184 protein-coding genes and 3 tRNA genes (1 of these 187 running past the window's edge) are annotated in these 193,153 nt (G+C 44.7%); 94 read left to right on the top strand and 93 right to left on the bottom strand.

Features of this window, described 5'->3' with window-relative positions:
- Positions 1 to 144: 144 nt before the first annotated feature.
- The gene (locus AC27EZ_RS08590) at positions 145 to 1,014 is read left to right on the top strand and encodes a GyrI-like domain-containing protein (RefSeq protein WP_487134932.1); all 870 of its coding nucleotides are present in this window, start codon (positions 145 to 147) and stop codon (positions 1,012 to 1,014) included.
- 148 nt (positions 1,015 to 1,162) lie between these two features.
- Positions 1,163 to 2,188 carry an alpha/beta hydrolase family protein gene (locus tag AC27EZ_RS08585; RefSeq protein ID WP_487134931.1) on the top strand — a complete coding sequence of 342 codons (1,026 nt, stop codon included), beginning with the start codon at positions 1,163 to 1,165 and terminating at the stop codon, positions 2,186 to 2,188.
- Positions 2,189 to 2,542: 354 nt separating this feature from the next.
- On the opposite strand, the gene AC27EZ_RS08580 is transcribed toward AC27EZ_RS08585, so the two are convergent.
- Positions 2,543 to 2,833 (bottom strand): type II toxin-antitoxin system RelE/ParE family toxin, encoded by a 291-nt coding sequence (locus tag AC27EZ_RS08580; RefSeq protein WP_487134930.1) that lies wholly within the window; start codon positions 2,831 to 2,833, stop codon positions 2,543 to 2,545.
- Entirely contained in the window at positions 2,826 to 3,047 is a 222-nt protein-coding gene (locus AC27EZ_RS08575; RefSeq protein ID WP_012518669.1) for a TA system antitoxin ParD family protein, read from the bottom strand. Before AC27EZ_RS08575 ends, AC27EZ_RS08580 begins: the two co-directional genes overlap by 8 nt.
- Before the next feature lie 267 nt (positions 3,048 to 3,314).
- On the opposite strand from AC27EZ_RS08575, the gene AC27EZ_RS08570 reads away from it, so the two are divergent.
- Complete coding sequence (locus tag AC27EZ_RS08570) at positions 3,315 to 3,548, top strand: ribbon-helix-helix domain-containing protein (protein ID WP_012517122.1); 234 nt, start codon at positions 3,315 to 3,317, stop codon at positions 3,546 to 3,548.
- On the top strand, positions 3,535 to 3,798 hold the full coding sequence (locus AC27EZ_RS08565; RefSeq protein ID WP_487134929.1) for a type II toxin-antitoxin system RelE family toxin: 264 nt from the start codon (positions 3,535 to 3,537) through the stop codon (positions 3,796 to 3,798). The genes AC27EZ_RS08570 and AC27EZ_RS08565 overlap by 14 nt, the downstream gene beginning before the upstream one ends.
- Positions 3,799 to 3,902: 104 nt before the next feature.
- On the opposite strand, the gene AC27EZ_RS08560 is transcribed toward AC27EZ_RS08565, so the two are convergent.
- Positions 3,903 to 4,196 (bottom strand): type II toxin-antitoxin system RelE family toxin, encoded by a 294-nt coding sequence (locus tag AC27EZ_RS08560; protein ID WP_487134928.1) that lies wholly within the window; start codon positions 4,194 to 4,196, stop codon positions 3,903 to 3,905.
- The gene (locus tag AC27EZ_RS08555; RefSeq protein ID WP_487134927.1) at positions 4,186 to 4,434 is read right to left on the bottom strand and encodes a type II toxin-antitoxin system Phd/YefM family antitoxin; all 249 of its coding nucleotides are present in this window, start codon (positions 4,432 to 4,434) and stop codon (positions 4,186 to 4,188) included. The genes AC27EZ_RS08560 and AC27EZ_RS08555 overlap by 11 nt, the downstream gene beginning before the upstream one ends.
- Before the next feature lie 219 nt (positions 4,435 to 4,653).
- On the opposite strand from AC27EZ_RS08555, the gene AC27EZ_RS08550 reads away from it, so the two are divergent.
- On the top strand, positions 4,654 to 4,932 hold the full coding sequence (locus tag AC27EZ_RS08550) for a type II toxin-antitoxin system RelE/ParE family toxin (RefSeq protein ID WP_487134926.1): 279 nt from the start codon (positions 4,654 to 4,656) through the stop codon (positions 4,930 to 4,932).
- Entirely contained in the window at positions 4,932 to 5,228 is a 297-nt protein-coding gene (locus tag AC27EZ_RS08545; RefSeq protein WP_487134925.1) for a HigA family addiction module antitoxin, read from the top strand. The genes AC27EZ_RS08550 and AC27EZ_RS08545 overlap by 1 nt, the downstream gene beginning before the upstream one ends.
- Positions 5,229 to 5,344: 116 nt before the next feature.
- Here the strand turns inward: AC27EZ_RS08545 and AC27EZ_RS08540 are convergent, their stop codons facing one another.
- Together AC27EZ_RS08540 and AC27EZ_RS08535 are read right to left on the bottom strand one after the other, a co-directional pair.
- Entirely contained in the window at positions 5,345 to 5,626 is a 282-nt protein-coding gene (locus tag AC27EZ_RS08540) for a type II toxin-antitoxin system RelE/ParE family toxin (protein ID WP_487134924.1), read from the bottom strand.
- Positions 5,623 to 5,907 (bottom strand): type II toxin-antitoxin system TacA family antitoxin, encoded by a 285-nt coding sequence (locus AC27EZ_RS08535; RefSeq protein ID WP_487134923.1) that lies wholly within the window; start codon positions 5,905 to 5,907, stop codon positions 5,623 to 5,625. Before AC27EZ_RS08535 ends, AC27EZ_RS08540 begins: the two co-directional genes overlap by 4 nt.
- 675 nt (positions 5,908 to 6,582) lie before the next feature.
- Here AC27EZ_RS08535 and AC27EZ_RS08530 point away from each other — a divergent pair.
- The 9 genes from AC27EZ_RS08530 (at position 6,583) to AC27EZ_RS08490 (ending at position 10,963) form a co-directional block, all read left to right on the top strand.
- Positions 6,583 to 6,837: a type II toxin-antitoxin system Phd/YefM family antitoxin gene (locus tag AC27EZ_RS08530; protein ID WP_487134922.1), complete on the top strand. Its 255-nt coding sequence runs from the start codon at positions 6,583 to 6,585 to the stop codon at positions 6,835 to 6,837.
- A complete protein-coding gene (locus AC27EZ_RS08525) occupies positions 6,830 to 7,093 on the top strand; it encodes a Txe/YoeB family addiction module toxin (protein ID WP_487134921.1) in 264 nt (87 codons plus the stop codon). Before AC27EZ_RS08530 ends, AC27EZ_RS08525 begins: the two co-directional genes overlap by 8 nt.
- Positions 7,094 to 7,218: 125 nt before the next feature.
- Positions 7,219 to 7,800 (top strand): M23 family metallopeptidase, encoded by a 582-nt coding sequence (locus tag AC27EZ_RS08520; protein WP_487134920.1) that lies wholly within the window; start codon positions 7,219 to 7,221, stop codon positions 7,798 to 7,800.
- Positions 7,801 to 7,845: 45 nt separating this feature from the next.
- Positions 7,846 to 8,580 carry a hypothetical protein gene (locus AC27EZ_RS08515; protein WP_487134919.1) on the top strand — a complete coding sequence of 245 codons (735 nt, stop codon included), beginning with the start codon at positions 7,846 to 7,848 and terminating at the stop codon, positions 8,578 to 8,580.
- A 389-nt stretch (positions 8,581 to 8,969) separates the two neighbouring features.
- A complete protein-coding gene (locus AC27EZ_RS08510) occupies positions 8,970 to 9,248 on the top strand; it encodes a hypothetical protein (RefSeq protein ID WP_487134918.1) in 279 nt (92 codons plus the stop codon).
- Between the two features lie 14 nt (positions 9,249 to 9,262).
- Entirely contained in the window at positions 9,263 to 9,508 is a 246-nt protein-coding gene (locus AC27EZ_RS08505; protein ID WP_487134917.1) for a DUF6868 family protein, read from the top strand.
- Positions 9,509 to 9,654: 146 nt separating this feature from the next.
- Complete coding sequence (locus AC27EZ_RS08500; protein WP_487134916.1) at positions 9,655 to 10,080, top strand: energy transducer TonB; 426 nt, start codon at positions 9,655 to 9,657, stop codon at positions 10,078 to 10,080.
- 213 nt (positions 10,081 to 10,293) lie between these two features.
- Positions 10,294 to 10,599: a hypothetical protein gene (locus AC27EZ_RS08495; protein ID WP_487134915.1), complete on the top strand. Its 306-nt coding sequence runs from the start codon at positions 10,294 to 10,296 to the stop codon at positions 10,597 to 10,599.
- Between the two features lie 34 nt (positions 10,600 to 10,633).
- Positions 10,634 to 10,963 (top strand): hypothetical protein, encoded by a 330-nt coding sequence (locus AC27EZ_RS08490; protein ID WP_487134914.1) that lies wholly within the window; start codon positions 10,634 to 10,636, stop codon positions 10,961 to 10,963.
- A gap of 94 nt (positions 10,964 to 11,057) precedes the next feature.
- Here AC27EZ_RS08490 and AC27EZ_RS08485 read toward each other — a convergent pair whose 3' ends face one another.
- Complete coding sequence (locus AC27EZ_RS08485) at positions 11,058 to 11,306, bottom strand: hypothetical protein (RefSeq protein WP_487134913.1); 249 nt, start codon at positions 11,304 to 11,306, stop codon at positions 11,058 to 11,060.
- Between the two features lie 275 nt (positions 11,307 to 11,581).
- On the opposite strand from AC27EZ_RS08485, the gene AC27EZ_RS08480 reads away from it, so the two are divergent.
- Positions 11,582 to 11,941, top strand: a complete 360-nt coding sequence (locus AC27EZ_RS08480; protein WP_487134912.1) for a hypothetical protein — start codon at positions 11,582 to 11,584, stop codon at positions 11,939 to 11,941.
- A gap of 124 nt (positions 11,942 to 12,065) precedes the next feature.
- Here AC27EZ_RS08480 and AC27EZ_RS08475 read toward each other — a convergent pair whose 3' ends face one another.
- Positions 12,066 to 12,662 carry a porin family protein gene (locus AC27EZ_RS08475; RefSeq protein ID WP_487134911.1) on the bottom strand — a complete coding sequence of 199 codons (597 nt, stop codon included), beginning with the start codon at positions 12,660 to 12,662 and terminating at the stop codon, positions 12,066 to 12,068.
- Between the two features lie 485 nt (positions 12,663 to 13,147).
- On the opposite strand from AC27EZ_RS08475, the gene AC27EZ_RS08470 reads away from it, so the two are divergent.
- The 6 genes from AC27EZ_RS08470 to AC27EZ_RS08445 all read left to right on the top strand — a co-directional run bounded on the left by AC27EZ_RS08470 (position 13,148) and on the right by AC27EZ_RS08445 (position 16,163).
- Positions 13,148 to 13,387 carry a hypothetical protein gene (locus AC27EZ_RS08470; protein WP_487134910.1) on the top strand — a complete coding sequence of 80 codons (240 nt, stop codon included), beginning with the start codon at positions 13,148 to 13,150 and terminating at the stop codon, positions 13,385 to 13,387.
- Between the two features lie 299 nt (positions 13,388 to 13,686).
- Positions 13,687 to 14,181 (top strand): GNAT family N-acetyltransferase, encoded by a 495-nt coding sequence (locus AC27EZ_RS08465; RefSeq protein ID WP_487134942.1) that lies wholly within the window; start codon positions 13,687 to 13,689, stop codon positions 14,179 to 14,181.
- Positions 14,182 to 14,303: 122 nt separating this feature from the next.
- Positions 14,304 to 14,444: a hypothetical protein gene (locus AC27EZ_RS08460; protein WP_487134909.1), complete on the top strand. Its 141-nt coding sequence runs from the start codon at positions 14,304 to 14,306 to the stop codon at positions 14,442 to 14,444.
- A gap of 4 nt (positions 14,445 to 14,448) precedes the next feature.
- Complete coding sequence (locus tag AC27EZ_RS08455; protein ID WP_487134941.1) at positions 14,449 to 15,006, top strand: YceB family lipoprotein; 558 nt, start codon at positions 14,449 to 14,451, stop codon at positions 15,004 to 15,006.
- Positions 15,007 to 15,090: 84 nt separating this feature from the next.
- On the top strand, positions 15,091 to 15,282 hold the full coding sequence (locus AC27EZ_RS08450) for a DUF3185 family protein (protein ID WP_487134908.1): 192 nt from the start codon (positions 15,091 to 15,093) through the stop codon (positions 15,280 to 15,282).
- A gap of 77 nt (positions 15,283 to 15,359) precedes the next feature.
- Positions 15,360 to 16,163 (top strand): PhzF family phenazine biosynthesis protein, encoded by an 804-nt coding sequence (locus tag AC27EZ_RS08445; protein ID WP_487134940.1) that lies wholly within the window; start codon positions 15,360 to 15,362, stop codon positions 16,161 to 16,163.
- Here the strand turns inward: AC27EZ_RS08445 and AC27EZ_RS08440 are convergent.
- Complete coding sequence (locus AC27EZ_RS08440; RefSeq protein ID WP_487134907.1) at positions 16,160 to 17,446, bottom strand: alginate export family protein; 1,287 nt, start codon at positions 17,444 to 17,446, stop codon at positions 16,160 to 16,162. The genes AC27EZ_RS08445 and AC27EZ_RS08440 overlap by 4 nt on opposite strands.
- A gap of 229 nt (positions 17,447 to 17,675) precedes the next feature.
- On the opposite strand from AC27EZ_RS08440, the gene AC27EZ_RS08435 reads away from it, so the two are divergent.
- Together AC27EZ_RS08435 and AC27EZ_RS08430 are read left to right on the top strand one after the other, a co-directional pair.
- Positions 17,676 to 17,978: a hypothetical protein gene (locus tag AC27EZ_RS08435; RefSeq protein WP_487134906.1), complete on the top strand. Its 303-nt coding sequence runs from the start codon at positions 17,676 to 17,678 to the stop codon at positions 17,976 to 17,978.
- Positions 17,979 to 18,190: 212 nt separating this feature from the next.
- Positions 18,191 to 18,856 (top strand): YitT family protein, encoded by a 666-nt coding sequence (locus AC27EZ_RS08430; protein ID WP_487134905.1) that lies wholly within the window; start codon positions 18,191 to 18,193, stop codon positions 18,854 to 18,856.
- A gap of 345 nt (positions 18,857 to 19,201) precedes the next feature.
- Here the strand turns inward: AC27EZ_RS08430 and alr are convergent, their stop codons facing one another.
- Positions 19,202 to 20,269, bottom strand: a complete 1,068-nt coding sequence (gene alr, locus AC27EZ_RS08425; protein ID WP_487134904.1) for an alanine racemase — start codon at positions 20,267 to 20,269, stop codon at positions 19,202 to 19,204.
- A 198-nt stretch (positions 20,270 to 20,467) separates the two neighbouring features.
- Between alr and murQ the strand changes: the two genes are divergently transcribed.
- Genes murQ through AC27EZ_RS08410 form a run of 3 tightly spaced genes read left to right on the top strand, consistent with a single transcriptional unit; the run spans position 20,468 to position 25,540 of the window.
- Positions 20,468 to 21,403 carry an N-acetylmuramic acid 6-phosphate etherase gene (gene murQ, locus AC27EZ_RS08420; RefSeq protein WP_487134903.1) on the top strand — a complete coding sequence of 312 codons (936 nt, stop codon included), beginning with the start codon at positions 20,468 to 20,470 and terminating at the stop codon, positions 21,401 to 21,403.
- Entirely contained in the window at positions 21,384 to 22,640 is a 1,257-nt protein-coding gene (locus AC27EZ_RS08415; protein ID WP_487134902.1) for an exo-beta-N-acetylmuramidase NamZ family protein, read from the top strand. The genes murQ and AC27EZ_RS08415 overlap by 20 nt, the downstream gene beginning before the upstream one ends.
- Positions 22,641 to 22,672: 32 nt before the next feature.
- Positions 22,673 to 25,540, top strand: a complete 2,868-nt coding sequence (locus tag AC27EZ_RS08410; RefSeq protein WP_487134901.1) for an FAD-binding and (Fe-S)-binding domain-containing protein — start codon at positions 22,673 to 22,675, stop codon at positions 25,538 to 25,540.
- A gap of 2 nt (positions 25,541 to 25,542) precedes the next feature.
- Here the strand turns inward: AC27EZ_RS08410 and AC27EZ_RS08405 are convergent, their stop codons facing one another.
- Positions 25,543 to 27,426 carry a glycoside hydrolase family 3 N-terminal domain-containing protein gene (locus tag AC27EZ_RS08405; RefSeq protein ID WP_487134900.1) on the bottom strand — a complete coding sequence of 628 codons (1,884 nt, stop codon included), beginning with the start codon at positions 27,424 to 27,426 and terminating at the stop codon, positions 25,543 to 25,545.
- A 239-nt stretch (positions 27,427 to 27,665) separates the two neighbouring features.
- Between AC27EZ_RS08405 and AC27EZ_RS08400 the strand changes: the two genes are divergently transcribed.
- Together AC27EZ_RS08400 and ggt (AC27EZ_RS08395) are read left to right on the top strand one after the other, a co-directional pair.
- On the top strand, positions 27,666 to 29,042 hold the full coding sequence (locus AC27EZ_RS08400; protein ID WP_487134899.1) for a Na+/H+ antiporter NhaC family protein: 1,377 nt from the start codon (positions 27,666 to 27,668) through the stop codon (positions 29,040 to 29,042).
- Positions 29,043 to 29,096: 54 nt separating this feature from the next.
- On the top strand, positions 29,097 to 30,791 hold the full coding sequence (gene ggt / locus AC27EZ_RS08395; RefSeq protein ID WP_487134898.1) for a gamma-glutamyltransferase: 1,695 nt from the start codon (positions 29,097 to 29,099) through the stop codon (positions 30,789 to 30,791).
- On the opposite strand, the gene AC27EZ_RS08390 is transcribed toward ggt (AC27EZ_RS08395), so the two are convergent.
- Complete coding sequence (locus tag AC27EZ_RS08390; protein WP_487134897.1) at positions 30,784 to 31,254, bottom strand: NYN domain-containing protein; 471 nt, start codon at positions 31,252 to 31,254, stop codon at positions 30,784 to 30,786. The genes ggt (AC27EZ_RS08395) and AC27EZ_RS08390 overlap by 8 nt on opposite strands.
- Positions 31,255 to 31,421: 167 nt before the next feature.
- Here AC27EZ_RS08390 and AC27EZ_RS08385 point away from each other — a divergent pair, with 167 nt between their 5' ends.
- Positions 31,422 to 32,159, top strand: a complete 738-nt coding sequence (locus AC27EZ_RS08385; RefSeq protein WP_487134896.1) for a PepSY domain-containing protein — start codon at positions 31,422 to 31,424, stop codon at positions 32,157 to 32,159.
- 5 nt (positions 32,160 to 32,164) lie between these two features.
- Here AC27EZ_RS08385 and AC27EZ_RS08380 read toward each other — a convergent pair whose 3' ends face one another.
- The 5 genes from AC27EZ_RS08380 to AC27EZ_RS08360 form a co-directional block, all read right to left on the bottom strand.
- On the bottom strand, positions 32,165 to 32,581 hold the full coding sequence (locus AC27EZ_RS08380; protein ID WP_487134895.1) for a VOC family protein: 417 nt from the start codon (positions 32,579 to 32,581) through the stop codon (positions 32,165 to 32,167).
- 9 nt (positions 32,582 to 32,590) lie between these two features.
- The gene (locus AC27EZ_RS08375; RefSeq protein WP_487134894.1) at positions 32,591 to 33,997 is read right to left on the bottom strand and encodes an aldehyde dehydrogenase family protein; all 1,407 of its coding nucleotides are present in this window, start codon (positions 33,995 to 33,997) and stop codon (positions 32,591 to 32,593) included.
- 288 nt (positions 33,998 to 34,285) lie between these two features.
- On the bottom strand, positions 34,286 to 35,584 hold the full coding sequence (locus AC27EZ_RS08370) for an adenylosuccinate synthase (protein WP_487134893.1): 1,299 nt from the start codon (positions 35,582 to 35,584) through the stop codon (positions 34,286 to 34,288).
- 216 nt (positions 35,585 to 35,800) lie between these two features.
- Positions 35,801 to 35,983 carry a DUF2065 domain-containing protein gene (locus tag AC27EZ_RS08365; RefSeq protein ID WP_421133446.1) on the bottom strand — a complete coding sequence of 61 codons (183 nt, stop codon included), beginning with the start codon at positions 35,981 to 35,983 and terminating at the stop codon, positions 35,801 to 35,803.
- Between the two features lie 9 nt (positions 35,984 to 35,992).
- Entirely contained in the window at positions 35,993 to 37,159 is a 1,167-nt protein-coding gene (locus AC27EZ_RS08360; protein ID WP_487134892.1) for an aminotransferase class V-fold PLP-dependent enzyme, read from the bottom strand.
- Between the two features lie 209 nt (positions 37,160 to 37,368).
- On the opposite strand from AC27EZ_RS08360, the gene AC27EZ_RS08355 reads away from it, so the two are divergent.
- Positions 37,369 to 37,794 (top strand): hypothetical protein, encoded by a 426-nt coding sequence (locus AC27EZ_RS08355; RefSeq protein WP_487134891.1) that lies wholly within the window; start codon positions 37,369 to 37,371, stop codon positions 37,792 to 37,794.
- A gap of 43 nt (positions 37,795 to 37,837) precedes the next feature.
- On the opposite strand, the gene trxA (AC27EZ_RS08350) is transcribed toward AC27EZ_RS08355, so the two are convergent.
- Positions 37,838 to 38,707 carry a thioredoxin gene (gene trxA, locus AC27EZ_RS08350; RefSeq protein ID WP_487134890.1) on the bottom strand — a complete coding sequence of 290 codons (870 nt, stop codon included), beginning with the start codon at positions 38,705 to 38,707 and terminating at the stop codon, positions 37,838 to 37,840.
- A gap of 185 nt (positions 38,708 to 38,892) precedes the next feature.
- On the opposite strand from trxA (AC27EZ_RS08350), the gene AC27EZ_RS08345 reads away from it, so the two are divergent.
- Both AC27EZ_RS08345 and AC27EZ_RS08340 read left to right on the top strand, forming a co-directional pair.
- Positions 38,893 to 39,222, top strand: coding sequence for an Mpo1-like protein (locus tag AC27EZ_RS08345; RefSeq protein WP_487134889.1), 330 nt, complete (start codon positions 38,893 to 38,895; stop codon positions 39,220 to 39,222).
- Positions 39,223 to 39,409: 187 nt separating this feature from the next.
- On the top strand, positions 39,410 to 41,479 hold the full coding sequence (locus AC27EZ_RS08340; RefSeq protein ID WP_487134888.1) for a S9 family peptidase: 2,070 nt from the start codon (positions 39,410 to 39,412) through the stop codon (positions 41,477 to 41,479).
- Between the two features lie 75 nt (positions 41,480 to 41,554).
- On the opposite strand, the gene AC27EZ_RS08335 is transcribed toward AC27EZ_RS08340, so the two are convergent.
- From AC27EZ_RS08335 to trxA (AC27EZ_RS08295), 9 genes are all read right to left on the bottom strand, one after another.
- Entirely contained in the window at positions 41,555 to 42,028 is a 474-nt protein-coding gene (locus tag AC27EZ_RS08335) for a Dps family protein (RefSeq protein ID WP_487134887.1), read from the bottom strand.
- A gap of 141 nt (positions 42,029 to 42,169) precedes the next feature.
- On the bottom strand, positions 42,170 to 42,640 hold the full coding sequence (locus tag AC27EZ_RS08330) for a copper chaperone PCu(A)C (RefSeq protein WP_487134886.1): 471 nt from the start codon (positions 42,638 to 42,640) through the stop codon (positions 42,170 to 42,172).
- A 64-nt stretch (positions 42,641 to 42,704) separates the two neighbouring features.
- Positions 42,705 to 42,780: transfer RNA gene (locus AC27EZ_RS08325), tRNA-Thr, on the bottom strand.
- Positions 42,781 to 42,843: 63 nt separating this feature from the next.
- A complete protein-coding gene (locus tag AC27EZ_RS08320) occupies positions 42,844 to 43,980 on the bottom strand; it encodes a 5-(carboxyamino)imidazole ribonucleotide synthase (RefSeq protein WP_487134885.1) in 1,137 nt (378 codons plus the stop codon).
- Complete coding sequence (purE, locus tag AC27EZ_RS08315; protein WP_487134884.1) at positions 43,977 to 44,471, bottom strand: 5-(carboxyamino)imidazole ribonucleotide mutase; 495 nt, start codon at positions 44,469 to 44,471, stop codon at positions 43,977 to 43,979. Before purE ends, AC27EZ_RS08320 begins: the two co-directional genes overlap by 4 nt.
- A 163-nt stretch (positions 44,472 to 44,634) precedes the next feature.
- Positions 44,635 to 47,448, bottom strand: coding sequence for an ATP-binding protein (locus AC27EZ_RS08310; protein WP_487134883.1), 2,814 nt, complete (start codon positions 47,446 to 47,448; stop codon positions 44,635 to 44,637).
- A 24-nt stretch (positions 47,449 to 47,472) separates the two neighbouring features.
- Positions 47,473 to 48,762: an amidohydrolase gene (locus AC27EZ_RS08305; RefSeq protein WP_487134882.1), complete on the bottom strand. Its 1,290-nt coding sequence runs from the start codon at positions 48,760 to 48,762 to the stop codon at positions 47,473 to 47,475.
- A gap of 217 nt (positions 48,763 to 48,979) precedes the next feature.
- A complete protein-coding gene (rho, locus tag AC27EZ_RS08300) occupies positions 48,980 to 50,245 on the bottom strand; it encodes a transcription termination factor Rho (protein WP_421133435.1) in 1,266 nt (421 codons plus the stop codon).
- Between the two features lie 292 nt (positions 50,246 to 50,537).
- Positions 50,538 to 50,864, bottom strand: a complete 327-nt coding sequence (gene trxA, locus AC27EZ_RS08295; RefSeq protein WP_421133434.1) for a thioredoxin TrxA — start codon at positions 50,862 to 50,864, stop codon at positions 50,538 to 50,540.
- A 99-nt stretch (positions 50,865 to 50,963) separates the two neighbouring features.
- On the opposite strand from trxA (AC27EZ_RS08295), the gene rhlB reads away from it, so the two are divergent.
- Both rhlB and AC27EZ_RS08285 read left to right on the top strand, forming a co-directional pair.
- On the top strand, positions 50,964 to 52,262 hold the full coding sequence (gene rhlB / locus AC27EZ_RS08290) for an ATP-dependent RNA helicase RhlB (protein ID WP_487134881.1): 1,299 nt from the start codon (positions 50,964 to 50,966) through the stop codon (positions 52,260 to 52,262).
- Positions 52,263 to 52,274: 12 nt separating this feature from the next.
- On the top strand, positions 52,275 to 53,786 hold the full coding sequence (locus AC27EZ_RS08285) for a Ppx/GppA phosphatase family protein (protein WP_487134880.1): 1,512 nt from the start codon (positions 52,275 to 52,277) through the stop codon (positions 53,784 to 53,786).
- A gap of 70 nt (positions 53,787 to 53,856) precedes the next feature.
- On the opposite strand, the gene hemB is transcribed toward AC27EZ_RS08285, so the two are convergent.
- Genes hemB through tatA form a run of 7 tightly spaced genes read right to left on the bottom strand, consistent with a single transcriptional unit; the run spans position 53,857 to position 59,421 of the window.
- Positions 53,857 to 54,861 carry a porphobilinogen synthase gene (hemB, locus tag AC27EZ_RS08280; protein ID WP_487134879.1) on the bottom strand — a complete coding sequence of 335 codons (1,005 nt, stop codon included), beginning with the start codon at positions 54,859 to 54,861 and terminating at the stop codon, positions 53,857 to 53,859.
- A gap of 3 nt (positions 54,862 to 54,864) precedes the next feature.
- Complete coding sequence (locus tag AC27EZ_RS08275) at positions 54,865 to 56,754, bottom strand: sensor domain-containing diguanylate cyclase (protein ID WP_487134878.1); 1,890 nt, start codon at positions 56,752 to 56,754, stop codon at positions 54,865 to 54,867.
- Positions 56,755 to 56,765: 11 nt separating this feature from the next.
- A complete protein-coding gene (locus tag AC27EZ_RS08270; RefSeq protein ID WP_487134877.1) occupies positions 56,766 to 57,539 on the bottom strand; it encodes a TatD family hydrolase in 774 nt (257 codons plus the stop codon).
- A gap of 1 nt (position 57,540) precedes the next feature.
- On the bottom strand, positions 57,541 to 58,092 hold the full coding sequence (locus AC27EZ_RS08265) for a hypothetical protein (protein ID WP_487134876.1): 552 nt from the start codon (positions 58,090 to 58,092) through the stop codon (positions 57,541 to 57,543).
- Positions 58,093 to 58,108: 16 nt separating this feature from the next.
- Positions 58,109 to 58,870, bottom strand: a complete 762-nt coding sequence (gene tatC / locus AC27EZ_RS08260; protein ID WP_487134875.1) for a twin-arginine translocase subunit TatC — start codon at positions 58,868 to 58,870, stop codon at positions 58,109 to 58,111.
- The gene (gene tatB, locus AC27EZ_RS08255) at positions 58,871 to 59,170 is read right to left on the bottom strand and encodes a Sec-independent protein translocase protein TatB (RefSeq protein WP_421133426.1); all 300 of its coding nucleotides are present in this window, start codon (positions 59,168 to 59,170) and stop codon (positions 58,871 to 58,873) included.
- Positions 59,170 to 59,421, bottom strand: coding sequence for a twin-arginine translocase TatA/TatE family subunit (gene tatA, locus AC27EZ_RS08250; protein WP_421133425.1), 252 nt, complete (start codon positions 59,419 to 59,421; stop codon positions 59,170 to 59,172). The genes tatB and tatA overlap by 1 nt, the downstream gene beginning before the upstream one ends.
- 95 nt (positions 59,422 to 59,516) lie before the next feature.
- On the opposite strand from tatA, the gene AC27EZ_RS08245 reads away from it, so the two are divergent.
- Positions 59,517 to 60,575 (top strand): hypothetical protein, encoded by a 1,059-nt coding sequence (locus AC27EZ_RS08245; RefSeq protein WP_487134874.1) that lies wholly within the window; start codon positions 59,517 to 59,519, stop codon positions 60,573 to 60,575.
- A gap of 123 nt (positions 60,576 to 60,698) precedes the next feature.
- Here the strand turns inward: AC27EZ_RS08245 and ilvN are convergent, their stop codons facing one another.
- From ilvN to orn, 8 genes are all read right to left on the bottom strand, one after another.
- Entirely contained in the window at positions 60,699 to 61,196 is a 498-nt protein-coding gene (ilvN, locus tag AC27EZ_RS08240) for an acetolactate synthase small subunit (protein ID WP_421133420.1), read from the bottom strand.
- Positions 61,196 to 62,914 carry an acetolactate synthase 3 large subunit gene (locus AC27EZ_RS08235; RefSeq protein ID WP_421133419.1) on the bottom strand — a complete coding sequence of 573 codons (1,719 nt, stop codon included), beginning with the start codon at positions 62,912 to 62,914 and terminating at the stop codon, positions 61,196 to 61,198. The genes ilvN and AC27EZ_RS08235 overlap by 1 nt, the downstream gene beginning before the upstream one ends.
- Positions 62,915 to 63,117: 203 nt before the next feature.
- Positions 63,118 to 63,495, bottom strand: coding sequence for a MaoP family protein (locus AC27EZ_RS08230; protein WP_487134873.1), 378 nt, complete (start codon positions 63,493 to 63,495; stop codon positions 63,118 to 63,120).
- A gap of 230 nt (positions 63,496 to 63,725) precedes the next feature.
- Positions 63,726 to 64,187 (bottom strand): hotdog fold domain-containing protein, encoded by a 462-nt coding sequence (locus AC27EZ_RS08225; protein WP_487134872.1) that lies wholly within the window; start codon positions 64,185 to 64,187, stop codon positions 63,726 to 63,728.
- Positions 64,188 to 64,370: 183 nt separating this feature from the next.
- On the bottom strand, positions 64,371 to 67,739 hold the full coding sequence (locus AC27EZ_RS08220) for a TonB-dependent receptor domain-containing protein (protein ID WP_487134871.1): 3,369 nt from the start codon (positions 67,737 to 67,739) through the stop codon (positions 64,371 to 64,373).
- Positions 67,740 to 68,216: 477 nt separating this feature from the next.
- Positions 68,217 to 68,292: transfer RNA gene (locus tag AC27EZ_RS08215), tRNA-Gly, on the bottom strand.
- A gap of 175 nt (positions 68,293 to 68,467) precedes the next feature.
- Positions 68,468 to 68,543: transfer RNA gene (locus AC27EZ_RS08210), tRNA-Gly, on the bottom strand.
- A gap of 100 nt (positions 68,544 to 68,643) precedes the next feature.
- Positions 68,644 to 69,189, bottom strand: a complete 546-nt coding sequence (gene orn, locus AC27EZ_RS08205) for an oligoribonuclease (RefSeq protein WP_487134870.1) — start codon at positions 69,187 to 69,189, stop codon at positions 68,644 to 68,646.
- Between the two features lie 84 nt (positions 69,190 to 69,273).
- On the opposite strand from orn, the gene rsgA reads away from it, so the two are divergent.
- The 4 genes from rsgA to AC27EZ_RS08185 all read left to right on the top strand — a co-directional run bounded on the left by rsgA (position 69,274) and on the right by AC27EZ_RS08185 (position 72,948).
- A complete protein-coding gene (rsgA, locus tag AC27EZ_RS08200) occupies positions 69,274 to 70,332 on the top strand; it encodes a small ribosomal subunit biogenesis GTPase RsgA (RefSeq protein ID WP_487134869.1) in 1,059 nt (352 codons plus the stop codon).
- Positions 70,333 to 70,489: 157 nt separating this feature from the next.
- Entirely contained in the window at positions 70,490 to 71,368 is an 879-nt protein-coding gene (gene asd, locus AC27EZ_RS08195) for an archaetidylserine decarboxylase (protein ID WP_487134868.1), read from the top strand.
- Between the two features lie 3 nt (positions 71,369 to 71,371).
- Positions 71,372 to 72,253 (top strand): DMT family transporter, encoded by an 882-nt coding sequence (locus AC27EZ_RS08190; protein WP_487134867.1) that lies wholly within the window; start codon positions 71,372 to 71,374, stop codon positions 72,251 to 72,253.
- A 5-nt stretch (positions 72,254 to 72,258) separates the two neighbouring features.
- The gene (locus AC27EZ_RS08185) at positions 72,259 to 72,948 is read left to right on the top strand and encodes a glycerophosphodiester phosphodiesterase (protein ID WP_487134866.1); all 690 of its coding nucleotides are present in this window, start codon (positions 72,259 to 72,261) and stop codon (positions 72,946 to 72,948) included.
- A 10-nt stretch (positions 72,949 to 72,958) separates the two neighbouring features.
- Here the strand turns inward: AC27EZ_RS08185 and AC27EZ_RS08180 are convergent, their stop codons facing one another.
- From AC27EZ_RS08180 to AC27EZ_RS08170, 3 genes are all read right to left on the bottom strand, one after another.
- Positions 72,959 to 73,390 carry a MerC domain-containing protein gene (locus AC27EZ_RS08180; RefSeq protein ID WP_487134865.1) on the bottom strand — a complete coding sequence of 144 codons (432 nt, stop codon included), beginning with the start codon at positions 73,388 to 73,390 and terminating at the stop codon, positions 72,959 to 72,961.
- A gap of 133 nt (positions 73,391 to 73,523) precedes the next feature.
- Complete coding sequence (locus AC27EZ_RS08175) at positions 73,524 to 74,273, bottom strand: divergent polysaccharide deacetylase family protein (RefSeq protein ID WP_487134864.1); 750 nt, start codon at positions 74,271 to 74,273, stop codon at positions 73,524 to 73,526.
- Positions 74,274 to 74,416: 143 nt separating this feature from the next.
- Positions 74,417 to 75,604: a murein hydrolase activator EnvC family protein gene (locus AC27EZ_RS08170; protein ID WP_487134863.1), complete on the bottom strand. Its 1,188-nt coding sequence runs from the start codon at positions 75,602 to 75,604 to the stop codon at positions 74,417 to 74,419.
- Positions 75,605 to 75,788: 184 nt separating this feature from the next.
- Between AC27EZ_RS08170 and AC27EZ_RS08165 the strand changes: the two genes are divergently transcribed.
- The 4 genes from AC27EZ_RS08165 (at position 75,789) to gpsA (ending at position 78,073) form a co-directional block, all read left to right on the top strand.
- Complete coding sequence (locus AC27EZ_RS08165) at positions 75,789 to 76,214, top strand: rhodanese-like domain-containing protein (RefSeq protein ID WP_487134862.1); 426 nt, start codon at positions 75,789 to 75,791, stop codon at positions 76,212 to 76,214.
- A 12-nt stretch (positions 76,215 to 76,226) separates the two neighbouring features.
- Positions 76,227 to 76,487, top strand: a complete 261-nt coding sequence (gene grxC / locus AC27EZ_RS08160) for a glutaredoxin 3 (RefSeq protein WP_421133406.1) — start codon at positions 76,227 to 76,229, stop codon at positions 76,485 to 76,487.
- Positions 76,488 to 76,550: 63 nt separating this feature from the next.
- The gene (secB, locus tag AC27EZ_RS08155; RefSeq protein WP_487134861.1) at positions 76,551 to 77,057 is read left to right on the top strand and encodes a protein-export chaperone SecB; all 507 of its coding nucleotides are present in this window, start codon (positions 76,551 to 76,553) and stop codon (positions 77,055 to 77,057) included.
- 11 nt (positions 77,058 to 77,068) lie between these two features.
- Positions 77,069 to 78,073 carry an NAD(P)H-dependent glycerol-3-phosphate dehydrogenase gene (gpsA, locus tag AC27EZ_RS08150; protein WP_487134860.1) on the top strand — a complete coding sequence of 335 codons (1,005 nt, stop codon included), beginning with the start codon at positions 77,069 to 77,071 and terminating at the stop codon, positions 78,071 to 78,073.
- A 33-nt stretch (positions 78,074 to 78,106) separates the two neighbouring features.
- Here the strand turns inward: gpsA and trmL are convergent, their stop codons facing one another.
- The 4 genes from trmL to AC27EZ_RS08130 form a co-directional block, all read right to left on the bottom strand.
- On the bottom strand, positions 78,107 to 78,571 hold the full coding sequence (gene trmL / locus AC27EZ_RS08145; protein ID WP_487134939.1) for a tRNA (uridine(34)/cytosine(34)/5-carboxymethylaminomethyluridine(34)-2'-O)-methyltransferase TrmL: 465 nt from the start codon (positions 78,569 to 78,571) through the stop codon (positions 78,107 to 78,109).
- A gap of 94 nt (positions 78,572 to 78,665) precedes the next feature.
- Positions 78,666 to 79,631, bottom strand: coding sequence for an alpha/beta fold hydrolase (locus AC27EZ_RS08140; RefSeq protein WP_487134859.1), 966 nt, complete (start codon positions 79,629 to 79,631; stop codon positions 78,666 to 78,668).
- 54 nt (positions 79,632 to 79,685) lie between these two features.
- Positions 79,686 to 81,038, bottom strand: coding sequence for an ATP-binding protein (locus AC27EZ_RS08135; protein WP_487134858.1), 1,353 nt, complete (start codon positions 81,036 to 81,038; stop codon positions 79,686 to 79,688).
- Positions 81,038 to 81,781 carry a response regulator gene (locus tag AC27EZ_RS08130; RefSeq protein ID WP_487134857.1) on the bottom strand — a complete coding sequence of 248 codons (744 nt, stop codon included), beginning with the start codon at positions 81,779 to 81,781 and terminating at the stop codon, positions 81,038 to 81,040. Before AC27EZ_RS08130 ends, AC27EZ_RS08135 begins: the two co-directional genes overlap by 1 nt.
- Before the next feature lie 274 nt (positions 81,782 to 82,055).
- Between AC27EZ_RS08130 and AC27EZ_RS08125 the strand changes: the two genes are divergently transcribed.
- The gene (locus AC27EZ_RS08125) at positions 82,056 to 82,850 is read left to right on the top strand and encodes a Spy/CpxP family protein refolding chaperone (RefSeq protein ID WP_487134856.1); all 795 of its coding nucleotides are present in this window, start codon (positions 82,056 to 82,058) and stop codon (positions 82,848 to 82,850) included.
- A 79-nt stretch (positions 82,851 to 82,929) separates the two neighbouring features.
- Here AC27EZ_RS08125 and AC27EZ_RS08120 read toward each other — a convergent pair whose 3' ends face one another.
- A complete protein-coding gene (locus AC27EZ_RS08120; RefSeq protein ID WP_487134855.1) occupies positions 82,930 to 83,340 on the bottom strand; it encodes a methylglyoxal synthase in 411 nt (136 codons plus the stop codon).
- A gap of 487 nt (positions 83,341 to 83,827) precedes the next feature.
- Between AC27EZ_RS08120 and argC the strand changes: the two genes are divergently transcribed.
- The 7 genes from argC (at position 83,828) to AC27EZ_RS08085 (ending at position 91,511) form a co-directional block, all read left to right on the top strand.
- Complete coding sequence (argC, locus tag AC27EZ_RS08115) at positions 83,828 to 84,841, top strand: N-acetyl-gamma-glutamyl-phosphate reductase (protein WP_487134854.1); 1,014 nt, start codon at positions 83,828 to 83,830, stop codon at positions 84,839 to 84,841.
- Positions 84,838 to 85,644, top strand: coding sequence for an acetylglutamate kinase (argB, locus tag AC27EZ_RS08110; protein WP_487134853.1), 807 nt, complete (start codon positions 84,838 to 84,840; stop codon positions 85,642 to 85,644). The genes argC and argB overlap by 4 nt, the downstream gene beginning before the upstream one ends.
- The gene (locus tag AC27EZ_RS08105; RefSeq protein ID WP_487134852.1) at positions 85,641 to 86,552 is read left to right on the top strand and encodes an ornithine carbamoyltransferase; all 912 of its coding nucleotides are present in this window, start codon (positions 85,641 to 85,643) and stop codon (positions 86,550 to 86,552) included. Before argB ends, AC27EZ_RS08105 begins: the two co-directional genes overlap by 4 nt.
- A gap of 13 nt (positions 86,553 to 86,565) precedes the next feature.
- Positions 86,566 to 87,771: an argininosuccinate synthase gene (locus AC27EZ_RS08100; protein WP_487134851.1), complete on the top strand. Its 1,206-nt coding sequence runs from the start codon at positions 86,566 to 86,568 to the stop codon at positions 87,769 to 87,771.
- 24 nt (positions 87,772 to 87,795) lie between these two features.
- A complete protein-coding gene (gene argH / locus AC27EZ_RS08095; RefSeq protein ID WP_487134850.1) occupies positions 87,796 to 89,181 on the top strand; it encodes an argininosuccinate lyase in 1,386 nt (461 codons plus the stop codon).
- Position 89,182: 1 nt separating this feature from the next.
- Positions 89,183 to 90,493 carry an amino-acid N-acetyltransferase gene (gene argA, locus AC27EZ_RS08090; RefSeq protein WP_487134849.1) on the top strand — a complete coding sequence of 437 codons (1,311 nt, stop codon included), beginning with the start codon at positions 89,183 to 89,185 and terminating at the stop codon, positions 90,491 to 90,493.
- Positions 90,494 to 90,641: 148 nt separating this feature from the next.
- Positions 90,642 to 91,511: an alpha/beta hydrolase family protein gene (locus AC27EZ_RS08085; protein WP_487134848.1), complete on the top strand. Its 870-nt coding sequence runs from the start codon at positions 90,642 to 90,644 to the stop codon at positions 91,509 to 91,511.
- Positions 91,512 to 91,603: 92 nt separating this feature from the next.
- On the opposite strand, the gene yghU is transcribed toward AC27EZ_RS08085, so the two are convergent.
- The 3 genes from yghU to AC27EZ_RS08070 form a co-directional block, all read right to left on the bottom strand.
- The gene (gene yghU / locus AC27EZ_RS08080) at positions 91,604 to 92,467 is read right to left on the bottom strand and encodes a glutathione-dependent disulfide-bond oxidoreductase (protein WP_487134847.1); all 864 of its coding nucleotides are present in this window, start codon (positions 92,465 to 92,467) and stop codon (positions 91,604 to 91,606) included.
- 594 nt (positions 92,468 to 93,061) lie between these two features.
- Positions 93,062 to 94,753, bottom strand: a complete 1,692-nt coding sequence (locus AC27EZ_RS08075) for an NAD-dependent malic enzyme (RefSeq protein WP_487134846.1) — start codon at positions 94,751 to 94,753, stop codon at positions 93,062 to 93,064.
- A 73-nt stretch (positions 94,754 to 94,826) separates the two neighbouring features.
- The gene (locus tag AC27EZ_RS08070) at positions 94,827 to 97,517 is read right to left on the bottom strand and encodes a penicillin-binding protein 1A (protein WP_487134845.1); all 2,691 of its coding nucleotides are present in this window, start codon (positions 97,515 to 97,517) and stop codon (positions 94,827 to 94,829) included.
- 141 nt (positions 97,518 to 97,658) lie between these two features.
- On the opposite strand from AC27EZ_RS08070, the gene pilM reads away from it, so the two are divergent.
- The 9 genes from pilM (at position 97,659) to AC27EZ_RS08025 (ending at position 106,788) form a co-directional block, all read left to right on the top strand.
- Positions 97,659 to 98,726: a type IV pilus assembly protein PilM gene (gene pilM, locus AC27EZ_RS08065; RefSeq protein WP_487134844.1), complete on the top strand. Its 1,068-nt coding sequence runs from the start codon at positions 97,659 to 97,661 to the stop codon at positions 98,724 to 98,726.
- A complete protein-coding gene (locus AC27EZ_RS08060; RefSeq protein WP_487134843.1) occupies positions 98,714 to 99,295 on the top strand; it encodes a PilN domain-containing protein in 582 nt (193 codons plus the stop codon). The genes pilM and AC27EZ_RS08060 overlap by 13 nt, the downstream gene beginning before the upstream one ends.
- Positions 99,295 to 99,906: a type IV pilus inner membrane component PilO gene (locus tag AC27EZ_RS08055; RefSeq protein WP_487134842.1), complete on the top strand. Its 612-nt coding sequence runs from the start codon at positions 99,295 to 99,297 to the stop codon at positions 99,904 to 99,906. Before AC27EZ_RS08060 ends, AC27EZ_RS08055 begins: the two co-directional genes overlap by 1 nt.
- Positions 99,906 to 100,430, top strand: a complete 525-nt coding sequence (locus AC27EZ_RS08050; protein WP_487134841.1) for a pilus assembly protein PilP — start codon at positions 99,906 to 99,908, stop codon at positions 100,428 to 100,430. The genes AC27EZ_RS08055 and AC27EZ_RS08050 overlap by 1 nt, the downstream gene beginning before the upstream one ends.
- A 4-nt stretch (positions 100,431 to 100,434) precedes the next feature.
- Positions 100,435 to 102,204 (top strand): type IV pilus secretin PilQ, encoded by a 1,770-nt coding sequence (locus tag AC27EZ_RS08045; RefSeq protein ID WP_487134840.1) that lies wholly within the window; start codon positions 100,435 to 100,437, stop codon positions 102,202 to 102,204.
- A 268-nt stretch (positions 102,205 to 102,472) separates the two neighbouring features.
- Positions 102,473 to 102,988, top strand: a complete 516-nt coding sequence (gene aroK, locus AC27EZ_RS08040; protein WP_487134839.1) for a shikimate kinase AroK — start codon at positions 102,473 to 102,475, stop codon at positions 102,986 to 102,988.
- A gap of 31 nt (positions 102,989 to 103,019) precedes the next feature.
- Positions 103,020 to 104,087 (top strand): 3-dehydroquinate synthase, encoded by a 1,068-nt coding sequence (gene aroB / locus AC27EZ_RS08035; protein ID WP_487134838.1) that lies wholly within the window; start codon positions 103,020 to 103,022, stop codon positions 104,085 to 104,087.
- Between the two features lie 92 nt (positions 104,088 to 104,179).
- Positions 104,180 to 105,619, top strand: a complete 1,440-nt coding sequence (locus AC27EZ_RS08030) for an SPOR domain-containing protein (RefSeq protein WP_487134837.1) — start codon at positions 104,180 to 104,182, stop codon at positions 105,617 to 105,619.
- A 263-nt stretch (positions 105,620 to 105,882) separates the two neighbouring features.
- On the top strand, positions 105,883 to 106,788 hold the full coding sequence (locus AC27EZ_RS08025; RefSeq protein ID WP_487134836.1) for a Dam family site-specific DNA-(adenine-N6)-methyltransferase: 906 nt from the start codon (positions 105,883 to 105,885) through the stop codon (positions 106,786 to 106,788).
- Positions 106,789 to 106,791: 3 nt separating this feature from the next.
- Here AC27EZ_RS08025 and AC27EZ_RS08020 read toward each other — a convergent pair whose 3' ends face one another.
- The 3 genes from AC27EZ_RS08020 to AC27EZ_RS08010 form a co-directional block, all read right to left on the bottom strand.
- A complete protein-coding gene (locus AC27EZ_RS08020) occupies positions 106,792 to 106,992 on the bottom strand; it encodes a DUF2970 domain-containing protein (RefSeq protein WP_487134835.1) in 201 nt (66 codons plus the stop codon).
- Positions 106,993 to 106,994: 2 nt separating this feature from the next.
- Positions 106,995 to 107,303: a hypothetical protein gene (locus tag AC27EZ_RS08015; RefSeq protein ID WP_487134834.1), complete on the bottom strand. Its 309-nt coding sequence runs from the start codon at positions 107,301 to 107,303 to the stop codon at positions 106,995 to 106,997.
- 139 nt (positions 107,304 to 107,442) lie between these two features.
- Positions 107,443 to 108,165 (bottom strand): TorF family putative porin, encoded by a 723-nt coding sequence (locus AC27EZ_RS08010; protein WP_487134833.1) that lies wholly within the window; start codon positions 108,163 to 108,165, stop codon positions 107,443 to 107,445.
- 410 nt (positions 108,166 to 108,575) lie between these two features.
- Between AC27EZ_RS08010 and rpe the strand changes: the two genes are divergently transcribed.
- The 7 genes from rpe to AC27EZ_RS07975 all read left to right on the top strand — a co-directional run bounded on the left by rpe (position 108,576) and on the right by AC27EZ_RS07975 (position 115,970).
- Positions 108,576 to 109,244: a ribulose-phosphate 3-epimerase gene (gene rpe, locus AC27EZ_RS08005; RefSeq protein WP_487134832.1), complete on the top strand. Its 669-nt coding sequence runs from the start codon at positions 108,576 to 108,578 to the stop codon at positions 109,242 to 109,244.
- A 35-nt stretch (positions 109,245 to 109,279) separates the two neighbouring features.
- Entirely contained in the window at positions 109,280 to 110,287 is a 1,008-nt protein-coding gene (trpS, locus tag AC27EZ_RS08000; protein WP_487134831.1) for a tryptophan--tRNA ligase, read from the top strand.
- A gap of 33 nt (positions 110,288 to 110,320) precedes the next feature.
- Positions 110,321 to 110,914 (top strand): anthranilate synthase component II, encoded by a 594-nt coding sequence (locus tag AC27EZ_RS07995; RefSeq protein WP_487134830.1) that lies wholly within the window; start codon positions 110,321 to 110,323, stop codon positions 110,912 to 110,914.
- Between the two features lie 469 nt (positions 110,915 to 111,383).
- Positions 111,384 to 112,592, top strand: a complete 1,209-nt coding sequence (locus AC27EZ_RS07990; protein WP_487134829.1) for an aspartate aminotransferase family protein — start codon at positions 111,384 to 111,386, stop codon at positions 112,590 to 112,592.
- 25 nt (positions 112,593 to 112,617) lie between these two features.
- Positions 112,618 to 113,655 carry an arginine N-succinyltransferase gene (gene astA, locus AC27EZ_RS07985; RefSeq protein ID WP_487134828.1) on the top strand — a complete coding sequence of 346 codons (1,038 nt, stop codon included), beginning with the start codon at positions 112,618 to 112,620 and terminating at the stop codon, positions 113,653 to 113,655.
- Positions 113,656 to 113,671: 16 nt separating this feature from the next.
- Positions 113,672 to 115,141 (top strand): succinylglutamate-semialdehyde dehydrogenase, encoded by a 1,470-nt coding sequence (astD, locus tag AC27EZ_RS07980; RefSeq protein ID WP_487134827.1) that lies wholly within the window; start codon positions 113,672 to 113,674, stop codon positions 115,139 to 115,141.
- A gap of 22 nt (positions 115,142 to 115,163) precedes the next feature.
- Complete coding sequence (locus AC27EZ_RS07975) at positions 115,164 to 115,970, top strand: 2-oxoadipate dioxygenase/decarboxylase family protein (RefSeq protein WP_487134826.1); 807 nt, start codon at positions 115,164 to 115,166, stop codon at positions 115,968 to 115,970.
- Between the two features lie 78 nt (positions 115,971 to 116,048).
- On the opposite strand, the gene AC27EZ_RS07970 is transcribed toward AC27EZ_RS07975, so the two are convergent.
- The 3 genes from AC27EZ_RS07970 to parC are packed head-to-tail and all read right to left on the bottom strand — an operon-like array spanning position 116,049 to position 121,086.
- Positions 116,049 to 118,190 carry a putative bifunctional diguanylate cyclase/phosphodiesterase gene (locus AC27EZ_RS07970; RefSeq protein ID WP_487134825.1) on the bottom strand — a complete coding sequence of 714 codons (2,142 nt, stop codon included), beginning with the start codon at positions 118,188 to 118,190 and terminating at the stop codon, positions 116,049 to 116,051.
- Positions 118,191 to 118,200: 10 nt separating this feature from the next.
- Entirely contained in the window at positions 118,201 to 118,737 is a 537-nt protein-coding gene (locus AC27EZ_RS07965; RefSeq protein WP_487134824.1) for a heme NO-binding domain-containing protein, read from the bottom strand.
- A gap of 60 nt (positions 118,738 to 118,797) precedes the next feature.
- Complete coding sequence (gene parC, locus AC27EZ_RS07960; protein WP_487134823.1) at positions 118,798 to 121,086, bottom strand: DNA topoisomerase IV subunit A; 2,289 nt, start codon at positions 121,084 to 121,086, stop codon at positions 118,798 to 118,800.
- Positions 121,087 to 121,559: 473 nt separating this feature from the next.
- Here parC and gtfA point away from each other — a divergent pair, with 473 nt between their 5' ends.
- Both gtfA and AC27EZ_RS07950 read left to right on the top strand, forming a co-directional pair.
- The gene (gene gtfA / locus AC27EZ_RS07955) at positions 121,560 to 123,047 is read left to right on the top strand and encodes a sucrose phosphorylase (protein ID WP_487134822.1); all 1,488 of its coding nucleotides are present in this window, start codon (positions 121,560 to 121,562) and stop codon (positions 123,045 to 123,047) included.
- 321 nt (positions 123,048 to 123,368) lie between these two features.
- On the top strand, positions 123,369 to 126,452 hold the full coding sequence (locus AC27EZ_RS07950) for a hybrid sensor histidine kinase/response regulator (protein WP_487134938.1): 3,084 nt from the start codon (positions 123,369 to 123,371) through the stop codon (positions 126,450 to 126,452).
- A gap of 61 nt (positions 126,453 to 126,513) precedes the next feature.
- On the opposite strand, the gene AC27EZ_RS07945 is transcribed toward AC27EZ_RS07950, so the two are convergent.
- The 3 genes from AC27EZ_RS07945 to AC27EZ_RS07935 form a co-directional block, all read right to left on the bottom strand.
- Entirely contained in the window at positions 126,514 to 127,212 is a 699-nt protein-coding gene (locus AC27EZ_RS07945) for a DUF2982 domain-containing protein (protein ID WP_487134821.1), read from the bottom strand.
- 217 nt (positions 127,213 to 127,429) lie between these two features.
- Complete coding sequence (locus AC27EZ_RS07940) at positions 127,430 to 130,558, bottom strand: efflux RND transporter permease subunit (RefSeq protein WP_487134820.1); 3,129 nt, start codon at positions 130,556 to 130,558, stop codon at positions 127,430 to 127,432.
- Positions 130,555 to 131,697: an efflux RND transporter periplasmic adaptor subunit gene (locus AC27EZ_RS07935; protein WP_487134819.1), complete on the bottom strand. Its 1,143-nt coding sequence runs from the start codon at positions 131,695 to 131,697 to the stop codon at positions 130,555 to 130,557. The genes AC27EZ_RS07940 and AC27EZ_RS07935 overlap by 4 nt, the downstream gene beginning before the upstream one ends.
- Before the next feature lie 139 nt (positions 131,698 to 131,836).
- Here AC27EZ_RS07935 and AC27EZ_RS07930 point away from each other — a divergent pair, with 139 nt between their 5' ends.
- From AC27EZ_RS07930 to AC27EZ_RS07915, 4 genes are all read left to right on the top strand, one after another.
- Positions 131,837 to 132,478, top strand: coding sequence for a TetR/AcrR family transcriptional regulator (locus tag AC27EZ_RS07930; RefSeq protein WP_487134818.1), 642 nt, complete (start codon positions 131,837 to 131,839; stop codon positions 132,476 to 132,478).
- A 95-nt stretch (positions 132,479 to 132,573) separates the two neighbouring features.
- Entirely contained in the window at positions 132,574 to 133,587 is a 1,014-nt protein-coding gene (locus tag AC27EZ_RS07925; protein WP_487134817.1) for an aspartate carbamoyltransferase, read from the top strand.
- Between the two features lie 4 nt (positions 133,588 to 133,591).
- Positions 133,592 to 134,872: a glutamate-1-semialdehyde 2,1-aminomutase gene (gene hemL, locus AC27EZ_RS07920; RefSeq protein WP_487134816.1), complete on the top strand. Its 1,281-nt coding sequence runs from the start codon at positions 133,592 to 133,594 to the stop codon at positions 134,870 to 134,872.
- Between the two features lie 18 nt (positions 134,873 to 134,890).
- Positions 134,891 to 135,976, top strand: coding sequence for an adenylate/guanylate cyclase domain-containing protein (locus AC27EZ_RS07915; RefSeq protein WP_487134815.1), 1,086 nt, complete (start codon positions 134,891 to 134,893; stop codon positions 135,974 to 135,976).
- Here the strand turns inward: AC27EZ_RS07915 and AC27EZ_RS07910 are convergent.
- The 4 genes from AC27EZ_RS07910 to glnK all read right to left on the bottom strand — a co-directional run bounded on the left by AC27EZ_RS07910 (position 135,970) and on the right by glnK (position 140,516).
- Positions 135,970 to 136,896 carry a Dyp-type peroxidase gene (locus AC27EZ_RS07910; protein ID WP_487134814.1) on the bottom strand — a complete coding sequence of 309 codons (927 nt, stop codon included), beginning with the start codon at positions 136,894 to 136,896 and terminating at the stop codon, positions 135,970 to 135,972. The genes AC27EZ_RS07915 and AC27EZ_RS07910 overlap by 7 nt on opposite strands.
- Before the next feature lie 79 nt (positions 136,897 to 136,975).
- Positions 136,976 to 138,670 carry a gamma-glutamyltransferase gene (gene ggt, locus AC27EZ_RS07905; RefSeq protein WP_487134813.1) on the bottom strand — a complete coding sequence of 565 codons (1,695 nt, stop codon included), beginning with the start codon at positions 138,668 to 138,670 and terminating at the stop codon, positions 136,976 to 136,978.
- A gap of 228 nt (positions 138,671 to 138,898) precedes the next feature.
- Entirely contained in the window at positions 138,899 to 140,146 is a 1,248-nt protein-coding gene (locus tag AC27EZ_RS07900) for an ammonium transporter (RefSeq protein WP_487134812.1), read from the bottom strand.
- Positions 140,147 to 140,177: 31 nt separating this feature from the next.
- On the bottom strand, positions 140,178 to 140,516 hold the full coding sequence (gene glnK / locus AC27EZ_RS07895; protein ID WP_421133353.1) for a P-II family nitrogen regulator: 339 nt from the start codon (positions 140,514 to 140,516) through the stop codon (positions 140,178 to 140,180).
- A 263-nt stretch (positions 140,517 to 140,779) separates the two neighbouring features.
- Here glnK and AC27EZ_RS07890 point away from each other — a divergent pair, with 263 nt between their 5' ends.
- The 3 genes from AC27EZ_RS07890 (at position 140,780) to AC27EZ_RS07880 (ending at position 143,360) form a co-directional block, all read left to right on the top strand.
- Positions 140,780 to 141,625, top strand: coding sequence for a hypothetical protein (locus AC27EZ_RS07890; RefSeq protein WP_487134811.1), 846 nt, complete (start codon positions 140,780 to 140,782; stop codon positions 141,623 to 141,625).
- Positions 141,626 to 141,761: 136 nt separating this feature from the next.
- Positions 141,762 to 142,688 carry a DUF808 domain-containing protein gene (locus AC27EZ_RS07885; protein WP_487134810.1) on the top strand — a complete coding sequence of 309 codons (927 nt, stop codon included), beginning with the start codon at positions 141,762 to 141,764 and terminating at the stop codon, positions 142,686 to 142,688.
- A gap of 387 nt (positions 142,689 to 143,075) precedes the next feature.
- Complete coding sequence (locus AC27EZ_RS07880) at positions 143,076 to 143,360, top strand: hypothetical protein (RefSeq protein ID WP_487134809.1); 285 nt, start codon at positions 143,076 to 143,078, stop codon at positions 143,358 to 143,360.
- Positions 143,361 to 143,574: 214 nt separating this feature from the next.
- Here AC27EZ_RS07880 and mrcB read toward each other — a convergent pair whose 3' ends face one another.
- The gene (gene mrcB / locus AC27EZ_RS07875; RefSeq protein WP_487134808.1) at positions 143,575 to 145,908 is read right to left on the bottom strand and encodes a penicillin-binding protein 1B; all 2,334 of its coding nucleotides are present in this window, start codon (positions 145,906 to 145,908) and stop codon (positions 143,575 to 143,577) included.
- Positions 145,909 to 146,227: 319 nt separating this feature from the next.
- On the opposite strand from mrcB, the gene AC27EZ_RS07870 reads away from it, so the two are divergent.
- On the top strand, positions 146,228 to 147,436 hold the full coding sequence (locus AC27EZ_RS07870) for a lytic murein transglycosylase (RefSeq protein WP_487134807.1): 1,209 nt from the start codon (positions 146,228 to 146,230) through the stop codon (positions 147,434 to 147,436).
- 74 nt (positions 147,437 to 147,510) lie between these two features.
- Here the strand turns inward: AC27EZ_RS07870 and hrpB are convergent, their stop codons facing one another.
- Positions 147,511 to 150,048, bottom strand: a complete 2,538-nt coding sequence (gene hrpB / locus AC27EZ_RS07865; protein ID WP_487134806.1) for an ATP-dependent helicase HrpB — start codon at positions 150,046 to 150,048, stop codon at positions 147,511 to 147,513.
- 104 nt (positions 150,049 to 150,152) lie between these two features.
- Between hrpB and thpR the strand changes: the two genes are divergently transcribed.
- Positions 150,153 to 150,776: an RNA 2',3'-cyclic phosphodiesterase gene (thpR, locus tag AC27EZ_RS07860; protein ID WP_487134805.1), complete on the top strand. Its 624-nt coding sequence runs from the start codon at positions 150,153 to 150,155 to the stop codon at positions 150,774 to 150,776.
- 129 nt (positions 150,777 to 150,905) lie between these two features.
- The gene (gene purU, locus AC27EZ_RS07855; protein ID WP_487134804.1) at positions 150,906 to 151,760 is read left to right on the top strand and encodes a formyltetrahydrofolate deformylase; all 855 of its coding nucleotides are present in this window, start codon (positions 150,906 to 150,908) and stop codon (positions 151,758 to 151,760) included.
- Between the two features lie 75 nt (positions 151,761 to 151,835).
- Here the strand turns inward: purU and AC27EZ_RS07850 are convergent, their stop codons facing one another.
- Positions 151,836 to 152,642 carry a substrate-binding periplasmic protein gene (locus AC27EZ_RS07850; RefSeq protein ID WP_487134803.1) on the bottom strand — a complete coding sequence of 269 codons (807 nt, stop codon included), beginning with the start codon at positions 152,640 to 152,642 and terminating at the stop codon, positions 151,836 to 151,838.
- A 298-nt stretch (positions 152,643 to 152,940) separates the two neighbouring features.
- Between AC27EZ_RS07850 and AC27EZ_RS07845 the strand changes: the two genes are divergently transcribed.
- Together AC27EZ_RS07845 and AC27EZ_RS07840 are read left to right on the top strand one after the other, a co-directional pair.
- The gene (locus AC27EZ_RS07845) at positions 152,941 to 155,121 is read left to right on the top strand and encodes a M3 family metallopeptidase (RefSeq protein WP_487134802.1); all 2,181 of its coding nucleotides are present in this window, start codon (positions 152,941 to 152,943) and stop codon (positions 155,119 to 155,121) included.
- A 268-nt stretch (positions 155,122 to 155,389) separates the two neighbouring features.
- Positions 155,390 to 157,300, top strand: coding sequence for a methyl-accepting chemotaxis protein (locus tag AC27EZ_RS07840; protein WP_487134801.1), 1,911 nt, complete (start codon positions 155,390 to 155,392; stop codon positions 157,298 to 157,300).
- Positions 157,301 to 157,302: 2 nt separating this feature from the next.
- Here the strand turns inward: AC27EZ_RS07840 and AC27EZ_RS07835 are convergent, their stop codons facing one another.
- Together AC27EZ_RS07835 and AC27EZ_RS07830 are read right to left on the bottom strand one after the other, a co-directional pair.
- A complete protein-coding gene (locus AC27EZ_RS07835) occupies positions 157,303 to 157,890 on the bottom strand; it encodes a hypothetical protein (protein WP_487134800.1) in 588 nt (195 codons plus the stop codon).
- A 115-nt stretch (positions 157,891 to 158,005) separates the two neighbouring features.
- Positions 158,006 to 158,845, bottom strand: coding sequence for a hypothetical protein (locus tag AC27EZ_RS07830; RefSeq protein ID WP_487134799.1), 840 nt, complete (start codon positions 158,843 to 158,845; stop codon positions 158,006 to 158,008).
- A gap of 192 nt (positions 158,846 to 159,037) precedes the next feature.
- Between AC27EZ_RS07830 and AC27EZ_RS07825 the strand changes: the two genes are divergently transcribed.
- From AC27EZ_RS07825 to AC27EZ_RS07815, 3 genes are all read left to right on the top strand, one after another.
- Entirely contained in the window at positions 159,038 to 160,843 is a 1,806-nt protein-coding gene (locus AC27EZ_RS07825; RefSeq protein WP_487134798.1) for a cation:proton antiporter, read from the top strand.
- Between the two features lie 90 nt (positions 160,844 to 160,933).
- A complete protein-coding gene (locus tag AC27EZ_RS07820) occupies positions 160,934 to 163,000 on the top strand; it encodes a tetratricopeptide repeat-containing diguanylate cyclase (RefSeq protein ID WP_487134797.1) in 2,067 nt (688 codons plus the stop codon).
- A gap of 108 nt (positions 163,001 to 163,108) precedes the next feature.
- On the top strand, positions 163,109 to 163,300 hold the full coding sequence (locus AC27EZ_RS07815; protein WP_487134796.1) for a hypothetical protein: 192 nt from the start codon (positions 163,109 to 163,111) through the stop codon (positions 163,298 to 163,300).
- Positions 163,301 to 163,414: 114 nt separating this feature from the next.
- On the opposite strand, the gene AC27EZ_RS07810 is transcribed toward AC27EZ_RS07815, so the two are convergent.
- The 12 genes from AC27EZ_RS07810 to rpsJ all read right to left on the bottom strand — a co-directional run bounded on the left by AC27EZ_RS07810 (position 163,415) and on the right by rpsJ (position 169,881).
- Positions 163,415 to 164,725, bottom strand: coding sequence for a 3-deoxy-D-manno-octulosonic acid transferase (locus AC27EZ_RS07810; protein ID WP_487134795.1), 1,311 nt, complete (start codon positions 164,723 to 164,725; stop codon positions 163,415 to 163,417).
- A 218-nt stretch (positions 164,726 to 164,943) separates the two neighbouring features.
- The gene (gene rpsQ, locus AC27EZ_RS07805) at positions 164,944 to 165,201 is read right to left on the bottom strand and encodes a 30S ribosomal protein S17 (protein WP_421133337.1); all 258 of its coding nucleotides are present in this window, start codon (positions 165,199 to 165,201) and stop codon (positions 164,944 to 164,946) included.
- Positions 165,201 to 165,392, bottom strand: a complete 192-nt coding sequence (rpmC, locus tag AC27EZ_RS07800) for a 50S ribosomal protein L29 (RefSeq protein ID WP_014947980.1) — start codon at positions 165,390 to 165,392, stop codon at positions 165,201 to 165,203. Before rpmC ends, rpsQ begins: the two co-directional genes overlap by 1 nt.
- The gene (rplP, locus tag AC27EZ_RS07795) at positions 165,392 to 165,802 is read right to left on the bottom strand and encodes a 50S ribosomal protein L16 (RefSeq protein WP_014947979.1); all 411 of its coding nucleotides are present in this window, start codon (positions 165,800 to 165,802) and stop codon (positions 165,392 to 165,394) included. Before rplP ends, rpmC begins: the two co-directional genes overlap by 1 nt.
- 2 nt (positions 165,803 to 165,804) lie before the next feature.
- Complete coding sequence (rpsC, locus tag AC27EZ_RS07790; protein WP_421133336.1) at positions 165,805 to 166,509, bottom strand: 30S ribosomal protein S3; 705 nt, start codon at positions 166,507 to 166,509, stop codon at positions 165,805 to 165,807.
- Positions 166,510 to 166,518: 9 nt separating this feature from the next.
- Positions 166,519 to 166,851: a 50S ribosomal protein L22 gene (gene rplV, locus AC27EZ_RS07785; protein ID WP_487134794.1), complete on the bottom strand. Its 333-nt coding sequence runs from the start codon at positions 166,849 to 166,851 to the stop codon at positions 166,519 to 166,521.
- An 11-nt stretch (positions 166,852 to 166,862) separates the two neighbouring features.
- Complete coding sequence (gene rpsS / locus AC27EZ_RS07780; protein ID WP_012516961.1) at positions 166,863 to 167,138, bottom strand: 30S ribosomal protein S19; 276 nt, start codon at positions 167,136 to 167,138, stop codon at positions 166,863 to 166,865.
- Positions 167,139 to 167,153: 15 nt separating this feature from the next.
- Positions 167,154 to 167,978: a 50S ribosomal protein L2 gene (gene rplB, locus AC27EZ_RS07775; protein ID WP_487134793.1), complete on the bottom strand. Its 825-nt coding sequence runs from the start codon at positions 167,976 to 167,978 to the stop codon at positions 167,154 to 167,156.
- Between the two features lie 14 nt (positions 167,979 to 167,992).
- Positions 167,993 to 168,292, bottom strand: a complete 300-nt coding sequence (gene rplW / locus AC27EZ_RS07770) for a 50S ribosomal protein L23 (protein ID WP_421133333.1) — start codon at positions 168,290 to 168,292, stop codon at positions 167,993 to 167,995.
- Positions 168,289 to 168,894 carry a 50S ribosomal protein L4 gene (gene rplD / locus AC27EZ_RS07765; RefSeq protein ID WP_421133332.1) on the bottom strand — a complete coding sequence of 202 codons (606 nt, stop codon included), beginning with the start codon at positions 168,892 to 168,894 and terminating at the stop codon, positions 168,289 to 168,291. Before rplD ends, rplW begins: the two co-directional genes overlap by 4 nt.
- A gap of 18 nt (positions 168,895 to 168,912) precedes the next feature.
- Entirely contained in the window at positions 168,913 to 169,551 is a 639-nt protein-coding gene (rplC, locus tag AC27EZ_RS07760) for a 50S ribosomal protein L3 (protein WP_487134792.1), read from the bottom strand.
- Between the two features lie 18 nt (positions 169,552 to 169,569).
- The gene (rpsJ, locus tag AC27EZ_RS07755; RefSeq protein ID WP_006012796.1) at positions 169,570 to 169,881 is read right to left on the bottom strand and encodes a 30S ribosomal protein S10; all 312 of its coding nucleotides are present in this window, start codon (positions 169,879 to 169,881) and stop codon (positions 169,570 to 169,572) included.
- Between the two features lie 570 nt (positions 169,882 to 170,451).
- Between rpsJ and AC27EZ_RS07750 the strand changes: the two genes are divergently transcribed.
- Together AC27EZ_RS07750 and AC27EZ_RS07745 are read left to right on the top strand one after the other, a co-directional pair.
- Entirely contained in the window at positions 170,452 to 172,668 is a 2,217-nt protein-coding gene (locus tag AC27EZ_RS07750) for an ATPase, T2SS/T4P/T4SS family (RefSeq protein WP_487134791.1), read from the top strand.
- Positions 172,669 to 172,760: 92 nt separating this feature from the next.
- Positions 172,761 to 173,255, top strand: coding sequence for an SEL1-like repeat protein (locus tag AC27EZ_RS07745; RefSeq protein WP_487134790.1), 495 nt, complete (start codon positions 172,761 to 172,763; stop codon positions 173,253 to 173,255).
- Between the two features lie 86 nt (positions 173,256 to 173,341).
- On the opposite strand, the gene acnA is transcribed toward AC27EZ_RS07745, so the two are convergent.
- Positions 173,342 to 176,053, bottom strand: a complete 2,712-nt coding sequence (gene acnA / locus AC27EZ_RS07740) for an aconitate hydratase AcnA (protein ID WP_487134789.1) — start codon at positions 176,051 to 176,053, stop codon at positions 173,342 to 173,344.
- A gap of 358 nt (positions 176,054 to 176,411) precedes the next feature.
- Between acnA and AC27EZ_RS07735 the strand changes: the two genes are divergently transcribed.
- The 4 genes from AC27EZ_RS07735 (at position 176,412) to AC27EZ_RS07720 (ending at position 179,553) form a co-directional block, all read left to right on the top strand.
- Entirely contained in the window at positions 176,412 to 176,873 is a 462-nt protein-coding gene (locus tag AC27EZ_RS07735; protein WP_487134788.1) for a cupin domain-containing protein, read from the top strand.
- 206 nt (positions 176,874 to 177,079) lie between these two features.
- Positions 177,080 to 177,826, top strand: a complete 747-nt coding sequence (gene gpmA, locus AC27EZ_RS07730) for a 2,3-diphosphoglycerate-dependent phosphoglycerate mutase (protein WP_487134787.1) — start codon at positions 177,080 to 177,082, stop codon at positions 177,824 to 177,826.
- Between the two features lie 155 nt (positions 177,827 to 177,981).
- On the top strand, positions 177,982 to 179,145 hold the full coding sequence (locus AC27EZ_RS07725; RefSeq protein WP_487134786.1) for an iron-containing alcohol dehydrogenase: 1,164 nt from the start codon (positions 177,982 to 177,984) through the stop codon (positions 179,143 to 179,145).
- A gap of 84 nt (positions 179,146 to 179,229) precedes the next feature.
- Positions 179,230 to 179,553, top strand: a complete 324-nt coding sequence (locus AC27EZ_RS07720) for a DUF3392 family protein (protein ID WP_487134785.1) — start codon at positions 179,230 to 179,232, stop codon at positions 179,551 to 179,553.
- Between the two features lie 16 nt (positions 179,554 to 179,569).
- Here AC27EZ_RS07720 and AC27EZ_RS07715 read toward each other — a convergent pair whose 3' ends face one another.
- Entirely contained in the window at positions 179,570 to 183,451 is a 3,882-nt protein-coding gene (locus AC27EZ_RS07715) for an ATP-binding protein (protein WP_487134784.1), read from the bottom strand.
- Between the two features lie 76 nt (positions 183,452 to 183,527).
- Here AC27EZ_RS07715 and AC27EZ_RS07710 point away from each other — a divergent pair, with 76 nt between their 5' ends.
- Positions 183,528 to 183,725 (top strand): hypothetical protein, encoded by a 198-nt coding sequence (locus AC27EZ_RS07710; RefSeq protein WP_487134783.1) that lies wholly within the window; start codon positions 183,528 to 183,530, stop codon positions 183,723 to 183,725.
- Here AC27EZ_RS07710 and AC27EZ_RS07705 read toward each other — a convergent pair.
- Positions 183,684 to 184,187 (bottom strand): HAD family hydrolase, encoded by a 504-nt coding sequence (locus AC27EZ_RS07705; RefSeq protein ID WP_487134937.1) that lies wholly within the window; start codon positions 184,185 to 184,187, stop codon positions 183,684 to 183,686. The two genes, AC27EZ_RS07710 and AC27EZ_RS07705, sit on opposite strands and share 42 nt — an antisense overlap.
- Positions 184,188 to 184,373: 186 nt before the next feature.
- Between AC27EZ_RS07705 and AC27EZ_RS07700 the strand changes: the two genes are divergently transcribed.
- Together AC27EZ_RS07700 and AC27EZ_RS07695 are read left to right on the top strand one after the other, a co-directional pair.
- The gene (locus tag AC27EZ_RS07700; RefSeq protein ID WP_487134782.1) at positions 184,374 to 185,255 is read left to right on the top strand and encodes a DMT family transporter; all 882 of its coding nucleotides are present in this window, start codon (positions 184,374 to 184,376) and stop codon (positions 185,253 to 185,255) included.
- Between the two features lie 84 nt (positions 185,256 to 185,339).
- Positions 185,340 to 186,041, top strand: coding sequence for a haloacid dehalogenase type II (locus AC27EZ_RS07695; protein ID WP_487134781.1), 702 nt, complete (start codon positions 185,340 to 185,342; stop codon positions 186,039 to 186,041).
- 24 nt (positions 186,042 to 186,065) lie between these two features.
- Here the strand turns inward: AC27EZ_RS07695 and AC27EZ_RS07690 are convergent, their stop codons facing one another.
- The 7 genes from AC27EZ_RS07690 to AC27EZ_RS07660 form a co-directional block, all read right to left on the bottom strand.
- Entirely contained in the window at positions 186,066 to 186,332 is a 267-nt protein-coding gene (locus AC27EZ_RS07690; RefSeq protein WP_487134780.1) for a hypothetical protein, read from the bottom strand.
- 347 nt (positions 186,333 to 186,679) lie between these two features.
- Positions 186,680 to 187,339 carry a hypothetical protein gene (locus AC27EZ_RS07685; protein WP_487134779.1) on the bottom strand — a complete coding sequence of 220 codons (660 nt, stop codon included), beginning with the start codon at positions 187,337 to 187,339 and terminating at the stop codon, positions 186,680 to 186,682.
- 160 nt (positions 187,340 to 187,499) lie between these two features.
- A complete protein-coding gene (locus AC27EZ_RS07680; protein WP_487134778.1) occupies positions 187,500 to 188,819 on the bottom strand; it encodes a sugar MFS transporter in 1,320 nt (439 codons plus the stop codon).
- Positions 188,816 to 189,970, bottom strand: a complete 1,155-nt coding sequence (nagA, locus tag AC27EZ_RS07675; RefSeq protein ID WP_487134777.1) for an N-acetylglucosamine-6-phosphate deacetylase — start codon at positions 189,968 to 189,970, stop codon at positions 188,816 to 188,818. Before nagA ends, AC27EZ_RS07680 begins: the two co-directional genes overlap by 4 nt.
- A complete protein-coding gene (gene nagB-II / locus AC27EZ_RS07670) occupies positions 189,967 to 190,965 on the bottom strand; it encodes a glucosamine-6-phosphate deaminase NagB-II (RefSeq protein WP_487134776.1) in 999 nt (332 codons plus the stop codon). Before nagB-II ends, nagA begins: the two co-directional genes overlap by 4 nt.
- Positions 190,962 to 191,852, bottom strand: a complete 891-nt coding sequence (locus AC27EZ_RS07665; protein ID WP_487134775.1) for a glucosamine kinase nucleotide-binding domain-containing protein — start codon at positions 191,850 to 191,852, stop codon at positions 190,962 to 190,964. The genes nagB-II and AC27EZ_RS07665 overlap by 4 nt, the downstream gene beginning before the upstream one ends.
- 85 nt (positions 191,853 to 191,937) lie before the next feature.
- Positions 191,938 to 193,153: the final stretch of a family 20 glycosylhydrolase gene (locus tag AC27EZ_RS07660; protein WP_487134774.1), read on the bottom strand. Its footprint extends 1,283 nt past the window's final position; the window shows 1,216 of its 2,499 coding nt (coding positions 1,284-2,499); its start codon lies off the right edge, out of view; it ends in the stop codon at positions 191,938 to 191,940.

Here is a 193,153-nt window from a genome sequence, read left to right as displayed (position 1 = left end):
TCACTCACTTCGTTCGCTGGGACGCATACACGTGGGCTGCTTCGCATTATAGCCCACATGCCTGCGCCCCTTATTTAAAAGTTATGCATACAGGTAAACAAACGAGCAGGCCGAAAGTACATATGGAATGTAAGATAAAAATACATGATGAATACTTTAAGCAACAATAATTCAAGAATCATTAACCAAGTTGGTCAGTATATTTACGATAATAGCGACCAAACTATCACCCTTGATGGCCTAGCAAGTTATACCGGATTTTCTAAGTACCATTTTAACCGCATATTTTTTGCGGCGACAGGTTACCAGTTGGGTGAGTTTATTCAGCGGCATAAACTTGAAAAGGCACTGCATTTAATTAAACAAGGAAACCACAATATTATCGACGTCGCTCTTAGTATCGGCTACGATTCGCCATCATCTTTTTCTAGGGCGTTTAAAAAGAATTTCTCTATAACGCCAAGCGATATAGCCCAAGGAAAACTGCCAAACAACGAACGTGCTGGCAGCCTTAAACCTAAAAAACAGCTTACTAATCAAAGATGGGAACCTGTTTGGAAGACGCTACCTAAACGGAAAGTGTACGGATTTTATGGCAAAGGGTTTAATGAGCAATCTTTCTCCTCGGTGGCTAGAGAGCTATACGGTCGTCTATCAAATATAGCTGCCCCTTTAAGTTATGAGGACTTACAGCCTATTGGCGTCTCTGTTGATAACCCGTGGGCGGGGGAACAAACTGAAAGCCGTTTTTTTGCTGGCTTTGTTGATGGTCTCTCTGAGCATCATGAAAAACTAGAAGCTTTCATATGGCGTGCCGGCCGATGGGCCTGCTTCACGCATAATGGTCCACACGATTGTATGTGGCAAACAATTTCTCAGGTTTATTCTCAATGGGTCTTGCCGAATAACATCAATCTTAAAGACCAACAAATTGTGCAGCTATACCTGAACAATCCTATGGAAAGTGACCCCGAAGCACTTAAAACAGAATTGTATTTTGCAGTAGAAGACTAGTAGTCGACGGGTTTGGCAGGATATAAAGCTTAACATTGTGCATGAAGCGACATTCTTCTGGCAAAACGCACTTTCTGCACAGCGCGGCTAAATAATGTATGTATATTTGCGGTATAGAATGTTCAAGGAAAAATATGTAGAGAGAACTATGAACCTAAATATAACTAAACTTTTCTGTATTGGTCTTGTGTTGTTTACTTATTTAAGCAGTGCTCAGGCCATCACTAGCGATGCAATAGAACTGAAGACCAAAGAAGTCGACTTCGTAAATCAAACCGTGAATCGACCAACTAAAATCAAGTTTTGGTATCAAGGTAGCGCAGAACCTTGTGAAGCTACTATTTGCTTATCACCGAAGCAAAACAATCACCGAATTGCGGTTATCTCGCATGGAGCCTTTGGCTCTCCCCGCGAAATGAACTGGCTGGGCTATGCATTAGCTTCGCAAGGCTGGGTTGTTGCAGGGGTAGCCCATTTTGGTGAGTCCTGGGTTTATGGGGCTGAGAATATAGATCCGAGTTCGGCCATGCGCTTCTGGCAACGCCCACAAGATGTAAGCTTTGCGATCGATAGTTTATCTAAAGAGGGGCTGTTTAATACCTCACTTAAAACTGACAACGTAATAATGCTTGGTCATTCGTCAGGTGGGTTTACGTCTTTAGCAATGGCAGGCGCTAATTTAGAAGCGGGTAAGTCGGAAGCCTATTGCGCGTCAAAAAAGGCAAAGGATGATAAAGGCTGCAACTATGGTCAGCAAAGTAAGCGTAAACCAATGACTGAAGAAATGTTAACGAAAATTGGTTTGTTTCAAAAGAAAATGCGAGACGAGCGAGTTGCAGCTGTTGTTGCTTTAGATCCGGCTTTAGGCCATGCGGTTAGTGAACAGAGTCTAGAAAGTATAAAGGTTCCTGCTTTAGTTATTGGCTCTTTGGAAAATGACTTTCTGCCTTACAGCACGCACTCCAAATATTACGCAAACCATATTAAAGGCGCGAATTTAGTAGGTATTGAACAAGGGGCTGGTCATTTCGTATACATTGATATATGCGACTCAGACAGGGAAGTAAAAGGCGTATTTTTGTGTAAGGATAGAGAAGGTGTCGATCGAAAGGCAATACAAAAACAAATACTTCAGCATATATTTAGCTTTATTTATAGGAACGGTCTTAGCTAAAAAATCATAAAGTCCGAAGAATGTGATGTTAAAAGTCATCTATATTTAGTTGAGTAACAATAGTCTCATTACTGCTGATTATTTGAAGTAAAAAGAACTAATATTAGTTTTAGGCTAATTGCATAACAAAAGCCTGAATGCGCTCGTAAACTCGCTCGGACAATTAACAATGGGTTACTGTCGCTGGCGCTCAATTGGCTCAACCCATTGTTAATTTCCGCTTAGGCTGGCGTTAGGTGCCATACAAGCAAATTAAGCTCGCTCACTTCGTTCGCTGGGACAATTTCTCGTTTGCGGCTGCGCCATTTTCGCCAACAAGTAATTGCCCCTTATTAGGGTGTTATACGCAATTGGTCAGAATAACTTTTTAACATCGCGGTAAAAGTTTTCATGAGAACCAAGAGCTATCAATTCAAGTATTACAGTGCCATCCTCGTAGCTGTAACCAAGTAAAGTTAACTGCTTGACCATCTTGAACTTGTACACGCGAAGAAAGGCTAGGTCGCCTTTCTTCTGTTCTCCAAGAAGAGGATCGTCCATTAGTCCCTTTACAGCTTTATCCAAATCTTTTTTCTGATTCTGATGTAATTTCTTTACTGCTCTCTTAAAATTAGCTGTCTGTAAAACACTGGTAATCTTAACCAAAATCGTAAGGCTCCAATTTTCCTGCCTCTTTTTCCGCTTTGGAAATAATTGCCTGTTTCACGAATTCGTATGGCAAATCGGGATTATCTTCCATCATTTCACCTATCTTTGCCCAATGCTCAATCTGTTTTGGCATAGTTCGATTTAGAGCTTTGCCCATAATGGTAGCTTTCTCAACTAGATCTTGGTCTAGTCTTACGCTCGCGGTTGCCATAATATGTCTCCTAATAGTTCGCCATTACATTGTAGCAATGCGCTACAGATGTAGCAAATTGCGCATAACAAACGCATTAGCACTCGCTGCGCTCGCTAGGGACAAAACACGTAGGCTCCCTGCGCTTCGCTTGGTATTGTAGCCTACGTATTTTTGCCCGTTATGCGGGTGTTATACTCTTGAGTAAAAATTAGCCCAACTGACATTTTAACGCTATAATGTTTTAATGTTTTAATGTTTTAATGTTACTTTAATGGAGGCTTATTCATGAGTACTTTATCAAAACGATCAACCGTCTACTTCGAACCAGCAATTCATAATGCTTTGAAACTGCGGGCAGCATCATCAGATACCTCAATATCAGAGCTGATTGATGAAGCAGTAAGACTCCTTATGAAAGAAGATCAAGAAGATTTGGCTGCGGTAAGACAAAGGGCCAAAGAGCCCGAAATCTCCTATGAGGACTTGCTAAACACTTTGGAAGCTGATGGAAAAATATAGCGTCACTTTCAAGAAGTCAGTAGCAAAAGATTTTAGGGCAATTCCCAAGTCGGACGTTAAAAAGATCCTCGCCAAAATTGACTTATTAGCTGAAAACCCGCGAAGGGATGGAGCAATTAAACTTAGTGGACTCGACTTGTATCGTATTCGGCAAGGTCTTTATAGGATAATTTATGAAATCCGAGAAAACGAGGTTGTAGTACAGGTGATAAAAGTCGGGCATCGCTCCGATGTTTATAAACGTACCTAACAACTCAATAAACTCACTCACTTCGTTCGCTGGGACGCATACACGCGGGGCGGCTGCGCCATTATGCCCCACGCAACTGCGCCGCTTCGCTTAAAGTTAAACCCCTATTCAACATCAAGTCTCTTTAATGCTTTTTTGTAAGCCTCATTTCTCTCGCGTTTTCCCACTGCAAGCACTGTAACTACAACTACGTCATCAAGTACCTGATACACCAACCTATATCCTGATTGACGTAATTTTATTTTATAAACATTATCGGCACCTAACACTCTATCTGGGGCTACGTGCGGTGTTCTTAATCTCTCTGCTAACTTCTTTTTCAGTTGTTGCTGCAAAGTGCTACCTAGTTTATTCCATTCTTTTAGGGCGCTTCTCTTAAACTCTAATTTATAGGTCATCCAAATTCACCGAAACGCTTTCTTCACCTTGCCTTTCCTTAACAAGCTGCAGTAGCTCCAGATCCTCCAAACGGTCCATCATTTTTTCGTAAATCTCAGCCGGGACACAATAGAATGCGGGTTCATTCCTATTCAATATAGCGACAGGATCGCCATATGCACTACTCGCAACTTTCATAGGGTTAGCTTTTAGTTCAGTAATACTTGCAGCAACTTCTGCCAAAACTCTCGCCGTCATAACGGTCTCCTAAAAGGTCTTTAATTAGGTCATTTTAGGCTATCATTGTTGGTTTAACAAGCGCGTAAACTCGCTCACTACGTTCGCTGGGACAAAAATACGTAGGGTCCCTGCGCTTCGCTCGGTATTGTAGCTTACGTGTTTTTGCCCGTTATGCGGGTGTAATGTGCTCAGAGAATTACGCTAGCAATCTGTAACCCTTAAGGTTACAATGAAATCATGATTAAGAGTTTTATACATAAAGGCCTTCAGAAGTTTTACGCTAAAGGAACCACTTCAGGAATTCAGAAAATGCACGAAAAAAAGCTTCGTCTTATTCTGTCGAATCTCGATCAAGCCGAAACACCTGATGACATGGATTTACCCTGCCTTTATATGCACAAACTCAAAGGTAACAGAAATGATATTTGGTCTGTCGGGGTAAGTGGAAACTGGAGAGTTACATACCGCTTTGTTGGACGAGATGTTGAAATCGTTAATTACGAGGATTATCACTAATGAATATGCATAAACCTGCGCATCCCGGTGAGATACTCAAAGATCTTGTTATTGATGCTCTAGAACTGACTATTACTGATGTAGCGCAACATTTAGATGTGAGCCGTAAAACATTGTCGAAAGTTCTTAATGGCAAAGGGGCTATTACCCCAGAGATGGCTCTTCGTCTTGAACTCGTTTTCGGTAAGCCTTCTGCGGCCCATTGGCTTCGTTTGCAAAATGCATTTGATTTGTGGCAAGCAAGACAATATCAAAGCTCTTTAAATGTCTCACCGTATAATTTGGCTACGGTATAAAACGCGCATAACAAAAAATCAAGTTCTCCCGCTGCGCGGGCTGGGACGCAAACACATGGGCTGCGTCGCTTCGCTCCTAAATTGTAGCCCATGTGTTTCCGCCCCTAAGTGGGGTGTTAGCTTCCTACAGGAAATTTTTGCTTTTGGTGTAAAACTCGAAGAATGTGAATAATGTCGTCTTTTATGAAATATGAAACAATCATTGAAACCTCTGGAATTATTAACAGTCTTCCCGGTATACCCTCTCTCTCCACTCCCATAAGAGGTTGCTGGTTCAAGTTTTCAACTTTCTTCTCAATTATTGAATCAGTTTTTTCTGCTGCTAATGGGTTAAATTCGTATAAAAACTCGAAAATAGCCTCGCGATCGTCTAACGAACTTTTTTCCCATAAGATCATTTTTTGGCTTTATTCCTAATTTTCATTTTTCGAGCTTCCATGTCCAAGTTCGCTTCTTCATGACTGACGAACTTACTTTGCCCACTCTCTAATTTACTGAACGCAGCATTAACCTCTTCAGTAAGCCACTGATCATGAGTAATTATTTTTCGTTGCTGTTCAGCGAGTTCTTCCGTAAGCTCTCTACAAGCGTCACTTAAAGTGCGTCCTTGGCTTTCAGCCATTTTCTGCGCGAGCCGTTTAGTTTCTTCATCTACTCTAAACTGAATACGGGTATCCATGTTAAACTCCTTATTAAATGTGCGCACAAATGTTAGCACAGCTATTGAATTTACGGCAACTAACAAACACATTAACTCAGTCGCTGGCGCTCCTTGGGACAAAAATACGTAGGCTCCCAGCGCTTCGCTCCCAGTTTTAGCCTACGTATTACTGCCCCTTAGTAGGGTGTTATATGCTTGTCAGGAAGCTCATCAATAAGGAATTTTATGAATCTAAACGCTACATTTTGGGGGCAAGCACTCTTCATCTTCGCTTTAGTTGTAATTTTTTTTACCATCAAATTTGCTAAAGGAAAGGCTGACAATATCGGGTTGGTTGCCATTTATGCCTTCTTACTCAACTTCTTGATTCCGCCTGTTGGGTGGTTCTATTGTTACCGATGGGCAAACAAGTAATTACCTAAAACAAATATCATCCTCTATGTAGCTAGGGTTTGTTTTTATTAGAATGGATGTGTCAAAGGTTTTAAATTGTACGCACATAACAACTCAATCAACACACTCACTTCGTTCGCTGGGACGCATACACGCGGGGCGGCTTCGCCAATATGTCCCACGTAACTGGTCCGCTTAGCTTAATGTTAGCTGCCAAGGCAAAGTCATGCACAACATTCTGTACATGTATGTAGTTTTAAACTAAAATATGTCCCATATACTGTACAAGTAAGGTGCAAAATGAGAATAGTCTCTTTTACCGAAGCCCGAAATGGCTTAAAAACTGTTTTGGATAATGTAATTAACGATGCGGATACTACTGTAATTACCCGTCGTGACTCTGAAGATGCTGTTGTAATGTCATTGGATTACTACAACAGCCTTATGGAAACTGTTCATTTACTTCGTTCTCCAGCGAATGCTGAACACTTAAATCGCTCAATTGCACAGTTTAAAGCGGGTAAAACGAGCCAGCGAGAACTTATTGATGAGTAACAGGCTATTATCATGGACTGATGAAGCTTGGAATAGTTACGTCTATTGGCAGACTCAAGACCAAAAAACCTTGAAACGCATTAATAAGCTAATTGCCGATGTTAAGCGCTCCCCGTTTGATGGAATTGGAAAACCGGAACCCCTTAAAGAGAACCTTTCTGGCTTCTGGTCTCGCAGAATAGATGATAGCAATCGTCTGGTATATGCCGTAGATGATACAGCAATTACGATTATCTCGTGTCGTTATCATTACTAGTAGGTGGCAGCTAACAAACCAGGTAAGTGGGACAATGACACGCAGACTTCCGTTACTTCGTTCCATATTATAGCTTGCGTGCAATTGCTCCATCTTGGGGTGTTAAGCACTTAAGGATCAGAAAAATGAGTATCAAAGCCACGTTACTTCTGCTTGTGATTTTATCTACCTTCAAATCGTATGCGAATACATCAATAAAAATTCACGCGATCCACAAAGAAACATTCGCATGTACTGAGCATTGGGATGGCCAGTTTACATATGCTGGTGATGCACTAGGAACAGACTGTGTAATTGGAGGATGGTATGAAGATGATAAAAGGCTATTTCAGCGTTCCTTCACAAACAGTGGTTTTAAAAATGATGATTGGTTTGGTTTTAAGAAGAATGTGCTAGCGCCATGTGATTGCACAGTTACGAAAATCCACATAAACCCAATTATGAATCAACCAGGCGTAATGACGCCAGGAAGAGCAAGCTCTATAACTTTCAAAACTAAAGAAGGGTTGTCGGTATTACTAGCCCATGTTCGAGAGATAGATGTAGAGGAAGGAGAAACAGTCAAACGCGGTGCTATAGTTGCGAAAGTGGGAAACAATGGATACAGCCGAAATCCCCATATTCATATTGGTGCGTGGGATAAAGAAGGCAAACCTATTCAAATACAGTTTGATCAGAGTACATTGGCGCTACTTGACCGCAAGTAAGTACATGACAAACCAAGAAGGGGTTATGTTTCAGGTGGATGTCAGATGAAATTTCTCTTTATTTTTGTTCTTTTAGGGAGTGTAGCCTGCACGTCGTTGGGCACTGAAAAAAATGATGTAGAAAGTAATTTCTTCGTCGGTATCCAGAATGACGTTTTAGTATACGAAGGGTCGATAACGAAGTCTTCGAATTTAGTGACGTTTCAAGCATTTGAAAAGGCCAAGAAAAAACCTAAAAGACTTGTCATTTCAAGTCCCGGCGGAGAAATTGGTGCAGGGATGGAGCTTGGTGAGTGGATACATAGCAATAAGCTAAATATAGAAATAAAAAATCTATGTTTATCCTCGTGTGCAAATTATGTTTTACCCGCAGGTAATATTAAATACTTGCATAAAGACTCTATTCTAATGTGGCATGGAAGTGCTTGGCAGAAGCAGTGGGACACCACAGATTCTGACGAATCATTTTATTCTAGTTACCTACCCAAAATGAGAAAAAGAGAAACTGCTTTTTATCATAGTATAGGCGTTGATAACCTTATTACTGTATACGAACATAATGAAATGACCATGTGGGACACATTAAAGTCTTTCTTTGACACTGATTTGATAGGATGGGATTACAGCTTAGATGACATAGAGCGATTTGGTATATCGAACATCGTTCTCATGGATAATGATTGGAATTGGCGCAAATACCAGCCCAGAGCTCGCAATACCATAAAACGGATAACATTAGATAATAACTATTCATTTAAGCTTCACAGGTTTAAAACATAAAAAATTACGCAGCTATTTAATCAAAATAACCCCCTCTGAAGCACGACATGTCTAGATATCGCTGTTTTTAAGATTTTTCAATTTTAAAATATCGGTTATTAGCCTCTTCCCTGCTAGACAGCTTGCAAGCGACGAACGTCCATGCACTTAATAAGAGGTGTAAAGACAAATTCCCTGTTAGCTTTCCTATTAGTTAACGTTGAATGCCTTATTCAGGCAAAGCTATAATGGAATTGTAAATGTGAAATATGAAAGGTGTAATGAACTCACTGAGAGTTTTGTGTTTGTCTCGATTTTTATGCGACAAATATATGACCGACGACAAACAAATATTTCTACGATAAATGCTAGTCAGCTAGATATTGAAAAAATTAATAAGGAAATTTAAATTGAAGCCATTTTCCTCTGTTCAATCTCGTAACTTTAGTACATTACTTTTGTTTTCCAGAATCGCCGCTGCCTTTTCGATTTTATTACTTATTGTTGGGATAGGCCTAACATTGTGGGCATCTTTTACCGAATCACTTTCAAGTGTTATTACACCGTTACCAATAATTGTGTGGTCAGTTTTACTTTTTTTGTTCGCAGGAATTATTGCAGTGCTTGTTTCAATAGAAGAGCACTTACGGATGCAAGAAGTACGCGCTATAAGAAGTGGTAAGATATAACAAGGAAAAAATCAATGGTTAACGTAAATGAACTGACTACGTTTTTAGGTTGGTGTACGGTAATAAATACTGGGTTTTATTTGTTTGCAGCGTTTTTTATCATCGTATTTAAAAATTTTACCATTAACCTCCACAGTAAAATGGTAGGCATCGCCGCTTCTGAGTTGCCAAATATGTATTTTAAGTTTTTGGGTAATTATAAATTAGGTATATTACTTTTAAATTTATCGCCGTATATTGCATTAAAACTAATGGCTTAGTGTAATTAGCTACCTCTTAAACCCAGTCAACGCGATTGTTGCAGCATAAATGTTAACTTATCCAGCTACACCAATTATGAGGCTTTTCAATAGTCAAAAGCCCATTATTAAATAAGCTATACGGCACGATAAAAACGGAGCAAAACATGAGAAGGATTATCTTTTTGACCAGTGTCTTAGCACTATCGGCTTGCAGCACAACTGCAGACGTTAAGGAAGACGACATGCCACCCATTGATTTTGTCGGAAACAGAGATGCCCTTGAAGAAATGTGGACGGTTTCAAAAAATGACTACCCGAAATACCCCATAGATGCAGCGAGGAAAGGCATAAGCGGCTGTGTCGACTTTTTATTTGTCATAGACAATGATGGGAAGGCACAAAATATCCAAGTTATTAAGGCTGTCCCTGACTCTACATTTATACAATCAGCAACAAAATCACTAAAAAAGTTCAGATGGCAGCCTACGAAATCAAACAATCTACGCCAGCCTGCAATAACAACGTTACAACTCGATTTTAGCACCACACCCGAAATGACAGTGGCTGAATGTATAGTGGATGACGCATAACAGGAGCCTACATGCGCTTGCTGGTGTCACAAACCACACAGTAAAACCGATTGCTTACCAGCATAGGTTAGCAGGTATGCAATTCCTAGGGGTTGCAGCTGTGCTACTCGTTGGTAGCATTATGTATTTCAAAATCATTTAACCAGGTGCTCGTCGTTTACGTTAAACGATAAAACCCAATCGGTTTATGTGAGCCATAAAAAAGGATTTTTCATGGAAACAGGTTTTTTACTACTTTCAGTAAGCTGTTTGAGCGGTGTTATCTATTTACTCATTGGCTATCTACTTTCCTTTAAGCAAAAAGCGGATGTGCTTAACGGCATCGACTTTTCTAAAATTAATGACTTACCCGCGTTTTGCAAATTCGTAGGGAATAGCTTTTTATTATCAGGGGCATTACAAATTGCGGCGGGGGTGTTAGTTTATTTTGCTTTTGTCGGCCTGTTACTGTTCGTCGCTATCTACGTTTTCTTTTCATTACTGCCTATTATTAATGTCGTCAGGGCTATGCGTAAATAACAACAAAGTATGCTAGCAATCAAGCGGTGACGTCATGGATATGTTATATTTTTGGATTTGTGCTTTTTCAATCGTGATAGTGTTAGACATATTGCGATACATGAAAATTGGAAATTATGAACCTGATAAGGTGCTTGTAGATTTAGGTGATAGCATTTGCGTAAACTATTCGGCTATTGACAGTAAAACATTGCCAAAGACCTCGGTAGTAAAGGTTCAATTGGCTGGCAACTGCATAAGCCTTTTCAATAAAAGTAATAACGCGATCGATATTCATGCACCAAGAAAAGTGTGGGCCCAAAACGTTTTCATAAGGGCAAAAACAGTTTTTCCTCATGCAGAGGCCGTAGAAATTGATGTATAACCCCTCATTACCTCGCTCGTATTGCTTAGTATTAGAACCACTATATCTTGCCCGTTGTACGGGCGTTAAATGCAAAGGGTCACATGCGAAGCCTTCAATTATTTAGCTTATTTTTTTTATTGGTAGCGGTTTGTTTGCTGTTTTGGACTTTATTGCCGATAACATCAGAGTCAAGTGGCGCATCGGCAAGTGCTGCAGGTCTATCTTTAATGTTTCTCGTGTTTCCACTGTTTTGCTGCTCTGCTTTGCTCTCTATCCCTACGACAATTGCGCTACTAAGCCCTAAAATAAGGTCGATATATCGCTTTACCGGTTTGCATTGGGGCTTTGTATGGACGCTCAATGCCCTTATTTCTGCAGGCTATATCGCATTAGGCCTTTATGTATCATATGTTCTTTGGTAAGTGATGAGCGGTGAAAAACCAGCCATTGGGAAAGGAATTTACCACTCAGTTGTGTTTAATTGGTTTTTTTAACTATTCTACAAACATAGTTAAAGGAGAAGGCACCGCTTTCGGTGATGCGCAGCGCGACGTCGTTATGTTATCCGCAAGCCTGTAATTATCATTGAACCGTTACGCGGCTTAGCCTAAGCCTAAGCCTTGGAGGTTTTACACAGTGGAAAATTTAGACGACGTATTTTATCACTTAAAAGAAATTTTTCTTCCGTATTCAAGCGCCATGGTTGTTGTCATGGACAAGCCCGACAATTACTACCTAAACACTCACCATATAATGAAAAATAAGAAGCCTATGTATTTTGGCTCAACAAAAATCAATAAGAATTTTGTCAGTTTCCACCTTATGCCTGTTTACGTCTTTCCAGAGTTATTGGACACCATGTCGCCAGACCTCCAAAAACGGATGCAAGGCAAGTCTTGCTTCAACTTCAAAGCCATAGACACCACACTCTTTCGAGAGCTAAAGGCGTTAACACAAGCAGGCTATGATACGTTTCAAAACGCCGGTTACTTGTAATCTTTTTTGACGATTTCGTGTCGGTTACGTTTGAAAGATAGCGAGGTAAAATAGAAAAAGCCTGCTCAAAAGAGCAGGCTTTGTTTTATCAAATTAGTGGTTCACGCTTTACCACGTTTTAGCGTTAGAATCGGTATTCTACACCGATGCTAGCTTGCTTAAGATCGGTTTCAAAATCGGTATCATCGATGTCATCGAATGCTTCATCAGCGTCTAGCTCGGTATCGTAAACGGTATACTCAGCATTGATTAAAAAGTTACTGGTAATCGCATAACTTAGGCCTGCCCCCACGAACAGACTCTCATCGTCGTTATCACGTGATACACCAACAAAGTTATATTCTGTTTCTGACCATAGCTGACCTGCTTTAGCGTAAAGTGAAAAGCGCTCAGTTAATGGCAGGATACCTTTAATCGCTGCCGTATAGCCGTCGGTTTCGGCACCTGCAATATCATTGCCGTAATCACCAAAATCGATATAGCCACCTTCGATAGCGATCCACTCGTTAAATTTATAACCTACCAGACCTTGCCATACATCTTTGTCGTCATCGAAGTCATCTTCGCCTTCTACACGAAGGTAGCCGTAATTACCGCCAACGTAAAAACCGCTATCTTTAGCTTCAATCTGTGTTGACTGAGCGTTCGCACCGAAAGATGCCATCGCACTAATAGAGGCAACGGCTGCAAGTCCAGTGATTGTTTTTAATGTGTTTCTCATAAGTTCTTCCTTTTTACTTCTATACCATTCCATCGACTTCTTATTGAAGTTAATGTGATTAATTGTACAGAGGATATATCAAGTGTTGTGCCATGGTAGAAGTTGCAAAATACCGGTTATATGAAGGAAAAATTTACATAAGCAGGTGCGTTATAGGTGGTTATTTAGTCACTTGCGGAGCACCTAAAAATATTGCCTTTTTTTTGAGCGCAAAGTTTTCACAGCGTCTGAAAGAGATTCATAGTGGCCGCAACAATATTTTATTTAAACCGTTTATATACTGAACGAAGTCTTTAGTGATAATCAGGTCTCACCTAAATCACTGAGGAATTTAGGAATAGTACATCGTTCCGTGTACTATATATGTGGTTAGTGGGGCTTCATTTTGCTGGCGCTAGTTACGCTCGCCAAAAAGGCGGCGCGTGATGTTCTAAACGTTGTATTTGCCCAAATGTGCGCCGCTAATCGTAATAGAGAAACTAAATATGAATTTAAACGCTACCTTTGTTGGGCAAATTGCTTTTGCGTTCGCTGTTATTTGCGCACTGATCGGGTATTTTTTAGGTAAACGAAAAAGTCATTCCCCGCTATTGCTTTCAGTCGTTGGTTTTGTTTGTGGCCTATTACCGCCATTGGGTGCTATTTTTATCATGGTATTAGCACTGAAGAAGGACAAGACTGTAAATGAAAGTAATGAAAGTAAGGCTGTATCTAACAACGCATAACTAAACGATGCAAAGCGGGGACGTAATTGAAGCATACGTTTATGCGCTTAACACAAACATTTAGCGCTTATAGTGTTATTTAATACCACCGGTGAGTAAAACAGTTCTTACTTGAAAGCCCACATTACACTGGAGATATACATGGATTGGTTGATAAATATATTGCTTACATTTGGACTTGTCGTTTTCGTCATCTTCTTTGTTGGGATTGTCGCGCATAAAAAGCTGCAAGATAAACAAAAATAGGCTGTCACCCTAACGAATAGCCCCCTTTAAAAATTGGCCAAAGCAAGGCTTAAATATTGATACTTCGCGACTTTACTGAAAACGACATAGAACGTTTGATTGCTATTTTGAACGACGACACCGTTATTCAATACCTATCGACAAAAATCCCGTTTCCCTATACGAAAGAAGACGCTATCTGGTGGGTGAAGGAAGGCAGTAACAGTGAATTGATAAAAGCCATCTCGGTAGATGGTATGCTAGTAGGGTGTATCGGTATCAATACCGGAGAATTCGAATATGAAAGGTCGGGAGAAATAGGGTACTGGCTAGCCAGTTCGCATTGGCGCAGGGGCATTACTTCTATGGCTATTCGTCAATTGTCTGAGTATGCTTTCTCAAATACACATATTGTACGTTTGTTTGCCTCAGTATTTTCGGGCAATACCCCATCAATGCAACTATTAATTAAATCTGGATTCCAACAAGAAGCCATTTTAGAAAGAAGCATCTTTAAAAATGGGCATTTTTACAATAACCATATATTTTCATTACTGAAACCGTTATAAACTGCGGTTCTACCTTGCTATAGGAAAACGTGCTCGCTACTTTATATTGGTATGCCGCCACGGAGTCGTTTTAGCAACCGCACCGCCCATTAACTTTTACACGTCACACATGAGGTTTACCAATGGCAAAATTTGATGACAGAGTGAACGAACTCGTCGAGAAACACCCGAATTTAACAAAAGAAGACGCAATCAAAATTGTAACGGATAAAAACGAACGTAAGAAAAAAAGACGAGCAGAAAAATCAGACAAGAAGAATTAGTGTGATGAAGTATATAGCCGTTCTGTTTTCATTATTGGTAATTGGCGGCTGCGCCACCCTTTCGCAGCTTTCTGTTTATACGGTGTCTGATCGTGAAGTAGAACAGGTACTAGACAGTCAACTTGGAAAACTGCAAAAGCAGGCTTCATTAGCAGGCATTCCTTTGCTTTTGAATATTGATGATTTAACGGTAGCCATAGGCCCAGAAGGCAGAGATGTCGTTAGGCTAGGCACAAAAGCTACGGCCAGTTTACGCGCGTTTGGTTTAAGTTATCCCATAAAAGTCGATTTGGCATTAGAAGGCACGCCTTATTACGACAGCGAAGAAAAGGCAATTTTTGTGCGGTCGTTGTCGTTACTTTCAAGCAGTATTGATGCAGGCGGTTACAAAGAAAACATTGCACCGGTAAGCGGTGAGTTTATGGCGTTAATTAACGGGTATTTAGCTTCTAACCCCGTATACACGTTAGACCCCACCAACAAAGCCGTAAGTTTACTTTCGACCGTTCCGTTACAACTTAGTGTTGAACAAGGTAGATTGGCCCTAAGACCCAAGCATTAGCGAGTTGCAGCCTCACTTAATGGCTGCTGCTTACTCGCTTTTAGCTTTAACGTAAGATAACGTTTTTTATCATAAGGAAGCGTAATGAATAATAAGATCGTAGGTATTGTACTTATTGTTGTCGGTGCTGCATTGGCCCTATGGGGGTATAACGTTTATGACTCTGCGAGCGCGCAGCTCACTCGTTCATTAAGTGGTGATACTCCTATTGAAGCGTGGGCTGGCATGGTCGGTGGTGCAATCGCAATATTACTGGGTATAGCACGCCTTAAATAGAGGCACAGTGTGAAGCCGCTGCCTGACCGGTGCGGCTTTGCGCACTGTCATAATAAATAATTTAGCGAGCGTAGATGATGGAATTGGCGATATCGGTTATTGATGCATTTACTGACACTATCTTCAAAGGCAACCCTGCGGCCGTTATTATTTTGGACTCGTGGCTGGCTGATACGCAAATGCAGAATATCGCGGCTGAAAACAACCTGTCTGAAACCGCGTTTTTAGTTAATGTCGATACAAATCAATTTCGTATTCGCTGGTTCTCGCCATTAACTGAAATTGATTTTTGTGGGCATGCCACGCTTGCGTCTGCGTATGAATTATTTAGTCGAAATAGTGCATTGCATCACATAAATTTCATTGCTGATGCCGTAGGTGATTTTTCGGTTACGCAAACCGCATCGGGCATGCTGGCAATGGATTTCCCAAATACCTGCCCTACTTTGCTAAAACCGAGTGACGTTCCGCACGCTTTGCTGAAAGGCCTGTCTATTCCACCTGCTGAAGTGTTAGTGAATAACCAAGCGTATATGGTGGTGTATAATAGCCCGCTTGATGTAAAGAACGTTCATCGAGACAACGCTATTCTAGCGACCCTTGCGCCACATGATGTGGTAGTAACCAGTCATAGCGACAATAGCCAATATGATTTTATTTCACGATATTTTTGGCCTGCGAATGGTGGGGATGAAGATCCGGTGACAGGTTCTATTCATACTGGCTTAGCGCCATTCTGGGCTAAACGGCTTGGAAAAACCGCGCTTATCGGTTACCAAGCGTCGGCGCGTGGCGGCATTGTTCATTGTGAGATGAACCACCAGCGCGTCATCATATCTGGGCATGCCGTTGCCTATCTTAAGGGCACAATTACCATTTAGAATGTATAAAGCGCGCCGGTAAACGCAAACATGCTGTTATCGGTATAGTCACCACGCTTTAATCCCTCACCTTTATGCAAATAAGCACCACCTAGCGCCAAGCGCAACGACGGTAATACTTGCCAGCGCCAACGCGCTTCTACTTGGTGACCGATAAACCGCTCTGCATCAACTGGGGTTTGTTGATACCACATCGCTTTATACGCCGCCATGACATGGTGTGATTTCGAGGGTTTTGAAATACTACGAAGCCCCACAGTCGCTAAATTTCGCCGTGGCATTGCTTGATAAACATCGGTAGGCCCAAAATCAAAACGACGCACACCGTATAATGTGTCAAAGTCTGATATTGTGCTGTCGGCGCTATTATTATCACCACTAATATAGTCTACTTCCGCGCGCAAAAACGTGTTGTCGGAGACTTGTTTTCCAACATAACCAAACAACATATACGCGCGCACATCTATGGGCGTGGTGTCTTCTTGTTGGCTGGTTAAATGCGATGTCCCCGTTTGCCCTATTACTTCTACATTGGCCTTCCATTGGTCAAGAAATGCAAAAGTATAATCTACCGACAAGGTATATAAGTCGCGGTTCTTTGTCGCTAACGTGTTGCTGTCACTCTCTTTTAGCCAATAGCTTTGTACTTTAAGCGCATTGTCATGTGTGGTTGCATACACACCATATAGTGCTCGCTCACGGTAGCTTTTATCGAACGCACTTTCGTTATTACTTACCAAGGTTCTATCTGTTGGCAACCTGCTTACCGGCTGTAAATATAGCGTGTGCACATTCCAATCAAGCACTCGCCAGTTAGCTACTACACCATCGAACATATTATTCGCATTACGGTAAATTGTATTAGACAGTAACCGTCTACTACCATAACTAACTTCTTGACGTCCTACGCGCCACGATTGAAGCGCCCCATCGCCATTTGCCGTATAGGTAAGGTAAAATTGTAGTGGCTCTATAGTGTTTACTTGATTTGACGACAACGTAGGGTCGTTTTCATCTAGAAAAACCCGTGAGTCGCCAAGTTCGACAGTAACGCCAATGTGTTTATTGAGTGTTGCATCGGCCTTAATAAATAAACGGGACGATAGCCGCTGGTTGCTTTGCGAGCGCACGGCTTTGGTAGTTGGAAAAATTGGGTTATTGAGCGTTTCATAACGCAAACGATATGACCCACTAAAATCAACGTCCATTACTGATTCACTTGCTACGTCGTCGCTTATAATAAGCAGGCATAGTAAGAAAAACGTGGCACTTAAAATACGCATAACACTCAAGTTAACAACCTATCGGTTTTGAAATTGCAAAGCAGGCGATTATAGGGAAGTTACCCAAAGGTGAAAGCTTTTTTAACGATTAGCCCCTCGCTTTTTTGCTTACTATTTTTGCGGTATGGGCTGTATTTTTACCGTTGAGTGAGGTTGCAAAGCACTACCAAAGCCCCTTATTGTAACGCTTTAACATCTACTGAACTGTACAGGAGAAAGTTTGCGCGAAATGAAACGCTCCATCGTTAACGATATTATCGCTATCGCTGCCATTGCTTTGCTTATTACCTATTTTTTCTATTGGGTGGAGGCCCGCCGTGAGGTTATGTTGCTGTGCGACAAATTGCCTCCTGGCATATCCAAACAAGGCACGCAAAAGCAGCTTGAGCGCACTGAGCTGTTAACATGGGACACGCACATCGCTGCAAACGGTTCTAGTATTGTGGCGTATACCCCTCTCGATTTTGGGATGATGACATGCAGAGTAACGTTTAATAAACGCGGGATGATTATGTATTCTGCCATTGAGTAGCCCGCTCGCACCACCAGCAACTTAGTCATTTTGTTTCACTTTGGTGCAGCGTTTACATGTTCGCAACAGCCTATTCACGGAAGTCATAAAACTCGTAAAGCATGACGTACCATCATGTTTTTATGCGCCTGTATTTCTCAGCTTGCTCCCTGTTATGTAAGTGTGTGTAAACGTATACTCTCGCCGTGTCTTCTTAACGGTTTTTCTTTACTATGCAAAACACAAAACACAGTGTCATTGAGGATATTTTTGCCTTAGTGAGCGCAGGCCTTTTTGTTGCGTTTGGCGTATTTCTTTTTCAATCGCAAGACTTAATGGTTGGCGGCGCTGCCGGGCTCGCCTTGTTAGGCTCGTATGCGTTTGATATGGAATTTGGGTTAATCTTCTTTTTAATCAACATACCGTTCTATGCCTTGGCGTGGACACAAATTAGCAAACGATTTACCTTAAATACGTTCATATCTGTTACGACCGTATCGGTATTAACAGAGCAAATTCCCGCATTCGTTGATATAAGCCACATGAACCCTATTTTCACTGCTATTTTCGGTGGCATTTTAATAGGCGTTGGTATGCTTATTATGTTCAGGCATAGCTCTAGCCTTGGTGGTGTGGGTATTTTGGCCTTCTTCCTTCAAAGCAAATTTAATATTCGAGCAGGCACCTTTCAGTTAACCGTTGATAGCATTATTTTGCTAACGGCACTGTCTTTTATTGCGGGGCATTTAGTGCTTATCTCTATCCTTGCCGCGTTCTTTTTAAATATGGTGATTTCACTAAATCATCGCCCAGAACGTTACTTCCCTGCGGTGAGTGAAAACGATAACGAGCACAATGAACACGCAATCACAACTGACTTACAGCCACAGAACTCATAAACGAAAAAAGCCCGGTGTTTTCAGACACCGGGCTTTTGAAAAACTACTGGCTATCACCGTATTGCTTTGCAACTAACCACGCACCATTAAGGCTTTTTAGGCGCTGGTTTTGTCGGTCGACTTACTGCCCCACGATTCATTCTTGGTCGAGAATACGAAGTACGCATACAAACCTCACTTACGTGTAACGCAAACACCTCGATAATGAAAAATTCACTGCCATATAGTGTTTGTGAGTAGTCAGTATACGCCTATTTACTGGTAAACTACCTCATTCTTTCGATGAATAGTATGTAATTATTTAAACGGGGGTAGACGGTAAACGGCATGCCAAATAACTTCGTTTTATAAGTACTTCACAATACGCGGTACCCTTGCCGACACGCGGGTCATTAGCTCATAATCAATCGTATCCGCCGCTTCTGCAACCTCAGAAATAGCAACCTGTTCACCCCATAGTTCAACCCTATCACCAATACGCACGTGTGGGATATGCGTTACATCAATGGTGATCATATCCATAGATACGCGACCAACGAGGGGAGCACGCACGCCATTAATTGCCACCGGCGTACCGTTAGGACAGTGGCGGGGATATCCATCAGCATAACCTATTCCAACGGTGGCGATGGTGCTAGGGGTTGATGCTCGCCACGCTTGACCATAGCCTACCCCTTCACCTGCGGGTATCTCGCGCAGCGCTATCACGCTTGAGCGCAGGGTCATTGCCGGGGATAAACTTAGGTTACTGCTTACAGGAGCACTGCCGTACACTGCTACACCTAAGCGATTGTAGGCTGCACGGCTTTCTGGCCACAATAACGTGGCGGGTGAATTCGCTAAACTTACCGGCATATCCAGCGGGGCGACAACACGGGTGAAGAGGTCAATTTGTTGTTGTGTGAACGGGTTATCAATGTCATCAGCACAGGCAAAATGTGTGGTGATAACCGTCTCAGACGTTAGTACGTCTTGATAGCGTTTTACTATTTCTTGAAAACCGTTAAGTGCAAACCCTAACCGGTGCATACCACTGTCGACCTTCAACCAAATATGCGGTCTGGCATGGGCAGGACATGCCTGCATCCACTCTAACTGCTGCTCATTATGCATAACTAAAATACAGTCGTGTATTTTAGCCATCGCGCATTCTTTTGCCTGATGCGCCCCTTCAAGCACCACAATTGGCGCTTTTACACCCGCATCGCGAAGTGCAATGGCTTCTTCGATAATGGCAACGGCAAAACGCGGCGAGACATGTTGAAGTATACGTGCGACATTCACTGCGCCATGGCCGTATGCATCCGCTTTTACAACAGCCATACACTGGCTAGTAGCAGACAGTGATGCTAATGCTTTGAAATTGTTCAGTAGCGCATCAGCGTGAATGATGGCTTGTGTTTGTCGACTCACGAAGAAATATTTACCCGTAATGAAGCTTCTTTTTCAGATTGTATCATGAGTTTCCAAGGAACAAATTCAACTTGATCAATTTTATGTCCGCTGTTCACCACCTATATTTTGTTATAGTTAGCCTATCTAAACGGTACGGTATTAATTACACGCGCAACATAATACTATTTGCCATACGCGTTTTCTCAAAGGGTCAATATGTCATCACCTACTTCGCCGATAGTTCCGCACCTTATCAAAGATTTAGCCCACATCGTGTCTGAGGGACGAAACCCTAACACGATGGATATCGACACCCTATCAACGGAGGGCATGCTTGCACGCATAAACCATGAAGACAGCAACGTTGCCCCTTGCGTGGCACAGCAGATTCCAATTATTGCCAAGGTTGTAGAGGCTGCCGCAGACAGCATCGCACGCGGCGGACGGCTTATTTATACTGGTGCTGGCACAAGTGGCCGTTTAGGAATATTGGATGCAGCAGAATGCCGCCCTACTTTTAGTGTGCCCGATGGGGTTGTGGTTGGGGTAATTGCAGGTGGCGAAACCGCCATTCAACATGCCGTAGAGGGCGCTGAAGATGATAGTGCAGCTGGCGAAGCCGACTTACGTGCGCTGTCGCTGTCACATACCGATACGGTAGTAGGCCTTTCAGCTAGCGGCAGAACGCCTTATGTGTCTGGTGCGTTACGCTATGCCCAACAATGTGGCTGTGCCACCGCTGCAATTGCATGTAGCCCTAAGGCGACAATTTTCGAGCATGCAAAGTATGCTATTTGCCCTGTTGTTGGCCCTGAAGCGCTAACAGGCTCAACACGTATGAAGGCCGGTACTGCACAAAAACTTATTCTTAATATGATAAGCACAGCCACAATGATAAAGCTTGGAAAAACCTATGAAAACCTAATGGTTGATGTGAAGGCGAGCAACGAAAAGCTTAAAGCACGGGCTGTACGTATTGTCGTATCTGCAACCGAGTGTGATGAGCAAACGGCGCAGCAAGCCTTGCTGGCCTCAGATAACAACGCAAAATTAGCGATTTTGATGGTGCTGACCAATACCACTAAAGACGAAGCAGAACATTTACTAGAACAGAAAAAGGGCTACCTTAGACATGCGATTATCACGCGCTAGCATGCTAATTTTTCAGCGAGTACTTACCCTAGCGCTTATCCTGCTATTGGGTGGTTGCCAGGCTGTTACTAGCCACACCACTACAAACGTAGCGGGTCAACTGCCCGCTCCTATTCAAGTAGGCGCGCAGCAGTACTCCGCTTACCTCCCTTTACTGAAAGATAAGCGCGTGTCGTTATTAGTGAATCATAGCGCCCGCGTACCCACAGGCGAAAGTGACTCAGCCCACCTGCTTGATGCACTGCTGTCTCGTGACGTCAACGTTGTTAGCATTATGTCTCCTGAGCATGGCTTTAGGGGGCAAGCGAGTGCAGGGGAACGTGTTCAAGATGATGTAGATTCACGTACCGGGTTGCCTATTCACTCTCTTTATGGAAAAACAAAAAAGCCGACAGCGCGCATGCTAAAAAATGTTGATGTGTTGGTATTCGATATCCAAGATGTGGGTGTTCGCTTTTATACATACCTAAGCACATTGCACTATATTTTAGACGCTGCGGCAGAGCAGGGTATTACCGTTGTCGTTCTTGACCGCCCAAATCCGAACGGCCAATTTACCGATGGCCCTATCCTTACTCCTGATTTTCAGTCTTTTGTAGGAATGCACCCTATTCCTGTATTACACGGTATGACGTTAGGAGAACTGGCGCTGATGATTAAGGGCGAGCAATGGATAGACGGTGCTGATTCTCTCTTGCTACACGTAGTGCCTGTCGCGCACTACAACAAAACCATGCCCTATTCGTTGCCAATACCGCCTAGTCCTAATCTACCTAATGGTAATGCCATTGCGTTATACCCAACATTATGTTTTTTTGAGGGCACGTCGGTAAGTATAGGCCGTGGCACTGACATACCGTTTCAGCTTATCGGTCACCCTTCCGTGTCGCTGGGTGATAAACGCATTAGCGTGACGCCGAATACCGGTGCCATCGCACCAAAATACAACGGTGACACCTTATACGCCGAGTTATTAACGCCTAAGAATGTCTCGGGCCTTGACCTAATGTTATTGCTAAATACATACCAGACGGTCATCGGTGCTAATGAGGTATTTTTTACCCGGCCCCAATTTTTCGACAAACTTGCCGGAACTGATGCGCTTAGACTTGCCATGATAAACGGCGATTCGGCATCTGCAATTAAGGAAACGTGGCGCGAGCCGCTTGCTACATTTAAAGCGAAGCGGGCGCCGTACTTACTTTACTCAACAAAAAAGTACGATGATGCCAAGTGAAAACCGACCAAGCTTAGTGATAAGGTAATCTCATGACGTACGCTACGCCTGACCAAGCAAACTTTGCTTCGTTTAAAGCCGCTTGTTATGACGTTTTGACACACGATAATGTAATAACAGACGTCGCCAAACGCTATGCATATGCTACCGACGCGAGCTTTTATATTCAGACGCCAGCTATGGTGCTAAGGGTACCGAATGTGGCGTCGATGAAACGCATTGTTTCACTTGCGAACCATCACAAGGTAGCGTTAACGTTTCGCGCAGCAGGCACAAGCCTATCCGGTCAAGCGATCACAGACAGCGTATTGGTTTTATTAACGCCCGATTGGACCCGCTATAGCGTTATCGACAACGGTGAGGCAATCAGCCTGCAACCAGGCATTATTGGTGCGAAAGCGAATAACATCCTTCTACCACTTGGACGAAAAATAGGGCCTGATCCCGCCTCTATCAATGCGTGTAAAATTGGTGGTATTGCTGCAAATAATGCGTCAGGAATGTGCTGCGGCGTTAAACATAATTCGTATCACACCTTGCGCGCCATACATATTATTCTGCCCGATGGAAGTGAACTTGACACATCAAGCAGCGAAAGCATTTTGGCATTTCGGCAATCTCACGCCCCGTTACTGAATGCGCTATCTGATATACGCGCTGCGCTGCATACTAATACGGCGTTAGCAGAACGGGTTCGCCATCAATACCGAATTAAAAACACTATGGGATATGGGCTAAATGCCCTACTCGACTACACCGATCCTATCGATATTTTATCTCACCTAATGATAGGCTCTGAGGGTACATTAGGTTTTATCACTAATATTACGTATAACACCATCCCCTTGCCAAAAGCGCGACAAACCGCGCTGTATAGGTTTCATAATGTAGCGGATGCCTGTGGAGTAATTAGGACACTGCAACAACATAATGTTGATGCCGTTGAATTGATGGACGCCCGGGCATTACAGGCCGTAGCACCGCTGCTTCAAGACATAACACGCGACGGCGCAGAGCCCGGTGATGTCGCGCTGCTTATTGATGTTGGGGGCGCTACCGTCGATGCGGTCGACACTACAATAAAGCAGGTTATGCACACGCTGACCCACGAGGGTAAAGGCTACCCTTTATGTGATTTTACTCCTGATCCTGTACGCATTAGTCAGCTTTGGGATATTCGAAAGGGATTATTTCCTGCTGTAGGAGCGAACCGTCCGTCAGGCACCACCGTTATCATTGAGGATGTTGCCTTTCCCCTAAGTCAACTTGCTAAAGGCATCACGGCTATTGAAACGCTTTTTTCCCGTTTCAACTATGACGACGGTATTATCTTCGGGCATGCCTTAGACGGAAATGTCCATTTTGTGTTTAGCCAAGGGTTTAATACCGACAGCGATATTGCACGTTACGCTGATTTTATGAGAGCGGTGTCTGACGTGGTCACTACACAATTCGATGGAAGCCTTAAAGCCGAGCATGGCACCGGCCGAAATATGGCGCCGTTTTTACGCGACCAGTGGGGAGATGATGGCGTTGAAATTATGCAACTTATTAAACAGGCCATTGACCCTTGTGGCATTTTAAACCCTGGCGTTATTATCAACGATGATAGCAATGCCCATTTAAAGCATTTGAAGCCCCTTCCTTCTATAGACCCCACGGTCGACGCCTGTATTGAATGTGGATTTTGTGAACCCCAGTGCCCTTCAAAAGATTACACGCTTACCCCCCGCCAGCGTATTGCGCTAAAGCGACAGGAAAAACACATCACCCTTAGCAATAATAGCCGGAAACAACAGGATGCAAACGCGATCGCGGCAAGCTATACCTCGTTAGCGCTTGATTCGTGCGCCGCCACTGGCTTGTGCGCTACCACCTGCCCGGTTGGTATAGATACCGGCCAGTGGGTAACCACATTGCGATATGAGCAAAGTACAAAACCATCTCGGGCGATATCGGGGTTTGCCGCGAAGCATCTTGATGATACTCGGCGCATTGCAAAGTTTGCGCTGTCTGGTGGCCATCAAATAAACCAACGGCTTGGCACAAACACAATGCGCAAGGTAACGGCATCGCGACTTATGCCTACATGGCGCGATTTTATGCCAAAGGCGGCCCCTTCTATTACGCGCCTTTTACGAGAAAATAAAGTCACTACAGCTGAAAATACGGTCGGGTCTAACGTTAATACTCTCCCTCAAAGCAATGCGACGCGCGTTGTGTATTTACCTAGCTGTAGCAGTCATGTGTTTGGTGCAACGGGGAAAGAAAAAGCGGTGAGCGAAGCCATGTTTTCGCTATTTAAGAAAGCCGGCATTACATTGATTGTCGCCAATAAGAACAACCTTTGTTGTGGAAAACCGTGGGAAAGTAGAGGCGAAATTGATATTGCGCAACGCAAAAAGCGAGAGTGGTTACACGCCGCAGAACATGTTGAGGCTAATGAGCACACAACAGCTATTACAGATAACGCAGCGTGTGTGTCGAAAGCGAGCACTCACTCAAAGCAAGTAATTGATGTTAGTGAATACTTGCTAACTGATGTTCTTCCTAGGCTAATCGTCACAAAATTGGACGCACCGCTTATGCTACACACAACGTGCTCGACGACTAAACGCGGTGAACATAATATGCTTTATTCTCTGGCAAAAGCGTGTAGCGACAACGTGCTCATTCCTACCGATATTAGCTGTTGCGGGTTCGCCGGCGATAAAGGTTTCAGTGAGCCAAAGCTTAATGAACATGCATTACAGCCGCTGCGCGCACAGGTCCCAAAATCGGTATCACGGGGCGTTACCAACAGTGCGACATGTGCTATTGGTTTAACTGAACATAGTGGGGTACTGTATTCCCATATTGTTGTATTACTTGATGAACTCAGTCAGCCGTTACCAGGCTAGTACTATTGTGTTTTTGCCCATGTCACGGGAGTATATTCGAACGCTTTTGCCTTGCCTGTTAATACATTTACGAGGGCGTTAAATAATGGTGAGGTATAGTCGGGTTGCCGAAGTGCATGAAGATCTACCGTATAACTGTATGACGCCAGGCCTATGTCAGCATACTGGCGCATATCGTCAGCAATGTAAGGCATTCTTAGTGCAATAAATACAACCTGCTTATTCGCAGACTGTGCCAACTGCATCATCTCTTTGGTAAATGCATGCACCTGCGTTAATACTGCTCTCTTTTTTATCGCCTCTGCACTGTCTATGCCGCCTAATTCATAATTGGCATGCCGTGGCGTGATGTCGCCCACAATAAGTTTATCTGCCGTTTTTAATGCTTTGTGTACGGTTTGCTTAGGTGGTAATTGTGTTAATGGGATACACGCTAGTTGAACCGTAGATTGTAACGTAGCGACACTTTTTTCAAAAGCTAGGCATCGTGCTGTGTCAGGCATAAGGGCCAACCACGTGGACAATTCCTCGCTGTCTGAGCGATGTATAGGCAACAATGTCTTGCCGTACAGCGCGCTGATACTTTCGCGAGAAAGCGCTTTCTCTAGGCGTTTACTTTCTTGCATTACCACCTCGGCATCACCTCGCACAACCCCCTTAGAAAGCGCTTTCTTGTTATTTGGGGGTTGGATAAAACTGCGCTTTGTTTTAATAATCCGCTGGTGTGACAAGGTTAATTCTGACAGTGATAATGTGTCCTCAGACGGGGAACGTACTGATACGCGCTCTGCTAACTGTGACACTAGCTGCTTAAATGCAGTGATATCGTCAGGCGTTCGAATAGCATAGGGCATAAGCGCGATATCAGCCCCTGCCTGATAGGCCTTTAACATTGCATCTTCTTTTGTGTAGTAATGCGAAATACCCGCCATATTCAGCGCGTCGGTCACGACCACCCCTTTAAAACCTAACTGCCCACGTAACAAGTCAGTAATAATAGGTCTTGAGAGCGTTGCAGGTACGATATACGCATTGCCTTTTTCATCATCTATTTGCGTGCTATCAAATGCTGGGTACTGGATATGTGCTGTCATAATCATTGCGGGCGGCGAGTCACTGCCTATGAGTTCAGCAAATGGGAGCACATCGCTTTGCATGGCAACCTTACGGCTGTGGTCAACACGGGGTAACCCCGTATGGCTGTCGATACTTGTGTCGCCATGCCCCGGAAAGTGTTTAGGTACGCTTATTACCCCGTTATCTTGTAAACCTTTTACAAAGGCTTCTCCAAGCGTAGCCACATGTTTAGGCGCTTCACCAAAACTTCTTACGTTAATCACGGGGTTATTCGGTTCGCTGTTAATATCGACTGAGGGCGCAAAATTAGTATTCACGCCATGCAGCGTTAGCTGAGACGCGATAGCACTGGCGACATTGTAAGAAAACGCCGTGCCGTGCTTTTTAAACGTAGCACCAATGGCGAGGTTTCCGGCAAATGCGGGCAGTATAGACGATGGGAAGCGTGCCACTCGTCCCCCTTCTTGGTCGATGGCAATGAACAACGGCGGTTTTTGGGCCTTTTTCATTGCGGCCTGCATCTGGCTGTTCAGTGCTATCAGCTGCTCAGACGTTTTAATATTCTCAGAGAACAGAATTACGCCGCCAATATTATTGGATGTTAGCAATGCTTCAAGGTCATCTGGGAGAGTAGTTACCGGTTCTTGGCAAGCCTTCGACGGTGTTCCGCTAGCGCAAAAATACCGAAGGTCGAGCATGATTTTTTGCCCAAGCATATCGACGATTTTTTGCTTAGACGGCGCAGTGGCAAACAACGACGCATGATAGAAAAGGAAAGTAACAAAGAGGACACTTGCAACGCGCAGCACAGTTATTCCTTGAAGACACAAACTAGAGGCATTACATCATAAAGAGATAAGCCATAAAAATACAGCAAGGTGTTGCGCATAGTAGAAACGGCGCTAGTATTTAGACCCTACTATACGGTACGCTAGCACTCGGTCGTTCGAGTACCCGCTGAGCATTGTATTTTTCATATAATTCAAGCCGCTTGGCAAGTGTACAAGGTACGTTGTGTTAATCCCCTTTTTATATTTTGAGACTTGCTATGGATTGGATGTCGGTCATCCCCCCTCTTGTTGCTATTGCCGTTGTATTTTGGAAAAAAGAAGTTATTTTGGCCTTGCTGTTGGCAGTACTAACCGCAGAAACCTTAATACTGATTGATACCGACATATCGTACGTGTTTTTATCGCCTATTAACGCCATAGAACGCGTTGTGGGCACTGCGTCGAGCCCTGGCAATACACGCGTGCTTATTTTCTCTGTCCTTGTAGGCGCATTACTAGCACTGATTCGAGACTCTGGAGGCGTAACAGCTACCGTTAACAACCTAGTTAATAGAGGGGTGGCCAAAAGCAAAAGGCAAGTGGGTGGCCTTACAATGTTCACCGGTATTGCCGTATTTATTGAATCTAATTTAAGCGTACTGACTGCTGGTATTTTCGCCCGCGGCTTGTTTGACCGCTTCGGCATGAGTAGAGCAAGGCTTGCCTATATTATCGACTCGACCAGCGCGCCTGTTTGTATACTCATTTTACTAAATGGTTGGGGGGCGTTTATTTTAAGCTTGCTTGACAGTTACGAACTACCCGCATCATCGGCGTCTATTCTTTGGGGAAGCGTTGCTTTTAACTTTTACGCTATTTTTACCCTTGTGATTGTGGCCTATACCATTGCCGCAGACAAAGTACATGGCCCTATGGCTGAAGAAGAAGCCGCGACCCATACTCTGATGGAAGAACACGCTAGCGAACCGGCGACCAAAGCACGCTTTATGCTTGTGCCGTTAATCGTTATGGTGCTTAGTATGGTGGGCTTTATGTTTTGGACCGGCGACGGCGTGCTATCAGAAGGCAGCGGCAGTAAGTCGGTGTTGTATGCTACCGCACTGGCGACGGCAATTGCCTATGGCTTGTTGCTTATTCATAAACGCTTTACCCATGCAGAAGCGGTTGAAATTGGCTTTAAAGGGATGGGAGAACTGCTTCCGTTAGTGACGATTGTTTTATTGTCGTTAACCTTGGGGAACAGCTTAAAAGAATTAGGCACTGGCGTTTTTGTTGCAGGCATTGTAGGTGAGTACCTGCCACTTGTGTTCATTGTGCCTATGTTGTTTCTTGCCGGTGCAGTGATGAGCTTTACCACAGGCACCTCGTGGGGCACGTTTGCTATTCTTATTCCTATTGGCGTGCCGCTAATTCAAAGTTTGGGCCTACCGCCATCACTGGTGGTCGCGGCTATTCTGGGGGGCGGTATTTTTGGCGATCATTGCTCGCCGATTTCTGATACCACAGCGGTATCGTCGCTGGCTGCTGGAACCGATGTACTAACCCATGTTAAAACACAGTTTCCATACGCGTTAGTTGCTGGCGCGCTTACGCTTATCGCTTATGTCATTGCAAGCATCATTATGATTGGATAACGCACGTTTGCCACCGCAAGTAATGGTTATGAATAAAGAACGAAGGAGCCTACTATGTTAAGACGACGACTTATGAAACAGATAGTCGTGATAACCACACTGTGTGTTATTGCTGGCTGTACTAACAACGCGAGTAAAACGTCTTCTTCTACCTTACCGCTACATAATGCCGTTGCAATGCCCGACAGCTACAGTGCAGACGCTGCGATGGCGGTACTTAACGACGGCGGAAATGCCATTGATGCTGCGATTGCCGCACAGTTCGTCCTTGCGGTGACATTACCTGAAGCGGGTAACGTGGGCGGTGGTGGTTTTATGACCATTGCTTATGATGGCACCACCGACTTTCTTGACTACAGGGAAATGGCCCCAGCACGTGCCCATCGCGATATGTACTTAGACGATGAGGGGAATGTAAAACCGTATGAATCGTTATTTGGTGCGAAAGCATCGGGTATCCCTGGTACGGTAGCGGGAATGTGGGCGGCGCATAAAAAGTACGGAAGTTTACCGTGGGCGCGTTTGCTTGCGCCAGCCGTGACATTGGCAGAGCAAGGCTTTGTGGTGCATGAAAAGTTGGCTGGTAATATAGCGTGGTATATTAAACGCACCAAAGATAACGGGCTTAGCAGCAATTTTGCCGACTATTTTGGTCACGCAAAAGCAAATAGATTATTTACGCAGCCAGAATTGGCATTAACCCTAAAAGCCATTCAGGTGAAGGGAGAAGATGGTTTTTACGACGGCGAGGTAGCCGATCGTATTGTTCGGTTTATGGACGCGAATGGCGGACTAATCACGCATGATGATTTACACGCATACCGTGCCATATGGCGTAAACCATTAGAAGTTGAGTGGCAAGACTACACGTTAGTTACTGCGCCGCCCCCAAGCTCTGGCGGCGTAGCGGTTGCGCAGTGGATTGGAATGCTAGAAGCGTATCAAGCACATGGCGATATGCCGCTACACAACAGCGCTCAATATGTGCATGTAATGTCTGAAATTGGTAAACGTGTATTTGCAGACAGGGCCGAATATATGGGCGATCCGGACTTTATTGACGTGCCCGTTACAGCACTTATCGACCCCGACTATATTACTGCGCGTGCAACAAGCATTAATAAAGATGCGATATCGGTAACCGAAACGGTAGCACCGGGCCTTATTGAAAGCGAAGACACGACACACTTCTCCATTATGGATAAGTGGGGTAATGCAGTGGCCAATACCACCACCATCAACCTTACATTCGGTAGCGGCGTAGTGGTAGAAGGTGCAGGCTTTCTGCTTAATGACGAGATGGACGACTTCAGTGCGAAGCCCGGCGTACCCAATTTTTTTGGCGCAGTAGGGGGCGACGCAAATGCCATTGAACCTTACAAAAGAATGTTATCGTCAATGACTCCGACGTTGGTAAAACGCGGAAAAGATGTTGTTCTTGCAACGGGCTCTCCCGGTGGCACTACCATTATCTCTTCGGTAGCGCAGTCGTTACTTAATGCACTGCTGTTTGACTTTAGTGCAGAAAAAGCTGCCAATGCCCCTCGCTTCCATCATCAGCTGTTACCGAAAGATACCGTTCGTATGCACCCAGGATTCGACGACGCAACCAGGCAGACATTGATACAGCAAGGTTACACCCTTGATGATCGCCGCTTTGGTGACGTACATCTTATAAAACGCACGATAGATGGCGTTGATGCAGCGTCTGAAAAAAGCGGAAGGGGAAAAAGTATTGTTGCTAAATAAGTAACGTTTCTTCTATCGGAATAAACTGTGATGCGGCGCTTATTAGCGAATTAGCAGTAAGCGCCTCTACGCCATACACCGTCACCGTCTTGCCCATCGCTTTAAGTGCGTTCACCAGAATATCAAAGTCGCCATCTCCTGAGAGCAGTATAACCTCATCAACATCAGCAGCATGTTGTAACGCATCGACCGTTATACCCACATCCCAGTCGCCTTTCGCTGAGCCGTCAGCGCGTTGAATATAAGGCTTTAGTTTTACCGTAAAACCAATCGCGCGAAGAATATTCTGGAACTCTTTTTGTTTTTGGTCGCCTTTATCAATGGCATAGGCGAAGGCATTATTCACTGTTTTACCCTTCGTGGCCTGTTGCCAAAACGCATTGTAATTGAAGTTTTTTCGATGCTTTTGACGGCACGTGTAATACACGTTTTGAACATCAACTAAAATCAACAGCTTATTCATACACCACCATTACTGACCTTCAAAAATAGCAAGCACTCACAAACATTAATAGTAAGTACTTACAAACCCTATTCATCTACGTAAAAATATGTCTTGTATAAAAGACGCCGAGTAGGATACGGTTTATTCATTAACCGTCACTTTAACAAAGCCCCTTTGCACTTGATATGTATAAATTCACTCGCGCTTTACACAATTGGCTAGGTCTTATTCTTTTTGTTCAGGTTTGCCTGTGGTTTTTAAGTGGGCTTGTTATGGCGTTGCTGCCTATTGACGAAGTGCGCGGTACGCATTTGCGACTTACTCCTTCGGCAACGTGGGCAGATGCGCGTGTTGCGCCAAGCACGATCTTACGGAATTTTGACAACCAAGCTGCACTCACCTTTGGCTCGCAATTGGTAACCCCAAAGAATACGACCGCCCCCGGTGTGCAGTCGATGCTAGCGACCATCCCTATATATGAGGTGACTAGCGGAGGAAAAGTCACACGGTTTAACGCAGAAACCGGGGCGACACTTGACGCGTTTAACGAGCAAGACATACGCCTATTTGCGACAGCGCAATATCAGGGAAGCGGCAGCGTTACTCAGGCGATACGCCTGATGGTATTACCGCAAGAGGTACAGCAACTAACCCCACCCTTATGGCAAGTGTCGTTTGATGATGCAGACAACACACGGTTTTATATTGCCCCCGATAGCGGCGCCGTTCAGCGAGTACGCACAGATACATGGCGGCTGTTTGATTTTATGTGGATGTTGCACATCATGGATTACGACACACGAAGTGACTTTAACCACCCTGTACTCATTATATTTTCTGCTAGCGCGCTTTTATTTACACTTAGTGGCGGGATATTGCTGTGGCAACGTTTTCGCCCGCGTAAACGAACGAAAACGTCTTAATATGACTACGTAGCGAAAAGCTGAGAGAGTGATGCAAAGGCTTTGAACTCCAAAGCATTCCCAAAGGGATCAGTGAAAAACATGGTTGCTTGCTCGCCAGGCTCGCCTTTAAATCGAATATAGGGCGCGATAATAAAGTCGATATTCGCCTGTTTCACTTTTTCGGCTAACGCCTCCCATTCGGGCATGGTTAGCACTACACCAAAATGGGGAACCGGCACAGCATGGCTATCGACGCTGTTGTATTCAGGTGGTGTTGGCATCGCGTTGACACAATGCGTGACGAGTTGGTGACCAAAGAAATTCCAGTCAATCCATTGCGTATCGCTGCGCCCTTGTTCACACCCAAGCAACTTACCGTAAAAAGCAGTCGCATCGTCTAGGTTTGTTACCGGTATCGCTAAATGAAACGGTTGTGGCACGTGCCCCCCTTATAAAAACTTTTTCAATAGTGATAATTTAAACTTTGAAAACGGCGCATATCGAAATGGAACATCAAGGGCAAACGAGCGTTTCATTACCGTTTTAAGGTGACTGAACGTGTCGAAGCCGGCTCGGCCGTGATAACTGCCCATGCCACTGCTACCTACCCCACCAAACGGCAATTCTGGGTTAGTCATAAATAGCATGGTATCGTTGGTACACACGCTGCCTGATGTGGTTTGGTTTATGATGGTGTCTAGCTGCGCATCGCTATCACTAAAGGCATAAAGGGCTAGCGGCTTTGGCCTGTCATTAACAAAGGCAATGCCCTCTTCTATCGATTTTATTGTCACGATAGGCAATATAGGCCCAAAAATTTCTTCTTGCATGATAGCGCTATTAAGTGGCGGATCTAACACCAAGGTAGGTGACATTGTCGGCCTTGCTTCATCTACCTCGCCGCCATACACCACGTTAACCCCGTCTAAATAACTTTTGAGCCGCGCAAGATGACGATGATTTATTATATTGCCATAGTCTCTGGACGAGAGTGGCATTTTACCAAACTGTTTTTTAAGTTCTTTCTTAATGGCTTCAATAAGTTTTTGCTCAAACCCTTTTTCGACCAAGACGTAATCGGGGGCAATACAGGTTTGCCCCACATTCATCCATTTGCCCCACACCAATCGCCGTGCCGTTACCGTAAGGTTAGTCTTCTTATCGACAAAGCACGGACTCTTTCCGCCAAGCTCGAGGGTTACCGGCGTTAAATGCCGCGCTGCAGCACTCATTACGATTTTGCCTACGGCCTCACCACCGGTGTAGAAAATATGATCCCAGCGGCACGCTAATAAGGCGGTCGCCTCCTCTTTTCCGCCTTCGATGACCTCAACGCACGACATGTCCATATATTGTGGAATCAACCGTGCCACTAGCGATGAAATTTCAACTGACAATTCAGACGGTTTTAACACGGCACAATTGCCGGCGGCTAACGCTGCAATGTAGGGGGCAAGCAATAATTGCAAGGGATAGTTCCATGCACCGATGATAAGCACGACACCGAGCGGCTCTGCTTGCTGAAAGCTTTTACCGGGCCATGCCACCATAGGGGTAGAGACGCGGCGAGGTCGGGTCCATTTATCGAGGTGTTTTAATGTGTGATCGATGTCTGATAACAAGAAGCCTTGTTCGGCGACCATCGCCTCAGTTTCACATTTACCTAAATCTTTTTTTAGTGCCGTGAGAATATCGTGATGATTCTCTTCAAGCATGCGTTTTAAAGCGCGTAGTTGGCTTCTTCGCCATTCTAATGAGCGGGTTTTACCTGTTACATAGCTTTGGCGTAGCGATGCTACGTTATCAAGAAAACTCATGCCTAATTCAACAGCATGAAGAGTAGGTTTGTTCGGCATAACGCGCTCCAGCATTGGCAAAATGAAATGATGAGAACAGACAGCATATTGATATACGCCTATAAACAAAGCACGTACAAAACGCGTGCATTCTTATCTTATATTAATATGGGCAATGAATAGCAAGGCAAATTAATTGTTAATATAGGTTTAATACGCACCGACTTGCGATTGAGATTGCTAGACCGTGAGGTGATGGGCAGCGAAGTTGTTAGTAAGCATAGCGAATAAAAAAAGCCCAAACACTAAGGTTTGGGCTTTTTGACATAGTATGCGTTTAACCGCGTTTTATGCGTCGTAAGGGTGGCGCATAACAATAGTTTCATTTCGGTCTGGGCCTGTAGACACGATATCGACAGGTACGCCAGTTAGCAATTCAAGACGCTGAATGTAGTCTTTCGCTGCTTGTGGCAGATTCGCGAATTCAGTGACACCGTAGGTGTTGTCAGACCAACCCGGCATTTCTTCATACACTGGGGTAATTTTATCGTATCCGTCTGCTGCCATTGGCGGCACGTCTTTCACATTGCCTTCTGCATCTTTATAACCAATACAGATTTGTAATGTTTCAAGGCCGTCAAGTACGTCTAGCTTGGTTAAGCAAAAACCCGTGATTGAGTTAATCTGCACAGCACGCTTCATAGCAACAGCATCGAACCAACCCGTACGGCGTTTACGCCCAGTAGTTGCACCAAACTCGTGGCCTTTCACACCTAGGTGTTGACCTACTTCGCAATCAAGTTCTGTTGGGAATGGACCAGAGCCTACACGTGTAGTGTATGCTTTCACGATACCCAGCACGTAATCTAACTTAAGTGGACCGAAACCTGCACCTGTCGCTACGCCACCCACTGTTGTGTTCGATGAGGTAACATAGGGATACGTACCGTGGTCGATATCCAGCAGCGTACCTTGCGCCCCTTCAAACATAATAGGTAAGCCCGCTTTATCGGCCTTATCTAATTCGTCGGTAACGTCTACGACCATTGCTTTAAGAATATCCGCAACGTCCATCGCGGCTTTCAACGTTTCGTCAAAATCTACCGCTTCTTCGCCATAATATTGCGTAAGGGTGAAGTTATGTACGTCTAACACTTCTTTCAGCTTAGCGGCGAAGTCTTCTGCATTGAAGAGGTCACCAACGCGTAATCCGCGACGTGCAACTTTATCTTCATATGCTGGACCGATACCGCGACCTGTTGTACCAATTGCTTTCGCACCGCGGGCTTTTTCACGCGCGACGTCTAACGCAATGTGGTAAGGAAGAATAAGCGGGCACGCTTCACTGATCTTCAAGCGCTCACGCACTGGAACACCACGGGCTTCAAGCATCGTGATTTCCGTCATTAGTGCGTCGGGGCTTAGCACAACACCGTTACCAATTATGCAGGTAACGTTATCGCGTAATATGCCTGATGGAATTAAGTGAAGTACGGTTTTTTCGCCGTCAATCACTAGAGTATGACCTGCATTGTGACCGCCTTGATAGCGAACCACGTATTTTGCACGATCTGTGAGTAGGTCTACGACCTTGCCTTTACCCTCGTCACCCCATTGAGTGCCGAGTACCACAACGTTCTTTGCCATGAATCATATGTGTAAGAAAATTAGGCGGGGATTCTACAAAATTCTGCGTCTGGGATCATCTATTTTTCGAACAAAAATACGGCAAATAACATTTGGTATTACTAGATTTGCCATTACCCACCCCATTTTGGCACTTACCAATACGAGGTAACCCACTCTATTAAATACAGTTATTAATAACAACCTGAGCAAGCAGTCAATATTTACTGCTAAATGTCAGATTAAATAAAATAAGCTAATCACACCCACGACCACCAGCACGCCTCCAACCTGACGAAGCTGATTTGCCGGTAGTTGGCTAACTTGCAGCAAATATGACCGCCATTTCTGAGGGAAAAATAAAGGCCCGATGCCCTCAATAATGAGCACAAGGGCAAGCGCGGGTAAGATCCAATCCATGGTTAGCCTTTACGTAAACTGCTTAAGTACCGTTAAATTCATGTACTCTGGCGTGTGATACAAACCAAAACCAAATCGCAATCGGTTTCCCCGATAATCCGTTAGGATACCCACTTGTTTCAGCTGCTTTGCTAGCGATGCCGTCACCTCGGCGTTGGGCAACACAAACGTTAAAAAATGGCCTCGCTGTTCAGGGTTCTTCACAGCTAAGGCATCACTGTTGAGCAAAGGGTGCGCTTGTGTGGCAAGCTCTGACAAAAAGTGAGCCTGCATACGTTGAACGTAGTCATTAATTTTATTTACGTTAAGGTTGTTATCTTCTAGCAAACGAAGCACAGCCCGTAACCGATACAATGCGGTAAAGTCCATCGTCGCGCCCGCAAAACGCATACCGTCTTGACTATATTGAACGGTGCCGGCTCTTGGTTTATCTAGCGCTCCAAATTCAGCAAACCACCCCGTGTACACAGGGCGCAGGGTGCTCGCAGTAGGTACATGAGCAAAGCATGCTCCCTCACCGGCTTGCGCATATTTATAACTTCCCGACAAATAGAATGCGCGATCTTCAATACCACTTAGGTCAGTAGGCTTAGCCATAAAGCCATGATACCCATCTACCACCACGAGCGTGTCAGGATTGGTAACGCTTGCAACAATATCGGCAACGTCATCGACCACGTACCCTGAATTAAAGAATACCTGGCTGAAAAACACCATGTCTGGATTGTTGCCTTTTATGGCAGCTTTAAACCTAGACGAGAAAGTATCGAACGGTTGCGTCGGTACTGTAATGATATTTACCGCGTCATTCTCAGCCATTCTACTTACTTGCCGTTGAAAGCTATGAAACTCAGAGTCTGTAGATACAATCGTGACTGGCTTTGAGAAGTCCATACAGCTCATTATTCTCACAAGAAGTTCATGCGTATTCGGTGCAAACACCAATTGCTGAGGGTGGGAGGTATTTAAGATTGTACTGATGCGTTGTTGTAGTTCAGGCACCAGGGTTTCAAAGAAGAAACCCCATTTTTCATCGACATACTGGGCACTATCATCCCAATATTCAAGCATGGCATTTCGCGTGCAATCAGGCCAAAAGTAATGACTATGACAGGCGTAATGCTGTTTGCCTTTAGTCGCTGATAGAAAACCGGAATAAAACGCCTGATAGGCCATATTGTTACCACATATAAAGAAGCTGCCAATATGAATACTTTACCAAAGGCAATTTGTAAACACACGTGGGTAGCCCATAAGCGTACCGTTTCTGTTTTTGCGGGGTGTAAATATTATTCTACTTTAAGCTAAAAATGCGTCTTAGTCGCTCGTTCTTGTCAATCTTCTGCTATACGTTAGTAATCGTAGTTACCTCAGAGACCTGAATTATGCGTTTCCCTAAATATGGACATTACGCGCTTGATATATCCGGCAATGTGTTAGAAGTGTTTGCCACTGGCGCATGGAATCTTAAAACTGCGCAGCTATTTGTAGAAGACATGCATGATTTAACACTACGTTTTGAGAAAAAACCGTGGGCAGCATTAATGGATGGCAGGCGCTGGGTACTGTCTACCCCCGATTGCCAACAGTGTCTGGCTGAAGCAATTAAAATCAATGTCACTAATGGCTTGCGTCGCTCTGCATATGTATTAGATAGCGGAATGGTAAAGCGCGCGCAGTTAGAACGTACGCACCCAGGGAACGAAAATGACTTTGAACTATCAGGGTATCAACGAGATTACTTTAATACTTACTTTGACGCCTTAAATTGGTTAAACACAGAAGGCTACTCACCGATTGTGGCGACGTAAAAAAAGCGGGGGCTCCCGCTTTTTACAGTGATTCATTTACGCCTTAATACAATAAGCTATACACTTTACGACGATATTCAGATTTCAAAGGGTCGCCATCGGCTAACGCGTTTACCATATCCATCATTAATTTACGGGCATCGCCAAACCCTAGGTCTTTCTTTAATACACCGAACAATAGTGACAATGCATCTTGCGCTTTATTGGCTTGGTGAAGCTGAACGGCTAAGTCGACCTTGAGTTGTAAATCATCTGGGTTCGCCTCTACAGCCTCTTGAAGCTGTCTAATTTCTGGGGTATCAGCCGCTTGTTCTGCTAACTCTACTTTGCCATTTAAGGTATTGAATCGAGAATCCTGGTCTACCAGTTTTATCTCACTTAGCAAGGTTTTCGCTAAATCGATGGAACCCGTTTCAATGTAACAGTCAATCAACAGATAACGGGCATTCACGTTACCCGGAGCCGCGTCTGCTGCTTGTTTAGCAAAAGGTAATGCAGCAGCATAATCGCCCTGCTGGATAGCTTTACCCGCTTGAGCCAGTAATTCATCTTCTGGATTAGGCAAGTACTTGGCTAGCATCTCTCGAATCTGCGCTTCAGGTTGAACCCCCGCGAAACCATCGACTGGTTGCCCGTTTTGCACCACCATTACTGTTGGAAGACTTCGAATACCAAACTGCCCAGCAACTTCTTGCTGTGCTTCACAGTCGACTTTTGCCAAAATCATGTGTTCGCTGTACTCACCGGCCAACTTTTCGAGTATTGGCATAAGATCTTTGCACGGTTCACACCAGTCAGCCCAAAAGTCGATAAGAACCAGTTTGCTTTGAGACGCTTCAACAATTATTTGTTGAAAGTTTTCTACCGTGATATCAACGATATTTGCTGCATTATTGGCAACGAGGTTATCCATAGCGTAACGCCTTTGTTTCATTTAGTCATTGAAAGGAAATATGGGGCGTTTAACGGTAAATTACAACCGTCATGATGTCAGTGCTGTAAGCCGCCGAAGAAAATCGGTTTAAACTGTCGCCAATATGACACTTTAACGAATCAAGTTATGTTAACGTTGTGTAAATAACCCTATGAGGAACTGCAATGACCGCCAAATCTCATTCTGTGAAGCAATTCGATTCTTTTAGCGACTTCTATCCTTATTACCTTCAAGAACATGCCAATGCCACCTGCCGTATTTTGCATTTTATCGGCTCGTGGTTGGTGTTAGGCGTGATTGGGCTAAGCATTTATAGCAGTAACGCTGCACTTTTATGGCTAATTCCTATTATTGGATATGGTTTTGCTTGGGTTGGACACTTCTTCTTTGAAAAGAACAAGCCGGCCACCTTCAAGCACCCTTTTTACAGCCTCCTTGGCGACTGGGTAATGTTTAAAGACATCCTTATTGGTAAAGTGAGTATCAAAGGTTAGTGAGGGGTCATCCTTTATCCCATTTCACACAACTTACTTTCACTTGCTTCTATTCATTGAGAGCCGCCAATGTAGCCGCTTGTCATTTCTTTTTGCTAAACCAACGCACAATTGCTGCGCACGTCTCGTTTGCGCGTAAACTTACTTACGTACAGTAGACAAAAAATAAGAATGAAGGAAAACGATTATGTTTACGCCAAGAAAAGTATCGGAGCGCGCCATAGCATTATTGATCAGCTCACTTGCCTTGTCCCTAACCGCTAACGCAGACGATACGGCAAAAACGTCGCTTACGTATGACGATACGTTTAACGTAGAATTTGTAAGTAATCCATTATTTATTAGCAACGATTCACTCGTTTATGCCCGCCAAAGCATGGACGTAATGACAGATTCGCGACAAACCCGACTGTGGCAAGTAGATATTAAAAAGGGCACTCACCGCCCTTTTATTGCCGATGACGAGAATATCTCTCAGGCGACGCTTTCTCCAGACGGTAACATGCTTGCTTATACCAAAACAGTGAACAAAAAATCACAGCTTCACGTTTATTATATGGATACAAGGCAGTCTGTTAGGTTAACTAACACCCAAGAGACACCACGAAATATTACGTGGTCACATGACTCCAGGTCACTTGCGTTTGTTTTATTTACCCCCGAAAAGCAACCCGCACTATTTACAGGTATGCCAAGCAAGCCGAAAGGCGCAAAGTGGGCACCTCAAGCCACGTTTATTGAAAACACGACTTATCGCTCAGACGGCAGAGGTTATTTACGTACGGGTTATGATCAAATTTACGTGCTGCCTGTAGATGGCGGTACGCCACGCCAATTAACGAGCGGACAATTTCCTAATGGTGGCATGCTGAGCTTTAGTCGCGACAACGACTGGCTGTATTTCGCCTCTTCGCAACGTGACGATTACGAGCTTCACCCACTTTCCAGTGATATTTATAAAGTGCAGGTTAATACTGGTGAACTTAAACAAGTCACCGACTTGGCAGGCCCAGAAAGTAGACCCACGTTGAGCCCAGACGGAAAATGGTTAGCTTTTTCTCAGTTGAACGACCGAAAGCTGTCCTATCAGGTCAGCGATATCGTTGTTATGGATACCGCATCTGGAGATATCAAACGCCTCACTGGCTCACTTGACCGAGCAATAGGAAAGTTTGTTTGGAAAAACGACAGCAGGGGCCTTGTTTTCGCCTACCTTGATGAGGGTAATAATCGCCTTGCCGCCGTCAATTTGAATGGGGATGTAAAGCCACTCGATATCACTATTGGCGGTCAATCACTCGGGCGCCCTTATACCTCTGGTGACTTTGCGGTGAGCCCACGTGGAGACATTGTTTATACCCAGGCTACACAAACCAGACCTGGCGACTTAGCGCTGTATCGCAAGAAAGGCGATGATACTCAGCTTACGTCATTAAACGACGATGCATTAGGGCACAAAGCGTTGGCGCAAGTATCGTATCTTCCGGTGACGTCTAGTGTCGACGAACGACGCATTGATGCATGGATAGCGCTACCTCCACATTTTGATGAAGAAAAACAGTACCCGCTTATACTAGAAATACATGGTGGGCCTCATGCTGCTTATGGCCCGCACTTCTCAATGGAAATACAGTTAATGGCCGCGCAGGGCTACGTGGTGGTGTGGTCAAACCCTAGAGGCAGTTCTTCTTACGGTGAGGACTTTGGGAACCTTATCCATCATAACTACCCTTCTGAAGACTACAATGATTTGATGGATGTGGTCGATGCAACAATAGCAAAAGGCTATATTGATACTGACAACGTATTTATTACGGGCGGCTCTGGTGGTGGCGTACTTACTGCGTGGTCAATCGGCAAAACCGACAGGTTTACCGCAGCGGTAGTCGCTAAGCCGGTTATCAACTGGGTAAGCTTTGCGCTGACCGCTGATGCCTATCCGTTTTTTAGCCAGTATTGGATGGCCGATATGCCATGGAATATTGCAGAAAAATTATGGGCTAGAAGCCCGCTTTCTCTGGTTGGTAATGTCAACACACCCACATTATTGCTTACCGGTGAAGCCGATTATCGCACCCCTATTAGCGAGTCTGAGCAATATTACCAAGCGTTGCGATTAAAAGGTACAGACGCCGCAATGGTAAGACTGCCAGGTGCGTCACATGGCATCGCAAGTCGCCCTTCTCGTCTTATTCAAAAGGTAGGGAATATTCTGGCGTGGTTTGAACGTTATAAAAAAGATACGCCAGAAAAGTAGCGCTACTTTATTAGAAAAGCTCGGTTGAAAGCATAACGCTGCCAACCGGGCTTTTTTTAAAGAGGGGAGCGCCACTTATTTAGGTAGTGTTGCTCGCAGCATCCACGCGGTCTTTTCATGCACTCGCATACGATCGCCAATTAACGCGGCAGACGACTCATCATCGGCATCTTGCGCTAACTTCAGAGACTGGCGGCACGTTTTAACAACCTGCTCGTGGCCATGAGTTAGAAGTTGCACCATCTCTGATGCGTCTGGTACGCCTTCGACTTCTTCAATCGAGCTAAGGGCCGCGAAGGACTTATACGTCCCTGGCGCTGCAATACCTAATGTACGTATGCGCTCTGCAATCTCATCAACGGCTAGCGCTAATTCGGTATAGTGCTCTTCAAACATCAAGTGCAATTCTCTGAACTGCGGCCCTTCAACATTCCAGTGAAAGTTATGTGTTTGAAGGTAAAGTGTGTACGAATCGGCGAGTAACCGTTTCAGCCCTTCGGCTACAGCATTACGATCACTTTCTGAGATACCAATATCAATTTTGCTCATATTCCGCCCCTTACTTTCATAAAATAGATTGTTATTAACTTTTTAAATCTAATTTAATAATACACCATTATCGCAAAATTAAACGTTCATTTATTTGATTGGGTTTATAGATTTTTGCGATTCATTGCCAGTACGTCACCCTCAATGGTGATGGTGATGTGCTTTTTTATCATCTTTTTTAATGGGGAGTGTAACAACAATATCATCTGCGTCATCGAATACGAGCGTGAGAGTTACCGTGCCACCTTCATAGAGCCCTTTGGTAAGACCTAGCAGCATAACGTGATAACCCCCCGGTGCGAACGCAACAGCGTCGCCTGGCGCTAGTGTGATACCGTCTTTCACTTCGCGCATTCGCATTACATCGCCTTCAAGAAACGTGGTGTGAATTTGGGCATCGTCTGCAATCGTTGCGTCGGTGCTTACGCCTGATAAATGTATTGCTTTTTGGGTGGGGTTCTCGAGCGAGAAATAAACAGCACCCGTTTTTGCCATTGGAAATGTTGCCCTTGCATAACCTTCTGAGACAACAGCAGACGCCAATGCATAAGAAGATGAGAAACAAGATAGAAAAATAAAAAATAACAGTGAGGGTAAACGTGCGCTACACATAACAGCATCTCCATTTAAGTAATGAAAACAGTGTACGGTAGTAAAAGAGAATTAAAAAGAAAAATGGTGCCGACTGCCGGAATCGAACTGGCGACCTACTGATTACAAGTCAGTTGCTCTACCAACTGAGCTAAGTCGGCACACTATTCTTTAAACCACTGCCTAAGCAGCGGATGCGTATTCTAGTCACAAACGCGAGCTTGTCAACCCTTTAAACGCGATGCTTCACCAATAAGTTTCGGAAAGTAGGCCAATGGCAAGTATTGGCTAAGCGCCATTAACTTTTCACCCAGCATTTCGTAACTATCAGCGGTAACATTGATATGGCCCATTTTACGCTTTTCTCGTACAGACTTACCGTACCAATGCAAATGGCTACCGTCGATACTGAGCAACTCTCGTGAGAAGCTACTACAGCCTATAATGTTCACCATGGCACTTGGCCCGATGGCAGACGTGTCACCAAGAGGAAGGCCACACACGGCACGTAAATGGTTTTCAAATTGGCTTGTTACCGCCCCAGATTGAGACCAATGACCTGAGTTATGCACCCGTGGGGCAAGTTCATTGACAAGCAGTGTTTCGCCTACTTGGAAAAGCTCTACAGCAAGCACCCCAATGTAGTCCATACCCTCAGCAAGCTTAACGAAAATATCGTGGGCTTGCTGTTGTAGTGCATCGTTCACTTGGGTTGCAGGCGCTACTGACACGTGAAGTTGACCTTGATGATGAAGGTTTTCAGCAAGCGGGTAAGTGCGAATATCCCCCTGAGCATTGCGTACGCCAATAAGTGAAAGCTCTCTGTCAAATTCAGACATTTGCTCGACAACAAGCGGCACTAACGTTAAGTCTAGATTGCTAAGATGCTGTTTCAGCTCGGGCAGCGCCTGTTTTGACGCTAAGCGCCATTGCCCATAACCGTCGTAACCGTCACGACTGGCTTTAATAATCAGTTTTTCACCCAGCGCTTCAACACAGGCATCAAGCTCGTCAATGTTCGTAACAATTCTATGGGCGCAATTAGCGACCTGCATTCGCTCTAGCAGTTGTTTTTCTCTTACCCTGTCAGCACCGACTAAGATACTGTTAATATTGGGCATTAACTTCTCTGTTCGTGCAGCTTCTTCAAGTAGACGCTCTGGAACATGTTCAAACTCTACTGTGAGCGCGTCGGCGCTGGCTAATGCTTGTTCAAGCGATACCTCAAGAGGCACTTTACTCACCGGGTGAACGACAGTATCGTTGTTTACGTCGACTGCCTGTACATCAATACCTAACGGACTTCCCGCTAGATACATCATTTGCGCAAGTTGGCCTGCACCGTAAACTACGACTCTCATTCGTCTAGCTCCAATGTATTACTTGAGGCTAATACGGTATCTGTCTGCGCTTTTCTAAAAGCAATAACCGCATCGCGAACCGATTCTTCCTGTAGCGCCACGACTTGCGCCGCTAATAATCCAGCATTTGCTGCACCCGCTTCACCGATTGCTAATGTGCCCACGGCGACACCCTTAGGCATTTGCACGATAGACAGTAGCGAATCAAGACCACTAAGTGCCTTTGATTGCACCGGACACCCAAATACCGGTAAGTGCGTATGCGCTGCAATCATGCCGGGGAGATGCGCCGCACCGCCTGCGCCTGCAATAATGGCACTAAACCCCTCGTCTGCTGCACTTTCAGCAAATTCAACGAGTAAATTTGGTGTACGGTGCGCTGAAACCACCTTCGCCTCAAACTCAACGCCAAACGATTTCAACATCTTTGCAGCTTGCTGCATAGTAGGCCAATCTGACGTTGAACCCATAACTATAGCGACTTTTGCCATCTAGTGTTCCTCGAAGGTAATATTTTGGAATCTTTGGAAAGGTCGCGATTGTAGCCTAAATCAACAGCAAATCCCACTGCTAGACAGACTGGGTTTCACTTGTCATTGATTATGTACAGCGACGACTTTTATTGGTTGAAGGTGTTGAAGACAGGGGGCGGCGTCAAACAGGAGGTAGCTCGCTAACAATACGGTCAATTAATAAGGCTTTATTAATGGGCTTAGTGAGATACGCATTCATACCTGCTGCTAAACATGCTTGGCGGTCTTCTACAAAAGCATTCGCCGTAAGCGCAATGATCGGTGTGGACTCGTTAGGGTTAGATGTAGAACGTATAGCTCTTGATGCTCTAAGACCATCCATTACAGGCATCTGACAATCCATAAGAATAATGTCGAATTTATGTTTTTGTGCCGCTTCTACGGCGTCTTTGCCGTTTTTCACGCGAATACATTTAACCTGTTCTGGCTTCAGCATGGATAAAACAATTTCTGCGTTAATATCGTTGTCTTCGGCCACCAACAACTTTATCCCCTTCGGTAACACACGTACTAACGGCGCTGCAGTTTTATCTACATTGTGGCTAACACGACAAGGGATAGTGACGGTAAATGTTGTCCCTTTACCTACTTCACTTTTTGCACTTATTGTTCCACCTAGAAACTCAACCAACCCCTTCGTTATCGCTAAGCCTAGCCCGGTTCCGCCAAAATCGCGTGTGGTGGATGCATCAGCCTGTTCAAATTGCCCAAAAATATCGCTTATCTTTTGTGGCGGGACACCTATTCCCGTATCACTGACCGTTAACAATAATGTGTTATCCATATAATCGCCGTGTAACGTCACGCTACCGTGGTGGGTAAATTTAATCGCGTTACTGACGAGATTATTAAGAATTTGAGACAACTTCCCGCCGTCGGCTGTGACATAAGTTGGCAGCCTATCGGTACACGTTATGGCAACGTCCACGCCTTTAAAGCCTGCAGCTTGTTCGTACAAAGCGCGACACGCTTCAAGCTGTGCACTCACGCACACGTCATAGTCATCTTTGGTTAACTTTCCAGATTCGATTTTCGACCAATCAAGAATACTGTCTAAAATCATCAAGAGGTTTGTTGCTGAGTGTGCAATAACATTGGCTCGCTTCTTCGCTTCCTCTGACATTTCATGCTCAAGAAGTAAGTCACATGACCCGATGATGCCATTCATAGGCGTACGAATCTCGTGACTCATATTCGCAAGAAATTGGGTTTTAGCAACACTAGCGGCTTTCGCCTCGGTGAGTGCATCTCGAAGGTCATGAGTTTTTTCTCGAATTCTTTGTTCAAGTGATTTATTTAAATCGGCCAGCTCGACGTTTAGGTTTTTCTCATTAATGCGGGCTTTTTCTAATTCATAAAATGCTGACGTTAGCCGCCCTTCAAGTTTTAAGAATTCGTCACTTAACAAGGCTAACTCGGTAATGTGAAGGGTTTTAGCCGGCAACTGAGAACCCTTAGCGTCTTTTGCTGGGCTAAAGTGCGCAATATGGCTTATCAATCTTCGTATGGGCGACTCAATTAAGCGCGAGACAAAATATCCTGTGAACGTGCCAAACAACGATAGTAAAAAGAGTAGGCCCAAGTCTTTCAATAGATAGCGACTCATGAGGGTATAAAGTCGTTCTTTGTCGTAATAGTAGCTAAGAAGCCATTTTTCTGATGGCAAGGGGCTCGTCATGCGGAACCACGGCTTATTGTTAGGTCCACTTTGAATGTCTAACGCACAAGTATCCTTACACGGGTAGTCGGGCGCCTTCGAAAGCGGCGTAAAACCTAACGCGTCGGATGCGTAAATCACATCGCCTTTTTCATCTTCTAACAACAATGAAAAGCCTGGCAGGTTCAGAGCATCAATCGAACCAAAGCTTTGCAGTGACAATGAGCCTTCGACAATTCCAACCGCCACACCGTTTTCTTTAATAATAGGCGCTGATATAGCAACGATAGGATCGTCGCCGAACCCCGTTCCTTGAAAAACATTAGACAAATAAAGCTCGCCACTTTCCATGGGCATATGGAAATACGGACGATACGCCACATTTGTTTTGTTGTTAATGATGGCGATTTCCATCAAATTAGGCGGATACGCATACGTTATTTCGCCTTCACCATCAGTGATAAGAAAGGTTAAAAACTCTGGATAGTAGGTATGAAGCAATGACAGTTGATAGTTCGCCGCTGCGTTAAAGCTAGATTGAGAGTACGGCATCGACAGTGACTTGGCAGAAGACGCGATTGCGTTTTTGTGTAACTCAATAAAATTTGAAAGCTGCTGTTCTAGCACTGCAACGCGTTGCTTCATATACCCAGTAATTTGCTCTTCTTGTTGCGTCTGATATAAGGATACAGAGAGGTAAACCACAGACATAGAAGCAACAAAAAAGCAGCCTGCAAAGAAATAACTGAATAGAAAATGAAGACTGACTTTTTCTGCTGGGTCTTCAATGTTTCGTTCTATCCCATTACCCACAATATAGGCAAAGTGTCCCGAAACTAAACCGAACGCGCCGCTAACCCAGGTGACCAATAACCCGGAAAACATGACCGACGGTAAGTCTGAGTCGTATATTGCGTGTTCTAGCAACAGAATAGGCAAAAACACGAGCGTCCAACCACCAGCCCCTATTTTCAGTACACGCTTAATTGACCCTTCATAGGCGAGAAAACTAATAATAATAGGCAAAAGGCTTAACGTTTCTTTGCCTAGTACGCCATTGTTACCCACCCACAAGGGTAGGCTTATAAGTAAAGTAAGCGGAATAGCGTATCGAGGGGGGAATCGTAATGCACCGTAAATAGCAGCCCCCATACCAAACGCTGCTATTCCACTGCTGTAAAACGGGGCTGAGAGCGTATTAAGCCCCGCTCCAATGACGAAGGTAATGAATAAGTGCAGCATCAAAGATGGAGAAAATGAAAAATTAAACCGGCTCACTTCTTACCCCTGATGCCAACACGATTAATGAGTCGCCATGTAGTCTAGAGTGAAGTTAGTTAACAACTTCACGCCCAGCTTCATACCTGAATCATCGACATAAAACTCGGGAGTATGGTGTGCAGGGCTATCTTCTTCAGACACCTCTAATGGTTTTCCACCAACCCATACGTATAAGCCAGGTATCTTCTCTTGGAAGAAAGAGAAGTCTTCGGCACCGGTCACAGGCTTTGACAATAATGTATTCTCTACCCCAGCAGTTCGCTGCATAGTCGGTAACATCTGTTGCGTTAACGCTGGGTCGTTATACGTAATGGGGTAGTAATAATCGAGCGGCAAAGTAAGCTCAGCGTCAGCCCCCATACTTTCTGCAATCGCTTTTACTTTTCGTGGTAGGGCTTCATAAATATGGTCGCGCGCTGCTTTATTAAGCGTGCGTATCGTACCCACCATTTCTACTTCGTTAGGAATGATATTAGAGCGATTACCACCATGGATAGATCCGATGGATACCACCGCAGCATCGTCAATAAGACGAAGTTCGCGGCTTACGATAGTTTGGATAGACATAATCATCTGAGCAGCAGTGACAACGGGATCAACACTTTTCCATGGATAAGCACCGTGTGCTTGTTTTCCATTAATTACAATTTTAAACGGGTCAACCGCTGCCATTGTGCCGCCAGCATTGTATCGAACCGTTCCGACATCTGTATTAGCACTGATATGGAGCCCGAAGATAACGTCAACATCGGGATTTTTTAACACCCCTTCTTTAACCATCACTTCTGCACCGCCTTTCTCACCAGCAGGCGCACCTTCTTCGGCAGGCTGGAAGATAAATTTCACTTTTCCTTTTAGCTCACTTTTAATGCCTGTAAGGATCTTTGCTGCCCCCATAAGCATAGCCATGTGCGTATCATGTCCACAGGCATGCATAACGGGAACCTCTTTCCCGTTGTACTCACCCATTTGTGTTGAGCGATAAGACAAGTCACTTTGTTCTTTAACTGGTAACCCGTCCATGTCGGCTCTTAGTGCCACTACAGGGCCCGGCTTTCCGGAATCTAAAACGGCGACAACGCCTGTTCTTGCAACCCCTGTTTCCACTTCAAGCCCTAAAGATGTGAGGTAATCAGCCACGTATTTAGCGGTATTAAACTCGCGGTTTGATAACTCAGGAAATTCATGAAAATGATGGCGCCAGGTAATGACATCTTTTTCTACATCTGATGCCAATGCCTCAACGTCGACTTGCGCGTGTGAAACAGATGCCCATCCAATGAGGGCTAAAAAGAATATCGTCCGGTACATAGTATAATTTCCCTTGCGTGTCTTTAAGCATTAAGAGTATTACAATTAGCGTGTAAACACATCATCAACCTAAGTTAAATTACACAAAATATTTGGAAAATTCGGCCTTTTAGACTTAAGTCTAAGTTGTAAACGGTAAGCGGTTTTTAACTGTAAACACCGTAAAATTAAAACGCAAAAGGCACCCGAAGGTGCCTTTTTTCTACTGTGTCTGTTTTTAGCTTTTTTGTCTTCGCATTGCATCAAAGAATTCATCGTTTGTCTTGGTCATTGACAACTTACTGATGAGGAACTCCATTGCATCAATTTCAGACATTTCATGTACGATCTTTCGTAAGATCCACATTTTTTGCAACTCGTCTTGTTTGGTAAGAAGCTCTTCACGACGTGTACCAGAACGGTTAAAGTCGATAGCTGGGAAAACACGCTTTTCCGCAATTTTGCGGTTAAGGTGTAATTCCATGTTACCTGTACCTTTAAACTCTTCGTAGATAACTTCATCCATCTTAGAGCCAGTATCAATCAGTGCTGTTGCAATGATAGTTAAGCTACCACCTTCTTCAACGTTACGTGCCGCACCAAAGAAACGCTTTGGTTTATGCAGTGCGTTTGCATCAACACCACCGGTTAATACTTTACCTGACGACGGAATAACGGTGTTGTATGCACGAGCAAGACGGGTAATTGAATCAAGAAGGATAACCACATCTTTCTTATGCTCAACAAGACGCTTTGCTTTTTCAATTACCATTTCGGCAACTTGAACGTGGCGGCTGGCCGGCTCATCAAATGTTGAGGCAACTACTTCACCTTGCACAAGACGGTGCATTTCAGTTACTTCTTCAGGACGTTCGTCGATGAGCAACACCATGAGCTCACACTCTGGGTGGTTTGCCGCGATAGACTGGGCGATATTCTGAAGTAATAAGGTTTTACCCGCTTTTGGTGGTGCAACGATAAGACCACGTTGACCTCTACCAATTGGCGACGCCAAGTCTAGTACACGGGCAGTAATATCTTCTGTTGACCCATTTCCACGTTCCATGCGCAAACGATCGTTTGCATGAAGCGGAGTAAGGTTTTCAAATAATATTTTATTTCGCGAATTCTCTGGTTTATCAAAGTTTACTTCACGAATTTTTAGCAAGGCAAAATAGCGCTCGCTGTCTTTAGGCGGTCTAATTTTTCCAGCGATGGTGTCACCCGTACGCAGATTGAACCTGCGGATTTGACTAGGTGAAACATAGATATCGTCTGGACCAGCAAGATATGACGAGTCTGCAGAGCGCAGAAAGCCAAAACCGTCCTGTAAAATTTCGAGTACCCCGTCACCGAAAATATCTTCGCCGCTTTTAGCATGCGTTTTCAGTATCGAGAAAATGATGTCTTGTTTTCTGGCTCTCGCCATGTTTTCCAGGCCCATTTCCTCGGCCAGGGCAACCAACTCGCTAATCGGTTTATTTTTTAATTCGGTTAAATTCATACTGGTGGGTCTTTGTGATTGAACTTCGTTTACAGGACTAATTGTCACTCTGTTCTAATTTAGATTTGATTATGCCCGGATACAGGCTAATAAGCAGAATGCAGCTCGGGTGAGCGCTGATGGAAAAGTTAGCACTATATTTAACCAACGTCCAGCGTTTTAATGCGGAATTGTTAAATAAACTAAAGCGTGTCCTCAATACGTGAACTTTGATACAAAGGTCGCGAAAGCATGGGACAACAGAAACAAAAAAGCCGGTGATGAACACCGGCTTTTATCATTAAATCGTATATTACAGATTTTCGTTCAGGAACTCAGTCAGTTGTGCTTTAGATAACGCGCCAACCTTTGTAGCTGCTACGTTTCCATTTTTGAAAAGTAGAAGCGTTGGAATACCACGAATACCATATTTAGGTGGAGTTTCGTTATTTTCATCGACATTCAACTTGCCAACTGTTAACTTGCCTTCAAACTCGTTCGCAACTTCCGCAAGGATTGGTGCGATCATTTTACAGGGGCCACACCACTCGGCCCAAAAGTCAACCAGCACAGGACCTTCAGCATTGATTACGTCTGCCTCGAATTTATCGTCAGATAACTGGATAATTTTGTCGCTCATTCTTTTCTCCATTATTGGTCTGTCGCTGACTTGTTTCAGCTTTACCATAAGTGTTATATAGAAACCGTTTTTAATGCAAGCACCGATAAGCTATAAGCTATGCCAACTCACTTAACAGATACTCATTTTTCCGACCTGCCGATTAATAGCAAGGTGGTTGACGCCTTGACGGCAGCTAATTTTTCGCATTGTACACCAATTCAAGCGTTGTCACTTCCTCCTTTATTAGAAGGCCTTGATATCGCGGGACAAGCCCAAACAGGTACAGGCAAAACCATCGCGTTCTTAGTTGCTACGTTTCATTACCTGCTTAGCAAAGCAGATGATGACGATAGCGGCAACTCAAAAGGCGCGAATTCAGCCGGGCCTCGAGCCATTATTATGGCACCTACCCGAGAACTCGCGGTTCAAATCTATAACGACGCCAAATTGCTCAGTGAGCACACTGGCCTGTCGCTTGGTTTGATCTATGGGGGCGAAGGTTACCAAAGTCAACGTGAAAGCCTAGAAGAAGGTGTAGATATTATTATCGGCACCACTGGACGTATTCTAGATTATTACAAACAGGACGTTTTCTCACTAAAGAATATTCAAGTGGCCGTACTTGATGAAGCTGATCGCATGTTCGATTTAGGCTTTATCAAAGATATTCGCTTTTTATTCCGCAGAATGCCTCCTGCTACAGAGCGATTAAGCATGCTGTTCTCAGCGACGCTAAGCTACCGGGTTCAGGAATTGGCGTACGAGCACATGAACAACCCAACGCACGTTCAAGTGGCGCCAGAGCAGACTACGGCGAGCCGTGTCTCACAAGAACTTTTTTATCCGTCTGACGACGATAAAATGTTACTGCTTCTAACATTGTTAGAGGAAGAGTGGCCAGATAAAGCGATTGTATTTGCTAATACCAAATACAGCTGCGAAAAGGTAACCGACTGGCTTACCGCCGATGGCCACCGCGTGGGTTTGCTTAGTGGTGATGTACCTCAAAAGAAACGCTTAGGGATATTAGAAGACTTTACGAATGGCAAATTGGATATTCTAGTTGCAACCGATGTTGCAGCACGAGGACTTCACATTGATGCCGTTACACACGTTTTCAATTTTGATCTGCCCGATGATGCAGAGGACTATGTTCATCGCATCGGTCGTACAGGAAGAGCTGGGCAAAGCGGTATCGCAATAAGTTTTGCATGTGAAAAATATGCGATGAACTTGCCTGCGATAGAGCAATACATTAACCAAACTATTCCCGTTACTGACTATGACAGGGCGGCATTGCTTGATGATGTTAAAGCGCCTAGACCGAGAAGACGTACGCCGAGCAATCGGAATACACCTCGTAGAGGAAATGGTCGAGGTAGAGGTAAGCCCCAAAATCGTGGTGGCAATAGATAAGAAAGAAGTAATATGCAGGCAGAACTACAACACAATGCCCAAACTCACGGCGAATATTATGCCGCCGTGGATTTAGGTTCAAACAGCTTTCACATGGTGGTTGTTCATGTTGTTAACGGTAGCGTCCAAATTATTGGGAAAGTTAAACAAAAAGTACGTTTAGCGGCTGGCCTTGACGACAACATGGAACTTGACGACGAGAGCATGGAACGTGGTTGGCAATGCCTGCAGCTTTTTTCAGAACGATTGCAAGATGTGCCACCTTCAAATATTAAAGTAGTCGCCACGGCTACGCTGCGCCTTGCTACAAACTCGCACGTTTTCGTTAAACGTGCTGAAGAAATTTTAAAGCATAAGCTTGAAGTTATTAGCGGCGAAGAAGAAGCTCGTCAAATATACCTTGGCGTCGCATATACGTCTGCCAACCAAGGCAATAGCTTAGTGATTGATATAGGCGGTGCCAGTACCGAAATAATTATCGGTAATGATATGCAGCCTATCCATCTAAAAAGCTTAGATATGGGCTGTGTCACCTTTATGGAACGCTATTTTCCTGAAGGCCGTATCACCGCTGAAAGTTTTGCCAATGCTAAATCGGCAGCGTGCGAACTCTTAGACGCAGAAAAAGATGCCTTTCTTTGCTTTGATTGGGAGAACTGTTTAGGCGCCTCCGGCACACCACAAGCCATCACCGAAATATTAGTCGCGCAAGGTATCAGTGATGCCATACGTTTAGACTATTTATACCATCTTGAGCAGCAGTGTATCGATTGTGCAGCCATAAACAACCTGAATATTGAAGGTCTTGAAGAAAGCCGTAAGGCGATTTTTCCGTCTGGCCTAGCTATTCTTATCAGCTTGTTTGAACAACTCAACATCAAGCACATGAATATCTCTGGTGGCGCCTTAAGAGAAGGCTTAATTTATGGCATGTTGGATAATATACAAGACAACGATAGGCGCAAGCAGACGCTTAATCAGACGATAGCACGATATCACATTGATGCTGCACATGCTGATGCTGTAAAAGGCATTGCCATATCAATTTGTCATCAGCTTTGTGCACAACAACAAATTTGTCACTTAGATACTGAGGCAATTTTAGGGGCTGCTGCAACGCTTCATGAAACCGGTTTACACATAGAATATAAAAAGCATCACGAGCATGGCGCCTATATTCTTACGCACATTGATTTACCCGGCTTTACAAAGCTTCAACGCACTGCAGTGCGAGACTTGGTGGCTTTACATCGCTTAGCCATTCCCCAGCAAACATTTGAACACTACCATGAAGACTACCAGCCGATGCTTCGTGGCTTGTTACGCATTTTACGTATTGCCGTGGTATTGAGTTTACGACGTCAAAACAAACACATACCCAATGTAGAATTGCAGTGTGATGGTGATAAGTGGACGTTGATATTCCCTGATGGCTGGCTTAAATCTCACCCTTTAATTAACGCTGAACTTGCAAACGAAAGCTGGCTTCAGCATAAAGCTGGCTGGGAACTTATTTGCCACTGAGTGTGGTTGTTTTTATGAGCGCGCCTCGCATTACTTGGCGCGCACATTGATATCTAGCCGTATCTTTCGATTACTTCTTGCTTGCCAACAAGGCCGCTGCTTTAGGCGCAAAGTACGTTAAAATACCGTTTGCACCGGCTCGTTTAAACGCTAATAACGATTCAAGTATTACTTCATCTTCTTTCAACCAACCGTTTGCAAAAGCGGCTTGATGCATGGCATATTCCCCGCTGACCTGATAAGCAAACGTGGGGACACTAAACGTTTCTTTGCAACGGCGCACAATGTCAAGGTAAGGCATTCCCGGCTTAACCATCACCATATCGGCCCCCTCTTGAATGTCTAGCGCAATTTCATGCAGTGCTTCATCAGAATTAGCTGGGTCCATTTGATACGTTTTCTTGTTGCCCCCTTTGATATTGGCAGCAGAGCCGACAGCATCTCTAAAAGGGCCGTAGTATGCTGAGGCATATTTAGCCGAGTACGCCATAATACAGGTGTTGATGAACCCCTTTTCTTCTAATGCTTGGCGTATTGCGCCAATTCGTCCGTCCATCATGTCAGACGGTGCGATGATATCCGCTCCCGCTTGCGCGTGAGACAATGCTTGTTTAATAAGCACATCAACCGTTTCGTCGTTCATCACATAGCCATCATCGTTAATGAGGCCGTCTTGTCCATGTGAGGTGAAAGGGTCCAGTGCTACATCTGACATTAACATAACATCAGGAAACGCCTGCTTTAACGCACTGATAGCCTGCTGTGCTAATCCGTTAGGGTTGTAAGCTTCTTTCGCGCAGTCAGTTTTATGTTCCATCGGCGTAACGGGGAAAAGTGCAAGCGTCTTTATACCAAGCGCGACCCAGTCTTTCGTTGCTTCAAGTAATAGATCGATAGATAGGCGCTCTACACCCGGCATAGAAGATACGGACTCGCGCTGCTGCTTACCCGGCAAAACAAACACTGGATAAATCAAGTCATCTACACTCAACTGGTTTTCTGAAACCAACCCTCGCAGGGCGTCATTAGCACGAAGGCGGCGCATACGCTGCGCGGGAAATGCTGGGGAGGTCATAAACTATCCTATAAATTCTTGGTGTATTACAGTATTTCTACCAGACTCTTTTGCTTTATATAGCAACTCATCGGCAAATTTTAAGAGGGCTAAAACGTGCTCTTCATTCTTCATTATCGCCGTGGTAACACCAACGCTGATGCTAAGGGGAATATGGTGTCCGTCAAATTCAACATTGAGATTATCAATAGCTTGGCGCATTGTTTCGACAACGTGGGTCGCCCCGCTCAGCTCCGTGTTCGGCAGAATAAGTGCAAATTCTTCACCACCAATGCGGCATAAATCATCAGATAAACGATTAAGCTCTGATTGCAGTGCTTTGCTCACTTGAATAAGACAGGCATCGCCACCGGTATGACCAAATGAATCATTAACTTGTTTAAAATGATCAATATCAATAACCGCAACAGACAACGGAGTTTGCTCACGACGGCTACGACGGCCTTCAGACTTTAACCGTTTATCAAAATGCCGACGATTATTCATACCAGTTAACGGGTCGATAGAAGTGAGCCGTTCCAACTCATTATTTACCTCAGAGAGCTCCCTGAGGGTGATTTCTAACTCAAGAGTACGTTCTTCAACCTTATACTCCAAATCGTCCTGATAGCGCTTTTGAACCTCTAATAAGTTTTCTTTCGCAGTATTCGCTTGTACTTCTTGCGCAAGCGCAAATTGTTGCGCTTTAATTAAATCATCTCGGCTATGGCTATAGCTAATGGCTAATACGAAAGCAAGAATTAATGTTTCAAGCGTGCCACCAATAATAAGCAAGTTACTCGAACTTATTGATAAGTCGATAAGCCCAACATTATCTAAACTTGCACTCATTCCACTTATCAGCAAAAAGCCCCACGCTATTGTGAAGTAACGTGCGATAGTTTCGCCTTTTATCGACAGCCATATGCCAACAGCAATGATAAATATCACGACAACGGCTAGCATGGCTAAGAATAGCTTGATGAGAATGCTATACGGCATGATAAAACTAATAATAATGCTGATACCGAACGACCAACTTATTATCTTTAACATATTGTCGATGCGTTTACTGTGCTTAACAATAGGCAACAAATCTCGCGTAAATATGGTCGCAAATAAGATTGTAATATTGGCAAAAATGACTACGGCCCGTGTTTGAAACCACACTTGTTCAGACCACAAATAGGCATAGCCAAAACCGTGCAATGCCGCCAATGTCAGGGCAAGATTGAAAACATAGCCTGAATAGTAGATAAACGAGCGTCTTTTTGTTGTTAGAAAAAGAAAAGCATTGTTAATGCCCATCGCGCACAGAAAGCCAAAAAACAACCCCATCATCAGGTTCTGCGTTGAGGTAAATTCGATAAACTCGGCTTCTTCCCATACTCTTATTGGCAAACGAATTGTGCCCGCCGTCTCGACTTTCACTAGCACGCGTTGCGACTGCGCACTTGAAGGTAGTGGGAACAGTGGTTTTTCATGTTTTATCGCGCGGTCTAAAAATGGCGATATGTCGCCCGCGCTATAGGTTGCTAACGGCGTGGTGCCCACATTGCGATAAATAGCAACATCTAACGTATCTAAAAGGGAATAGTCGACCTCTAAAAGAAAGCGACTGCCTTGACTCTCCGTTGGCGACACCATGAAAGAAAACCAATACGTTGCTTCCCCCATACCCAAATTTACCGGAGAGCTTGTTGGCGTCCACTTAGTATCAGAATATAAAAAGACGTCCTCGAACGTGACATCTTTATCTTTGGTAACGGTATATTTAAGCTGGGATATTCTGGAATGAATATCGTTTTCTGGCGAGAGATTAAACGCGATAAACGTTAGCAGTACAATAGCAAGCACTGTGGTAGCAACAAGCCCCACATCATAGCCTTTAACAGTATCTGACTTTATAAACATTCGCGTTATCTCTACAGTGAAAACAACTTACACGTATTTGCGTAACTACTATCTTGCAGCGCTTGTGTACTGACCCCCATTAAGGCACTTAGCTGCTCACCAATATGGGGAAGAAAAGCGGGTTCATTGTTTCGCTTTCGTGGCTTTAGCGTTTTGGGGTATAGATAGGGCGCGTCAGTTTCAATAATAAGGCGTTCAAGTGGAAGATGCATTACAGCATCACGCAAATCTTGGCCTCTTTTTTCATCACAGACCCACCCCGTTATACCGATGAATAGCCCCATATCAATATACGACTTCATCTGCTCATGAGTACCTGTGAAACAATGTGCTATGCCTGCTTTCAAATGAGGTAGCACTGGACGTAAGCATTCCACCTGCTGGGTAAATGCATCACGTTCGTGCAAATACACTGGCATTTCTAGTTCTACCGCAATAGAAAGCTGCGCGTTAAATACCGAAATTTGAGTGTCTTTTGGAGAGAAATTACGATTAAAGTCGAGACCACATTCGCCAATAGCGACAACACCATCATGTTGCGCTAATTGTCTTAAACGTTTTAAATCATCGTCGGTCACGTCTTTGGCATTATGTGGGTGTACGCCAACGGTGTAACAACAAATATCAGGATAACGTTCGTAAAGTGCTTTAGCTGCATCCCACTCATTGGGGTGAGTGGTGATAATACAGAGTTTTTTGACGCCAGCATTAACGGCACGCGATATGACGTCTTTAACATCAAACCGACTATCGAGCAAATTAACGCCAGCATCAAACCAAGACATACTATTTAATACGCTTTACTTTCATGCGCTTATTTAGCCCCTCAACGCTTAGGTAAAATGCACCAAGCACACCGCGCTCAACCGTGACATTCTGCCCCTCTTTTATTTTGAGGAATGTTTGGTCGGTCTGTTGCCATACTGTGCCATTATTAAACGTAAGGATGTATTTATCTCGAAGGCTCTTCGCGATTTTGGTAATAGACACTGCCATGTCTGCGTCTTTTTTGTCTAGGTCTTGTTTGTGCTCTAGACCAAACTCTGTGGCAGGTTCCTGCGTACGAGGCATCGCTTCGGCCGTTGGTGCCGCAACAGGTTGCGTTGACGCAGTGCGCTGCACTGGCGCAATAGCACCTAGTGTAGTTTGCGGTAAACCAGCATTAGCACCGTCATATTGATTCATTTGCTTTACGACTTTGTCGTAACACATCAATCGTTTCAAGCTATTGTCGGTTTGCTTACATCCATTCAGCGCTTCGCCAATAGTTTCAGCTTGAGCCAGTGATGCACTGAGCGGTACGACGACTGCTAGCAAAAAAAACGCGCGTAACTTCATTACTTGTCCTTTAATTCTATTTTTGTTCGGTGGTAGTTTCTGTTTCATCTTCATCATCTTCTGGCGCTTTTCTCACGTAAATCCCGCCGATAATGACACCCACTTCAAACAACAGCCACATGGGAATTGCCAGTAGTGTTTGAGAAATAACGTCTGGTGGCGTTAACAGCATGCCCAATACAAATGCGCCAACAACAACAAACGGACGTTTCGCGCGAAGTGATTTGGCATCGGTTACGCCAGTCCAACATAACAAGATAATGGCGATGGGTATTTCAAATGAGACGCCAAAAGCGAAGAACAGTTTCAATACGAAGTTCAAATAACTCGAAATATCTGTGCTTACCGTCACTCCTTCTGGGGCAACGCTGGTGAAAAACGCAAACGCCAATGGGAATACCACAAAATACGCAAACGCCATTCCAGCATAAAACAACAGCGTGCTAGAAAGTAGCAGCGGTGCAACAAGCTTTTTCTCGTTTCGATAGAGACCAGGCGCAACAAACCCCCACACTTGATAAAGCACATACGGAATGGCAATAAAAAACGAGAGAACTAACGTTAATTTAAATGGGGCGAAAAAAGGAGATGCCACATCGGTTGCAATCATCGTGGCATTTTCTGGCATGGCATCAAGTAATGGCATCGCCAGTAGTTGATAGAGGTCCTGCGCGAATGCCGCTAAGCAAACAAACACAACAAGCACGCTAAGCAATGCCTTCAAAATGCGGCTGCGTAATTCAATAAGATGAGAAATTAGATTATTTGTGTCAGACATTTATTGTTTTTTATAGGGTTCTTGAACTGACTCGGCTGCTTTCTTCAACTCTTCGACGCTTTTTTCAAGGTCAGGAGAGAGGTTTTTAAGGCCTTGCTGTTCAGCTTTCTTCAAATTGTCGTGTAGTTCGTGTACGCGCAGCTGATGCTCAACTTCTTGCTTAAAGCCCGTTGCCACATTTCTTACACTTCGAACCGTTTTAATGGTGGAACGCATAGCCCCAGGTAAACGCTCGGGCCCCAATATGAGCAACGCAAGTACACCAATAACAAGGATTTCCCAAAAACCAATGTCAAACATTAGGATTTTTCTTTAACGTCGCTCTGGGCGTTTGTTGTGACAGTGTCCGACGGCGCTTTGTCTTCAACCTGTTTAGATTGTGCAAAATCAGCGTCTTTCTCTTTATCTTTGTCTTCTTCGTTAACCGCTTTTTTAAACCCTTTAATGGCTGAGCCTAAATCGCTGCCCATACCTTTTAAGCGCTTAGTCCCAAAAAGTAACACGACAATTACCAAAATAATTAGCAATTGCCAAACGCCAATACCACCCATAAATTTATCTCCCTTACGTCAGTAGTAACAGTATGCCACCCCCTGACATTGCTTTCACCTGAATATTTACACGAACGATTAATGATTGATATTTAATGAATACGGACGCATGCTATGCACTTCGTCAAAACGTCGATAAGATAAAGGATAATATCATTGATAAACAGAAGGTTATATACCGCATGATGCGAATCGTCTTCGTTGCGATGGTACTTCTTGTCCCATTTATCACCTATGCGGCACCGCCTGCCTCTGAGGCGAGCAGTACACAAAATACGGCTAACGACGCGCCCCCCCCAAAACAAAATGCGTGGTTTGACGTGTGGCAGCGCAGCTTCACCGACTCAATGGATTTTACCGTGAAACAGTTGGATGGGCTATTTATGGGAGAAAGCGACACGACGATGTCTAATCAAGCGCGCGCTGAAGGCCGTGTGCAGCTTGCATGGGAGCCTCGCACAAGCATGTTATCTGACACCGACGTGCGCTTTCGAATTCGTGTTCAACTGCCGGCGCTGGAAGACCGTGTTGATTTACTGCTTAGCGATAATGAAGATGAAACCCAAGACAACACGATTCGTGCGGCACGTAATACCGACAATAATAATAGAGATCGCACCACCATTGCGCTGAGGTTTAGACCTGATCAAGACTCACATTATTCATTTCGTGTAGGCGCCGGACGGCGGGACCAGCTTTACGTCAAAGCGCGTTATCGCGATGCAATTGCACTAAATACCAAGTGGGCCATGCTTTATGATAGCGAAATGTATTTTTACTCTCGCGATGGTTTAGGTGCTGAAGCCGGGGTTGCATTCCAATACGACCTCAGCAAAAAACATCTTTTTCGACAGAATAATCGTTTTTATTTCAGAGACGATACAAACGATTGGTTGTGGCGACATGAAATTCACCACCTTCACTCAGTGAATGAATACAACGCGATCATCCCGCATTTTCTGGTAGAAGGCCTCAGCCAGCCTAATTATCGCGTTGAAGAAATCTATTCAGGTGTGCGCTGGCGCAACAATACGCTGCGCGACTGGCTGTTCTTTGAGGTTGAGCCCTTTGTACTGTTATTACGCAGTGAAGATTTCAAACCTTCCTATGGCGTTGCGCTGAGGATTGAAGCGTACTACGGGAGAGATACGTAAAAGTAATTGAACTACAACAACCACAACACTTTGGTGTAGCTCTCTGTGAGGGAATCGTTGAAAGTGTACTTAAGACAATAAAAAAGGGCGTAAAACGCCCTTTTTTAGTTAGCAGTATAACGATTATGGACGAAGCGCTCTGTCGCCTCTAGCCAAGCCACACACGCCGGTACGAGATGATTCGATAATCTCTGCACACTGCCCCATTGTTGTAGCAAATGCATCGAGCTTATCACTGGTACCGGTAAGTTCGATGGTGTAGTTATTTGCATTCACGTCTAAAATACGGGCACGAAAAATATCCGCATTGCGCTTTACTTCCGCTCTCACAGACTCGGTACGGGTAGCGACTTTAATAAGCATTAACTCTCGTTCGATATGCGCGCCTTCGGTCAAATCAACCACTTTAAGCACATCTATAAGCTTGTTTACCTGCTTAGTAATTTGCTCGATGACCTTGTCGTCACCGTGGGTAATAATTGTTAAGCGCGACAAGCTAGCATCATCAGTCGGTGCTACACAAAGCGAGTCGACGTTATAACCACGCTGCGAAAATACGCCTACAATACGAGATAATGCGCCCGGGGCGTTTTCCATTAATACTGAAATAATACGTTTCATCAGGTTCGCTCCGTCTTGCTCAAGCGCATATCGTCCATTGCGCCGTACTTAATTTGCATTGGATATACATGTTCATTTTGATCAACCGCAATGTCCATAAACACGAGGCGATCGGTGTAGCTAAAGCATTTTTCCATCGCGGCATCAAGCTCATCTAACTTATCTACTTTTATACCCACATGACCATACGCTTCGGCCAACTTCACGAAGTCAGGCATTGAGTCCATATAAGAATGCGAATGGCGCCCCTTATAAATCATATCTTGCCACTGTCGAACCATACCTAATGCACGGTTATTCAGCGTTATGATTTTAATCGGTAGGTTGTACTGTAAACACGTAGACAGCTCTTGGATATTCATTTGAATACTGCCATCTCCGGTTACCACTACAGACGTTGATTTAGGGTGTGCAACTTGCACGCCCATTGCAGCAGGTAAGCCAAAGCCCATGGTACCCAGACCACCAGAGTTAATCCATTGACGTGGCTTGTCATAGGCATAGTAAAGCGCGGCAAACATTTGGTGCTGGCCTACGTCTGAGCTGATATAGGCCTTACCGTCGGTGTGCTTATATAACGCTTCAATAACACGTTGCGGTTTAATAACCTCTTCGCCTTGGTCGTAGTTTAAGCATTGGCGAGCACGCCATGTATTAACTTGCTGCCACCAGTCGCTTAACTTCTCTTTCTGACCCGATAAATCGTGCTTATCAACGTGACTTAATATTTGATCTAACACTTTATCGACTGAGCCAACAACAGGAATATGCGCATTCACCGTTTTTGAAATAGACGCGGGGTCGATATCAACGTGGATAATATCCGCATGCGGACAAAACTTATCTACATTGTTAGTAACGCGGTCGTCAAAGCGTGCGCCAAGCGCAATAATACAATCGGCATTATGCATGCTTTTATTTGCTTCAAGCGTACCATGCATGCCCAACATACCAATGAATTGTTCATGGGTACCAGGCATTGCCCCTAAGCCCATTAAGGTGCACGTTACGGGTGCATTCAGCTTTTCGGCAAGCTCGATAACTTTCAATGATGCGTCACTTAAGACTGCACCACCACCAACATAAAGCACTGGACGTTCGGCTTTAAGTAAAGCGGTTACCGCTTTCTTAATTTGCTTGGGGTGCCCTTTTTCGGTTGGATTGTATGAGCGCATTGTGACATCGCTAGGGTAAACATAAGGATGTTCTTCGGCTACATTCACAATATCTTTGGGAAGGTCAACAACCACCGGGCCTGGCCGCCCTGTGTTAGCTATATAATACGCCTTTGCGATCGCTTCAGGAATATCAACGGCACGTTTCACCAAAAAGCTGTGCTTAACGATTGGGCGAGAACACCCCACCATATCCGTTTCTTGAAACGCATCTTCACCAATATGCTTAGAAGGTACCTGACCTGACAGTATCACCATTGGGATAGAGTCCATGTAAGCGGTCGCAATACCTGTGATGGTATTGGTTGCGCCTGGACCTGAAGTGACGAGTACTGTGCCGGTTTTACCTGTTGAACGTGCATAACCATCCGCCATATGTGCGGCTGCCTGTTCATGACGTACGAGGACGTGTTTGACATCATCTTGCGCAAAAAGTGCGTCATAAATGTCTAATACGGCACCACCTGGGTAACCGAACACGTGTGTCACTCCTACATCTTTTAGCGCTTCTACCACCATGGCTGCGCCCGACATCATTTTCACAGTACATTCTCCTGTAATAGGTTGGGGTTTGTCAGCGTACGTTGACGATGACTGGACTATAACGAAGCTAGTAGGAAGATAAAACAGCAAAACGCACAAAAGTGAGATATATATCCCAATAATCGATATAATTAGGATAAACGTTTCGTTTGGTTGGTTTTAAACACAAATATTAGGATGGAATTTTACATTGAGTTAACAATTCAATCGTCATCTATCTCAATGTCTAAGTCGCTGTTGTCATCGATATCTTCATCGTCAGCATCTTCCACTATTGTACGCTTAGAGCCGTAAATACTAGCAGCCTTTGGCCTGTTGATTCGAGCTTGGTATTTAAGCCATGTTTTTTCTTGAGGCGTTGATGGCGCTCTGTGCCCTAGGGCAGACTCTAAGTACATTTGTTCTTCGTCGTTCTCTGGTGAAATCTTACCATCAACTAATGCAGCGAAAATACTGCCATGGGACTGCAGTAGTTTACTTTCTGCAATCGAAAAGTCGCCTGAACGCGCAAAACCATACGGATAATGTTTGCTATCAGCAAACGGTTTACTGATAACCTGTTGCCTAGTCAATGTTGTCATCTTAACCTCTTGCTAAACGAATTGCTGTTAAAAACTACGTCACACAGCGTTGGTATAAAATAGACGGTATATATACCGTGATAGTGGCATCACAGATTATGTTTAGTTGGGTTTTGAAAGGGTGTCAAACACAAAGTTGTCCGTCGCAAAAACTTAATATTTGACGGAGTGAATAAGAAAGTAAAAAGGCCGCATTGCGACCTTCTATATAAATAAGTTGAGCGGGTTACCTAGCGCTTTTCACTGACCCATACTGTAATGGTACCGTCTACAACCACCACACCATCTTGGTTGTAGGCTTTAACAGGAATGGGAAGGTCACCCGGCTTCCATGCATCAGCGGGCACTTCGGCAACACAGCGAATATCAGAATCTGCCTTGGCTGGATACTTCACTTCCATACCTTTAGGTATCCATCGCAAATGCTTAGGAATGGACGCTTCACACATAAAGCCCATTGCCATTTCAAGCCCATTGCAAATGGCAATAACGTGGACTGTACCAATATGGTTTTGCACCGCCTTATGCTTTTTTATCTTAACTTCACAGTAGTTGGGGCGGACATCGGTAATAACAGGCGACACGGTTGAAAAGTATGGTGCTCGACGAGCGGAGTACCAGCTAAATAGTTTCTTCCCGAAAGGTAGTTTCAGAAATTTGTTGTAAGTATTCAGTACGTAGTTGTTAGACATATTAATCCTAGAAACGGCGTAACCCTCTTAGCTTATGCACAAAACATCTGACCGCGAAGGAAGTAGCAATCTGGTTAGACCAGTAAGAGTAGCGATAGATTAACGTAAAATCAATTACAGTAAACACAAAAAAGGCGGTCAATCATGACCGCCTTTTATCTCTATCCTAGTGTGATAGACGTATTAGTTGAATTGCATATCAAAACCAACGAAATAGAAACGTCCGCGTGCACTTGCCGGGTAAGCAAAGTTCGTAAGGAATGGTTCTTCATTCGTAATGTTTTTCACACCACCATATACACGTACAATTTCTGTCGCATTGTAAGCAAAGCTGATGTCGTGCTGCCAAAACTCATCCATAACTACAGAATCATCATAGTCGCCACGCTCGTAGTCTTCGATTTCAACAAAAGAAACAAGTTGCTCATCCATGTACTGGGTTTGCCATGCTATTTGTAAATCACCCCATTTCCAGCCTAGGTTGATGTTTCCTGCGAGCTCTGGACGATTCACTTCGCCAAGCTCTGGGTTTACTTCGCTGAGATCATTTGGATTAGTATACAAATCTAATTTGTTCACTCGTGTACCAGAGATTTTTGTCGTAAAGGCGTGATCTTCTATCTCGAAGTCATAACCAATGCTGAAGTCGACCCCTGCAGTTTCTGTTCTTGCGAAGTTTACTTGTGTTGAGCGTAAGAAGTTTAAACCGCCAAACTGTGGCGAGTTGCTGTCTGTGTTTCGAGTGAACAGAGAACAGAAATTCTCATTTAAATTCTCTCCAACATAACAACCATTCACAATATCGTTTGAGCTTACAGCACTGATCGCTGACTCAATTTCAATGCTCCAGTAATCTGCTGTTACTGAGAAACCTTCTAGCCAGCTAGACTGATAAACAAAACCAATCGTTGTGGTATCTGCGGTTTCTTCTTGTAGCTCAGCATTACCGCCCGTTACGCCAGGGAACGCCGCTGAAAGTGGATCAGTATAGGTATACTCTCCTGCATCGTTGAACGGATTAAACCCGATTGACTGAAGGTCTGCCACGCAGTTTGCTTGGATTTGATCGGCCGCAGCAGGATCGTTGCCTCTGATACCAGAGATAACACTTGCATTACACGGGTCTGTTGGACGGAACGTGGTACCCACTTCCGGGCCAAACAATTCGGTAATATTGGGGGCACGTACTGCTTGTGATTGCGATAAACGAATCATAAGGTCTGTGTGCGGCGCATAAAGTACGTTAGCACGCCATGTCGTAGTATCGCCAATGGTTGAGTAGTCAGAATAGCGTGCAGCTAAGTCTACAGATAGCTCCTCAGCAAATTCTTCGGCTACAATTAATGGAATGGATAATTCCACAAAGACTTCACTTACATCAAATTTACCGGTTTCATTGGCAGTTTTGATAGAAGGTTGGAAAACCAAAGAGTTATTCGTTGAGTAATCTGATACCAATGTGCCTGCTTGATATTGAGACCCTTGCGGAATGATACCTAGCTGCCAATCATCAAAAATAGCTTCAGATTTTTCTTCTCTATATTCGCCACCTACCGCGAAAGCAACCGGCCCATATGGCAGTTCGAAGTAGTCGGCTGAGTCACCCGCAATTGAACCACTCACCACGAATTGTTCAATTGTCGTTTTCGAATAGCTGTCTTGCGTAACCCAGTCAACCGCTTCTTGCGAAATGCCTGCTGCGCCAGACCAAATATTTAATGGTACGCAACTGCCATCGCCAGGCGTAAATGAGAAATAGCCTGGGTCGTACACGGGAATATTAAATGCGGTTGTAACCTGAGGCGTATTCGCGTCAAGGTTTACTCGGCAGTTTGCAGCGCCCGTTGATGGGTCTGTTACTGCATCAATTGCAGAGAAGAAACGGTCTACAACAACAATATTTTCTGTGCCTTGTTGTTCAAACTCAAATTGGCCGTAATTTGCCGAAAGATTGTATTCCCAATCGTTATCAAAAAAGCCTTCAATTCCAATCACACCACGCACAGTGGTACGCTCATTGTCAATCTTGCCTCGGCCAATACCGATAGGATCGGCTGTAATCGCTACACCGCCAAGTTCGGTTGCTAGCGGTTGGATAAACTCTGGCAAATAAGGGTTGTCAGGCGCACCGAATAATAAATCCCAATATGATGTAGGTTGACTCTCATTCTCGGTTGTTTGCACAACATATTTAAGCTCGCCATATACTGTCATGTCGTCACTTAAATCGTAGTGACCAAGCAGGTTGACTGACACTTTATCGTTAGGGGTTATTAAATAGCCGCGCGGTTGTTGGATGGTATTATACGAATCGCCACCAAACCCTTCAAAGTTACCCGATACTAAGCCATCTTGAATAGGACGATAAGAGCCATCTTCTGTTACATTCCAGCACCCACCTAACACACCGAAAGACGCTGCGCCAAATGAACTGTTATAGCCAGAAAAAGAGTCTAAACAGTCAGGTGTGCCGTTGCCGTCTAAGTCGATGTTAGTTGCTGGGTCAAACCCTGCAAATGTGTAAGGGTTTCCAGGAATGATGTATCCGTATCCTGACGTGAATGGGAATGTTCTGTAAGGCAATACGGCGCGTGGAGGAACGGTTGACGCACGATTAAATAGCGCTAACTCGGCTTCTGTAAGCGTCGGCGTTGTACCAAACGTATCGATATAATTTGCAATAAACGCTTCTTGGCTTGGAATAGACAAACCAAAATTAAACAACCCAGTATTATCGTAATTGTAATATTGAGAAAGGTTTGGCGTGCTAGCGCCTAAGTCACCTTGCTGGAAACGCAAGGCTGGGTTAGTCCAGTCTCGTGCTGAACCAATAATTAAACCATTGTCGCGCTCGCTTACACGTAAGCCTTCATCTCGTTGATACTCGACATTGATAGCAAAGTTACCTTTGTCATCGTCAAAGTTGGTACCGTATAACGCTGACAAACTGATTTGCTCACCGTCACCTTCAGACGAGATACCTGTGTTTACGTCAACTTCAAACCCTTCGTAATCGTCACGAAGAATAAAGTTAACCACACCTGTAACCGCATCAGCACCATATACTGCCGAAGCGCCGCCTGTTAATACTTCTACCGATTTAATAAGTTTTACCGGGATAGAGCCTACATCTACGGCAGCAGAACCTGCAACACCGCCCACATGGCGTCGACCGTTAACCAAGGTCAATGTACGGTTAGACCCAAGCCCACGTAAATTCAAAATATTAGCACCATCGGCGAAACCAGAGTCTATCGAGCTTTCAGCAGTGGTAGAGGAAAAAAGCGCCGGAATATCGTTTATTACGTCAGTAACAGAGAACTCACCTGATAATTGAATATCTTCTTCAGATATTGCCTGCACAGGTGACGGCGATGCTAGATTTGGATCTCGGGCGATTCTCGACCCCGTGACCACTACTTTTTCCACATCCTTTTCTTCTATTACAGGCTCTTCCTGAGCCTTAACGACGGAAGCATTTAACGTTAACGCTGAGGCGACAGCGAACGCTAGCGCTGATACGCTGTGACGCTTTGATGAATCAAAAGCCATGTGTGTTTCTCCGAGTGATACTAATATTATGCTCTCGCCTCACTTTTCTTATTGAAAGTGTTTTATGGCTTTGAGTCTTGTATTTTAATAGTGTGAAATTGCAAGCTTTGTGCCCGATTTAGCAACCGAAATACATCGAGTTGGCACAAAAGAGCGCGAATTATGCATATTTATTCAGAAAAATCCATTTAATATTCCAACGGGTCAAATTCTTTGCCATTTATTGCACAATTCTTGTGCAATATTAGACCACAATAGCAACATCAGCTTGATTTGCACCACATTTATTCGTTTAACGCACCATATTGATTCAATTAACCGACACGAAAAAATGAATATTTTTTGAAGAAAAGAATTAGGAGCGGGAAACGAGATTTGGTAATTCGTTGTGAAGCAATGGCCGACACTCGGTCGCGGGCCCACAGGGGCCGCTGTACTATTACTAATGAAGTTAGTTTGTATATGTGATGAAGAATTTGGAGCGGGAAACGAGATTCGAACTCGCGACCCCGACCTTGGCAAGGTCGTGCTCTACCAACTGAGCTATTCCCGCATAGAGTCGATGCTGTTGCATCTTTTGGTAGCTAACTCACGTTTTGACGAAAGTTAGATTTAAATTTGGAGCGGGAAACGAGATTTGCCAACTGGCCGACACTCGGTCGTGACCCCTTGGGGGTCGCGCTTTCACGCTCACTAACTACCGTTTTACCGAAAGTTAGATTTGAATTTGGAGCGGGAAACGAGATTCGAACTCGCGACCCCGACCTTGGCAAGGTCGTGCTCTACCAACTGAGCTATTCCCGCAACAAAAAGGCACTTCGTTTGAAGTGGTGCGCATTTTACAAAAATTTTGGTGTAACGCAACCTTTAATTGTGTTTTTTTGGCACCTAGGCGCTCATTCGACTAAATCGTAAACACTTTTTCTCTGTAATAACGCATTTCTTCAATTGACTCACGAATATCGTCAAGTGCCAAGTGAACGCCCTTCTTGTTAAACCCATCGAGCACTTCTGGCTTCCAGCGTCTTGCCAACTCTTTTATTGTGCTTACATCAATACTTCTATAATGGAAGTAGTCTTCAAGCTCTGGCATGTATTTCACCATAAAGCGTCGGTCTTGCCCTATGGTATTGCCGCAAAGCGGTGACTTACCTTTGCCCACCCACTGTTCAAGAAAAGCGATGGTTTGCTGTGCAGCTTCACCTTCGCTAACCGTACTTGCCCTACACCGTTCTGTTAAGCCTGTTTCACCATGAACGCGAGTACACCACTCGTCCATGTTATCAAGTACAGAGTCTGGCTGATGCACTGCAATAACAGGGCCTTCAGCCAAGATATTAAGCTGCGGGTCGGTTACGATAGTTGCGATTTCCATGACTACACAGGTTTCAGGATCGAGCCCGGTCATTTCCATATCAATCCATACGAGATTATTGTCGTTCTTACTCATATCTTTCCTCTTGTCATTGAAGCATGGCAACCATGCTCTACAAACGTTATTATTACCTTAGTATACGTGAACTAGAAAAGAATCGTGGCGAAAAAACCAAAACTTACACACAGACAGAAACGCCAAGTTGCAGCAAATAGAAACAAGCGACTTCAAGGCAAAGACGGCGAGCCTGCTAAAAACAAGCTAGACGAAAGCAGCCTTGAGAGTGGAACGGTAATTGGTCGGTTTGGTAAACATGCCGATGTAGAAGATGTCCATGGCGAAGTATCACGTTGCCATATACGCAGAACCATTGATTCTGTGGTGTGTGGCGACAAAGTATTTTACAGCAAAGGCGATACAACCGATGCAGGCAGCGGTATTGGTGTGAGTGGTGTGATTGAAATCGTCAAAGACCGTCACTCGGTATTAACCCGCCCCGATTTTTATGACGGTATTAAACCTATTGCGGCTAATATCGACCGCATCATTGTGGTTAGCGCCATTTTGCCCTCGTTGTCGACGAATATAATCGACCGTTATCTTGTTGCTTGCGAAGATATTGGCATTACCCCTCTTATTGTATTAAATAAAGTTGAGTTGCTCAGTGATGCTGAAAAGGCCGTTGTCGATGAACAGCTAACTACATACAAAAGCCTTGGATACGATGTGCTTTATACAAGTTGTAAAACGGGTGAAGGTATTCAAGCACTCAATGCGTATTTGGACAATAGTATCAGTGTATTTGTAGGGCAATCAGGCGTAGGAAAATCCAGCCTTATTAATCAAGTATTACCCGATGCAGATGAATTGACAGGCGAAATTTCGGATAACTCAGGCTTAGGCCAACATACAACAACCGCGGCAAAACTTCTTCACCTGCCCGCTGGAGGCGATCTTATTGATTCACCTGGTGTACGCGAGTTTGGCTTATGGCACATTCCAACCGAACGCATTACATGGGGCTTTATAGAGTTCCGAGACTTTTTAGGTGGCTGTAAATTCCGCGACTGTAAACATCTAAATGATCCAGGATGTTTGCTACGAGAAGCCGTGGAAGAAGGAAAGATTAGTGCGGCTCGGTTTGAAAGCTACCATAAAATACTAGCAACAATGGAAGACCAACGTCCTAGCCACAGTCAACCACCAGGTATGGGATAGCGGCGCACCAAATTACGAAAGCAGTTGCCCTTTTGCAGCTGCCTTTTTCTTTACACACCTTACTTATATCGAGTTGATTGCACTCATAATGTTTAAGTTACATGCGTGCAGCTAAGTTAAGGTAAACTATTACTATTGCATAAACGGAGATGTTTCTGTGCTGGACTGGCTAAAAGTTAACTTACAATACATTACCCCTAAACACCTTTTGTCTCGCCTTGTAGGTAAGCTTGCGTCGGCTGAGATGGGCAGTGTAACTACGTTTTTTATCAAAGCATTTATCAAGCAATATAATGTCGATATGAGCGAGGCGCTTTACAGTGAGCCTGAACATTATCGCAGCTTCAATGCCTTTTTTACTCGCCCGCTTAAACCTGAAGCCCGCACTATCAACGACGACGATAGTGTACTTATCCACGCCGTGGACGGAACGGTTAGCCAATTTGGCGATATTAACAGCGATAGTATTTTTCAGGCGAAAGGACACGATTTTAGCCTGACGACATTGCTTGGCGGCAAACCAGACATTGCAGCACCTTTTAAAAATGGAAAGTTCGCTACCATTTACTTGGCCCCTCGTGATTATCATCGCATCCACATGCCTGTAGAAGGCACATTGACTGACATGCTTTACATTCCGGGTGAATTGTTCTCGGTAAACCCACTGACCGCGCAAAACATTCCTGGCCTATTTGCTCGCAACGAACGTGTTGTTGCGCTATTTGATACGCCAGTTGGAAGAATGGCGATGGTACTAGTTGGCGCAACCATTGTAGCGAGCATTGAAACAGTATGGGCCGGAACGGTAACGCCACCTGCGGGTAAAAATGTTCAACATTGGTCGTACGAACAAGACAGTGAAGCAAGTGTGAAACTGAATAAAGGCGATGAATTAGGGCGCTTTAAATTAGGGTCGACCATTGTGGTCTGCTTTGAAAAAGATACGATTGATTTTGAAGATTTATTTTCGGGCCAGGTAACGCGTCTTGGTGATGCGATGGCAAAAAAAGCTGAAAGCGACACGGCTACCAGCTAGTTTATGGACCCAGTAAAACGAAGCCTCATTTCGTTACACCTCACCATAATATTATTGGGTGGCACGGCATTATTTTCTCGGCTGGTACCTCTGAGTGCCGGCGATATTACGTTAGTCCGTTCCGTTTTGGCGTGTGTGGCGTTGTTTGCTTTTCTAACCATGGCAAAAGAGAGTCTTAGGCTTAACAACAAGAAAGATTACGTTATTGCACTGGGTCTTGGCATATTGATGGCATTGCACTGGGTGACCTACTTTTCTGCAATGCAGTTCGCAAGTGTGTCGGTGGGTATGATTGCGCTGTTTACCTTTCCGGTTATTACCGTATTAATAGAGCCCTTTTTCGAAAAAGTTAGCCTAGTGTGGCAAGACATTGTGTCTGCACTGGCAGTGTTGCTGGGGGTGTACTTTATCGTGCCTGTCGCATCGCTTGAAAACGATATAACGCTGGGTGTGTTGATTGGTATTGTATCGGCGATTTTGTATGCGTTTAGAAATCTTATTCACCGTAATCATTTCAAACACTACAGCGGCGCAAAAGCCATGGCATGGCAAACATTGGTAATTGCCATACTTCTTGCTCCATTTGGTAGCGCAGAATTAACTACCGCGTCGTCGAACACATGGCTGCTACTGCTACTGTTAGGAACGATATTTACTGCCTTACCTCACGCACTCATTGCAGCAAGCTTGCGTCACTTACGCGCAAAAACGTTTTCGCTAATAGCGTGTATGCAGCCTCTTTACGGTGTGATCTTAGCGGTTATCTTGCTGAATGAAAAACCCACATGGCAAACGTTGCTCGGCGGTATACTCATCACGTCTGCGTCTGTCTATGAAACACTAAACACCCATAAACTGCATATGAAATCTAATTACGAAGAGTAAACACAATGCTAATTTTTGCTCATCGCGGGGCCAGCAAATACGCACCTGAAAATACGTTATTGGCATTCAATCTTGCGTTTACGCAAAAGGCGGACGGCATCGAGTTTGATACCTATCAGCATAACGACGCCATTGTGGTTTTTCACGATCGTAGGCTAACGCGTACCACCGGCGCACATGGCTTTCTTCTTGATACCCCCCTTACTTCGCTTCACGCGCTTGACGCAGGGCAAGGTGAGCGGATCCCAGTTTTAACCGAAGCTCTGTGTACCATTCCCCACGGAAAGTGGTGCAATATTGAAGTTAAACACCTTGTTGATGCCGACAAATGGGTGCGTGAAGCAAAACAAGCGGCAGCGCTGGCCAACATCGATATTAGTAAGTTATTAGTATCGTCGTTCAATCACCATTGGTTACGTGATATTGCGCAGCAGTGGCCAGAAGTAAAGATAGGAGCGTTAACCGCAACATATGCACTAGCGGGAACACAGTGCGCACAAGCATTACAGGCGCACTCTATTAATGTAGATTTAAACGTTATTAATAAAGCGTTTGTCGATGAGGCACATCAACATGGATTGGCAGTTTACGTTTATACCGTTGATTATTGCGACGACATGGTGATGCTAAAAGAATGGGGGGTGGACGGTATTTTTACTAATGTGCCAGATGTCGCTGTCTCGACGTTAGCATAACTAACGCCGTTTACTTACCGGCTTGTGATGATAGGTGGTGGCTAAACACCGTATTCTTACAACATTTGCACTGCCTACATAACCGCATGTTCACCCAATGGCCAGCAACAATCAACAAAGCGCCAACGGCTATAGTAAATGGCTCATACGCCTCACCGAAAATGTCTTTATGCCAATAAATTGCCCCACCGGTAAATAGCAGCACAAGAGGGTAGTACTGGCCATGGTAGCGTGACGCACCACTAAATAAGGCAACACCGCCAATAAGCAATGAAATGGATAAAATGACCCTTTCAAACCACACTTGAGCAAAAAAGGTTGACCCGATAAGCGGCAGCAGTGGAATAAGCACGGGTAGTGCCAGACAATGCAACGCACACAAACTCGACACCCAAATGCCAAGTTTGTCTAATTTCGCTGGATTGTCATCAATCGGATTCATTGCTACTGCACCATAACCATTTCAGAGACGTTATATTATAACATTGAAGCGGTAAATGAAAAATTAATTGCTCAAATTTTTTTCTCTTAGTAAGAAAAGCAATGCGTAAATAGATAATTTTTAAGAGGTATGGCTATTCGTTAGGGGCAGCAATCGCCATATCAGGCAAGCTAACAGACACTGGCTTAACCTTTTTCAGCAAGTAATCTGATGCTGAGGTTAGGGTAAACCCTTCATCTTGGAGTAATGGCAGGTTTTGCTGTAAAAAATTAAGGGTAACTTGGTGAGGATGGGCAATGACAACAACGCTTCCCTCTTCTTGGGCAATGCGCTTCATACGTTCAAACTGAGACGCAATAAACGGCGTTGTTCTAACATGGTCAAGAAACACTTGCCGACTAGCATTTGGCACGCCTACTTGTTTTGCTACTTCTTGTGCTGTGGTGTACACGCTCGTTCTACTATCGATAAAAAACAACCCTTGGCGTTTTATTTCTAACATTAACGCCGTCATTGATGCTTCTTGCCCAGTAAACGCACTGCCCATATGGTTGTTAACACCGACAACATTGGGAATACTTTTGATGGCTTTTCTCAGCGTATGCGTAATGGCCGCAGGATACATATCAGTTGTCAACCCAAGGGGGCCCATTGTTTCTCCGCTTTCCGCCTGCATAGGCATATGTAACATGACGGCTCTACCTTGCTGCTCGGCTTTCTCAGCAATCGTTTTAGCCAACGGCGTTTCAGGAAGAATAGAAAACGTGATTTCGCTGGGCAGCGATAACGCACTTAAATCGGTCGGTTTATAGCCTAAGTCATCAAGGATAATAACGATACTCGGCTTAGCGACCGATACGTTGCTGACAAACAGGCATAACATTGTTGTACACGCGAAGAGTAGACGCCCTAGCATCTTGTAATTCCATTTTATGGTTATTTTTATTTTAAGCGCATGCGAGTACGTTTGTACTCAACGTTTACAGCATACCAAGTAATCTCGGTTATTCAAGGGTATAGCACGTTTTAGTCAAGCCAGGACGAAGGATTAAGTGCTTTACCTTTATGACGTATTTCAAAATACAGATTGGGATACTCTTGCCCACCGCTTCGCCCAACAAGCGCTAGGCGCTCGCCTTCCCGTATGTCATCGCCCGCTTGTTTTAATAGCGCTTGGTTATGCCCATAAACTGTCATGTAGCCTTCACCGTGATCGACAATTGCCACTAGACCAAACCCTCTAAGCCAATCGGCGTACAACACACGCCCTGGCGCAATACTGATTACCGGGTCGCCCTCTGCTCCATCAAAAATAACGCCTTTCCAGCGCACTTGTCCTTGGCGACGACTTCCAAATAGCTTGCGCATACGACCTTCGACGGGTGACGTAAGTTTGCCTTTGGACTTGGCCAGCCCATTTAATGTAATTTGCGCATTCTCTGCAGCGCGCAGTGCCGCTAAACGTGCGACCTCGATGGCATCAAGAAGAGATTTTTCATTTTCAAGTAGCACGGCGATTCGCTGACTTTCTGATGCAATAGTCCTGTTTATCTTCTTCAGCGTATTTTTTCGATCGCTCTGTCGAGTGATTAGCACAGCTCGTTGGTTTTCTTGATTTTGCCGTAACGTAACCAGCTCTTCTGCTTTTTTTACTAATGACGCCGTGACAGACTCTAAGCGAGCCACGTTATCTTTAAACTTGGTAATTTCTTGTTGACGCGCTTTAGCAACATACTGGTAGTAGGTAATAGTGCGTTCAAATGTGCGAGCGTCCTCTTGATAGAACAACATTTTTGCGTAGTCATAATGGCCTGCCATAAAGGCGCTTTTTAACTGGCTGGCTAACAATCGTTGTTGTTTTCTAATGGCCTCTTTTATCGCTTCCTGCTCTTGTTTCAGTGCAGACTCTTCCTTTACCACATTATCTAACTGCTGTTTCGTTTTTGATAACGCGGCGGCGACGGTTCCAATTTCAAGCTCTGAGCGCCTTAGCACTTCTTCCAGTTCTTTGGCACTGGCCTTGTTATTTTCAAGGACCTGCTGACGCGCGCGAAGCTCTGCCTGTAGCTCAGCAAGTTTTTCTTGCTGCGCTTCTTGCGCCTCTTCTTGCGCCACTGCGCCGACCGAAAATATCAGCGTAAACAGCACCACAGTGAATACAAAAAACGAATGGAACCAACAAGCGCGCATAGGAAGTAGGGAAATCTCTGTCAAAACATTGTACTGATAGTGAGTGTATCCGAGGCTACCAACAAAACCCAGTCTAATTTAGACGCACAATCAATTGTATAGGTAAGCGAGCACCTGATTTGCTAGCAAAATGAACAGAGACTGGTTTCTCACGCGATTTTCTATATACTTTGCTCTCTTTTTTGTGGTCTATAGACAAGGTTAGAGAATGGATCAGGTAATCGAATTTGCTACCAACAATATTGTACTTGCAGGCGTATGGGTTGCATTAGTTGCAATGATAATATTTTCCTATATCAGCGCACTTACGTCCCCGGTTAAAGAATTGTCTACTCACGACGCTACGTTGCTCATGAATAAAAACGACGCAGTGATACTTGACACTCGCCCTCAGAAAGATTTTAAAGCCGGTCATATTTTAGGGGCTCGCCAGATAAAACCAGAAGAGTTGCGCGAGAAAAACTTTAAGAAGCTTGAAAACCAAAAAGACAAACCCATTATTATAGTATGCGCTATGGGCAATCAGGCTCGTGGTACGGCGAGTGCGATGCTTAAAGCAGGTTTCGCAAACGTTAGTGTATTAAAAGGCGGTATGAATGCTTGGCAAAGTGCCAGCCTTCCCGTGTCTAAATAAAAGGTGAACGTGATGAGTAAAGTAGAGCTTTATACAAAAGGTCACTGCCCTTACTGCCACAGAGCAAAAGCATTGTTAAATGAAAAGGGCGTTGCTTTTACAGAATACGCAATTGATGTGCAGCCTGAACTTCGCGACGTAATGATCGAGCGAGCAAATGGTGGATGGACAGTGCCTCAGATATTCATTGAGGGCCAACATGTAGGTGGCTGCGATGATATGATGGCGTTAGAAGCACAGAAGAAATTAGACCCTATGTTAGGGCTTGCGTAACGCGTTTTAATACGTGCTTAACGTGAAAAATAAATTTATAAGACTTTAAATACAGGAAGAATCATGGCTGACGACAATCAGACAAATGGCGGCGAAGCAGCAAGCGCCCAAGCACAACAACCACAGTTCAATATTCAACGCATCTACACAAAAGATATCTCGTTCGAATCGCCGAACGCGCCTTCAATCTTTACCAAAGAGTGGAAGCCTGAGATTAAGCTTGATATTGATACCAGTACAAACAAGTTAGACGAGAACGTATTTGAAGTTGTGCTTTCTGTTACCGTTACTGCCAAAATTGGTGAGGAAACAGCGTTTCTTTGTGAAGTGCAACAAGCGGGTATCTTCGCAATTGGTGAAATGCCAGATCAAAACAAGGCACATACGTTAGGTTCGTTCTGTCCAAACATGCTATTCCCGTATGCGCGTGAAACAATCTCGAACTTGGTTAACCGCGGTACGTTCCCGCCGTTAAACCTTTCTCCTGTTAACTTCGACGCTATCTTTGCTGCATACGTTCAAAAACGTGCGCAACAAGCACAAGGCGATGCGCCTAAAATGGACGCGTAATTAACGTGAACATGAAGTCGAATTCGGTTTCAGTATTAGGGGCGGGGTCTTACGGCACCGCCCTTGCTTTTTGTCTTGCGCGAAATGGCAACCCAACGTTATTGTGGGGGCGCGACGAGACTCATATAGCAGAGCTTGCTGACACCCGAGAAAATACACGATACCTTCCAGGCGCGACATTTCCAGATGCACTACAAGTAAGCGCCAGCCTAGCAACGGTAGCTGCCGCCAGCCAAGATATTCTTGTTGTTGTGCCAAGCCATGCGTTTGCTAGCATGCTTGATGCGTTAAAGCCGCTATTGCAGCCACACCATCGCATTATATGGGCGACAAAAGGTTTAGAGCCTAAGACAGGCCGACTGCTGCGCGACGTAGCGGAAGATATTTTAGGTACACAGTACCCACTTGCCGTGTTGTCAGGCCCCACGTTTGCCAAAGAAATGGTTGCTGGTTTACCAACCGCTATTTCGCTTTCCTCTACTGATGACAAATTAAGTGATGAGTTTGCAGCCAAACTTCATTGTGCAAAATCGTTCAGGGTATATAAGAACCCTGACTTTACTGGCGTACAATTAGGCGGGGCGGTAAAAAATGTTATTGCCATAGGCGCAGGATTAGCTGATGGCCTTGGTTTTGGTGCGAATGCGAGAACCGCACTGATTACTCGAGGCTTAGCCGAGCTAACCCGCTTAGGGGTTAAACTAGGCGCCCAACCAGAAACATTTATGGGTATGGCAGGCTTGGGGGATTTGGTGTTAACGTGTACTGATAACCAATCTCGAAACCGTCGTTTTGGCTTAGCACTTGGTCAAGGTAAAACGGTAGACGTGGCGATTGAAGAAATTGGTCAGGTTGTAGAAGGGTATAGAAATACCGAAGAAGTCCATATTCTTTCAGAGAAAGTGGGCGTTGAAATGCCTATTTGCGAGCAAATTTATGCCGTGCTTTATCATGGTAAATCACCAAAAGAAGCCGCACTTACTTTGCTTGGAAGAGACCTCACTAGCGAGGCGTAGTCTTTCTACGCCTTACTTTTTCTGCACTATTAATTACCTAGCGCCTTCATATCCAAATTGGCGCCAGCTTTCATAGACAAATACCGACACTGCATTTGATAAATTCATGCTGCGGCTATCGGGCAGCATAGGGATACGCACCCGCTGCTCTGGCGGAAGACTGTCTATGACTTCGTTGGGTAAGCCTCGGGTTTCTGGCCCAAAGAGTAACGCATCACCTTTTTTATACGATACATCACTGTGAAAGGCTTTGCCCTTCGTAGTACATGCGAATACGCGAGTAGGCTTTGCATCGTCTAAGTAGGCTTCTAAGTTTGCGTGGCGCTTAACGTGCGCAAACTCATGGTAATCTAAACCTGCGCGACGGACGCGCTTGTCGTCCCATTCAAACCCAAGCGGCTCGATAAGGTGCAAGGTAAAACCACTATTGGCACACAAACGAATAATATTGCCGGTATTAGGTGGAATTTCAGGTTCGTACAATACAATATCTAACATGGTAACCATCTCACTTCTTTGCAGGCGCAAAGGATAGTGCGAAGCGTTCTTGCTAGCAAGTAATGTTATTGCTCAGCAACACTGCATCGCACGTTTACGTGGTCAAAAAATCCAATACACGCTGTAATGTACTATCTCGAATATCGTCGGCTTCCGTAAACAGTTCATGATAAGCCCGTGGAATGACGACTAACGTTGCATTTGGCATTTTTTCTGCCACCCGTCGCTGACGTTTGTTGTCAATAATGGTATCGCCATCGGCACTTAAAACCAGTGTCTTAGTGGTAATAGCACCTGCGCTTTGTTCAATATAGTGCATCGCCTCGTGCGCGGCTTTTAGCCACTCGGTAGTCACTCCGCCAAGTTGTATGTCTTGCTCTTCGTCGTAAAGCTCTCGGAAAAGAGAGTAGCGCGTTCGACTATGGGTTAGCTTATTCAGCGCATACGGAAACGCAATGTAAGGCGTCTGTCCAAAGAAATACCCTGACTCACGTTTTTTCATTCTATTCACCGCAAGACCGGTTCTTATTAAGCCGTTAGCCAACCAGTTTGGTAGCGAGGGCTTAATGCCAAGCATCGGTGATGCTAATACGGCTTTCGTGAAAAGTGTGGGCCTTCTGATTAACGTTAACGCGCCGATAGCGCCGCCCATTGAGTGACACACCAATTGGAGTTCGCCGTGCTGTTTAGGCTTAACGATGGTCTCAGTAAAGGTTATTAAGTCATCGACGTAGTCATCAAAATGTTTTACATAACCGTGCTGAGGGTCATGCGTCATGCGCCCTGATAACCCCTGCCCTCGATGATCAAGTATAAAAACTGCAAAGCCGTTCACATACAAATCGTAGATAAACTCTTTATATTTTAAATACGACTCGATACGACCAGAACTAATGACAATCGTTGCTTTTGCATTCTCGGGTATACAAAAGGCATAACGTACCGATACGTTGTCCTTACCGGTAAAGCTTCCCTCGGTCACATCGTTTACCCAAAAGGGGTTGATGTGTTCTGCAAACGCCGAGGCCAAGTTTTTTTCTGATGTAAATATCCAACTCATCGAATTTACCTTTTACACAAAAGTGAAGGGCGTGGCTGATAAACGTGGCATAACTTACTGCATTGGAAAGGATAATAAGACCTTTAACCCACCTTTATCACCGGGTGCCGCTATTATTTTCCCATCATGCAACTCTACCGCCGCTTTTGCAATGGAGAGTCCAAGCCCGACGCCTCCTGACGCTCTTTCTCTCGCTAGGCTAGCACGGTAGAACGGCGAAAACACACGCTCACACTCATCGACGCTTAAGCCCTCACCGTCATCGATAATGTGAATTACCCAGTGGTGTTCCGACGCTTCAACATTGACGTCAACACGTGTATTGCTGTGCCGTATTGCGTTTCGAAGTACATTCTCTACTGCACGACATAACATTATGGTATCGACGTTTACGGATATGTCAGGCACATCGCCAATATTAAGTTGTTTATGCTTGTTTGCAGCTTCGAATGAAGCATCGGTGAATACGTCATGTAAAACAGTAGGTAACGAAACGATAGTAAACGATGCATCACCCGCTTCTGCGCGGCTTAGTGTCAGTAGATGGGAGATTAAGGCTTCCATCCGCTCAGCCTCGCGTTCTATGCGCGATAATGTAACCGGGTCTATATTCTGTTGGTGCGCCAAACCTAATGCCATTTGCAAACGTGCCAATGGCGAACGTAGCTCATGTGACACATCGGCAAGAAGTCGCTTTTGTGCCCCCCACATTTGCTCGAGTTGCTCAGCCATTCGATTAAAATCACGGGCTAATTGGCCCAATTCATCGTGGCGCGTTTCAGCGTGAAGTACACGTGTCGACCAGTCGCCATTCGCTAGGTGGTTAGCCGACTTTTGAATACGCAATATAGGGCCGGTAAGCGATTTGGCAAACAGCCAGCTTAATAAGCTTGTTGTGATGAGGGCTATACCCAAAAACAAGGCATAAGGCGGTACGGTGTCGTTTGGCCCTTCAATACGCATAATAAAAAGTGCGTAGCGTTGGTTGTTTCTTTCGAAAGAGAGGGGGCCTGTTGTTTTTATCGCGCCGCGTTTAATAGATATGGGCGAGGTTTGTGACAACAGTCTGTCTAAATCTTCCTTGTCATTTTCTCGAAGACGAGGGCCGCCGCCAACAACAACGCGTTTAGAATCTAACTCGATGGCTAATAGCCGCCCTTTCACCCCTCTCGAGCCCCGCCTTAATATCGTCTCTAATGATAACGTTGCATTTCGCTTGCTAAGAATTCGGTCGCGCGTGTCGCTCAGTACAGCGCGCTCTTTAGGGTCTAAAGCTTCAATTTGCAATTCGTGGAAGAATAAACGACTTCCCCAGAATGCTAAAAGTGCGGTAACAATAAATGTGGCCCAAAACCATAAAAAAAGACGCCCCATAATTCCACGAGCGGGGTTGATAAACGTCGTCATTATGATTGTCCCGTTAGCAGCATGTAACCCACGCCGCGTATGGTTCGTATTTTTTCCTCACTGGTTATTGCGCCGATTTTCTTTCTAAGGTTGCTAACGTGCATATCAATACTTCGGTCAAATGCCTCCAATGGCTTACCTAACACCTTCAAACTTATTTCTTCTTTGGTCACTCTTGAAGACGCATTCAGCATAAGTAGCCGCAAAATGGAGAACTCGGTTGTTGTAAGCGTAAGCGCTATATCGAAGACTTTCGCTTGCTGACTGCTGGTACTAAGGTAAATATCGTTAACATACAAATCCTGTTCATTGATTGCTCCTGACGCTGACAGATTATGACGCCTTACAATCGCTTTGATGCGGGCGACTAATTCTCTGTGATTGAAAGGTTTAGGGAGATAATCATCGGCTCCCATTTCAAGGCCTAATATCTTGTCATAATCATCACCGCGTGCGGTAAGCATAAGTACCGGCGTAACATGACTTGCGCGGAGCTTTTTAAGTACGTCGAACCCATCCATTCTAGGCATCATTACATCAAGAAGGATTAAGTCATAATACCTTCCTGAAACAGCCTCTGACAGCCCTGCCTCGCCATCATTTCTTACGGTTGTTTTATATCCCATGCTATCAAGATAGGTAGATAGCATTTCTGTTAATTCTGTATCGTCATCGATGATAAGAATAGATTGTAAGAGGAATTCAGATTGCATGGTGGCCGCTTCTTCAGATGCATAGTTCATTGTGGTTAGCCTTCTATATTTTTACGCTATCTATTACTCATTAAGCAATGAAAACCTGAGAGCAGTATGTGTTACCTGCTTTTCTAATAGCGCCTATTGTATCGATTCATGCCTTTCAAATCACAGTGCTGTCACACCTTTACACAAGCTTTACAGTCCATTGACGGTATTACACGGTAAAAACGCTAATCTGAATATGAACAAACCTACACGGCAATCTTTACACGGTCGTTTAGGTGAATATTGCGATATCGTCAAACTTAAGGAGACGACTATGAAGAAATTACTTATTGCTAGTGCGTTGCTTTCTACTGTTGTGTTCGGGCCTTTGGCCGTTGCTAAATCTAACAACACCGATATGCGCCATCATCAAATTGAAAATGTAGTGAGGGACCTTCGAGGCCTTTCGCTTGCACCTGAGCAGCGTAAGGATATTAAAGAATTGGTACGCGCGTTTAAGCAAGCCAATGACAAGCCTGTTCGCACACCGATGAGTGCATCAGCATTTGCGACGGCAAGTGACGAGACGTTGAACCGTTTTGTTGAAACCAACCTAAATGCGCGTATTGAACATGGCTATGCCCTTGCCGAGTTACGCCACAACATTTATTCGTTACTGACTGCTGAGCAGCAGACTGAACTTGTTTCAAGAGAAGCAAGCTTCATGAAAAAGCGCGAAAAAATGCAGGCCCGTGACAAAGCGAATAAACGCGGTGAAAAAAAGGGGCAACGTTGGGCTAAACGCCACGAAGCATTTAAAGGCATTGATTTATCAGACGAACAACGTTCAGAACTTAACACGTTGAGAGCGTCGTTCAAGCAGGATATGTCCGCGCACAGACAAGCAATGAAAGAAGTTAGAAACGCGCAACAGCAACTTATTCGAAGTGACGCATTTTCAAAGGACGCATGGAATGCATTGAACATACAATATCAGGATAGACTAGTAGATGCAGGCTTAAATAAAGCGAAACAAAAGCAATCGATGCTAATGGTACTTACCGAAGCGCAACGCTCGACGCTTGATAACCTGCTTACAGAACGACGCGCATTAAGAGAATTAATGTAAAATCGACACGGTTATCTATGTGTCTTTAAAGCCAAAAGGCTAGCATTACGCTAGCCTTTTTTACCTGCATAACAGTATGTTAAAAACTGGGCTTAGTGGGTTTATAGTCTTCTGACAAAAATAGCGGCGACGTTATAACTAAATCAGCCGTGGCAGGCGTGCACGCTACAGGGATATTCCACACCGAACAAAGGCGAAGTAACGCTTTTACATCGGGGTCGTGCGGCGCCGCATTTAACGGGTCCCAGAAGAAAAACAATGCATCAAGTTTGTTTTCAGCGATCAGCGCGCCTATTTGCTGATCTCCACCCAGTGGACCACTTTTGAAACAAGTGACAGGAAGTCCTGTATTATCGTGTACCAATCCTCCCGTAGTTCCTGTTGCCACTAAATTGCATTGCCTTAGTGTGTCGATATGTTGATTTGCCCAGGTTAACAGTTCAGGTTTTTTATGATCATGCGCGACCAGCGCAACAGTTAACTTTCCCATTACCAATGCTTCCCTCTCTGCCAGTGTTTTGCGCGAGTTTAAGGTAGCTCGCTAAATGTTATAAATATTCAGTGTTCATCTTAGTTTTGTCAACATAATGTCATTATTCACTGGCAAAGTTATGACATAAGCTTTCTGTGTATTTAGAGCACAAAAAATAAATATAAATATACAATTTATTTGCATAAATATTCTAAATAAGTAAACTAGGTCTCGGTTTAGTATTAACCACGTGTTGGTTAAACAATTTCAGGATTAAACAATGACGTTTGCAACGCTCGTTCTACATCACGAGTTTTACAATTTAATACCATTTACCTCTCCCCTGGATGGCTACAGGCAGTGTAGATCTCGACGACGTTGAACTATGCTTTTTAAGTAGCGCACTTTTTACCTTTGTGATGTGGTAGCGGTTGGCTGAACATTAAGCCCAATCAGTTTACAAAGGTAAAAAGTGTTTTTTTTCTCTTTTTCGAATAGTAAAACTATGTATAACGTATCGATTATTGGTGCCAGTGGATACACAGGCGCACAGCTTGTTCAATTGGTTGAACAGCACCCACATCTTTCACTTTCGGGTACTTATGTATCTGAAAACAGCGCCGATGCAGGCAAAAAACTCGCAGACTTGCATGGTGGGCTTGCGCATTTATCGGCAGTACTGACGCCTATTTCCGACGATGCTTTGCTTAACATGGCAAATGAGGTTGATTTTATCTTTCTCGCCACGCCACACGAAGCAAGTCATGACTGGATGGCCACGCTTACCTCTGGAGCGGCAAAAGTGCTCGACTTATCAGGCGCGTTTAGGCTGCAGAATACGGCGGTTTTTGAGCAGTTTTACGGCTTTCCTCATAATCAACCCGCTTGCTTGGCAAATGCTATTTATGGTCTTGCGGAGTGGTATGAGTCTGATATTAAAGCGGCGAACATTATTGCCGTGCCTGGATGTTATCCTACTGCCAGTTTAAGTGCGTTAAAACCACTGATGCAGAGCAACTTGTTAGATAGTAATGTACGCCCTGTTATAAATGCAGTGTCTGGCGTATCGGGTGCAGGAAGAAAGGCCAGTTTAACGACCAGCTTTTTTGAAGTGAGTTTGCAAGCATATGGTGTGCTTGGGCATCGTCATACCCCTGAGATTGAAGCCTATTTAGGTACACCGGTTATTTTTACGCCTCACCTGGGCAACTTTAAACGTGGCATTCTTGCCACCGTCACCGTTAAAGTGACATCGGGGACAACAAGCGCCAATATTGATGCCGCATTTAATGACGCGTATGCAAACAAGCCTATCGTACGTTTACGTAAAAGCTTTCCAAAAATAGACGACGTGGTTAATACCCCATTTGTCGACCTACATTGGAAACTTGACGAAGAATCTGGGTATGCGGTGATCACTTCTGCCATTGACAATGTTATGAAAGGCGCGGCATCGCAAGCTATTCAGTGCCTCAACATTATGACCAAACAGCCTATTGAAACAGGATTACTGCCATGAGTCGCGCGCCCATAGTAATAAAAGTTGGCGGCGCATTGCTTGATGATGCTGCCGCAATGGCCAACTTGTTTTTAAGCATTAAGCAGGTTATCGCCACCCGCGCGGTGGTTGTCGTGCACGGTGGGGGTCCGTTAGTAGAAACGCTAATGGCCAGCTTAGGTCTTCAGAGTACAAAAATTGACGGGCTTCGTGTTACACCTGATGAGCATATGCCCTATATTTGCGGGGCGCTCGCCGGCTCTGCTAATAAGCAATTGTGCGCAGCCGCTATTGCCTCTGGTCTAACGCCAGTTGGATTGTCGTTGCTTGATGGAAACATGGTTGAGTGTAAGCCATTAGCCGAACAATACGGTGCCGTAGGCGTACCAAGCACTGCTGATGCCTCATTTTTAAAGCAAGTTTTGGCACAAAATAATCTCCCCATTATTAGTTCAATAGGGTCAAGTTCACATGGCAGACTATTGAATGTTAATGCCGATCAAGCCGCCACCGTGATTGCTGAATTAATCGATGCGGAGTTGCTGCTACTGTCCAATGTCGACGGCGTACTTGACGGCAACAAACAACTTATCGACGAATTGGATGCCACTAGCATTCAACATTTCGCACAACGTGGCGTGATTACTGACGGCATGAAAGTAAAGGTTGATGCTGCGCTTCAGTCTGCACAAACCTTACATCGCCCCGTTTATATTGCTAGCTGGACAGCAGATATCAACGACATCTTAAATAAAAATACAGGTACACAGATACTACCTACAATCGCAATACCCGCACGTGGTGAAGCAGGAGAGACAAAATGAAACAGGACTTACTTACGTTTGCAGACTGGACACCCGCTGCAATGGAACAGTTACTGCAGCTCGCAGTCGAGATAAAGCAATCACCAGCGAGTTATAGCAAGGTATTGGCCGGTAAGTCTGTTGTTGCACTTTTTGAAAAACCATCGTTACGTACTCGCGTAAGCTTCGATATTGGCATTAATAAGCTTGGTGGACATATGGTCTACCTCGATGTGCAATCTGGCAAACTGGCGGGTCGTGAGGATGCAGTAGATACCGCCGCTAACCTTGCATGTTGGGCAGATGCTATCGTAGCTCGCGTGTTTTCACACAGCACGTTAGAAACTTTTTCGAAGTCGGCTAATGTGCCTGTCATTAATGCACTGTGCGATAAATATCATCCATGCCAAGGGCTTGCTGACTACTTAACCGTATATGAACGCTTCGGTAAAACAAAGGGCCTGACCATGGCCTATGTGGGCGATGGCAATAATGTCACCCACTCTTTACTTATTGTCGGTGCATTGCTTGGTTGTAATCAGGTGGTCATTACACCCAAAGGCCATGAAGCCGACCCGTTAGTGGTTGAGCATGCGAAAAAATTGGCTGAACAAACCGGTGCAACCATTGTAGAAAGTACTGAACTCAGCGCCGCAAAAGGGGCTGATGTCATCTACACTGATACGTGGTTATCAATGGGCGACGATACGCCACTTGAAAAAATTAAAGAAACGTTTATGCCTTATCAGGTAAACGAAGCCTTAATGGAGTCGTCGGGCGCACACTTTGTTATGCATTGCCAACCGGCCCATCGAGACTTAGAAATTACTGGCTCGCTGATTGATAGCGACACATCATTATTAATGCAGCAAGCCGAAAATAGAATGCATGGCCAAAACGCCATATTAACCCAATTACTTAGTGCCTAAGGAGCTTACTTAGATGCAAAACGTGAAAAAAATTGTACTAGCCTACTCGGGCGGACTGGATACTTCTGCCATTATTCCATGGTTAAAAGAAAACTATGGCTGTGAAGTTGTGGCATTTGCTGCCGATGTGGGGCAAGGCGATGAAGAGCTTGAAGGTCTACACGAAAAAGCCATCGCGTCAGGCGCGAGTGAATGCTACATCGTCGACTTGAAAGAAGAGTTTGTTAGCGATTATATCTTCCCAACTATCACTACCGGTGCGGTTTATGAAGGTGAGTATCTTTTAGGTACGTCGATGGCGCGTCCCGTTATTGCCAAAGCACAGGTTGAGATAGCCAGAAAAGTGGGCGCCGATGCGCTATGTCATGGTTGTACCGGTAAGGGCAATGACCAAGTTCGTTTTGAAAGTACATTCGCGGCATTGGCCCCTGACCTTACGGTTATAGCGCCATGGCGTGAGTGGGATATGGTAAGCCGTGAAGATCTCTTGGATTACCTCGCAGAGCGCAACATCACCACCACAGCATCGGCGACAAAAATCTATAGCCGGGATGCCAATGCGTGGCACATATCTCATGAAGGTGGCGAGCTAGAAGATCCATGGGAAGAGCCTACAAAGCAAATTTGGACAATGACAGTCGACCCTGAAGACGCCCCTGATACTGCCGAGCGTATTACTTTGTCATTCAACGAAGGTAAATTGACTCACGTCGATGGCGAAGCCCTTTCTCCGTACCAAGCGCTAGTTAAACTAAATACCGTTGCGGCAGCACATGGCGTTGGTCGTATCGATATTGTTGAAAACCGCTTGGTAGGCATGAAGTCTCGTGGTTGTTACGAAACGCCTGGAGGCACGGTACTGATGAAAGCCTACAAAGCACTTGAGACTATGGTGCTTGATAAATCTGCACTGAAATACCGTGAACAAATTGGGCTTGAGTTCTCTCATGTAATGTATGACGGACGTTGGTTTACCGCACTAAACGATGCACTGCTTGCTGGCGCCGCGTCTTTTGCGACCAAAGTGACCGGTGACATCGTTGTTAAGCTGTACAAAGGTCAAGCAACCGTAACGCAACGTCGCTCACCTAACAGCCTGTATTCTGAAGACTTTGCGACCTTTGGTGCTGATGATGTTTACGACCAAAAACATGCTGAAGGCTTTATTCGTTTGTTCAGCCTGTCTAGCCGTATTGCGGCACTGAAAAAACAAGGTTAATTACGGACCGTTAAGGAGTATCACATGGCGTTGTGGGGAGGCCGGTTTGAATCCGGTGCAAGCAGTATGTTTAAGCAGGTTAACGACTCATTGCCGTTTGACCAAGTTATGGCGAGCCAGGATATTCAAGGCTCAATCAGTTGGTCTCGTGCACTCAATAAAGCAGGGGTGCTCACCGATGATGAACAATCTCAGTTAGAAGCTGCATTAACGGAATTAAAGGCGCTGGCCGATGCTGGCACCTTAGACTTTAACGCATCAAGCGAAGAAGATATTCATAGTTTTGTTGAAGCGGCGCTTATCGAAAAGCTGGGTGACATTGGCCGTAAACTGCATACAGGGCGTAGCCGAAACGACCAAGTTGCTACCGACTTTAGGTTGTGGGTTCGCGAACATATTTCTTCGCTTCGCGAAGATGTTCTTGGCGTAACGCGCTCGCTGCTTAATGCAGCGAGTCGCCACCAAGAAGCAATCATTCCGGGATATACCCACCTGCAACGTGCTCAGCCAATACACTTTGCGCATTGGTGTTTAGCCTATGTTGAAATGTTCAAACGTGATTTAAGCCGATTAGACGACTTAAAAGCGCGCATGAACCAGTGTCCACTCGGTTCCGGTGCCTTAGCAGGTACGACATTCCCTGTGGACAGACACGCCATTGCAGAAGAGTTGGGGTTCGACTCCCCCTGCTTAAATAGTTTAGATGCGGTGTCTGACCGTGATTTTGTGCTTGAGCTTCTGTTTGTAGCCAGTACTAGCATGATGCACCTATCACGCCTTGCTGAAGACATGATTTTCTATAATTCAGGTGAAGCGGGTTTCTTGCAGCTTGGGGATAGTGTTACCTCAGGTTCTTCGCTTATGCCGCAGAAGAAAAACCCCGATGCGCTGGAATTAATGCGGGGTAAATGTGGGCGTGTTTTTGGTTCTCTACAGGCATTACTTGTGACAATGAAGGGCCTTCCCCTTGCTTACAACAAAGACATGCAGGAAGACAAAGAAGGCGCTATTGATACTGTCAACCAATGGCATATTTGTTTATGTATTGCCAGCGAAGTGCTTGATTCACTGCAATTGAACGAGGCACGCTGTCGTGAAGCTGCAGCTCAGGGCTACTCTAACGCGACCGAACTAGCCGATTATTTGGTCGGAAAAGGGATTCCGTTTAGAACTGGCCACGATATTGCAGGTCGTGTGGTACTTCAAGCCATTGACAAAGGGTGTGCTATAGAGGCATTACCGCTGAGCGACTTGACTGCTATTTGTGACAAAATTGAAGACGACGTTTATGCCGTATTGCAATTAGAGTACGGGGTAAATCAACGTAACATTTTAGGTGGCACCAGCAAAGAAACCGTGACCAAAGCACTGTATCAAGAGCTGGAAAACCTAGATAAACAGAGTAATTAGCATGGTGTTAGCGCATCATGATGGCATTAAATTATTTCGCAGTTCGCTGCCTTATATTAATGCTCATCAGGGTAAGACCTTTGTTTTGATGTTCGGTGGCGAGGCTATCGAACATCCTAATTTTCCCAATATCATTCATGACATTGCCCTACTCAACAGCTTAGGCGTTCGCGTGGTGGTTGTGCATGGTGCACGTCCACAAATCGACCAGCGTGTTGCCCTTCGTACCATTGAAGGTCGTTTTGAAAACGGTGTACGCATTACCGATAAGCAAACCCTAGAATGTGTTAAAGATGCAGCAGGCTCGGTACGCTCTCAAGTTGAGGCGCTACTGACGATGGGATTGCCCAACTCGCCTATGCATGGCGCACAGATACGTGTTTGTTCGGGCAACTTAGTGGTGGCTAAACCGATGGGTGTGCGTAACGGCACCGACTTTGAAAATACGGGATTGGTGCGCCGAATAGACACGGTGGGAATTAACGATCATTTAAATGATGGTTCTATCGTGCTGCTTTCGCCCATGGGATATTCTTCTACCGGTGAAGTATTTAATTTATCGCATGAGGATGTGGCTACTCAAGCCGCCATTGCGCTTAAAGCCGACAAGCTTATTGTATTCTCTAACTACGATGGCATTTATAACAGCGACGGTAAGTTGTTGCGTACCATCGAACGTCCACAGTTAGAGAGCCTGATGCTAAATGGGAATATTACGACGGAAGATACCGTACTAAGTGCATTAACGACCAGCGTTGCTGCCGGTGTTCCCCGTGCCCACTGTATTAGTTATGAAAAAGACGGCGCACTGTTACAAGAACTCTTCACTCGAGATGGTACGGGGTCGCTGGTAATGGAGCATCATTACGAGCAATTACGCGCTGCCACTATCGATGATGTAGGCGGCATATTGAAGCTCATTAAGCCGCTTGAAGAAAGTGGTGTACTGGTGAAGCGCTCTCGTGAACGGCTAGAAAGTGAAATTAATCAATTCATTATCATTGTTCGTGACGGAATGATTATCGCTTGTGCCGCGCTTTATCTCTACCCCGAAGACGGTTGCGCAGAACTGGCTTGTGTAGCCACACACCCTGACTATCGTGGTAAAAACAGAGGCGAGCGAATTTTAGAAGAAGTGAGATCCCGAGCTAAAGACGCAGACATTAATACGGTGTTTGTACTTACTACGGTGACCGCGCATTGGTTCTTGGAGCAAGGTTTTGAACCTGCCGACATCAGTGCTTTACCCACGGTAAAAAAAGAACTTTACAACTTTCAACGTAACTCAAAGGTATTTACTTTACACGTATAATGGCATGGGCTTAACCGCCCACGCCATAACCTGCGTAAAGATTTACCGCGCCAATAGTCCTTCATCATTAGAATATATATTCGCCGTCTTGCATTTCTGTTCCATATCCGGCCTACTGGTAAGACCAGCTAAGTAATTGGAATTTACTATGCCAACTGACACGTCACATCGTGACATTACCGTTACTTGTGAAGATAACACCAGCCTAGCCGCTTCATTGTACCAGCCTGACACGCCATTTAGGGGGGCGATAATGGTTGGCCCAGCGACAGGCATCAAACGACAGTTTTACCATGCATTTGCTAAGTACCTGTGTAGTCAAGGGTTTGGAGTGATCACCTATGATAACCGCGGAATTGGCGAGTCGGCAAAGGGTAATGTTGCACATAGCCAAGCGTCACTTGTCACGTGGGGAGAGCAAGACATGCCAGCGATACTTGACGCGTTGAAGCATCATTTCCCCAATACCTCGTATTTTTTAGTGGGTCATAGTGCAGGTGGGCAACTGTTGGGGTTAATGCATAACGTTCTCGATTTAACCGCGTTTTGTAACTTTGGTAGTTCGTCTGGAAGTTTGAGGAATATGCGCAAGCGCTACTTAGTCAAAGCGCATTTTTTCATGAACGTTTACATTCCCTTGAGTAACCTTATTTTCGGCCACACTAAATCTCAGTGGGTAGGCATGGGCGAGCCTTTGCCCAAAAATGTGGCGCGCCAATGGCAAAAGTGGTGTAACGGACAGGGTTATGTGAAAACAGGGTTTGGCAGTGATGTTAAACATCATCGCTATAACGACATACAAATACCGTCGAAATGGTTGTTAGCGGAGGATGATGATATTGCGAATATTGACAACGTTCACGATATGGTCAGTGTATTCCCCAATATGGCAGCAGAAATAGAAACCTTATCCCCGTCAGCACATGATGTGCGTGAAATTGGGCATATGAAATTTTTTTCTAGAACGTGCAGTCATCTATGGCCTAAAGTATCGGACTATTTTCATCGCCATCTGTAATATGGACAGGGTATTCGTTCGTTAAAAGGTGTCAAGGCGTCGCCCTTAGGCGGTGAATAAAAAGCCTGGAGGACGACTTACCTTGTGCAGCGTTACTGATTTAACGATGCTAACGCATTGTCAATATCGCTGGCGCTGTGGCGGTTTTCTAATTGCCCTTCATCACCCCACGTTTTGTTAACGATACGGCCACGTTTCACCGCTTCTCGCTGGGCTAACTGCTTTGCCCATCGAATGGCATGCCCGTACTCGTGAACTTGCAGAAAGGTTGCTGCGTCATAAAGGTTACCCAACACGAGGTTACCGTACCAAGGCCAAATAGCCATATCGGCAATACTATATTCATCGCCTGCCATAAAGGCATTCTTGGCTAAGTGCTTGTCTAGCACATCAAGCTGACGTTTTGTTTCCATCGCAAACCGATTGATAGGGTATTCCATTGGATAAGGTGCATAACTGTAGAAATGCCCGAAGCCACCACCAAGGAATGGCGCCGACCCTACTTGCCAAAACAACCAATTAAAACATTCTGCTTTCGCTTTACTGTCGCTTGGGATAAACGCGTTGAACTTCTCAGCCAAATAAACCAGTATCGAGCCAGACTCAAACAGTTTTGTTTCAGGCGTTGTTGTGGTGTCGACAAGGGCTGGTATTTTACTATTAGGGTTAACATCGACAAACCCCGAAGAGAACTGTTCACCTTCGCCAATATTCACTAACCAAGCGTCATATTCAGCCTCTTGAAAGCCAGCCTCTAGCAGCTCTTCAAGCATGATGGTAACTTTTTGACCGTTAGGCGTGGCTAAAGAATACAATTGCAAACCATGTTCACCGGCCTCACGCTCTTTTTCATGCGTTGCGCCCGAAACAGGGCGATTAATGCTGGCCCATTTGTTACCGTCGCCCTCATCTTGCGACCATACTTTTGGTGGCGTATAGCTTTCTTGTTTACTCATCCTTGCTCCTTAATGTTTTGCAATATTATTGGGTATAGGTATAACAGAACGACAATTAAAGCCTTATTGCTCACCATCATCGACAGAATCACGATTTAGCACGCCAATTGGCATTAAGAGTGACAGGTAAACGATGTGGTCGGTCTGGTGGGGGAATCTTTAGCCATTAAATTAAAAGGCGAGCAGTCCTTTGCCCGCAAACTGGGAGAACAATGCACATGCAAGAAGCCCGCATTGTTTAAAAAGATGTGCCGTTACGTTATGACTTACTCAATGATTTGAGCGCGGCAATAAGTATGGAAGTAGAGAATGAGCGCCTAAGCGGTTTGCACTGTGAAGACGTTGCTTTTGTAGATGTTTGTTCATGTTGTTGCATTGTGTTTTCCTTTCATTCTCAGTCCATTGAAAAGAATACAATCAAACTTCATGCCAAAAAATAAAAACCAATTAAATCAACATTTTAGTAAATTCCGGTAAAGATATAGTTTCGTTTCAGTTTGAAAACGTTACCAATCAGCAACACCTTTTTACTCACTATAATGAGACACAAAAAAAGCAGGCTAAAAAGCCTGCTTTTTTCTTACAAGATGAAAACTAAATGCTGACCCGCTTGTAGGGGCGGTATTCCGCTTTCCAAAAGTGACGCTCAATACATTGTTGTAACGCATCGTCTGTCATTTCTAGTGCAAGCCCTTGCTGCATGGCCACTTTGCCCACCGCGAATGCAATCTTGCGGCTTAACTCAGCGATACCACTTAGCGGCGGCAGCAATGACCCTTCTCCCGTAACCACCAGCGGTGACGCATCGGCAAGTGCATTACTCGCAGCCATTAACATTTCGTCGCTAATCAGCTTCGCTTTCGACGCGACTACGCCTAAACCAATCCCAGGGAAAATATAAGAGTTATTGCACTGTGCAATTGGATACACGTGGCCGTTATATTCTACTGGTTTAAACGGGCTACCGGTGGCAATAACCACTTGGCCGTCGGTCCATTCAATAACCTGCTCCGGGCGGGCTTCAACTTGTCGTGAAGGGTTGCTCAATGGAAAGATGATAGGCAATTCGCAGTTTTGTTTCATTGCGCGAATCACTTGCTCGGTGAATAATCCCGGCTGTCCTGACACGCCAATAAGAATATCGGGTTGCGCGCAGTGCATTACATCAAGTAACGATGCGTAATCGCCACTGAACGTCCATTCACTTAGGTCACTTACTTTTTGTTGCAGCGCCTGTTGGAAGTCACGAAGCCCTTCCATACCCTCGGTAAGCAACCCAAAACGGTCAATCATAAACACTTGTTTGCGTGCTTGCTCGTCGCTAATCCCTTCAAAAACCATCTGCTGAATTAACATTTCAGCAATTCCACATCCCGCTGAACCTGAGCCGACAAACACCACTTTCATATCTGACAGCTTTTGCTGCTTAGTGCGACATGCCGCTAAAATCGTACCGAGTGTTACAGCAGCAGTACCTTGAATATCATCGTTAAAACAGCAAACTTCATTGCGATAACGATTAAGTAAAGGCATGGCGTTGGGTTGCGCAAAGTCTTCAAATTGAATCATGACCTCAGGCCACCTGCGCTTCACTGCCTGAATGAACATATCAACAAATTCATCGTACTCTTCTTGCCCAATACGTGGGTGACGCGCTCCCATATACATGGGGTCATTCAGAAGCTTCTCGTTATTGGTTCCCACATCCAGCATGACAGGTAAGGTATAGGCTGGGCTTATTCCTCCACATGCGGTGTACAAGGATAACTTTCCAATAGGAATACCCATTCCCCCTATACCCTGGTCTCCAAGGCCCAGAATACGCTCGCCATCGGTCACTACAATCACTTTAACCTTGCGCTTCGTGGCATTACGAACAATATCGTCTAACTGATGACGCTCTTCATATGAAACGAATAGCCCGCGCGAACTGCGGTATATATCTGAAAACTGTTCACACGCATCGCCTACTGTCGGGGTGTAGATGATTGGCATCATCTCATCGATATGTTTTTGTATTAGGCGATAGAACAAGGTTTCATTATTATCTTGAATAGCACGTAGATAAATATGTTTATTCAATGCCTCATCGAAACTGCAATATTGCATGTAAGCACGTTCAACTTGCTCTTCAATGGTTTCATAGCGAGGCGGAACCAGCCCGGTGAGGTTAAAGGCAGCACGCTCGCGTGCATTGAATGCACTTCCCTTATTAAGCAGGGGTGTCTCTAGCAATGAAGGGCCAGAGTGAGGAATATAAAGATATTGCTGTAAATCTTCTGACATGGGGTTTCCGATTTTATTTTCAGGCAATCAATCACATCAACCAAAAGTGGCGTCCGCAGACGCCTTTTTATACTTAAAATATCTCTTCAGGTTCAGGTGCTGTTTTTTGTTCTTCCTCTGCAGGATCAACAACATTTTCATCTCGAACGTACGTTGTTGGTTCGGTTCCTTGTAGGAAGTATTCGAATAGTGTCGTATGGTCTGTCCTGCGGGTCAACTTTCCACTGGTACGATCAATGCGAACACGCACGATGTTTTCGGGTACTTGAATAGGCGAATAAGGCTTTTGTGCAAGTGCATCTTGCATAAATCGTATCCATGCAGGGCCTGCTGCTTTTGCACCATCTTCAGTACCAACAAGCCCATTGCCTATCCAGTTATATTTTTCAGGGTTGCGATTAACGAGGTTTTGATTACGCGTTGCACGACCAAGTTGACGGCTCATATCATCAAAGCCTACCCAGGCCGTGGCGACGATATCTCGATGGAACCCGCTAAACCATGTATCGCGAGAGTCGTTAGTGGTACCTGTCTTACCCGCAATGTCGGTACGTTGCAGAATATTGCGAGCACGCCACCCAGTGCCTAACCAGTATGTCTTTTTACTCCAGTTCCCATTTGCTCTTACCCCTGTTCGCATCATCTCACCAACCAAAAAGGCATTCTGCGTTGTAATAACGTGAGGGGCAAATATCTTCTCTTGCGCTTCTTCACCGTCAAGCAATACTTCTTTATTGAGCTCTGCAGCAAGCAACGCCTCGATATCAGCATCATGACTCTCATCGCCATATTGTTCAGCGCCCTCCTGCTCAATATCTTCATCTTCAATGCGCGCTTTACCTCGCTCACACTTTTCGCATGCCCATACTGGATTTGCGCGCCACAACTCGGTGCCCTGCTCGTCTAACACTTTACTGATGAAATGCGGGTTAACGAGATAACCACCATTCGCGATAACGGCCATTCCACGAGCCACTTCAAGGGGGGTATGAGAGCTAGAGCCAAGCGACACGGTTTCATCTAACGGAATATCGTCAGGGTTAAAACCAAAGCGAGTAAGATAGTCTGCGGTTTTTCTTAACCCCACCCCTCTTAATAAGCGTACAGACACTACGTTTTTTGATTTACCTAAGGCTTTTCGCATTCTTATTGGCCCGTCATATTCTGCAGGAGAATTTTGTGGCCGCCATGCTACACCTGTTGCTGCATTCCATTGATTGATAGGCGCGTCATTTATAATAGAAGCCAGTGTATAACCGCTATCTAGCGCTGCAGAATACACAAACGGTTTTATGTTTGAGCCAACCTGACGCTTTGCTTGTGTCGCTCGGTTAAATTGGCTTTGGTAAAAACTGTAACCTCCTACAACAGCCTCTACTGCGCCATTAAGCGGGTTAAGCGCGATAAACGCACCGCTTACCTCTGGCATCTGCGCAATACGCCATTGTTCCTCTTGCTCGCGTATGTAAATAATTGCTCCTTCTTGGGTAATGTCCGATGCGATTGTCGGTTCATTGCCCTGCCTGAAATCGGTAATATACATGCGCGCCCAATCTAAGCCGTCCCATGAAATAACCCGTGATACTCCATCGGCATCTAATACGGTAATAGACTGTTCTTCAACGGTTTCGACAACCGCAGGCACAAGAGGTTTAATATAAGGTACGCGGGCAAGCTCAGACATAATTTCGCTTTTATCCCAGTCATCACGCGTTGCTTTTGAGGCAACAGATAATGCCATCATCGAAGTACGTGTTGCGGGTGTTATTTGTTCGTCTTGTGGTTCGTTCCACAAATAGCCTAACGGGCCTTTATAACCATGTCTTTCATCGTAATCATGAAGATTACGTACAACTGCATGTTGCGCAGACAGTTGCGTGTCAGACATTGCCGTTGCGTATACTTGATACCCGCCTGTTTCAGCTTCTTCTTTGCCGTACGTTTCTACCATTTCGTTGTAAACAATATCAGCTAAATAAGGCGCATCGACTTCTATTTCGGCGCCATGCTTACGCGCAGTAATCGGCGCACCGGCGGCCTCATCAAACTGAGCGCGTGTAATGTACTCCTCATCTAACATGCGCAATAACACCACCCGGCGTCGTTCAAGAGAGCGTTCTGGGCCACTTATCGGGTTCAGTACCGACGGCGCTTTTGGCAAACCTGCAATTGTAGCCATCTGTGCTAATGTTAAGTTATTAAGCGTGGTGCCGTAATACACCTGAGCTGCCGCCCCAAAACCGAATGAACGGTGGCCCAGTTCAATTTTATTGAGGTATAACGCGAGTATTTCGTCTTTAGTGAGGACACGTTCCATATGCAAAGCTATAAAAATCTCTTTTACTTTGCGTATATACGTTTTTTCCCGTGATAAGAAAAAACCTCGGGCGAGCTGCATGGTTAGGGTACTGGCGCCCTGTTTCTTTTCACCCGTAAGAATAAGGCTGACGGCGGCGCGAACAATACCTATAGGGTCAATACCGTAATGATCGTAGAAGCGACTGTCTTCGGTGGCGAGTATGGCGTTAATAAGATCTTGAGGAACATCCTCAAGTTTTACCGGTATCCGCCGTTTAACTCCATACTGGGAAATAAGTTTTCCGTCCTTGGTGTAAATCTGCATTGGTGTTTGCAGACGAACATCCTTAAGGACAGTGACACTGGGTAGGTCGGGTTTGATATAAAAATAAATACCTACAAGCGCAGCGCTACCGAGCAGGCCAGAAAGTAAGACGAATAAAATAAAAGGTTTAAAGTACTTCACTGTTCAAGGATACCAAGGCATTTTCGTTGAAATGTCGTATATTTTCATACGTATGTGTTATCAATAGAACCCTAAACATAAAAAATATTGAGTAATATTGTATTTTCACGCTAATAATTTTGAAACTGGACACTTAATTAGATGAAATCGCTGTTCAAAAAAAAGCTGCCCCCCATTGTGGGATTAGATATAGGCACGCGTCAAATAAAAGCGGTATTATTAGAGCAATCCGATAAAGGATATGTGTTGCAGGCGTTCGCGTGCGAGCCTATAAAGAAGGCTGCCTTCTCTGAACGAGAAGTGAAAGATTATGAAGCGGTCAGCGTTGCACTGAAAAAAGTTCGTAAAAGCTTAAAAACAAAACTAAAGCAGGCAAACATTGCCGTTGCTGGTACCTCAGTAATCAGCAAAGTTGTTTACATGGACCCAGATCAGAACGATTTTGAACTCGAAACACAAATTGAAATTGAAGCAGACAGCCTCATTCCATACCCTCTTGAAGAAGTTTATTTAGACTTTGAAGAACTCGGCCCCAGTACTACGCATACCGGAAAAGTGAACGTATTGTTGACCGCTGCCCATAAAGACCTTGTTGACAGCCGCTTGTTGCTTGCAAGGGAAGCAAACTTTGAACCTAAGATAGTTGACGTAGAAAACTACGCCATGGGCAATGCCATTGACTATTTTTATGGCGAGGTGAGTGAAGATACATCAATATGCAGTGTTAATGTAGGCGCATCGTTACTGCAAATTTGTGTATGGAAGAATGGGAGTGTCATTTACAATAAAGAGCATGCATTTGGCCTTAATCAACTGGTTAGCGATATCAGTGCCATTCATATGCTTGAACGAGATGACGCAGAAACCCAACTGTTAGACGGGACGCTTCCAGCGTCATGGACAGAAGACGCATTACCGATATTTGCAGCGAACCTTCAACAGAATATTAACCGTGCATTACAAATGTATGTCAGTACGCTACATGCGACACGCCCCGAGAAAATTTTACTCTCAGGTGGCGCTGCAACCATAGCGCCCCTTGTCGATATTTTGCAGCAAGACCTTGGTATTGAAATAGAAATATTTAATCCGTTTAAGGGGTTAACCATTAACCCTAAACTCGATACCGACAGGCTTGAAACCATTGCTCCGCAGCTAACGATAGCCGCAGGCCTAGCAAGTAGGAGCTTTTCACCGTGGCACATATAAACCTACTCCCTTGGCGCGAAAAGCAGCGTCAGTTCCAGAAACAGCAATACTTAATGGGGTTATTAGCAGTTGCGGCAATCGTGGGCTTGGCGTTTTGGTTTGTAGGTCAAGCCATCGATCAACAGATTAGCAATCAAAACTCTCGTAACCAGTTTCTTACGACCGAAATTGCCTTACTTGACGCGCAGATAGCAGAAATCCAAAAAGTGAAAGACAGTAAAAGTGCGATTGAACAAAGAATGGCACTCATTGAACAACTGCAAGCCAGCCGTAATGTCGCCCCTGTTGTCTTTAACGAACTTGCCAAACTTGTACCGCAAGGCGTGGCTTTTGAGAGCATGAAACGCGTAGGCAATAGCATAGAAATAGAAGGCATTAGTGATTCTAATAACCATTTATCTGACTTTATGCGTTCACTTGATGCCTCTGAAGTCTTTGTGTCGGCAGAACTGTCATCGATAAAATCAGATAGCGCATCTGCCCGCGCCATTAGCAGCTTTACGTTAACGTTTTTAATAAGCCCTACCGTTGCGCCTTTGGGAAAAGCGAGTGATGGAGTAAGCAACTAATGAAATTTGACGTATCAAAACTAAAAGAACTGAACGAACTCGATTTTGAGCAAATTGCAATTTGGCCGAAAGAGATACGTATTGTTGTCGCCGCGTTTGTGGCAATTGTTATTGGTGCACTTAGCTATTACCTGCTTGTTAGTCCCAAGTTGCCGATTCTCGATGCGGCTGAACTAAAAGAGCAAGAGCTTAAATTGCAGTTTGAAGCGAAATACCGTATTGCGGTTAACCTTGAAGCATATAAAGAGCAGTTAGCGCGCATAGAAAAAGACTTTTCGAGTATGCTTAAAAGCTTGCCTACGAGCAATGAAACGCCTGGGCTACTTGATGACATTACCTATGGAGGCACAACGTCAGGGCTTACTTTTGAATTGCTAAACTGGCAGCAAGAAATTCCAAAAGAATTTTATACTGAACTCCCTATCGAGATGGAAGTAAGTGGTGGTTACCATAACTTTGGCGAATTTGTTTCAAAGGTAGCTGATTTACCACGTATTGTTACGCTTCACGATTTTGATTTAGCACGCAACGGCAATACGCTGTCATTGAAATTACAAGCCAAGACCTATCGATCGGAAAATAGCTCGTTAAAAGTAACGGAGAAGCCATAATGCGTATTATAGGGTTATTGCTTTTGATGTTGCTTGTAAGTGGCTGTTCTCCTAAGCTTGACGATCTGCATGGCTACACTGAAAATATAAAAAATACTGCCGTAGTAAGAATTGAGCCGTACCCGGAGTTTGAAAGTCATCCTCCGTTTACCTACAGCGCTCAGGATCTGCGCAGCCCTTTTATGAAGCCTAAAGATAAAACCGCACCGGTTACTCAAGCCCGTCAAGCGAACTGTATGCAACCCGACTTCCAGCGTGCCAAACAGAAGCTTGAAAGTTATGGCCTAGATGCACTTACCCTTACCGGCAATTACAAAAGCAATGGTGTGCAATGGGCATTAATACGCAGTAACGACGGAAAGCTGCACAAAATTAAACGTGGGAGTCGAATAGGCCTGTTCTACGGTAAAGTGACAACCATAACAAAAAATTCAATTACAATTGAGCAGCTAATACCTGATGGCGCAGGTTGCTGGCAACAGAAAGATACCACGTTGGTCACCGCATCAACGTCAGGAGAGTAAGACAATGGCTGAGCGTTATATTTTTAATAAGTCCCTTAATCGCCGTACTTCGCGATTGTACTGGCTTACCGGTATCTTAGCAGTGCTCTGTGCAGTGCCGTTTTTTACTTCTTCAGCGAATGCGCAAGAAAACGTTTTGTTCGATCCAGATGCGACGAAACAGGCCGAAAGCATCACTGATGTTACCCATATCGACTTTACCCGTAATGCTAACCGCACGGGTATTACTACGGTAACCTTTAGCGGCAAAAAACCTTCTCCTCAGCTTGTTGAGTCACAAGGGAAAGTGACGGTGACGTTAGAAAACACCGTCTTAGCTGATGACCAATTAGTTGAACTTAATGTAGTTGAATTTGCCACACCAGTGTCAGCCATCGAGACTTTTCAAGATGGTAATGATGTGCGTATTGAAGTGCGTTACGAGGGTAATGTTCTTGCTCGTCACAATATAGAAAACGATATTTTATCGATTGAAATAGAACCTATGAGTGAAGCGGCTCAGGAAGAACTTGCCGCGAAAAGCAAATACCAAGGTGAGCCTATTTCCCTTGATTTTCAAGATGTACCGGTTCGCCAAGTTTTACAAATTATCGCACAGGTCAATGGCTTTAATTTAGTTACTACTGACACAGTAACTGGCAATGTTACGATTAGCCTTTCTGGCGTTCCATGGGATCAGGCACTTGAAATGATCTTGCGGGTTAAAGGCTTAGATAAGCGTCTTGATGGCAATATCTTATTGATTGCACCACAAGAAGAGCTTGCCGCTAGAGAAACACAAGCGCTGCAATCTAAAAAGCAAGTCTCAGACTTAGCCCCTCTTCAAACAGTAAATATTGCCATTAACTACGCAAAGGCCGCGTCGCTGGCCACCATACTAAAATCCACAGATGGCGGTATTTTATCAGAGCGAGGCGCAGTTACCGTTGATGAGCGAACTAATACACTACTTATTCGCGATACACTGCCTTCTATCGATGAAGCGCGCAAAATGATTGACGCACTTGACGTACCGGTTAAACAAGTTTTGATAGAAAGTAGAATGGTAACGGTGCTAGATAACGTAGATGAGCAGCTTGGCGTACGCTGGGGCTTTAGCGATAAACAAGATGACAACGGCGTTTCAGGCAGCATCGAAGGGGCTAACACTATTGCTGGCGGCACAGTTCCAAGTATTACTGACAGGTTGAACGTAAACCTTCCGGTTACCAGCGCAGCGGGCACCATTGGTTTTCAAGTGGCAAGTTTGGTTGATGGAACCATCCTTGATTTAGAACTATCTGCACTTGAGTCTGAAAACAAAGGTGAAATTATTGCCAGTCCTCGCATTACTGTTGCCAACCAACAGGAAGCGTATATAGAACAAGGGACTGAAATCCCCTATGTTCAAGCCACATCAAGCGGCGCAACATCAGTAGAATTTAAAAAGGCGGTGTTGTCTTTAAAAGTCACGCCACACATTACACCTGATAATCGTATTATTCTGGATTTGGTGGTAACGCAAGATACACGGGGTGAGACAGTATCTACCTCGACGGGCGACGCCGTAGCCATTGACACACAAGAGATAAAAACCCAAGTATTGGTAGATAACGGAGAAACAATTGTACTTGGCGGTATTTTCCAGCAAACCAGTTCTGATGGCGTAACGAAGGTTCCCTTGTTTGGCGATCTGCCGCTGGTAGGTGCATTGTTCAGAAACACCTCTCAGTTACAACAAAAGCGTGAGTTACTCATTTTTGTAACGCCAAAAATAACTACAGAGCGCCCCTAAGTTTATTCATTCACTCTGGATTATGCGTTTTTCATGCGCATAATCCCTCTCATTTCAGTTTTTTTCATGCAAATTTACATGTATGCGCTATTTGTTGGCAACAACACTTGCATAGCCTTGCATGAAACTGAGATAATCCCCGCCTCGAAATTTTAACGAGGTTTAAGGAGTAGTGCTTATTGGACATTGAATAGGCACGAGTCAATGGGTAGGCTGGTAAGACAACAGTTCATGCCCCTAACATGATTAAGTTGTGATATAAGCAAATATGGCTGAAAAACGTAATATCTTTTTGGTTGGCCCAATGGGTGCTGGCAAAAGCACAATTGGTAGACACCTAGCAGACGAACTTCACCTAGACTTCTACGATTCTGATCAGGAAATCGAGCGCCGTACTGGTGCTGATATTGCCTGGATCTTCGACCTTGAAGGCGAAGACGGATTCCGCAAGCGCGAAGAAGACGTTATTAATGATTTGACAGACAAGCAAGGTATAGTGCTTGCAACAGGCGGTGGCTCTATTGTCACAAAAGCTGTTCGCAATCGTTTATCTGCCCGCGGCATTGTTGTTTATCTTCAAACAACCATCGATAAGCAAGTTGCGCGTACACAACGAGACAAACGTCGCCCATTACTTCAAAATAGTGACCCAGAGCAGGTACTTCGCGACCTTGCAGAGTCGCGCAACCCTATGTATGAAGAAGTTGCTGACTATGTTGTAGATACTGATGACCAATCTGCTCGTGCGGTTGCAAATCAGATTATCGGTAAGATTGGTTTATAAAATTTAATATGTAAATGGAGGTGCTACGCCCATGTCAACCTTAACTGTGGAACTTGGCGATCGTAGCTATCCAATACAGATAGAGGCCGGCTTGCTTTCGCAATCTGGCCTTTTTAGATCTTATATTAAAGGTCCTCTTGCGGTAGTCATTACTAATGAAACCGTGGCGCCACTTTATTTAGAAAGGGCCATACAGGCATGCGGTGACGTTCAGGTAGAAACCATCATTCTTCCTGATGGCGAACAGTATAAAAGCCTTGAACAATTCAACGTGGTCATGACACGCCTACTAGAACTCAATGCCGCGCGTGATACTACGCTTATCGCACTTGGCGGCGGTGTTATTGGCGATTTATGTGGGTTTGTTGCGGCAACCTATCAACGGGGCGTACCGTTTATCCAAGTCCCTACAACACTGCTATCTCAAGTGGACTCATCGGTAGGTGGAAAAACCGCCGTCAATCATCCTCTTGGTAAAAACATGATAGGGGCGTTCTACCAACCGGTTTTTGTTGCCATCGATACCACAACATTGTCTACATTACCTGAAAGAGAGTTTGCTGCAGGGATGGCAGAGGTGGTGAAGTACGGCATTATATATGACAGCGATTTTTTCAACTGGCTTGAACAACATGCCCAGGCTTTAAAAGCGCTTGATGATGGCATTACTTCTACCGCTATTCATCGTTGTTGCACCATTAAAGCAGACGTTGTTGCCAAAGATGAGCGAGAGGGAGGGTTAAGAGCCATCCTAAATCTTGGTCACACTTTCGGCCACGCGATTGAAGCAGAACAAGGTTATGGAAACTGGCTTCATGGTGAAGCTGTTGCAGCTGGTACTGTGATTGCTTGTTTGGCTGCAGAACAGCTTGAATGGATGACACCGTCAGAAACTCAACGTGTGAAAGCCTTGTTTAACGTATTTTCGCTTCCTGTAGAAGGGCCATCGTCGATGGGTAAAAGTGACTATATGAAACACATGAAGCGTGATAAAAAAGTTGAAGCTGGTCAAATTCGCTTTGTACTTCCGCAATCGATTGGCTCTGCTGTTGTTACAAAATCCGTTACGGACGATATCCTAACGACTATATTGTCCTAACCTATAGAGAAAAGCCGGGCAACGCCCACATTGTTGCCCTTGTCCATAGGTTTGCTAGCAGGTAGTGAACGCCATGAATAAAAGAAAAACCCATGCACAGTGAATTGCATGAGCGGCTTGAATATCTTGTTAATTATTCATCTCAGCTGATATTTGTCAGCGGTGACTCTATTGCAGAGCAACAGAAAACCCTCGACGCGTTTGTATTCCAACAACATGATGATACAGAAATTGCTTACCTTACTGCTCAAGAAGGTATGGATATTTCAGATTATCGCCGACAACTTTGTAGGCAACTACTTGGTCAGGTTGTAGGCAGCTATGTTCGACCTTTACGTGAGCTTCTTAGTCCTTTAAACCAACACGAAGGCCCGATTTTACTTGCCATTACGCAAGCACAGTTTATTTCAGACACCCTACTGCAAGAGCTTTGGGATGTGGTACTACAAAGTAGACAAGCCGGAAATAAGCAGCACTTAAATGTGCTTCTTTTCGGTGATAGTCGGTGGGCCGAAAGTGCAAAGCAGTGGCTTCCTGCTAAAAACAATGACACGCCACTTCTAATTAGTAGTCAATCAGTGAATGCCGATGCAGCGCTTTATCCACCTTCGTCAACGTTAGATAAAATGATTGCTGAACGACGCGAGGCATTTCAAGCACATTTGGACAAGCGTAAAGCGTTAGTCATTCAAGATAGACCGTCGAATCCCCTCAAGTCGAAAGCTATTATGTTGTCGTTGCTAACGGTGTTTGTACTTACTTTTGTAGGCTTGGTAACGTGGCAGTATGGCGGTCAAATTTCTTCGTTATTTGAGCCCATTGATGGCGAGGAGACGGGAGGTGAAAGCCTAACGGTAGCGCCTGGCTCAGCGTATGACAAAATTGCTGCGCTTGAGGATGATATTAACGGTGACGCTGAGACACCAAGCATAGAACCGCAGCAGTCCAGCAATAGCAGTACTTCTGCTATCGACGTCACACCAAACCAACAAGGCGCCGATGCACTCGTGACTGACTGGCAAGGCGCGCTTGAAAGTGCCAGAAACAATACGCAGGACAATAATACCCCCGTTGAAAATAACAACCTTGAAGATACCACCGACGCTGTGACATCGACTACCACAGTGCAACAGCCTAAGCCTATGGCAGAACAAGCGCCCGTGCTGAATGTCGTTGAAACCCCAAATACATCTGTATTGCCCTCTGATGCTGATACTCCCAACTCGATGACAACTATCAGTGAGCCGCAAGCGCCTTGGATAACACCGGCGCAGTTTGTTATTCAGCTGGTTGCTATGAAAGATAAATCCGTTGTTAACGAGTTCATTGCCGACTATCAACTGACCGATGTCACTCGTGTGTATACTACCCAACGATACGGCGGAGATTGGCACGTTATCATTTTTCATCAACCCTTTTCATCTCAGGGCGAGGCTCGCGATGCTATCCAATCACTCCCAAGCTATCCGGGCAAAAATGATGCATTTATAAAATCTGGTGCACAAGTGATTAAAGAGCTGTCAGAACAATAACGTTTGGCATTATCGCGATAGAGACGTAATTAAAAGCAAGTAAAGCCTTACGTATTGTGTATGTTTCGCACGAAAACGACACATATAACAATAAAATTTGAATGCTTTGCGTTTGCCGGTTGTCGCCCGATACGATGAAAGTTACAATCTACGTTTAGTGTGGCGCTTGCTCTTTCATTATCGTCATTACTTCATAATGCACCGGGTACGGCAATAATCGGAGCGTTCACCAACAGGCTCCGTTCAGGTAGTAACATTAACGCATGACGCAAAAAAAGAACCGCGCATTTTTAAAGTGGGCGGGTGGCAAGTACAGCTTGGTTGAGCATATTCAAGCAAGATTACCCCAAGCGAACAAACTCATTGAACCGTTTGTCGGCGCGGGTTCAGTGTTTTTAAACACTCAGTACAAACGCTATTTGCTCAACGATATAAACCCTGACTTGATTAACCTGTACAATTTCTTGAAAGCCCAGCCTGACGCGCTCATCCACGATGCTAAAGACTTTTTCTGCGCCAAGCGCAACGAAGAGAGTATGTACTATGCATTGAGGGAAGAGTTTAACGCTACACAAGATGAATATTACCGAGCCATCTTATTCTTGTATTTGAATAGGCACGGCTACAACGGGCTTTGTCGATATAGTCTATCGGGTAAGTTCAATGTACCTTTCGGGCGCTACAAAAAACCGTACTTCCCTGAGCATGAAATGTTTTTCTTCTCAGAGAAATCACAAAAAGCGACGTTTACCTGCCTCCCTTTCGAGCAAGTATTTACCCGGGCCAGAAAAGGTAATGTGATTTATTGTGACCCCCCTTACGCACCGTTAAGCAAAACCGCTGCATTCACAAGCTATGCATCCCATAGTTTTGGTCAGGATTCACAGGTCGCCCTTGCTGAGCTCGCTATTGATACATCGAGCAAGCGAGGCATTCCCGTATTAATTTCTAATCATGACCTGCCGCTGACAAGGAACCTCTATGTCGGTGCTGACATCTCAATGCTGTCGGTAAAACGCTCGATTAGCCAAAATGGGGCGAATAGAAAACCAGTCAGTGAAATTCTTGCGTTGTTCGAGGCAAATGAAACTAAGCTAAGAGTAAAAGCGACAAGTAAGAGACCGTCAACACGGGGGCAAAGAAGAGTTAAGCACGTAAAAGCAAAGTAGCTTTTAAACGCCCGCGTACCATTTGACAAACGTCATTAAACCAATCACAAACAGCACGACAAAAATAACGCCAAATACAGCAAAACTAATGAATGTTCCTTTCGTGAAGTCTCGCTCATAGTTTTTTTGGCTTTGAACACCAAACAGACTCGCTAACACACTGCCTACAACGGACCAAAAGCTGGTACCCGATTGCGCTTGCATTACTACGCGTCTTTTGTTGGTTGTGAAAAGTCACTGCTAGCATCATCACTATGCAGTAATTCTAGTAAATCGAGGAAATGAAATTGAAATGAAGGCGATTTGCCAGCAAGCCATGACAACCAACTTACTTCTTCAACGCCGTCTTTGTAGCGAGCACATTGATTTTGAATGTGACTAGCAGGTAGCTTCGGGTTAAAGGTAGTTACTGGCTGAAACTCACACACAGACAACCCAGAGTCAGCACGAGACAACAGCGTAATACCGGAAAGAGCAACGGCGCTGATTACTGCACAAATAGGGAGTATTTTCATCCTGAAAACCTGTGTATTCGATTAAAATATAGCCTCATTATAACCCTATTATTAATTTGGACAAGGGGAAAAATAAAAAACCCAAAGTACTTACTTTGGGCTTTACAATTAGCTATAAAAAACCTTATTAGGCAATAACTTATAACTCGAAGTCGATTGAGTAACTTACCGCAAACTTCACTGAGTCGTTATCGTATGCGTCAGCGCCCGAATCATCAAGGTCAGTACCAGTTACAGCAAAACTAAAGCCGTCTTTTGATAATGAAATACCCCAATCTGCATAGCCATCTGGTACGCCATTGAAGTCTTCTGCAAAATCACCCTGATGGTAACCTACATGAAGCCCAAGCTCTGCGCCGTTAAAAACTGGCATGCCGTAGTCAACTGACAAATACGATGCTTTACCAAACCCGTAGTCGCGACCTTCGCCTTCATCTGCTTCTGTGTGTGCAAGCAATGAAAGTGTTGCGCTTAAACCGCCGTAGCCAAGTGAACCGTACACTTCTGCGAAGTCAAAGTTAGCTTCGTCGTCGTAGTTGTAGTACAAGTAACCGAAATCGTAAGCAATATCACCAGATTCACCCGAGAAACCAAAGTAAACGTCGTGCTCGTATGAGTACACATCGTCTGCACCGTAGTTTACATTCGATACCCATGTACCTGCATAGAAACCGCCTTCGTGGGCGTAATCTATGCCACCTTGTACCGCAGCATCGTTGGTAGTTTGTGTTAAACCACGCCAAATATAGTTGCTTGTTACGCTTGCGTTAGCAGTAAGCTCAGCATAAGAAGGCGCAGACGCCAGTAATGTAGCAGATGTCAGCGCAACGGCTAGTACCGTTTTCTTCATTGATGCGTTCATGTGTGTTCTCCAGTAGTGTTTTAATTTGTATTTAGATTTTTCTGTCTAATTATTCTTATGTTTAAACACTACTACGCAAAAGCGATGCCCATTTACCCAGCTTTTGCCAAAAGAGAAAAATGACGAGTAAGATACTGAAAAATATAGACTTCCATATAAATTAAAAAAATTGAAGATAACTAAGAATGCACATGGCGTGCATAAAAATGCACCATGATAACGCGCGCTCCCCAAAATAGCGCAGGCCGATATGATAGTTTGCGCCATCATGGCCATTGTCTATTTGGATGAGCCAAAACGAAAAAGCTAAGCACAATCGTAGGCTTTCGCTTTTTTCATGCCCGAGATTTCGCTACACTCCGGATTCATTTTTAGCAATAGCTAATAAGCACGTTATTAAGGGACACATCATGAAACCGTTTTTAATTGCGCCATCCATTCTGTCAGCCGATTTTGCAAGACTCGGCGAAGATGTAGAAAAAGTGCTGAATGCGGGCGCTGATGTCGTACACTTTGACGTGATGGACAATCACTATGTACCAAATTTAACGTTTGGACCGATGATTTGTGAAGCGTTAAGAAAGTATGGAATTACCGCACCTATCGATGTTCACTTGATGGTAAAGCCGGTTGATGATCTTATTAGCAAGTTTGCGCAAGCAGGCGCGTCCTATATTAGTTTTCATCCTGAAGCGTCAGAGCATGTCGACCGTTCATTACAGCTTATCATTGACGAAGGTTGTAAACCTGGTTTAGTACTTAACCCGGCGACTTCATTACATTGCTTAGATCACGTCATGGATAAACTGCACCACATTCTTCTTATGTCTGTGAACCCGGGGTTTGGCGGACAGAAGTTTATTCCTACTACTTTAGATAAGATACGCCAAGTGAAACAGCGCGTCATCGCAAGCGGACAAGATATCAGGATAGAAATTGACGGTGGCGTTAAAGTCGATAATATTCGCGACATTGCGGAAGCGGGCGCAGATATGTTTGTTGCAGGTTCGGCTATTTTTTCAAACGACGACTACCGCGCAGTGATTGATGATATGCGCGCACAATTGTCTCACCTTTAAAACATAACACTATTGAATCACTACAGGTAAGCACTATGAGTAACAAACCCATTGTATTAAGCGGCTGTCAGCCTTCAGGGCAATTGACCCTAGGTAATTATATGGGTGCACTGAAACAGTGGGTCTCTATGCAGGATGACCATGACTGTCTCTATATGCTCGTTGATTTGCATGCGATTACCGTTAGACAAGACCCTAAGCAACTCTTTGAAGCATGCTTAGATGGCCTTGCCCTTTATTTAGCGTGTGGCATCGACCCACAAAAGAGCACCCTTTTTGTGCAGTCTCATGTGCCAGAGCATGCACAGCTTTCGTGGATATTAAATTGTTACACCCAAATGGGTGAGCTAAATCGTATGACGCAGTTCAAAGATAAATCTGCGAAAAACGAAAGTAATATCAATGTAGGCCTATACAGTTACCCGGTGTTGCAAGCTGCGGACATCTTGTTGTATCAAGCTGATAAAGTTCCTGTTGGGGAAGATCAAAAGCAGCACTTAGAGCTTACACGTGACATCGCTACCCGTATGAATAATCTTTACGGTGATGTATTTCGTCTACCTGATCCTTATATTCCTGAGTTCGGCGCACGCATTATGAGCCTTCAGGAACCTGAAAAGAAAATGTCTAAGTCTGATAACAATCCGAACAATTTTATTGGCTTGCTTGAAGATACGAAAAAGCTGACGAAAAAAATTAAGCGTGCGGTGACAGATTCTGACGAACAGGCCAATATTTACTTCAACCCTCAGGAAAAGCCGGGCGTATCGAACTTACTTACCCTACTTTCTTTATCGACAGGCAAATCGGTTGATGCGTTAGTGCCAGAATATGAAGATAAAATGTATGGTCACTTAAAAGGTGACGTTGCCGAGGCAGTAGTCGCGTTGTTATCACCGATTCAACAGCGCTATGCTGAGATTAGGCAAGACAGAGCCTATCTTGATGAAGTAATGAAGAACGGCGCGCACAAAGCCTCTGAACGCGCCGTGGTAACATTACAAAAAGTCTATGACGCCGTTGGTTTTATTAGAAAACCTTAGTCTTTTTCTATCCTATAAACCTAGGCCATATTAGTGCTGCTTCTAATTGATAACTTTGATTCGTTTACACACAATCTAGCACGGTATTTTACCGAGCTAGATTGTCACGTAAAAGTGGTCAGAAACAATGCCATCACGCTTGAAGAGATTGAAGCCCTAGCGCCTGACTATTTGGTGATCTCTCCAGGGCCGTGTTCGCCTAATGAAGCAGGTATAAGCCTTAGTGCTATTGATCATTTTAAAGGTAAAATTCCCATTCTCGGGGTGTGCCTTGGCCACCAAGCGATTGGGCAAGTGTTTGGCGCAGACGTCGTTGGCGCAAGAGAGATAAAGCATGGCAAAGTGTCATCATTGTTTCATGACCACACTGGTCTATTCGCTGACTTACCCTCGCCTTTCGACGTTACTCGCTATCATTCCCTAGTGCTTGCCCCCGACAGTATTCCTTCTTGTTTACAAATAGATGCATGGTGTGAAACAGACGATAACCAACGAGAAATAATGGCGTTTTCTCATGTTTCTCTACCTATTTGGGGGGTGCAATTTCATCCCGAATCTTTACTTACCCAATACGGTCACGACGTCTTAGACGCCTTTTTAAAAACGACCCCAATACCAAACGTTTAAAATACAAGGCCGTTAAGTCTCGCTGACGACAGTCCTTATACACGTTAACTCCCTTCAGAATGACTGATTGTTGTGGTTAATAGCAGCAATGCGCTCACTTTTTAACCAAACCTCATTATTTACAATAAATTTTTTATTGGATATTCATGCAGGGAATCACTGCGGCGAGTAACACGTAGATGCTGCGCATTTTCTCAACAACACTATTTCACAGTAGGTTTACATCTGCTGCTTTCGATGGGCTTTGCACCACAAATTTAGTCTATTACTAACGAATATTGGTTAGCACTAAATAGTTATTCACTTTTAGTGCAAATTAAGCCAAAGTCCTTGTATATAAAGGGCTAGAGCCTACTACAAACGAGACAATTGTTAATAGAAATGGCATACTGTACGCAATATTAGATTATTTTTTGCACCCCAAAACCTCTTACTGTGAGGACGGGTGCCCAATGCAGAGGTGACAAAAATGAAAGTAACTCGCGCTACATTTGATGATGTTATGGTGCCAAACTACAACCCAGCGGGAATGGTTCCTGTTCGTGGTGAAGGTTCGCGCGTATGGGATCAAGATGGCGTCGAGTACATCGACTTTGCAGGCGGTATTGCAGTAAATGTACTTGGACATTGTCACCCAGAGCTTGTTAGCGCGCTTAAAGAGCAAGGCGATAAGTTGTGGCATCTAAGTAATGTATTTACTAATGAGCCATCATTGCGTTTAGCAAAGAAACTTACCGATGCAACGTTTGCCGACAAGGTTTACTTTGCTAACTCGGGTGCAGAAGCAAATGAAGCCGCACTTAAACTTGCGCGCCGTTGGGCACTTGATAAGTTTGGCGAAGCTAAAAACAATATTATTGCATTTAATAAAGGGTTCCACGGCCGTACCTTCTTTACCGTAACGGTAGGTGGTCAAGCAGCTTATTCTGACGGATTTGGACCTAAACCTGGCGCAATTACCCATTGTGACTACAATGATCTCGAGGCGTTTGAAGCCCTTATTTCAGACGACACCTGTGCCGTTATGATGGAGCCATTACAGGGCGAAGGCGGCATCATTCCACCTGATGTAGACTTTGTTAAAGGTGTTCGTGCACTTTGTGATAAGCACAATGCTCTTTTGATTTTTGATGAAGTTCAATCAGGGGTTGGCCGTACTGGTCACTTATATGCTTACATGGGTCTTGGTGTAACACCGGATATTCTTACCACTGCAAAATCATTAGGCGGCGGTTTTCCAATTGGCGCAATGCTTACCACTACAGATATTGCTGAACACTTGAAGCCAGGAACGCATGGCAGTACATACGGTGGTAACCCACTAGCCTGTGCTGTTGCAGAGCGCGCATTAGATGTTGTGAACCAGCCTGAAGTGTTAGAGGGCGTACTAAAGAAAGAAGCTTTGTTCAGAGAAATACTTGGCGAGATTAACGCAAAATATAACGTATTTAGCGAAGTTCGCGGACAAGGTATGTTATTAGGTTGCGCACTAAACGATAAATACGCTGGGCGTGCGAAAGAATTTATGACTGCGGCAACGCATGAAAATCTTATGTGCCTTATTGCGGGTATGAACGTTATTCGTTTTGCGCCATCGCTTGTTATTCCTGATGAAGACATTAAAGAAGGTTTGGCACGCTTTGAGCGAGCAATAGCAGCTGTTGTAAACGCTGAATAATTCCTTAACTGTCGAGAAAGCGGAAATGAATATAATTCGCCCAATCAAGCAGGCTGACTATCAAGCGTTATACGATATTGCTGTTGAATCAGGGATCGGCTTCACGTCGCTCCCTGTTAACGACGAGCTGTTACAACGCAAAATTACGCGTGCCGAAACTGCCTTTAATCAAAAAAACGTTACCGCCCCCGGCGATGAGTCTTATCTGTTTGTGATGGAAGACACTACCACTGGGGAAGTTGTAGGTACCACGGGAATTGAGGCAGCCGTAGGCATCGATGATGCTTTTTATCATTACCACTTAAGCAAGGTGGTACACGCATCGCGCGAGCTCAATATTCATAACACGGTTGAAATACTCACCTTTTGTAATGACTACACTGGTGTGACAGAAATATGCACGCTGTTTCTACGTGAGCAAGCTCGAGGCGGCCTCAATGGGCGTTTCCTCTCTAAAGTTCGTTTCTTATTTATGATGGAACACCGTGAACGCTTCTCGGAAACGGTTATTGCCGAAATGCGTGGTGTAAGCGATGAAGAAGGTCGTTCGCCATTTTGGGAATGGCTCGAAGACCATTTTTTCTCGATGGACTTTCCAACCGCCGATTACTTAACCGGTATTGGCAATAAAGTATTTATCGCCGAGTTGATGCCAAAGTATCCCATATACGTAAACTTGCTGAGCAAAGAAGCGCAAGACGTAATTGGCAAGGTTCACGACAAGACACGCCCAGCGCTACAACTTCTTGAAGAAGAAGGGTTTGGCTGCAGAGGGTACGTCGACATCTTTGATGCAGGCCCTACTGTTGAAGCCAACTTAAGCCATATTAGAACCGCACAATCTAGCCAGAAACTTCCGGTTGTTATTGACGACACCGCGGCGGCGCAAGGGCAGACGCATTATATTATAAACACCTCTATTTCTGATTTCCGAGCAGTGGCAACCGAAATCGCGGTGAGTGAAGAGAAGCAGGTCGTTGTGCTATCTCGTCAAGCCGCTGCTGCACTCAACGTGAAAGAGGGAGAGTCAGTAAGATTCGCCCCCGTTAAATTCAGAGATTAATTAAAGGATACCCTACATGCTACATACACATTACATAAATGGTGAATGGGTTGCTGGTGAAGGTCACCCGCTAACCTCAATAGATCCAGCTAAAAACGTCAGTATCTGGGAAGGTAAATCTGCAACTGCTGCACAGATTGACAATGCCATATCGGCTGCACGCGAAGCGTTACCCTCATGGAGCATGAAGAGCGTAGAAGAACGCTTAACGATTATTAAAGCCTACGGCGAAAAACTGGGTGATAACAAGGCTCACCTTGCTAAAATTATTGCCAGAGAAACCGGAAAGCCTGAATGGGAAACGGCCACAGAAGTGGGCGCAATGATTGGCAAAATTGGCATTTCTGAAAAAGCGTACTTTGAGCGTACGGGTAATGTTGAAAACCCAATGCCCGTTGGTAAAGCCTTTATTCGCCACAAACCGCACGGCGTAGTAGCAGTGTTTGGGCCATACAATTTCCCAGGCCACCTGCCAAATGGCCATATTGTCCCTGCACTTATTGCTGGCAACACCATCGTATTCAAACCTAGCGATTTAACCCCTATGGTTGCTCAGGAAATGGTAAAGCTATGGCATGAAGCAGGTCTTCCCAAAGGCGTATTGAACCTTGTTCAAGGTGAAGTAGAAACCGGTAAAGCACTTGCCTCTCATAATGATATCGATGGATTATTCTTTACAGGTAGCTCTCGAACAGGAAAAGTGTTGCATGAGCAGTTCTCTGGACACCCAGGAAAGATACTTGCACTAGAAATGGGCGGAAATAACCCACTTATCGTTAAAGATGTGGAAAATGTTGACGCCGCCGTACATGACATTGTGCAGTCAGCATTTGTTACTTCAGGACAACGTTGTACGTGTGCTCGCCGTTTGTTCTTGCAAGCTGGCGCTAAGGGCGATGCATTATTGGCGAGATTAATAGAGGTCACTAAGAATATTCTTATTGACGACTACGATGCCGAAGAGCAGCCTTTTATGGGCGCTATGATCTCAGCTAACGCAGCAGCAGCGATGGTAAGTGCACAACAACAACTTGAATCACTTGGGGCAACGGTATTGCTACCGCTTACCCAGCCTGATGCAACGAAAGGGTTTGCTACACCTGGAATTATCGATGTCACTGACATGTTAAGTGCGCTACCAGACGAAGAGCACTTCGGCCCACTTCTGAAGGTCATTCGCTACACAGATTTTGACGCTGCGATAAAAGAAGCAAATAACACCAGCTTTGGCCTTTCTGCCGGTTTCCTTGGCGACAGTGAAGAAGACTATCATTATTTCTTCGCTCGCATTCGTGCGGGTATTGTTAACTGGAATCGCCCTATTACTGGTGCAAGCAGTGCAGCGCCATTTGGCGGTATTGGTGACAGTGGAAATCACAGAGCAAGCGCATTCTATGCTGCAGATTACTGCGCATACCCTGTAGCGTCTGTTGAGCTAGATAAAGTTACGTTACCTGGTGCTTTAAGCCCAGGCTTATCGCTGTAGACGACAACAAGGACCTACTTTTATGCATAGCAATATTGATACGTTATTTTCTAACATGTGGGACGATTACGTTTCTATTACGCCATCAGCACATAAAATTCATACGCTGCTTACCGGTAAAGAAAATAATAACGATATCGTCAATGATCACGTCGCCTTTAGAACGTTTGCGTTAGACAAAACATCGTTAGATAAGCTCGCCGCCCATTTTCTCGCATTAGGTTATGAAGAAAAAGGCGACTATGATTTTGAAGCAAAGAAACTGACCGCGAAGCACTTCGAGCATGCTGATGATACGAAACCTAAGGTATTCATTAGCGAATTGCGCGTTCACGAATTGTCTGACGACGCACAGTCCATTATTCACGACCTTGTGGCGCAAATGAACGATGACGTCGTCAATGCAGACAACTTTTTGTATTCAGGCCGTCACTGGGACGTAACCAAAGCGCAATATGACACGTTGCTTAATGAATCTGAATATGCGGCATGGCTCGCAGCGTGGGGGTTTAGAGCGAACCATTTCACCGTAAGCGTAAACCACTTAGCACGCACTAATGAACTCAGTGACGTAAACACATTACTGAAAGAAGCAGGCTTTGTGCTTAATACCTCTGGTGGCGAGATAAAGGGCGGCCCAGACGTATTTTTAGCACAATCGTCTACCATGGCAGACCGTGCCGACGTGGATTTTGGTTCAGAAACGATTGCCATCCCAAGTTGTTTTTACGAATTTGCACAGCGTTATGACATGCCCAACGGTAAGCGCTACCAAGGCTTTGTAGCAGCGTCAGCTGATAAAATTTTCGAAAGCACGAACATTAAGTAACGTAATTAGGGGCGAGCGTTATGCGAAAAGTCGCACGACACGCTATGTACGCTTCGCCCTTTTAAACTTTGTGTGCCGTTACCGTGCGGCTCGTGTAATATGACGAGCAATAAATTGCTCGTAAGGCATGGGTTTGTCAAAATAGAACCCCTGCATTAACGTAATGTCCGCTTGCTGCATAAAAGGTAAGTAAGACTCTATTTCAACCCCTTCTATCACCACCTCTATATTTAAGCTTTTCAACATGGTAACTAAACCATTAAATAAGGCATTGGCTTTGCTGCTTAGGTGTATATCTCTAATCAAGCTTCTATCTACTTTCACAACGTCAAAGTGGAAATTGCGCAAATAGCTTAATGATGAAAAACCGGTACCAAAGTCGTCCAGAGAAAGCCTAAACCCCGCCTGCCGAAGGTTGTTGAGGGCGTCTAGAGCCGCGCTTTCATCTCTTATGAGAATGGACTCAGTGAGCTCAATTTCTATCATACTCGGACTGACATGATTCTCCGCACATATAGCAGACGCTTGGGACGGAAACTGAGTGTCCAGTACTTGATTACCGCTTACATTAATGGAAAGTGGGATCGCGACCCCCTGCTGAGACTCCATTATCGATATGTAGTCGCACGCAGCTTCAAGCGCTTGGAGGCCTATTTGTGCATCTAAGTTATTTTCTTCAGCAATAGGAATAAACGTTCCAGGGCTCACTACACCATGCAAACCCGATATCCACCGGCAGAGTACTTCACCGCCCCTAAGTCGACCGGTATTATCGTATTTCCCCTGAATGTAAAAGTCGAGCAGGTGATTCTCTACCGCCCTTTTCAAACTGTTTACCAGGGTAACTTGTTTTGCCATACTTTCGTACAAGCCATGCTCATAAACGAAAACACGCCCTTTACCTAGTGTTTTTGCTTGGTACATTGCTGCATCAGCGTTCTGAATCAACCCTTCAATGGTGTCGCTATGCTCTGGATACTGGGCAATGCCTATACTTGCAGAAAGCCTAAGCTCGATACGTTGTGTGCTAATCACATCCTTTTCAATTAACTCGATAAGATGCTTGGCTTTTTCAACCGCTTCTTGCATGCCAATATTCGGAAGAACGGCAATGAATTCATCACCTCCCCATCGCCCAACCGTACCATGGTTTGTGAAAGTACAACTCAATAACCTACCAACACGCCGCAATTCTTCATCACCTCTTTCATGCCCCGCGTTGTCGTTAATGGCCTTAAAGCCATCTAAGTCAATAAACACAAGCAAAAACGGCGATTCGGTCTCAGCATACGCCGTAAAGCTCTCTCGCAATGCATTTCTATTCGATAGGCCGGTTAAATCATCAAACAAGGCCAGTTGACGTAATTTAGCTTCATTCGCTTTACGGTCGCTAATATCACGCATGGTTGCAATAAGGTACGAGGTAGATTGAAGATATGTTTCAAACAATGCGACCGAAATATCAACGGCTTTTTCCTTGCCACTAAGCATTCTTACTTTCGATTCAAATCGCTGCTGCTTTGCACTTTCTAGACTTGCGGCATCCACTTTTTCTGCCGTTAATAGCGAGTTGAAGTCCATGCCTAAACATTTATCTTTCATTGCCGCACCAATCATGTTGGTGAAGGCTTCATTACATTCCGTGATAAGTAAGTCGGGTGAAAGAACAAGCATAGGCTCTCGAGAACTCGCAAATGCGGACGCCATTAAATGAAACGACTGCTCTGCCTTGCGCTGTTGGGTAATGTCTTTTGTAGTACCAACAATTTGTAGCGCTTCACCCGCCTTTCCACGTTCAAGCACCCGGCCTCGCAATCGTACCCATTGAAACTCGTTTTGGATATTTAAACGGAACGAAAACTCTATCCGGTCTCGTTTACCGTGCAACGCCATTGCCCAATGAAACTGGAGATTTTCGATATCTTCTTGATGAACCCGCTCTAGCAGCGCTATTAGTGTGCCAGACCAGGTGGAAACACTTTCAGAGTGCAGAGAATAAGAGCGAATATCCATGACATCTGTATCGGCGCGCCAGCTCCAAAAAGATTCTTGTGATGCCCAGAGCGCGAGCTCTAGATTTTTTTGTAATTGCTGTGTTTCTATTAGTTTTAAATATAACGCTTCGGATTTTTCAGTAAGCAGGGCCTCGGCGTGCTGACGAGCGATTTTCTCCCGCTGTAAACGGCGTTCAAACTGTTCTAAAGCATGTTTATTGGGCACAAAAATCCTTTTATGCTATTGATAGACTGAACTCGTAGGTATGCGGCTCATCCAGCGTTCTCAGCTCTCGCTCGAGGGTGACGCCGTAGAATTGTGCTGCAGCATCCATGAGACCTTCTGCAAGGGCATATAAATCTCGCTCGGAGTAGTATCGCAATACCATAGCGTTATCGGTACGCGACATAACTTTAAACCTTGGGAGATCAGCGTCAGGGTAAAGTTTTCTAACCTGTACATGTATATCGCCATCAAGGTGTTCTAACATTTGAAGTAAACTATCTGTATTCGCCAACACACTGCCATGCGCTGCCGATAACTTGCCAAACAAATAAAACCCAAAATCATGCAATAGTTCATTTGCAGACTTGCCGGTTTTATTCACTAATATGCCAACAAGTTTTTGCATTTCTTCAAACGGATAATAGCCAACAGCAGTGTAAGCACCATCGTTTTGAAGTTCAGCTTCGACAATTACTTCATCAGCAAAATCTGGCGATACTTTTTCTTCGAGCATGTCGATAAGCGACGTAAAAACGATACCAAGCATAAAAGCCCCTAACAGTAATTAACTAAATTGTAGACCACTGGTGTATAACAACAACTTATCCTAGTCCTGTAATGGTTCATTTGCTGAATAATGTGCCCCGAGTTCAACCTCAACACTATCTACGCGTTGAAGGCCTCTGGGTAATTTATTACCTCTTCGCCCTCTTTCGCCCTGATAATGCGTTAAATCGTCTGCGGTTAATGTCATGCTGCGTTTCCCAGCGGCTACTTTAATCGATGCACCATTAGGCACCACCGCCAATACTTTGATGTATTCTTCTCGAGATTGCGCCTTAGCACTAGGAATATTCATTAACTTATTGCCTTTACCTTTACCAAGGCTTGGCAAGTCACGCAGTGGGAATAACAACATCCTTCCCTCGTTGGAAATTGATAAACACCAATCTTCTTCTGGGTTAGTGACAACTTGCGGTTTAATCACTTTTGCGCTCTTTGGCAGCGACAGGTAGGCTTTACCTGCTTTATTCTTACTCACCATGTCGCTGAACGTACCAACAAAACCGTAACCTGCGTCAGAGCCCATTAAGAATTTAGTGTCGTCCTGTGCCATGATGACGTATTCAAAGTTTTCACCGCCCACAAGGTTAAATCGCCCAGTAAGCGGCTCGCCTTGGCTTCTTGCAGAAGGAAGGCTATGCGCATCACAGGAGAAAGTCCTCCCCGAGGTATCCATAAATACAGCGGGCTGATTACTTTTTCCTTCAGCACTGGATAAATAGCCATCGCCTGATTTATAGCTTAGTCCTTCTGCGTCGATGTCATGGCCTTTTGCACATCGCGCCCAACCTTTCTCAGAAATAACCACGGTTACCGATTCGGCCGGCACTAACTCTTTTTCTGACAACGCTTTAGCTTCGCCACGCTCGATGATAGGTGAACGACGATCGTCACCGTACTTTTCTGCATCGGCTAAAATCTCTTTTTTGATCAACGTTTTTAAGCGTCTATCAGAGCCCAGTAATGTTTGAAGTTTGTCTCGCTCAGCGGCAAGTTCGTCTTGCTCGCCTTTAATCTTCATTTCTTCAAGTTTCGCGAGGTGACGAAGTTTTAAGTCTAAAATTGCCTCAGCTTGTTTTTCACTGAGCGCAAAGCGCGACATAAGCTCAACTTTTGGCTTATCGAATGTACGAATAATCTCAATAACTTCGTCAATATTTAAGAAGGCTATCAGAAGGCCCTCTAAAATATGTAAGCGTGCCAATACTTTATCAAGACGATATTGAAGACGTCTTGTTACCGTATCTTTTCTATATACTAACCACTCTGACAATATCGTTTTTAAATCTTTTACCTTAGGACGACCATCCAAACCAATCATGTTTAAATTGACACGGTAGTTCTTTTCCAAGTCGGTGGTGGCAAACAAATGTTGCATAAGTTGCGCGGTATCTACTCGATTCGAACGCGGAGTGATAACAAGGCGAGTAGGATTTTCATGATCGGATTCATCACGCAAATCGCTAACCATTGGTAGTTTTTTCGCCTGCATCTGTGCGGCAATTTGTTCTAAGATTTTCCCACCAGATGCTTGATGAGGTAGTGCTGTTACGATGATATCGCCATTTTCTTCGTAGAAAACCGCCCGCATTTTAATTGAGCCTTTACCCGTTTCGTAAAGCTTCTTGATGTCGGACTTAGGCGTAATAATTTCCGCTTCGGTCGGGTAATCTGGCCCATTCACGTGCTCTAAGACATCGTGTAATTCCGCTTTGGTGTTGTCTAAAAGCATTGCGCAGGCATTCGCCAGTTCGCGCACATTGTGTGGCGGTATATCGGTGGCCATACCAACTGCAATACCGGTCACACCATTCAACAGAATGTGGGGTAAACGCGCGGGAAGCATACTAGGCTCTTCCAGAGTCCCATCGAAGTTGGGTACCCAATCAACAGTACCTTGCCCTAGTTCATCTAATAAGACTTCTGAGAAACGAGAAAGCTTCGCTTCTGTATAACGCATGGCAGCAAAGGACTTAGGATCATCTGGAGCCCCCCAGTTACCCTGGCCATCAACCAGTGGATAGCGATATGAGAACGGTTGTGCCATAAGCACCATTGCCTCGTAGCATGCCGAATCGCCATGTGGATGAAACTTACCGAGGACATCCCCCACCGTTCTTGCAGACTTTTTGTACTTCGCATTTGCACTTAAACCGAGATCGGACATGGCATAGATAATCCGCCGCTGCACAGGTTTGAGCCCATCAGTGATATGCGGCAGTGCCCTATCCATAATTACGTACATGGAATAATTCAAATAGGCATCTTCAGTGAAGCGCCTAAGCGGCAGTTGTTCAATACCGTCGCGGTTAATTGTGATCTCGTCGCTCATAATATTTTTTTCGTTTTGTTATTGTGCAAAATTTAGCGCGCGTGCACGTGTTAGCAAGGTAACATCATGCTTGATGTTTCGTGCGCACTTACAATGTCTTATTGCGAGTTTCATAGCAAGAATTACATGCCAGAATGTATCGATTTATAGCACTATTGTGGGGTATAGCGCAGACTTTCGCAATGACCTCTCATACGTACAAAACAATCACCATAATGCAACAAATGTAGTCGGCTATTTCTTTAGTGTAATTATGCATGGCCATAGCAAACAGCAAAGTTAAAATAAACAATTTGTTTACACTTAAGCAATTCGCTGATACTTTTACTTAATCGATTAAGCTTTACTATACCTGGCGCCAATAAATGAACCTTAAAGCATAAGACGTCATGTTAATGCGCAACGTACACAGTATTATTTAGCGTTAATTCATACTTATTGACGCCGAACTGATTGTTATTAGGAGAGTTATTATGTCTATACGCAATGGCGTTCAATTAATCACCTATGCCGATAGATTTGGCGACGGTACTATGACCGGACTTCATGCTCTATTAAATGGAAAGCTTTCTGGGCTTTTCAAAGGCGTTCATATACTTCCTTTTTACTATCCTTATGACGGCGAAGATGCAGGGTTCGATCCTATTGATCACACTGCTGTTGATAAACGCCTTGGGGTATGGAACGACGTTAAGCAAATTGGTCATTCTATGAATATTATGTCTGACCTGATCGTGAATCACATGTCAGCGCAAAGTAAACCGTTTTTGGATGTATTGGCGCATGGAAAAAAGTCAGACTATTGGCCGTTATTTCTCACTAAACAAGATGTTTTCGGTGATAAAGACGATAGCGAGATTGCTGAACAAATTGCCAAGGTGTTTCGTCCAAGACCCACGCCATTTTTTACCGACTATGATGTTGCCGGCGGCGAAACTGTACCTTTTTGGACCACCTTCACTGCCAACCAAATAGATATTGATGTTGAATCTGACCTTGGGAAAAACTACCTTTCATCGATATTACAGGCCTTTACTGATAATAATGTTGACCTAATTCGCCTTGATGCGGCGGGTTATGCCATCAAGCGTGCAGGCTCAAATTGCTTTATGCTAGAAGAAACGTTTGCGTTTATTGAGTCGCTAAGTGAGCGTGCAAAAACCATGGGCATGCAGTGCTTGGTAGAAATTCATAGCCATTATCAAACCCAAATTGATATTGCCTCTCGCTGCGATAGCGTTTACGACTTTGCACTACCGCCTCTGGTTCTGCATACGCTTTTTAGTAAAGATGCCAGTGCATTGTCCCATTGGTTATCAATATCACCGCGCAATTGTTTCACCGTATTAGATACCCATGATGGCATTGGTATTGTTGATGTCGGTGCTAGCGGCGATAAAGCCGGATTACTTACAGAAACTCAGATTGATAATTTGGTGGAGCAAATACACACCAATTCAAAAGATGAATCTAGAAAAGCCACTGGTGCAGCCGCCAGCAACGTAGATTTGTACCAAATAAACTGTACTTATTATGACGCACTAGGGCAAAGCGATGCCCAGTATTTACTTGCCAGAGCCATTCAGTTTTTCAGCCCAGGGATCCCTCAAGTGTATTATGGCGGACTAGTTGCAGCGACCAACGACATGGCGCTACTTAGTAAAACGAACGTAGGTAGAGACATTAATCGGCCATATTTAACTGATGCAGACATAGACGCAGCGCTTGAAAAGCCGGTTGTGAAGGGTTTAATTAAGCTTATTACATTACGAAATAGCAGTAAGGCCTTTGATGGCGCGTTTAACGTTAGTTATGTTAGCGATAACCTCACGTTAAGCTGGGAGAACGATGACGCCCAAGCTCAACTACATGTAAATATGGATACCTTGGAAGCATCTATCCACATTACTGAAAGTGATACGCGCTCGGTTGTGACACTTGAATCGTTACTTACTGTATAACCGCATATTTTACTAACTAACTGGTACGGGCAGTTACCTTGCTATGTAGACACTAGCTATGTCGATATAACTTAGGTAACTGCATACATATTAACTGGCTATCCCACTTTACCGCGCGACGCATTTTATTCGAGTGCGATTGTACATAGTTTGTGATGTCGGCCGCTGTATTAACATGGTTACACTCCCCTTCAATTTCAATTTCTCGCGTTTTCTATTATTTGTACAATTATTCGCACAGTGCTTTAATACCCCATCACTAAGAATAAATGTATAAAGATGCTGTTAATTCGACTTTTCCTTATTTTTGCCATCTCTGTCATGGCCGCGCTTGTGCAACCCGTTCATGCTCAGCATGTAGAGCAACTTTTCAATGAGGAAAAGACGTATGAGCTGTCTGACTCGTTATTTTATTTATTTGAAAGCGACCTTCCCCTCTCTATTTCAGATGTAACAAATCGCCGAAATGATTTTAGAATTCATGCGAACAACAATCCTAATTTTGGTTTCAGAAATCACGGCATGTGGCTTCTTACGTCAATATCTAACGTAAGTACCCAAAAAAACTGGGTATTCTCGATAAACTTCAGCCAGCTCGATCGCGTTGATTTTTATCTTGTACAAAATGGTCGCGTAGTCTCCCATAGTCATCAAGGTAAAGCCCAACAAGACCAGTTGTTTAGGGTACCCACATTTCGAGTGGCACTCGATAACGCGGAACAAGCCGATTTATATATCCGTATTGAAAGCAAATCATCAAGCTTGATTACACCACTACGCATACAGCCCGAAACTATCCATAGCCGTTACTTTCAGTTAGATAGCTTAGTGTGGGGTTTGTTTTACGGTGGCCTACTGATTCTTGCTGTTTATAATTTTGTGCTTTTTTTTGGGGTAAAAGAAAACAGTTTAATTGCTTACGTCACCTATATTTTTGCCGTGATTTTATGGCAGTTTGTGTGGGGCGGTCATATTCATATGCTCTTTAGCAATGGCATTCCAGCATGGCTGGTGAACCACACAGAACTCATCTTCGTCATTATCGGTATATGTTCGGGTTTGTTTACCATTAGCTTTTTAGAAACCCGAAAAAATGCGACCAACATCCATCCAATCATCACTGCATTGCTGGTTATCCAAGGCTTTGTAGGTTTTGTAAGTTTCTTTGATGTTCTCCCTGCAATATGGAAAAACAATCTCGTCTATGGCGTAGGCCTTATTGCAATATGCAGTTATATATACGCAGGTTTTGAGGCCTTTTTTAATCATTTTCGACCTGCCCGTTACTTTATATTTGCCTGGACGATGTTGGCTGCTGGAGCCATTATAGGTATGCTCAGCCTGATAGGCATTTTTCCTTCCAATGACTTCACTACGTACTGTTTTCAAGTAGGTGTATTCTTAGAGTCGGCCTTGTTCTCCTTTGCCCTTATGGAAAAAAGCCGTAGCCAATTGCAATTGGAAGTCGAGCAAGCCACTAATGATTTACGCAATAATATGGAGTTAATAGAAGAGCAAAACGCCCGACTTGATATCGCCCGAAAGGATGCAATAAAGGCCAGTAATGTTAAGTCGCAATTCTTAGCAAACATGAGCCATGAAATACGCACACCATTAAATGCTATTTTAGGATTTAGCCGCGAATTAACTAACGCCTCGCTTCCCTCTGAGCAATCAGAGCAGGTGAGAATTGTGAATACCGCTGCTGACAACCTGCTTACTATTGTTAATGACATACTCGATTTCTCAAAAATCGAGGCGGGTAAACTTCAAATTAGCAGCCAACCATTCTCGCCTAATCAACTGCTAGAAGAGATGGTTACCATTATGGCTAAGTCGTCACATGGTAAAAAAATAGAATTTGTGTTTGACCTTGGCCCCCTACCCGAAAAACTTATCGGGGACATGTTTAGAATTAGGCAAGTGCTAAACAACCTGCTCAGCAATGCGCAAAAGTTCACATCAACCGGCACCATTACGCTCTCAGTGAAAGGGCACTCCCTTCCTCATGGAATACATGAGTTACAAATAGTGGTTGAAGATACGGGTATAGGCATCAGCCGTCAGGACCGCAAAAAACTGTTTAATGCCTTTTCTCAGGTTGATGATGCATTAAATCGTAACTACCAAGGAACGGGGCTAGGCCTTGTCATCAGCAAAGAGTTGGTGCGCTTGATGCGGGGCGACCTTACCTTAAAAAGTACGCCGAGACTTGGCTCAACATTTACCGTTACGTTACGCCTAAATAATTTGAGTCAGAAATATGCGCCGGTAAGCGATCCGGACTGGGCTGGTAAGCATGTGGTAATTTTCGATCCCATACCTGCAACCCGCCGTGCCAGTGCGGCTATGCTCAGTCACTTAGGTGCCATTGTCACGTCAGTTGAGAGTCTCGCGTTTCTTGAAACCCTAACCTCGCCCGTTGACGTATTCATGGCAACCATTCCTGTCAGTAAGTCGCATTTACGTGAAACTTACTTGAATCGATTTGTTCGCTTCAACGCGCAAAAACGTATTTTGTGGTATTCGGGCTCGGACCCTTATGCGCGCTATCCCAGCCTATCTGAACACTTTTTAATGCACATGCGAATGCCAATGACGCTGACAAAATTAGACAAAATCGTAAGCAGTAAAAGTACGCCAGTGCGCAACCCGCTGCAAAAGAGTATTGCTGCGCTTCCAAAGGCTCGCGTGCTGGCCGTTGACGATATGGATATGAATTTGAAGTTATTGCATACGTGGCTTGATGACTCGCCAGTAATGCTTACTACCACCACCAGCGGACAAGACGCTATCGACAGGTGCCAAATACAAGAGTTCGACCTTATCTTAATGGACGTGCAAATGCCGGGGATTGACGGGTTACAAGCGTCGCGTGAAATAAGGCAAACCCCACTGAACATCGGTACGCCAATTATTGCGGTTACCGCTCATGCGTTTAAAGAAGAACAAGATAGACTGCTTTCATCGGGTATGGACGATTATCTTCCCAAACCGATCGAAACCGGCTCACTCATCGAACTAATCAAAACATGGTGTAATAACGCTGAACCATCGACCATTATACTACCAACACTTGACTGGCAACTTGCATTAAAACGTACAAACAACAATGTAGGGGCTGCTCGAGAGCTGCTTAATGACTTAATCTCGTTGCTACCCTCAACCATTGCAACACTCGATAGATTATGGGAAGAACGTGACTACCAAGAGCTTCAAAGCGAAGTACATAAACTGCACGGCGGTACCTGCTATTGTGGTACGCCTCGACTTCAACATTTAGCTAATGAGCTAGAACAAGCATTGAAGTTAGGCAGACATTTCCTTTTGTCAGAACATTTGCCAATGCTCATGGAAGAGGCTGAAAATGTGTCTAGAGAGGGTAGACAGTTTTTGCAAATGTAAAAAATAGACGTTGCTTTTGAGGCAACGCCTATGCGTTATGACAAACCTCGATAATAAGGTGTTACGACACGCCTTCCTGCGCTTTTGCTTCTTTACATTCGGCAATAAGCGCCGCAAATGATTCTGGGCTTCGGTCTATTTCTGAGGTTGCAATATACACGTCATAACCTAAGCGACGACGAAGTTCGGTCATTCTGTGTCCAAGCATCGCTTTTATACCGGTAAGCATAGTACCGTCGCTCAGCTTAAAGTGATTATCATCAAACATTGACTGCTCGTAACAACTTCCCGTTGAGCAATTCGCATCGTCAGTGTTATGTAGTAACAACGGGCGTTGCTCCATAAGTAAGTGAGTGGCTAGTCGAGGAGAAATGTCTTTAAGAAAGCGTTGATAGTCTTTGATTTTGAAGCCAATGGTTTCTAGCCCAACATGCTCCAGCCCTTTTCTTACTCTGGGCCTATCAACTCGTTGTAAGTTATCCCAATCAATATGCCACTGTCCCAAACGATGTCGGTAGATGATAGCTTCTTTGGTAATTTCTAAACTATGCGCCGGCTCGCGTATTTTAAAATACCCAATAAGCAACGCAATCAGTGAGGCACTGGTAATAAATATGCTGGCTAAAAAGAGCCAATCGGGTAACAGTACGAAGCATAAAAACGCTATAAAAAGCCCTGCTGTGCCAATCACCATACTGGTGATACCGTTACTTTTAGCAGATGCCCTGATTAAAATTGATTCGTAATTATTGCCAGACATAGAAATACACTACCAACATGATGACGGCCCACACTATATAAAGACGTATTCGCTGGCACACCTTACAGTCGGTTTGCCAAAACGACAACACACCTCTTTTTTTTGCTGAAGCCATCTTTTTTTTACTTTGCATAAGACATTATACGTAACTAATGTTGGCTTAGTTTACCCATTAATGAAGCAATACAAAAACCAACGTGTCCAACTCGTCCTTCCCTTATGCTTCGTGTCGAAAGCGATAGCGCTGGAATGCAGCGACAATCGTTGGAGTGAATACAAGTGACAATATCACTGAGAAACCCACCCCCCCGGCTATTACAACCGCCAAGGGTGGCCAAAAGCTTCCATCGCTGAATAACAGTAGCGGCACAAGCCCACCGACTGTAGTGAAGGTGGTTGATAAGATATGTCGACTACAGCCCATGGTTTCTTTAACGATGGCTTTGGTATCTCCCCTCTTCGCGTCTTGATTAGCGTTGATGGCAGCTATGACAACGATAGAACCATTAATTGCTACCCCAATTAGTCCAGCGCAGCCAAGCAAAGGATTAAACCCTACCGGCAAACCCGAAACCCACAAGCTCAGCATACCAAGGCCCACTGACAATACCGCCACCATAACAATCACACTGGCCATACGTAAGCTGGTAAATGTGAGAATAAGTGTGGTTATCATCAGCACGAGAAGCACTGGCGCATACGTAGCTAATTGTCCTAGCGCTTGCTTTTGTTCATCAGCATCACCAGCGAAGTGCAAACGATATCCTTCAGGTAAAACAAGCCGTGATTCGAGTAAACGTCGTAAGTCATTGCTGGCGTCGATAGGCGGTACGCCCGGTAACAAATACGCCTGAATACGATTTAGTCGCTCACCATCTAGACGAGTAATACTGCTAACCGAGGGGATTAATGACAACGTGCTTACCGCCGCGAGTGGCGACCATGCTATTTCATTCTCTCCGGGCACCGGAATAGGCATTGCGTCAACACCGGCAACATTGCGTCTAAAACTTTCTTCTAACCTAACTCGTACGGGTATTTCCTCTGTGGTTTCAAGCACCGAACCGCCAGTCAACCCAGAAAAATTAATCTGCATTTGGTTAGCCAGTTCTGACAGCGACACTCCTAAGTGGGAAAGATGATCACTATCAGCATTAAGCTTTAACTCTGGCTCCCCCATTGTAATACTGGCAGTAGACTGGGAAATACCTTCAACCTCAGACATTAACCGGCGTACTTGCTCTCCTAATTCGTTAAGTACGTTTAAATCAGGCCCTAAAATCTCTACCTCTACAGGCGCGGCAATGGGCGGCCCTTGACCAAATGAACGCACCACTATTTGTACTTCGGGAAAGTCAGTATCAAGTTGTCGCTGCAGCTGTCCGACTAGCGCAACCGCGTCTTCAACGGTGGTTGTCGTTACTACTGCGTTGGCAAAGTTCGGCATATTATCGCGCACCATCATCTGATTATAATAAACCGATGGCGCAGAGCCACCAATCAACCAGCTGACTTGTTCAACGTTAGGTTTGTTTCGAATCACATCATCGACGGCTTGGGTAAATCGTGCCGTATTCTCAATGCTACTGCCATCTTTCGTCCAGAGGTATACCTCAAACTGGTCGCGATCAGCGCTAGGGAAAAACACACTGGCTAATTGAGTGGAAAATACAAAGCCGGATACACATACGATAATGATAACGGGCAGCACTAGAGCAGGCATTTTAATCCAACGTCCCAACTGGACACTGAATGCATGACTTAGTTGCGGCGCTTGAATACCAATCTGCCACCAGTGAGTTTTGTTTATCAGCTGCTCTCCCCGCGGTAGGAACCGTGCCGCAAGCGCTGCAATAATCGTGAGTGAGATAAACAAAGAGCCAATCAATGCCATAACCACACTGATTGCAATCGGCCCGACAAAGTCACCGATGTTGCCGTTTAACAGGAAAATAGGCATAAAGCCGAGGATCGTAGTCAGCGTTGACGCTAACAGCGGCGCAAATAAATGCGACACGCTTTTTGCCATCGCTCCGACGCGCGTGAGCGCATTATCTTGCAAGTTAATGCGTATTTCATCAGTAATAACAATTGCATTATCGATAAGTAAGCCAATGGCAATAATCATTCCGAAAATCGACATTTGGTGTATTTGTTCGTTATAAAAACTGAGTGAAAACAATGCGAAAGCGGCACACAGCGGTAGCGCTAACCCCACGATCCATGCTGCTCTAAAGCCCATGAATAACAAGATAACTAACATGACCACCGCACACCCCATCAACAAGTTGATGGATAAACCCGCTAAGCGCTCAGCAGTATACTCATTTTGTTCAAAGGCGATGGTCGCCGTTACCGTGCCAGCGAAATCCTGGTTAAACGTATCAACGATATCAAGCGCGCCAGCTGTCCACACGTCAGAGCGTAGAGAAGGTTGCATTCTGGCTGCGACAAAAATTGTCATTTCACCATCAAGAAGGGCGACTTCGCTGCGCGGCGATGCAAAGCTTCGCTCAACATTAGCAATGTCTTCAACCCGTAAATAGCGTCCGTTTTGGTTTAAGAGCGGAATAGAGGCAATTTGATCGATTCCACTTAACCCTTGAGCGACAGAGAATCGAAGATTACTACTGGCATTATCGAGCATACCAGCAGGCAACTTCGGATCGGCTTGCTTAATAATATTGCTCACTTGCCCCAATGTAAGACCGGTGGCCGCCAGTTTGATGGGGTCGATATTGACACTTATTTCTTCATTCGGCTCACCATACACTCTTACTAACTCGGTGCCATTTACATTTCGTAAACGGTCGGTGAGCTCTTGTGCTAGTCGCCCTGTAAGCGTTATGGGAGTGGTGTCTGGATGCTCTGGCTTTAATGATAGGAGGAGCGTAAACGCTGTGGCTCCACGCTTTTCATCAAAAATAGGCGACATAGCGCCTTCTGGAAAATCAGCAGAAGCAGCGCCTATCGCGTCGCGTATTTCACTGAATAATTCTTCGTTACTGGTATTATCTATCCAGTCTTGCGTTTCAATCAGAATAACTGAAATACCTGAGCGAGAGGTTGATTTTACCTCTTTGATTTCGTAAATCTCACGAAGTCGATCTTCAATCACATCGCTGACAAGCGCTTCAACGCGCTCAGCCGAAGCACCAGGATATTGGGTAATAATCAGCGCATTTCTGGTATCAATTCGTGGGTCTTCAATTCGTGGTAATGAGCCTAGCGCTGATAACCCCGCAACGATCAACACGATAAGGCTTAAAGCCAATAAATGGCCGCGACGATAGAACAGCGTATACCATGGATAAGATTTGGTAGTATCGTGAGAAAGTGGGTTCATTTTAGCGCTCCGGACACTTCCCCCTGTTTCACAGAGACCATTTGGCCGGGCGCCAACTTGTGTGTTCCGTTTGTGATATAAAGCTCGTTATCACTCAATGCACCACGTACAAAAGCGTTAGCGCCATCGGTGTAGATAACCTCGACAATACGCGCTTCAACACCGCGCTCATTACCTTCAGGTAATACAAAAACGCGCCACAGACCCCGAAGGCCGTTGCTTAGCGCATCGATTGGCAACCAACTTCCACGTTTATTGTGTGTACGAAGCCCAGATAACACCGCCATATCGCCGGGGCGTACACGACTGTTATCATTTAACGTAACTAAAATATCAACCGTTCTGGTTTGTCTGTTGCGCACGGGAAGCAATTGGCTGATGGTGCCAGCGACATCGTTCTCACCTACACGAATCAGTACCGGTTCATCCTGTGCAAACTGATCAATAATGTCTGCTGGCACAGCAAATCGGGCCTGGTAAAGTTCAGCACTTGTTATCCCTAGTAATGGGGCGCCGGCATTAACTACACTGCCTTCATCGAACGTTCGAGAATTTACCACACCGTCGAACGGGGCGATAAGCGTAGTTTTACTACGTTCTACATTAACGCTGTTAATGGCCGCTTTGATTTCTTCCACTTGAGCCCGTGATACTGATTCACTTGCATTCGCTTCATCAAGGCGTTGCGCTGACTCGAGCTTTCTCTCTACTAAGGTCTTTGTTCTGCTATTGCTTAATTGCGCGAGGGTTAAGTCGGCATTAGCACGCGTTAATGAGGCATTCAGTTCAAGTAGTCGGGCGTTTAGTCTCTCGCTATCGAGTTTGGCAACAACTTGCCCTTTAGTAACGACGTCACCCTCATCAACCGCTATATCGATAAGTTGTCCGCTTACATCAAATGCTAGGTCTGTTGATTTCGGTGACTCAATTAACCCGAAAATATTAACTGGCGTTTCAAAGCTAGATTGAATTTTCACACGACTGGTCGTCACGGCAGTGGGTTGTTGTGCCAGAGAGACATCCTCTGCACTGCTTAAACCGGCGGCAAACAATAATATAACCAGCCCCACAAAGAGGGCGATAACCGCGGTAACAAGCCCAAGGCGATTTGGCTTAGTAGTTTGAACGTCGACCGTCATTTTGATTCCTTAACCGTACCAGTCAGTTTGTCATATTCTCATCGCCATGCTAGTCTATAAATACTAGACCGTCCAGTTTGATTATTAACAATTTTCAAACAAGACCCAACGCTCTGCATCGAAGTGGACTTTTAAAAGCATGGATCAATCCCTAAAACGTCAAGGCCGCCCAAAAAGCGAAGAAAAGCGCCGCTTGATCCTGCACGCTGCTTCATCGCTGTTTTTGCAGGAAGGCTTCGCCAATACCTCAATGGACAGTGTAGCAAAAGCATCTGGTGTTTCTAAACAAACTGTTTATTCTCACTTCGACAGTAAAGATACCTTGTTCCAAGCCGCAATAAAATCAAAATGCCAGTCATATCAACTCGATACGCAACATATCGACACGGTATCCACTAGCGGCGTAAGTTTTAAAGAATGTATGAGCAAGATTGGTCAGCAATTTATTAAACTTTTGCAAGACCCAGAAACTATTGCCATTTTTCGCGTAATTATTGCGGAAGCTGGCAACAACGCGCATGTTGCCAAGTTGTTTTATCAGGCGGGCCCTGATTCGTCCTTGGTGGTACTAAGTAATGTGATTTACGACTATGGTAAAGGTCGAATTGACCAATCTGTAGCAAACCAACTGGCCGTTGATTTTTGTGCATTACTAAAAGCTGAGCACCACACAATGATGCTGTGTGGTATTCAAGCCCCGCTTTTAGGAGATGCCTTGGTGAAACATGTGAGCACGGCGGTAGACAAAATTTCGTTACTGTTTAATCACTCCCTGAATTAAGCCCAACTCTCATCGCAATCTCATGCGTGGAATTGATTACATCATCTATCTAATGTTATACACTACGCGCGTTTTCGTTGATGATTGAGTGACATATGTTTAACTTTACCGGCAACCACATCCTTTCTGTTAATCAATTCGATCGTGACGCTATTGAGCGTGTTTTTTCAGTCGCTGACTCTATGAAACCCTATGCCCGTCGAGAAAAGCGAACGACGGTGCTAGATGGCGCCATTCTCGGGAACTTATTTTTCGAACCCAGTACGAGAACGCGTGTAAGCTTTGGTACTGCGTTTAACCTACTTGGTGGAGAAGTGCGTGAAACAACGGGAATGTCGAGTTCTGCGTTAGCGAAAGGCGAATCGCTTTATGATACCGCGCGCGTACTCAGTGGCTATTCCGATATTATCGCTATGCGTCACCCCTCAGCAGGCTCGGTAGCCGAATTTGCTGAAGGAAGCCGTGTTCCGGTGATAAACGGCGGTGATGGCGCGAACGAACACCCAACACAAGCCCTTCTTGACCTGTTTACCATAAAGCGCGAATTAGAGTATAGCGGCCAAGGTATTGACGGTTTACATATCGCAATGATTGGTGACTTGCGCTACGGCAGAACGGTACACTCGTTATCCCGGTTACTTTGCTTGTATAAAAATGTCCGTTTTACACTCATTTCTCCAAAAGAGCTGGCAATGCCGCAACCGGTTATCGACGCGATTGAAAACGCGGGTCATCAACTCACGATTACCGAGACACTAGAAGGCAATATGGATGCGGATATTTGCTATCAAACCCGCATTCAAGAAGAACGTTTTCCGTCTCAAGAAGAAGCGAATAAATACCGCGGTAAATTTCGCTTAAATCAAGCCATTTACACGCGCCATTTTCAATCTAAAACTGTGATCATGCATCCACTTCCAAGAGATTCTCGTATGGAAGCCAATGAACTTGATAACGATTTAAATTTAAATCCTAACCTGGCCATTTTCAGACAGACTGATAACGGCGTTCTTGTTCGTATGGCTTTATTCGCCCTTACATTAGGCGTTGAAGAGCTCGTTTCTAAATATGAACGTGATGTGGTGTGGCACAGCAATAAGAGTAAATAATTTCATGCAAAAATCTGAAGTACTTTTTACAAGAGCACAAAAAACCATTCCTGGCGGCGTAAACTCACCTGTTCGTGCATTTAAAGCCGTAGGGGGAACGCCCCGTTTTATTACCAAAGCTGACGGCCCTTACATGTGGGACGTCGACGGTAAGCAGTATATTGACTACATCCAATCATGGGGCCCCATGGTGCTGGGCCACAACAACCCAGCTATTCGTGAAGCGGTCATCGAAGCCTCATTCAATGGCTTATCATTTGGCGCGCCAACCGAAGCTGAAGTCATTATGGCTGAAACCGTAAGCCAATTAGTTCCGTCTATGGAAATGGTACGCATGGTGAACTCCGGAACCGAAGCCACCATGTCTGCCATACGTCTTGCTCGTGGATATACTGGCCGTAACAAAATTGTTAAGTTTGAAGGCTGTTATCATGGTCATGCTGATTCATTGCTTGTAAAAGCTGGCTCTGGGGCGTTGACCCTTGGCGTACCAAGCTCACCGGGCGTACCAGCAAATGTCGCAGAGCACACGCTAACGGTTGAGTACAACAACATTGATAGTGTAAAAGCAGTGTTCGAAGCGCACGGTGACGACATCGCATGCATTATTGTCGAGCCCGTTGCAGGCAACATGAATTGCATTCCGCCAGTAGAAGGCTTTCTGGAAGGGCTTCGCGAAGTCTGTGACCAGTATGCAAGCGTGCTGATTTTTGATGAAGTAATGACAGGCTTTCGTGTTTCACGTGGTGGCGCCCAAGAAAAGTATGGTGTTAAGCCAGATTTAACCTGCTTAGGAAAAGTCATTGGCGGCGGCATGCCAGTGGGATGTTTTGGCGGTAAAAAAGAAATAATTACGCATATCGCGCCAACCGGACCGGTTTATCAAGCAGGTACGCTATCAGGCAACCCAGTTGCAATGGCTGCAGGCCTTGCCGCAATGAACCAAATAAAACAAGAAGGTTTGTACGACAGTATCTTTGAAAACACGCAAGCCTTAGTAGATGGTATGCAAGCACTTGCTGATAAACATGGTGTACAACTAAGTACTAATGTTGCGGGCAGTATGTTTGGGTTATTCTTTACTGATGTTAAGCGGGTAACAAACTACCAACAAGCCATCAATTGCAACACAGCACAATTCAACAAGTTCTATCACGGTATGTTGAATGAAGGCGTATATTTAGCACCTGCATCTTATGAGGCTGGCTTTGTTTCTAAAGCCCATGACAAAGATATTATTGCAAAAACATTAGAAGCGGCAGACAAAGTGTTTGCCACACTTTAAGTATTATTGGACGCGACTGTGACATTCAACGACTGGTTACTGACTTTCTTATTTTTGGTGAGTGCATACAGCGTTGTTGTCACTGCAGTGCTGGTGGCGCAACGTCGCCAGCATAACGATAAACAAGCGCAAAACAATACCAACATACAGCGCGTTCATATCGAAGCGCTTGATGAAAAAGAAAGGCGTTTTCAGGCTACCGCTGACGAAGCCCTTCGTTTGTCTCAAACGTTTCAAAAATTTGTTCCCAAGCAGTTTGTCGATCACATCGCTAAAAAAGGCTCTGATACCTTGGAACTCGGCCATGCCGATGAGGACGAAGTTGCCATTTTGTTCTGCGATATTAGAGGCTTCACAGGTCTTTCGGAAAAGATGCGACCGCAAGAACTTATGAATTTTCTGAATTCTTACTTTTTGCGAATGAACGACCCTATCCATCAAAACCAAGGCTTCATTGATAAGTTTATTGGCGACGCTATTATGGCTTTGTTTGATCACCCGGGCGGCTCAGCCAAAGAAAAAGCAGTCGACGCACTCAATGCAGCGCTTGATTTACGTAAAGCGCTAGGGATTTATAATAAGCATAGAGGGAACAGTGGATACGACCCTGTAAACGTAGGGGTAGGCATTCATTTTGGCCCAGTTATATTAGGTACGGTAGGGTCAGACGATAGAATGGATACCACCGTTATCGGTGATAGCGTTAATATTGCGTTTAGACTCGAGTCGTTAACCACCAAATATAATGCTGATATTATTGTTAGCGCCCAAGTACTTCAGACCATCGGTGCAGACTTTCCGGTTAAAACACGCTTGTTAGATTGGGTTCGGGTAAAAGGGCGTGAAGCACCTATTGAAATATATGAAATACTCAGCCATCTACCTGAAGCAGAGCAGGATATACGCTATTCTGTGCAAACTAAGATTGCCGCTGGCCTTGCATGCAGGATTAACAAACAATGGGACGAGTCGATTGCACACTTTAACGCAGCGCTTACCATTAACCCTGATGATTCATTGGTAAAACATCATTTAGCAGTGTGCAAGATGTACCGCAATATGGAACTTGCTGATGACTGGGATGGCGCGCTTAATATTCAGTAATTATTCCGTCTCGCTTGGTCTCGAATAAACGTTACAGAGGGTGCGAAGAAAGCCGCTCCGGTTTCTGCACTCGTAAAGTCTAACCAGCGATCATAATCACCTTCCCCATTGCCATAAATTTGGCTATGCAACATGGCCTTGAAAGGCCTCGCGCTGGCACTACAACAGACAAAAAATAACCCTTGTGATGCCATGTCACCATATGGCATCCCTTGTTTTATCAATTCGACGTCGCCCCCTTCAGAGGCTGCGCCATGTGCACGAACACTATGGGAGGAAGCTGAGCATTCTGCGCTATCCAGATTGTGTTCTTGAGTTTTTCCCATCACCTGTTCTTGCTGACGAGTAGAAAGGCTATGCCAACGGCGAAGGTCGTGTCGATAGCGTTGAACATGAAGATAGCTTCCGCCACTAAAATCTGGGTCATTTTCACCGATAATGGCAACAGTTCGTCGCTTCATGCCTCTTGGGTTATCGGCGGCATATAAATAACCATTTAAATCCCGCCCGTCTAAGTAGCGGAACCCTCTAATTTGTTCAACCAATTCGACGTGTAGGCGAAGTAAATCCATTACTTCAATACCAATCGCATGGCAAATATCTAGCCGGTCAGCTCGAATTTGAATAAACAAATCACACGGCATTGTCGGGGCACTTCGGTCCTCACATTGCATGTCAGGAAAAGGCGCAAGTTCTATTGGGATAAGACCTGGATAAACATCGTTCCAATAGCCAGTACCAATGGCAACCACGCCAGTCACCATGGCTTCATAATGCTCATTTTCGAAATGTTCAAATATGTCTAATACCCGAGATAATTTTGCTCGCACGGCTTCACTGTCATCATCCACGACATTAAGCAGTAAATACTGTGCATGTAAATTTGGCTCGGCACATATTCCTTTTTGTGGTTGTGTCATTGGGACTCTTATTATTGTCTATTTACCCTAACGGCGATATCGCAAACGACTCGCCTATTGGCTCTATTCCTAAGTGTGTCTAATAGCCAGCAGCTTGTCCATCTTTTCGACTTTCTGACGCACCAAAATACACGCCGCGTTTATCGTCCCACACTATTGCCTGATAGCCTCCAAATGCGCCGACAACGCGCTGTAATGTGTGGCCTCGCTCCATCAGTTCACGCTGCGTCTTTTCACTGAAGCCAGATTCTAAGCTTATGAAGCCGCCATCTCTCATTAAATCACCTGTTGGGCTGCTCGAACCGCTATGCAGTATGCGAGGCGCATCACCCGCTTCTTGTAAATTCATGCCGAAATCAAGCATGTTGACGATAATTTGCGCGTGCATTTGAGGTTGGGTGCCTCCCCCCATTACACCAAAGCTCATTAAAGGCTTTCCATTACGCGTAACAAATGCTGGTATAATAGTGTGGAAGGGGCGCTTGCCTGGGCGATATTCATTGAAATGCCCTTCTTGTAGGGTAAACATCTCTCCTCTATTTTGGAGAATAAAACCCAGTCCTGGCGGAGTCATACCTGAGCCCATGCCTCGATAGTTACTTTGGATAAGTGACACCATGTTCCCGTCTTTATCCGCAACCGTGAGATAAATAGTGTCACCTTCATAAATGCCAGCATCTATACGTTTTGACGCTTTTTCTTCATCTATTAATGCTTGTCGCTTTGCCGCATACTCTTTAGATATGAGCCAATCTACTGGGATGGCGTTAAAGTCAGGATCGGCATAAAACTTAGCGCGATCTTCAAACGCCAGCTTTTTAGCTTCAACGAAGGTGTGAATATAATCCGCTGAGTCAAACCCCATGCCCTCTATGTCGTAACGTTCTAGTACGTTGAGGATCTGTAAGGCGGCTATACCTTGTCCATTTGGCGGTAATTCCCACACATCGTATCCGCGATAATTAGCAGAAACAGGTTCTACCCATTCAGAAACATGAGAAGCCAAATCTTGATACGATAAAAAACCACCTTGCGCCTTCATGTACGCATCGATAGTTCTGGCAATATCCCCTTTATAAAAGGCATCTCGTCCACCGGTGGCGATTTTTTCGTATGTTACCGCTAAGCCCGGGTTTCTAAAAATATCGCCTTTCTTGGGCACTTTACCGTTTAATAAGAAGGTATCGGCATACCCATCGTAATGACCAATTCTGTCGGTGTTCATTTGCCAGTAGTAGGCAATTAATTCGCTAACAGGAAAACCACTTCGCGCGTATTTGATAGCAGGAGTCAGCAATGTCGACATCGGTAACTTGCCAAATTTACCGTGTAGCGCAAACCAGCCATCCACGGCACCGGGGACAGATACCGGTAAAGGGCCAAACTTAGGAATTTTATTTAAGCCGCGCTCGGCAAAGACAGACTTGGTTAATTGGCGTGGTGAACGGCCTGACGCATTTAATCCAACCAGCTTTTTCTCTTTAGCATCCCACACGATAGCGAACAAATCGCCGCCAATACCACTTCCTGTGGGTTCGACAAGGCCTAACATCGCATTGGCTGCAATGGCAGCATCAACTGCACTGCCCCCTTGTTTAAGGATATCAAGTGCAACCTGCGTTGCTAAAGGCTGACTGGTTGCTGCCATGCCATTTTGCGCGATAATTTCTGAGCGACTGGCAAAGGGTTCGCCGGTTATTCTGTCGTAAGCCGATACATTGCCGAGTGAAGCAACATATCCTATTGAAAATAACAAAAGCGTGCGCAGTAGCATGGTGGTTCCCCGAATAAGGTGTTTTATTGTTATGTTATTTACCTAGTGTAGCGCTATTTGCTGGTATATGAAAAACCAATAAATTGCTCTGCGTTTCACGTCTTACCACGTGTCATATATCAACCGTTTTAATACGCTTAGAAATAAAAAAGCCTCGCATGATGCGAGGCTTAAACGAAGTAATTATGGCATTATTAGTGTTGTTATAATCTGCCTAATCAAGGTTTCTTAAGAACGACCGCCTGTAAAGTCTGGGTAAGCTTCTAAACCACACTCACTCATATCTACGCCGTCAAACTCTTCTTCTTCTGTCACACGAATTCCGATAACAGCTTTAAGCGCTAACCAAACCGCAAGGCTTACTAAGAATACCCAACCGAAGATAGTTGCTGCGCCAATTAGCTGACCTGTAAGGCTTGAACCGTCATTTGTGATTGGAACAAGAAGTAGACCAAGAAGACCAACTACACCGTGTACCGAGATAGCACCTACTGGATCATCGATTTTAAGCTTATCAAGAGTAACAATGCTTAGTACAACCAAGATACCACCAAGACCACCGAACAACGTTGCTTCTAGTGGCGTAGGTGTAGACGGCTCAGCCGTAATTGCTACCAAACCAGCAAGCGCACCATTAAGCGCCATGGTAAGGTCAGCTTTGCCAAACATAACACGAGCAAGTAGAAGTGCAGCAATCGTACCACCAGCCGCAGCTGCGTTAGTGTTCATAAACACGATAGCAACAGAGTTAGCACTTTCAACCGTTGCAGTAGCAAGTACTGAACCACCGTTAAAGCCAAACCAGCCCATCCATAAGATGAACGTACCTAATGTAGCAAGCGGTAAGTTTGCTCCAGGAATCGCATTCACTTTTCCGTCAGCAGTGTATTTACCTTTACGAGCACCTAGTACAAGAACACCCGCTAGCGCAGCCGCTGCACCTGCCATGTGTACAATGCCTGAACCTGCGAAATCAGAGAAACCTAAATCGCCTAGCGTGTATAGGCCAAAGACTGCTTCACCGCCCCATGTCCATGCACCTTCCATTGGATAGATGAAACCGGTCATAACAACAGTAAACGCTAAGAACGCCCACAATTTCATACGCTCTGCAACCGCACCAGATACAATAGACATTGCTGTAGCAACGAAAACAACCTGGAAGAAAAAGTCTGCAGATGGTGCATAGGTAGCTGGCTCATCGGTAACGCCCGTTGCACCGTCGCCCATAATCCCGCTTAAAAACGCGCCCCATTCACCGCCGCCGTACATGATACCGTAACCGCAAACCATATACATGGTGCAAGCAATCGCGAACAGTGCGATGTTTTTAGTCAAAATTTCAGTTGTGTTTTTAGCTCTTACTAATCCAGCTTCAAGCATTGCAAAGCCTGCTGCCATCCACATAACGAGCGCGCCGCAGACTAGAAAGTAAAAGGTATCAAGCGCATACCCTAGTTCAAAAGTGATTTCCATTATGGTTTCTCCGCAAAAATATCGTTATGGCTTACAGCGCGTCGCTATCAGACTCACCCGTTCGAATACGAACGGCATGCTCAAGGTCGTAAACAAATACCTTGCCGTCCCCAATCTTGCCTGTTTTAGCTGCGCTAACGATGGCTTCAACTAAGCGTTCCACCTGATCATCTTGCACTGCAATTTCTAGTTTAACTTTAGGTAGAAAGTCCACCTGGTACTCCGCTCCGCGGTAAAGTTCTGTATGTCCTTTCTGACGTCCGAAACCTTTCACCTCGGTGACGGTCAAACCGTCAATACCGATTTCAGAAATGGCTTCACGAACATCATCTAGCTTAAAAGGCTTGATGATAGCAGTGACTAGTTTCATGAGTTGCTCCAAGTAATGTTGTGGTTATAGTGCACATTTCGTGTCTTATACCTGTTGTAAACCAAGAGATGTGCCATAAATTTTAATCGTTAAAAAACAAATGCTTAGCATGGATACAGAATATTCTTCCTTAGAAATATGCACCATAGTGGTGCACAAAGGTATTATTGCCCCATGCACGAGCAGGGTGGGTTAATGTGTCGATTATTAGCGGTAAGATTAGGATGAAATTGCAAAGTAGCGAACAATGGAATGAATAATAGATGACGTGTCCCAACGTGCCCTTTGCGGCTTCTTACATCCATGAAATGCATGCCATCCCCCCTACGGGAGAGCGTTGGCGTCACGTTGTGCGCGGGCACTATGTGAAGAGTATGAGTCTTGCGATAGGAATTCATATACTTGCAATCATAGTGATCATGTTAAGTGCCACGTTTTCTTCTTCGCCATCCTCGCATTTATCGCCAGCCCAAACATCACCGCCTGTTCGCGCTGTTTTGTATTTTCCGCCCATCAAACGAGAGACCCCTACCGACACTGAGTCGGCAACGCCGTCAAACGAAACGCCTACCCAAAACGAAGAAATGCTAGCAACCGATGATGTGATACAAACAACGAATGAACCTGTTACTCGAACCGATGACCTCACACAACCAAAATCGCACGCACTAGCCGACAATGAAAAGGCGAAGGATAAAGCGCGTGAGCAAACCTCGCCTAGCCCTCTTCCCCGTCCATCCCTCGATGTCAGGAAAGTACCTGAAATGCACACAAGCAAGCAGCCTACTACAGCAGCTAGCGCCGTTACTGACTACTTTCATAGCTATAACAATGAACAGTTGCACAACGATGCACAGCAGGCATCCAACACCTTTCGAAAGCTTAAAACTAGCCCGGTACTGATTGCCCCTTCCTACGAACGCGACACTAATTTTGATGAGCAGCGTGTCGTTAAAAAAGTAAATTGTACCGGTACGACCAACAAGGTACTTTCCCTATTGAGCGGATTTGCAGGGGGTACGCTGAAGTGTACTGATTTTGGGGGCGCTGATAAGTTTATTGAAAAACGTATCAAAAAAGCCCCCGAAACCGATCGCCAACAGCGTTAACACTTAACTACGTTTTGCCTATGTCACTACGTTGTAAATAGACGCCACTCTTTAACACGCTTACCAAGAATATACCGTTGCCAAACTAGCGCATAGCAACGTATGCTTATGAATCTGAAACGAAAGGAATACTATTGTGGCCGCAGCAAACTTACTTGCACTTCTTGATGATATTGCAACCTTAATGGACGACATTGCCGTTATGTCGAAAGTCGCCGCCAAGAAAACTGCTGGTGTATTGGGAGACGACCTCGCACTTAATGCTGATCAGGTTCAAGGTGTTAAAGCAGATAGAGAGCTTCCCGTCGTATGGGCAGTGGCAAAAGGCTCGTTGCTCAATAAAGTTATTTTGGTTCCCGCTGCACTCATCATCAGTCATTTTGTTCCATCGCTTATAACACTCCTGCTCATATTAGGCGGGCTATTCTTATGTTTCGAAGGCGCTGAAAAGCTGCTTCATAAGTACCTTCCTCATGATGATGAGCGCGCACAACAAGAAGCGAGGATTGAAGCGGTCAGCAAACCTGATACTGATATGGTGGCCTTTGAAAAAGACAAAATTAAAGGGGCAATAAGAACAGACTTTATTCTTTCAGCCGAGATCATTGTTATAGCGTTAGGAAGTGTCAGCGATGCGCCTTTCACCACACAGCTGGGCGTTCTTGTTGCACTAAGCTTAGCGATAACGGTAGGTGTATATGGTCTTGTCGCCGCTATTGTGAAAATGGATGACGTTGGCTTGTATCTGTTACGAAAGTCACTGACAGGTTCAATGAGTACCCTACAGCGATTTGCGGGGAGAGCGCTGCTTGTTGCAGCCCCGGCGCTGATGAAGACCCTTGCTGTGGTAGGCACCATAGCGATGTTTTTAGTAGGGGGAGGGATCCTTACACATAATATTTCGTTGCTGCATCACGTCGCGGCAGACTTCATTGCTTTAGCGCCTGACGCGGCGTTAGTCATGTCTATCTTAGCTGATGGTATTGCGGGGCTAGCTGCGGGAGCTGTATTAGCGGTGGTATTCACCGCAGTATCTCGATTGCGAAAGCCTAAAGCGGCCTAATTAATACCCTAAAGCCAACTGCATTGCGTTACCTTTTAGCATATTCAGCCATAGGTAGCGCAGCCGCCCTTTTTTAATGTCATTTTGTGCGTTATTGAGTCACTGAAATTCAAACCACATAGCATAATAGTCCCTTCCATTTTTAGTTAGCATTTTTCGCCACTTGGTATGTCAAATTCACTAATAGTTAGTATTTGATTATATCTTCTTTTACCTACGCCCTCGGCACTAAAAAATAAAAAATATTAAAATCATAATCTTACGATAAATTCATAAGTTGGCACGTCCCTCGCAATAAACCAAGTGTTCTTTGATAACGACTTAAGAGATAGCTGCCACGCAGTACATTTCAGTGCAGTGTCTAACTTTTTAATTTAGGAGATTACCATGTTCCATGTTCGTAAAATTTTCACTGCACTTACTATTACTACTGCTTTGGCATCGTCTGCATTTGCTGCTCAAGACGCTAACGAAAACTTATTGAGCCATACAGATTTTATGGTGAAACGGGCGGCGGCTGACGTTAAGCAAGATGTAACGCTAAACATTACCTATGATGTGCTAACTGCAAGCCACACCTTCGAGCCAGAAGATGATGGTGAAAGAACGCTGGTTGCTGACATCACTATTACGCCAATAAAGCGTGCGGACTTAAACGATAACGACGCGTAAGGAGGCTACCATGTTTACCGCGACTGCATTACTTATGTTAGTACTTGGGCCTGTCGTTGCCTTTGCGCTTAGCGCGATTGCCTTTTCAACGGCCCGATACATGTTGAAGTAAAAGATTTGCTCCCACCTGAGCCCACCCCTTGGGCATTTCACTCCAGTGGGGAGATAGAAAACCTTTACATGTGATGTTTTCTATCTTCTTTCTGGAGTTTTTTTATCCAAAAATTCTTTCCCACCAGCTCTTCTTTTTATTTCCCGATTTGCTACCGGGCTTAATTTTTTTCCCTGCACAATCTTGTTGCGCTGGTGGCAGCACGTCAAGTATCGCCGGTACACTCAAACTATTGGCGCACCCTGCAACAACAACGTTCCCCGTCGCTGCGTCAAAATGTGCGATACCTAAGCCATCAGGAAAACGGCGAGACAGCGATTTCGGAGATTGAGATTTCATATAATTAATGAAGACAGGAAGGGCACCACCCGCCCCAGTTAAATTAATAGGCTTGTTGTCGTCATTACCGACCCATACGGTAACCACATTATTGCGGTCGAAACCGCTAAACCAGCTGTCTCTGTAATCATCGGTCGTCCCGGTTTTGCCTGCCATATTCACATTACCGAATGTAGCACCAATACGTTTTGCGGTGCCATCTGTCGTGACTTTGTACAGACCATAATTAAGTAGGTATGTGGCAGCCTCGTCGGTGCGCTGCGAATAAAACTCTGCTTTCTGCCAAATCAATGCATTACCTGCACCCACCACAGAAGATACCGTATGTAGCGGCACATAACGCCCGCCGTTTGACAGCGTTTGGTACATTTGGTTGGTATTGAAAACAGACAATTCGAAAGCGCCTAGCGTCACCGATGGGACCGGCTCAATCGGTGTTTCAACCCCTAAACGGGCGATGGTATCGATGACAACATCAAGCCCTAACTGCATACCTAAATTGACCGTGGGGATATTGAGTGACTCTGTCAGCCCCTGAACCAGTGGTACTTGACCTCTGAACTCTTTGTCATAGTTTTGCGGTGACCACGGTTTACCATTTTCATTCTCAAGGGTAATAGGCTCATCAAGCAGTGGTGTCGCCAGATTATATTGAGTAGGATCTTCAAGGGCAGCCAAGTAGATTGCAGGCTTAACCAGCGAACCAATGGGACGTTTCGCATCCAGCGCTCTGTTAAAGCCTTTAAATGCGTAATCTCTTGCGCCAACAATGGCCCTGACTTCCCCTTTGGCACTATTGGATACCACGATTGCGCCTTGAAGTGGAACCTTTCTGTCTTTTTGTAGGCCATCAAGCGTACCAGAAAGCGCTTTCTCTGCCCGTCGTTGAGCAACGATATCCAAAGTAGTGAATACTTTAACCCCAGAGTCACGTAAGCTAGCGTCCGCTAGTATTTCTGACAACTCCTTTCTAACCTGCTCCATAAACGCGGGGTGCTTACCGCTTGCTAAGCTGGCGCCACTGGCAAGCCCTAATGGCATATTGATATATTTCTCGTAGGATGCTCGATCGATTTCATTTTCATCGAATAACATACGCAGCACTAAATCTCGACGTTCTTTCACCCGGTCTTCATAACGTCTAGGGTTGTAATAGGAAGGGCCTTTTATCATTGCCACCAATGTTGCGATTTCCGGCACACTAAGCTCGTTTGCCGGACGGTCAAAATAAAAGTAGCTTGCCAACCCAAAGCCATGAACCGCCATGTCGCCATTTTGCCCTAAAAATACTTCGTTTAGGTACGCTTCTAAGATATCTGATTTACTGTAGCGAGCATCGATAATGATAGCCATTAACGCTTCTTTGGCTTTACGAACAATAGATCGCTCACGTGTTAAGAACATGTTTTTCACGAGCTGCTGAGTGAGCGTACTTCCGCCCTGCACCGTTCTTCCTGCCGCAATATTAGCCATTAAAGCGCGAAGAATGGAAAGCGGTGCCACACCATGATGATTATAAAAGTTACGATCTTCTACTAACGTAAGTGCTTTTGGCAGTAGTTCCGGGATAGTGTTCAATCGCACCAACATACGATCTTCTTGACTGCCACTAACCATGCGCGTAACCAACCAGGGCTCTAATTTTACGCTGCCAAAAGGTCGGCTTTGCGATTTATCGTAAATTTCACCTATACGCGCGCCATTCCATGTGATCACAAGGTGACGAAGAGGCTCTGCGCCTTCAGGAAATTGAAACGCTCGGCGCTGTATAGTGAGCACCTTATTCTGGTAGCTATATTCGCCACTACTGTCGGCAAACGTCACTTTGCGGTAGCCTAAAAGTGACAATTCATCGATGACTTCTTTTGGTGTAATTTCCTCACCTTTGCTTAACAGTAAAGGGCGGGCAAAAATTTGCGCTGGCACTTCCCATTTATTACCCGAAAAGGAGTGCTTAATCTGTGCATCAAGATAAAAAGCATATGCCCCCAGTACAACGACACCAATGACGCATAAACGCCAGAAAAGGGTAAAAAGCCAAGAATACTTCGTTTTAGTTTTTGCGTTAGATTTTTTATTCGCCACTTGCTGCGCCATGATGATAAATGCTGGAGACGTAACTCAATACGCCGTTAGCTAATTTGATGATAAACCTACAGGGCCGCACTACGGCGCACACTGCGAAATAAAGAGACTGTCAACACTACCATTGCCGGTAGTCGCCAACAACCTGAAATCTGCATATTAACGTTTAGGTTGCCGTGCTTAGAAAGCGCATTTTAGCCAACGTTCACTTTTTATTTATTCCTTTAATTATCGCGCAAAAGCCGTAAGTGAGTAAGTACCAACTTGAATTTTACTCGCGTTTACTTGTCACACGAGATAGCATAATGACAAGCAACTTAGGAACTGTACTATGCGCATTAATATTCATGGAAAATATTGGCTCTCGGCCCTTACGCTACTGACAAGCGTCCATACGTCATCAAGTTTCGCTTCTGAAACATTCGCTTCATGTACGGCATCGCTTGAAGAGCAAGCCATTAACCAAGGCGTCAGCCAAGACACCATCGATGCTATTTTTCCGTCTTTGGTCCATCAAGACAGAGTCATTGAGCTAGACCGTAGTCAACCAGAGTTCGTACAAACATTTCCAGGCTATTTCAGCAAACGTGTGACCGACTGGCGCACTGAAAAAGGGCAAGAAATGTATGCCAAGCATAAGACTTTGCTGCATACGCTAAGCGACAAATACGGTATCCCCCCACATTATCTCTTATCGTTTTGGGGTTTAGAAACCAATTTTGGAAGTTACCGCGGTAAGATGCCTGTGCTTGATTCATTGGCCACTCTGGCTTGCGATCCACGGCGTAGCACGTATTTCACTCAAGAGTTTTTGGTAGCTGTCAAACTGTTTGAGCGCGAGTCGTTAACACGCGAAGAAATGATTGGTTCTTGGGCTGGTGCAATGGGGCACACCCAGTTTATGCCCTCTGCATACACACACTATGCCATTGACGGTGATGGTGATGGAAAAATAAACCTCTTTAACAGCGAAGAAGACGCCCTTTCTTCTGCGGCTAACTTCTTAGCAAGCTTAGGCTGGCAACGCGGTTTTCGTTGGGGGCGAGAAGTCGTCCTTCCAGAGAATTTTAATTATCAACTTTCTGGCTACAAAAACAAACGTTCACTAAGTGACTGGAGTGCACTCGGTATTGCAAAAACAGACGGCGCACCACTAGGTGAAGACGACACAACCGCCTATGTGATTGTTCCTGCTGGGCATAACGGCCCTGCGTTTGTTGCATACCAAAACTTCAGGGTAATAATGCGTTGGAACAACTCTGAGTTCTACGCACTTGCAGTGGGTGTATTGGCCGACAGAATTGCAGGGGCGTCAGGCATTAAAGCGCCGCTCCCTGACTTACCAGCCTACAGTCGACAAGACATTATTGCCCTGCAGAAGAAACTTAACACGTTAGGTTATGACGTGGGTAAGCCAGACGGCATTATTGGCCCTGCCACGCGAGAAGGTATTCGTAACTATCAAATTGCTAACGATATGGTAGCCGATGGGTTCCCCGGCCTGAATGTTATGGAGTCGCTAGCATTAAAGCCAGCATAAACAGAATATATGAAGATAGTTAGTGCTCACAAATAGTAAACACTAACTTGTAAGATTGAGGCGATGGAAGAGTATTACCCCATCGCCTTTTTTGTTTTATTGGTGGGCATAGCGGTTGCAGGATCGTCCGGCCAAAAATGCTTGGGATACCGCCCTTTCATTTCTTTTTGTATTTCTTTATAACTTCCTTTCCAAAATGCCCCTAAATCGCCGGTTGTTTGCAATGGACGGCCAGCCGGAGACAACAGCTCACACAGCACGGTTACGCGCCCCTGCGCCACAGTAATCGGCGTCGCTTGGGAGTACATTTCTTGCATCTTTGCCGACAAATACACATTCCCATTGTCGCGGTAATCAAGTGCCACTTCGCGGCCGGTAGGTATCTCAATCGCGGTTGGCAAGAATGTCGCCAACGCATCTTGCTGTGGCCACGACAACGCATTATTTAACATTTCGTTCCACGGCAAAGCGTGTAACGCTTTAAGCGACTGTACCTCACCCATTTTATCTAGCAAACGGTCTTTGGCGTGTTCTAATACGTCTTGTAATGTCGAAGGCCACGGTTCGGGTTCGTTAAAGGCTTGGGGCTGCGGCAGTGCGAGCGTTTCGGCAAGCTTAACGCGATACCACCACTGCCATGCATTTACGGATAGTGGCCATTGTGAGTAAGGTAAGTCACTCAAATACACAAGCCATGCATCGCAAGTTTTCAGTTTGATACTCTCTGCATTTTGGGCTTTATCACTGCCGCTCACAGGGTTACTCGCCAGCTCTATACTGAAAAACCCGACCACATTCCTAATATCCATTCCCCCTTTATCGGGGTCGAAACTTACTTTTTGCGTTTCGATAAATGCTTCAGGATAAAGCGCCTTAAGAAGCGATTCATCTATTGGCTGCGCTGCTCGAATTTTTACCGTGCTACCAATGTGCTGCCCATGCAAAGCTGCTAGCCATGGAGCGTCTACACTACCCTCAACCTCTCCTCCTTTTCCGCTGGCAAATTTATAGCTGCCTTGCCTGTAATACGCTATCTGCTTTGGAAAAGCGAGCGCTATACAGCTTGCAATGGCGTCATCATCGAGCAACAACATGTCTAATTCACTTGGCGGTAAACCAACATAAGGAGCGTATCGTTTAGCCTGGCGGGTAAGGGTATCTCTGACACTAAATGGCAAAACACGAATTATCGAAGAAACGTTAGTGTCATTAGACGGCGGCAGCTGACTTTCACTTAATGCCACGACAAAAGGCGCAGCTAAACGCATGGCTTGCTGAAGCGAGTCGGCTACCCCTTTCACACCCACTTTACACTGTAAAAGCATATGCGCTAGGTTAGGGTGGCAAGGCAACAAGGCAAGCTCGCGTCCATACCCCGTTAACACATCGTTATTGAGCGCATGTATTGCGGTTAAATTTGCTCGTGCAACGCGTTGTTGTGCCGCCGTTGGCGGCGTTAGTAACGCCAATTGTTCTGGCGATGTTCCCCAACTGTAGGTATCCAATAAAAATCGACTTAAATCTTCTTGCTCTATTTGCGCTGGAGAATGTGACGCTAGCCGTTCAAAGCTACTCTTTGTGCATAATCGATAACAAACGCCTGCGCTAACGCGGCCTGCTCGACCTGCTCGCTGAGTAGCCGATGCACGGGAAATACGCGTTGAAGTAAGCTCGGTAAAACCGCTGCTTGCATGATAACGCGCTTTGTTCTCCCACATACTATCGACAACGACTTTCACGCCTTCAATAGTCAGACTGGTTTCAGCAATGTTCGTAGCAAGTATAATCTTTCTACGCCCTTCGCTATCCGGAGAAATAGCGTGTGTTTGCGCGTCTTTATTGAGCCCACCGTGTAAAGTAAGTAGCGCGATGTCATGCGCTTCTGACAATGCACTTAGGCCACGAAAAACAGCATTTATTGCACCGATGCCCGGCAAGAAAACTAATATATCCCCCTCATGTGCACGAACCGCTTGACGAGTTGTCGACACCGTTGCCTCTATCAACTCATGGGCTAATACGTCATTGGCATACTTAATATCAACGGGGAATGTCCGGCCTTCCGCATTTAAGTGGGTAACGTTACGGTCTGTTGATGATGTCATTAGTGCGAGCAACGGGTCTATATCAAGTGTGGCAGACATAACCACTAAGCGAAGGTCTTCGCGTAGACCCGTTTGTACCTCAAGGGCAAGTGCTAAGCCAAAATCACTATGAATACTGCGCTCATGAAATTCATCAAAAATGACGGTTGATATCCCGCTTAGTTCGGGGTCGGCCTGGATCATCCGGCTTAAAATTCCCTCAGTAATGATTTCAAGTTTTGTATCGTGACTCACCTTACTCTCGCCACGAACGCGATACCCAATGGTTTTCCCGACAGGTTCGTTGAGTATGCTGGCTAAGTAATGCGCAAGACTACGCACCACAACACGTCTGGGCTGCATAAGTAGTATTTTACCTGTTGTCGTAGACGCTAAAAGCGCAAGGGGTAGTACGGTGGATTTTCCTGCACCAGGAGGCGCGCCGATAACAACATTGTTATTCACAATGCTCTGCTGTAAACGTTCAACAAGTTGCGCGGCAGGAAGATGAGACAAAGACTGAAACATGGCGGTTCATTAAACTGAGACAAACTAATCTGCGTATTGTACCTAACTAGCCGTATAATACTGTTTTGTTTTTATATAGCAGGTTTAGCATAAGGGAGAAACGAATGCGTTGTTTTATAGGGATTGATTTAGCACCATCTGAAAAATTGGCGCTAGATGCTTGGCGTGAAAAAGCACTGCCAGACGTGTTGCCCAAACAACACACTCCACCCCATGTTAAGCATCAGCGCGCTCACGCATCGGTTTTATCGTCGCCCCCGTACGCGATACCTGCCGCTAACTACCATATAACACTTTGCTTTTTAGGTGACATTACCCACCGCCAACATGACGCCATAATAAGTGAACTCGATACGATTGTAGCCCCGCCCTTTTCTGTCATGTTAGACACTGCCGGCGTGTGGAATGGGCCTAAAATTCTAGTTGCTGCGCCCAGTGTCAAAGAGCCTGCGCTTGTCGAATTGGCTCGAGCAACACGTAAAGCCGCTCGCGCCAGCAATATCACCGTCGAAAAAAGAGATTATCGCCCTCATGTAACCGTTATTCGAAAAGCCAACCATACGTTACCTGTCCCAGGTTTTTCACCACACATTGACCTGGCAGTATCTGCATTTCATTTATTCGAATCGGTCTCTACGCCGAGCGGTGTCACCTACCCAATAAGACACAGCTGGTCACTGCAACATTCGATGTCTGTGAGAGAACAGCTACGAAAAGGCTTGATTTAACACTGAATACAATCGTTTATGCGGTATTAGTTATATCAATTAGTTGCGTAACTCTCACGCTAAAGGGCTTTACTTGATTCGTTAGGCTCGGTAAAAAGGGTGACTGTTTTTTGATTCGTTACCTCACCCATGCAACAAACGTTTAGATTAGTAATAGACTGCCCCGACCAAATCGGCTTGGTTGCCAGTGTTTCCCAATTTTTAGCCGACCATAGCGCGACTATCGTTGAAGCCAATCATCATACCGACCTTAAAACGGGTCGATTTTTCATGCGACATGAGATTGGCGCTGATTCGTTACGCCTTGATTACGACAGTTTTTTGAAAGAATTCACGCCCCTAGCACACGAATATCAGATGAATTGGAAGTTAACTGATTCATCGAAAAAGCAACGGGTGGCGCTGCTTGCAAGCGTTGAGTCTCATTGCCTAGTTGATTTACTTCATCGTTGGCACACCGGCGAGCTTGCCTGCGATATTCCCTGCATTATCGGTAATCACCCACAAATGAAGCAATTTGCCGATTGGTACAAAGTACCCTTTCATTGGGTAGACTTTAAAGCGCTGGGTAAAGAGGCTGCATTTGGTCAGATATCGACGTTACTGGATGAATACAAGGTTGACCTGACAGTACTGGCGAGATTCATGCAAATTCTGCCCGATACACTTTGTCAAAAGTTAGCTGGAAAAGCGATAAACATTCATCATAGCTTCCTGCCAAGTTTTGCAGGGGCAAAGCCCTATCAGCAAGCGTACGATCGAGGTGTAAAACTTATCGGTGCAACGTGCCATTACGTCACAAAAGACCTTGATGAAGGCCCAATTATAGAGCAAAGCGTAAAACGCATTAGTCACAGCGACAGTGCTCCAGACATGGTCAGAAAAGGTAAAGACTGCGAAGTTAATGCCTTAGCCCACGGCGTGCGTTACCACTTAGAGGACAGGGTGATTATTCATCATAATAAAACCGTGGTATTCGCGTAATCATAATACAACTTAGGGGACCGCGAGGCACAACGTAACGTGGCTAGCGGTTCTTCCTATTCGTTAAATAAACCATTAGTAGTTTGCCCTACCATTTAAGCATTGCGCTAAATGTGTCGGAAGAGACGCATATGGCATACTTTGTTCACCTGCGTACCGAGAAACGATAGATTCAACTTTCCCATTTTGCTTTAAAAGGTTTAACGCATTTTGAAGGCTCGTCGCTACAGCAGGGTCACCGTCTTTATTTAATGCTAGGAAGTTTCCTCCCAACGACGCATCATCAATCGCTAAAACCGGAACAACATCGTCTATATTGAGACCCGCTTCATGCAATTGAGACGCTAGCGTTAAAGAAGAGCCTATCATTAAGTCCATCCTTTCGAGTCTGAACATTTTAGAATCGTCGTGCTTGTTAGCAAACGTGAGGAAGTTCTCTCCTTCTTTAAAGCCCATCTTTTTCAAGACGGCTTCGTACGTATCCCCTCTTGCAATTCCCACGGTATAGTTTTTTAGCGAGTCACTATTAGTCACCACAATGTCATCTCTACTTTTCAGTCGGTAAAAACACCCATGACTTGAAACTAACGGCCCTACCCAAATAAAGTAATCTTCACGGTTCGGCGTTCTAGCAGTAGAAAATATGCCACTATTTGGCTCTGTAGAGGCCATTTTAAATGCTCTTTGCCAAGGCAGCAGCTCGAACGTACAGTTCACTTTTGCGATACTACATGCCGTTGATATAAGCTCGGCATTTATCCCAACGACGTTATCTCGGCTACCAAAATTATAGGGTGGGAAATTTTCAGTGAGTAACGTTAATTCAGACGCATGCGACGCCATACAAAACAACAACAGTATTGAGGCAGATAGATTTTTCATAATACACGGCGATGTCATAATGTTTAATTGAGTGTACACGAACAATACAAATATCGCATAAAGTAGTCAGTTTCCATAAAAAATAGATAGCTTTATTACTACACCGAGACGGCTTTGTAGGTAGCGACACGACTGTTCCGCGGTTATACAACAGGTAATTACGGTAAAGGACATTTAATCTGAAATGACTATGGCATAGTATGGAATACAGAAAGAAAAGCCGTCATGTTGAACCCATTGCTATAACGACATTGAGTTTAACACCGGATAAATAACCATAATAAAGACAGGATACTCCATGGGTAAATTCAAAACGTCACTTACTGCTATGGCAGTAGTACTTGCATTAGGTGCATGCTCAGAACAAAAAGCACCAGAAACCGCAATGGCTGACAAAAAAGAAACGGTGATGGCCGTTGACAATGTACTTCTTCAGGCATTTCAAGGCCCCTACGGTGGCGTACCTGCTTTCGATAAAATGAAACTTGAAGATTTAAAGCCTGCGCTTGAAAAAGCGATGGCATTAAACTTAGAAGAAATCGAAGCGATTGCGAATAATACCGCGGCGCCTACTTTCCAAAACGTTATTGTTGAGATGGAAAGAGCGGGTGACGAACTTGGTCGTGTATTCACGTATTACGGTATTTGGAGCGCCAATAAATCAAGCCCTGAATTTCGTGAAATTCAAGCAGAGATGTCACCGAAGCTTTCTGCCTTCTTTTCAAAAATAACGCAAAACGAAGCGTTATTTGAACGCGTAAAAGCGGTATATGAGTCTGACGAAATGCAGACATTAACACCCGAAGAACAACGTATCACATGGATGACATACAACAGCTTTGCACGTAACGGTGCTACGCTCGATGGCGAAGCGAAAAAGCGTTACGCAGAAATTAACCAAGAGCTTGCGACGCTACACACTAAATTCTCTAGCAACATCTTAGGCGATGAAGAAAATTACGTTACTTACATTACTGAAGAGCAACTAGATGGCTTACCTGCGTCGTTTGTGAAAGCATCGAAGGCTGCTGCCGAGTCGCGCGGTGAAGAAGGCAAATATGCGATCACTAACACCCGCTCTTCTATGGACCCATTCTTAACGTACTCTACTAACCGAGAGCTCCGTGAGACGGTATGGCGCACATACTATAATCGTGGTGACAACGGTGATGCGCTTGATAATAACGATATTATCAAACGTATATTAACCCTTCGCGATGAGCGTGTTGAACTATTAGGGTATGAAAATTACGCACAATGGCGTTTAGAAGATCGCATGGCTAAAAACCCTGAGAACGCCATGGACCTTATGATGAAGGTATGGCCTGCCGCTATCGCCCGTGTTGAAGAAGAAGTGGCAGATATGCAAGCCATTGCTGATTCAGAAGGCGCCGATATTACTATTGCGCCTTGGGATTATCGTTTTTACGCAGAAAAAGTGCGTAAAGCAAAGTATGACCTTGATTCAAATGAAGTTAAGCAATACTTACAGCTAGATAAACTTCGTGAAGCGATGTTCTATGTAGCAGGGCGGTTATTCAACTTTAACTTCACACCGGTTGAAGCGGGCAAAGTTCCAGTGTTCCATGAAGACGTGAACGTATGGGAAGTAACAGACAAAGACTCAGGCGAGCATATTGGGCTGTGGTACCTAGACCCGTTCTCTCGTAAAGGAAAGCGTTCAGGCGCGTGGGCAACAACGTACCGCTCTTACACAACGTTCGACGGTAAGAAAACCGTGCTGTCTTCAAATAACTCTAACTTTGTAAAAGGGGCCGAGGGAGAAGCAACGCTTATCTCTTGGGATGACGCAGAAACCTACTTCCACGAGTTTGGCCACGCACTTCATTTCTTATCAGCAGATGTGAAATACCCATCTTCTCACTCTGGTGTACGTGATTATACCGAGTTCCAATCACAGTTACTTGAGCGTTGGTTAACGACAGATGAAGTTATTAACCAGTTCTTAGTACACCATGAAACCGGCGAACCTATTCCTGCAGACTTAGTCGCAAAAATTAAAACTGCTTCTACGTTTAACGAAGGGTTTAAAACCACCGAATATATGGCATCAGCCATTATGGACTTGAAGTACCATACTACTGACCCAAGCACTATTGAGCCAGATACCTTTGAACGCGATGAACTCACTAAATTAGGTATGCCAGAAGAAGTCGTAATGCGTCACCGTTCACCACACTTCGGTCATGTATTTTCTGGTGAAGGCTATGCAGCAGCTTACTACGGTTATATGTGGGCAGAAGTTCTGACGGCCGACGCCTCTGAAGCGTTTATGGAAGCACCGGGTGGTTTCTATGATAAAGAAGTAGGCGACCGTTTGGTTAAATACCTATTCGCGGTAAGAAACGCCATGGACCCAGCAGAAGCGTATCGTAAGTTTAGAGGCCGCGACGCGAAAGTTGACGCTCTGATGCGTGACAGAGGCTTCCCTGTTCCAGAGGGTACAAGCGACAAATAGCCACAATGACGTTGTGCAAAAGCCGTTTTAGTGAAAACTAAAGCGGCTTTTTTCTTGACCTTATAGTCAGATTTAATTAAGAATCATTAAAGATGCGTGGAATGCAAGCTAAGAGTTCGGCTCAATAATAATAATACGTTGCCGATAAGATGACGTTAGCGATACCAAATCAATAGCGCACAACCTATAACGATAAGAATGATCCAAGACGTGCAATGCCTGCAATGCTCAGTCACTTTTTCAGCATAAACTTACGTGGTCGGAAGTCATGACTTTCAGTATTAAACAAAAACTTATTCTTTCTCTTATGGTCGCAGTGTTGGCTGCGGCTATTCTTGTCGGTTCAATTAGCCAATGGATTGCTCGCGATCTTGTTAAAGACAATATGGAGCAATTGCAACTTCCCTCCCTGCTGAAACAAGTGGGTAATAGAGTAGACAGGGAAGCTAGCGTTATGCTTACAGTTGCACATAGCATTGCCTCAAACCCAGACATTCTTGCATGGTCAGCGGCGGGCGCGGATACTGCTGGTGAACAGCAACTCCTTAACTTTCTTGGTGACATTGTTTCGTTCAATGATTTAACGGTTGCGTCGTTTGTTGATAGGCAAACCTATAAATATTGGAATCAAGACGGCTTTTTACGCGTACTTCAAAACGACAAGTTTGATGGATGGTTTTTTGCCTACAAAGACAGTGGCGAACCCATTTCACTTAGTTTGTACAATGAAACTGGTAAAGGTTATCGGCTGTTTGCAAACTACCAACAGGTGAATGGTAGAGGCATGTCTGGCGTGGCCAAATCGGTAGACGAGCTATTAGACATTATTAACCACGTTAAAATAGCAGAAACAGGGTTTGTTTACTTAGTTGATGGGAACGGCACTATTATTGCGCACCCAGATACCAACCTACTTGGAAAGGCACAGTTAAGTACTGTAAGTTCTAACGAAGTACAGCGCGCATTATTACAAAAGCGCGGGTTCGCCATGGCAACAAGTGATTCATTAGGCACTGATACGTTATTTGCGACCACCTATGTCGAAAAATCCGGATGGTATGTCGTCGCTCAAGTGCCTGAACATGAACTTTATGCCTCTTTAAATGCCGGCAGCAGGCAAATTATTATTTGGTCAATAGCCATAGCCGCAGCCTTTGCGTTAATCGGTATTTGGTTAGCTGGTACGTTAACTCGACCGCTAGAATCACTCGCCGACGTATTCCAACAGCTCGGCCGTGGTCAAGGTGACTTGCGCTCACGTATTCCGGTACCCGAGCAAAAAGAAACCGCCCGTTTAGTTGAAGGGTTTAATAACTTTATCGACCACCTTCACGGCACCATCTCGTCGGTTGCACAAACCAGCCATGCCCTTAAAGCGTCTGCAAAAGATGTGGCGAAACAATCACAACACACAGAGCACTCAACAAAAGGTCAGCGCGATCAAACATTACAGGCAGCGACAGCACTTACCGAAATGGGCAGCACTGTTAATGAAGTAGCACAATCAGCAACCCATGCTGCTCAAAGCGCTAACCACGCACTAGGTAGCTCAACTGAAGGTCGAGTGATTACCCAAAAAGCGGTCGTTGCGATAAACCATCTATCGAGTCAAATTGAAGAAGTCTCTACCGTCATTCAATCTCTTGATGCTCATACCGCGGCAATAGGCGGGATTTTAGATACAATTCGCGGCATTTCTGAACAGACAAACTTGCTTGCACTAAATGCGGCCATAGAGGCAGCTCGTGCCGGTGAACATGGAAGAGGCTTTTCTGTGGTTGCCGATGAAGTAAGAACGCTTGCACAGCGAGCCGCTCAAGCGACAGATGAAATACAAGTTAAAATAGATAAGTTCCAGCAAGACTCAAGTTCAGCCGTTGCACAAATGCAAAACAGCAAAGCACAAACGAAAGACGTGGTGTTAGCCACAAGTGAAATTGATACGTTACTTCAGCGCATTGCGGAGCAAATAGAGCATATTAACGACGTTAACACGCAAGTGGCGACGGCAACTGAGCAGCAAGCGATGGTAGTTGAGGATATCAGCAGAAGCATTAATGAAATAAGTGAGTCAAGTGAGGACACGCTCAGTACCACACAAGTGTTGGTATCGGTAAGCGACAAACTTGATGAGCTAGCTAACGAACTCTCAGAAGAGGTCGACCGTTTTACGCTATAGTGTTAAAACGCCATTGCGTACTGGACTTTAATCTGGCTGTCGTGGTTTTCTCGCCACGGCAGCGTTAACGCCGTACTATTTGCATCCCACGACTCCCGAAGCGCCGCTATGGTTAACGTATGGGAAGACGCATTAAAAGGTACTTCAACGTACAGACCTGCTGTTGTACTCGTAGGAAGCTGAATAACATCCGCAACGGGCACTGACATTTCGTGTTCAGGTTTTATTTTATGGCTTAGCCCTACACGATATCCATCCCCTTTCCACCAACTTACCACTTCGAATTCATGTGTTCTTACACGCTGTGATAGTACCCCATAATTCAGTAACCCTCGGTTGTAATTCACCCGAGCTTCAATGTTAAATGTGGGAGTAAGTTGCTGGGTCAGTGAAAGTTGATAACGCTTTTGTTTGCAGCCTTTAAAACTGATTTTATTTTTAATGAGGGTGAGCGAGAACGCATCGTTACTGCTTACGTACTTATTTAACCATTCCTGTGCATTTTCAACATCTGAGGCTAACGCACACTGCATATGAGCGGTTGCTCCCGCAAATGAGATAGCAAAAAACCATGCTCTATTTCGCTTCATATTCACTCTCAACGCTGGTTAAAAATTAACACATAGCTTGAGTATAGACACGAAGTGAGTGGTTTAATATTAGACTATCGATACTTTTAGATAGGTATTTATAATTGAAGCTAAATTAGCGACTAGACACCGTTGCTTTTGTTAGCGAAGCCGCACGCGTTTTGGTTTCCTCTTCAGTAAACCAATAGTCTCCCGATTTATCGACACACACGCCCTCTACTTGCTGATAGTTTTCTAATGACCACACATTTACCAATACAAAGTTTGTATTCGCTTGTGCCATGAAGGCTGCAAAGTTACCAAAAGGGTCAGACTTATAGCCGACGAAAACATACACACCACGAGTTTCATCGTAATCTGCACCGGTTATAACGCCAGGCAAGCCCTCTATCTGTGCGTAAGGCAGTAAAGATTCACTGGTAGCGGTAATATCGTAAACATGGGCAATACCGCTACGCCAACTTTTCGAAAACAAAAACAGCCTATCATTTGCGGCGACCATCGCTTCGGCGTCAAAGTCGTGTGCATAAGGAATATTGCTAGACACGCGGTTTGCGGCGTAGCTGATTGCGCGCGTTGTCGTCGGCGACGTATTCTTTTTGGGGTATTGTATTATCGATAAGTCGGTTCGTTTGCCTTTGTTGTTTCCAACATCAGCGATGAAAATGGAATGTTGGTCAGCCGCGATAGCTTCCCAGTCAATATTCTTCTCTTTAATCTCCGTTGCAGAGACGATTTCGCCTTCATAGCTTATTTCGTAAATAACCGCCGCATTTCCAGAGTCATTGATTGAAAGCATGCTTTGTTCATTACAATGCAGCCCCGAGGTTTCTGCTAATGCCTGAGGCAAAACACGTAGAGTGCTTAGCGTAATTGAATCTGGTGAAATCGTTGAGCTGCACCCCAAAAGGGTACTGATTATGGCGGCGATAAGAACAAAACAACGAGCTAACACGAAATACTACTCAAAAATAGAGAACAAAATAGTGAAAGCAAAGTACTATGACCGGACAGTGAGTACAATAGTTACCGCACTAATAAGTGATCCAGCTTGCGTGTTACCCTGTTTTAATACGCTTAAAACAAACGCATTTATAAACTATATTTAATATGTTGCTTGTACGGAACGAATAAAAAGGAAGAATTTGTGTCAGACCCTCTTTTGTCCCTTGTCGCCGTTGGACTATTGTCCATCAGCTGCCAGTATTTAGCGTATAAAATCCGCTTACCTGCCATTCTTCCATTACTTATTGTAGGGATAGTTGTCGGCCCTGTTTTCGGCGTGCTAGACGCTGATGCCTTATTCGGCGACCTACTGTTTCCTGTTGTGTCTCTCTCCGTTGCCATTATTTTATTTGAAGGTGCGCTCACGCTCAAACTAGGCGATATAGCAGGCCACGGTAATATGGTAAGGAACCTGTGCAGCATAGGCGTGCTGGTAACTTGGGTCGTGGCTGCCATTGCCGCTCATTACACCTTAGATCTTTCGTGGCAACTCAGCTTTCTCTTCGGCGCTATTGTAACCGTCACTGGGCCTACTGTTATCGTGCCTATGCTACGAACGGTTAGACCTAACACAAACTTAGGGAATATCCTTCGTTGGGAAGGTATTATTATCGATCCTATCGGCGCACTGCTCGCCGTATTAGTCTTTGAGTTTATTTTGGCTTCTCAAGGTAATGCCATAACTCATACGCTCATCACCTTTGGAAAAACCATTGGTATTGGTAGTTTGCTCGGTTTGGCGTCCGGCTATTTACTCGGCATCTCAATTCGACGTGACTGGATACCGCACTACCTGCTTAATACCGCGGTACTAACCATTATTCTTGGCGTGTTTGCTGCCTCAAATTATGTTGCGCATGAGTCTGGGCTGTTGGCCGTTACCATTACCGGTATGGTGCTGGCTAATATGAAAGATGTAGACGTAGAGGATATTTTAGAGTTTAAAGAAACACTAAGCGTTCTGCTTATCTCTGGTTTATTTATCTTACTTGCCACCCGACTCAATTTAGCGTCGATAGAAGCCGTTGGCTGGGGCGCCCTTGTAGTTATTGTCGCCATTATGTTTATCGCAAGACCGCTATCTGTTTTAGTGTCATCGATAGGAACAGGTTTGAAATTCAACGAGCTTGCGTTGCTTAGCTGGATTGCACCACGGGGCATTATTGCTGCCGCTGTATCTGCACTGTTTTCACTAAAGCTTGAAGAAATAGGCTATGAGGGTGCTGAAATCATCGTCCCTATGGTCTTTTTAGTGATCATCGCGACCGTCGTGGTGCAAAGTTTAACGTCACGTGCGGTGGCAACCTTGCTCAAGGTACGAGCACCGGCGCCGACAGGCTACCTTATCTTTGGGAGCAGCAAATTTAATCGTATGCTTGCGAAAGAGATGATCAATCAAGAGATGACGGTAACGGTTGCCGACACAAACTGGGATGCCATCAGAGAAGCGCGCATGATGGATATCCCCGTGTATTTTGGTAATCCTATGTCTGACCATGCAGCGCGACATCTTAACATTGCTACGTTTGGCACAGTGTTAGTTATGTCACCTTATAAGCAATTAAACCCGCCTATTGCCTATCATTTTGAATACACGCTAGGAAAAGAAAAGGTGTGGGCGCTTACTAATAACGAACAATCGACACGACCCAGTCACCAAGTAAGTAAACAATACGCTCAAAAGCTGACGTTATTTGATGAAGGCGTAACTTATGGCTACCTCGCCTCTTCTGTTGCAAAGGGCGCGACGGTCAAGACAACGCGGCTGTCTGAAGAATTCACCTTTGAGCAATACAATGATGAATACGGAATGAGAGTATTACCATTGATTGCGATAGACGCAGAAGGCAAAACGTATACCTTTATTGATGGCAATAGTATTTCACCTAAGGCGGGATGGAGAGTCATTAGTTTGATATTGCCACAAACAGACGACGTACCGGTTTAAAACAAGAAAGCACCCTATTTTCCGCTAGGGTGCTTCCTCATGAAAAGCATATTATACTAAGACAATATTCTTTGTTGTCGCGGTATATAGATGTTGGTTTTACGCGTAATTTTTATAATAACCTTGCTTCTATTTGGTGTGTTGCAGGTCAACGCTTCAGAGATTGAAGAGATTGAGCAATTACGCGAAAAAGGTGAAATAGTAGTTGCTCAGCGCCGCGCGCTACAACTCCTTGAAAGAGCCAAGCTAACGGGTGATACGCAACTTAAAGCAGACACACTTTTTCAACTTGCCCGTAACGTCATGGAGCAAAACAACTATCCCGATGCCCAGCAATGGCTTAACCAAGCGATAGTTATCTATCAGGACCTCGATAACCCATTATCCATAGCAAAGACCTATCGCCAGATAGGGTTGACCTACCGCTACCAATCTAACTATTCCGTTTCACTTGAATATCTTTATATGGCACTCGCCATTTTTCAGTCACACGGTTCACAGCGTGACATTGCTTCTATCAATAACAGTCTTGGTCTGGTGCTCGAGAAGATGGGGCAATTCAACGAAGCGGTAACGCATCATCAAAAGGCACTTGAAGCTAATTATGCATTGAGCAATCAACAAGGTATTGCATCTGCGCTTTATAATCTTGCTGATGTACGCCGTGTAATGGGCGATTACGAACTCGCACTCGATTATTTTAATCAAGCCCTGACTATTGATGAGGCCAACGGCAACAAAAAGGACATTGCCTACAGTAGCTACAAAATTGGATACGTAAATATGCAAGTGGGTAACTATGATGTTGCAGCTCAATATATGCATCGCGCTCATTCTCTTTTTGTAGACATTGGAGCGAAGCGCGATATTGACTGGGCGCTTTCCGGGCTCAGTGATTTAGCCTACAAGGAAGGCAAGCTAATTGAGTCAGAGTCAATGGTGAAAGGGATAATAACGCGGGCAAAAGAAGGCCAATATCGAAGTCTATTGCTCGATGCATATCAAACGCTTATTGAAATCTATCGTTCACAAGAACGTTATGGCGACGCGATACCTCTTATTGAAGAGGCCATTTCGCTTGCTGAAGAAATGGGAGAATTGCACCAAGTTTCACAATTATTGGCACTAAAAGTCGATATCCAAGAAACCGTTGGCGAAATAAGTGAAGCCTATAAAGCATTAAAACTGCAGAAGCAGCTTGATGAAAAGCTCTTTAATCAGAATAGGCTAGATTCCTTAGCCTCTGTACAAGCGCAAACTGAATTCATTCGCCAGGCACATGAAATAGAACTACTAAAGCAACAACAGGCAGTTCAAGAAGTAGAGCTAAATAGTGAACGAGAAAATAGACGGTATCTTTTTTTAGTTTTTGCAGCGCTTTCCGTCATTGCATTCTTATTTTATTCGCGCCGAGCACAGCTAAACTATACAAAGCAATTAAAACAAGAGGTTAGCGAACGTACCGTAGCGCTTGAAAAAGCCAATAACGAATTAGAGGCAATGAGCTTAACCGATAATTTAACAGGGCTGCATAATCGTCGTTTTCTTGAAGCTGAAATCGAGGCGGATATCACAAGGGTGCTAAACACACACCAACAAGCAAAGAGTTCTCTTATAGCCCCCACAGACCTGTGCTTTTTCGTTATTGATTTAGACAATTTTAAGCAGATTAACGATACTTATGGCCATAGCGTTGGGGATTCAGTCTTAAAGCAAACCGCACAACGACTTAGCGATATTTTTGGCGAATCTGACTATCTGATCCGCTGGGGCGGCGAAGAATTTGTCGGGGTCGCCCGCTCTGTTGACAGAGAAGAAGCAGCATCGCTAGCGCGTCGTATTGTTTGTGACATGCAGAACACTCCCTTTTCGCTAAATGGTGGCCTAGAGAAAGCTATCACGTGTAGTGTTGGCTTCGCATGCTTTCCCTTTACTAGCGAAATGGACACAAAACATTCACTTGTTAGCCCGTTAGACACCATCTTTAATGCTGCGGATCAGTGCTTATATGCGGCTAAGGCTTCAGGTAGAGCAACCTGGGTAGGAGTGGCAGATATTGTTGAACATACCGCGCTATCCCTGCCGGCCTCAATAGAAGCGTTAAAGGCCTTAGAAGTTAAAGGGATGATTAAGCTGTCTTTGGACACTAAGCCATAATCAGTAAAGTAACCACAGGCTATACAGCGGTACCGCGACGTCACGTAGCCATGTCGGGGCAGTATCGTCTCTGGTTAGTAAACAGGAAAACACAATAGGTCGTAAAAAATGAAAGGCCTAAAGCAAGAAAACACCCTGCCTTACGACAGGGTGCCTCTACCTGGAAAACGTGTAATTTGGTGCTCTGTATTACAAAGCGTTGTTTTTTTATTTTTACCGCCATTACGCCGTCGGGCATATAAAAGCAATGAATACGCCAAAAAATCAAAAGCTCTAAAAATCATGCATTTACATAATTAAACGCAGGGAAATAAGTATTTTAAAAGCAATAAATGAAGATAATGGTGCAGCTTCGCATCATATTGGTGACCAATTTTTAAACAGCGCTGTTGTAAAACCCAATGTACGGGAGTTTTATGCGACATAGGGCATAATACACGTCAGTGTTTTCTCGACAGCGCCGTTATTTTCATCAAGTACTTTTCGTCCTTCTGCGCCTGCTTGTTGGCACGCATCCGGCGACGTAAGCCATTGCGATACTAAATTAACGATAGCGTCGGCATCAGGAGTGATTGAAAGCGCGCCACGCGCAGACAAGTACTCGCAAATAACGGGGTTATTATAGGTGTGCGGCCCCATCATAATCGGAACTGAAAATGCAGCAGGTTCTAATGCATTATGACCGCCCCTGTCTGCAATTGAGCCACCAACAAATGCAGCAGTAGCAATTGAATAGGCCACATTTAGCTTGCCCATTTCATCCAGTAATACAACGCGTACCTCTCCTGGAATTACCTCTACTTCGCTCGTTCTAACAAATGTAATATTATTAGTGTCGAGTAGCTTTGCGACAACGTCGAAACGCTCAGGATGCCGTGGAACCAGAATAAGCCTAAGGTGTGGAAACAAAGGTTTAAGTGCTTTGTAGGCGTCGAGCAGTACCTGTTCTTCTGGTTCGTGCGTACTTCCCCCTACGATAGCAGCGCCATCGCTTTGGCTAATACCTTTAAATGATGCGCCAGTAACATTGTGTGTACTTACTTGATCGAACTTTATGTTATTCGTGAGGGTTACCTTATCGGCTCCAATTCCTAAAGAAAGGTAGCTTGTATAATCCCGTTGTCCCTGTGCGCAGACATGAGTCAACTTTTTAAGCATGGGCAAAAACAGTGCATTAACTTTCCCGTACCGGCGTGCCGAACGCTCCGTCATGCGGGCATTTACAACAAAGGTAGGTATGTCTCTTATCCAGCATTCGTGGATAAAGTTCGGCCAAAGCTCGACTTCAGTAACCATTACCGCTTTAGGTTTGATACGACTTAGCATCGCTGCCATCGAGAGCGAGAGGTCAAAAGGAAGGTAAAAATGATGAACAGTATCGCCATATATATCGCGTACTCTTGCTGAGCCCGTTGCAGTCGATGTTGTAATAGTAATTTGAGCGTCGGGCTCGTTATTCATTATTTGCTTTATTAAACACGACGCAGCCACCACTTCACCAACTGAAACACAGTGAAATAGATATCCATTTAACTTTTTAGGCGATGCGACAAAACCGAAACGTTCGAATCGTTTACCTGAGGCGCCTGCGTTATACATGGATTTTTTTCGTATCAGCAACAGGCAAACAACGGGCATTAATAAGATAAGGAGGAGTGAATATGTCCATCGACACAGTTCTTCAAAAAATGAAGGAGAGTAGTGAACGTTTTTAGCGCTTTTCATTCGCTATACCTTTCGTTTTTTCGCTATAACGTGCGTTGTTATCGCAGTCTTTTAAGGAATGCTATTTTCACAAAACCGGTAGCATACAATACGCTATTGTAACCGCTTTATTAATTAATTCAGAAAAACACAAGATTATCATCGAAACTATAAATATGAATAGGCACAAAAAAGCCGCTCGAAAGCGGCTTTTTATATCGTTATAAAAAAGTCAGCGATTAAACGCTAGCTTTTTCTACAACATCTACAAGTGTCCAATTTTTATTTTTAGACAATGGGCGACATTCACGTACTGTTACTACGTCACCTTGGTTGCAAACGTTGCTTTCATCGTGTGCGTGAAGCTTAGTAGAGCGCTTGATGAACTTCCCATAGATAGGGTGCTTAACAAAACGTTCAACTACAACAGTAATGGTTTTATCCATCTTGTTGCTAACCACACGACCTTGCACTGTACGAATTTTTTGCTCAGTCATTACGCATCAGCCTTTTGAGTCAAAATGGTTTTAACACGCGCGATGTTACGACGTACTTTTCTCAACTGGTCAGTTTTTTCAAGCTGGCCTGTTGTGTGCTGCATGCGCAGGTTGAACTGTTCGCGTAGCAGGTTAATTAACTCTGCGTTCAGCTCTTCTACGCTTTTTTCTTTCAGTTCAGTCGCTTTCATTACATCACCGTCCGAGTTACAAAGGTTGTTTTAAATGGCAGTTTAGCCGCCGCCAATTCAAACGCTTCGCGTGCAAGATTTTCAGGAACACCTTCCATCTCGTAAAGCACACGACCAGGCTGAATTTGGCATACCCAGTACTCAACGTTACCTTTACCTTTACCTTGACGCACTTCTAGAGGCTTCTCAGTAATTGGCTTGTCAGGGAAAACTCGAATCCAAATTTTACCTTGACGCTTAACGTGACGAGTCATAGCACGACGCGCTGCTTCGATTTGACGCGCGGTCATACGACCACGGCCAACTGCTTTAAGGCCGTAAGTACCAAAGGCTACAGTGTTTCCTGCAGCTAAACCGCGGTTGCGGCCTTTATGCATCTTACGGAACTTCATGCGTTTTGGTTGTAACATGATTAGCCCTCTCGCTTAGCGTTGCGGCCTTTCTTCTTAGGTTGAGCAGCTGGTGCTTGCTCTTGAGTTGTAGGTAGTCCACCTAGAACCTCACCCTTGAAGATCCATACTTTAACGCCGATGATGCCGTAAGTAGTTGCAGCTTCTGAGGTTGCGTAATCGATATCTGCACGGAATGTGTGCAGAGGAACGCGACCTTCACGGTACCATTCTGAACGTGCGATTTCCGCGCCGCCCAAACGACCACTAACTTCAACTTTAATACCCTTAGCACCTAGACGCATTGCGTTCTGAACTGCGCGCTTCATAGCACGACGGAACATAACACGACGCTCTAGCTGGCTAGAGATGCTGTCAGCGACTAACTGACCATCTAGCTCAGGCTTACGTACTTCAGCGATGTTGATCTGAGCTGGCACACCGGCAAGCTTAGACACATGGTTACGTAACTTTTCTACGTCTTCGCCTTTCTTACCGATTACAACGCCTGGACGAGCTGTGTGAATAGTCACACGGATGCTCTTAGCAGGACGCTCGATCACGATTTTAGAAAGTGAAGCGTTTTTAAGTTGCTTAGTCAGATACTGACGTACCTGATGATCATTAAACAGGTTGTCTGCATAATCTGCAGTATTAGCGTACCAGGTAGAAGTCCATGGTTTGCTGATACCCAGGCGTATACCTGTAGGATGTACCTTCTGTCCCATTATCTACTCCTAGTTATCCGCTACAACCACAGTAATGTGACTGCTGCGCTTAAAGATACGATCAGCACGGCCTTTAGCACGTGTCTTGATACGCTTCATAGTTGGACCTTCGTCAACGAAAATCTTGGCAACGACTAGCTCGTCGATATCCGCGCCTTCGTTGTGCTCTGCGTTAGCAATCGCAGACTCCAAAACTTTCTTTACTAGCGCTGCGCTTTTCTTCGGGCTGTACGCAAGAACTTCTAAAGCTTTCTCTACGTGTAAACCACGAATTTGATCCGCAACCAAGCGTGCCTTTTGAGCCGACGTGCGGGCAAAACGGTGTTTAGCTAATGCTTCCATCTTCCTACCCCTTAACGTTTAGCTTTCTTATCCGCGACATGGCCGCGGTAAGTACGCGTTGGCGCAAATTCGCCCAACTTGTGGCCGACCATTTCGTCACTAATAATGACAGGTACATGTTGTCGACCGTTATGGACCGCAATGGTCAACCCAATCATATCTGGGATGATCATAGAACGACGAGACCAAGTTTTGATTGGTTTACGTTCGTTCTTTTCCACTGCAGCCTCTACCTTCTTCAGCAAGTGAAGGTCAATAAAAGGACCTTTCTTGAGAGAACGTGGCATGGTGAATCCTCGCTGTTACTTGTTACGACGACGTACGATAAGTTTATCGGTACGCTTGTTGCTTCGGGTTTTCTTACCTTTGGTAGGAACACCCCAAGGAGTTACTGGGTGACGACCACCTGACGTACGTCCTTCACCACCACCGTGTGGGTGATCAACCGGGTTCATGGCAACACCACGAACGGTAGGACGGATACCACGCCAGCGAGTTGCACCAGCTTTACCTAGTGAACGAAGCATGTGTTCTGCATTGCCCACTTCACCAATGGTGGCGCGGCAATCAGATAGTACTTTACGCATTTCACCAGAACGTAGACGTAAGGTAACGTAGTTTCCGTCACGTGCTAGGATCTGAGCATAAGCACCAGCAGAGCGTGCAATTTGTGCACCCTTACCAGGCTTCATTTCAATTGCGTGTACAACAGTACCTACTGGGATATTACGCATAGGTAATGTGTTACCAGACTTGATCGGAGCATCCGAACCTGACTGGATCGCATCATCTGCTTTCATACCCTTTGGAGCCAGAATGTAACGACGCTCACCATCTGCATACAATACTAGTGCAATGTTAGCAGAACGGTTAGGATCATATTCTAAACGCTCAACTTTGGCTGGAATGCCATCTTTGTTGCGTTTAAAGTCGATCACACGGTAGTGTTGTTTATGACCACCACCGATGTGACGAGTTGTAATACGACCATGGTTGTTACGACCGCCAGATTTGCTGTTCTTTTCAAGCAAAGGTGCGTACGGTGCACCTTTGTGCAGGTCAGGGTTAGTAACCTGAACAACGTGACGACGACCGGCAGAAGTTGGCTTAGCTTTCATTAATGGCATTTCTAATCCCCTTCTTACTCAGCGCCACCGACAAAGTCGATGTCCTGACCTTCTTTAAGAACCACGTAGGCCTTTTTCCAGTCGCTGCGTTTACCGAAAGACTGACCGTGACGCTTGGTTTTACCCTTCACGTTTACAGTGCGAACGCCTTCAACTTCAACTTCAAACAGTTTTTCAACTGCTGCTTTGATTTCAGCTTTGTTCGCGTCTTTGGCTACCTTAAATACAACTGTGTTGTTCGCTTCAGCAGCCATTGTAGACTTTTCTGAAACGTGAGGTGCTACTAGCACCTTCAGTAGACGTTCTTCTTTCATGCTAACGCCTCCTCAAGTTGTTTAACCGCATCAGCAGTCATTAGCACTTTTTCGAATGCAATCAAGCTCACTGGGTCGATGCCTGCAACGTCACGTACGTCAACTTTATATAAGTTGCGTGCCGCTAAGAACAAGTTTTCATCAACTTCAGGAGTAACGATAAGAACATCATTTAGTTCATATTCGTTTAGTGCAGCGATAAGAGATTTAGTCTTAGGTGCGTCAACACCAAACTTCTCTACCACGATCAAACGATCTTGACGGATTAGTTCAGACAAGATGCTCTTAATTGCACCACGGTACATTTTCTTGTTAACTTTTTGGTCGAAGTCACGAGGCTTTGCAGCGAATGCACGACCACCGCCAACCCAAATTGGGCTACGGATAGTACCAGCACGCGCACGGCCAGTACCTTTTTGACGCCATGGCTTCTTACCACCACCACGTACTTCAGCGCGAGTCTTCTGCGCTTTTGTACCCTGACGAGCTCCTGCACCGTAAGCTACAACGACCTGGTGTACCAGGGCTTCGTTGAATTCACGTCCAAAGGTCGCTTCGGATACTTCAAGAGCGCTTTGCGCATCTTTCAATGTTAATTCCATCAGTTCACTCCCCAGACGTTACGCTTTAACAGCTGGCTTTACGATTACATCGCTGCCAGTTGCGCCAGGTACGGCACCTTTCACTAAGATAAGGCTATTTTCTAAGTCTACACGTACTACTTCCAAAGATTGAGTAGTCACTTGCTTGTTACCAAGCTGACCAGCCATTTTCTTACCTTTGAAAACTTTACCTGGTGATTGGTTTTGGCCAATTGAACCAGGTGCACGGTGTGACAAAGAGTTACCATGCGTCATGCGTTGAGAACTGAAGTTCCAACGTTTGATTGCGCCTTGGAAACCTTTACCTTTAGATGTACCAGTTACATCAATTTTTTTAGTGTCGTTAAAGATTTCAACGGTGATTTCACCGCCAACTTCAATATCGGCACCTTCGTTATCTTCTAGGCGGAATTCTGCTAGAGTACGACCTGCTTCAACACCAGCTTTAGCAAAATGACCTGCTTCAGCTTTGTTAACGCGGTTCGCTTTCTTAGTTCCAACAGTAACCTGAAGAGCGCGATAACCGTCAGTTTCTTCAGTGCGTAACTGAGTAACACGGTTTGGGGTCGCTTCAATAACAGTCACAGGGATAGACGTGCCATCTTCAGTGAAGATGCGGGTCATACCCACTTTACGACCGATTAGACCAATCGCCATTGTTAAAACCCTCTCTTGTTAGCCCAGGCTGATTTGAACATCAACACCGGCAGCCAAGTCCAAACGCATCAACGCGTCAACTGTTTTATCAGTTGGCTCAATGATGTCTACTAAACGCTTGTGAGTACGAATCTCATATTGATCACGTGCATCTTTATTTACGTGAGGAGATGTCAATACTGTATAGCGTTCTTTGCGAGTAGGCAGAGGAATAGGACCGCTGACCTGAGCACCAGTACGTTTCGCCGTTTCCACGATTTCAGCCGTAGACTGATCGATCAACTTGTGATCAAACGCTTTTAAACGAATACGAATTCTTTGATTTGGCATCGATTAAGCTCCAATCGAAAGAACAAAAAAATTCACCTTTTCTCTTCCGTTTTATATTGGAAAGAAAAGATGTGCGTAAACCGATGGTTCCCAATTGGAACCCTGTTCTTTTTCCTAACACGCCTGTAGTAAGGTCAATCGCAATGATTTACTTACTTCGCTGGCAACCACCCTAAAAACAGTGAGGTCGCGGTTAGAAACATTGCCCTATTTGGGCAGTGGGCGCGAATTATACAGAACTGAGTTTGCATTGCAACTACAAGATCGCTTTTTGTACACACTAGTACAGTGTTCTATATATGCAGAAGCAATAATAGTATTACTTTATTCAGCCCCAGCGTTATGTAGAACCGTACTTACGTACATTGTGCGTATCATCCAATACCCCTACACTAAGGGTATACTGGCGATTCGTCGTATTGTACGTTCACTATGTACTTTCAACCTGTTGTACTTCAGTGGGCTTAACGCTTTGATAAACCACTAAGTGTATTGCCGCTCAGTATTAATCGTTATATTGTGGCAGGCTAGCGAGTCAATATTCATTAGCATGGCTATAAATAGAGAATTATGGAAGTAGAAAGCAACCAACATATATTTGCGGATGTGAAACGTATTTTAGATGGTCATTCCGCATTATTAGACGCCTACAGTGCATTAGAGCCCATCATTTTAAAAATGTTTGGTGCGCAGCGCATGAGTATTTTTCAAAGGCGGCGTCAACATCAAGACTTGGTTGCGCGATTTAAAACAGGCAAAGAAACGTTAGAAATAAAAGTACCGATTAGCCCGATGTCTATTGCTGGCTATGTTGCGTTATCTCAGCTGCCGTTAAATATTTCTGACCCTTACAACGCACAAGAACTTAAAGAAATTCACCCACGCCTTCGGTTCGCGGATAAGTTCGATAAAGACAACGATTTCAAAACAAACAATATATTGTGTGTGCCTATTCTAAATGCAGGCGTACTGATGGGCGTTATGCAGATTATCAATAAGCAAAACGGAACCTTTAATGATACTGACTTGGAAAGAGCACAGTCGTTAGCATTGGTGCTAGGCGCTAAGTTTCGCTTCGAACTAGGTGGCACAAACAACCCCTTCGATTTGCTTATCCATAAAAAGCTTATAGAGAAGTCGGCGTTAGAAGATATCCAGCGCTCAGCGCCCGACGTCAAAACCGTTGTACAGCGTCTTATGTCGGAGCATCGTGTTCCTGAACAAGAGATTGGCAATTCACTGTCTGTACATTACCAAGTGCCTTTTATCGGCTATTTACCTGACAAATATCACAAGTACGAAAATGACAGCAAGCTCAACTTATCGTATCTAAAACGTAATTACGTGGCCGTTATCGCAGATGTACGCGACAACCCTATTGTACTGATGGCTGAGCCTAACAACGCCGCGCTTTTAATGGAAATTGAAAGTGCAATGGGTATTGATAGCTACGAAATTGCTGTCGGCTTACCTAGCCAGCTTCTACAGTATCTTGGTGAAGGCGGTGGTGGCGGCGCACCAGGTGAAATGAGTGAAATACTCGACGAGATTGGTACGTCTGCAGAAGAAAAAGATGACCAGATTGATGAACTATCAGACGATGCGCCAGCGGTAGTAAGATTGGTAAGTCGAGTGCTGCATGACGCCAAGCGCTTGAATGCGTCTGATATCCATATCGATCCTGAAAAAAATGCCCCTACGCGGGTTCGGATGCGTGTTGATGGCGTTTGTCGTGACATGAGCCAAGTTCCCCATTCACACCACAGTGCTGTAATTGCCCGCATTAAAATAATGTCTAACTTAAATATTGCTGAGAAACGGGTGCCGCAAGATGGAAAACTCGCATTCAAAATGAACGGGCAGTTGGTGGAAGTGCGTGTGGCTACTATTCCCACGGTAGCGGGTGAAGGTGTGGTTATGCGTATACTTGCCTCCGGCGGTGCTATGCCTATCGATAAAATGAACCTTGCCCCACGAAACCGTGAACGCTTAGAGGACATGATAAAGAAACCTCACGGGATTTTATTGGTGGTAGGCCCAACCGGTTCAGGTAAAACCACCACGTTGCATGCCATATTGGGTTACCTCAATACGCCCGAAAAGAAAATATGGACTGCCGAAGACCCAGTAGAAATTACCCAAGCTGGGCTACAGCAAGTGCAAGTTAGCCCGAAGATAGGCTTTACGTTTGCCAATGCACTTCGCGCATTCCTGCGGGCCGACCCTGACATCATTCTTATTGGTGAGATGCGTGATAAAGAAACAGCCCATGCCGGCATAGAAGCCTCGCTGACTGGTCACTTGGTATTATCAACACTACATACTAACTCTGCGCCTGAAACGATTACTCGACTACTTGACCTTGGACTAGACCCTGTTAACTTTTCTGACGCCTGTGTAGGCATATTGGCACAACGATTAGTAAGAACCTTGTGTGGCAATTGTAAGGAAAAGTATATTGCATCTGATACAGACAAAGCGTTTATAGAACGACAATATGGTGCAGAACACATCGGTGAACTAGACCTGCCTTCTCCCCTCATGCTGTATAGAGGAAAAGGGTGTGAAGAATGCGGTAATACAGGCTATAAAGGCCGAACTGGTGTACATGAGCTACTCGGCATGACGCCTGAGCTGCGTTCGTTGGTGTATAAAGAATCTAGTGTTGCACAAATGAAGAAGCAGGCCACGGAAGATGGCATGCGAACACTGGTTCAAGATGCCATATATAAAGTACTAAAAGGCGACACCGATATTGCACAAGTCCAGATAGTAGGGGGCGATTAATCACGACACAATTGTTAACATTCTACGTTTGCCATTAAGACAGTTAACGTCTTTTATAGGGAAATATATCTACACCTTAAGGAAAGGAAACCATGAAAAAGTTTATTGCAACAATGATTGTATCTGTTGGGTTGTTATCTGGCACCAACGCCTACGCTGAAAAAGCGACAAAAGAAAACATATGGAGAAGCGACTATTTACTAATGGTTGAGCAAGGTCTGCATGCGCTTAAAGCAGAACGCTACGAGACAGCCAAAGAAAAACTGATGGAAGCGGCAAAACTCGGTAATAAACAAGCGCAATACTACTTAGCACAAATGTATCTTCAGGGATGGGGTGCCGAACCGGATTACGAAGAGGGTTGGTTATGGCTAAGTGTTGCTATGGAGCAGAAAACAACCGAGTGGAACCGTTCTTACAAACAAATAAAGAGTGCACTTCCTGCTGAGTTCATCACCGCTATGCAACCGTTCGTTGATGAACACATCGCGCTTTATGGTGCTAAAACTCAAGACCTACGTTGTGAAAAACGTGCGGCGATTGGCTCTCATATTAAAATGATTATTTGCGAAAAGCGTTATTATTAGTACTCAAAAATGACCCATTAAAAAAGGCGGCACTTCATTTCACGCGTTGAAGTGTCGCCTTTTTTCTATTACCGATATTTAAAGCGTTATCGCTTTAAATACTCTCTGATCACATAGTGCAATATGCCCCCATGCTCAAAATACGTAAATTCGTTAGACGTATCGATTCTTATGTCCATCATGAACGTACTTTCGTTTCCATCAGTATCGACATAGCTCACCTCAACGTCTTTTTGCCCGCGCGATACCGACGCTATAGAGAAGGTTTCTGTACCTTTGATATTTAAGCTGTCTGCACTATCCCCTGCTTTAAACTGAAGGGGCAAGATACCCATACCAATTAAGTTAGAGCGATGGATTCGCTCATAACTTTCTGCAAGCACCGCGCTCACGCCCATTAATGAAGGCCCCTTAGCAGCCCAGTCACGACTTGACCCCGTGCCATATTCTTTCCCACCAATAACAATAGCGGGTACACCCTCTTCCTTATAGCGCATGGCAGCATGGAAAATAGACATGGAATCCCCGCTAGGGAAATGTGTTGTCGCACTGCCCTTTGTGCCCGGCGCCAATTGATTTTGAAGACGTACATTGGCAAACGTGCCTCGCATCATGACCTCATGGTTTCCTCGGCGAGAACCATACGAGTTAAAATCACTTGGAGATACACCATTTTCCTGCAAATACTCGCCAGCAGGACTGTCTGGTGCAATGGCGCCAGCAGGAGAAATATGGTCTGTCGTTATTGAATCGCCAACCTTAACAAGGCATCTTGCCTTTTCTATTGTTTCTAGCGCTTTTGGCTTTTCTCCCATGTTTTCAAAAAACGGAGGATGTTTAATATAGGTAGAGTCAGGCCAGTCATACACAGACGCATCACTCACGACTAAATCATTCCAAACTCCGCTTCCCTTGAACACATCAGCATACTTTTGTTTAAAAATATCGCCCGTTACATGCTCTGCAATATGGGATTGAATCTCTTCTTCTGTCGGCCATAAGTCTTTTAAGTATACCAACTCACCGTCGTTCCCTTTGCCAAGGGCCTCGGTGGTAATATCGATATTCATATTTCCAGCCAATGCGTATGCCACAACGAGTGGTGGTGAGGCTAAATAATTAGCAGCCACATCTGGATGAATACGACCTTCAAAGTTACGGTTGCCCGATAACACCGACGTGGCGGTCAATTTCGCTTTACGAATAGCATCACTAATTTCGTCAGGTAATGGACCAGAGTTACCGATACATGTGGTACAACCGTACCCCACCAGATTAAAACCAAGCGCTTCTAGCGGATCCATTAACCCAGCGTCTTCTAAATACTGGGTTACCACCTGCGACCCAGGAGCCAGTGATGTTTTCACCCAAGGCTTACGGGTTAACCCTTTCTCTGCTGCCTTCTTGGCTACCAAACCTGCTGCAACCAATACTGATGGATTTGATGTATTGGTACAGCTTGTTATCGCAGCAATAACAATTGCGCCATCTTCTAAGTTAAATTGCTCACCATTAAACGATACATATGAATCATGTTCTTCATCGACCTCGGCAAAATCGCCGCCTTCGGCAACGAAGTCGGTTTCTTCGTCTAACACTTTCACATCAATCTGTGAGCGGTGCCATTCGTTAAATGCACTTGCCGCTGCATCGAGTGCTATGCGGTCTTGTGGTCGTTTAGGCCCTGCGATAGAGGGAACTACATCCCCAAGGTCTAGCGATAATGACTCATGATACTCGGCATCTTTATCGTTATCGTCGTGCCATAATCCGCTTTGCTTCGCATACGCTTCAACAAGCGAGATTTGTTGTTCATCTCTACCGGTTAATCGCAAGTAATCAAGCGCAACGTCGTCAATAGGGAAGATACCGCAGGTAGCACCATATTCTGGTGCCATATTCGCAATAGTAGCTCTGTCGGCCGTTGTAAGGTATTTAAGCCCTGGGCCATAAAACTCAACAAACTTACCCACAACGCCATGGGCACGTAACTGCTGGGTAATGGTAAGCACCATATCAGTTGCTGTTACACCAGCAGGCAAACGCCCAGATAATCTAAAACCAACTACATTTGGTAGCAACATGGTGACTGGCTGGCCAAGCATTGCGGCCTCTGCTTCTATACCGCCAACGCCCCAACCTAGAACACCTAGGCCGTTAATCATTGTGGTATGCGAATCGGTCCCAACGAGCGTATCTGGGTACACCAAGGTGTCGCCATCCACTTCTTTTGTAAAAGCGCATCGAGCCAGGTATTCAAGATTCACTTGGTGAACAATTCCTCGCCCTGGCGGTACAACCTTAAAGTTCTCGAAGTTAGATTGGCCCCATTTGAGGAATTGATAACGCTCTTTATTTCTTTCAATTTCAATATCGGTATTTTTTTCAAGTGCGTTTTCTTGAGCAAAATAGTCGACCATAACGGAGTGATCGATTACTAACTCAACAGGGTTAAGAGGGTTAATCGCTTGCGCATCGCCGCCTAATTTATCAATTGCGTCTCGCATTGCCGCGAGGTCGACGATAGCCGGTACGCCGGTGAAATCCTGAAGAATAACCCGAGCAGGGACAAACGCGACTTCGTGTTCGCTAGGATCCTTGGTATTCCATTGCGCAACATGTTCAATATCTTCGCTTGATACGAAGTCTTCGTTTTCGTGGCGAATAAGATTTTCTAGCAGCACTTTAATGCAAAACGGCAGTCGTTCGAGAGCATATTTGCCCTGAAGCTTGTCGAAACTAATTGCTTGATAGGTCTTTCCGTTTACTTCTAACGATGAAAAAGATTGATATGACATGCGCTCACCATCCTTATTTGCTTTGCGTGAATATGGCAGCTTATGTAACAGGAAAAGCGTTACCTAAGCGAAAGATAACGAAAAAAGGGGCGCAGGCGACTGTGATCCACTTGCACATGTACGCTGGTTTTTCCTAAACACAAACTGCTTGTTGGCAATGTATACGTGCAAAGTATGAAAAAAAGTTCATGTAACGAGGTAAACAAGTTACGTCGTTATTTACATCTTCACATTAACATTTTAGCAACAACCATATTTAAATTAGAAAGGACAAAGAGTATTCTATCGCCTCGGCATTAGTGAGCCGCCCACGGCCTCACTCATTGGTAAAAGAACAATAATTTTAAAAGACGTACTAATGACTCACCCACTGGTTAAAAAGCATGGCCTTATTCCCCACCCTGAGGGCGGTTTCTACAAACAAATTTATAGCGCGACTACACACGTAAGTTCTCCATATCATGGGCAACCTCGCCCTGCAGTAACGCATATTTACTTTCTTTTATTGAAAGGCCAAGTAAGTCGATTTCATCGGGTACTTCACGACGAAATATGGAACCACTATGACGGCGCACCGCTACGGCTATTCCAGTTGCACCAACAGCAACTTTGGGAGCAGCGCATAGGTGGAAAAGAAGATGAGTATGCCTGTGTAGTAGAAGCAGGCCGGTATCAAGCCGCCGAGTCAATGGGCGACTATTCGCTCGTAGGGTGCAGCGTTGCCCCTGGCTTCGACTTTGCAGATTTTAGTTTTATAGAAGAACCTTCCATGAAACACTGGATAGAAGTATCACACCCCGACATGTATCGATTCGTGTAGCACACAATACCGCCATTGATTAGCCTCTTAAAGTTACAGTAATTATTCAATTTCAATGGTACTACCTGCGTATTTCCTGCGTCAGGCGCTGGATTTTTCGCTTCTGATCAACGATGATACATGGCAGTTTTTTCATATACGTCTGAACGTCTATTTGCTAGTCAATCATCAGACTCTTTCACTTTAACGCCGCAGGTAACATTACTATGTATAAACTGGTACTTATTCGTCACGGAGAAAGTCAGTGGAACCTTGAAAACCGTTTCACAGGCTGGCACGACGTAGACTTAACTGACACAGGGGTAGCACAAGCTAAAACCGCCGGTCAGTTACTGAAAGATGCAGGTTTTGAATTCGACCAAGCGTACACGTCTGTATTGCTTCGTGCGATCAAAACACTCAATATTGCACTTGAAGAGATGGGTCAGCACTACTTAGCCGTAGAGCGTCACTGGCGTTTAAATGAGCGTCACTACGGTGCCCTTACTGGTTTGGACAAAGCAGAGACGGCAGCAAAACACGGTGAAGACCAAGTGAAAATTTGGCGTCGTAGTTTCGATATCCCACCACCAGCGGTTGGCGATGATAGCGAACATTTTCCTGGTCACGATAGCCGTTATAGCCATGTTGATGCTGACATTCTTCCTCGCGGAGAAAGCTTAAAACTGACCATTGAACGTGTGCTTCCATATTGGCACGACGTGATTCGCCCTGACATTCAAAACGGCAAGCGCGTGATTATTGCTGCGCACGGTAACAGCCTTCGCGCCCTAGTAAAATACTTAGATGATATGTCTGATGAAGATGTACTGAGCCTAAATATTCCTACTGGTGTTCCACTGGTTTACGAACTAGATGAGAACTTAAAGCCGATTTCTAAGGAATACCTTGGTGATGCAGATGCTATCAAAGCCATGATGGATGCAGTAGCTAAGCAAGGCAAAGCAAAATAAGCGTATCTTCAATACGTGTAAGAAAGGGCTGCTTGGGCATATGTGCAAGCAGCCCTTTTATTTATGGCACACAATAAATGGGAAAAATTGGCAAAGCTTTTCCTAACTCTCTACATTAGCGTAACGCTCTAAGTAATTATGCATGGTGAACACTAATGTCAGATCTAGAAATTACTCGAAAAGTCGCACAGTTTAAATCGGCAAACACGCTGTTAACAGGCCATGGTGCCCTGAGCGCATTACCTGAACACCTTGCTTTACTTGGCGTATCAAGGCCCGCGATTATTACCGATAAAGGGGTAAGTAGCTCTGGCATTTTGCGCTTTGTTACCACCTTACTAGCCGAACCTGCGGTATTAATCATTGATGACATTCCCCCAGAGCCAGAAGTGTCCATCATTGATGTTAAGCGTCGGCAGCTTGCTGAACACAATGTTGATGGCATTATTGCGGTGGGCGGCGGTAGCGCCATTGATAGTGCTAAAGTGTTAGCGGTTACGTACGGGTTTAATGGCGAACTCCATTCGCTTTTTGGTGAAGGCCTTGTGCCTCCCAGAACGCTTCCACTGGTGGCCATTCCAACCACTGCAGGTACTGGGTCGGAAGTGACTAATATTGCGATATTGTCTGATGAAAAAGCGCAGCTAAAAAAAGGTATTGTTAGCCCCTACTTACTACCCGATGTGGCGATTGTCGCCCCAGAGATGACCGTTACATGCCCTTCTCATATTACTGCTGCTAGTGGGGTTGATGCTTTTGTTCATGGCCTTGAAGCTTTTATTTCAGTAAACGCAAGCCCCATTACCGACGCATTGGCAATAAAAGCCATGCGCCTTATTTATCATGCCCTTCCTTTGGCTTATTCAGACGGTAACAATATTGAGGCGCGCGAAGATATGGCGACCGGCAGCCTAATGGCAGGGTTGGCATTTGGTAATGCTGGAGTGGGTGCGGTACATGCTTTGGCTTATCCGTTAGGCGGGCGCTACCATCTATCGCATGGTATGAGTAATGCCGTTATGCTACCGCATGTTATGCGCGTTAATGCGCCTTCATGCGAAGCAAAGCTTCTTGAAGTTGCTGCCGCACTGGGTATAAACAAAACAGATCGCAACGCCACTATTAACGCTTTACTTGATGCTATAGAACAGTTGTGTCGCACGGTAGATATTCCGGCCTCGCTACGGGCGTTTGATATTCCAGAAGAAGATATTACGCAATTGGCAAAAGATGCCAGCAACGTAACGCGGTTATTGCGCAATAACCCAAAGGTACTTAGCGTTGACGACATTGAAGCGATTTATAGAGCAGCATACTAAGACACTACAAACAGCCAAAAGGCTTCATGGCTAGCCAACTACACGTTATTATATTGCTACCATATTGTTGTAGGTGCCCTTTTAATGAACGAATTTTTTAGCGCAATATCGAAAGCACTTAGCCCGTATTACACAGAAATGAGCATAATGCTTATGGCCACCATTCTGGTGGTATATGGCGATATTATAAATGGCCATGCAAAGCGCCTATTAGCGCCATACCATTTCACTATTCGGGTTAGCTTGTTTGTAGTGCTGTGCGCATTTGGCTACGGCGCGCTTACCTTGTACGGTGCACCATTCTTAAAGCATGTTATTGCTTATTTACCGTGGCAGTATCAGGGTGCAGGATTTGTTGCGGCATTTATGATGATTGGCTTTTTAGCTGAGCGACGAAGGTACATTTAGCGTTCTAGGCAATCGCCTATGCCACCGCGCCCCGCTGGTGCTGTTCTACAAACTTCTTGGGCGATACCCCTTTAATACGTTTAAACGTGGTTGAGAAATACGATGCAGTACCAAACCCCACATCTAAACACGCATCAGTCACAGAGGCGCCGCTCAACAGCTGTGGCGTAGCTTTATCCACCCTAAATCGAGTTAGGAACTCACTAAAGTTATATTCAAATAGTTCTGATAGTTTTCTATTCAAGCTTCTCGAGCTCATCAACATCGCTTTGGCCGCTTTATCTCGGTTAAACGATTCATCTTTATAGTGATTTTCCAGCACGGAAATAAAATTGAGATAGAAAGACATATCCTTTTCAAGAACCAGTTCTGGGATGATAAGGCTTTTAGGAGTCCGGCTGACTTCATTCTCGATAGGCGCTTCAGATAAACTATCGCGCAACGATAACTGATGTGAAATTCTAAGAAGAAGTTCTTCATTTGATACTGGTTTAGTTAAGAAACAATCAACCTTCTTAGCGAGCGCTTTTCGTTTTTCTCTCTTATCAGAACATGCTGTTAATATAATAACAGGCATATTTTCATTTAGTTTTCTTACTTCGTCGGTAAGCGATAAACCGTCCATTGGTGACATCATTAAGTCACTAATAACTAAATCGATATCGTATGCACGCAAAAGTGCTAATGCCTGTTTACCATTACTTGCGACTAAGCACCTATATTTATTCGTAAGTAACGCAAAGAGATAAGACCGAAACTCACGGTTGTCCTCAACAATAAGCAGCGTTTTTCGCTCTGCCCATTTCTGTAAGGCTTCGTCGGCAGTTTCGATTTCGTTTATAAATGCTACGTCATCAACCGGCAGCTTTACGACAAATTTTGCACCGTTACCAGGCGCGCTTTCTACTGTAATGTTCCCTTGATTAAGCTTTACCAAACTCTTTACTAGCGACAACCCTATTCCTGCGCCCTCTTCATCTCCAGCATGAGCGCGCTTGAATCGTTCAAATATAGTATCGTGAGATTCTAGAGCAATACCTTCTCCTTTGTCTGAGACAGAAATTTTTAATGCCTTGTCATCACATGACGCTGATACCACAATGACGCTATGTTCAGGGCTATATTTAACCGCGTTTTCTACTAAATTACTGACTATCTTCTCTAAGCTATCGGTGATCAGAGGTATAGTTTGATTACCGCGTAGTTTAACATCGACTGTTTGACGCTTTTGATGGGCCAAGGGTTCTAAGCTGGTAATAATTTGTCTGAGATCATTCAGGCTGTAGTTTTTATAAAGCGCGCTTTTATCTTCTATCGAAGGGCCTGTTGCATTCATTTGAGCAACTAATTGTTTAATACGTTTTGCGTTTTGGTCTAATGAACCCCACGCTTCTGATATTGAAGCCTTGTCTGATTTGCTCGATTCCAGTGTTCCTAACATTATTTGTACAGGTGTTCGCATTTCATGGACGAGATCTCGTATATGCCGTTCTCTACTGCGCAGCATTTTTTCAAATTTTGATTGTCCATCAGTAAGTTCATAACGCGTTACCCAAGCGTAAAAAGGGTGTTTATGCATTCGTAATACTAGGGGTTGAAAGTAGCCGCGTTTAAAAGCGACTATTATCGTGATAACTAATAAAAAGTACGCTAACCAAGCAATATCGGTTAAGTAAAAAGGAGGAGATATATACAATAAAACCGTACTTATCGGTTGGCTATTATCATCACTGGCGACTCTTGTTTGCAACTCGTACTGCCCAATGCCTATATCTGAGAATAGAAGCGTTGCATAAGACTCAGGATGGGTTTTCCAAGCATCGTCGTGACCTAATAACCGGTATTGAAGCCTTTGCTTATCATTGTTTAAGAGGCTTGTAGAACTCATACTAACTGTGAGATTTTTTACATAACCTCTTATATTAAATGCATGTCCTTGAATATCTGAAAATAATTGCGTCGATAGGTCGTCAGAATCTAACCAACTCAACATTTTGAATTGCACGTGTGACTTTCTTTGACGCTCAGCATTTAGGGCTGCCAACATGCGCTTTTCATTTATAAGATAAGTATACTTGTCACCTAAAATAACTATCTTATTGTCTATTTTAAAAATACCTCCATATTCAAAGTCTCTATCTACAACTCCAACTCTGCCTGCTACATCAAAGCTTACGTCATTTTCGTGGTCATAAACAAAAAGGCCTGAATTTGTAGAAACCCATACATTACCTTCTGCGCTAACTAAAGCACCTCTTATAAACTTTACATGTTGTAGATTGAATGGAATAACATCAGTTAACTGTTGGCTATTTAGATCTAATCCTATTAAGCCACTCCCTGTAGTGCATAGGAATAAACGCCCAGAATACTCAAACATACAGGTTATGCCCTGCCAACCCTCTTCATTTTGGCTTATGCTCTTCCATTTAACTCTCGATAGTTGAATATGTAGCACATCAAATTCGTCGTAAGAAACAAGCTCACCTGTAGATAGCAGTAAAGTATTTACAATATTTTGGGGGGCGGGTATTCGATCAATTACTTTTTTATCAGAAACTAAGTAATACCAAGCCGCTTCAACATCATCAAAATAAGCGTAAAACTGTTTATCACTTATCTTAACGATATGACTGTTATTACGTGAGCAGTATACGTTAGCAATGCCACTTTCGATAACGAGTGATTCAAAAAGTAACGACTCAGCAGTAACACAAGATGAGCTATAACTATTATCTTTTACGATTGATAATTGACCAGAATTGGACGTTAAGCCAAATAGCCCATGTGTTGTTGCAACAAGCGCATTTCCTTCACTAAAAAGTCCAAAATCTATAATATTTTTCGTGAAGGGTTCATTTTCATGATGTATTAAGTTTATGGATTTATGGCCTTCTGAAATCGCCATCAAACCTTGCTGAGAAGATGCAATGAGGACCTCTCCATTTGGCATACTATTAATGACAGCAACGTTTTTGATATCATCTGACGTAAGAACTGGGTTCATAAATGACATGAGAGTGATTGTGTCGTCAATCAGACGATAAACGCCCCCAGCGGCGATCCATAACTCTCCATCTGCCGTTTTGTGTATGTCTTCTATCGGAGTCGTTATTCTTAGCTCATCTGAATAATTTATAAATGTTGGGGAGCTGTTTTTCAATGACCAATTATACATGCCAGTGTCACCAGCAAAGAAATTGCCCCCATCTATAGAAAAAATGGAAGTAACATAATTGAGTTCGGGGAAATATTCTTCAATGGAATAAACGTCAAAGCTTTTGCCATCTGGTTTTATCGATATAAACCGATTATGCGAACTGACTAAAAACTCTCCGGTAATCGTCAACGCCAAGGAATAAACATTGAGCAACTTTCCAGGCCCTAAATCGGACAACCAACTAACTTGCGATAACGTCTCTTTCTCAAAAAGAAGAACGCCATTTATAACCGATAACATAATATGGTCTTCAGACATTTCTATCGTCCATGAATCTGAAGATTCTTTAACGTCAGAAAATAATTGCTCTGAATTATGAGTGTTAATATCTAACCTAAAAACACCCACTGAATACTCAACTATCCATAGAAAACCATCTGGATCATAATGTATATCTGAGATGAGCCCCGAATTAGCATCACTGCTCTTGTAATTGAGTTTACTTGCTGTGCCGCCGACAAATTCGAACACACCATTTTCAGAGGCGATGTAAATAGTGTCACCGATTGTCTCTATATCTTTGATGACTCCCGTAGAAACATTATCAAATTCGGTTTTTTCCTTTAAAGAAAAGTCGGAGGCGTAAGAAAAATAACTGAAAAAAAGGCCAAAAAGACCTAAAATTGAGCCAATGATAGCAGGCAGTCCATACCTACAATAAAGTGTCCTTTTCGTCATATCCTTTTGACCTTAACTCTTTTAATTTTAAGACGCTAATTAAGCAAACAATCAAATTTACTAGAGAGAAAGTAGTATGAATATCGAACAACTATCGCACATGCAAGTACTTAACAAAGAAGATTATACTAAAGTATATGGAGGGGGCTCTCATGGATTACTCAGCGCAATGGAAACTCAAGAGATTATGCCTGTGGGCGAAGTTAAACCCAAAAAACCCGGTACTCGCGGGCTACACCATGAACCATTTCATACCGGCATTTTCGGCAGCTAGTTGGTCATAAATGAAGTCACCAACATAAAGGCAGTCTTCTGCGTTAAGCTGCCACTGTCTTGCCACCATCAATAGTGCGGTTGGGTCTGGTTTGGCGGGGGCGTCTTCTCGCGTTAATACAATGTCGATGGGAATGGCGTTGTTTGCTAACTTTATGGCCGTTGCTTCTCGGCAATTTCGCGTAACAATGGCCATGGGTAATTGATGGGCCGTTACTTTTTCTACCATCTGTTTACCAATAGGTAGCCACTTGGCATGTTTTGCGTCGTCTAGTTCATGCTGCAATATCGTGTTGTGTGCGTTTTGTTTGGCAACGTCACACCCTAAATTATCTACAAAAGTAAGTACGTCTTCATCGTGAGGACAGCCAATCTCATCACGAATTTTAGTGAAATTTAAGCTCGACTCTACAAGCGTACCGTCTAAATCAAAAATTACGCCTTTAATACCGTCTAAATTCATTTTTACTTCACCGTACTTAATATCAACTGTGCTTTGCAGAGTTGGCAAACTAGTCTTTGATAACCTTTACGCCGTTACCGTCGGTTTGGTGCATTTTATACTTACACAAATGCGAAGTTTGCATTAGCATAGCCGCTCTTTGTTCTTCACGTGCGCGCACGCGTACAATTTATAATGGCGGGTGTAATGGGTGTATTTGCAGCGTTAGGTACTGCACTTTGTTGGGCAATAGCCGCACGGCTATTTAGCGCTACCGGAAATGCGTTTTCGCCACTTTCTATGAATTTCTGGAAAGGGGTCGTGTCCATTGTCATATTAGCAGGTGTGTTAGCAGTATTTCCACCCGCCCCCTATAACATGCAAGATGTGGTGTGGCTGTTATTAAGTGGTCTTATCGGCATAGGCATAGGCGACACCTGCTTCTTCAAAGCGTTAAAAAGTATCGGCGACAGCCAAGCGGTGTTAGTGGCCGAAACACTTGCCCCTTTATTCACTGCACTGTTCGCCATGGCATTTATTGGCGAATGGATAACATGGCAACAATGGGTAGGCGTAGCGGTTGTTCTCTTTTCTGTCGATATGGTTATTAAAGCGCGTAAGCGAAGCGCCGCACATATTTTTGCTACCTCAGGTTACTTATACGGTGTAGGGGCAGCCTTGTGCCAAGCGGTAGGCGCTGTGGTTAGCCGTGACATATTAGGTAGTGGTGAAGTAGACGCTGCTAGCGCTGCTTTTTTAAGGCTTATTGGCGGCATGGCATTTGTTGTGCCCTTTATGCTGGTATCCAGGTCTAAATGGATGCCGGTTATCCATAAAAAAGGGCTCTGGCCTATTTTTATACTCGCTACACTGCTTGGTACAACGGCGGCCATTTATTTACAAATGTTCGCATTCGCCTATGCAAAAGCCGCCGTGGTTCAAACGTTAATCGCGACCAGCGCATTAATGTCCATTGGCGTGGCGTGGGTTATGGGCGAAAAAGCGACGAAAGCCACTATTGTATGGTCAGCTGTCGCACTATGCGGCGTAGGTATTCTTGTCAGCTTTGGCTCGCCATCAACGCACTAACACATTGGCGCTATCATGATCCCTTCGTATTTTTGAACGGTAACAATAGTAAGTTGTAAGTGCCTAACGAAGGGAATGATAACGGTGGCTACTATAAAAAACGATAAGTTGAATGCACCCAGCGCATTAGTTTTTGATGTTAACGAAACACTGCTTGATATGACCTCGGTTAAACAAGGGGTGACTTCGGTATTGAACGATGATGAAACACTTGTCGATTTATGGTTTACCACGCTGCTGCATCATTCACTGGTAGACGTGGCTAGTGCACAGTTTCATGACTTTATCGAGATTGGCGCCGCAGCGCTGGTTATGGTCGCTCACGGAAAAGGTATTACGCTAAGCCACGCAACAGCCAAACAAACCATCAAAAAGCACATTACGTCTTTACCTGCACACCCCGATGTAAAACCGGCGCTTTTAGCGCTCCAGCAATACAACATTCCCTTGATCGCATTGTCGAATTCGTCAATTGAAGGGTTGAAAGCGCAACTTGCTTTTGCAGGTATTAGTGAGTATTTCACGCATGTGCTAAGCACTGAAACCATTCGCACCTACAAACCCGCCCCCCAAGTGTATCACTGGGCGTGCAAGGAAGTCGGCGTAGAAGCAAGCCGCGCCATGATGGTGGCTGCGCATGGTTGGGATGTTAGCGGAGCGAAAGCAGCAGGCATGCGTACTGCTTTTATAGAGAGAGAAGGCAAAATGCCTTACCCGCTAGGGTTACCGCCCGACTATGTATTTAGCCACATTGGTGATGTGGCGTCGCTATTCGCAAGCGCTTAACAACATAATCGAGCGTAAATAAGGCTACTGATTAGCTGCAATGGTAAGACTCTTATTGTTGCTAAAGCCTTTAGCACCACATGAAGAACGCTTAGTTTCAAGGGCAGAGCGTTGGCGTTTTAACCACGACTTTTGAAGGCCAGACGTCGCTTCCTTCATTTCACCGCTAACACGCACAAGTTCTTTGCCAACGTTAGCACACTGCTTTTTATTTGGCTCAAACCCACCGTTTGCTAATGCAGAAGTAGATAAAAGAAGTGCAGAAATGGTAATAATAATTTGCTGTTTCATGGTAGTCCCCAACAACTGGAATATCAGTCGCGTTTATTTACTTTAGTACAAGAGCAAAATTGTGCTCGCGGTCAGTGAAAAAACTATAGCAACAGATGACTATTTTTTAGGTGCCGAATTTTATACGTGGTAATAGAAACCAAAATGTCTGCATTACGTATTCTTGTTTTTTGTGCACCTTGAATTTTCACTTACGTGCTATTAGCGCAATGCGAAACATTTCACGGTATTTCCATTTTTTATCTATTTTCAGTAACAGCTTTCTGAAAACGACACCGTGAGTACACTAAATAGCGGTCGATATTTAAACATTTCATGCTGCTTACCTCAAGCATCAAATGTTAGTTTTAATGTGCGCTCAATGAGGGAATGTTACAGCGGGGATTGGTAAACAGCGTAATAGCAGTAGTTAATAGCGGTGTTCTTGAAAACTGAAGGGTGGGATATTGGCTCAACTCAATACTGATATTATCTGCAACGCTAAAATCTACACGCGCTTTCAACACCATATCAACGCCAGCCTGCAAACTTTCTACCTCAACAATTTCAAGCCCTGCATCTAGAAATTGGGTATAAAACTCAGACTCATGAGATGTCCGCAGCAACGCGACCGAATGCCCGCTAAGCTCCGATAAGTCTTCCCATTCAAATGACTCCGTCTTTGACGAGTTCCTCACCAGCCCAATGGTTACCAAACTTTTTGACAGTTCTATTTTTTTAGACTCTATATTTTCGTTTACAGGATAGAAGCTGGCGCACCATTTCCCTTCTTTGATCAGCTGTGAAATACGTGCAGGGGGCGCAAAAGTTGGCACCCAATGAATACTCGCATTCGTGGTTCTTTGTTGAAGTAAGGTAAACACCACGCCGTTATTTGCCGAGGAAGGCGACGTAAAAGGGGGGTAATCAACAGCGAGTACTGCTATGTCTTTGGCAGCAGCATTATGTTGAAGAGTGAACATGCAGGTAATAAAAACGGCAAGCCTCCGTAAATGAACAACTTTCATAATCCCGCCGTTTAATAATCCCTTAGTTTTATCAAACTATAGCTAAATACCACTAATTTCACAATCTACAAAAGAGACTGCCCCAAAGCCACTTAAAGGAATCATTGAGAGGTGTAAAGGAGCGCGCAGGTATTGCGTACAGCACTTGCGCACAAACCAGTTACCACGCCACTTTTTTGCAGCCCCAAATGGCGTAATAGCCTATAAAGCAATAGCATGGCAGCATGACTACATAAGCTACCTGTCCTCCAATTGCTTCGCTCATCCCGCCATACACCATAGGCAGTATAGCGCCACCAGCAATGCCCATAATAAGCAGTGCCGAGCCTTGTGCGGTGTACTTACCTAAGTTGTTTAGTGCCAATGGCCATATTGCCGGCCATACCAATGCATTGGCAAAGCCAAGCAAGGCAATAAGTGCAACGCTGTTCGGCAGTAATGGTACGCCTGCCCACCCCCATAGAAATTCAGCAATGGACGTACTTGTGTTTGATGCAAATAGCATCGCCATCGTAATACCGAACCCCACAAGCGCCGAGCCAAGTAGTGCATGTTGCTGAGAAAATAACCGAGGTATGCAAAGCAACCCAATAACATAGCCAATCACCATGGCAACCATCGTGTAAGACGTCAGTGTTGTTGCATTCTCTACACCTAGCGAAGAGCCGTACAAACCAATAGTGTCGCCAGCAATAACTTCCACCCCTACATAGAAAAACAAGCTTACGGCGCCCAGAACTAAGTGCGGAAACTGCACAATGCGTTTATCGGTCGGGCTGTTAGGTTCATTCACATCGCTGGCAGAGATATCTGGAAGATGAATGCGAGAAAAAGCCCAAGCAACTATCAGTAATGCTATAGCCATGCCCACATAAGGCTGAATAAGCGAAAATGACATGGCATTGATAACGGCCGTGCGTTCATCTATTGGCATATTGGATAGTGTCTCCTGGCTTACATCAGGCAAGCCACTTAGCACTAGTGCGGTGAATACAATAGGAGCTAGCACGCCAGCGGCCTTGTTCAGTAACCCCATGAAAGCAATGCGCGCTGCTGCACTTTCTTCACTGCCTAGACGCACTATGAAAGGGTTCGACGCAGTTTGGAGAATCGTTAACCCGCTGCCCACCACAAACTGCGCAAGTAAAAAGATTGGAAACCACGCAGACAGCGCAGCGGGCACAAACAGAATGCAGCCAAAAGCTATTATGGCCAACCCTAAACTCATGCCCTTTTGATAGCCTGTTTTTTCAAGTATTTTTGCCATTGGCAACGCCATCACCACGTACGCAATGTAGAAGCAGAACGCAATTAATAACGCCTGAATCTCGGTCAGCTCACATACCATTTGTAGAAACGGAATTAACGCGCCATTCAACCAGGTGATAAAACCGAATATAAAAAATAATAGGCCAATACTAATAATTGGAATAAAACGCCCTATTCCTTGTTGAGGTGCTGTGTTCGTTGCTACGGTCATAGTGAGTTACTCGCTTTTTTATTATCTTTTTTACAGATACCGTTTTGCCACACTTGATTTAACGCATTATTGTTATCAAGCACTACGAAGTTGGCCGCGTACCCCACCGCAAGCTGCCCCACGCGGTCGCCCACGTTGGCAAAAGCCGCTGGGGTTTCGCTAGCCATAACACTGGCTTTTTCAAGCGGAACTGACACATCGTTCACGCAATTTATTACCGCTTGGTGCATATCCAAACAGCTGCCTGCTAGTGTGCCATCTGGTGTCGTTAATTTTTGTCCAGACCGCGTAATTTCAGTATCGAAAAAAGCAACCGTATCGTTAGACGCACCTACATGCGCCATAGCATCGGTGACCAACATAATTTGCCTTTCACCTTTTATTTTTATGGCTAACTCAGCAGATTTTTTATGCAGATGTTGATGGTCAACAATAAGACCACACGTGGCGTCTGACAACAGCGCTTCGCCTACCATTCCAGGTTCTCTGGAGGTAAATGGCGACATAGCATTTAGTAGATGGGTAAACCCGGTAGCGCCGGCTTCAAGCGCTCGCTGAACGATATCATGAGAGGCATTAGAATGGCCCAGCGCGACAATCACGCCCTCTTTTACTAACGCTGAAATAACGTCTGCCGACACATTTTCGGGTGCTACCGTGACAATAACTTGCCCAATGTCTTTTCGTGTATAAATCGCAAACTCTTTATCAGACAAAGGCCGAATATAGCGAGGTAAATGTACGCCTTTTTTGGCAACAGAAAGGTGCGGCCCTTCGAAGTGCACACCTAATACCGAAGGATGCTGTTCACCTATCGCCTCTGCAATAGCGTTAGCAGCATGTTCAATAGTCGTGAGATCGTCAGTGATGAGTGTGGGGAAAAAACCCGTCGTACCATATTGTAAATGAGCATCGGCCATTAACGCGATACTCTCAACTGTAGGCGCATGGTTAAACATGACGCCACCACCGCCATTCACCTGCGTATCGATATACCCTGGAAGGACTTTACCTTGCACATATTCATCTACCGTCACAGCTTCTGAAAACGGTGAAATAGTAACAATACGTCCATTATTTACAGTAAAGACAAGGTCTTTCACCCACGTACCGTTTATTAACGCTTGTTGGATGCGTATATGCGTATTCATTGTGTTTTTGTTACCTTATTTAAACCCGGCGGTGTATCTGGGTTAAGCCCCATTGCAACCGCAATTTGCTCTACATCGAGATAAAAACGCTGCAGTAAAAGCAGTGGTGATAATCTAGGGTGGACGTTATCGTTACACGCATTCATCTCTAAACACTCTGCTCCGCGATGTTTCACGTCTTCGATTATATCGTGATGATACGCTGCACTTTCGTCCTGAATGTTTAACGCAATAACCTTTAGCTTGTTCTCTACAAGCGTAACCGGCCCATGAATAAATTCTGCGCTACTAAATGCTTCTGCATGAATACCTAATACTTCTTTAAGTTTCAGCGCAATTTCACGACCTATTGCATAACCAAAACCACGCCCTAATACCACTGCATTACGCGTATTATGAAGAAAAGTGTCTACTAATTGGGCTGGCTCATCAATGACTTTCTCAAGCGAGGCTGGCAATGCCTGTAACGACGTCAGCAAATGATCATCGTTATTCCAACGGGCACACAAATGCAGCAGTGCAGACAGCGTAGCAAGGTAGCTTTTGGTGGCGGCTACCGCTTTTTCTTCCCCTGCGCCAATCCCAATAACCGCATCGGCCAGTTCTGCGAGCGGCGACGACTCGTCGTTTACGAATGCAATAGTAAACGCCCCGCCTTGTTTTGCTGATTCAGCTTGGCGAAGAATATCGGGGCTTCGACCCGACTGCGATATAACAAACGCGACGGCACCGCTAAGATCTAACCGTTTACCATATACGCCTGCAATAGAGAGCGCAGCAGAGCTCACTGGAATACCTTTTTCAATTTCAAATAAGTATTTAGCAAACACGCCAGCATGGTCTGAAGAACCACGCCCAATAACGTATATAAGTCGAGGCGCTATGTCGTTCAATGTGGCAACCGTGCGCTGAATTACGTTTTCATTATTTACCAATTGATTGCGAATTACAGACGGCACTTCTCTGGCCTCACGGGCCATAATAGACTGATTCATTTAACACCTTTAAATTGAGAATGAGTAGATTTTGCGAAAAACAGTGCGCCTTGCTGGGGGGACGCCTGACACGGGACAAGCCGTGTTTTTACCTGTGAAGAAAATTTGGACGCATAGATATCACTTAACCCGCCTATCATGGCAAGCGGTGCTTTATTATCAGACAGTAGCCTCTTGGCAACCCGTTCTATGTAATTCGCTCCCTCTTGAAAGAACGCCACCACCGATTCTTCATTGGTGTAAAGTAGCGGCAACATAGCTTCAACGAGCGACGCATAGTGATGGGTGTTGAATGCAGCACAAGCACTAACAACATCTTCTGCTTTTTCAGCATTGAGTTTGTCACGTATTGCATCGAAAAGGTTGTCTGCAGGTGCTAGTCCATCGAAGCATAATAATGTGTGCTGAACCGCTTTTAACCCTAACCACGCGCCGCTCGCAATATCACCAACAGGAAAGCCATGACCACCAACATCATGAAATTCCCCGTCTTTCCAATGTGTACCCGATGAGCCGGTTCCGATTATAAGGGCTGCCCCTTCACCACCATTATGCGCACCAATGCAGGCAGCATGCAGGTCGCTTAGCAAATAAAATGAAGCAAAAGGATGTGCCCATGCTTCGCACTCCTGCTTTGCTTTTGAAACATTTGCACCCGCAAGACCAGCGCCAACCACACATTGATGCAACTCAATAGGCTTTGACGACTGGGCTATTGCTTTAGATACTGCGTCGAGCATTGACGATATCGCTAACGTGCAGTCACGCATAATATTGGCAGGTCCACTAACACCCTCACCCAACAGTACGCCACTTGCATCTTCAAGGCGGGCACGACACTTCGTTCCACCGCCATCAATACCGATAAAATACAAATCAGTTTTCATTTATCCATCTCATTTGCGAAAACGCATTTACATTCGCCATCAAAATGATGACAGCGCTGTCATTTTTATTCATTAAATCAACACGTTAAAGATAAACGTGTCGACTCGTTCTTACTGTTCCAGCAACTCTTGATCTCACAAGAGTCTTTCCCTTAACCATTAACGGGCGCGAATAAACCGACCAGTTGCTACCATCTTGGCTGTACTCCATGACTAGCCCTTCAACCGGGTGCATATACAATATGCTATCGGCAATCTTGGCCGCAGGAGGCGGTACGCGTACATTTATGTTTTGCTTAATTAACGCTTGAAAATGCGTTGTGAATAACGCCGACTGGAAACCCAACCAGTCTTGCTGTCGTGCATCTAACAGGTCGTTTTTCGCTGAAAGCGTTTTAGCATTACGTTGCCAGTTAGACTGGTGCCACGCGCGCTCTGCCAAGGCAAGCAAGCGCGGAAACATCATATACTCCATCGCACCTTGGTTTACTGTCACTTCTGTCCATAGCTGGCCTTGAATGCCCACAAGCGTTGATGTGTCTGCATCTGCTTTTGGTGTGTAGTGGTTACCCATTCTGTCTACCCACTCGTTACTATGAAGCGACACGTGCTCGGGCATCAGAGAAAACACCTTTTCAACACTTGTTGCTTTCGAGCCCCAATAGTAACCAGGCTCAAAAGGGTGACTTGCGTAAGGGAAATCAAAATACAAAACATCGGGGAATGACAGCACAACCGGAATATCGGCTTCGGAAAAATGCGATATATTCTCACTTCCGCCCGCAGCTAATACATCCCAAACGTTTGCATAGGCACTCTCGCTATCTAACGTAGATACCGCTTTTTCCATACCATCACTCCAACCACCAATACGTAAATCAAGCGTTGAGGCAATGCGCTGAACCTTCGTTACGAACTCAGGTAACAAGGTATTTGGGTCTTTGTCTTTGGCAAGGCATACCGGTGATTGCGACCATGCGCCCGATGTTTCATCAGCACCAATATGAAACGTAGTTAGCGGCACACCTGCTTTTTCGTGCAGCCTTTTTATTGATACCATTACCGTTTCAACAAACACGTAAGTGCTGTCAAGGCAAGGGTTCATTGTATTGTCGTTATAAAACTGCACACTTTGGTATTGCGTCTTGTCATTCGCATCTGTTAGCAAATATTGCGTCGCAGCGATTTCGTTTTGTTGCGACAACAAACGTTCGTGCCTGGCGTTCATTGCAACAATCGCGGCTCTAGCATGGCCAGGCATATCAAACGACGGAATAACCTCTATTCCTCTCTCATCTGCC

This window comes from Alteromonas sp. 4NH20-0056 (assembly GCF_057539655.1).
Note: the sequence above shows the minus strand (reverse complement) of the source record. Positions and strands in the feature narration are given on the sequence as shown.

Excerpts from the sequence above, each read along its gene's own strand:
- AC27EZ_RS08590 (WP_487134932.1), top strand. The coding sequence starts at position 145 with ATGATGAATACTTTAAGCAACAATAATTCAAGAATCATTAACCAAGTT.
- AC27EZ_RS08585 (WP_487134931.1), top strand. The coding sequence starts at position 1,163 with ATGAACCTAAATATAACTAAACTTTTCTGTATTGGTCTTGTGTTGTTT.
- AC27EZ_RS08575 (WP_012518669.1), bottom strand. The coding sequence starts at position 3,047 with ATGGCAACCGCGAGCGTAAGACTAGACCAAGATCTAGTTGAGAAAGCT.
- AC27EZ_RS08570 (WP_012517122.1), top strand. The coding sequence starts at position 3,315 with ATGAGTACTTTATCAAAACGATCAACCGTCTACTTCGAACCAGCAATT.
- AC27EZ_RS08565 (WP_487134929.1), top strand. The coding sequence starts at position 3,535 with ATGGAAAAATATAGCGTCACTTTCAAGAAGTCAGTAGCAAAAGATTTT.
- AC27EZ_RS08560 (WP_487134928.1), bottom strand. The coding sequence starts at position 4,196 with ATGACCTATAAATTAGAGTTTAAGAGAAGCGCCCTAAAAGAATGGAAT.
- AC27EZ_RS08555 (WP_487134927.1), bottom strand. The coding sequence starts at position 4,434 with ATGACGGCGAGAGTTTTGGCAGAAGTTGCTGCAAGTATTACTGAACTA.
- AC27EZ_RS08550 (WP_487134926.1), top strand. The coding sequence starts at position 4,654 with ATGATTAAGAGTTTTATACATAAAGGCCTTCAGAAGTTTTACGCTAAA.
- AC27EZ_RS08545 (WP_487134925.1), top strand. The coding sequence starts at position 4,932 with ATGAATATGCATAAACCTGCGCATCCCGGTGAGATACTCAAAGATCTT.
- AC27EZ_RS08540 (WP_487134924.1), bottom strand. The coding sequence starts at position 5,626 with ATGATCTTATGGGAAAAAAGTTCGTTAGACGATCGCGAGGCTATTTTC.
- AC27EZ_RS08535 (WP_487134923.1), bottom strand. The coding sequence starts at position 5,907 with ATGGATACCCGTATTCAGTTTAGAGTAGATGAAGAAACTAAACGGCTC.
- AC27EZ_RS08530 (WP_487134922.1), top strand. The coding sequence starts at position 6,583 with ATGAGAATAGTCTCTTTTACCGAAGCCCGAAATGGCTTAAAAACTGTT.
- AC27EZ_RS08525 (WP_487134921.1), top strand. The coding sequence starts at position 6,830 with ATGAGTAACAGGCTATTATCATGGACTGATGAAGCTTGGAATAGTTAC.
- AC27EZ_RS08520 (WP_487134920.1), top strand. The coding sequence starts at position 7,219 with ATGAGTATCAAAGCCACGTTACTTCTGCTTGTGATTTTATCTACCTTC.
- AC27EZ_RS08515 (WP_487134919.1), top strand. The coding sequence starts at position 7,846 with ATGAAATTTCTCTTTATTTTTGTTCTTTTAGGGAGTGTAGCCTGCACG.
- AC27EZ_RS08505 (WP_487134917.1), top strand. The coding sequence starts at position 9,263 with ATGGTTAACGTAAATGAACTGACTACGTTTTTAGGTTGGTGTACGGTA.
- AC27EZ_RS08500 (WP_487134916.1), top strand. The coding sequence starts at position 9,655 with ATGAGAAGGATTATCTTTTTGACCAGTGTCTTAGCACTATCGGCTTGC.
- AC27EZ_RS08495 (WP_487134915.1), top strand. The coding sequence starts at position 10,294 with ATGGAAACAGGTTTTTTACTACTTTCAGTAAGCTGTTTGAGCGGTGTT.
- AC27EZ_RS08490 (WP_487134914.1), top strand. The coding sequence starts at position 10,634 with ATGGATATGTTATATTTTTGGATTTGTGCTTTTTCAATCGTGATAGTG.
- AC27EZ_RS08475 (WP_487134911.1), bottom strand. The coding sequence starts at position 12,662 with ATGAGAAACACATTAAAAACAATCACTGGACTTGCAGCCGTTGCCTCT.
- AC27EZ_RS08470 (WP_487134910.1), top strand. The coding sequence starts at position 13,148 with ATGAATTTAAACGCTACCTTTGTTGGGCAAATTGCTTTTGCGTTCGCT.
- AC27EZ_RS08460 (WP_487134909.1), top strand. The coding sequence starts at position 14,304 with ATGGCAAAATTTGATGACAGAGTGAACGAACTCGTCGAGAAACACCCG.
- AC27EZ_RS08455 (WP_487134941.1), top strand. The coding sequence starts at position 14,449 with ATGAAGTATATAGCCGTTCTGTTTTCATTATTGGTAATTGGCGGCTGC.
- AC27EZ_RS08450 (WP_487134908.1), top strand. The coding sequence starts at position 15,091 with ATGAATAATAAGATCGTAGGTATTGTACTTATTGTTGTCGGTGCTGCA.
- AC27EZ_RS08445 (WP_487134940.1), top strand. The coding sequence starts at position 15,360 with ATGGAATTGGCGATATCGGTTATTGATGCATTTACTGACACTATCTTC.
- AC27EZ_RS08440 (WP_487134907.1), bottom strand. The coding sequence starts at position 17,446 with ATGCGTATTTTAAGTGCCACGTTTTTCTTACTATGCCTGCTTATTATA.
- AC27EZ_RS08435 (WP_487134906.1), top strand. The coding sequence starts at position 17,676 with ATGAAACGCTCCATCGTTAACGATATTATCGCTATCGCTGCCATTGCT.
- AC27EZ_RS08430 (WP_487134905.1), top strand. The coding sequence starts at position 18,191 with ATGCAAAACACAAAACACAGTGTCATTGAGGATATTTTTGCCTTAGTG.
- murQ (WP_487134903.1), top strand. The coding sequence starts at position 20,468 with ATGTCATCACCTACTTCGCCGATAGTTCCGCACCTTATCAAAGATTTA.
- AC27EZ_RS08415 (WP_487134902.1), top strand. The coding sequence starts at position 21,384 with ATGCGATTATCACGCGCTAGCATGCTAATTTTTCAGCGAGTACTTACC.
- AC27EZ_RS08410 (WP_487134901.1), top strand. The coding sequence starts at position 22,673 with ATGACGTACGCTACGCCTGACCAAGCAAACTTTGCTTCGTTTAAAGCC.
- AC27EZ_RS08400 (WP_487134899.1), top strand. The coding sequence starts at position 27,666 with ATGGATTGGATGTCGGTCATCCCCCCTCTTGTTGCTATTGCCGTTGTA.
- ggt (WP_487134898.1), top strand. The coding sequence starts at position 29,097 with ATGTTAAGACGACGACTTATGAAACAGATAGTCGTGATAACCACACTG.
- AC27EZ_RS08390 (WP_487134897.1), bottom strand. The coding sequence starts at position 31,254 with ATGAATAAGCTGTTGATTTTAGTTGATGTTCAAAACGTGTATTACACG.
- AC27EZ_RS08385 (WP_487134896.1), top strand. The coding sequence starts at position 31,422 with ATGTATAAATTCACTCGCGCTTTACACAATTGGCTAGGTCTTATTCTT.
- AC27EZ_RS08375 (WP_487134894.1), bottom strand. The coding sequence starts at position 33,997 with ATGCCGAACAAACCTACTCTTCATGCTGTTGAATTAGGCATGAGTTTT.
- AC27EZ_RS08370 (WP_487134893.1), bottom strand. The coding sequence starts at position 35,584 with ATGGCAAAGAACGTTGTGGTACTCGGCACTCAATGGGGTGACGAGGGT.
- AC27EZ_RS08365 (WP_421133446.1), bottom strand. The coding sequence starts at position 35,983 with ATGGATTGGATCTTACCCGCGCTTGCCCTTGTGCTCATTATTGAGGGC.
- AC27EZ_RS08360 (WP_487134892.1), bottom strand. The coding sequence starts at position 37,159 with ATGGCCTATCAGGCGTTTTATTCCGGTTTTCTATCAGCGACTAAAGGC.
- AC27EZ_RS08355 (WP_487134891.1), top strand. The coding sequence starts at position 37,369 with ATGCGTTTCCCTAAATATGGACATTACGCGCTTGATATATCCGGCAAT.
- trxA (WP_487134890.1), bottom strand. The coding sequence starts at position 38,707 with ATGGATAACCTCGTTGCCAATAATGCAGCAAATATCGTTGATATCACG.
- AC27EZ_RS08345 (WP_487134889.1), top strand. The coding sequence starts at position 38,893 with ATGACCGCCAAATCTCATTCTGTGAAGCAATTCGATTCTTTTAGCGAC.
- AC27EZ_RS08340 (WP_487134888.1), top strand. The coding sequence starts at position 39,410 with ATGTTTACGCCAAGAAAAGTATCGGAGCGCGCCATAGCATTATTGATC.
- AC27EZ_RS08335 (WP_487134887.1), bottom strand. The coding sequence starts at position 42,028 with ATGAGCAAAATTGATATTGGTATCTCAGAAAGTGATCGTAATGCTGTA.
- AC27EZ_RS08330 (WP_487134886.1), bottom strand. The coding sequence starts at position 42,640 with ATGTGTAGCGCACGTTTACCCTCACTGTTATTTTTTATTTTTCTATCT.
- AC27EZ_RS08320 (WP_487134885.1), bottom strand. The coding sequence starts at position 43,980 with ATGAGAGTCGTAGTTTACGGTGCAGGCCAACTTGCGCAAATGATGTAT.
- purE (WP_487134884.1), bottom strand. The coding sequence starts at position 44,471 with ATGGCAAAAGTCGCTATAGTTATGGGTTCAACGTCAGATTGGCCTACT.
- AC27EZ_RS08305 (WP_487134882.1), bottom strand. The coding sequence starts at position 48,762 with ATGTACCGGACGATATTCTTTTTAGCCCTCATTGGATGGGCATCTGTT.
- rho (WP_421133435.1), bottom strand. The coding sequence starts at position 50,245 with ATGAATTTAACCGAATTAAAAAATAAACCGATTAGCGAGTTGGTTGCC.
- trxA (WP_421133434.1), bottom strand. The coding sequence starts at position 50,864 with ATGAGCGACAAAATTATCCAGTTATCTGACGATAAATTCGAGGCAGAC.
- rhlB (WP_487134881.1), top strand. The coding sequence starts at position 50,964 with ATGCCAACTCACTTAACAGATACTCATTTTTCCGACCTGCCGATTAAT.
- AC27EZ_RS08285 (WP_487134880.1), top strand. The coding sequence starts at position 52,275 with ATGCAGGCAGAACTACAACACAATGCCCAAACTCACGGCGAATATTAT.
- hemB (WP_487134879.1), bottom strand. The coding sequence starts at position 54,861 with ATGACCTCCCCAGCATTTCCCGCGCAGCGTATGCGCCGCCTTCGTGCT.
- AC27EZ_RS08275 (WP_487134878.1), bottom strand. The coding sequence starts at position 56,754 with ATGTTTATAAAGTCAGATACTGTTAAAGGCTATGATGTGGGGCTTGTT.
- AC27EZ_RS08270 (WP_487134877.1), bottom strand. The coding sequence starts at position 57,539 with ATGTCTTGGTTTGATGCTGGCGTTAATTTGCTCGATAGTCGGTTTGAT.
- AC27EZ_RS08265 (WP_487134876.1), bottom strand. The coding sequence starts at position 58,092 with ATGAAGTTACGCGCGTTTTTTTTGCTAGCAGTCGTCGTACCGCTCAGT.
- tatC (WP_487134875.1), bottom strand. The coding sequence starts at position 58,870 with ATGTCTGACACAAATAATCTAATTTCTCATCTTATTGAATTACGCAGC.
- tatB (WP_421133426.1), bottom strand. The coding sequence starts at position 59,170 with ATGTTTGACATTGGTTTTTGGGAAATCCTTGTTATTGGTGTACTTGCG.
- tatA (WP_421133425.1), bottom strand. The coding sequence starts at position 59,421 with ATGGGTGGTATTGGCGTTTGGCAATTGCTAATTATTTTGGTAATTGTC.
- AC27EZ_RS08245 (WP_487134874.1), top strand. The coding sequence starts at position 59,517 with ATGAATACGGACGCATGCTATGCACTTCGTCAAAACGTCGATAAGATA.
- ilvN (WP_421133420.1), bottom strand. The coding sequence starts at position 61,196 with ATGAAACGTATTATTTCAGTATTAATGGAAAACGCCCCGGGCGCATTA.
- AC27EZ_RS08230 (WP_487134873.1), bottom strand. The coding sequence starts at position 63,495 with ATGACAACATTGACTAGGCAACAGGTTATCAGTAAACCGTTTGCTGAT.
- AC27EZ_RS08225 (WP_487134872.1), bottom strand. The coding sequence starts at position 64,187 with ATGTCTAACAACTACGTACTGAATACTTACAACAAATTTCTGAAACTA.
- AC27EZ_RS08220 (WP_487134871.1), bottom strand. The coding sequence starts at position 67,739 with ATGGCTTTTGATTCATCAAAGCGTCACAGCGTATCAGCGCTAGCGTTC.
- orn (WP_487134870.1), bottom strand. The coding sequence starts at position 69,189 with ATGAGTAAGAACGACAATAATCTCGTATGGATTGATATGGAAATGACC.
- AC27EZ_RS08190 (WP_487134867.1), top strand. The coding sequence starts at position 71,372 with ATGGACCCAGTAAAACGAAGCCTCATTTCGTTACACCTCACCATAATA.
- AC27EZ_RS08185 (WP_487134866.1), top strand. The coding sequence starts at position 72,259 with ATGCTAATTTTTGCTCATCGCGGGGCCAGCAAATACGCACCTGAAAAT.
- AC27EZ_RS08180 (WP_487134865.1), bottom strand. The coding sequence starts at position 73,390 with ATGAATCCGATTGATGACAATCCAGCGAAATTAGACAAACTTGGCATT.
- AC27EZ_RS08175 (WP_487134864.1), bottom strand. The coding sequence starts at position 74,273 with ATGTTATGCCTGTTTGTCAGCAACGTATCGGTCGCTAAGCCGAGTATC.
- AC27EZ_RS08165 (WP_487134862.1), top strand. The coding sequence starts at position 75,789 with ATGGATCAGGTAATCGAATTTGCTACCAACAATATTGTACTTGCAGGC.
- grxC (WP_421133406.1), top strand. The coding sequence starts at position 76,227 with ATGAGTAAAGTAGAGCTTTATACAAAAGGTCACTGCCCTTACTGCCAC.
- secB (WP_487134861.1), top strand. The coding sequence starts at position 76,551 with ATGGCTGACGACAATCAGACAAATGGCGGCGAAGCAGCAAGCGCCCAA.
- gpsA (WP_487134860.1), top strand. The coding sequence starts at position 77,069 with ATGAAGTCGAATTCGGTTTCAGTATTAGGGGCGGGGTCTTACGGCACC.
- trmL (WP_487134939.1), bottom strand. The coding sequence starts at position 78,571 with ATGTTAGATATTGTATTGTACGAACCTGAAATTCCACCTAATACCGGC.
- AC27EZ_RS08140 (WP_487134859.1), bottom strand. The coding sequence starts at position 79,631 with ATGAGTTGGATATTTACATCAGAAAAAAACTTGGCCTCGGCGTTTGCA.
- AC27EZ_RS08135 (WP_487134858.1), bottom strand. The coding sequence starts at position 81,038 with ATGACGACGTTTATCAACCCCGCTCGTGGAATTATGGGGCGTCTTTTT.
- AC27EZ_RS08130 (WP_487134857.1), bottom strand. The coding sequence starts at position 81,781 with ATGAACTATGCATCTGAAGAAGCGGCCACCATGCAATCTGAATTCCTC.
- AC27EZ_RS08125 (WP_487134856.1), top strand. The coding sequence starts at position 82,056 with ATGAAGAAATTACTTATTGCTAGTGCGTTGCTTTCTACTGTTGTGTTC.
- AC27EZ_RS08120 (WP_487134855.1), bottom strand. The coding sequence starts at position 83,340 with ATGGGAAAGTTAACTGTTGCGCTGGTCGCGCATGATCATAAAAAACCT.
- argC (WP_487134854.1), top strand. The coding sequence starts at position 83,828 with ATGTATAACGTATCGATTATTGGTGCCAGTGGATACACAGGCGCACAG.
- argB (WP_487134853.1), top strand. The coding sequence starts at position 84,838 with ATGAGTCGCGCGCCCATAGTAATAAAAGTTGGCGGCGCATTGCTTGAT.
- AC27EZ_RS08105 (WP_487134852.1), top strand. The coding sequence starts at position 85,641 with ATGAAACAGGACTTACTTACGTTTGCAGACTGGACACCCGCTGCAATG.
- AC27EZ_RS08100 (WP_487134851.1), top strand. The coding sequence starts at position 86,566 with ATGCAAAACGTGAAAAAAATTGTACTAGCCTACTCGGGCGGACTGGAT.
- argH (WP_487134850.1), top strand. The coding sequence starts at position 87,796 with ATGGCGTTGTGGGGAGGCCGGTTTGAATCCGGTGCAAGCAGTATGTTT.
- argA (WP_487134849.1), top strand. The coding sequence starts at position 89,183 with ATGGTGTTAGCGCATCATGATGGCATTAAATTATTTCGCAGTTCGCTG.
- AC27EZ_RS08085 (WP_487134848.1), top strand. The coding sequence starts at position 90,642 with ATGCCAACTGACACGTCACATCGTGACATTACCGTTACTTGTGAAGAT.
- yghU (WP_487134847.1), bottom strand. The coding sequence starts at position 92,467 with ATGAGTAAACAAGAAAGCTATACGCCACCAAAAGTATGGTCGCAAGAT.
- AC27EZ_RS08075 (WP_487134846.1), bottom strand. The coding sequence starts at position 94,753 with ATGTCAGAAGATTTACAGCAATATCTTTATATTCCTCACTCTGGCCCT.
- pilM (WP_487134844.1), top strand. The coding sequence starts at position 97,659 with ATGAAATCGCTGTTCAAAAAAAAGCTGCCCCCCATTGTGGGATTAGAT.
- AC27EZ_RS08055 (WP_487134842.1), top strand. The coding sequence starts at position 99,295 with ATGAAATTTGACGTATCAAAACTAAAAGAACTGAACGAACTCGATTTT.
- AC27EZ_RS08050 (WP_487134841.1), top strand. The coding sequence starts at position 99,906 with ATGCGTATTATAGGGTTATTGCTTTTGATGTTGCTTGTAAGTGGCTGT.
- AC27EZ_RS08045 (WP_487134840.1), top strand. The coding sequence starts at position 100,435 with ATGGCTGAGCGTTATATTTTTAATAAGTCCCTTAATCGCCGTACTTCG.
- aroK (WP_487134839.1), top strand. The coding sequence starts at position 102,473 with ATGGCTGAAAAACGTAATATCTTTTTGGTTGGCCCAATGGGTGCTGGC.
- aroB (WP_487134838.1), top strand. The coding sequence starts at position 103,020 with ATGTCAACCTTAACTGTGGAACTTGGCGATCGTAGCTATCCAATACAG.
- AC27EZ_RS08030 (WP_487134837.1), top strand. The coding sequence starts at position 104,180 with ATGCACAGTGAATTGCATGAGCGGCTTGAATATCTTGTTAATTATTCA.
- AC27EZ_RS08025 (WP_487134836.1), top strand. The coding sequence starts at position 105,883 with ATGACGCAAAAAAAGAACCGCGCATTTTTAAAGTGGGCGGGTGGCAAG.
- AC27EZ_RS08020 (WP_487134835.1), bottom strand. The coding sequence starts at position 106,992 with ATGCAAGCGCAATCGGGTACCAGCTTTTGGTCCGTTGTAGGCAGTGTG.
- AC27EZ_RS08015 (WP_487134834.1), bottom strand. The coding sequence starts at position 107,303 with ATGAAAATACTCCCTATTTGTGCAGTAATCAGCGCCGTTGCTCTTTCC.
- AC27EZ_RS08010 (WP_487134833.1), bottom strand. The coding sequence starts at position 108,165 with ATGAACGCATCAATGAAGAAAACGGTACTAGCCGTTGCGCTGACATCT.
- rpe (WP_487134832.1), top strand. The coding sequence starts at position 108,576 with ATGAAACCGTTTTTAATTGCGCCATCCATTCTGTCAGCCGATTTTGCA.
- trpS (WP_487134831.1), top strand. The coding sequence starts at position 109,280 with ATGAGTAACAAACCCATTGTATTAAGCGGCTGTCAGCCTTCAGGGCAA.
- AC27EZ_RS07990 (WP_487134829.1), top strand. The coding sequence starts at position 111,384 with ATGAAAGTAACTCGCGCTACATTTGATGATGTTATGGTGCCAAACTAC.
- astA (WP_487134828.1), top strand. The coding sequence starts at position 112,618 with ATGAATATAATTCGCCCAATCAAGCAGGCTGACTATCAAGCGTTATAC.
- astD (WP_487134827.1), top strand. The coding sequence starts at position 113,672 with ATGCTACATACACATTACATAAATGGTGAATGGGTTGCTGGTGAAGGT.
- AC27EZ_RS07975 (WP_487134826.1), top strand. The coding sequence starts at position 115,164 with ATGCATAGCAATATTGATACGTTATTTTCTAACATGTGGGACGATTAC.
- AC27EZ_RS07965 (WP_487134824.1), bottom strand. The coding sequence starts at position 118,737 with ATGCTTGGTATCGTTTTTACGTCGCTTATCGACATGCTCGAAGAAAAA.
- parC (WP_487134823.1), bottom strand. The coding sequence starts at position 121,086 with ATGAGCGACGAGATCACAATTAACCGCGACGGTATTGAACAACTGCCG.
- gtfA (WP_487134822.1), top strand. The coding sequence starts at position 121,560 with ATGTCTATACGCAATGGCGTTCAATTAATCACCTATGCCGATAGATTT.
- AC27EZ_RS07950 (WP_487134938.1), top strand. The coding sequence starts at position 123,369 with ATGGCCGCGCTTGTGCAACCCGTTCATGCTCAGCATGTAGAGCAACTT.
- AC27EZ_RS07945 (WP_487134821.1), bottom strand. The coding sequence starts at position 127,212 with ATGTCTGGCAATAATTACGAATCAATTTTAATCAGGGCATCTGCTAAA.
- AC27EZ_RS07940 (WP_487134820.1), bottom strand. The coding sequence starts at position 130,558 with ATGAACCCACTTTCTCACGATACTACCAAATCTTATCCATGGTATACG.
- AC27EZ_RS07935 (WP_487134819.1), bottom strand. The coding sequence starts at position 131,697 with ATGACGGTCGACGTTCAAACTACTAAGCCAAATCGCCTTGGGCTTGTT.
- AC27EZ_RS07930 (WP_487134818.1), top strand. The coding sequence starts at position 131,837 with ATGGATCAATCCCTAAAACGTCAAGGCCGCCCAAAAAGCGAAGAAAAG.
- AC27EZ_RS07925 (WP_487134817.1), top strand. The coding sequence starts at position 132,574 with ATGTTTAACTTTACCGGCAACCACATCCTTTCTGTTAATCAATTCGAT.
- hemL (WP_487134816.1), top strand. The coding sequence starts at position 133,592 with ATGCAAAAATCTGAAGTACTTTTTACAAGAGCACAAAAAACCATTCCT.
- AC27EZ_RS07910 (WP_487134814.1), bottom strand. The coding sequence starts at position 136,896 with ATGACACAACCACAAAAAGGAATATGTGCCGAGCCAAATTTACATGCA.
- ggt (WP_487134813.1), bottom strand. The coding sequence starts at position 138,670 with ATGCTACTGCGCACGCTTTTGTTATTTTCAATAGGATATGTTGCTTCA.
- AC27EZ_RS07900 (WP_487134812.1), bottom strand. The coding sequence starts at position 140,146 with ATGGAAATCACTTTTGAACTAGGGTATGCGCTTGATACCTTTTACTTT.
- glnK (WP_421133353.1), bottom strand. The coding sequence starts at position 140,516 with ATGAAACTAGTCACTGCTATCATCAAGCCTTTTAAGCTAGATGATGTT.
- AC27EZ_RS07890 (WP_487134811.1), top strand. The coding sequence starts at position 140,780 with ATGACGTGTCCCAACGTGCCCTTTGCGGCTTCTTACATCCATGAAATG.
- AC27EZ_RS07880 (WP_487134809.1), top strand. The coding sequence starts at position 143,076 with ATGTTCCATGTTCGTAAAATTTTCACTGCACTTACTATTACTACTGCT.
- mrcB (WP_487134808.1), bottom strand. The coding sequence starts at position 145,908 with ATGGCGCAGCAAGTGGCGAATAAAAAATCTAACGCAAAAACTAAAACG.
- AC27EZ_RS07870 (WP_487134807.1), top strand. The coding sequence starts at position 146,228 with ATGCGCATTAATATTCATGGAAAATATTGGCTCTCGGCCCTTACGCTA.
- hrpB (WP_487134806.1), bottom strand. The coding sequence starts at position 150,048 with ATGTTTCAGTCTTTGTCTCATCTTCCTGCCGCGCAACTTGTTGAACGT.
- thpR (WP_487134805.1), top strand. The coding sequence starts at position 150,153 with ATGCGTTGTTTTATAGGGATTGATTTAGCACCATCTGAAAAATTGGCG.
- purU (WP_487134804.1), top strand. The coding sequence starts at position 150,906 with ATGCAACAAACGTTTAGATTAGTAATAGACTGCCCCGACCAAATCGGC.
- AC27EZ_RS07850 (WP_487134803.1), bottom strand. The coding sequence starts at position 152,642 with ATGAAAAATCTATCTGCCTCAATACTGTTGTTGTTTTGTATGGCGTCG.
- AC27EZ_RS07845 (WP_487134802.1), top strand. The coding sequence starts at position 152,941 with ATGGGTAAATTCAAAACGTCACTTACTGCTATGGCAGTAGTACTTGCA.
- AC27EZ_RS07840 (WP_487134801.1), top strand. The coding sequence starts at position 155,390 with ATGACTTTCAGTATTAAACAAAAACTTATTCTTTCTCTTATGGTCGCA.
- AC27EZ_RS07835 (WP_487134800.1), bottom strand. The coding sequence starts at position 157,890 with ATGAAGCGAAATAGAGCATGGTTTTTTGCTATCTCATTTGCGGGAGCA.
- AC27EZ_RS07820 (WP_487134797.1), top strand. The coding sequence starts at position 160,934 with ATGTTGGTTTTACGCGTAATTTTTATAATAACCTTGCTTCTATTTGGT.
- AC27EZ_RS07815 (WP_487134796.1), top strand. The coding sequence starts at position 163,109 with ATGAAAGGCCTAAAGCAAGAAAACACCCTGCCTTACGACAGGGTGCCT.
- AC27EZ_RS07810 (WP_487134795.1), bottom strand. The coding sequence starts at position 164,725 with ATGAAAAGCGCTAAAAACGTTCACTACTCTCCTTCATTTTTTGAAGAA.
- rpsQ (WP_421133337.1), bottom strand. The coding sequence starts at position 165,201 with ATGACTGAGCAAAAAATTCGTACAGTGCAAGGTCGTGTGGTTAGCAAC.
- rpmC (WP_014947980.1), bottom strand. The coding sequence starts at position 165,392 with ATGAAAGCGACTGAACTGAAAGAAAAAAGCGTAGAAGAGCTGAACGCA.
- rplP (WP_014947979.1), bottom strand. The coding sequence starts at position 165,802 with ATGTTACAACCAAAACGCATGAAGTTCCGTAAGATGCATAAAGGCCGC.
- rpsC (WP_421133336.1), bottom strand. The coding sequence starts at position 166,509 with ATGGGACAGAAGGTACATCCTACAGGTATACGCCTGGGTATCAGCAAA.
- rplV (WP_487134794.1), bottom strand. The coding sequence starts at position 166,851 with ATGGAAGCATTAGCTAAACACCGTTTTGCCCGCACGTCGGCTCAAAAG.
- rpsS (WP_012516961.1), bottom strand. The coding sequence starts at position 167,138 with ATGCCACGTTCTCTCAAGAAAGGTCCTTTTATTGACCTTCACTTGCTG.
- rplB (WP_487134793.1), bottom strand. The coding sequence starts at position 167,978 with ATGCCATTAATGAAAGCTAAGCCAACTTCTGCCGGTCGTCGTCACGTT.
- rplW (WP_421133333.1), bottom strand. The coding sequence starts at position 168,292 with ATGAAAGAAGAACGTCTACTGAAGGTGCTAGTAGCACCTCACGTTTCA.
- rplD (WP_421133332.1), bottom strand. The coding sequence starts at position 168,894 with ATGGAATTAACATTGAAAGATGCGCAAAGCGCTCTTGAAGTATCCGAA.
- rplC (WP_487134792.1), bottom strand. The coding sequence starts at position 169,551 with ATGGCGATTGGTCTAATCGGTCGTAAAGTGGGTATGACCCGCATCTTC.
- rpsJ (WP_006012796.1), bottom strand. The coding sequence starts at position 169,881 with ATGCCAAATCAAAGAATTCGTATTCGTTTAAAAGCGTTTGATCACAAG.
- AC27EZ_RS07750 (WP_487134791.1), top strand. The coding sequence starts at position 170,452 with ATGGAAGTAGAAAGCAACCAACATATATTTGCGGATGTGAAACGTATT.
- AC27EZ_RS07745 (WP_487134790.1), top strand. The coding sequence starts at position 172,761 with ATGAAAAAGTTTATTGCAACAATGATTGTATCTGTTGGGTTGTTATCT.
- acnA (WP_487134789.1), bottom strand. The coding sequence starts at position 176,053 with ATGTCATATCAATCTTTTTCATCGTTAGAAGTAAACGGAAAGACCTAT.
- AC27EZ_RS07735 (WP_487134788.1), top strand. The coding sequence starts at position 176,412 with ATGACTCACCCACTGGTTAAAAAGCATGGCCTTATTCCCCACCCTGAG.
- gpmA (WP_487134787.1), top strand. The coding sequence starts at position 177,080 with ATGTATAAACTGGTACTTATTCGTCACGGAGAAAGTCAGTGGAACCTT.
- AC27EZ_RS07725 (WP_487134786.1), top strand. The coding sequence starts at position 177,982 with ATGTCAGATCTAGAAATTACTCGAAAAGTCGCACAGTTTAAATCGGCA.
- AC27EZ_RS07720 (WP_487134785.1), top strand. The coding sequence starts at position 179,230 with ATGAACGAATTTTTTAGCGCAATATCGAAAGCACTTAGCCCGTATTAC.
- AC27EZ_RS07715 (WP_487134784.1), bottom strand. The coding sequence starts at position 183,451 with ATGACGAAAAGGACACTTTATTGTAGGTATGGACTGCCTGCTATCATT.
- AC27EZ_RS07710 (WP_487134783.1), top strand. The coding sequence starts at position 183,528 with ATGAATATCGAACAACTATCGCACATGCAAGTACTTAACAAAGAAGAT.
- AC27EZ_RS07705 (WP_487134937.1), bottom strand. The coding sequence starts at position 184,187 with ATGAATTTAGACGGTATTAAAGGCGTAATTTTTGATTTAGACGGTACG.
- AC27EZ_RS07700 (WP_487134782.1), top strand. The coding sequence starts at position 184,374 with ATGGGTGTATTTGCAGCGTTAGGTACTGCACTTTGTTGGGCAATAGCC.
- AC27EZ_RS07690 (WP_487134780.1), bottom strand. The coding sequence starts at position 186,332 with ATGAAACAGCAAATTATTATTACCATTTCTGCACTTCTTTTATCTACT.
- AC27EZ_RS07685 (WP_487134779.1), bottom strand. The coding sequence starts at position 187,339 with ATGAAAGTTGTTCATTTACGGAGGCTTGCCGTTTTTATTACCTGCATG.
- AC27EZ_RS07680 (WP_487134778.1), bottom strand. The coding sequence starts at position 188,819 with ATGACCGTAGCAACGAACACAGCACCTCAACAAGGAATAGGGCGTTTT.
- nagA (WP_487134777.1), bottom strand. The coding sequence starts at position 189,970 with ATGAATACGCATATACGCATCCAACAAGCGTTAATAAACGGTACGTGG.
- nagB-II (WP_487134776.1), bottom strand. The coding sequence starts at position 190,965 with ATGAATCAGTCTATTATGGCCCGTGAGGCCAGAGAAGTGCCGTCTGTA.
- AC27EZ_RS07665 (WP_487134775.1), bottom strand. The coding sequence starts at position 191,852 with ATGAAAACTGATTTGTATTTTATCGGTATTGATGGCGGTGGAACGAAG.